The following is a 181,196-nucleotide window of genomic DNA, read 5'->3' as shown; positions in this document are numbered from 1 at the left end:
CGGGGTGGCATAACCTGGCCAATTCAACCAATCCATATAAACAAATTGGTATCAACAAACTTGGCACACTATTGAGTTCTCAAACAACAGACACATTCGAATACTTCTCAAACAAATATTTGAATTCCGATGAATTCTCTGTTAGTATTTCTTCGCTGCGATGTTTCTAGCTTATTTCATTCATTTCCACTTTGCAAATCCGGGATATTCTCCCGAAATTCACTTAGTGGAATGAATCCGCCCAGCAAAACGTGAAGCAACATTTCATTTCTGCGCCTTGCGCATGAAGAATTGCTTCTCATTTGTAGGGGGTCTGTCACCACTCAGCGGCGGCGACTCAGAAAACAATACACGCTCCTTCCCGGCCCTGCAAATCGGCCGGAAAGGAGCGTGTGGTTGACGATCGGAACTCTGCCAGTCAGTGGATCTGCTAGCTCGAGGACACTGCTACTTCGACGGTTGCGAGGTTCTTCTTCCCCCGCCGCAGCAGCAGGTAGCGCCCGTGCAGAAGTTCGCTGCCCGCAATGACTGCATCGGGATCGGTCACCTTGGTGTTATTGACGTAAGCGCCGCCTTCACCCACTGTCCGGCGGGCCGCGGACTTGCTGTCCGAAAGCCCGGAGGCCACAAGCAGGTCAACGATGCCAAGACCGTCGGCGTCAATCCGTGCCGACGGCAGCTCGGCGGTCGCGGCCACCAGGGTGCGCTCGTCCAGGGCGGCGAGGTCCCCGCCACCGAACAGTGCCGCAGAGGCTGCAATGACCTTCTCCGTGGCTTCCACGCCATGGACAAGCGAGGTCACTTCAAACGCGAGCCTCCGCTGGCCTTCCCGGGCAAAGGGACGTTCGGCTATGGAAACTTCCAAAGCCTCAATTTCCGAGCGCGTCAGGAACGTGAACACCTTGAGCCGCGCCGCAACGTCAGCGTCGGCCGTATTGAGCCAGAACTGGTAGAAGGCATACGGGCTGCACATCTCCGGATCGAGCCAGATGGCGTTGCCTTCGCTCTTGCCGAACTTGGTGCCGTCCGAATTGGTGATGAGTGGCGTGCCCAGTGCGTGCACGTGCTTGCCCTCAACCTTGCGAATGAGTTCGGTGCCGCTGGTGAGGTTGCCCCACTGGTCCGAGCCCCCGGTCTCCAGGACACAGCCGTAGTCGCGGAAGAGCTGCAGGTAGTCCATACCTTGGAGGATCTGGTAGCTGAACTCGGTGTAGCTGATGCCCTCATCCGAGCTGAGTCGGGAAGCGACGGCATCCTTGCGGAGCATGGTGCCGACCCGGAAATGCTTTCCGATTTCACGAAGGAAGTCGATCGCGCTCAGCGGCGCGGTCCAGTCCAGGTTGTTGACCATCCTGGCGGCGTTTTCACCTTCAAAGCTCAGGAAACGGCGGACCTGGGCCTGGAGGTACCCGACCCACTCGGAAACGGTGTCCTTGGTGTTCAAGGTGCGTTCCGCCGTCGGCCGCGGATCACCGATCAGGCCTGTCGACCCGCCAACGAGGCCCAAGGGCTTATGCCCGGCCAACTGCAGCCGGCGCATCAGGAGCAACTGTACGAGGTTGCCCAGGTGCAGGCTGGGCGCGGTGGGGTCGAACCCGCAGTAATAGGTGATCGGGTCCCCGGCGAGCAGCTTTTCCAGTTCCACTTCATCAGTGGACACGTGGACTAGGCCGCGCCAGTTGAGCTCTTGCCAAATGTTGGCAAAGCTCGGATCGTTCTGCTGGGACTCGAGATCATTTAGTTGGGACACGTGATCTAAGTTAGCAGGATTGGCCGGCCGCCAGCGCAGCGTGACAAGTCGGGCCAGCGCAGCGTGGCAAGCCCGGCAGGCGCAGGCTGACAGCGCCGCGGAGCCAGCGGGAGGCCGGTGAAGTCCGGTCCTCCCGCCAGCCGAGGCTAGCGTTCGATGCCTGCCGGCACCGGGGCTGCTGAGATGAGCCGCAGCCGCTGCGTTGGGCGGGTCATGGCGACGTAGAGGTCGCCAACGCGTCCGTGCTCGTGGTTGAGCATCATGGCCGGCTCCAGCACCACAACGCCGTCGAATTCCAGGCCCTTGGCTTCCCGGGGGCTGATGACAACAATGTCCTGCTCGTAGCTGCCGGCACCGGTACCGACGCGACGGCCGTAGGCAGCCCGCAGTGCGGATGTGGCCTGCGGCAGCAGTTCGCCGTCGGCGATTACCGCGAGCAGACCGCCGTCGAGCGCGCCCAGCTCGTCCGGAAGGACCTCAACAAGCCGGCTGACCACGGCCCCGTCCTCGACGCGGTCAATGATCGGCGACCAGCGGCCCTCGCGGACGGCCTTGGGCGCCGAAACGACCAGCCCGGCAGCGGTGGCCATCCTGGCCGCCGCTTCCGCAATCTGCGACGGAGTGCGGTAGTTGACCGTGAGTTCCTCGAGCTGCCAGCGGTCGCCGAACATCGGTTCCAGCGCGCTCTGCCAGGAATTGGCACCCGCTACGGAACTGGTCTGGGCGATGTCGCCGACAATCGTGAACGATTTCAGCGGGCAGCGCCGGACCAGCAGGCGCCACTGCATGGGCGACAGTTCCTGTGCCTCGTCTACCACAATGTGCCCGAAGGCCCAGGTGCGGTCGCTGGTGGCCCGTTCCGCAGCGGTCAGCCGCGCTTCGCGTTCCTGGTTTTGGTCGACGAGTTCCTCGGCCGTCATCAGCACGTCCACACCGGCAGTCTCCATGTTCACCAGGGTCTGCTTCGCGTTGGCGATGTCCCGCGCCCGGTCGTGTTCCTGCTGGGCCAGTCCGCGGCCTGCGGCTGGATCGAGCTCGCCGAGGAGTTCCGCGGCCTCGTCCAGCAACGGCACGTCGGCCTCGGTCCAGGGGCTGTCCGCCGGGCGGCTCAGCAGTGCGCGTTCGGCGTCGGTCAGGTGCGGCGTGCAGGCTTCGAGGATGGCCGGCTTGCTGAACAGCTCGGAGATGAGCTTTTCCGGCGTCATCGGCATCCAGCAGAGGTTCAGCGCGATCCGGACATCGCGTGCGGTGCGGACGTCCTCGGCCAGGTACGACCTGTCAGCGTTGTTGCCGATACTGCCGGCTTCGACGAGTTCGGTCATCTGTTCGGTCAGTTCGCGGAGCAGGATCTTTACAAAGGTCAGGCGCGCCTCATTGTGCGGCTTGTGAGTTGCCCGGGCCTTTTCCCGTGCACGGCGGACCTGGCGGGGCGTCAGCGTCAGCTTGCGTCCGTCCACTTCAAGGATGCGGTCCTCGGCCGGTGTGCGCTGCCGGTTGGCCACGGCATTGGCCACCACCTCGGCCATGGAAAGCCGCCCCTTGACGGCTGCAACGTCCGCTTCCTGTTCGGGCACGGCATTGATGCCCGGCATCAGCCGGCCCACGCTCGCCATAACGACGCCTGTTTCGCCGAGGGACGGCAGGACGCGCTCGATGTACTTCATGAACGACGACGACGGCCCAACGAGCAGGACGCCCGCAGTCTTGAGCCGGTCGCGGTGGGTATAGAGCAGGTACGCGGCGCGGTGCAGTGCGACGGCGGTTTTACCCGTTCCGGGGCCACCCTGCACAACGACGGCTCCGGAGATGGAGGAGCGGATGATCCTGTCCTGTTCGGACTGGATGGTGCCCACGATGTCCGACATGCGTCCGGTGCGTTTGGAGTTCAGGGCCGCCAGCAGGGCGCCCTCCCCCTGCAGCGATTCGTTGTCGGCCAGCATGTCGGCGTCAAGGACGTCATCTTCGATCGCCTTGACCTCGCGGCCCTGCAGGATCAGGTGGCGGCGACGGCGCACGCCCTGGCGGTCGAAGGCCGTGGCCTGGTAGAAGTGCCCGGCTTCGGGCGCGCGCCAGTCAACCATGAGCCGCTGGAGGTCATCAGTGGTGAGGCCGATACGGCCGATGTACTGCGCCTCCCCCGAATCCAGGTCCAGGCGGCCGAACACCAGCCGGTCGTCCACAGCATCCAGCTGCGCCAGACGGTCCTCATAGAGGGCCGCGAAGGCGTCCCGTTCCGAAACGTTCTGCATGGTTCCCACGGCTCCGGCACGGCGGACCTGGGCCAGTTGAGTGCGCTTTTCCTCGCGCAGCTCATCCAGCCGGGCATACAGTCCGGCAACATAGTCCCGTTCATGGGCCAAATCAGCGTCGAACATTGAGACTTTCCCCTATCGCAAAAGACGGACCGTCCATTCTACAACCATTTTGATGAACGCGCCTGAAACACATCAGATCCGGATGAGCGAGCGGACACGGTGGCCGGTGAGTGCCGAACGCCCGCGGAGTTCACCGAGTTCCATGACCACGCCCACGCCGGCAACGTGCACGCCGCAGCGCTCAAACAGCCGGGCGGCGGCGCCGAGCGTACCTCCGGTGGCCAGCACGTCGTCGAGAATCAGCACACGGCTTCCGGCCGGGAGGTCGGTGGTGTGCAGTTCAAGGGTTGCGGTGCCGTATTCCAGCGCGTACTCCTCCGCGACCACCTTGCGAGGGAGTTTGCCGGCTTTCCGGACAGTGATCACACCGGTGTTTGTGGCGTAGGCGGCAGCGGCCGCCAGCAGGAAGCCGCGCGCTTCCACGCCGGCAACGGCGTCGAACTGTCCTTTGAACGGCTCAACCAGTGCGTCCACAACAGCGCGCAGCGCGGCACCGTTGGCAAAGACGGGTGTCAGGTCCTTGAAGACGATCCCCGGTTTGGGATAGTCCGGCACCGTGGCGCAGAGGCTGTTGACCAGCTGGTCCACGGGAACGGTTCTTCTGGCTTGGCCTGACTCGCTTTGATTCACGCATCCACCCTATGCCGGTGGCGGCCATTGTTCACGATCCGTCCGGGTCGCGGCGGCAGTTAACCGGCGGGCGTTAAACCGGGCGTGCTTTCGCGGCCTTGTAGCGCGAAACCGTGGGATCCCCGGTCAGCCAGTAGCGCCACGGGTAGGCGTGGCTGCCGCCCGCACCGGAAACTCCGACGCGCGGGCCCGTGCTGATGTCGCGTGCACGTGACACCGGCAGCTCCAGCGTGAACGGTTCGGCAAGGGCGTCCCTGCCACTGTCCGCGGTCGTCAGTCCCAGGGCCGTGGCCAGCCGGGCGGGACCGCTGGCCAGGTCCTTGGGCGATTTCGACGTCGGACGCCGGGTCCGCGCAAGATCCTCGCCCCCCACTATTTGTCCCCCGCGGAGTAGCAGTGCAGAGGCCACCCCTGGCGGTCCGCAGACAATGTTTGCGCAATAGTGCATTCCGTAGGTGAAGTAGACGTACAGGTGACCGGCCGGCCCGAACATCGGCTTGTTGCGTCCGGTGGGTCCGCGGAACGTGTGGGAGCCCGGGTCCGGGTGCGGCGAGTCGTGCGGTCCAAGGTAGGCCTCCACCTCGGTGATCCGCACCGAGACCGCACCTTCGGGACTGTCATGGGTGAGCACCGCGCCGAGGAGCAGGGGCGCAACGTGCCGGGCGTCTCCGGACAGCAACTGGCGGACGGCGTGTTCATGGCCGGTTCGTGGCGGGCTGCTGCTCATGCATCGACTTTAACAAAGACCAGCACAGCCTCGACCCGCAAAAGCCGTCCACGGCCATGTCCGATTTCCGCTAGCACCGGACGCGGCGAGCTGACACGATGGAGCAATGGACTTCTGGCAGCGCTACCGGGCAATCGATGCCCGCGACACCCGGTTCGACGGGCAGTTCTATACCGCTGTCCGAACCACGGGAATCTATTGCCGTCCGTCGTGCCCGGCCAGGACACCGAAGGCGGAGAACGTCACGTTCTATGAAACCTCCGCCGCCGCCCACGAAGCGGGGTACCGCGCCTGCAAGCGCTGCCTCCCGGAAGCTGTTCCGGGCACGCCGGCGTGGAACGTCCGTTCGGACATCGCCGGCCGCGCCATGCGGCTCATCAACGACGGCGTGATCAACCGCGACGGCGTGGAGGGGCTCGCCTCGCGGCTGGGCTATTCTTCACGGCAGCTCAACCGGATCCTCAGCCACGAGCTGGGTGCCGGGCCGTTGTCGCTGGCACGCGCCAGCAGGGCGCAGACCGCCCGGACGCTTCTGGTGTCCACGCAGATGAAGCTCGCCGACGTGGCCTTCGCAGCCGGGTTCAGCAGCGTCCGCCAGTTCAACGAGACCATCGGCGAGGTGTTCGACATGACGCCGACAGCGCTGCGGGGCACCGTCCGCCACCACCGGCCACCGGCCGCCACCACGGCACTGACGCTCAACCTCCCCTACCGGGAACCGTTCGATCCGGGCATCTTCGAGTTCCTCGCAGTCCGGTCCGTCCCTGGGATCGAAGCCGGCACCGCAACCTCCTACGCCAGGACCCTGCGGCTCCCCCACGCTGATGCCCGGTTCAGCGTAGATTACGACGCCGACGCCCCGGGGCGGCCCCTGATCCTCACCATCGGGGCGGTGGACCTGCGGGACCTGCCGTCACTGCTCAGCCGGGTCCGTCGGCTCCTGGATCTCGATGCCGACCCGGTGGCCATCGACAGTGCGCTGGCGTCCGATCCGCGACTGGCGACGGCCGTCAAAGCCGTGCCCGGCATGCGGATGCCCGGTGCTGTGGATCCGCAGGAACTGCTGATCCGGGCGATGATCGGACAGCAAATCACCGTGGCGGCCGCCCGGACCGCACTGACCCAGCTGTCCGCCTGCGGTAGCGAGAGCCTGGCGCCTGCGGACGGCCTGCACCGGCTGTTCCCCACGGCTGCCCAGATCGCCGATCCGGGCTTCGGCCTGCTGCGTGGTCCGCAGCGGCGGATCGATTCCCTCCGTGCCGCCGCTGCCGCCATGGCCTCCGGGAACCTCGAATTCGGCTACGGCGACGACTTCGCCGGGCTGCATGCCAAACTCCTTCCCCTCCCCGGGGTGGGACCGTGGACCGTGGGATATGTTGCCATGCGCGTCATCGGAGCCCCGGACGTGTTCCTGGCCAACGACGCCGCGGTGCGGAACGGGATCCTGGCCCTCGGCACCGGCGCCGAGGCGAACGGCCGGCCCTCCCCCGAACTCTCAGCGGATTTCACTGAAGTGCGCCCCTGGCGGTCCTATGCCACCATGCACCTCTGGCGCGCCGCGGCCCGGCGCTCGAAACCCAGTCCAAAGCCCACGCCCGATCCCCAGCCCCCGGCACCGGCCCTGACTGCCGCTCCGGCACTTTGACCCAGCAGATTTAGCCCAAGGAAGCGATGCCATGAAAGCCGAATTACTGACCATGTCCACTCCCGATGGTCCGTTCACCATCATTGCCCGCGACGGCGCCGTGCTGGCGTCGGGCTGGACCGCGGATCCGGCGGACCTGACCGGCCAGATCCACCCGGAACTCCTGCCGGATGAGTTCGTCCCGGTGGTGGCGCTGGGCGAAATTTCAGACGCCGTCGAAGCCTTCTATGCCGGCGATCCGGAGCCGGCCATGCGGGTGCCCGTACTGCAGAAGTCCGGGCCGTTCCGCAGCCATGCCTGGGACGTCCTCCGCACTGTCAGCCCGGGAAGGCCGGTGACATACACCGAGTACGCTCAGCTGTCCGGGAACGCCAAGGCAGTCCGCGCTGCGGCAAGTGCGTGCGCCCTCAACGCGGCGGCCCTGTTCGTGCCGTGCCACCGCGTGGTGCGGACAGACGGCACGCTGGGCGGATTCAGGTGGGGGCTCAAGGTCAAGGAAAGCTTGCTGGGCCGGGAAGAGCGCTGACGCCGGCGGAATGGCGGCACGGCCGGAGTGCAGCCCTATTTGGTGATCGGAACGCCCGAGGGCCACGGCAGGAGCTCCGGGAGGTCAACACCGTCGGCGGCAGCCGATGCGCGCAGGCTCCCCAGGGTGGGTTCGCGTCCGGCCAGCCAGGCGGCGATGTCCGTCAGCATTCCGCTGATGACCGTGGACCGGTTGCCCGTCCCCATGGTCACCGGCGGCAGGCCCAGGGGCTGGAGCACGAATTTCTGCCCCTCCGGAACACGTGCCGCCAGGAATCCGAACAGCTGCTCGCAGAACGTGCGGCTCCAGGTCTCGGGACCGAGTCCGGTGTTGAGGTCCGAGGTATGAATCACGAGTTCCCGCCATAGCGCGGATCCTCCGTCCAGCACTACTCCGCCGCGGTAGGAAATAGGTACCTGCCAGCCAGTGGCATCCAAGGAGTCGAAAGCCCGCAGTGCCCGTTCCAGCGCAGAGTCCAGGTCGGCACGGTGTTGCGCCAAGGTGTGTCCGGCGGCCATCCCGATCGCCTTGGTGCGGCCCTCCTGGCCGCCGTCGTAAAGTTCCACGGTTTCCCCGCGGCGGGCGAATTCGAGTTGCCGGGCCATGGCGTTCGAGATGCCGGCGATGTGCGCCAGCACGTGCCCGCGCGTCCAGCCGGGAAGGGCGGAGGGTGCCGGGACGTCTTCCTCGGTGAGTTTGCCGGCCTGGGAGGCAACGACGTCGGCAGCTTTGTGGAGTTCGGCGAGCAGCGCGTCCGGTGTGATTGCGGTCATACGGCAATCGTAGCGGACGGTTAATCCCACCTAACGCAACCCGTGCCCCTGGCCTGGACCATAGCGGTGGCGCACGTGCCGGCGGTCCCGGCGGGCCTGCCAGAACTCAATTTCAAGCGGCTGGACGGCATAGAGCTGCCAGTCCGGATTCGTGCTGCCGTCGGCCGCGGGCCTGGCGTCCCAGTCCGCCGCCGACGCCTCCGCGGAGAGCTCGACAACGCGGCCGGCCACACGGACCTGCCTGCCTTGAAGCGGCCAGTAGAAATTCAGCGCAGCCTTCGGGTTGGCCGCGAGTTCCTCCCCTTTGCGTGAGGTGCGGGACGTGGCGATGTGCCAGCCGTCGTCGTCGATGTCCTTCAGGATCAGCATCCGCGACGACGGTTGCGCTCCGGCCCCCACGGTGGAAAGGCTGCACGCGTGAGGCTGCGGCTCCCCCGCGGCCAGCGCCTCCGCGAGCCACTGCCGGAACAGTTCGGCAGGGTCCGCCGGGGCGGCTGCCGCATCAAAATCCGGAAGCTCTTCAGGGAAGTCCGGCAGGGCACGGAGGTACTGGCGGAAGGATTCGCTCATCCTCCCACCATAAACGCACGCACGCTCTCTCACTTTTCGCAGGAAAGTGGCCGACGCTCTCTCACTTTCTTGAGGAAAGTGAGAGAGCGTCAGCCAAAAAGCTGCAGGAATTGAGAGAGCGTGCGGCTGTTACGCGGCGTATTCCCGCACGCCGGCAAGCTCGGCTTCCAGCGCCACGAGCTGGCGTTCGACGGCGGCCGGCGCCGTTCCGCCCTGGGAGTTGCGGCTGTTGAGCGAGCCCTCGGTGCTGAGCACAGTGCGGACTTCCGGCGTCAGGTGTTCCGAGATGGCGGCGTACTCCTCATCCGTCAGGTCCCACAGCTCAACGTCCCGGCTTTCGGCCTGCTTGACGGCTGCGCCGGAAAGCTCGTGGGCCTCGCGGAAAGGCACACCCTGGCGGACCAGCCACTCGGCAATGTCCGTGGCCAGCGCGAAGCCCTGGGGTGCCAGCGACTCCATCCGTTCGGTGTTGAACTTCAGCGTTGCGATCATCCCCGAAACTGCCGGGAGCAGCAGCTCCAGCGTGTCGGCGGCGTCGAACACCGGCTCTTTGTCCTCCTGCAGGTCGCGGTTGTACGCGAGCGGCAGGCCCTTGAGCGTGGCCAGCAGCCCGGTCAGGTTGCCAATCAGGCGCCCTGCCTTGCCGCGGGCCAGCTCAGCGACGTCCGGGTTCTTTTTCTGCGGCATGATCGAGGACCCGGTGGAGTATGAATCATGCAGGGTGACGAAGGAGAACTCCTTCGTGGCCCACAGGATGACTTCCTCCGATACGCGGGACAGGTCCACGCCGATCATGGCAGTGACCCAGGCGAACTCGGCGAAGACGTCGCGGGAGGCGGTGCCGTCGATCGAGTTGTGGGTTGCCGAGAAGAACCCCAGGTCCGCGGCTACGGCCTCCGGGTCCAGTCCCAGCGAGGAGCCCGCCAGGGCGCCGGAGCCGTACGGCGAAACCCCTGCGCGTTTGTCCCAGTCCTGCAGCCGCTGCACATCGCGCAGCAGCGCCCAGGCGTGGGCAAGCAGGTGGTGGCTGAGCAGGACCGGCTGCGCGTGCTGGAGGTGGGTGCGGCCGGGCATGGCCACGCCCTGGTGCGCCTTGGCCTGGCCTACCAGCGCCTCGATGGTTGCCAGCACGCCGCGCCCGATGATCCGGGCGTGGTCGCGCAGGAACATGCGTCCCAGCGTGGCCACCTGGTCGTTGCGCGACCGCCCGGCGCGGAGTTTGCCGCCGAGCTGGGTGCCGGCGCGTTCGATCAGTCCGCGTTCGAGCGACCCGTGGACGTCCTCATCGGACTCAGCCGGCAGGTAGGCGCCGGAGGCAACGTCCTCATCCAGCTGCGTCAGGGCGGCGAGCATGCCCTTGAGCTCGGCGTCGTCCAGCAGCCCGGCTTTGTGCAGCACGCGGGCGTGCGCCTTGGATCCGGCGATGTCGTAGCGGGCCAGCCGCCAGTCAAAGTGCGTGGACTTGCTGAGTGCCGCCAGGGCGTCCGCGGGGCCGCCGGCAAAGCGGCCGCCCCACAGCGCGCCCGTGTTTGTTGAGCCGGTGGTTGAGCCTGTCGAAACATGGGTTTCGACAGGCTCAACCACCGGGCTGTGCCCTTGGGTCGGGTTCTGCTCAGCCACAGGGGCTACTTTCCTGCGACGCGGATGTCGCGGCCGGAGGCAACCTTGGCGGACATGCCCCACAGCTCGATGAAGCCGCGGGCCATCGACTGGTCGAAGGTGTCGCCGGTGTCGTACGTGGCCAGGTCGAAGTCGTAGAGCGAGGTCTCCGAACGGCGGCCGTTGACAATGGCCTGTCCGCCGTGCAGCACCATGCGGATGTCGCCGGAGACATACTTCTGGGTGTCTTCGATGAAGGCGTCCAGGGAGCGCTTGAGCGGGGAGAACCACTGGCCGTCGTACACCAGTTCGGCCCAGCGCTGGCCCACGGTGGCCTTGAAGCGTGCCTGTTCGCGCTCGATGGTGATGTCCTCAAGGTGCTTGTGCGCGGTGATCAGCGCCATGGCTCCCGGGGCTTCGTAGATTTCGCGGGACTTGATGCCGACGAGGCGGTCCTCGACGACGTCGATCCGGCCCACGCCCTGGGCACCGGCGCGGCGGTTCAGTTCCTTGATGGCCTGCAGCGGGGTGACCTTGACGCCGTCGATGGCCACCGGAACACCGGCTTCGAAGGAGATGGTGACCTCATCCGGCGCCGGCGGGAACTCCGGGGCGGCCGTGTAGTCGTAGATGTCCTTGGTGGGGGCGTTCCAGATGTCCTCGAGGTAGCCGGTTTCCACCGCGCGGCCCCAGACGTTCTGGTCGATCGAGTACGGGTTTTTCTTGGTGGTCTCGATCGGCAGTCCCTTTTCCTCGGCGAAGGCAATGGCCTTGTCGCGGGTCAGGGCGAGGTCACGGACGGGGGCGATGCACTTCAGGTCCGGACCGAGGGTCTGGATGCCCACTTCGAAGCGGACCTGGTCGTTGCCCTTGCCGGTGCAGCCGTGCGCAACGGTAGTGGCGCCGAATTCGCGGGCGGCCTTGACCAGGTGCTTCACGATCACCGGGCGGGAGATCGCGGAGACCAGCGGGTAGTGGCCCTGGTAGAGGGCGTTCGCCTTCAGCGTGGGGACACAGTACTCGTTGGCGAACTCATCAGACGCGTCGGCCACGTAGGCTTCGACGGCGCCGCAGCCCAGGGCACGCTGGCGGATGGTCTCCAGCGACTCGCCGCCCTGTCCGACGTCGACCGCCACGGCGATGACCTCGGCCCCGGTGGCTTCACCGATCCAGCCGATGGCTACGGAAGTATCGAGGCCACCGGAGTAGGCCAGAACAATACGCTCAGTCACTTCAAATGCTCCTTAGTTGTTTGGTTCTTGGTTGTCTTCAAGCTTATTGGCCGGCTTCCTCGGCGAATTGCAGGAAGCGGGCGGCCACATCCGCGCCGCCCAGCGGTTCCCGCGTGACCAGCAGCACGGTGTCGTCCCCGGCGATGGTCCCCAGGATGGACGGCATCACCGAATGGTCGATGGCCAGGGCCAGGAAGTTCGCCGCTCCGGGAGGGGTCCTGAGCACCACGATGTTCGCCGAGGCCTCAGCCGTGACCAGCAGCTCGCCGCAAAGCCGGGCGAGCCGGGCGTCCAGGATCTCCTGCGTGACGCCGGCCTTGGCCGCACGCTCCCCGCCCTCCCCCGGCACGGCGTAGACGAGCACGCCGTCCTTGCCGCGAACCCGGACTGCGCCGAGTTCCACGAGGTCGCGGGACAGCGTGGCCTGGGTGACCTGGACGCCGTCGTCCGCCAGCAGCGCGGCCAGCTCCGCCTGGGAGCGGACCGACTCGCCGGTCAGGATCGCGGTAATCCGCGCCAGCCTGGCCGTTTTGGTGGCCGGGCTTGCACCCGGCACCGACGGGTTGGTGGACACTAGAACGTGCTCTCCCCGGTACCTTCAACCGGAGAAAGACCGTCGACGAAGGCGAGCCCGGAGCGGTGCATCAGCCAGGCCATCAGGGCCTTTTGCGCGTGCAGGCGGTTTTCCGCCTCGTCCCAGACGATCGACTGCGGGCCGTCAATTACTCCCGCGGAAATCTCATAGCCGCGGTAGGCCGGCAGGCAGTGAAGCACGACGGCGTCCGGCGCCGCAAGCTGCATCGCCGCTTCGTCCACGGAGTAGTCCCGGAACAGCTGGAGGCGGGCTTCCTTCTCGGACTCCTGGCCCATGGACACCCAGGTGTCGGTGGCGACGACGTCGGAACCCTTGAGCGCCTCCGCGGCATCCGTGGTAATCAGGACCGAGCCGCCCGTTTCCGCTGCCCGTTCTTCCGCGGCCGCCACGATGTCGGCGGCCGGCAGATAGCCGTCCGGACCGGCGATGCGCACGTGCATGCCGGCCGTCACGCCGGCCAGCAGGTAGGAGTTCGCCATGTTGTTGGCGGAATCGCCGAGGTAGCTCATGGTGAGGCCCTTGAGCTGACCTTTGTGTTCCTTGACGGCAAGCAGGTCGGCCAGCAGCTGGCAGGGGTGGTAGTCGTCGCACAGGGCGTTGATGACCGGCACTTTGGAGTTCTCGGCCATGGCCACGAGTCCGGCGTGTGCGCCGGTACGCCAGACGATGGTGGAGACCATGCGTTCCAGGACCCTAGCCGTGTCCTCCACCGATTCCTTGTGTCCGATCTGTGCCTCACCGGGGTTGATGATGAGGGCGTTTCCGCCCATGTCCGCCACGCCGGCGGCGAAGGACACCCGGGTCCGCGTTGAGGTCTTGTCGAAGATAACGGCGACGGTCTTGCGTCCGCTGCCTTCGGCGGCGAACGGCTGCACGCTGTAGGGCGCGGCCTTCATGCGGACGGCGAGGTCCAGGACCTCGGCCTGCTCGGCCGGGGTGAGGTCGGTGTCCTTGAGGAAGTGACGGGTGGTTGCGGAGCGGGTCACTGGGCATCCTTTGCGGTCTGGAGGAGCGTGGGCAGCGCCTGGATGAAGCTGTCGGCCTGTTCGGCGGTCAGGATCAGGGGCGGGGCGAGGCGGATGGTGCGCGGACCGGGGCTGTTGACGATGAACCCGGCATCCAGTCCTGCGGTGACCACGGCTGGTGCGACGTCCGCGTCGAGGTCAAAGCCGATCAGGAGGCCTTCGCCGCGCACTTCCGTGACGCCGTCCACCGCGGCAAGCTTCGAGCGGAGGCGTTCCCCGACGCTGCGCACGTTGTCCAGGACGCGCTGGCTTTCAATCGCGTGCAGCGTGGCCAGCGCAGCGGCCGTAGCCACCGGGTTCCCGCCGAAGGTGGTGCCGTGCTGACCCGCCGCGAGGAGGGCTGACGTCTCGGGGCCGAAGGTGAGCAGGGCCCCGATGGGGAAGCCGCCGCCCAGGCCCTTGGCCAGCGTCACCGCGTCCGGGACGATCCCGGCGTCTTCGCTGGCCAGCCATTTGCCGGTGCGTCCGATGCCGGTCTGGACTTCATCGAGGATCAGCAGGGCGCCTGCCTTGGTGGTGGCTTCGCGCGCTTCCCGCAGGTAGCCGGCGGGCAGCGGGCGGACACCGGCTTCACCCTGGATCGGTTCGAGGAAGACAGCCGCCGTCGTCTCGTCGATCTCTGCCAGCAGCGCGTCGACGTCCCCGAACGGGATGTGGACCACGCCGCCGGGCAGCGGTTCAAACGGCGCCCGGTACGCTTCCTTGGCGGTCAGGGCCAGGGCGCCCATGGTCCGGCCGTGGAAGGCACCTTCCAGCGCGATGATCTTGGTCCGGGTTTTCCGGGTCCCTGCTTGCCCGCTGCCGTCGGCGCCGGACAACGGGCCGGCGCCGGAGTTGCGGCGTGCCAGTTTGAACGCGGCCTCGACGGCCTCGGTTCCGGAGTTCGCGAAGAACACTTTGGAACCCGTCGGCGCTTTGGCCAGTTCGAGCAGCTTTTCGGCCAGCGCGATCTGCGTGGGGCTGGTGAAGAAGTTGGAGACGTGGCCCAGGGTGGCCAGCTGGCTGGAGATCACCGAGGTCACGAACGGGTGGGCGTGGCCCATGGCGTTCACCGCGATGCCGCCGAGCAGGTCCAGGTACTCCTTGCCATCGGCATCCCAGACCAGGCACCCGGCGCCGCGGACCAGGACGCGCTGCGGCGTGCCGAAGACGCCCATGAGCGAGGAGGAATAGCGGGTCAGCCACTCGGCTCCGGTTGTGTGGCCGCGGGTTTCCACCAGCTCGACCACCGGGGACTTTTCAATCTGGCTCATGCGTTCGTTTCCTCGTCCGGGACCACCTGCGTGCCAATGCCCGCAGTAGTGAATGTTTCCAGCAGCATGGAATGCGGCAGGCGCCCGTCCACAATGTGCGCGCGCTCCACGCCTTCGTCCACTGCCTTCAGGCAGGCTGCCATTTTGGGGATCATGCCCGACTCAAGCCGCGGCAGCATCTCCCGCAGTTCTGACGCCGTAAGCGACGAGATAAGCGATGTCTTGTCCGGCCAGTTCGCGTAGAGGCCCTCAACGTCGGTGAGGATGACGAGTTTGGAGGCTCCGAGGGCCGACGCGACGGCGGCCGCCGCGGTGTCGGCGTTGACGTTGAGCACTTGGCCGGTGGTCTGGAACCGCCGTGTTCCGTCCTCGCTGCCGCCCTCATCAGTGATTTCCGGGGCAACAGTCGAAATCACCGGGATCCGGCCGGCGGCAAGGATGTCCTCGATGCCTTCCGGGTTGACGCCCACCACCTCACCGACAAGGCCCAGGTCCACTTCCACGCCGTCCACGACCGTTCCCGTGCGGACGGCCCTCAGCAGGCCGCCGTCTTCACCGGACATGCCGACGGCGTAGGGGCCATGGGAATTGATCAGGCCCACGAGCTCGCGGCCCACTTGGCCGGTCAGCACCATGCGGACCACGTCCATGGCCTCGGGGGTGGTGACGCGCAGGCCGCCCTTGAACTCGGACTCGATGCCGAGCCTGCCCAGCATGGCGTTGATCTGCGGCCCGCCGCCGTGCACCACCACGGGGTGGATGCCGACGTGGTGCAGGAACACCACGTCCTCGGCGAACGCGCGGCGGAGGTCATCGTTGACCATGGCGTTGCCGCCGTACTTGATCACCATGGTGGAGCCGGCGAAGCGCTGGATCCACGGCAGGGCCTCGATCAGGGTGCCCGCTTTATCCTGGGCGTCGCTCATGGATGTGGTCTCGCGTGTCTGGGTGCTCATGCTGTCTCCCGAAGGTGGGTGCGCCCGCTAGCTGGAGTAGGCGCTGTTTTCGTGGACGTAGTCGTGCGTGAGGTCGTTGGTCCAGATCGTGGCCTCGGCCTCTCCGGCCTGCAGGTCGATCTCGACCAGGACTTCGCGCGGTTCCAGATCCACCAGGCTGCGGTCGTCGCCGATGCTTCCGTCGCGGCAGATCTGCACGCCGTTCATGGACACATTCAGCCGGTCCGGTTCGAAGGCGGCGTCGGTGGTGCCGACAGCCGAAAGCACACGGCCCCAGTTGGGGTCTTTGCCGAAGATGGCCGCTTTGAAGAGGTTGGAGCGGGCTACTGCCCGGCTCACGATCTCCGCCTCCTTTTCGCTGGCGGCGTTGAAGGTGCGGATGGCAATGTCATGACTGGCCCCCTCGGCGTCCCCGATCAGCTTGCGGGCCAGCTCGGCGCAGACCTGGGTCAATCCGGCACCGAAGTCCCGGGCCGCGGGCACGGCGCCCGAGGCGCCGGATGCCAGCAGCACCACAGTGTCGTTGGTGGACATGCAGCCGTCCGAGTCCGCCCGGTCAAAGGTGACCCGCGTGGCATCGCGGAGCACGACGTCGAGCATTTCAGGCTGGACTTCCGCGTCGGTGGTGATCACCACCAGCATGGTGGCGAGACCGGGAGCAAGCATGCCGGCTCCCTTGGCCATGCCGCCGATGGTGTACTCGTTGCCTTCAGCGTCCTTGCCGGTGAAAACGGCTTCCTTGGACACCGAATCCGTGGTCATGATCGCCGTGGCGGCAGCAGGGCCGCCGTCTGCGCTGAGGGCTGACTTGGCCGCGCTGATGGCCGGGATGATCTTGTCCATGGGCAACTGCTCGCCGATCAGGCCGGTGGAGCAGACAAAGATGTCCGTGGCGGAGACGCCCAGCACCTCGGCGGTCTTTTCCGCCGTGGCATGGGTGTTCTGGAAGCCCTGCGGCCCCGTGCAGGCATTGGCGCCGCCGGAGTTGAGGACGACGGCGTCAACGCGGCCGTCCTTGACCACCTGGCGCGACCAGTGAACGGGCGCCGCGGCCACCCGGTTCGAGGTGAACACCGCCGCTGCCCCCTTCGAGGGGCCGTCGTTGACCACCAGGGCAAGATCCGGGTTCCCGGATGCCTTCAGGCCGGCTTTGACGCCGGCGGCCCGGAATCCCTTGGGGGCGGTAACAGTCACGGGGCAACTCCCTGCAGGTTGAGGCCGGCGGTTTCCGCCAGGCCAAGGGCGATATTCATGGACTGCACGGCGCCGCCGGCAGTCCCCTTGGTCAGGTTGTCGATGGCGCAGGTGACGATCACGCGGCCCGTGTGGGCGTCGAAGGCCAGCTGCATCACGGCATGGTTGGAGCCCTGCACGGACTTGGTGGCGGGCCACTGCCCTTCCGGGAGCAGGTGCACAAACGGCTCGTCGTCGTACGCCTCTTCCCAGGCGCCGCGCAGCTCCGCCGCCGTAACGCCGGGCTTTACCCGGGCCGTTGCGGTGGTGAGGATGCCCCGGCTCATCGGGGCAAGGGTGGGCGTGAACGACACCGTCACGGGCTCACCCGCGGCGTTGCCCAGCCCCTGCTCGATTTCCGGGGTGTGCCGGTGGCCGCCGCCCACGCCGTACGGGCTCATGGACCCCATGATCTCGGACCCGATGAGGTTGACCTTTGCGGCTTTCCCGGCACCCGAGGTGCCGGAGGCAGCGACGATCACGACGTCGTCGGGCTGGAGGAGGGTCGCGGCAAACCCTGGCGTCAGGGCCAGCAGGGCCGACGTCGGATAGCAGCCCGGGACCGCGATCCGGTTGGCTCCCTTGAGCTTTTCCCGCTGGCCCGGCAGTTCGGGCAGCCCGTAAGGCCACGTCCCGGCGTGCGCGGAGCCGTAGAACTTTTCCCAGGCGGCGGGGTCCTCCAGGCGGTGGTCGGCGCCGGCGTCGATCACCACCGTGCCTTCAGGCAACTGGGCTGCGATCTCCGCGGACGCCCCGTGCGGAAGGGCCAGGAACACCACGTCGTGGCCTGTGAGGTTTTCCACGGTGGTGTCCTCAAGGATGCGGCTGGACAAACCGTGGAGATGCGGCTGCAATTCGCCTAGTCTGGAACCGGCGTTGCTGTGCGCTGTGATGGCGCCGATAGTGACGTCGGGATGTCCGGCCAGGAGCCGAAGCACCTCACCGCCGGCGTAACCGCTCGCACCGGAAACGGCAACAGAAATAGTCATGGGAACGACTATACAGCAAGACTATGCATAGAAGCCGATATTTATGCATGCGATGAAGCCTGCCCTTGTTCATCGGCGATCTGGCGGCACCCTATCGGCGCCTTGTGGTTTGGCGGGCCAGCGTATGCTGGAAGAAGGGTGATCCTGACCGTGCGGTCCGAATGTCGGCTGCAGCGTTGCCCGTAATAGTTACGAGGCCCCGAGTCCATGACCCCCACAACTACTTCGGAGCGCCCCCAGTCGCGTGTCCGGCAGCCCAATGCGGTTGTCCTGAGCTACTCAGAACTCCTGAAGACCGTCAAGGCCGCGGGCCTGCTGGAACGACGCGTCGGCTTCTACATCACGCTCTTCTCCATCCTGGTGCTCCTGATGACCGCCACGTGGTTCGGTTTCGCGCTCATCGGTGACAGCTGGTTCCAGCTCCTCATCGCCGCAGCTTTGGGCATCCTGTGCACCCAGCTGAGCTTCCTGGCACACGAGGCCGGGCACCGACAGATCTTCGCCTCACGCCGCGCCAACGACTGGGCTGCAAGGCTGCTCGCCACCTCCGTTGCCGGCATGAGCTATTCCTGGTGGGAGCAGAAGCACGGCGCGCACCACAACCACCCGAACGTCATCACCAAGGACCCTGACATCGCACCCGGGCCCATCGCTTTCCACGCCGAGGCGGTTGCCGACCGGCAGGGACGGTTCGCCTTCCTCACCCGCAAGCAGGGCTGGTTTTTCTTCCCGCTGCTGTTCCTGGTGGGCCTCGGCCTGCAGATCGATTCGGTCAAGTTCATCTTCCGCCGCGCCAAGGTCACGCACCGCTGGGTTGAACTCCCGATCCTGCTGGTACGCCTGAGCCTGCTGCCGGTCCTCACCTTCACCTTCCTGCCGTGGGGCATGGCGCTGGCGTTCATAGGCGTCCAGCTTGCCGTCTTCGGTTTCTACATGGGCGCTTCCTTCGCCCCGAACCACAAGGGCATGCCGGTCCTGCCAGCGGACAGCCGCGTTGACTTCTTCAGCCGCCAGGTCCTGACCTCACGGAACATCTCCGGCGGCCGTTTCATGGACATCCTGCTCGGCGGCCTGAACCGCCAGGCCGAGCACCACCTCTTCCCCGATATGGCCCGCCCGCAGCTGGATAAGGCCGCCGTGATCGTCCGGGAGTTCTGCGCCAAGCACCAGGTTCCCTACACGGAGACCACCCTGCTGCAGTCCTACGGCATCATCGTCCGTTACCTCAACGACGTGGGGCTCTCCGCCGGCCGCCACTTCGAATGCCCCATGGCTACCGTTACCCGCCGCTACTAGGCTCCCCGTCCCAGGATCGCCGTCCAGGCGCATACCCCCTGGGCGCACGCCCGCAATCCACGTTTGACCCGAAGTGACGGCCGGTTACCGGCCGTCACTTCGTCGTTGCCACCGGTATCCCTAGGATGGATCCAGTATCCGGGCCTGGAAATCCCAGCCCAGGGAAGGAGACCCATGATGCACGCAATCGTCGCCCGCCAGGCGGGCGGTCCGGACGTCCTGGAACTGGCAGAGGTCGAACGGCCCGTTCCCGGTCCCCGCCAGATCCTGGTCAAGGTCGCCGCCACCGGAGTGAACTTCATCGACACCTACAAGCGCAGCGGCACCTACAAGGTGTCGTATCCGTTTACGCCGGGTTCCGAGGCAGCCGGCACGGTGGAGGAAGTGGGCGAAAGCGTAACAGTGTTCTCCCCCGGAGACCGGGTGGCCACCGCTGAAGGCACCAACTGCTATGCCGGCTACATCCTCATCGATGAGGACAAGGCACTCCCTGTCCCCCGCGGCGTGGACGACTACACCGCAGCGGCACTGCCGCTCCAGGGCATCACCGCGCACTACCTGATCAATTCCTCGTTCCGCGTCGAACCGGGCCACACGGTGCTGCTCCATGCCGGTGCCGGCGGCGTGGGCCTGCTCATGATCCAGCTGCTCAAGGCGAAGGGCGCCCGCGTCATCACCACCGTCTCCGCCGACGACAAGGAGACGCTGGCCCGCGAAGCCGGTGCGGACCACGTGCTGCGCTACGAAGGCTTCTCCGCCCGGGTCAGGGAGCTGACCGACGGCACCGGGGCGGACGCAGTGTACGACGGCGTCGGGAAGGACACCTTCGACGGTTCCCTCTCTGCCCTTCGGGTCCGCGGCACGCTGGTGCTCTTCGGTGCCGCGTCCGGACCGGTTCCGCCGTTCGATCCGCAGCGGCTTAATGCCGGCGGGTCGCTGTACCTGACCCGGCCGACGATGGGCCACTTCCTGCGCAACGCCCAGGAACGCCGCTGGCGCTCCGATGAGATCTTTGCGGCGGCCGCCGACGGCAGCCTCAAGGTCCGGATCGGCGGACGCTACGACCTGGCGAAGGCGGCCCAGGCGCACGACGACCTGGAACAGCGCCGCACCACCGGCAAGGTCATCCTCGTACCGTGACGCGGTAAACGGCGCGCAAACGCCCCATGACGCTGCGGCGAACGGCGACACCTTCTGTTCATCTTGTGCGGAGAGAATCACCCCGTGACTGAACAACCGCAGGACCCCGGATCCGAGACCACGCCGGAGACCGTCCCCCTGGAAGGACGCACTGCACTTCCGGCGGTCCGGAACGTGTACTTGCCGCAACTGGCGGGCGCCTCCGCCGCGCCACCGGAGCGGACGCTGATCGATATTCTCCAGGCCACGGCCCGGCAATATCCGGAGGCATCTGCCCTGGATGACGGTCACCGGCGCCTGAGTTACGCCCAGCTGATGGCAGAAGTCAGGGCCGCAGCGCGTGAGCTTCATCTCGCCGGCCTCGGCGCCGGCGACAAGATCGGCGTCCGCATCCCCTCGGGGACCAACAGCCTTTATGTCTCCATCCTGGCCATCCTGCTCATCGGGGCGGCGTACGTTCCCGTGGACGCCGACGACCCGGACGAACGCGCCAGGCTGGTGTTCGGGGAGGCCCGCGTGGCCGCCATCCTGAAGGCCGACGGCAAGATCGTCACGGGTGGCAAGCGCCCCCAGCCGTTCCCGGAGCCCCGGATGCCCGGGCCCGACGACGATTCCTGGGTGATCTTCACCTCCGGCTCCACCGGCACGCCCAAGGGAGTCGCGGTTCAGCACCGGTCCTCGGCAGCGTTTGTGGACGCCGAAGCCCGGCTCTTCCTCCAGGACGAGCCCATCGGGCCGCAGGACCGGGTCCTGGCCGGTCTTTCCGTTGCCTTCGACGCTTCGTGCGAGGAGATGTGGCTGGCATGGCGTTACGGCGCGTGCCTCGTCCCCGCACCCCGTTCGCTGGTCCGGACCGGAATGGACCTCGGGCCGTGGCTGATCAGCCATGGCATCACGGTGGTGTCCACGGTTCCCACCCTGGCCGCGCTCTGGCCGTCCGAAGCACTCGAAAACGTCAGGCTGCTGATTTTCGGCGGCGAAGCCTGCCCGCCGGAACTCGCGGAGCGCCTTGCCGTGGACGGCCGGGAAGTGTGGAACACCTACGGCCCCACCGAAGCCACGGTCGTGGCGTGCGCGGCGCCGCTGGGCGCTTCCGGCCCGGTCCGGATCGGCCTGCCGCTGGACGGCTGGGACCTTGCCGTTGTCGATGCGGCCGGCGTTCCGGTGGCAGAGGGAGAAATCGGCGAGCTCATCATCGGCGGCGTGGGACTGGCCCGGTACCTCGACTCCGCCAAGGACGCTGAAAAGTACGCACCGATGCCGTCCCTGGGATGGGCCCGAGCGTACCGGTCCGGTGACCTGGTCCGGTATGAAGCGGAGGGCCTGGTCTTCATGGGGCGCGCCGACGAGCAGGTGAAACTCGGCGGCCGGCGGATTGAACTCGGCGAGATCGACGCCGCTCTGCAGGCACTGCCGGGCGTTGCCGGCGCAGCGGCGGCAGTCCGCACGACGGCGGCCGGGAACCAGATCCTGGTGGGCTACCTTGCTCCTGCGGGCACCCGGGAAATCGACCTGGCGGCCGCCCGTGAACTGCTGGGGGCCAGCCTTCCGGCGGCGCTTATCCCGCTCCTGACGGTGGTGGACTCGCTTCCCACCAAGACCAGCGGCAAAGTGGACCGCCACTCCCTGCCCTGGCCGTTGGCCGGAGCGGGGGCGGCCGATGCGGACAAGGCTCCGCTGAACCTGCCGGACGACGCCAGCTGGATCGTGGAGCAATGGGGCAGCGTCCTGGGAACACCGGCGTCGAGCCTGGATGCTGACTTCTTCGCCCACGGCGGCGGATCCCTGGCAGCAGCGCAGCTCGTCTCGGCGCTGCGGGTCCGCTATCCCACCATTACCGTGGCGGACATCTACGCCACGCCCCGGGTGGGCGCGCTGATCGATGCCGCCCGTCAATCCCTGCCTGACGGACCGGCCGGGCCTGCGCCCGAGCGGGAAGTCCGTCCCACCGCACTGAAGTCGCAGATTTTCCAGACGCTGATGGGGGTCCCGCTGCACATCCTCGTGGGGATGCGCTGGCTCACCTACGTGATGGCGGCCAACAACCTCCTAGCGGCCTTCGCCGGCTTCGCGGCCGCTCCCGTGATTTCCTGGTGGTGGGTGGCCGCCTCGTGGCTCGTGTTCGTGAGCCCTGCCGGCCGGATGGCGATTTCTGTGGTGGCCGCCAGGACCCTGCTCCGAAAGGTGGTCCCCGGGACCTATCCCCGCTCCGGCAAGGTGCACCTGCGCCTGTGGCTGGCCGAACAGATCCAGGACCTGGCGGGCGCCGTCAGCCTGGCCAGCGCGCCGTGGGTCCCCTATTACGCGAAAGCCCTCGGGGCGAAGATCGGCAACGACGTTCAACTGCATTCACTGCCGCCGGTCACCGGCATGCTGTCGCTGGGGCGGGGCTGCAACATCGAACCCGAGGTGGATCTCTCCGGCTGGTGGATCGACGGCGATTCCGTCCACATCGGCCCGGTGCACGTTGGAGCCGGCGCAACGGTGGGTGCACGCAGTACGCTCATGCCCGGAACAAGCATCGGAGCGGGCGGCCAGGTGGAGCCGGGATCGGCTGTCCTCGGAAAGGTGAAGGCCGGGCAGCTCGTAGCAGGTTCCCCGGCCGAGCGGATCGGAAAGGCCAAGCACTCATGGCCGGACACGCCGGCAGCCCATCCCCTGATCGGCAGGCTCTGGTTCGGTGCATTTGCCGCCGCCTCCGCTGTCCTGGCCACCATCCCCTACCTTTCCGCTGCAGCCGGAGCCCTGGTGGTCTTCCTGTTCATCCGCGGCAGCGAATCCCTCTCTGCGGCAGTTCCCCAGATCCTGGCCTCCCTTCCCCTGGCAGCCCTGGCCTGGTTCGTCACCAACCTCCTGCTGATCCTCGGCACCACCCGCCTGCTCGGCGTGGGGCTGAAGGAAGGCTACTTCAGGGTGCGGAGCAGAATCGGCTGGCAGGTCTGGGCTACTGAACGGGTGCTGGACCTGGCCCGCGATGTCCTGTTTCCTATTTACGCCAGCCTTTTCACGCCGGTCTGGCTGCGGTTGCTCGGAGCCAAGGTTGGTAAGAACGTGGAGGCCTCCACTGTCCTGCTGCTCCCGAAGATGACCACCGTCGGCGAGGGCGCTTTCCTTGCAGACGACACCATGGTGGCCTCGTACGAACTCGGCGGCGGATGGATGCGGATTGCCCCAGCCAAGATCGGCAAGCGCTCCTTCCTCGGCAACTCGGGGATGACCGGTGCGGGACGAAGCGTCCCCAAGAACTCGCTGGTGGCCGTCCTCTCGGCCACCCCGGCAAAGGCCAAATCCGGCACCTCCTGGCTGGGCAGCCCTCCGGTCCGGCTGCGGCGCACCGCTATCGCCACCGATAACACCCTGACCTACCAGCCACCACTCCGGCTGAAGCTGGCCCGCGCCCTGTGGGAGCTTTGCCGCTTCATCCCGGTGGTGCTCACCGTGGCCCTGGCAGCCGGTGTGATGCTCGCCTTCGACTGGCTGGCCATGGCGTCCGGATACGCTATCGCGGCCCTGCTGGGCGGCCTGGTGGTTCTTGCAGCAGGTGCTGTCGCCGCAGCCAGCGCCGTCGCCGCAAAATGGCTGCTGGTGGGCAGGATCAGGGCCGGCGAGCATGCCCTGTGGAGTTCCTTCATTTGGCGGAACGAGGTTGTGGATACCTTTGTCGAAATGGTCAGCGCGCCGTGGTTCGCCCGCTCGGCATCGGGGACACCGGCCCTTGTCTGGTGGTTACGAGGCCTTGGTGCGAAGATAGGCCGCGGCACCTGGTGCGAGAGTTACTGGCTGCCTGAAGCGGATCTGGTGACACTGGGCGAGAGTTCCACAGTCAACCGGGGGTGTGTGGTCCAGACGCACCTTTTCCACGACCGCATCATGAGCATCGACACTGTTACGCTCGAAGACGGAGCCACAATGGGACCCCATGGCGTCATCCTTCCGCGGGCACGCATCGCGAGGGGCGGCACGGTGGGGCCGGCATCCCTGGTGATGCGCGGGGAAACCGTTCCCGCCGCCACGTACTGGATGGGCAACCCGGTCAGCCCGTGGGCAGGCCCGGCGGTGCCGGCCCGGCGGCTCAAGTAGCTCCAGCCCTGCATGTCCCGGATCCGCAACCGTACGCAATACGAAGGCCCGCTCTATGAGTTTTGCAGCAACATCCAGCCCTGACGGCGTGCGGCGGCCGGACGAGCCGACAGGCTCCCCGGATCCCTATGTCCCCGGGCATGGCACGAACGCCTACCGGGTCACGCGGTACGAACTGGAACTGGACTACAAACTGGCCAGCAACAGGCTGAACGGCCGGGCAGTCCTGTACGCAGAGGCGGACCGGACGGCGTCGGCCGTAGTCCTGGACCTGGCGGGAATGCGCGCCGTCAAGATTTCACTCAACGGGAAACGGGTACGGAAATTCAGCCAGCGCGCTGAGCAGCTGGTGGTGGTGCCCGACACCGCACTGCTGCCGGGAGACCGCTTCACACTCGACATCCGATACGAGGGAAATCCCGCTCCCCGCCGCGGCCTGTGGGGGGAAGTGGGCTGGGAGGAACTCACCGACGGAGTACTCGTGGCAGGCCAGCCCAACGGCGCCGCCTCCTGGTTTCCGTGCAACGACCATCCCCAGCACAAAGCCAGCTACAGGATTTCAGTCACCACGGACGTCAATTACCGTGCTGTCTGCAACGGACTGCTGATCTCCCGCAGGACCGGGTCCAGCCGCGAGACCTGGACCTACGAACAGGCCGAGCCGATGTCGACCTACCTGGCCACCGTCCAGATCGGCCGGTACGACGTTCTGACCCTGGACACAACGCCCGTTGCCGGCAGCGTCCCGCAGCATGTCGCGGTACCCCCTTCCCTGGCAGATTCCGCGATCCGCGGCCTGGCCCGCCAGCCGGAGATGATGCGGACGTTCGTCAACAGCTTCGGCCCCTATCCCTTCCAGGAGTACACCGTGGTGGTGGCCGAGGACGAGCTCGAAATACCCCTCGAAGCCCAGACGCTCTCCATCTTTGGCCCCAACCATCTCAACACCGACTGGGAATCGCAGCGGCTGATCGCCCACGAGCTGTCGCACCAGTGGTTCGGCAATTCCCTGACCGTCGCGTCGTGGAGCGACATCTGGCTGCATGAGGGGTTCGCCTGCTACGCGGAGTGGCTCTGGTCCGAGGCTGCCGGCGTCATGAGCGTCGCGGACCGCGCCGCTGCCGCCTGGCGGAAGCTCGACGCCGGAAGCCAGGACATCGTGGTGGGCGACCCCGGGCCCGAGCTGATGTTCGACGACCGGGTGTACAAGCGCGGCGCCCTCGCGCTGCATGCGCTCCGCAGCCGGTGCGGCGACCTCGCCTTTTTCGCGCTGCTGCACGACTGGGCCGCGAACAACCGCCACGGTTCCGTCTCCACCGCCGCGTTCATCCAGACCGCTGACCGCGTGGCCGGAATCGATTCGGAAGCACTGCTGCATCCTTGGCTGTTCGAAGAGGCACTGCCGGCCCTGCCGGTCCGCTCGGAGGCCTGAGTACCTGCAACCTGGCCACCTCCAAACAGCCCCGGCTTACCCGACGGAGACGGCGGCCACCAGGCCGACCGGCAGCCCGGACGCGGCGGGGTCCAGGTCAACGAGGCCCGGCCGGTCAAGCACGTCAAGTGTCTCAGCCGGCCGCCGAAGGCCCTCCCCCGTCATCTTCAGGTAGGCCTCCTTCCGCGCCCACAGCCTGGCCCGGCCGCGAAGGAGCTCATCCCCAGACAGGGACGCCACCGCCCGGCGTTCCGCCGGAGTCAGCGCCACGGCGTCGAAACCCTCAAAATCCAGCCGCCGCGGATCCTCGACGTCGGCGCCCAGCCGCTGCCCGGGCCGGGGCTCCGGCACGGCCGCCAGCAGGGTCCAGCCTGCTGCGCGCGACAGGCTCAGCAGCAGGGGCGCCGGGGTTCCGTCCAGGGTGTAGCCGGGCCGGCCGTGGGCGACGCCCGGGCCGCTGCCGCAGCGGGGGCAACTGTACGTGGCGGTCAGATCCTGTGCGCGCACTTCCAGCAGTTCCGCCGCGAACAGGCGCTGGGCCAGCCGGGATGCCAGGAAATCCTGCCGCGGCACGGGCATCATGGCGCGTGCCCGCTCCAGCTCGGGCGGATCCAGGACACGCGAGGCATCCCGCTCCAATTCCGCAACGGCCTCGGCCGGATCACGCCCGGGGACGCGGAAGGGCGGGCATGCACGCACAACAAGCTGTGGTGCCATGGGCCCGCCCTCCCGGTGTTAACCTTGAACGCTTAGCGCTGGACGGCTCCGAACCGCTCGGCGGCCACGGCGACGGCGCTCTCACGGGCGGCAGACGCCTCGTCCGCTGTGAGCGTCCGGTCAGCGGCACGGAAACGGAGGCCAAAGGCCAGCGACTTCTTGCCGTCCTCGATGCCCTTTCCGGCGTACACGTCAAACAGAGCCACGTCTTCGAGCAGCTCGCCGGCGCCTTCGCGGAGGGCGGCCAGGACGTCGTCGGCCGGTATGTCCTTGGGGACCACCAGGGCAACGTCCTGGGTGGCCACCGGGAACCCGGAGATGTGCTTCGCCACGATGACGTCCGCTGCCGCTTCGAAGAGGGCATCCGCGTTGAACTCAAGGGCCACCGAACGTGCCGGCATATCGTGCGCAGCCAGCAGCTTGGGGTGCAGTTCGCCGGCATAGCCAACAACCTCGCCCGACCGCAGGGCCAGCTGGGCCGCGCGTCCGGGGTGGTAGGCCTGGTGGTGGCCCTGGCTGACCACGATTTCGACGCCAAGGACGTCTCCGGCCAGGCGGGCAATGTCCACGGCATCGGCCCAGTCCCAGGCACGCGGCGTGTGAGCTGCGGCAGCGGGCGAATCGTGGCCGGTCAGCACCGCAGCGATGTGCAGCGGCTGGTCCGGAACGCCGTCGTACAGGGCATCCAGCACCTCATCGGAGGGCTTGACGCCGAGCGGCGGGATGGACGGCGTACCCACGGAGTCACCCGGCAGGAACACCAGGCCGGCTTCGAAGACCGCCAGGTCGCGGAAGCCGCGCGAGTGGTTGCGCTTGGCCACCTCGATCAGGCCGGGAAGGATGGACGTCCGCAGGTAGCCCTGTTCCTCGCTGATCGGGTTGGCCAGCTTGACGGCCTTGCGGGCGGTTCCCTGAACGGCTACGCCGAAGGTGTCATTGGCAGCCTTGGACACGAACGGGTAGGCCAGCACCTCGGTGAGGCCGGCATCGGCCAGGGCCTGGACAAGGCGCCGGCGCTGCTGCTGCACGCGGGTGAGGCCTCGTCCGGGGGGCGCCACGGGAAGTGTGGCCGGGATGTTGTCGTAGCCCACCAGCCGGGCGATTTCCTCGGAGAGGTCTTCCTTGGTCTCGAGGTCGTTCCGCCAGCTCGGGGCAGTGACTGTCCAGCCGGCGTCGTGCTTCACCACGGCAGCGCCGAGGTCCTCCAGTGAGGTGACGATCTGCTCGTCAGTGAACTCGATACCGATCCGTGCTGCGGCGAAAGCCGCCGGCAGCTCGATGGTCACGGCGTCGGGCGCGGTCCCGACGTCGGTGCCGGCGTCATCGGCGGTTCCGCCGGCCAGCTCCATTAGGAGGTCAACCACCCGCTGCGCGGCGATGCCGGCAACCTGCCAGTCAACGCCGCGTTCGAAGCGCTTGGACGCTTCGGAGGGCAGTTTGTGCCGCCTGCGCGACCGGGCGACCGACACCTCGTCGAAGTGTGCCGCCTCAACCAGGACGTTCGTGGTGGAGTCGGACACTTCGGTGGCGGCGCCGCCCATGACGCCGGCGATGCCGATCGCTCCTGAACTGTCGGTGATGAGGAGGTCCTCGACGTCGAGCTTCCGCTCCTTGCCGTCAAGGGTGGTGATCTTCTCCCCTGCCACCGCGCGCCGGACCACGATGTCGCCGGACAGTTTGTCCAGGTCGTAGCAGTGCGTGGGCTGGCCGAGCTCGAGCATGACGTAGTTGGAGATGTCCACGGGGAGGGAGATGGAGCGGATACCGGCAAGCCGCAGCCTGGAAACCATCCACAGGGGCGTGGGTTTGGTCGCATCCACGCCCCGGACGGTGCGGGCAACGAAGCGGTCGCAGCCGGGCTTGCCGTAAATGGGAGCGTCGTCGTTGAGCTTGACGCCGTAGCCGCCGGCCAGTTCAGCCGGCGCCTGCACCTTCGCCGCCGGGTCCGTGAAGGACGTCCCCGTGGCGTGGGCGTATTCGCGGGCCACGCCGCGGATGGAGAACGCGTAGCCGCGGTCAGGCGTCACATTGATCTCGGCGGCCTGGTCGTAGAGACCGAGCAGTTCCATGGCGTCGGTGCCGATTTCCGGGTCCAGGCCGATCCGGGACAGTACCAGGATGCCGTCGTGATCGTCACCGATGCCCAGTTCGCGGACGGAGGCGATCATGCCCGCGGACAGGTGGCCGTACGTCTTGCGGGCCGAAATGTGGAAGTCTCCGGGCAGCACGGCGCCGGGAAGGGTGACCACCACTTTGTCGCCTTCCACGAAGTTGTGGGCACCGCAGATGATGCCCTGGACGCCGGAGGGGTCAATGCCCTTGCCGGTGAGGGTCTGCTCCTGCCCCTCGGGGACCACGCGGACCTGGCACCAGTTAATGGTTTTGCCGTTGGTCTGCGGTTCCTTGACCAGGCTCAGGACCTGGCCTACCACGATGGGGCCGCTGAGCGTGTCCGTGGGGCGGTGGACGGCTTCCTCTTCAAAACCGACCTTGACCAGCTCGGCCATGACGTCTTCGGCCGTTGCTCCGGCCGGTACCTGCGCGAATTCGCGCAGCCAGGAAAGTGGGATACGCACTGTTAGATCTCCATCCCGAAGTGCTCGCTGAAACGTACATCGCCTTCGATCATGTCGCGCATGTCGCCTACCTCGTTGCGGAACATGAGGGTGCGCTCGATGCCCATGCCGAAGGCAAAACCTGAATAGACGTCCGGATCGATGCCGGCCGCCCGGAGGACGTTGGGGTTGACCATGCCGCAGCCGCCCCACTCGATCCAGCGCGGTCCGCCCTTGGCGCCCGGGTGCCAGATGTCCAGTTCCGCGGACGGCTCGGTGAACGGGAAGTAGTTGGGGCGAAGCCGGATCTGCGCCTCGTCACCGAACATCTGCCGGGCAAAGTGCTCCAGCGTTCCGCGGAGGTCCGCCATGCTGAGCTTCCTGTCGATGGCCAGGCCCTCGAACTGGTGGAACACGGGGGTGTGGGTGGCGTCCAGTTCGTCGGTGCGGAACACCTTGCCCGGGCACAGCACATAGATCGGCACTTCTCGTTCCAGCATGGAGCGGACCTGCACCGGGGACGTGTGGGTGCGCATCAGGAGGTGCGCCTCGGGGGGTTCCACGAAGAACGTGTCCTGCATTTCGCGGGCAGGGTGGTCCGGCTTGAAGTTCAGGGCGTCGAAGTTGAACCATTCGGATTCGACCTCGGGGCCTTCGGCGATTTCCCAGCCCATCCCGACGAAGATGTCCGCCACGCGGTCCTGCAGCGTGGACAGCGGGTGGCGCGCACCGGCACGGCGGCGGCGCGGCGCGGCAGTGACGTCCACGGTTTCCTCGACGAGGATCCGTGCGTCATTTTCGGCTTCCAGCTCGGCTGTGCGGTCCGCGAGCGCCTTGTTGACGCGTCCGCGGGAGGCGCCCATGAGCTTTCCGGCGGCGGCCTTCTGGTCCTTTGCCAGGCCGCCGATTTCACGGTTGGCGAGGCTCAGCGGCGATTTCTCCCCGGTGTGCGCAAGCCGGACGGCCTTGAGCTCATCGAGCGAGGAGGCGGCGGCAATGGCGGCTACGGCGTGGTCTGCGGCGGCAGTAATGGCGGCTTCATCCAGAGGGTTCGGGATGGCAGCGCCCGGCAAAGTTTCAGTCATCTACTGTTCTTAGCTACGAGTCGGGTATCGCCAGCGAGCTGTCCAGCTGCATTCGGGTCCACCGGCAGCGTGTCCGTCACTGACTTGTCGTTCCACGCGGCCGTTTTCAGCGGACGCGTGAAGTGACAAAGGGCAGGGCTCGCCGGAATTCGTCCGGCGGGCACTCTCCCCCAGTCTAGTTGAAGGCGCCCGGCTGAACGTGCCACGGCAGCCAACGTGACTGCCTCCGCAGCGAGGGCGCAGGAGGCGCGGCAGGCAGGAGCGGGGATCACCGGCTGCCGCTACCATGGCCTCATGACCTCCGGACAGCGGCTGCGGCAGATCGCCAACGCGCTGAATGCATCAACGTTCCTTGGCCTTCTGCTGGCTTGGAGTGCCCGCACGTCCGTGCGGACCGGCCCCCGCGGCCTGCTGATCGCCACAGGCTACCGGTGGCGGCTACCCTTTGCGCAGGCATTCACCGTGGGGAACGTGGTGCTGTTCCGTACCGAGGCTGCGGAGGCCCTGTCCAATCCTGTGCTGCTAGGGCATGAGGAACGGCACAGCAGCCAATACGCCTGGTGCGGTGGACTGCCCTTCCTGCCGCTGTACTTCATCGCGGCCGGGTGGTCGCAGCTGCGGACGGGAAACCCGGGTTCTGCCAATGTCTTCGAACGACTGGCGGGCCTGGAGGCCGGCGGATACGTGGAAAGGCGCACCCGTAAAACGGAAGCGCCGTACCAAGACAGTACCGACAAGCGCCGTACGGGCAATGCTGCCCCCGATCGAATCGAGGCATGACATGACCGAAATCGCACGGACCATCACGGTGACGGGCTCGGGGACGGCTGAGGCAGTGCCTGACCTCCTGACCGTTTCCATCGGCGTCGAGTGCCGACGGGAGGACGTCGGCGCCGCATATGCGGCAGCCGGGAGGGCTTCGGCCGGGATCTCGGCGGTACTGCGGGAGCACGGTGTCAGCGACCCGGACATCAGCACCTCCGGCCTCAACGTGCGCGCCGACGTCGTGTGGAAAGAAGGCGAGGGCCAGACTGTGGCGGGGTATGTGGCCTCGAGCATGCTGGCCGTCCGGCTGCGCGATGTTTCCGGCGCCTCGGAGGTTATCGCCAAGGCGGTGGGCGCCGGCGGCAATGACGTCAGGCTGAACGGGCTGGACCTCGGCTTCGCGGACCCGGCCGCCGTCACGGCAGAGGCCCGTGAAGCAGCCTGGCACGATGCATTGGCCACCGCCAGGCAGTTCGCGACATTGGCGGGCGCTGAACTTGGTCCGGTTGTCTCCGTCACCCAGCAGCCCGCGGCCCCGGGACCGATTCCGGTGGCGAAAATGCAGCGCGCCATGGCCACGGACTCAGTAGGAATCGAGGCCGGACAGTCGAGCGTCCCGGCAACAGTCGGTGTTGTCTGGGAGCTTCGCGCGCCAGGCAGCTAACGGCGCCCGCCTCCGGGCGCAGCGACCGGCTAGTGGAGGGTACCGGCGGACAGCCTGATGTCCGTCGTCGTGGACATGGCAGTTCGGACGACGACGGCGAGCGCCTCCGCCATGACGGCGACAGGCAGTGACGGGGTACCGCTGCCCCGGGGCACCTGCTGCGTCTCATACGGGACATGGATGAAGCCGCCCCGCGTTGCGGTCGGCGCGCCAAGCCGTGTCTCCAGCGAGTGCATCAGGGCGTAGAAGATGTGGTTGCAGACGTAGGTGCCGGCGGTTTGCGATACCTCGGCGGGGATCCCGGCAGTACGCAGGGCTTCGAGCGCCGCCTTGACCGGCAGCGAGCTGAAATAGGCCGCCGGTCCGCCGGGGACCACTTCCTCATCCACGGGTCGGTTCCCGGCGTTGTCCGGGATGCGGGCATCGTCGCAGTTGATGGCGATTCGCTCCAGCGAGATCCGCGGCCGCCCTCCGGCTTGGCCCACGCAGATCACGAGTTCCGGGTCGTAGCGCTGCAGCGCATCCCCCAGAACGGTGATGGATTGCCCGAACACGCACGGCAGTTCCACGGCAGCGACGGCGTGGCCGTCCGCCTTCAGGATGGCGGACGCCGCCGCCGCGGCGGTCCAGGACGGGTTGGTGGTCTCGCCGCCAAACGGTTCGAACCCGGTCAGGAGAATCATGGGCACAGCGTAGCAACAGCCTCGCGGCGGGCGTTGGGGCCTTGACTTAAATTCGAACATACCTTCGAATGGTAACCATGAGATGGGACGCACAAGCACTCCGGCCGGCGACTGCAGAGAACAGCGCAGGCAACGCACCAGCAGCCGCCCCAGCCGTTGACGCGTTGCTGCCGTTGGCCGGGCTTGTGCGTTCCGTCTCGACCCCCGAATTCGCCGGGGTCACTTTCCATGAGGTCACCGCCAAATCGGTGCTCAACAAGGTGGCGGCCGGTTCCCGAATGCCCTTCGAATGGACCGTCAATCCCTATCGCGGCTGCAGCCATGCCTGCGTCTACTGCTTTGCCCGCAAGAGCCACACCTACCTGGACTTTGATGCCGGACTGGACTTTGACAGCCAGGTGGTGGTCAAGATCAACGCCGCCGAAATCCTGCGGAAGGAACTTGCCAAGCCGTCGTGGGGCCATCACCACGTGGCCTTGGGCACCAACACGGATCCGTACCAGCGCGCCGAGGGCCGCTATCAGCTGATGCCCGGCATCATCCGCGCGCTTGCAGATTCAGGAACGCCGTTGTCCATCCTCACCAAGGGGACCCTGCTGGCCAGGGATATCCCGCTGCTGAAGCACGCCGCTGCGCATGTGCCCGTGGGGATCGGGATTTCGCTGGCCATGACTGACGAACAGCTGTCCGAGGCAGTCGAGCCCGGAACTCCGGGCCCCAGGGCTCGGCTCAAGCTGATCTCCCGGCTACGGGAGGCCGGCTTGCCGTGCGGCGTAATGGCCATGCCCATCCTGCCATGGCTCTCGGACAGCGACGAGGCACTGGATTCGCTCTTTGGCTCACTCGCTGCCGCAGGCGCCACGGGCGTGACGGCCGGGGCCCTGTACCTCAAACCGGGGACGCGGGAATGGTTCATGCAGTGGATCGCGGCCCGCCACCCGGAACTGGCGGGCCGCTACCGCCGGCTGTACGGCACCGGATCCTACGCATCCAAGGAGTACCGCGAATGGCTCGCGGGGCGGATCCGCTACTTCAAGTCCAGGCACGGCTTTTCCGGTTCGCACGGGTTCAGCCACCGCGAGCTGGCACAGGACCCTCGGGAAGAGGAAGCGCAGTATCCCGCCGGGAGCATTCCGGAAGCCGGAACCGGTCCCGGCAGGACGGCAGTCCACCGGGGAGCCGCAGCAACACCCGGCGGGGCCGGCCATGCTGCCGGCACGGACACCACGCAGCCCACACTGTTCTGACGCAAGCTCTTTAAACGCAAGCTCTTCCGGCGCTCATCTGACGCAAGCGGTCCTTAAACGCCCCGGCTCCGGCACTGCCGTGGGCAGGACCGGAGCCGGAGAGCGCAAGCCGGGCTAGGTGGCCGGTTAGCTGGCCGGGATGACCAGGCCCTTGAACTTGGTGTTGATGAAGTCCTTCATCTCCTGCGAGGTGAGGATTTTGTACAGCTTCTGCACGCGCGGATCGTCCTTCATTTCAGCCTTGACGGCGAGGACGTTGTAGTACGCGCTGTCCTTGCCCTCCACAAGCAGCTGCTTGTCGGCACTCAGCCCGGCGGGCAGGGCAAAGGCCAGCGTCACGATCGCGGCGTCCTTGTCGTTGAGCGCCTGCGGCAGGCTGGCATTCTCGATTTCAGTGAACTTGAGGTTCTTCGGGTTCGCTTTGACGTCTTTGAGCGTGATCGGGTTTTCGGTGACTTCGATGAGCCCCTTCGATGCCAGCAGCTTGAGGGCGCGGGATTCGTTCGTGGGGTCGTTGGGGATGGCCACCGAAGCCCCGTCCGGAAGGGCATCAAGGCTGGCGATGTCGTTGGAGTAAAGGGCCATCGGCGGCAGGTAGACCTTGCCAACGCTCACGAGGTTCTTGCCGGAAGCCTTGTTGTAGGTTTCCAGGAAGGTCGAGTTCTGGAAGAGGTTGGCGTCGATGTCGCCGTCACTCACAGCCGGGTTCGGCGTGTTGTAGTCGCTGAACTCCTTGTACTCCACCGTGAGGTCTTCCTTGGGGGCGAGCTCACGCTGCACGTGCTTGAGCATGTCGCCGGCAGGCACCGCCAGGGCACCGACCTTGATGGTCTCGGCGGACTCGGCGGAGCTGCCGGCGCCACAGGCTGACAGGGCCAGGATGGCGGCCACTCCGGTTGCGGCGGCCTTCAGGATGCGTGATCGGAACATGGGAACTCTTTCGCAGAATGGAACATATTTGGGGGAAATGATGCGGGAGGAGCACCGGCGGTCTGCCGCCGGATGAAGCGGCGCTAGCGGTGTGACAGACGCCGCGCGGCGAAATTACCGAGGGATTGGAAAACCTGCACCAGCAGGATCAGCAGGATCACAACACCGAACATGTACTCGGGGCTGTAGCGCTGGTAGCCGTAGCGGAAGGCAACGTCCCCGAGCCCGCCCCCGCCGACGGCGCCCACCATGGCGGAGTATCCGATGAGTCCGACGACGGTGGTGGACAGCCCAAGCGCCAGGGCAGGAACCGCTTCGGCAACCATTACCCGGGTCAGGATGGTCCACCGGGTGGCACCGAGCGATTCGGCGGCTTCGATCAGCCCCCGGGGAACTTCGCGGATGCCGATCTCCACAAGGCGTGCAAAGAACGGGATTCCGGCAATGGTCAGCGGCACAATGGCAGCCGTCGCTCCGATGAAGGAGCCAACTATGAGTCGGGTGAAGGGAATCAGCAGGATCATCAGGATGATGAACGGGACGGACCGGCCAATGTTTACCACCACGTCCAGCAGCCGGTTGATGACCGTGCCAAGGACCCTGCTGCCGAACGGCTTGGCGAGGAGTCCGCCGGGCTCGGTGGTCACGAGGAGGACGCCGGCCGCCAGGCCGAATACCACCGTGAAGAGCAGGCTGAAGCCCACGGTATAGAACGTCTCGCCGGTGCCTTTGAGAATGGTTTCGAAAAGGTCCCGCCAGAAGTACGGGTCGTCACGGTCGATCACTTGATGACCTCCACAAAGAGTCCCTGGGTGCGAAGATCAGCCACTGCCGCTGCAACGGCGGCCCGCTCGCCCGGCAGTTCCAGGCGGGTCCGGCCCGTCTGCCGGCCGTGGATGGTTTCCACGGCCGCGCCGAGGATTCCGACGTCGATCCCGTGCCTGCGGGCCAGCCGGGCAATTACCGGGCTGTCGGGGGTGGCTCCGGTGAAAGTGATTTCGATGATGGTGTTGTCCGTTTCCGGGATGTCGCCGAGGGGGAAGAGCGCGTGGCCCAGCAGGGACCTTTCGGTGGTCAGCAGCTGTTCCACGGGGCCCTGTTCCAGGATCCTGCCCTCGCTCATGACTGCGGCCGCGTCGCAGATGCGTTTGACCACGTCCATTTCGTGGGTGATGAGCAGCACGGTCAGGCCCATGTCCTTGCTGAGCTGCCTGATGAGGTCGAGGATCTGGGTGGTGGTCTCGGGGTCCAGCGCGGATGTTGCCTCGTCGCTGAGGAGGACGGACGGCTTGGACGCCAGCGCCCGGGCAATTCCGACACGCTGCTTCTGGCCGCCGGACAGTTGTGCCGGATACGCGGCCGCCTTGCCGTGGAGTCCTACCCGCTCGAGAATTTCCAAAGCCTGGGACCGCCGGGCGGCGCGCCCCACTCCGGTGATTTCGAGGGAGAGCTCAACGTTGGCCTGCACGGTCCGGCTGCTGAGCAGGTTGAAGTGCTGGAAGATCATGCCGATGTTGTGCCGCGCACTGCGCAGTCCGGAACCGGTGAGCGCAGTGACGTCGCGGCCGTCCACCGTGACAGATCCGGTGTCGGGGCGCTCCAGCGAGTTGATGGTGCGAATCAGGGTGCTCTTGCCGGCACCGCTCTGGCCAACAACGCCAAAAATCTCGCCGCGGCCCACAGCCAGCGAAACGTCGTCCAGCGCCCGGACGGCTGACTCCCCGGAGCCATAGCTCTTCGACACCCGGTCTACGGAAATCATGGGGCTCCCTGTGGTGGCTCAAATCCTCGCAGAACGATTTTCCGCAAAAGCGGGCGCGGAGATCGTCCGCACCCATCATAAGAATTCTGCCCAGAACCTCGCAGAGCCGCCAATCCGAATTTATTCCGCTGAAAGGGGTTTCAACCCTCGGATAATTTCATGATTTGAGTGTAATTCGTTCAGATCCCGCAACGGCAGCCAGCAGTGCACGGACAATCGGGAAGTCTGCAGGAATCCAAGGCAGGCTGAGAGCTTCATCACTTCCTGCCAGGCTGATCCAGCGAAGTTCGTCGTGGTCTTCCAGCGGGCGCGGCTCGCCATCAGCAATCTCGGCAAACCAGACGCGCATGGAGGCCTTGGCATTGAGCGGCCAGCCGGAAGCGGATTCCGCCTCCAGCTCGGGGCCCAGCCGGACGCCAATGCCCAGCTCTTCGCGGAGTTCGCGGCGCAGAGCGTCTTCCGCGGATTCCAGGGGCTCCACCTTTCCGCCCGGGAACTCCCACATCCCGGCGAACTGGGGCGGTGCCGTCCGCCGCGCCACCAGCAGCCGGGCCGGGGCGCTCAGGGAATCCACAACAGCTCCGCCAACAACATTGATGAGTCCAGTCACCGCAACAGTCTATGGGGGACAATGGTTCAGGCCGATTCCTCTGCACCCGCCAGACAGCTGTCGCACCGGAATACGGACCACTCCCCCAGCGTTGCAGTAATCAGATTTATTCTGCCGTGAACGTGCCCCCATGTTGCCCGCATTGCGGGAACGTGAGCGGCTGAAGCAAAACCGCCAGGACCAGAACTTTCGAAGAGCAGGCCAATGACCTCCACGCCCACCCTCAGCCCCGCCAAGCCAAAGGCCGGAACACAGCACCTTGCCCTGGCCATCGTGTCCCTCGCGATGGGCGGTTTCGGCATCGGCGTCACTGAATTCGCCATGATGGGACTACTCAAGGAGGTGGAACAGGGGCTGAACATCGGCACTCCCGAAGCCGGCCACCTCATCTCCGCCTACGCGCTCGGCGTCGTCATCGGGGCCCCGGTATTGGCCGCCGTCGGCGCCAAGCTTCCACGCAAGCACCTGGCCCTGAGCCTCATGCTGTTCTTCAGCCTGGCCAACCTCACGTCATTCATTGCTCCGGATTACGGCACCATGCTGTTGTCCCGGTTCGCTGCCGGCCTGCCGCACGGAGCGTTCTTCGGTGTGGCCGCCGTGATCGCGGCATCGCTGGTCGCTCCGACCAGGCGGGGCTGGGCGATATCCATGGTCATGGCCGGGCTGACGATCTCGAACGTCATAGGAGTTCCGTTCGCCACATGGCTGGGCCAGGCTTTTGGCTGGCGCCTGCTGTTCGTGCTCGTAGGCGTGATCGGGCTCGTGACGCTTGCCATGCTGTGGAAATTTGTCCCCTTCCAGGCAGCGCACCCTGACGCCAGCATCCGCCGGGAACTTGGCGCGCTGAAGCGGCTGCAGGTCTGGCTCGCAATCCTCATCGGCATCGTGGGCTTCGGCGGCTTCTTTGCCACCTACACCTACATTGCGCACACCATGACCTCCGTGGCGGGTATCCCCGCCGCCTGGCTGCCGCTTGTCGTGGCGCTGTACGGCCTGGGCATGGTGGCAGGAAACATTGTCGGCGGCCGTATCGCTGACAGGTCCGTCATGGGCACAATCTATTGGGTCCTGCCCGGGATCGCCGTCGCCCTGGTTGTCTATGCAGTAGCGGTGCACTGGCCGTGGTCCGCCTTTGTGATGGTCTTCGTGGTGGGCGGCGCAGGGTCCCTCCTGGTCCCTGCACTACAGACCCGGCTTCTGGATGCCTCTCCCGATGCCCCGTCCCTGGCATCCTCGCTCAACCACGCGGCCCTCAACGTGGCGAACGCCCTCGGCGCCTTCCTTGGCGGCCTGGTCATTGCTTGGGGATGGGGCTATGTTGCGCCTGCCCTCGTGGGGGCGGTCCTGGCAATCCTGGGCCTGGGTGTTGCCTTGATCAGCGGCCTGCTGGAACGCAAAAGGCCGCTGGTCTCCTAGCCCGCCTCAGCAGGTTCGGTCCAGCGGCCTTCTCCCCGGCGCAGTAGCCCCGGCGCATTGAATCAGACGTGCGCGCGCACCACGTCGGGCTCCAGGTAGATGACCCGCGCAATCGGCACGGCTTCGCGGATGCGGCTTTCAGCGTCGTCGATGACCTTGGCGATCTCAGCGCCGGTAGCGGCGGCGCCGACGCTGATCTTTGCAGCGACCAGGAGTTCCTCGGGGCCGAGATGCAGGGTCTTCAGGTGGATGATTTTGGTCCCGTCGGCCTCGATGGCGCTGCTGATCCGTGCGGAGTCAGCCTTGGAGGCGGATTCGCCCAGCAGCAGCGACTTGGTCTCCAGGGCAAGCACGATGGCGATGGCCACCAGCAGGAAGCCGATCATCGCGGTTCCAAGGGCATCCCAGATGCCGTCGCCGGTCAGCAGGGTGAGGCCCACGCCGAACAGTGCGAACACCAGGCCCAGCAGAGCACCGAGGTCCTCGAGCAGGATGACGGGGAGTTCGGGCTGCTTGGCATTGCGGATGAAGTGCACCCAGCTCTGCTTGCCGCGCACATGGTTCGACTCGATGATTGCCGTCCGGAATGAGAACGATTCGGCGATGATTGCACCGACCAGCACGGCCAGCGGAACCCACCAGAAGTCGCCTTCGATGGCGTGCGGGTGCTGAATTTTTTCCCATGCCTCGTACAGCGCAAAGAGGCCGCCCACGCTGAACAGCACAATGGAGACGATGAACGCGTAAATGTAGCGCTCACGCCCGTAACCAAAGGGGTGCTCGGGGCTCGCGGCACGCTTGGCGCGCTTGCCGCCCACCAGCAGGAGGATCTGGTTCCCGGAGTCGGCAACGGAGTGGATGGCCTCAGCCAGCATTGACGACGACAGCGTCAGGATAAATGCAACGAACTTCAGTACAGCGATGGTCAGGTTTGCAGCCAGAGCCGCAACGATCGCCTTCGTACCGCCATTTGCAGCCAAGTGAGCTTCACCTCTTCAGGGATTGCCGGAAAATTTGCACGTGCGATCACCGCACAACGCTGATGCCCGCAAGGAATACCGTACCCGCCCGCCGCGGCCGGTCGCACCGCACGTCACGGCTAACGACACCAAAACAATGAAACTAAGCCTGCTGACAAGGAAACACAGCGTGTGTTAGCTTGAAGCCATAATCGGGACCCGTAGTGAGTTCCGACGAAAATGTAGGAGGAGACATGGGCTTTCTTGGCTGGATCATTCTCGGACTCATTGTAGGAGCAATCGTCAAGGCAATCATGCCTGGCAGCGTTGGCGGCGGCTGGGTCACCAGCCTCGTGCTTGGTGTTGTCGGCGCCATTGTGGGCGGCTGGATCGGCGATCTTCTGTTTGGCGGCGGCAGGATGGAATTCTGGAACCTTGGTTCCTGGCTGCTCGCCATAGTCGGCGGCCTCGTGGTTGCCGGAATCTACGGCTTCATCACCGGCCGGGGCAGGGCGAACAGGACCACCCCATAACCGCATTCACCATCGCATCAGGCACTGGGGTGCCGGTGTGATGATTACGACGGCGGGGGCTCACCGAAAGGTGGGCCCCCGCCTTTGTGTTCAGGCAGGAAAGCCGGTCAGGCCCGCTTCTGCGACCGGGCGCTTGCGTAGAGGCATACAGTGGCGGCGGTGCCGAGGTTCAGGCTCTCTGCTTTCCCGTAGACGGGTACGGCCACCCGATGGTCGGCCAGCGCGATTTCTTCCTCGGACAGGCCCTGGGCCTCGTTGCCGAAGAGCCACGCTGTGGGCTTCTCCAGTGCGTAGATCGATTCCGCGGCAGAGTCCCCCAGACGGCGGGCCGCGTTCTCGTCCTGGAGCCGGTCCAAATTCAGCTGGCCGTAACCGTCGGCAGCGAGGACCCCGATCCCCCGTTCCTTGCACCGGGCCACCAGCTCAGCCACATCGGCGCCTAGGACGATCGGCAGATGAAAGAGGGATCCCGCCGTCGAGCGGACAGCTTTGGGATTGTAGATGTCCACGCTGGACGCGGTCAGGACGACGGCGTCGGCACCGGCCGCATCGGCGGCGCGGAGCACGGTTCCTGCGTTACCGGGGTCGCGGACCTGGCACAGGACGGCGACGAGCTGCGGACCGGCGTCGAGTACCTGCTCAAGGCTCACGTCCAGGAAAGCGCAGACCGCGAGAATGCCCTGCGGGGTGACCGTGTCCGCCATTGCGGCGAGCACTTCGTCGGTGGCGAGGTAGGCGGTGGTGCCCTCCGCGAGTGCCTCCAGGTCCGGGTGCCGGTCCAGGCAGGACTCACTCGCGTAGACCTCATAGACGATGCCGGGCTCCCCCGCTGCAAGCCGCTTCTGATGCAGCGTCAGGGCCTCGCGTACGGCCTGCGGGCCCTCCGCCAGGAACTCGCGGCGCTTTAAACGTGCCGGGCGCCCGGCAAGTTGTGCCACCTTCCTTACCCGATCAGCTCGGGGGTTGGAAAGTGGAAAGTCTTGCGGGCGCCCGGTTTCGTTCATATAAGAACCTTAGTTGCTTTGGCGGCCGGTTCTTGAACGGGGATGTTACTCGGCAGCCTCGTCAGCAGCCGGCTTCTTGGCAGCCTTGGCCTTGGGGGCCTTCTCTGCGGGAGCTTCCTCTGCCTTGGCGGCCTTGGCAGCCTTAGCCTTCGGGGCCTTTGCCTTCGGAGCAGCTTCAGCAGCGACGGCCGGAGCGGAGGTGTCAGCAGGCAGTGAGTCCTTGGCGATCTGGACCAGGGCGGCAAATGCGTTGGCGTCGGAGACGGCCAGTTCTGCCAGCATGCGGCGGTCCACCTCGACCTCAGCGGCCTTCAGGCCCTGGATCAGGCGGTTGTAGGTCAGGCCGTTGGCGCGGGATGCAGCGTTGATTCGCTGGATCCACAGGCGGCGGAAGTCGCCCTTCTTCTTCTTGCGGTCGCCGTAGCTGTACACAAACGAGTGCAGCAGCTGTTCTTTGGCCTTGCGGTACAGGCGTGAACGCTGTCCACGGTAGCCCTTTGCGCGTTCAAGGATAACCCGGCGCTTCTTGTGGGCGTTGACCGCCCTCTTCACACGTGCCACGTGCGTACTCCTTCAGAATTCTGATCCCAAGCGACTACTGCCGGAACAACCGGCTGGCCTGAGAAGCCTTTTTGGTAGTTGACTGTTGCCAGGTGGCGAACAGTCAGAGAACTTGGAACTTAGATGCCGAGCATCTTCCGGATGACCTTGGCGTCGCCCTTGAAGACGATCTTGTCGCCGGCGAGGCGACGGGTCAGCCTGGAGGACTTGTGCTCGAGGTAGTGGCGGCGGTTGGCCTGCTGGCGGCGCAGCTTGCCGCTGCCGGTCAGCTTGAAGCGCTTCTTAGCACCACTGTGGGTCTTCATCTTCGGCATGGGAACCGATCTCCTTACGTATCCGCAGACATGTCTGCAGTCTTTCGTGCAGCCACCCCTGCGGGCGGCGTGCTGGTTGCTTGCTGCGCGAAGGCACTTCGCGCAGCTTTGAACTAGTTGGTCTTCTTGCTGCCCGGCTTGGGAGCGGCCGGCCGTGCTGCAGGCTTGGGCGCTGCGGGCCGTGCTACCGGCTTGGGCGGCGGCGCGGGCACTCCGGCAGGCTTCGGCGCCGCAGGGGCGGCCGCAGCAGGCCTCGGCGCTTCAGGCGCCTTGGCTACAACCGGCTTGCTGACCGCGGGACGCGGTGCTTCTGCAGCCTTGGGGGCTTCGCGTTTCGGCGCTGCCTGCTTCGCTACCTTGGGAGCCTCCTGCTTCGGAGCCTCCTGCTTGGGAGCTTCCTGCTTCGGAGCCTCCTGCTTGGGTGCTTCTGCAGCCGGAGCTTCCTTGGCCGGAGCCTCGGCTTCCTGAGCGGCTTCAACAGGCGCCTCAGGTGCTTCAGACTGTGCCGGAGCTTCGATTTCCGGCTCCGTGGTGATGGCGAAACCTTCCGGAAGGAGGTCAGCCAGCGACTGCGTCAGCGGTGCCTGGTCGTCGCCGGAGACATCGATGCGGCCGCCGCCCGTAGCTTTCGCTTCGTTCTGGGCTTTTGCTTCAGCGCGCTGTGTTGCACGGCGCGCTTCGGCCTTGGCTTCAGCCTTGTTCTTGAGCGGACCCACAACCATGACCATGTTGCGGCCGTCGATGCGGGGGCTGGACTCGACAACACCAACTTCGGCGACGTCGTCGGCGAAGCGCTGGAGCAGGCGGATGCCCATTTCCGGACGCTGCTGCTCGCGGCCGCGGAACTGGATCATGGCCTTGACCTTGTCCCCGGCGCCGAGGAAGCGGAGGGCGTGGCCGCGCTTGGTCTCGTAGTCGTGGGTGTCGATCTTCAGCCGGAATCGGATTTCCTTCAGAACCGTGTTGGTCTGGTTCTTCCGGGCCTCGCGTGCCTTGACGGCGGCTTCGTACTTGTACTTGCCGAAGTCCATCAGCTTGCACACCGGAGGCTTGGCCTGCGGTGCAACTTCAACGAGATCAAGGTCGGACTCGGCAGCCAAACGCAGGGCATCCTCAATACGGACGATTCCTACCTGTTCGCCTGCAGGGCCGACCAGCCGCACCTCGGGGACGCGGATACGCTCATTGATTCTTGGCTCGCTAATGTTAGAACTCCTGTGGTTGAGGTGAGTATTCCACCGGCAAATAGAGAAGGCCCCCAATTGCCGGAGCAATCGAAGGCCTCGAAGGTCGGATGTACCGCGCCTCCGGGGAGGCTGTACGCGCTCCACCCGGCTGACGCCGCAGTGGAATGCCCGACCAGGTACCCGGCAACCTTGCTTCCGCTGGAAATTGCTTCCAGGGAAATCGGCTGACGCGGGTGGGAGAGAACTCCGCTTGCAAACTGAAAATCAATTCTACAGAAGAACCCCGAATGCTGCACATTGGCAGCCACGAGTTTCACATAGCAAAATAACGACATTCAGTCGGTCTGTGACAAGCTTACCAGTATGAGCACTTCAGACAGTAATTCACACGTTTTCGAGCCCTCCACCGGCGAGGCAAGCGGCCGGGAACAGGTGTCGCAGCAGATCCGCGATATCTCCGAGGTCCCCGCCATCGAGGTCATCACCACAGCCGCTGTGCACCTCATGAGCGCCTCGGCCGTTAAGCTCGGCCTGGCCGCAGAGGACAACGCCGAAGAGCTTAAGGACTTGGACGAGGCCCGCAAGCTGATCACGGCGCTGGCCGGACTGGTGACCGCTGCCGCGCCGGAGATCGGTTCCCAGCACGCCGGTCCGTTGCGCGATGGGCTCCGCTCCCTGCAGCTGGCCTTCCGGGAAGAGTCGATTATTCCGGACGCTCCGGGCAAGGGGCCGGGCGAAAAATACACTGGGCCGGTTAACTAGCCGGTTCACAGGCAAGCAGCACGCGACGGCGGGCGGACCAGGCAAGGGTCCGCCCGCCGTCGTCGTTTGACGCCCCTTTCAAAGTCCGCTTCAGGCTGCCACTCCCCGGCGACGGCGCTGGTGCTGTAGTACCAGGCCCAGGAGGCACAGAACGACGCCGGCGGTTCCCACCGAAACAAATCCGGCGGAGGGACCGATCCCGTCGATAAACACGCCGGCAAGCGGAGCACCCAGCGCGACTCCGGCGGTGAGCGCCGACCCGTACCAGCCCATGGCCTCCCCGCGGCGCCCCTCCTCCACGAGTTCCGCCACCTTTTCCGAGGCAGAGGAAAGGACCGGCGCGCACAGCAGCCCCGGCAGCAGCGAAAGCAGGCAAAGCGTCAGGGTGTCCTGGGCGAAACCCATCGGAATGGTCAGGGCGGCCATGCCGAGCAACAGGAGGATCGGGGAAACCGGCCGGTGCATGGCGCCGTAGAGGATCCCGCCGACAACGGAGGCCGCACACCAGAAGACAAAGACGAGGCCGATCTCCGACTGGCGCCCGCCGGTCTCCAATGCGGCCACAATGCCCACATCCGTGCCGCTGAGCACCATCCCGGCGCCCGCAGCCACCGCAAAGACCGCAGCTACCGCTGCGGTGAACCAGGCAAAGTTGTGGGCCACCTTGTCACGCAGGCCCGAACGCCGACGTCCGGCGGCCGCCGGCGCGAGTTCCGCTGCAGCTTCCTGCAGATGCGCCGGAGCTGCCGCAACCACAGCTACCTCGGCGCCTTCCCGCTGGTCGGCTTCGTAGTCCCCATCGGGCTCTGCACTGCGGGTGGGAGGGTTGAACCACATCAGGAAGAGTCCGGCCACTGACGTGGAGACACCCACCACAGTGAGTCCGATGACCGAGTAGCCGGTGGTGGCAACAATGGCGCCGGCCGCGGGGCCGATCATAAAGACCAGCTCCGTGGTGATCGCGTCCAAGGCGAATGCCGTGCGCCGCTGATCGCCGTTTACCAGCACACCAAGGGACTGGCGCACCACGCTGAAGATGGGCAGGGTGAGCAGTCCACCGACGAATACCAAAGCCAGCAGCCATTCGTACGGAACGTGCGGCACAACGGACCAGATAACGGCCTCGGAGATCACGGAGGGAATCAGGGCCCTGCGAAGGCCCGCGGTGTCAACCCGGCGGCCGCGCCAAGGCGCGCCGACGGCGATGCCGATGGTCATGACGGCAGCCGCTGCACCGGCGGCGGCATATCCCTCACCGAGGGTGAGGACGATGTGCAGCGTCAGCAGCACGCCCGCTGCCGAGTGCGGTATGCGGGCTATCATTCCCACGATCAGCAGCCGCCGCACGGGCTTGATGGCCAGGAGCTCTTTGTAGAGAGCGAAATTCACGGGTTACGTCCTTTATCCTGCCTGCGGCAAGGCCGGGATCTGTCCCCCTTGCCGCCGGCTACTCTGCTGCGCGCTGCAACTTTACCTCGATCGAGTCAACGCGCTCGGCGAACACCGCATTCCGGGACCACTCAGCGTTCAGGCCTGCCACGATTGACTGGACACCGGCCGCGTCCAGGCCGTCTTCCAGATACAGCACCACCCTGAGTTCCGGGCCAGGGCCGCCTCCGGGGACTACGGCTCCGCTTGCGGTGGCCGAGGCCACCCCGCCGCCCGGCTGGAGTTCAACACGCCTTACCGGAGGATAAGCCGCCGATGCCTCCCCCATGGCCTGGGCAAGCTCCGGATCCGCGTAGGACGGCAGCCATTCACGCTGCTGCGCGAGGGCCCAGACAGCAGGCCGGCGGACAACGAACGTGTACTCCGAGCCGGGGTCCAGGACCAGGAGTTCCGCGCCTTCAGCCACGGCGGACAGTGCCGCCCTGGCGGCATACACTGCCACCGGGCGGGCTTCCGGATGCCACGATGCCAACGCCGCAGCCGATGTGAACACCGGCATCGCCGTCCGCCCGTCCGGGGCCTTGAGTGTCACAAGCGCCATGTCCGCCTGCTTGTCCCCGTGCAGGGTGTCCCCGTGCTGCCCGTCACTGTGCGGCTTTGCCACGGCTTCGCCTTCTTCGGCTAGCTGGGCAACGATGGGAACGAACACCCGGGCCGCGGCCAGCGATGCGACCACGGCCGCCTCGTCGCCTGCAGCCGAACGGAGTGCCGCAACAGCGGCGAGGTAACCGGCGTCGGCCGCGCCGTCGTCGTCCTCGAAGTTGTGGATCTTCGCGTCATCACCGGCGAGGCTGCGGCCTGCCCAGGGTTGCCCGGCTGAGTCCGTGGCACCGCCGGATCCGGCAAGCGCGGCGGCAATGTGGCCCGGCAGCTGCCGGGATGCGTGCGGCAATGAAGGCTGCTCATCCAAAGGTTGCCGGTCCGAAGGTCGCTGATCCATGGTGGCTGCTGCCGGCCTAGCGGCGGCCTGCTACGTCCAGCGCTTCCGGCAGCGTAAAGGCTCCGGCGTACAGCGCCTTGCCGACGATCGCGCCTTCCACGCCCAGGGGAACGAGGGAGCGCAGGACCTTGAGGTCTTCCAGGCTGGAGATGCCGCCGGAGGCCACAACCGGCTTACCGGTCTTCTCCACCATCTGGCGGAGAAGTTCCACGTTGGGGCCCTGAAGCGTGCCGTCCTTGGTGACGTCGGTAACCACGTAGCGTGTGCAGCCGGCTTCTTCCAGCCGCGCCAGCACGTCCCACAGGTCGCCGCCTTCCTTGGTCCAGCCGCGGCCCGCCAGGGTGGTTCCGCGCACGTCGAGGCCGACGGCGATCCTGTCGCCAAAGCGGTCGATGGCGCGGGCCGTCCACTCGGGGTTTTCCAGGGCGGCAGTGCCCAGGTTCACGCGGGCAACGCCCAGGTCCAAGGCCTTTTCGAGCGACTCGTCATCGCGCAGGCCGCCGGAGAGCTCCACCTTGATGTCCAGCCGGCCCACTACTTCGCGGAGCAGCTCGGCGTTCGAGCCGCGGCCAAAGGCTGCGTCAAGGTCCACCAGATGCACCCATTCGGCACCCTGTTCCTGCCAGTTCAGCGCAGCTTCCAGCGGAGTGCCGTAGCTCGTTTCGCTGCCGGCTTCGCCCTGGACGAGGCGGACGGCCTGGCCGTTCACGACGTCGACGGCGGGCAGCAGTTCCAGTACGGGCAGCGGCGTTTCGGTGGTCATCTTCGGGTCCTCAGGTTGTAGTGAAGCTGCGATGGATCGGGAGGTGCCGGCCGGGCTAGTTCGCCGGCAGGGTAAGCAGGGAGGCGGCCAGCAGCGCCATTCCGGCCAGTACGTAGAAAACGATCTGGGTCCAGAGCGGTTTATGCTGCTGGCGGAAGGACAGGGCCCCGCCGACCAGGATGCCGGCGAGGGCCATCAGGACAATCGACCACATCTAGGCGGCCGGTCCCGTAGCGGCAGGGGTTGTCGGCGCGTCTGTTTGTGGAACGTCGCCCTTGCCGCGGCGCAGGCCGTTGACCCAGTTGCGAAGCAGCCGGGCACCGGCGTCGCCGGATTTTTCGGGGTGGAACTGGGTGGCGCACAACGGTCCGTTCTCCACGGCGGCGATGAACGGTGCGCCGTGCTCGGACCACGTGACGAGCGGCGCTGCCATGCGCGGCTGGATGACATCGAAGTCCCATTCCTGCACACCGTAGGAGTGCACGAAGTAGAACCGTTCGTTTTCGACGCCGTCGAAGAGCCTGGACCCTTCCGGAACCTTCACGGTGTTCCAGCCCATGTGGGGAACCACTTCGGCAGGCAGCAGCTCCACCTTGCCGGGCCACTCCCCCATGCCTTCGGCTTCAGTCCCGTGCTCCACGCCGGCCTCGAACAGCACCTGGAGGCCTACGCAGATGCCAAGCACGGGGCGGCCGCCGGCGACGCGTCGGCCGATCATCCGGATGGCGTCCACAGCTTTGAGTTCGCGCATGACCGTTTCGAAGGCTCCCACGCCGGGGACCAGGAGTCCGTCAGCATTCAGGACATCCTCCGGCTTGGCGCTGAGGATGACTTCAGCGCCCGCGCGCTCGAGGGCACGGACGGCCGAGCGGACGTTGCCGGAACCGTAGTCCAGTACGGTAACGGTGGGTTTACCTTCCGGAGACGCGGGCTTCGCGGTCGCCGCAGGATCCACGATCGCCCCGCCCTGAAGGATCGGGCCGGTCACAGCGCGCCCTTGGTGGAGGGGATGCCTTCAACGCGGGGATCCGGTTCCACTGCTGCGCGCAGCGCACGCGCGAAGGCCTTGAACTGAGCCTCCACAATGTGGTGCGGGTCCCGGCCAGCAATAACGTTCATGTGCAGGCAGATCCCGGCGTGCAGGGTGATCGCTTCGAAGACGTGGCGGGTCAGGGAACCCGTGAAGTGTCCGCCGATCAGGTGGTATTCCTGGCCTGCGGGCTCGCCGCCGTGCACAAGGTACGGGCGCCCGGAAACGTCAACCACAGCGTGCGCCAGGGCTTCATCGAGCGGAACAGTGGCCTCGCCGAACCGGCGGATCCCGGCCTTGTTGCCCAGGGCCGTCCGCAGCACCTCACCAAACGTGATGGCTACGTCCTCCACGGTGTGGTGGACGTCGATGTGGATGTCACCGGTCGCCTTGACCGTCATGTCGATGAGCGAGTGCTTGCACAGGGCTGTCAGCATGTGGTCGTAGAACGGAACCGAGGTGCTGATGTCCGAGACGCCCGTGCCGTCAAGGTTGATCTCGACCAGCACGGACGATTCGCTCGTGGCACGCTCCATGCGTGCGGTCCGGGCCTCGGCAGCAATGGATCCGGTGGTGCTCATGTGTTGTGTCCTTTGGATGAAGGAGAAGTACTCTCCGGGGTGCCGGGTGGTGAGGACCGGGCTCCCCGGAGACGTGGGGTCTGGTTCCAGTTTAGGCCGGGACGCTGGGCTGTCCGGTCAGGATCAATTCGAGCGCTTCCAGGAACGCTGTGGTTTCCGTCTCAGTGCCGGCCGTGACGCGCAGGTGGCCGGGGATCCCCACATCGCGGATCAGGACCCCGGCGTCCAGCAGCCCCTGCCAGACTTCGTGCGGGTTCTCCAGGCCACCGAAGAAGACGTAGTTGGAATCGGACGCGGCGGGCTTCAGGCCCATCCGCGTCAGCTCCGTGACAATCCGGTCGCGCTGCCGTTTGATGTCCTCGACGTCGGCCATGAGGGCCTCGCGGTGGGTCAGCGCGGCCAGGGCGGTGGCCTGGGTGATGGCGGACAGGTGGTACGGCAGCCGGACCAGACGCAGTGCATCAGTAACTTCGGGGGCGGCTGCCATGTAGCCCAGCCGCGCTCCGGCAAGGGCAAAGGCCTTGCTCATGGTGCGGGACACGATCAGGCGTTCACGGCCGGGAAGGAGGGTGAGTGCGCTCGGCGTGCCGTCGTGGGCGAATTCGTGGTAGGCCTCGTCAACGATCACCACGGTCTGGCTGGCTTCTCCGGCGGCATAGACAGCCTCGACCACGTCCAGCCCCAGGCCGGTGCCGGTGGGATTGTTGGGTGAGCACAGGAAGACGACATTAGGCTGAAGTTCCTTGACCTGCCGCGCCGCCGATTCGGCGCTGAGGCCGTAGTCGTCGGCCCGCTGGCCAACGATGTATCCGGTGTCCGTCCCGCTCGCCAGGAGGGGGTACATGGAGTACGTGGGAGGGAAGCCCAGGGCGGTGCGTCCCGGCCCACCGAATGCCTGCAGAATCTGCTGAAGCACTTCGTTGGATCCGTTGGCCGCCCAGATGTTCTCGGCTGCCAGGCCGTGGCCAAGGTATTCTGCGAGGCGCTCACGGAGTTCGGTGAACTCACGGTCCGGATAGCGGTTGAGTCCCGCAGCTGCGGCGGTCACGGCCTGGGAAATGGCCGCGAGGACATCCGCTGGAACGCCATGGGTGTTTTCGTTGACGTTGAGCAGGATGGGAACGTCCAGCTGCGGCGCTCCATAGGGGGTGAGGCCCCGCAGGTTGGTCCGGAGGGGAAGTCGATTCAGGCGCTCTAGCTGGTCAGTCACTTCAACAGTTTAAGTGAGGGTGGCCGGGCCACTGAAACTGTGACGCCTCCAGGCCGCCCGCCCGGGCCCAGACGGGGTTTGCCTTACTTCGAGGGTACAAAGATCTGCTGGCCCGGCATGACCTTGCCACCGTCGAGGTTGTTGAGCTGGACAATGTCGGCCACCACATCCCGGGGATCACGCTGCGGCGCCACGGCCCCTGCAATTCCCCACAGGGACTCCCCCGGCTGGACCGTGACCGACACCGTGGGCGTCAGCGACAGCTCGGACACGGAATCTGCCGCCTTGGCCGGCGAGTTCAGGAAGCCGGCCAGTGAAATGAGCACCACGGCCAGCAGGACGAGTGGGAGCCCCACCAGCACGATGCGGCCCCTGCGGGTCAGGCGGAGCGGCGGCTGGGAGGCCTTGGCCGTTCCGGCGGGACGGTCCTCCCACCGGAAGCCCTGCATCCCTGAGCCTTGGTCTACCCGGCCGCTGGAACGCTGTTCCTTCGAACGCTGATGAGCCGAACCCTGAATAGCGCTTGTTGCTGACATGAACTGAGCCCTCCTGGACCTGACTGTGCCGCCCGGCATGTTCCCGAATGCCATCCGCACGTCTCCCGCTCTTTCGAACATAAGACCGAATGGGGCTTTCGACTTTCGACTAGAACACATATTCGAACTTTGCTGGTTCTGTTCTAGCACTTATTAACGAACATTGTCGAGACTCACTAGAACAAATGTTTGAAAAACGTGTGAGGCTGGCCTACGTTTGAGCTACAGAACAACCACTTCTGCAGTTGATCAGCAGGGTCTGACATTTTTCAGGCCGGAAGTTCCCGGCAGCTGCAGCCACGGAGGCCGGGTGGAACGGAAAGGCGTTGGCGAACATGGCAGCACAAGCCACCGGCGGCAGGGCTACCCAGCGGAGCCAGCAGTCACCAGCGAAGCCCAAGGGCCTCACGGTGCGGCAGAAGAAGATTCTGGAAACCATCCAGCGGTCCGTCAACGACAACGGCTATCCGCCGTCAATGCGTGAAATCGGCGATACCGTGGGCCTGGCCAGCCTCTCCAGCGTCACGCACCAGCTCTCACAGCTCGAGAAGCTCGGCTACCTCCGGCGTGACCCCAAGCGTCCGCGGGCCATGGAAGTGCTTATGCCCCTGACCCTGGACGAGGGAGCCGCCAAGATTTCCGGCGTGGAGAAGCCTGCCCGGCTGCGCACCATTGGCGGGTTGGCTGTTTCCGAGCTGGCCACGGCAACGGATACGGCCATGGTTCCCCTGGTGGGCCGGATCGCGGCAGGCGGCCCCATCCTGGCCGACCAGGTGGTTGAGGACGTCATGCCGCTGCCCCGGCAGCTCGTCGGTCACGGCGAACTTTTTATGCTGAAGGTATCCGGCGACTCCATGATTGACGCTGCAATCTGCGACGGAGACTGGGTTGTGGTCCGCCGGCAGAGCGACGCCGCCAACGGCGACATCGTGGCCGCCCTCCTGGATGACGAGGCCACGGTCAAGACGTTCCGCCAGCGTGACGGCCACACCTGGCTGCTGCCGCAGAACACGCAGTATGAGCCCATCCTTGGCGATCACGCCAACATCATGGGCAAGGTCGTTTCTGTTCTCCGCTCGCTGTAGCCGGCGGCCGCGATAACGCGGCCGCTCCAGCGTCGGCCGGCAGCCCGGTCGGCTGGCAGCCCGGCATGGCCCAGGCGCGGCCTACGCGGGGGCATTCCTACGCGGGAGCCTTCGCCAGCCGGCTCAGCGCCGCAACCGCGATCGCGGGATCGGTGGTCGGCCAGAACGGCGGCAGGGCGGCCCGGAGGAAGCCGCCGTAGCGTTCGGTGGACAGCCGGGAATCAAGGACAGCCACAACGCCTTTGTCCCCCGTGGAGCGGATCAGCCGGCCTGCCCCCTGGGCCAGCCGGATGGCTGCATGTGTGGCCGACACCGACATAAAACCGTTGCCGCCCGCCTGGGCCACTGCACGGGAGCGTGCCGTCATCAGGGGATCGTCGGGCCGCGGGAACGGAATCCGGTCGATGACCACCAGCCTGCATGAACCGCCCGGAACATCGACGCCCTGCCACAGGGACATCGTGCCGAACAGGCACGTGTCCGGTTCGTCGGCAAACTGCCGGACCAGGGCGGTCATGGTTGATTCGCCTTGGCAGAGGATGCTGACATCCAGGCGCGGCCGCATGGCCTCGGCTGCGTCCTCGGCGGCGCGCCGGGACGAAAAGAGGCACAGTGCCCCGCCGCCGGAGGCCCGGATAAGTTTCTCGAGCTCGTCCAGCGCTTCGGGTGACGTCCCGCGGCCCGGCTTCGGCAGGTGGCTGGCCACGTAGAGGATGCCCTGTTTTGGGTAGTCGAACGGGGAACCAACGTCCACGCCGGTCCAGCTGGGCGCCCTGGCCCCTACCAGGCCCAGCCCTCCCGCGGCCGGTTCGAAGGCGGATCCGATGGCGAGCGTGGCCGACGTGAGGACCACGGTATGGCCGGCAAATAGCCCGTCGCGCAGCTTCCCGGCCACACTCAGGGGGGCGATGTTGATCAGGGCCGGCGCGGCGTCGTCCGGCTGCGAGTAGCCCTGCTGCGGGTCAAAGGTGCTTGCCCGCGAGAACCAGACCACCTCGCGGTTTTCCCGGGCGGCAATCAGGCGCTCACACAGCTCAAGGATGACCATGAGGCGGGACCGCGCCAGCTGCCGCCCCCCGTCGGCGGTGTTGGAGCTGTCCCCTTTCGAGTCGGAAAGAGCGGCGCGGCAAGCTTCCCGCAGCTGGTCCACACAGTCGAGCTGTTCGTCGTTGAGGCCGTTGGGCAGGAGTCCGGAGGGAACGCCGGCGATGGCCAGCTCGAGGTTGGCGGCCGCGTTGTTGAGCGCGTCCACGGTGATGCCGGTGTTCTTGCGGGCACCCGACGCGGCAGCGTGGACCATGGCCACGGACAGCTGGCCGGAGACCGCCCCCGTTACCCTGTCCTGCAGCTCGTGGGCCTCGTCAACCACCACCACATCGTACTCAGGCAGCACGGCGAGGCCTTCGAAGGCACTGACGGCCAGCATGGCGTGGTTGGTGACCACAACGTCGGCATCGGCCGCGTTCTGCCGGGCCAGTTCGCTGAAGCACTCGGCAGCCATGGGGCATTTCTGCGCTCCAAGGCATTCCATCGATGTCACGGACACCTGCCGCCAGGCACGGTCCGTCACACCGGGCATCAGCTCGTCGCGGTCCCCCGAAGCCGTCTTCTCGGCCCACTCGCGGAGCCGGACCACTTCCTTACCCAGCTGCGACGCAGGGCCGCCCAACGACGCGGCAAAGTGCGGGACGCTGGTGTCCTCTCCCAGCGAGAAGAGCTGTCCCTCCGACGGCTCCTCGGACGGGAACCCGCCGTCGAGCTTGTGCCGGCAAACGTAGTTGGACCTGCCCTTGACCAGTGCCACCTTCACGGGACGGTCAAGGGCCGGAGTGATGGTTTCCAGCAGTCTCGGCAGGTCCCTGCCCACGATCTGCGTCTGCAGGGCCAGGGTGGCCGTGGAGACGAGGGTGGGTTTGTCGCTGACCAGTGAATGGGCAATCAACGGAATGAGGTACGCCAGGGACTTGCCGGTGCCCGTCCCGGCCTGGACCAGCAGGTGGTCGCCGCTGTCGATAGCGCGCGCCACCTGCCGGGCCATCTCGTGCTGGCCGCTGCGGCTCTGCCCGCCCATACCGGAAACTGCCCGGTCGAGCAGCTCGATGACGAACTGCTCGCCGGCAGTGCCGCTGGTTTCTCCAGCCCCGGGATCAGACATTGCTGATGAAGGATTCCAGTTCAGAGGCGAGCCCCTCGCGCACCATGACGAGGGCACGGGTGCCCGCTTCCTCGTGCTCAAGGCGAAGGATCTCGGCGTCCGCTTCGTGAAGCTTACTGATCAGGTCCCCGCGGTGGTAGGGAATTAGCAGTTCCATCTTGACGCTTGGCCGCGGGATGGACTCGCTGATTGCTTTCAGGAGCTCGGCGATGCCCTGGCCCGTCCGCGCGGACACCACCACATGGCGTGGTTCGCGCTGCTTCAGACGTTCCACCACGAACGGATCCGCGGCATCAGCCTTGTTCAGCACGATGATTTCCGGGACCTTGCGCGCGTCCACTTCGCTGAACACGGAACGGACCGCGGCGATCTGGCCTTCCGGATCCGGATGCGAAACATCCACCACGTGCAGGATGAGGTCCGCATCCGCCACTTCCTCCAGGGTGGAGCGGAAGGCTTCCACCAGCTGGGTGGGAAGGGAACGGACGAATCCCACGGTGTCGGCCAGGGTGTAGCCGAGGCCGTCGGCAGTTTCCGCCTTACGGACGGTTGGATCGAGTGTCGCAAACAGGGCGTTCTCCACCAGGACACCGGCGTCGGTCAGCCGGTTGAGGAGGGAGGATTTTCCGGCGTTCGTGTACCCCGCGATGGCAACAGACGGCACGGAATTACGACGGCGGTTGGCCCGCTTCGTTTCCCGCGCCGGCTTCATGGCCGCGATTTCACGCCGCAACTTGGCCATCCGCGTGCGGATCCTGCGCCGGTCCAGTTCGATCTTTGTTTCACCGGGGCCACGTGAGCCCATACCGGCACCGGCGCCGCCCACCTGGCCACCGGCCTGGCGGGACATTGATTCGCCCCAGCCGCGCAGGCGCGGAAGCAGGTACTCAAGCTGAGCCAGCTCCACTTGCGCCTTGCCTTCGCGGCTCTTGGCGTGCTGGGCGAAGATGTCCAGGATCAGGGCCGTTCGGTCGATGACCTTGACCTTCACGATGTCTTCAAGGCCGCGCCGCTGTGAGGGTGCCAGCTCGGCATCCACCACCACGGTGTCGGCGCCCGTGGACATCACGATGTCCTTGAGTTCCAGGGCCTTGCCGGCCCCCAGGAAGGTACCGGGATCGGGCTTGGCCCGGCGCTGGACGAGGCCGTCGAGGACTTCCGAGCCGGCGGTTTCGGCCAGCGCTGCGAGTTCACGCAGTGAGTTCTCGGCATCCGCCAGGGTTCCCTCGGACCAGAGACCGGCCAGGACCACGCGTTCGAGGCGCAGCTGCCGGTATTCAACCTCAGTGACGTCTTCGAGTTCGGTGGACAGGCCTGCCGTGCGTCGCAGGGCCCGGCGTTCTTCAAGGTCCTGCTGGTCCCCGTCGAAAATGCTGTGTTCGCTGTCCTGGCGGGAAATCGCCTGGGCCGAACCCAACACTCCGCGTGAATCCTCCGCGGCGGATGTGGCGGAGCGGGCAGGGACATCCTTGGACAGAATCCGGTCGATGACAGCCTGGATTTCCTCAGGACTCATGTCCTGGGAGGCTGAATCTGATCCGGTGTTGGGCTGGTTGGTCATGTTCTCCTTTGAAGATTCGACACCTTCAGAATAATGCTGATTACTTGTCTGCGGGGCGGTATTCGCGCTGGGCTGACGGCTGTTGGTCATTCGGGCTCCTGGATGCCGGCGGCTGCGGGGCAGCGGGCGGCGGTGTGGACGATGTGGCGCAGGCGGCGGCCTGGTTGGCAGGATGCCGCTGCGAAGGATGCTCTGGCGTCAGTGACACCGGAAGATTCAGCGGACGGTCTTCCGCACGGAAGGTGTCCCCACGGGGGACTGTTCACGGGCGGGCGCCGTCCGGATGACAGGATTCGGCTGGCAAGCTTGGGATGACATGGTTCAAATGATCAGCATTGCTGGACTCCAAGTAGTACGGGCAGCACGTCCGGCCGGACAATCACGGCAGGACGGCGCACTGAGCGGAAGGTGATTACCTGCGTCGCTGCGGGACGGGCCAGGGCCCGCGCCGGCTACTCAAAGATCAAGAACATGGATTAAAGATTAGCAGACCGGATTCCTCATCCCGTTCCCCCGCGTTTCCCATCCGCGCCCGGGACAACTAATCTGGCGAGTTATGGAGTCTGCACACTATTTCAGCGCCCAGCCCGCCGGGCCGTTCACCCGCAAGCCGCTAACCGTGGAGCTTGCCGGTGAAACCCGCAAGCTGCAGACTTCCAGCGGCATTTTCAGCCCGGACGGGATCGACAAGGGTACGGCCGTCCTGCTGGCCGAAGCGCCGGCTCCGTCACCGCAGGGCAACCTGCTGGACATCGGCTGCGGCTGGGGTCCTATCGCCCTGACCTTGGCCCTCCGGGCCCCGCACGCGCACGTCTATGCCGTGGATGTGAATGAGCGCTGCGTCGCACTCACCAACGAAAACGCCGGTCTGCTGGGACTGAAGAACGTCACCGCAAGCCTGCCTGATGATGTCGATCCCGGTCTCCGGTTCGACACGATCTGGTCCAATCCCCCCATCCGGATAGGCAAGGACGAACTTCACTCCCTGCTGCTCCTGTGGCTGCCGCGGCTGGCCCCGGGCGGCTCCGCCTGGCTGGTGGTCCAAAAGAACCTTGGTTCGGATTCGCTGCAGCGCTGGCTGGGCGCGGAACTGGACAGCAGCTTCACGGTGACTCGGGAGAGCACCTCGAAGTCGTTCAGGATCCTTCGGGTCAGGAAAGCGTCCCACTAGCCACGATTACGGCCGGACCGCTGAGTTCCACATGCTCGTGGCCTTCCGGCCCCGGAAAGAACTTAACGCCGACGACGCCGCCGGGTACGTTTACGTTCCAGGCATCCGGAGCGCCTTGGCCCGCCCAGTGACGGATGGCAACGGCCGCGGCGCAGGCACCGGTGCCGCAGGACTGCGTCTCCCCCACTCCGCGTTCGTGGACGCGCATGGTGACTGTCCCCACGCCGTCGTGCACCAAAGGTTCGGACGGGACGACGAACTCGACATTGGTGCCGTTGGCCGGCTTCGGGTCAACGTGCGGGGCCTTGAAGAGCTGCGTTGCCTCAAGTTCGCTGAGCTCTGCCAGGGCCACTACGGTGTGCGGGTTCCCCATGCTGACGGACAGCGCCGGCCGCGGCACTTCCAGGCCGTCGGCCGTCACGAGCGAGTCCATGGCCCGCGCAGTGGCCTCTCCCGGGAAAATGAACTCCCAGGGCCCCATGTCCACGGCGTAGCCGTTCTCGGTCCGCACGACCGTTTTGACGCCGCCTCGCGTGCCGATGGTCAGGGCATCGCCGGCGTCCAGCCGTACCAGGCCTTCGGCGATGAGGAAGTGAACGAAGACCCGCACGCCGTTGCCGCACATTTCCGAGAGGGAGCCGTCGCCGTTGCGGTAGTCCATGAACCACTCGGCGTCGGGGTGCACCGCCTGCAGTTCGCGGCCTTCCGGAAGATAGCGTGAGGGCACAGCGCGGATCAGCCCGTCGCCGCCTATTCCGCGGTGGCGGTCACAGAGCTCCGCGACCTGCTCGGGCGCAATGGGCCACGTTCCCGTGGGGTCAGCAACAAGCACGAAATCATTGCCGGTGCCGTGGCCCTTGGAGAAGGCCAGGCCGCTCAGCCCCTGGAGGGTGCGGTCAGGGGCGGGTGCAAGTGTTTCGTCCATGGTTCAAGATTACCGTTACGGGAGGACTGGCCCGAAAACGGTACGCCGGCGCAGGAAGTGTTCCGGGCCGGGATGTGCGGCGGCTCAGCGGCAGACAGCTGCGGCTTTGTCCACCAGGTCCGGGTCCTGCCAGTCGAGCCAGGTGATGCGGGGATCGGCCCTGAACCAGGTGAGCTGCCGACGGGCGAACTTGCGTGTGGCCGCGATGGTGTCTTCAGTGGCCTGCCCGGCGTCCCATTCACCGTCGAGTACTTTGAGGAACTGGGAATAGCCCAGTGCACGGGACGCAGTTTTGCCGTCCCTCAGCCCTGCCGCGTCCAGCCGCTGCACTTCGGCCTGAAGCCCGTTGGCTACCATGCTGTGAACGCGGCGGGCCAGCCTGTCCTTCAGGAGCTCCCGGTCCACCTCGAGCCCGATCTGGACCGCCGGCTGGAAGTACTCCCGGTCCGGCATGAAGGAGCTGAACGGGCGCCCCGTCAGCTCGAAGACCTCCAAGGCGCGGACCACCCTGCGGGCGTCTCCCAGCCGGGCGGCGGATATCGGGTCGACGGCTTCCAGCCTGACGCGCAGCGAAGCCAGCCCCGCGGCGTCTGCCTCGGCTTCGAGGCGGTGCCTGATGTCAGGATCGGTGCCGGGAAACTCGAGCACGTCCAACGCAGCGCGGACGTACAAGCCGGATCCGCCGACGAGGATGGCCCGCTTGCCCCGGTGATGGATATCGGCGATGGCCGCGCGCGCCTCCCGCTGGAAGTCGGACACGCTGGCTTCCTGGGTGACGTCGAGGGTGTCCAGAAGGTGGTGCCGGACTCCCCTGCGCTCTTCCGCCGTGACCTTGGCTGTGCCGATGTCCATGCCCCGGTAGAACTGCATGGCGTCCGCATTGATGACTTCGCCGTCCAGTTCCAGCGCCAGTGCCACGGCGAGGTCCGATTTCCCGGAGCCGGTGGGGCCGACCACGGCAATAACAGGGGGTTGTCCGGCATCGGCTGCGCGCGACCCGGCCGGGGGCACACGTCCTTCCTGGCCGTTCGCTGCGGGGCTGGCCATCGCCTAGCTGCGGCGGACGGGGAGCGCCGGCATGCCAAGGGACACGCCGGTCTTGCCGCCGCTGGCACCGGAGCCACTGCCGGGCGCTGGGGCTCCGCAGGAGTCCGCCTGGGACCTGTCCCAGGCGTCACCGGCACGCGACCGGCGCAGAGCGTAATCTGCGGCCGATGCAGGATCGGCCACCAGGTGGAAGGCCGCGGCTTCGGTGATGGTGACGGTCACGAGGTCTCCGGGGCGGGGCCTTTCCGCACCTTCCGGAATCGAGAAATGCACCAGCCGCTGGTCTTGCGACCGGCCGGACAGGCGGTGTGTTTCCTCCGCCTTGCGGCCGGACTGTGCCGTGACCATCACCTCGACCCGGCGACCGAGCTGACGGGCGTTTTCCTCGGCTGCTATCCGGTCCTGCAGGGCGGTGAGGCGCTCAAAGCGCTCCTGGACCACTGCCTTGGGGAGCTGCTCGGGGAGGTCGGCTGCGGGGGTGCCGGGGCGCTTCGAGTACTGGAACGTGAATGCAGTGGCAAAGCGCGACTTTTCGACGACGTCCAGGGTGGCTTGGAAGTCCTCCTCGGTTTCACCGGGGAATCCGACGATGATGTCGGTCGAGATGGCGGCATGCGGGATGCGTTCCCGGACCTTGTCCAGGATGCCCAGGAACTTGGTGGAGCGGTACGACCGCTTCATGTCCTTGAGTACCTTGTCCGAGCCCGATTGCAGGGGCATGTGGAGCTGTGGCATAACGTTCGGGGTTTCGGCCATGGCGTCGATAACGTCGTCCGTGAACGCGGCAGGGTGCGGGCTGGTGAACCGGACCCGCTCCAGCCCTTCGATTTCACCGCAGGCACGCAGGAGCTTGGAGAATGCCTGGCGGTCGCCGAATTCCACGCCGTAGGAGTTCACGTTCTGCCCCAGGAGCGTCACTTCGATGGCGCCGTCATCCACAAGTGCCTGGATCTCAGCGAGGATGTCGCCCGGGCGGCGGTCCTTTTCCTTGCCGCGGAGGGCAGGGACGATGCAGAAGGTGCACGTGTTGTTGCAGCCCACCGAGATCGACACCCAGCCCGAATACACGGAGTCCCGCTTGGTGGGGAGGATGGAGGGAAAAACGTCGAGTGATTCCAAGATCTCGAGCTGCGCTTCATTGTTGTGCCGGGCGCGGTCGAGCAGTGCGGGAAGGGCTCCGACGTTGTGGGTGCCGAAGACGGCGTCAACCCACGGGGCCTTCTTCAGGATGGTTTCGCGGTCCTTCTGGGCGAGGCATCCGCCGACCGCGATCTGCATCCCCGGGTTGGCAGCCTTGACCGGGGCCAGCATTCCGAGGTTGCCGTAGAGCTTGTTGTCGGCGTTCTCGCGGACAGCGCAGGTGTTGAACACCACGACGTCGGCGTGCTCACCGGTTGCCGGGACATACCCGGCTCCCTCGAGCATCCCGGCCATTCGCTCGGAATCATGCACGTTCATTTGGCAGCCAAAAGTGCGCACCTGGTATGTGCGCGACGGAGCCGCTGCGGGGGCTCCGTCGGTGCTGGCGGTAGTGCTGCTGCCGGACGCTGGGGAGGGAATGGTCAAACTCACCTGTTAAGGGTACCGGTTCATAGGAATTCTGTTTCCGCCTGCCCACCGACTGCGGCGTCCAGGACCTCCCCCACGATCCGGAAGGCCTGCGACGGCTGGTATCCCTTGCGGGCCAGCATTGATGCCAGCCGGCGCGTGACTTTGTCCCGCTCGGCGCGGTCCGTGAGGTCCGCAGTGCCTTTGAGCTTGCGATGGACGAGCTCACGGGCGGCGGATTCCTCCGCTTCGTCGCTGAGCTGCTCCAAGGCCCGGGCCGCAATGTCAGACTCGATGCCCTTGTCCGCGAGCTCGCGCCGTAATGCGCCCTTGGCGAGCTTCCGGGTCTGGGACCTGCTCCGGACCCACATGTCCGCAAACTCGGCGTCATCCACCAGCCGGACTTCTTCGAACCTGTCCAGCACGGCCTCGGCCACGTCCTCCGGAACGTTGCGTTCCGCGAGCTTGCGGGCCAGCTGCAGCCTGCTTTTCGGCGAGGCGGTGAGCTGCCGCAGCACAATGGCCCGCGCCACGGAGGCCGGATCCGGCTCAGCATCCTGTTCAGCCTGCGGCTCCGGCGCGAACCCGCTCCCGGCCGGAAAGGCCACCTCATCCCCGGCGTCGCCGAAAGCTGCCGGGCCAGAATTCCGGGATCGGAATCCTGGCCCGCTCCGCCGGTTTCCCCTAGAAACCGTCAACGGCCTTGAGCTTCGGAGACGCTTCCTTTTCAGCCTCGGCGGGCTTGACGCCGACGCCGAGCTTCTCCTTGATGAGGCGCTCCAGCTCTGCGGCGAGCTCCGGGTTGTCGCGCAGGAAGCGTCGCGAGTTCTCCATGCCCTGGCCCAGCTGGTCACCGTCGTAGGTGAACCAGGAACCGGACTTCTTGATCAGGCCGTGCTCCACGCCCATGTCGATGATGCCGCCCTCGCGGGAGATGCCCTGGCCGTAGATGATGTCGAATTCGGCGATCTTGAAGGGCGGAGCCATCTTGTTTTTGACGATTTTCGCCTTGGTGCGGTTGCCCACCGAGTCAGCGCCTTCCTTCAGCGTCTGGATCCGGCGGACGTCAATGCGGATGGAGGCGTAGAACTTCAGGGCTTTACCACCGGTGGTGGTCTCGGGCGAGCCGAAGAAGACGCCGATCTTCTCACGCAGCTGGTTGATGAAGATCGCGGTGGTCTTGGTCTGGCTCAGGCGTCCGGTGATCTTACGGAGCGCCTGGCTCATCAGGCGGGCCTGCAGGCCGACGTGGCTGTCGCCCATGTCGCCTTCGATTTCCGCACGGGGCACAAGGGCGGCCACGGAGTCGATGACGATGACGTCGAGGGACCCCGAGCCGATCAGCATGTCCATGATTTCCAGGGCCTGCTCACCCGTGTCCGGCTGGGAGACCAGCAGAGCGTCGGTATCGACGCCCAGCTTGGCTGCGTATTCCGGGTCCAGGGCGTGCTCGGCGTCAATGAAGGCCGCGATGCCTCCCTGCCGCTGGGCGTTCGCCACGGCGTGCAGCGCAACGGTGGTCTTACCCGACGATTCCGGTCCGTAGATTTCGACGACACGGCCGCGCGGCAGGCCGCCAATTCCCAGGGCGACATCCAAGGCAATGGAGCCGGTGGGGATTACCTCAATGGGAGCTCGTACTTCGTCGCCCAGCCGCATGACGGAGCCTTTGCCGAACTGCTTGTCGATCTGGGCAAGCGCTGCATCGAGCGCCTTCTGACGATCCGGGGCTGCCGCCATGGTTCACACCTCTAGTTTTCTCGCTGTGGAGTGGCCTGAGCGGCCCTTATCTGTCATCACCGACGCTAACGGCACCCACCGACATTCTTGCCGGATGACATCGCGTATGTGGAAAACGCTCTGAAAAAAGCATAGCCCTACCCGAACAGATATTCGAACAATCGCCCGGCGTGTCAGGGCGAAGCCGTCGGGCTCAGGGGAGCGGCCATCCAGGCCCAGGGCGCTGCGGATCAGTTGCGGGACGGCTTGATGTCCTTGCCGAGACGCCGTTCCGCCGGGACGTCCTGCACGTCGCACATGGCGAGCCAGACCTGCCGCGGAGGAACGCCGGCTGCCAGCGCCTGATCGGCCGTCCGGCCGCCGACCCCGGCCAGCACCAGCGAACTGCTGAGGACACGGGAGTAGCCTGCCCCGAACTCGTCGTCCATTAGCCGCCAAAAGTCGCTGATTCTCACCGATAAAGTCTCTCACGCCCGGGGCCAATAGAATGGTTGCCATGAGCAACCCAGCCGTGGAACCCGATGCTTCAGGGACCACCGAAAACAGCGTCGACGCGGCCCTGCGCACCGTGGAACACCAGATCAGCCTCTTCTGGCGCCGTGGCCGCGCCTTGTCCCAACAGCTGTCGCGGGAAGTGCACCCGGACATGGAACCGGCTGCCTACGGCCTCCTCACCGTCATCCGCCGGGAGGGTCCCATCAGGCTCACGGAACTGGCGTCATGCATCGGCGTCGGCAAGCCGTCGGTCAGCCGGCAGATCGCATTCCTTGAGAGCATCGGCCTGGTATCCAAGGAAGCGGATCCCCTCGACGGCCGCGCCCAGACCATCCAGTTGACGCCCAAGGGCGAGGAGAAGATGCACCAGGTCCAGGACGCCCGGCGGGAGGTCTTCCGTGAGCGCCTGGGCGAATGGCCGGTGGAGGAGCTGCAGGCGCTTGCCGGGTACATGGCGAAGCTCAACGCGACGTATGAGCGGGACGGCTTCCCCAAAGACGAAGCGAACCGCCCCGGCCACTAACGCCGGGCCCCTTAATTAAGGGGCTCGACAGCCAAGGCGGCCCCGCACTCGGCCCGTCATTCAACGCCGAAGGGCCTCCGGCTAAGCCGGAGGCCCTTCGTGTGAGTCTGGTGTGACTGAGTCTGAACCGGCGTAGGTCAGCGGGCGCCCGAGAGCAGTCCCTTGGCCAGTTCATCGGACAGTTCAGTATTGAGCTCGCGGTCAAGGTCGCGGCCGTAACGCTGCGAGAATTCCTGCGGAACGGTGTCCGGAACAGCAACGCCCTCAGCGACAGCAACGCGGTCGCTGACTTCGCGGAGCATGCTGGACAGCGGGACGTCCAGGGCCGAGCAGATCGAAGACAGCAGCTCCGAAGAGGCTTCCTTCTGGCCGCGCTCCACTTCACTGAGGTATCCCAGGGAAACCCGGGCACTGTGTGAAACTTCGCGGAGGGTTCGGCCCTGGCGCTGGCGAACATCGCGCAGAACATCACCGATTTCGTGACGAAGTACTACCATCTTGCGCTCCTTCTGTTCGCTCTTAGCCTGATCGGCGAGGCCCACATCCTTCCAGCGGACAACGCCGTTTACGGATACGGGCTGCTTTACCATCTGTATCGCCTTGCTCCCTCGTACGTCAGGTCCGCCCTCATCAGGCAAGACCATAATTATTTACTCATCCTAGGCGCCTCCACGATTCGGAAGCGACACAATGTAACAACTATTAGGAATCAAATTTTGTTCCCGGCAACTTTACGCCGGGTAAGCCTCGGAAGATAGGGCCTCGAGCAGCCGCTCCAAAGCAGCCGCGCATGCCTGGCCGCGGATGTCGGCGCGGTTCCCCTCGAAAACGTAACCGAACGACGTCGTGCCCTTCGCGGTGGCGATGCCGACGAAGACCGTTCCCACGGCTTTCCCGCCGTGCGGTTCCGGTCCGGCGACGCCGGTTGTCGACACTCCGACGTCTGCTCCGCAGACCCTTCGTGCGCCCGCCGCCATCGCTTCCGCGACGGCTCCCTCAACGGATCCGACGGCGTCCAGCAGCTCCTGGGGCACTCCCAGGACGTCCGCCTTCACTGAATTCTGGTAGGACACCACACCGCCCCGGAGCATGCCCGAGGCCCCGGGAGTGTCCGCAAGGACCGCCGTCACCATGCCCGCGGTCAGCGACTCGGCGGTGGCGACTGTCAGGCCGCGTGTGATGGCCCCGGTAACTGCCTGTTCGGCGATGCGGTGCAGATTGCTCACGGCTTTTCTCCTTGGACGCGCTGGCTGGCGGTACGGCGGCCGCTCGCCCGCAGCTTGAGTGCTTCAACAACATACTGGACTCCGGTCCAGACGGTGATGGCCACGGCCGCGAGCATCACCAGGAAGGCGACCACACCCAGCCAGGGCGCCAGCGATGCGAGCGGAATCACATACAGCATGATCGCAACGGTCTGCACAACGGTCTTCAGTTTGCCGCCGCGCGAGGCCGGGATGACGCCGTAGCGGATGACGAAGAACCGGAGTGCCGTGATTCCCCACTCGCGGACCAGGATCAGGATGGTGATCCACCAGGGCAGCTCGCTCAGGACGGACAGCATCACCAGGGCGGAGCCCGTGAGCAGTTTGTCCGCGATGGGATCAGCGATCTTGCCGAAGTTGGTGATGAGTCCCCGGCTGCGGGCGATGTCGCCGTCGAGCTTGTCGGTGTAGATCGCGACGGCGAACGTCAGGACGGCGGCCCAGCGCCAGGCGCCGTTCTGGCTGTCGAGCCCGGGGGCGTCCGCGACGAGGAACCAGACGAAGAACGGCACCAGGACAATCCGCAGCATCGTCAGGATGTTCGGAAGGTTCCAGATCCCGGAGGAGGAGCCTGAGCTGTTGGCTTCAGTGCTAGTCACTCTCCTAGGCTACCGTCCGGTGAGGGACCAGGCGTCCTCGGAACCGTCTTCGTCGTCGCCGGAGTTGCCGTCAGCGCCGTCGTAGTACTCGACTTTCTGGGTCCGGTTGTCCAGGTCCGCCGCCACGAGGTCTTCGGCGTAGCCACCCTGGGCGATGTTCGAGTTGGCGTTGTCGCTCAGCGCCGCCGTCTGGGAATCCGGGGAGGCCGGTGCTTCCTGGCCCTTCATGGCTGCGAGGACCGCCGCCAGGTCATCGGGTTTGACCAGCACGTCGCGGGCCTTGGAGCCCTCCGAAGGACCCACCACTCCCCTGGATTCGAGCAGGTCCATGAGCCGGCCTGCCTTGGCGAAGCCGACCCGCAGCTTGCGTTGCAGCATGGAGGTGGAGCCGAACTGCGTGGTGACCACGAGCTCGGTGGCCTGCAGCAGGACTTCGAGATCGTCCCCGATGTCGTCGTCGATCTGCTTCTTCTGCGCCTCGGGGGCGACGTCGTCGCGGTAGTCGGCCTTCAGCTGGCCCTTGACGTGCTCGACGACCTTGTGGATTTCCGATTCGGTGACCCAGGCGCCCTGCACGCGCATGGCCTTGGAAGCACCCATGGGCAGGAAGAGCGCGTCACCCTGGCCGATCAGCTTCTCCGCCCCGGGCTGGTCCAGGACCACGCGGGAGTCGGTGACCGAGGAGGTGGCGAAGGCCATGCGGGACGGCACGTTGGCCTTGATCAGGCCGGTGACGACGTCGACGGAGGGGCGCTGGGTGGCGAGCACGAGGTGGATGCCGGCGGCACGGGCGAGCTGAGTGATGCGCACGATGGAATCTTCAACGTCCCGCGGGGCAACCATCATCAGGTCAGCGAGCTCGTCCACGATCACCAGAAGGTACGGGTAGGGGCGGATGACGCGCTTGGAGTCCACCGGGGGGTGGACCTTGCCGGCCCGGACCGCCTTGTTGAAGTCATCGATGTGCTTGAACCCGTAGTTGGCGAGGTCGTCGTAGCGGGCATCCATTTCCCGGACAACCCACTGCAGGGCCTCGGCGGCCTTCTTGGGGTTGGTGATGATGGGTGTGATCAGGTGCGGCACACCTTCGTACGCCGTGAGTTCCACGCGCTTGGGGTCCACCATGACCATGCGGACCTCATCCGGGGTGGCACGCATCAGGATGGACGTGATCATGGAGTTCACGAACGACGACTTACCGGCACCGGTGGCACCGGCCACGAGCAGGTGGGGCATCTTTGCCAGGTTGGCCACCACGTAGCCGCCCTCGACGTCCTTGCCGACGCCCATCACCATGGGGTGGTCGGTCCGGCGGGCGTTCTGGCTGCGGAGCACATCGCCGAGGGAGACTGTTTCGCGGTCCGTGTTGGGGATCTCGATGCCGATGGCGGACTTGCCGGGAATCGGGCTCAGGATCCGGACGTCGCTCGAGGCAACGGCGTAGGAGATGTTCTTGGAGAGCGCCGTGACGCGTTCCACCTTGGTGCCCGCGGACAGTTCGATTTCGTAGCGCGTGACTGTGGGCCCGCGGCTGAAGCCGGTGACCTGCGCGTCGACGTTGAACTGGTTCAGCGTGTCCGTGAGGGAGGCCACAATGGCGTCGTTGGCCTCGGTGCGCTCCTTGGGGATTGAGCCGGGTGCCAGGACGTCCGAGGACGGCAGGGTGTAGGTGACGTCGCCGGCAAGCGAGAGCTGCTCGGTGCGTTGCGGGATGGGCGTCGGCAGCGGAGCGGGGGCGACCGGGCGGGAAGGTACCTGCGCGGCCGCGGCAGCAGCTGATGCGCCGGCGGTTCCGGCGGCCGGGTTCAGCGAACCGGCGGCGACCATCCCAGGGGTGACCAGCGGGATGGCTTCCGTGGCGTTCTCACCGTGGAGATCCGGGCCCTTTGTGCCCAGTCCCTGCGCTGCCTTGATCTTTTCGACGGCGATCTCGGCCTGGGTGGGCCGCCGGACGCCGGGCGCCGGCCGGGAACCCTTGCCGCCTGCCTTGGTGCCGGTGGCTGCTTCGTCGTCGTCGATGACGGCATGTTCGAAGGCTTCGTCGCCGACGTAGCCTTCGAGGCCGGGATCGGCCTCCGGGTCCTTGCCGAACAGGCGGCCGCGCTTCTTCTTCTTGGGCGCTGCCTGGGCGGAGTTTTCGTAAAGGTAGCTGCGGTCATGGGCGTCGGCGTCGCCGGATTCCTGCAGATCGATGCCCATGAGGTGCTCGTATGCGTCCCTGATCCGGCGCGGAATAGCCCCGAAAGGTGTGGCGGTGACGATCAGGAGGGACGTGAAGGCAAGCAGTCCGTAAACGGCCACGGGCACGGCCGTGTGCAGCGCGGCCAGCGGCGAGGCGGCCAGGAAACCGAGCATTCCGCCGGCGCGGCGCAGGCCGTCGAAACCGTCCGCCACCGTGGGCTGGCCGCCGATGACATGGGCCAGGCCGCAGCCGGCAAAGGTCATGATCAGGAAGCCGATGCCGATCCTGTTGTTGCCCCGCCCGTCCGCCGGTTGGCGGAACAGCCTGATGGCGCAGGCGAAGAGCATCAGCGGCAGCAGCAGGGACATCCAGCCGAACGTCCCGTTGACGATCGCGAACACGGTGTCGGGGAACCATCCCGTGAAGCCCCACCACGCGAAGGTGGCAACGAACACGCCAAGCGCAAGGTTGAAGAGGGCAGCACCGTCCCGACGTTCTTCCGGCGCGAGGTCGCTGACGTCGTACCCTATCCTGCGCACACCTCCGCCGACGACGTGGCCGATGCCCAGCCATGCGCCTGCGGCCACCCGCACGAGCCACGGCTGGCGGGGTTCGACAGCGGCCATCTGTCGTGTGCGGGCCGTACCTGACGTTCCCCCGGTCCGGCTGGATTTGGACGCAGCGGAGCCGGAGCCCCGGGCCGCAGAGCTGCCTGATTTACCGCTTGAGTTGCCTCTAGGCGCGGAGGAAGTACGTGTCGCCATACTCGCCACGGTACCCGAGGTCGGGCGAAAAACCGCGGATTTCCGGGGCAGCCGGGGACCCATGTTGCGGGCGGAACGGCGGGAACCGGGCGTCTTTGACCCCGGGGGAACCGCCTAAACAGCGGGGCCTCCCCCGCAGGCGGCTGCCGTGGCGGCAACATTTCTGCGGGGAAGGCCCCCTGGTGCAAGTCCGGATCCCTAGGCCTCGAGGACCACCGGGATGATCATGGGCTTGCGGCGAAGCTTGCGGTTGACCCACGTGCCGACAACCCGGCGGACAACCTGCTGGAGCTGGTGCGTGGTGTGGTCCGTGTGGTTGAGCACGGCTTCTTCCAGCGCTGCGTTGATCTTGGGAATGATTTCATCGAAGACTGCATCGTCTTCAGCCACACCGCGGGCGTGGATTTCCGGCCCGGAGACCACCTTGCCCGTGGCGCGGTGGATTACGGTGATGATGGAGATGAAGCCTTCATCGCCGAGCGTCTGGCGGTCCTTCAGGTCCGCTTCCGTGACTTCACCGACGCTGGAGCCGTCAACGTACACGAAGCCCACCTCAACCTGGCCCACGACGTCGGCCTGGTGGTCGCGGAGGTCGATCACTGTGCCGTTGTCAGCCAGCAGGATGCTCTCATCAGGCACTCCCGACTCGAGGGCGATCTTGCCGTTGGCGATGAGGTGCCGCGTCTCGCCGTGGACCGGCATGGCGTTCAGCGGTTCGAGGATGTTGTAGCAGTACAGCAGCTCTCCGGCCGCGGCATGGCCCGAAACGTGGACCTTGGCGTTGCCCTTGTGGATGACGTCAGCGCCGAGCTTCAGCAGGCCGTTGATGATGCGGAACACGGCATTCTCGTTGCCCGGGATCAGGCTGGAGGCCAGGATGACGGTATCGCCCTTGCCCACGACGACGCGGTGGTCCCCGTTGGCCATCCGGGACAACGCAGCCATCGGCTCGCCCTGGGAACCCGTGGACATCAGCACCACGCGGTTGTCCGGCAGGTTGTCGATGTTCTTGATGTCCACCAGGATGCCGTCCGGCACGTCAAGGTAGCCAAGCTTGGCGGCGATGGCCATGTTGCGGACCATGGAGCGGCCCACGAAGGCAACCTTGCGGTTGTGGTTGGCTGCCGCGTCCAGGACCTGCTGCACGCGGTGAACGTGCGAGGAGAAGGAAGCGACGATGATCCGCTTGCTGGCCTGTCCGAAGAGCCGGTCCAGGGTGGGGCCGATTTCCTTCTCGGCCGTGGTGAAACCGGGAACGTCAGCGTTGGTGGAGTCGGACATGAACAGGTCCACGCCTTCTTCGCCCAGCTTGGCGAAGTGGCGGAGGTCCGTGATCCGGCCGTCCAGCGGCAGCTGGTCCATCTTGAAGTCGCCCGTGTGAAGCACGGTGCCGCCGGCGGTGCGGATGAACACCGCGAGGGCATCGGGAATCGAGTGGTTGACCGCAACGAACTCGGTTTCGAAGGGGCCGAAGTGCTCCACCTGGCCCTCGGTCACGGTCAGCGTGTAGGGCTTGATCCGGTGTTCCTGCAGCTTGGCCTCGATCAGGGCGAGGGTGAGCTGGGAGCCGACCAGGGGAATGTCCGCGCGCAGGCGAAGCAGGTACGGCACGGCACCGATGTGGTCCTCGTGGCCGTGGGTCAGGACGACGGCCACAATGTCATCAAGCCGGTTCTCGATGTAGGAGAAATCGGGCAGGATGAGATCGACGCCGGGCTGGGTCTCCTCAGGGAAGAGGACACCGCAGTCGACGATGAGCAGCTTGCCGTCGATTTCGAAGACGGCCATGTTGCGGCCGATCTCCCCCAGGCCGCCGAGCGGCACGATCCGCAGGGTGCCCTGGGGAAGTTTCGGGGGCGTGACAAGGCCTGGAAGGGCGGTTTGGGTCATAGTGCACTACTTTCCGGGTGGAACAGGGGGTCTTTACCGATCAGGAAAAGACCATTCCTGCTTCCGCCAAATCCTCGCGGATGATTGCGATCTCGGCTTCGTCCGGCTCCACGAGGGGCAAACGGACAACCGAGTTGGGCAGGACTCCCTGCCACTTAAGAATCTGCTTGGCCGCAACGGCCCCCTGCACGCGGGTCATCGTGGCCCGGACAACAGGTTCGAGTTCAAAATTAATTTTCCGGGCGGTGCCGAGGTCGTTCGCGTTGACGGCGTCGATCAGCTCGCGGAACCGGCGGGTGGCAACGTGGGTGGTGACGCCCACGAGCCCGACGGCGCCCATCGCCATCCACTGCAGGGTCAGGCCGTCGTCGCCGGAGTAGAAGAGCAGGTCGGTTTCTGCCATGACGCGGGTGGCGGCAGCGAAATCGGCCTTGGCGTCCTTGACTGCGACGATGTTCGGGTGCTCCGCCAGACGGATCATGGTTTCCGGAGCAATCTGGATCGATGAACGGCCGGGGATGTCATAGAGCATCACGGGAACGTCGGTCGAGGAGGCGATGGCCTCGAAGTGGGCGCGCACGCCGGCCTGGCTGGGCTTGTTGTAGTACGGCGTGACGATCAGGAGGCCGTCGACGCCAACCTCGGCTGCCCGCCGGGAAAGGTGCACGGAGTGTGCGGTGTCGTTGGTTCCGGTGCCGGCGATGATCGCGGCACGGCCGCCGACAGCTTCCTTCACCGCACGGAACATCCCCACGTTCTCCTCGTCGGTGAGGGTGGAGGTTTCGCCGGTGGTTCCGGTGACGACCAGGCCGTCGCAGCCGTCGTCGACAAGCTTTACGGCCAGTTCCGCCGCCTGCTGGTAGTCCACTTTGCCGTCCTCAGTGAACGGCGTGACCATTGCGGTCAGGAGGGTGCCAAAAGCAGGGATATTCGCGGAAGTGTCAGCCATAAGAAAAACGTTACCCTGTCCCCGCCTTGTTAGGACAATGGCGGCGGCGTGATGATCGTCAAATTCGGCCCTTCAGGCGTCACTTTTCAGGGGTCTGACGCCGTTCCTGCCGGAGGCGTACCGCAGTATCGGCTGACGGCATCCTCACGGAGGGACTCCGCCCACGAGGCGAGCCGCTGGGCGGCCCGGACATAGTGGAAAAGCTCCGTGGGCGTGAGGGCATCCAGGTCACACTCAGCAAGCCTGCGCGCCAACTCCGCCCCCGGCGGCTGCGCCGACAGTGCCACACCTTCCTTGCCCCACTGGACGTCCTCGGCCGGGTCGCCGGCCACTAACTGGCGAAAAAGATAGTCCACCACGCCAGGGCTCATCGCTTTGAGCAGACCCGTTGGTGTCCGGCGCCCCGATCCGTCGCGTTCCGGCGTTCCGCGTGCCGGCGTTCCGCGTGCCGGCAAGCTGTGTTCCGGCAAGCGGCGCTCCGGCGTTCTGCGTTCTGGTGCGTTGTTCATGAAGCGATCCTATTCGAACATATATTCGAATACAAGGCTTGCCGGAAGGATATAACGGCGCCCGGATATGAGACGATCGGCTCATGACCTCCCGTGGCACTGCTTCACCCTCACGGACAGCCAAAGGCACCACCAAGTCGACACGGCTCACCGGAATCGACGCGGCCCGTGGGCTGGCGCTGCTCGGCATGATGGCCACCCACCTGCTTCCCACGTTCGAAGCCGACGCCCAGCTGACGCCCACGTGGATCGGACTCACCTTCTCGGGGCGGGCGGCGGCGTTGTTTGCCGTGCTGGCCGGGATCGGGCTGGCTCTTTCCACCGGAAAGCAGCGTCCGCCGGAAGGCCAGGAACTGAGTGGCGCCCGCCGCGGCATCGCCCTTCGCGCCCTGGTGATCGCCGTCGTCGGGCTCTTCCTCGGCGGGCTGGAAGTTAACGTCGCGGTGATTTTGGTGCACTATGCCGTGCTGTTCCTGTGCGTCCTGCCGTTCATCGGCCTCAGCCTCAAGCCGCTCTGCGCACTGGCGGCGGGCTGGGTGATCGGTTCGCCGGTGCTCGCGTATTTGCTGCGTCCGTGGCTCATGGCCGCTTCCCCGCCCCTGCAGCTGGGCCACAACCCCAACTGGGACGACCTTGCCACGCCCGGACGCCTGCTCGGGGACCTCTTCCTGACCGGCTACTACCCCGTCCTGCAGTGGCTAAGCTACCTGCTGATCGGGCTGGTGATCGGCCGTCTGGCGCTGACGAAGCTGCCCGTACAGGTCATGCTGCTGGCCGGAGGAGCCGTGGTGGCGGTGCTGGCCAAATGGCTGGGCGTGCTAACGATGAACGAATGGGGCGGCAAGGAGGCGCTGCAGGCGCAGCTGGCTGACCCCCGCTATCCGTTAGACAGCCTGCTGCAGGTGAACCTGGCCGGGGTCGAACAATCCGGCTCCTGGTGGTGGCTGGCCGGGAGCGCACCGCATTCGGGCACAACACTGGACCTGCTCCACACATCAGCGGTGGCCGCCGCCGTGGTGGGCGCCTGCCTGCTCCTGGGGCGCCTGGGTGAATGGCTCGACCTGGACCTGCTGCTGCCGCTGCGTGGTGCCGGCGCGATGACGCTCAGCCTGTACACGGCGCATGTGTGCCTGGTGGCCGCCATGTACCTGCAGCCGATCCCCGCCGGCTGGACCGAGGAAGGCGTGTATGCCGCCCAGGCCCTGACCGCAGTGCTTATCGGAGGTTCATTTGCGGCACTCAACTGGCGTGGTCCGCTGGAATGGGTGGCCCACGCTGCCAGCGAGGTTGGCAGGTACCAGCGGGCGGGTGTCCGCTAGGCCGTGCCGCCGCCCTCGCGGAACAGCTTCAGGGCATCTCGCATGGATGCCCGGGCGCGCTTGCGGTCGCCCGCGGCGTCGTAAGCGCAGCTGAGCCGGAACCACGAGCGCCAGTCCTCCGGCGCTTCCTCGGCTTCGGTCCGGTACTTCTCAAACTCGGCGTCTGCGGATTCCCGCACAATCCTTCCGGCGGGTGTGCGCTGCAGGTTATCAACCGGCAGGCCGCCCTCAGCCTCGAGGACCTTTGCCATCTGTTCCGTCCTTGCTCCGAACAGCAGTTCGCGGATCAGCGCCCAGGCGCCGATGAGGGGCAGGATCAGATAGGCGGCACCGATGGCCTTGGCCACAGGGTTGGGGTCGGCGAGCAGCAGCACGGACCGCTGGAAGGACACCACCAAGTAGAAAACCAGCAGGAGCGTAACCGCGCCGACCCAGATCTTGGTGCGGTTCTTCTTCAGGCCGGCGAGGAAATTGCCCACGGCCGTCAGACTCCGAGATCCAGGTAGCCGTCCAGGCCCACGGTCAGACCGGGGTGGCCGGCGATGTTCCGCACTCCCAGCAGAACGCCCGGCATGAAGGACGCCCGGTCGAAGGAGTCGTGCCGCAGTGTCAGCTGCTCCCCCGGCCCGCCGAGGAGGACTTCCTGGTGCGCCACGAGGCCTCGGAGCCGCACGCTGTGGACACGGATGCCGTCCACCTCGCAGCCCCGGGCGCCGGCGAGTTCGGTGCTGGTGGCGTCCGGGCTGGCAGCGATGCCGGCGTCGGCACGCTCGGCGGCGATCAGCTGCGCGGTGCGGACTGCGGTGCCCGAGGGAGCGTCAACCTTGTCCGGGTGGTGCAGCTCGATGACCTCCACCGATTCGAAATACTTGGACGCCTTGGCGGCAAAAGCCGACGCGAGCACGGAGCCCAGCGCGAAGTTGGGCGCGATGAGGACGCCGACGCCGGCATTCCGGCCAAGCAGTTCCTCAAGGTCCTTGAGCCGGGCGGCATCCCAGCCGGTGGTGCCGACGACGGCGTGCATGCCGTGTTCTACGGCGAAGCGGACGTTCGCTTCGGTGCTTTCGGGGACGGTCAGGTCCACCACCACACGGGCCCCGGCGTTAACCAGCTCATCCAGGGAATCGCCCCGTCCGAGGGCCGCTACGAGCTTCATGTCGGCGGCCGCTTCAACGGCTTTCACGGCCTCGGCGCCCATGCGCCCGTTCGCGCCCAGGACGGCGACGGCAAGTTGTTCGGTCATGGACTTAACCCTACCGTCGTGCCGCCAGCCCGGATGAACCGGGCCGGCAGGTTACCGCCCGCCGGTCAGGCTCCGGGCGCTACTGTCTGTCAGGCGGCGCCGGCCTTCCGTCAGCCTCCGGCGCCGACCCATTCGACGGTTCCGTCACTGAAGAACTGTTCCTTCCAGATGGGCACCTGTTCCTTGATCCGGTCAACGAGCTCAGAGCACACTTCGAAGGCCTGGCCGCGGTGCGAGGCGGAAACCGCGCACACCAGGGCCGGGTCGCCGATTTCCAGCATGCCCACCCGGTGCGCGGCCCAGATGCGCACCGGCTCGCGGCCGCCGGAGGCGGCTTCCACAGAGGCGGCATCGGCTGTGGCACCGTCAGCGTGGCCGGAGTGTTCGGCCACCAGTTGCGCCACGACGTCGGCCATCACCTGATGGGCCGTGGGATGCGCACTGTAACTTAGCCGCTCCACCGGCTTCCCGCCGTCGTGGTTCCGCACCACGCCGCTGAAGCTGACCACGGCGCCCGCCGTGTCAGACTCCACGGCGGCAATCGCCTGCGCCACGGAGATGGGCTCCGCGCTCAGGACCGCATTCACAACCTCGAATCCGGATTCCGCAGCTGCTGCCGTACGGGTCCGGATGTCCTTTTCAGTGCCCATGATCTCCCTCCAACTGGTCGCACAGGTGACCGATCACCGGATCCAGCACACTCAGGCCGTCCATGACGCCCTTGGGCGACCCGGGTAGATTGACAATAAACGTCCGCCCGGCTGCCCCGGCGTGTCCGCGGCTCAGCATGGCCATGGGCGTCTTGGCCAGTCCGGCCTGCCTGATTCCTTCCATGATCCCCGGGATTTCGCGGTCCAGCAGGGGAACCGTCATTTCGGGAGTGAGGTCATCGGGGCTGAGCCCGGTTCCGCCGCTGGTGATGATCACGGCGGGCTGCTGCGTCAGCAGGGCGCGGAGGGCGGCTCCCACCGGTTCGCCGTCCGGTACCACCATGGCCGGGAACGGCTCGAACCCGTGCTCGGTCAGCCAGTCGATGATCACCGGGCCGGTTTCGTCGCGGTAGATGCCCGCCGCTGCCCGGTTGGAGGCAATCACGACGCCGGCCTTCCGGCCGGTGGCCTCTCCGTGGCGGTGTGGTTCGGGCTGCTGTCCAAAGCTGCTCATGCTGTCCAGTCCCCGCTCTTGCCGCCGCTTTTGGCAAGCACCCTGATGTCGGTCAGCACGGCGTGCTTGTCGACTGCCTTGATCATGTCGTACACGCTGAGGGCGGCCACCGATGCTGCCGTGAGCGCCTCCATTTCGACGCCGGTGACGCCGCGGGTCTTGACGGTTGCCAGCACTGCGACGGCATCCTGGCCCAGTTCGAAGTCGACGGTGACCTTGGAGATGGGCAGCGGATGGCACAACGGGATCAGCTCCGGCGTCTTTTTGGCCGCCATGATCCCGGCCACGCGGGCAACCGCCAGGGCGTCGCCCTTCGGCAGGTCGCCCGTGCCAAGGAGTGCAAGCACCTCGGCGGTGGTGCGGACCGTAGCGGTGGCGGTGGCCTCCCGGGTGGTCTCGGCCTTGCCGGAAACATCAACCATCTGCGCTGTTCCGTCCCGGCGCAAATGCGTCAGGCCGGCAGCGTTGTCTTCATTGTTCACAGCGTCCATACTTCCACTTCTGCGCCTGCGGCGAGCGCAGAAGTCCCTACCGGGACATGGATCAGGGCATTCGAACCCGCCAGGGCATGAACCAGATGCGAGCCCGCGCCGCCTTCCAGCCGGACGGTGCCGTCGGGAAGGAGGGTGCCGCGCCGGACCTGGTGTTTCCTTGCCGGTGAATCCAACGCGTCCGCAAGCCTCGCCCGAACGGCCTGGCGGCGTGCCGGGGCCCCCAGCAAGGCGCTAAGGACGGGGCGGAGGAACATCTCGAAGGAAACCAGGCAGCTGACCGGGTTACCCGGGAATCCCACGAAGGGCACGCCGTCGAACTTTCCGATGCCCTGCGGGCCGCCGGGCTGCATGGCAACATGCAGGAATTCCACATCCTGTTCCGTGGTGGCCTGCCGGACCACTTCATAGGCGCCCTTGCTGACACCTCCCGTGGTGACGATCAGGTCCACCCCCGGGAGGTGCTTCCGCAGCAGGGCAGTCAGCTCCGCCGGATTGTCTGTTGAGATCGCGGTCCGCAGGACATCCATTCCTGACTGGCGCATCGCGGCTTCCAGGAGTGTGCCGTTGGCGTCATAGATCTTGCCCGGTTCCAGCGGCTTCCCGGGCTCCACCACTTCGTCTCCCGTAGTGGCAAGGAGCACCGTCAGCTTCCGGTGCACCGTAACCCGGGTGATGCCGAGCGCTGCCAGGAGCCCCAGCTGGCCCGGGCCCAGGAAGGTGCCGCCGGCGAGCGCCAGCTCCCCTGACCGGACATCGCTGCCGGCGGCGCGGACGTAGGTGCCGGCTTCCATTTCCGGAAGCCGGACTGTAGCAGGACTGCCGGGACGGGGAAAGGAGTCGGGAACGGCCCTCTCGATGGGTACGACGGCGTCGGCTCCGGGAGGAATCATGGCTCCGGTCATGATCGGGGCGGCCGTGCCCGGTGCAAGCGGCGAGGCGACGGCACCGGCCGGGATGGGATCAACCACCGTGAGTTCGAGTCCGCCGTCGGGAAGGTCCGTGCTGCGGACGGCAAAGCCGTCCATCTGGGAGTTGGCGAAGGGCGGCAGGTCCACAGGAGCGGTAATGTCCGCCGCCAGCCCGCGCCCCAGCGCCTCCAGAAGAGGCAGCTCCTCGGTCCGGTCGGCGCCGTTGAGGTCTGCCAGCAACTGCCGCACAGCCTCGCGGTGGGCCTCCACAGTGCGGGCATGGCCACCGCCGGAACCGCTGCTGTGGACTGTGCTGTGGCTGGCGCCGGTGCTGCCGCCGGTGACGTGCCTGTTGTCGGTGCGGTGCATGCGTTCCTTACCTCGGTCCGGGCGTGTCGGGAGTATCCGGCGCTGGGCTTTGCGGCGCTCCGGGCTGTGTCCCACCAGGCTTGCGGCCTGCTACGGCGACACTTCAACTCTAATGGTGTGGAATCCCGTAGCGCCGTCCGGTGCAACCTGTGACCGCTCTTCGATCTGGGGCACGCCCTTCAAATCCGTGGCGCGGACCTGGATTTCATACTGCCCCGGCGTCAGGGACAGCGGACGCTGCCACTGGTACCAGGTGTCCCGCGAGATGCCGGGAGCAAGATCCGCCGCCTGCCAGGCGCCGCGGTTGACGCGCAGTTCAACCTTGCTGATTCCGGTGTATTGCGCCCACGCAACGCCGCCGAACATCACAGTTCCGGCTCGGACCGGGCGGCCGGCTCGCGGAACGTCGATGCGGGACGACGTTTTGATGGGCCCGCGCTCACTCCAGCCTCGAGGCGTCCAGTAGCCGACGTCGTCCGCGAACCGGGTCACTTTCAGCTCAGTGAGCCATTTAGTGGCCGAGACGTAGCCGTACAGCCCGGGCACGACGAGCCGCACGGGGAAACCGTGCTCCAGCGGCAGCGGCTCACCGTTCATGCCCACGGCAATCAGGGCGTCCCTGTCGTCAGTGAGAACCTCCAGCGGAGTGCCGGCGGTCCACCCGTCCTTGCTGCGGGACAGCACCATGTCGGCACCGCCCGTGGGCCCGGCCATGGCCAGCAGTTCGCGGACCGGCCAGCCCAGCCACAGTGCATTGCCGATGAGATCCCCGCCCACTTCGTTGGAGACGCAGGCGATGGTCACGTGGCGTTCGATCATCGGTTTTGCGAGCAGCGTGGCGAAATCCAGTTCAATTTCCCGTTCCACGAGGCCGGTAACCCTGAGGATCCAGGTGTCCGGATCCACCGCAGGAACAGTAAGGGCGGTGTCGATCCGGTAGAAGTCCGGGTTGGGCGTCACCAGCGGGTCCATGCCGTCCAGCCTCAGCTCAGCACCGGCCGGAACCGGCGGGGCCGGGGAAGCAGCCGACGGCAGGGCAAGCTTGCTCCGGATTTCACTGACACCGGCGGCCGCTCCACGCAACCAGACAGCGAGCACCCCGCCAACAGTCGCGACGACGGCTCCACCGCCCAGCGCCTGGAGGAACCGGCGCCGGTCGGGACCCGCGACTGGTGAGGGCGGCGCGGGCTGTTCCCGCGCTGTTGCCGGCGCGGGCTGTTCCCGCGCCGGCGCCGTCGTCCAGTCCCGGAGGCGCGACATCAGCCACCGAAGGACCGCAATTCCTGTTCCGGCGGCCAGCAGGGGAAGCGCAATGGCATTGCCGGTCACCTGGGCCCGGCCGAGGACAGCCGCGAGACCCACCAAGCCAAAGACGGCGATGACGGCGAACCCGGCGAACCGGCGCCGCCCTTCCAGGACGCCCGCCAGCGCCGCCAGTGCGGCAATGGCGAGTGCCATCCCGAGCAGCAGGGCCAGCTTGTCGGCGGTGCCAAACACTGCGACGGCCCAGTCCTTGACGGCGGGCGGAACAGCGTCAATGACCGCACCGCCCACACCCGTCATGGGCGAAAGTGCCGGGCTCACGAGGGCAGCGACGAGTTCGCCGGCCACCACTCCCGCGGCCACGGCCACGAGGCCTGCTGCGGCCGCCCAACGGCCGGGAACAGGAGCGGAGCCGGCAGCTCCGGCGTCGGCACCGACGGACGCCCTTCCTTGCAGGTCAAAGCCCACGTGGCACCTCCACTACCGTGTCCTTGGTGTTGCGTGCACTCCTGTGCGGTGCATCCGCCGGGCTCGCCGGGTCCTGCGCCGGGAGCCGGAGGGTGAACCGGCAGCCGCCATCGACATTCCCCACCGTCACGCTGCCGTCATGGGCGCGGATGATTCCGGCCACCATGCTGAGCCCGATCCCGGCGCCGGTGTAGCCTGCAGGCTCGGAGTCCGTTCCTGTCGCCGAGTCCTGTCCCGGTTCCGGCCTGTTCAGGTTGACACCGCCGGACCGGCTGCGGGAAGGGTTCTTCTGCCATCCGGTATCGAAAAGGTGCCCCATGTCTTCAGGGGCGATTCCGCCGCAGCCGTCCGTCACGGAAACCACCGATTCCGTTCCTTCCCTGCCGACTTCCACGGTCACGGCAGAGCCGGGCTTGCTGTAGAGGATGGCGTTCAGCACGACGTTGCGGACTGCGCGGCCCAGCGAGGGGCCGTCCGCCAGGGCGAGGCACTCGCGGGCGCCGCCGCCGTCGAGCGTGATCTGCCGGCGGGCGGCGAGCGGCGCGAGGTCGGCGATGGCGTCGCTGGCGAGGTCGTATAAGTCCAGCGGCTCGGCTTTGAGCCGCAGGGTACCCGCCTGGATCTTTGAGAGCTCCAGGAGGTCGTTGACCATTACCGCCATCTGGTCCGTCTGGCTGATGATCTTGCGATAGTAGCTGCCGACGTCGGCGGCCATACCGTCCTCTAGGGCTTCGGCCATCGCCCGCATACTGGCCAGCGGCGTACGGAGGTCGTGGGAGATCCAGCTGACGAGTTCCCGGCGGGCACCTTCGACCGCTGCTTCCCGCTCCCGGGATTCGGCCAGCATGCTGCTGCTGCGTTCCAGTTCGTCCGCGAGTTCGGATAGCTCAGAGCTCATGAGCGGTGAGGGCAGGCCGGGGTTTTCGCCGCGCCCGATGCTCCGTGCCGCAGCTGCGAGCAGCTTTGCGTTGCGCGAGACCCGCGCCCCGAGGACCAGGGAGATGGCCAGCGCAACGGCGGACGCGATGGCCAGGACGTACCACATGACCTCGAGATCCCGGGCCGAGATGAACATGGCATTGAAGGCACTGACCATCCCCGCGGTCAGGACAGCCACCGTGGAAAGCACCACCACGCAGATCTGCACGGCAATGGACGTCCTTCGGAGGGGCCTGAGAAGGAGCAGCGAGACGGTTCCGATGATGACGGCCCAGAGCAGCGCCCAGGCAACGATGGCGAGGAGCTCAGAGGTTTGCACCGGATGCTCCGTCCGGGGTGTCCAGCCTGTAGCCCACGCCCCACACCGTCTTGAGGAGGGCCGGCCGGGTGGGATCAGCCTCGATCTTTTCGCGCAGCCGGCGGACGTGGACGGTGACCGTGGACAGGTCCCCGAAGTCCCAGCCCCACACGGCCTTGATCAGTTCCTCCCGGCTGAACACCTGGTTGGGGCGGCGCAGCAGGAAGGCCAGCAAATCGAACTCCCGGATGGTCAGGGAAAGCGGAGTCCCGTGGTGCGTCACGGTCCGGGCTGCCGGGTTGAGGTCGAAGCCCGCTACTTCCACCGCAGGTTCGGGGCTGAATTCCTGGAGGCTGCGGCGAAGTACCGAGCGGACCCGGAGCACCAATTCGCGGGGCGAAAAGGGTTTGGTGATGTAGTCGTCCGCGCCGACCTCCAGCCCCAGGATCCTGTCGTCCTCGGTCCCCAGCGCCGTCAGCATGATGACGGGCACACTCATCGTCTGGCGAAGCCTGCGGCACACTTCCACACCGTCCAGGCCGGGCAGCATGCGGTCCAGCAGGACGAGGTCGGGGTGCCGCTCGGCGGCCAGCCGCAGGGCCGTGAATCCGTCCGCCGCCAGGTCCACCTGAAAGCCCGCCTGCAACAGGTAGTCGCGGACCACACCGGCGATGGTCTGTTCGTCTTCGACGAGGAGTATCCGCCGGTTTCCAACCGCGGCCTGGGCCGGGGCGGGCTGGGACTTGTTCACACCTCCAGCATAGGTTCGGGGCCGGGGCCCGGCACGCGTTCGCCGCCCCCTGCGGCGATCCGTAGGCATTCCGTAAGATCCGCCGATGTCACAGGCGTGATGGATGCCCCCAAGGTGGCGTAGCCTGAATTTATGAGTGTTCAGCTTGGTATGCCGCAGCCCCGGGAGGGGGCCGGTTCCAGTCCGGGAGTATCCCCATTGTCGCTGCCGTCGCGCCCCGAGGGCATGGCTGCCGGCCTGGTGGACCGTTACGGACGCCGTGCCACGGACATGAGGCTGTCCCTGACGGACAAGTGCAACCTGCGCTGTACCTACTGCATGCCGGCAGAAGGCCTTGAATGGCTGGCCAAGCAGGCCGTGATGTCCGCCGAGGAGATCGTCCGGATTGTTCGGATCGGCGTTGACATGCTGGGGGTGCGCGAACTGCGCCTCACCGGCGGTGAACCCCTGGTCCGGGCCGACCTTCTGGACATTATTTCCGCCCTGCGCCAGGCGCACCCTGAGCTGCCGATTTCCATGACCACGAACGCCGTGGGCCTGGACAGGAAGGCGGCCGGGCTCAAGGCGGCCGGGCTCTCCCGGATCAACGTTTCCCTGGATTCCCTGCACGAAGAGACGTTCACCAAGCTGACCCGCCGCCCGTTCCTGGACAAGGTGCTGGCCGGTGTGGACGCCGCCTGGGCAGCGGGCCTCGGTCCCGTGAAACTTAACGCCGTCCTGATGCGCGGAATCAACGACGCCGAGTCCCCCTCCCTGCTGGCGTGGGCGCTGGACCGCGGCTATGAACTCCGCTTCATCGAGCAGATGCCGCTCGACGCCGACCACGGCTGGACCCGCCGGAATATGATCACCGCGGCAGAAATCCGGGAGCTGCTCTCCGTCGACTACGTGCTGAGCGCCGATCCGAGGGACCGCGACGGCGCCCCGGCGGAACGCTTCGAAGTACGACGCCGGGCCCCGGGTTCCGCCGCGGCCGCCGGTCCTGTACTGGGAACCGTGGGCATCATCGCTTCCGTCACCGAGCCGTTCTGCTCGGACTGCCGCCGTACGCGGATCACGGCGGAGGGCAAGATCATGAGTTGCCTGTTCTCACGCGAAGAAGTGGACCTCCTGGGGCTGCTGCGCGAGGGCGCCACGGACCAGCAGCTCGCCGAACGCTGGCAGGACGCCATGTGGATCAAGCCCAAGGCACACGGCATGGACCACGTCGGTCTGGATGCTCCGGACTTCGTCCAGCCGGACCGCAGCATGAGCGCCATCGGAGGCTGAATACTTGAACGTACGTTACTTCGCTGCCGCACGCGCCGCAGCAGGAGTGGAAGAAGAACGCTTTGAGCTCCCCGCCGGATCCACGGTGGAGACCCTGTTGGGCGCGGTGCTCGACGTCGAACGGCCGGCTCCGCCTGCCGGTACGCCTCCGCTTGCGCGGCTGCTCTCACGAAGCAGTTTCCTGCTGAACGAAGTAGCCGTCCGCGACCGGTCGGTGGTCCTGGGGCCGGACGACGTGGTGGACGTGCTGCCGCCGTTTGCCGGCGGCTAGGCAGTTTTCGCTTCGACTGTGCAGTACGCCCGGCTGTGCAGTTTCCCTCGGGGAGGCTTCTGGCGGACCCCCACTTCACGCCCGCGGCGCGCCTGTCTGGGGCCTGGTTTCCGTCCCGAGAGCCAGGGCCAGCAAGGCGTTCCTGCTCCGGACCCCGCTAGCGGCGAAAACAGCCTTGAACTGATCCTGCACCGTGTAATGGCTGATGCCCAGGTCAGCCGCCATCGCCGCAGTGCCCAGTCCTCCGGCGGCCAGGTCAAGCAGGCTGCGTTGTCTCGGCGTCAGGCCGAAGCACCGGGCGAAAACCTCCAGCCTGTCGGCCGCAGGACATTCCTGGATCGTCACCGCCAGCGGCGCTTCGCCGTCTTTCCCCGCCTCCATCCGGAACGACCTGAGCACAGCCCACCGGCCATAGCCGATCGGCACCCGGGCCGAGGCCTCATGGGAATCAACTCCGGCCTCTCGGGCCAGCAGCTGCGCGGCCACGTTGAACACCTCGGCCGGGACGGATTCGTAGGGGCGGGGTCCGGGCTGCAGCAGGCTGATCCAGTCAGCGGCGGATGCGCTTCGGCCGGTTATTCCGAGCCCTGCGTCGAGCGTAAGCACTGCCTGTCCGGGCAGGCCGCACTGCGGAGGGCCGTCCCCACCTCCCGGCTCCCGTGCGGCGTGCCGCAGCCGGGCGTCCCGCCTCATTTGTTCTGCGCGGCTGCGCCGCAAGCCAGCAGCAATGACAGGTGCCGCCGTCGCCAAGTACGCGGCTTCCGCGTCAGTGAAAAGTCCCCCGTCACCGCACCGCCACAGGTCCAGCCAGCCCCAGCAGCCGTACTTGTCGCCAAACACGGTGGAAAGGACGTCCGTCACGTCGTACCGGCGGAGGATGCCGTCCCACAGCGGGCTCAGGGCGGGGATACCGCCGGTTGCCGCCTGGAGTGTGACGGCATGCGTGGTGCTGCCCAGGAGCGATGTCCAGCGGCCGGCCTCAGTCAGGTACTTCAACCTGATCAGGGCGGGCAGTTCCTCGGGGCAGGGAATTCTGGCCATGGGCGACATACCGGTGCAGGTCTGGGGATCGGCCAGGGGCCACGCAAACCAACTGAACGGGACAACGCCGCCCAGCTCGGCCAGCACTGCCGCGCGCAGCTCATGATCCTCCATGAATACGCCGCACAGCTGACTGATCCGTTCAAGGCTCCGGCTCAGCGCCCAACGCGTTGTCATGGAACCCGGGTTGTGGTCATGGAAACAGTATGGCCCGGCTCGCCGCCGAATGGGCGTCCACCTGATGCCGCCCAGAATTCTGGGATATACCGCCAACACTGGCAGGCCTACCGTTTGGTATGGGTCCCCACTCGGACCCTGGAAGGAAAGGATTGCAATGTACACGCTTCAGATCGAGCACGGAATCAAGGACTTCGGGATGTGGAAGGCAGCCTTCGACCGGGATCCGGTCAACCGGACGGCGTCCGGCGTGCTCGCCCATCGCATCAGCCGCCCGGCGGACGATCCGCACTACGTGGTGGTTGAACTTGACCTTGCGAGCCGGGAGCAGGCCGAGGCGCTGCTGGCCAACCTTCAGCAGAAGGTGTGGAGTTCCCCAACCGCGGCACCTGCCCTGCAGGGGGCGCCCCGGACGCGGATTATGGAATCTGCAGACTAAGGGTCATCCGGAGGGGCGCCAACTGTCCGTTCGCGCTCCGCGGGGGCGTTTTGATCGATTCAGGCAGTGGGTGACGGGCGGGATCCCCCGGCGTATGATTCGATCCTCGGAACGCCCAACCAGTCAGAAGGTGGGAGCCATGCAGCTTGACGAGGTCGTCCGCCGCTTTCATCAAACGATGAATGATTTTGCCAAAGGAGACCCTGAACCCGCCAAGGCCATTTTCTCCCACGGCGAGGATGGGTCCCTTGCGAATCCCTGGGGTCCCCCGGTTGTGGGCTGGGATCGGGTATCCAAGGCCCTCGATTCAGCCGCTGCCCGGTTCAAGGATGGACGTGTCACCGCTGTTGATGCCCTCACCAGGCACGTCACAACCGATCTCGCAGTCTTCCTCGACATAGAACATTGGCAGGCAAAGCTTGGAGGAGGCGACGAACTATCGCAGTTTGATTTGCGTGTAACGAGCGTTTATCGCCTCGAGGGCGACACCTGGGCACTGGTGCATCGCCACGCAGACCCGGTCATCGCACCACGTCCCCCGGATGCTGTCCTGCATAACTAGCGCCGTCCCCGGGCCCAGGCCGGTGGGGCCGGCCGGTTCGATGAGGCCGACGGCGGCCGGCACGTCAGGTGCGGCGGCAGACGGACGTCATAAACGGGGCGAAGCCCGCGGCGTCGGCCAGGCGGACATCGGACCTGTGCGTCAGCACGCCGTCGTCCACCCGGAAGGTGTGCCGCGACGTGGCCCGGCCGTTGCGGCGTTCCACGGTGAGCACCCCGCCGTGCCAGGTGCACCGCGTCGGGGCTTCCCGCGGCTGGCCCACGCTGTCCACGTGGTACCAGACGGTGTCCGGGTGGTCGGGGTCCAGGGTGAACATGCCGTGCCGCTCGAACCGGATCCCGCCGCTTTCAGTGTGCCGGTAGCTCTGCAGCACGGCATAGCCGCCAGCGGCCTTGGTGAACACCACTTCGGCGACCGCGGTCCGGGCCGGCCCGCGCGGCGAAGCCTCGATATGGGTGGTGCCTGTCCAATGGCCGAGGAAAACCTCGAGCTCCTGCGCAGTGCCCGGGTGCGTGCGGTCCATGGTTCCTCCAGTGTGGCCCCGGGTTCATCATCACGCCGCTGCGTTGGGATGTCCAGCATCGGGATCTCCCGTGCTGAACATCCCGCCGGCGGTGGCTCGATGCCCGGAGCGGGACGGATCAGAGGCCGAAGGTTTCGGTTTCCTCGAAAGGTCCGACGACGGTCACGGTCCGCGGTGCTGCGGCCAGCTCCTGGGCCAGCTCCCGCACCTGCTCAACGGTGACGCCCTTGATCTGGCGGAGAGTCTCCTCGATGTCCTGGTATTCACCGGACACCAGTTCAGCCCGGCCCAGCCGCGACATCCGCGAGCCGGTGTCCTCGAGCGCCAGCACGATGCCGCCGCAGAGCTGGCCCACGGCCTTCTTTAGTTCGTCGTCGGAGATGCCGTCGGCGGCAAGCTTGTCGAGTTCTGCCCCGAGGAGTTCCAGGACCTGGCGGACCTTCGACGGCGTGCAGCCTGCGTACATGCCGAAGTAGCCTGCGTCGGCGTAGGAAGAGGCAAAGGAGTAGGTGGAGTACACCAGGCCGCGCTTTTCCCGGACTTCCTGGAACAGCCGCGAGGACATGCCGCCGCCGAGCACTGCGTTCAGCACGCTCATGACGTAGCGGCGCTGGTCCGTGGCAACGATCGTCGGGCAGCCCATGATGATGTTTGCCTGCTCGACGGGCCGCTTGACCACATGGAGTCCGGCCGTGCCAATGATGTCGGCCCGTTCGGTGGAGCGCCGTTCAACCGGAGCGGCACCGGGCTCCAGCGCCCAGCCTGCCTGGTGGAGCGCATCCACCACCAGTCCGCAGACGACGTCGTGGTCCAGGCCCCCGGCGGCCGTGATGACGAGCTCGTCCGGACGGTAGTAGCGGCGGTAGTGGTCCCAGACGGAATCGCGGGCAACCGCGCGGATGGCCTCCGGGGTTCCGCCGATCGGACGCCCCAGCGGATGCGTTCCCAGCACCGCGGCGACGAAGTGCTCGTGGGCCACGTCCGTGGGGTCGTCGCTGTCCATGGCGATTTCCTCCAGGATGACGTCGCGTTCCTGCTCCATCTCCTGCGGGTCCAGGACCGCGCCGGTAATCATGTCCGCAATGACGTCGATCGCCATCGGCAGGTCGGTGTCCAGGACCCTGGCAAAGTAGCACGTGCTTTCCTTTGCCGTGGCCGCATTGGACTCGCCGCCCACCTCGTCGAAGGCGGACGCGATTTCCAGCGCGGTGCGCCGCTTGGTGCCTTTGAAGAGCAGGTGCTCAAGGAAGTGCGTGGAACCGTGCTGCCCGTGGGCTTCATCTCGGGAACCCACGCCCACCCAGAACCCGATGGTCGCGGAACGCTGGCCGGGCATGGCCTCCGTCAGTACACGCACGCCGCCGGGGAGCACCGACCGGCGGACAACGGAACCGCCGTCTGCTCCGTGGATCAGGGTGTCACCGGGCTGGTTCTGCACTAGCGGCAGGGGTACGACAGTCATCAAGGCCTTTCAGGAAACGGGTGCCAAATCTGCCTGCAATCGTACCAGCGGACCATTCCGCCTTCGCTCCGGGAAATGGCCGTTCAATCGCTCGGCTTAACGGCTGGCTGGCGCGGATTAACCCGCGGGTTAACAACGGCGGGGCCGGTGGATGATCCACCGGCCCCGCCGTCGTGTTTTGTACTACGAAGTGCGCTGCAGACTACTCTGCGGCCGCCTCGACGACGTCGGCGCTTTCAGCGCCTTCTTCCTCGGCGATGACCGGAGACAGAGACAGCTTTCCGCGGTCGTCGATCTTGGTGATCTCGACCTGGATCTTCTGGCCCACGGAGACGACGTCCTCGACGTTGTCAACGCGCTTGCCGCCGGCGATCTTGCGCAGCTCGGAGATGTGCAGCAGGCCGTCCTTGCCCGGGGTGAGGGAAATGAAGGCACCGAAGGTGGTGGTCTTGACAACCGTACCCAGGTAGCGCTCGCCGATTTCCGGGACCTGCGGGTTGGCGATGGCGTTGATCGCGGAGCGTGCGGCGTCGGCGGACGGGCCGTTGGTGGCGCCGATGTAAACGGTGCCGTCGTCCTCGATGGAGATGTCCGCGCCGGTGTCTTCCTGGATCTGGTTGATCATCTTGCCCTTGGGCCCAATGACCTCGCCGATCTTGTCCACGGGGATCTTGACCGCGATGACGCGCGGCGCGAACTCGGAGAGCTCGTCCGGGGTGTCGATCGCGGAGTTCAGGACCTCGAGGATGTGCAGGCGGGCTTCGCGTGCCTGCTTCAGTGCAGCAGCCAGGACGGAGGCCGGGATGCCGTCGAGCTTGGTGTCCAGCTGGATGGCCGTGACGAACTCGGAGGTACCGGCAACCTTGAAGTCCATGTCGCCGAAGGCATCTTCGGCGCCGAGGATGTCGGTCAGGGCTGCGTAGCGGGTCTGACCGTCAACCTGGTCGGAAACCAGGCCCATGGCGATGCCGGCAACGGCAGCCTTCAGCGGCACGCCTGCGTTGAACAGGGACAGCGTGGAGGCGCAGACGGAACCCATCGACGTCGAACCGTTGGAGCTGAGAGCCTCAGACACCTGGCGGATGGCGTAGGGGAATTCCTCGCGGGACGGCAGCACCGGCACGATGGCGCGCTCTGCCAGTGCGCCGTGACCGATTTCGCGGCGCTTGGGCGAACCCACGCGGCCGGTCTCACCGGTGGAGTACGGCGGGAAGTTGTAGTTGTGCATGTAGCGCTTGCGCGTAACCGGCGACAGCGAATCGATCTGCTGTTCCATCTTCAGCATGTTCAGCGTGGTGACACCCATGATCTGGGTCTCGCCGCGTTCGAAGATGGCCGAACCGTGGACGCGGGGCAGAACCTCTACCTCGGCGGTGAGCTGGCGGATGTCCGTCAGGCCGCGGCCGTCGATGCGGATCTGGTCCTTGAGGATGCGCTGGCGCACAACCTGCTTGGTCACCGAGCGGAAAGCTGCGGACAGTTCCTTCTCGCGGCCTTCGAACTGGCCTGCGAGCGAAGAAGTGACTTCGTCCTTGAGGTCGTCCGAAGCGACGTCGCGCTCCTGCTTGTCAGCGATCTGGAAGACAGCGGCAAGCTTTTCAGCGGCAGCGGCTTCCACAGCAGCGTAAACGTCGTCCTCGTAGTCGAGGAAGACCGGGAACTCGACGGTCGGCTTGGCGGCACGGGCAGCCAGGTCGGCCTGCGCGTCGCAGAGGGCCTTGATGAACGGCTTGGCAGCCTCGAGGCCTTCGGACACAACCTCTTCGGTGGGAGCGGTAGCGCCCTGTTCCTTGATGAGGTTCCAGGAGTTGTCCGTGGCTTCGGCTTCAACCATCATGATGGCGACGTCGTCACCGGCAATGCGGCCGGCAACGACCATGTTGAACACGGAGTTCTCGAGCTGGGAGTGCTTCGGGAAGGCAACCCACTGCGAGCCGTTCTCGTCGGCAACGAGGGCAACGCGGACGCCGCCGATCGGGCCGGAGAAGGGCAGGCCGGAGAGCTGGGTGGACATCGAGGAGGCGTTGATGGCCACGACGTCGTAGAGCTCGTCCGGATTGATCGCCAGGACGGTGACGACGATCTGGACCTCGTTGCGCAGGCCCTTGATGAAGGCCGGACGCAGCGGGCGGTCCATGAGGCGGCAAGCCAGGATGGCTTCGGTGGACGGGCGGCCTTCGCGGCGGAAGAACGAGCCCGGGATGCGGCCGGCGGCGTACATACGCTCTTCGACGTCAACGGTCAGCGGGAAGAAGTCAAAGCCCTCACGCGGGTGCTTGCCTGCGGTGGTTGCGGACAGCAGCGCGGTGTCTTCGTCGATGTACACCATGGCTGCGCCGGCTGCCTGCTTGGCAAGGCGGCCGGTTTCGAAGCGGATTACACGCTTGCCGAAGCGGCCATTGTCAATGACGGCTTCTGAGAACTGGATTTCGGGACCCTCCAAGAGAGTCACCTCCGTTTCTTGGTTAACGGAAGTCCAGCCGCATCAACCCAGTCCAGCATCTGTCTACTGGCCTGCACTGCACCCGGTCATCGATCGAGACCCACGGGCCGGGCTTCACTCTTCGAAGCCGTTCCCGGGAATCACTACCGAGGACCGCGAATGCGTGATGCGGTTGATCCTCCTGTTTAGTTTTTGTACTGAAGGAGGCGGCCCCTTCCGGGTGGAACGGGCCGCCCCTTAGAGCTGACTAGCGGCGCAGGCCGAGGCGCTCGATGAGCGCACGGTAGCGGTTGATGTCAGTGTTCTTGAGGTAGGTGAGCATGCGCTTGCGGCGACCAACCATGGCCAGCAGACCGCGCTGGGTGTGGAAGTCGTGCTTGTGCTCCTTCATGTGCTCAGTGAGATCCTTGATCCGCTGAGTCAGGACTGCAACCTGGACCTCCGGCGAACCGGTGTCACCCTCGGACGTTGCGAAATCCTTGATGATGGACTGCTTTACAGCGGCGTCAAGTGCCACAATAACTCCTAGAGATGTGCCGTGAGGCCCGAATCAGTAATTCACTGCCGGGTGTGCATGTGCCGGAGACCCCCCAAATCGGGAATTCCTGCACATAACAAGAGCCAGCCGCCACGGACTGCAGCCGGATCCAACGTTTAGTTTACCGGCACGGCCGCAATCTTGTCGAAACACCGCGTGTGCTCACTAAAACCTCCGCCGGCGTCTACGGACGTGCCAGCAGATCGCGGATGGCGGCGACACCGCGGTAGACCTCAGCGAAAGACGTACTGAGCGGTGACAACCCGATCCGGATCCCGTGCGGTGCGCGGAAATCGGGGATGACGTCCTGCTCCCACAGTTCGGCCGTCATCTCCCGGAAGTCCGGGTGGTCTACGGTGATGTGGCTCCCCCGCAGTTCCGGGTCGCGCGGCGTTGCCAGGAGAACGCCGGCCGGGGCCAGCCATGCATCATGGAGTTCGAGCGCGAACGCCGTCAGCTTCCGGGATTTTTCGCGCAGGGCCGCCATCCCGGCTTCCTCGATCAGGTCGAGTGTGCCCTGCATCGCGATCATGCCGAAAATAGCCGGCGTTCCGCTGAGGAAGCTCCGGATCCCCGCGGCGGGTTCGTAGCCGGCCGCCATTTCGAAGGCGTCCTTGCGGCCCATCCAGCCCCAGATCGGCTGGTTCAGTCCGGGCAGGTGCCGCGAATTGACATAGGCGAAGGCGGGCGAGCCCGGACCGCCGTTGAGGTATTTGTACGTGCAGCCCGCGGCGAAGTCGACTCCGGCGTCATCCAGCTGCAGCTCGACTGACCCGGCGGAGTGGCACAGGTCCCACACCACCAGCGCACCGGCGTCGTGCACTGCCGCCGTGATCGCCGGGAGATCTGCAAGGAACCCCGAGCGGTATGCCACCTGGCTGAGGACCACGACGGCGGTGGCCGGCCCGACGGCGGCCCTCACCTGGTCCACGGTCACGCCGGCGGCCGGATCGGCGTCGATCCAGCGCAGCGTCAGCCCCTCTTCTTGGGCAATGCCTTCCAGGAGGTAGCGGTCCGTGGGGAAGTTATCGGTGTCCAGCACGATTTCAGTTCTGGCGGGATCGGCGACGGCGGCCAGTGCGGCGCGGATCAGCTTGTACAGGACCACGGTGGTGGAGTCGGCGATGATTGTCTGCCCGGGAGCCGCGCCGAGGACTGCCCTGCCCAGCTGGTCGCCGATGGCCTCCGGCAGTTGGAGCCAGTCCTCGTCCCAGCCTCGGATCAGCCGGCCTCCCCAGCTGTCCTGGATAAAGGTGCCGATGTCAGTGATGGTTCGCTTCAGCGGACGGCCCAGCGAGTTTCCGTCCAGGTAGGACAGGTCTGTGTCCGTTCCGACGAAGTGGTCGCGGTAGCCCGCCAGCGGGTCCGCGGCATCGAGTTCGACGGCGCGCTGCAGCAGGATGTCCTGAGTCTCGTGAACCGTGCTCATTGGCCGATCTCCGTCCGGACGGCGAAGAGTTCGGGGAAGAAGGTCAGCTCCAGGGCCTTCTGCAGGAATGCGGCCCCGCTGGAACCGCCGGTGCCCGCCTTCATGCCGATGGTCCGCTGCACCGTCCGCAGGTGCCGGAACCGCCACAGCTGGAAGTTGTCCTCCAGGTCCACCAGTTCCTCGCAGGCTTCGTAGGCACCCCAGTTGTCCGCCGCGTTTTCGTAGATGTGCTTGAACACGGGTACCAGTTCGGGGCAGAACTCGTGTGCTTTGGTGACGTCGCGTTCCAGCAGGGACACCGGGATCCCGAAGCCCTGGCGGTGCAGGTAGGCCAGGAATTCGTCGTAGATGCTTGGCGACTCGAGGACGTGGCGGAGCTGTTCGTGGGCCTCCGGATCGGATTCGAACACCGGAAGCATCTTGCGGTTCTTGTTGCCCAGGACGAACTCCACTGCCCGGTACTGGCTGGACTGGAACCCCGACGAATTACCCAGGAAGCCACGGAACTGCGAGTACTCGGTAGGCGTGAGCGTCGCCAGCACGGACCATTGCTCGGTCAGGGTCTTCTGGATGTGCTTGACGCGCGCAATGGCCTTCAAGGCGGAGCCGAGGTCGTCGCTGCGGAGCCATGCCGCCGCGCTGCGCAGCTCGTGCAGGACCAGCTTCAGCCAAAGCTCGGTGGTCTGGTGCTGGATGATGAACAGCAGTTCGTCGTGGTGCTCGGGATCGCTGACCGGCTGCTGGGCGCTGAGGAGCGTGGGCAGCTGCAGGTAGGACGCGTAGCTCATCCGTGAACTGAAATCCCGGACAATGTCCTTTTCCAGTTTCCTTGTGTTCTTCTCAACGGACACAGCGGTGCCTTCCTTGCCAGTGACTGTGGTCAGCGCCGGAACAGGATGTCGTGGGCCTGGACGACGTCCAGGCACATCTGTTCGACGAGCGCCTCCGGCCCACGGTACGCCACCATGCCCCTCAGCCGCGCCACGAATTCCACCACTACTGTCTGGCCGTACAGATCGAAGTCTTCAATCGGCTCTTCCGGGCGGTCAATGACGTGTGCTTCGACCTGCCGGCTGACGCCGTCAAACGTCGGGTTGGACCCGACTGAGATGGCAGCCGGCCACCGGGTGCCGATCTGGTCCACCAGCCAGCCGGCGTAGATGCCGTCCGCCGGAATGTAGCCGCTGGCTTCGGAGGCCAGGTTGGCGGTGGGGAATCCGAGCGCACGGCCACGGGCGGCCCCGTGGACCACTTCTCCGCGCATCCTGTGCGGGCGGCCCAGCACGGCAGCCGCCGTGGTGACGTCGCCCTCGCGCAAGGCCTCCCGAACCCAGGTGGACGAACAGCGGCGGTCCTCGCCGCCGTCGTCGTGAATGGGAAAACCTTCAGACCCGAACTCACTGATGACCTGTACGGTGAAGCCGAACTTCTCCCCCAGTTCCTGCATGGTGGACAGGTCGCCGGAGTTGCCGCGGCCAAAGCGGGCGTCGTGGCCGATCACCACATGGCTGGCCTTGAGGCTGTCAACGAGGACGCCGGAGACGAACTCTTCGGGGGTGAGGCTGGCGAGTTCCAGGGAGTACTTCATGACCAGGACGGCATCCAGGCCCAGCTCACCGAGTGCAACAAGCTTGTCCTCCAGGCCCATGATGAGCTCCGGAGCGGACTCGGGCCGGTGGACCTGCGCAGGATGGGGATCAAAGGTGACCGCTACTGACCGCGCCCCGTTGAGCCGGGCCGTGCGGATGAGCTGTGAAAGCACCTGCTGGTGCCCCCGATGCACGCCGTCGAAGTTGCCGAACGTGACAACGGTAGGGCCGAAATCCTCGGGGACCTCGGACGGATCGTTCCAGATGTGGACCATCAACCTCGCCTTTTACTGCCTGCCATTGACTCGTCCGGAGAGCCGCGCCGGGCTCCGGAACTCTCTAAGATTACCCGCAATTGCCTGCCGCAATTACCTCAAATCGCCCCGGATCGCCTTGCGGCAGCCGAAGCTGCTGCCGGTGCCCAGCCTAGCCTTCCCCGGCTCCTGAGTCCCGGATTAGGATGCAAGGGCAGCACCCGGCGACGCAGCTGCGCGCCGCGTCCAACGACGCCCGCCGCCGAACGCCGGGCTTAAGGAGAACGCCATGACTGATATCCGCGAGATTCTGGAGCAGATTCCCGTCGACCAGATTGCCGGGCTGCTGGGCACGGACAGGGAGTCCACGCAGGCCGCCGTCGAGGCTGCGGTTCCCACCCTTCTGGCCGGTATGCAGAGCAACGCACAGGCGCCCGAGGGCGCGGCGTCCTTGGAATCCGCCCTCGCCCAGCACCGTGACGGACTCGTGGACGGCGGGGTGGACGCCTCGGAGGTGGACACCGACGACGGTGAAAAGATTGTCAGCCATGTGTTTGGCGGGCAGCAGGACCAGGTGGCAAGCCAGCTCGCAGGATCTGCCAACCTCGGCGGCGTTGGCGGCGACCTCGTCCGCAAGCTCCTGCCAATTCTCGCCCCCATAGTGATGTCCTACCTCGCCAAGAAGATCCTCGGCGGACAGGACTTGGGAGGCGCGCCCGGCGATGTAACGGGCCGGGGCGGTACGGGCGACAGTGCAGGCCAGCCCGGCGGGATCGATCTGGGCAGCATCCTGGGTGGAATTCTTGGCGGCGGGCTGCAGGGTCCGCAAGGCTCCCAAGGCGGTGGCATCGGGGACATTCTCGGCGGCATTCTTGGCGGAGGCAACCAGGGCGGGCAGCAGTCACGGGATGCCATGGTCCCTGAGCCCGTGAAGAATTCGGCGCCGCAAGCCCCGACCGGACCGCTGGGCCAGCCAATACAGCAGGGCGGCGCCCCCGTCCCGGGCGAGTTGATCGACGTCGACCTCCCGGACGACCGGACACCCGAGAACCAGGAAGAGAAAAAGAACGACGGCGGCCTCGGCGGACTGTTGGGCGGGCTGTTCGGAAAGAAATAGCCTGCCAGTGGTTCAGCCCAAGGCCCAGCTTAGGGGTGGGCCGAATCGTCAGCTGCGCGCACCCGAGCCGCGTCCGCGACTTGGGCCAGCCATTCATCCAGCTCGCCCGGCCTGCGAAATACCATCACCGGCGGCATGTCCGGATTGGACTGCCACTCCCTGAACACGCGCCTCTTCCTGGCGAATGAGGTGAAATGCCAGTAGACAATCGAATCCCTCGCAAACAGCCTTCCGAGCGTTTCGACATTTCCGTTGCACACGGGCTGCCTTGTGATGACGCGCCGGACCGAACGCCGAAGCAACCGGGAGAGCGAAAGCCAGCGGGGATAGTCCAGCGCGACAACGAGCTCGGCGCGGGGTACAACGATGTCGCGCCATACGCCGTAGGCGCTGTCGAGGACCCAGCGGTCGCGTGCAGCGACGGCCGCCGCTATCTGCCGTTGCTGTTCGACGGTGCGTTGCTGCCAGCCGGGAAGCCAGCCAATGTCGTCGTCGGCTGAAAACTCCGGGAGCCCCGACGCTGCCGCATAAACATTGGCGGCCGATGACTTGCCGCTGCCCGTCACACCGTAGAAAAGGACACGGGACGGGTTTTTCGGAATGGTTTTCACGGCTGCTTCCAATTACTCCGCTCCCAATTACTCTGTGCGGCGGCGGCCCGGAAGTCCGGCGCACCGCGGTTTGCCACCCTAACATCCCGTCGGAAGGTCCGGCAGGCGGTGGCTATGTAATGCTGGTGCGATGGAAGAGTTCAGCGTTCATGTCGGCTATGACCATACCGACGCTGAGGTTGTTGCCCTGTACGACTCAGTGGGCTGGACCAACTACACGACGAAGCCCGAAGTACTCGTGCAGGCGATCCGTGGATCGGGGTTTGTGGTTAGTTGCCGGGACGGCCACGGAAGGCTCGTCGGCCTGGCACGTGCAATCTCCGACGACGCCACTGTCTGCTTTGTGCAGGACATTCTTGTTGAGCCTGCGTTTCAGGGGTCCGGCGCCGGCCGGGCCATGCTGGAAGCCGTGCAGGCCAGATATGCGCATGTGCGGCAGACGGTACTCATTACCGATGATGACACTGTGCAGCGCGCCTTCTACCAGGCGCTGGGGTTCACTGAAGGCTCGGACTTCAGCACCGGTCCCCTGCGGATGTTCGCAAAGTTCCGCTAGAGGTTGACTGCTTAGTCTGACGGCCGCGGAAATGGGCAATCCGACATAACTTCCCTGGCGCCGCACCGATCGCACTGCAGGCCGCGTCATTCGAGCCTGAAGTAGGTGTTCCGTTGCGGTTTTTGGCCGGGGTCGATGTGGGGTGGCGGGATGAACCAGGGGACCCCGGTTTTAACCTGGATGTGCCACTGTTCCTTGTGGATCAAATGGTGGTGATGGGAGCACAGCAGCGTGCCGTTCTCGGTGCTGGTGGGTCCGCCGTGTGACCAGTAGGTGATGTGGTGGGCTTCGCACCAGGGCGCGGGGATGGTGCAGCCGGGGAAGGCGCAGCCCTGGTCGCGGGCGGTGATGGCCTTGCGGATGTGCAGCGGAAAAATCCGGGTGGTGCGGCCGATATCCAGGATCCGTCCTTCGCTGCCGAGCACGACGGGGATGATGTCGCCGTCGCAGGCAATCTTCCGGACCGTGGAGGCGTTGACCGGCCCGGTGAAGGTGAACGCGCCCGTGCCCGGGAGCCCGCCGGTGATTGTGCCGGGGCCCGGTTCGAGGCGATCCAGCCGGTCCAGGAGGTCGCGGTAGTCGATGGTGACCATGACCTGTGGCTTGAGCCCGCCCGCCGTGGGGAGCCCGCCGGTGCTCAGGCCGGCTTTGCAGGCGCCGACCAGGCCGTCGAGGAGCCGCTGCGGCCGGGTCCGCAGGTCCAGGGCATCGTAGGATCCGGCGGGGCCTTCGGCATTCCCTCTTTCCCCACCGTCGGCGCCTGTCCGGGTGCGGGGGTTGGTGGCGGTGTTCATCACGGTCAGGAGCGGCTCGCACTGGTCCGGGGTGGCGAAGATTTCGATGTGCTGCAGGCCGCGGCGGACCTGGCGGAGGAACACACCCTGGCGGCGGCGGAGTTCTTCCTCGGACGGTTCTGGACCGTCCTGATCGATCCCCTCGATCCAGCGCCGGGCGACCCGGGACAGCAGATCGGCATCACTGTCCACCGCCTGCCGGGTCAGCTGGTATTCCATCCGGGCCAGGGTGTCCTCAGGCGCGTGATGACGGACCTTCTCCAGGGCCAGGCTAACGATGGTGGCGGAACGGGATGCGACCGTCCCGGCGGCCACGGCAGCGGCGAGTGCGGGCCGTTCCGGCGGCTCCGTGCGACCCATGAACCCCGTCCGGGGCAACACAACTGACGCCAGCGCAAGACGGCGCCGCGCCTCGGCAATGCTGATCCGCAAACTGGTGCGGAGGAACTCGGCCGCGCTCCGGCACCCGTCATCCGCCGGATCCGGCCCAACTGAGGTAGACGCTTGGGGCATTTCATGGTCCGGTGCCGCGGCTTCGGTACCCCAACCCGTGGTCCAACCGACCCCCGCACCCGAACCCGCCCCTGAACGCGCAGCCGCTGAGGCTTCACGCCGGGTGCGCTCCACCGCGCCGGCCGCGACCACTTGCAAATATTCAAGGCTCCGGGCGGCTTCCTCGACGTTGGCGGCGAATTCAGCAGCCGCACGAAATTCCAACTGCGCGGCGTCCGCAACCGCCGTCGAACCCAAACCCCTGAGCAGCTCAAGGCACCGGGCAAGATCACCGGACGTCCCGCCGCCGAACGCTTGAGCCGACGGCCGGAGCACGGCTGGAACACTGCGAAAACCGCGCCCGAGCCTGGACGGAACCGCGGCAGAAATGTCGCCGGGCTTCGTGGCCCAACGCAGCGCGCTCCGCGCTCCCAGCTCCCCCATGGCTTCCATGGGATTACTCTTCCAGAAGGGTCCGACAAAAAGGGCGAGCGCGTCACCCGGGGAACTTAGTCCGTGGGGCTCAGCCCGGAAGACGTGCCGGACGCCGCCGGTACAGCCACACGAGTCCAAGGATCGGCAGCAGCAGCGGGATAAACGCGTAGCCCCGGCCGAAGAGGGACCAGACAGTTTCGTGCGGGAAGCTGACGGAGTCGAAAATGCTCAGCGCACCCACCACCACCACGCCCACGAGCTCCACAAGGACGGCGGCCACGGAGACCTTGAACCAGGTCCGTCCCGGCTTCGCCAGCGAGACCGTGGCCACCACGTAGACGAGTGCCGCGAACGCCGAAAGCAGGTAGGCCAACGGGGCTTCGGAGAACTTGGTAAGGATCTGGTAGCCGGCCCGCGCCGTGGCGGAGATAGCAAAGACGGCGTAGACCGCGATGAGCAGGCGCCCGGGGCCGGTGTTCCGGGTGTCCCTGGACTGGGCCGCCGCGGCGGCGTCCTCGGTCTTGTTGACGGGGGTTTGCGGAGTCACGTCTGCTTCTTCCACTCAGTACCAGATCTGGTTCATTCGTGCGGCCATAACAAGGGCGGTAACCCCCACGGCAGCCAGGACAAAGTTGCTCCACCGGGTGCGCTCCAGGATGGACCAGTACACGGCGCCCACCGGCAGGATCAGGGCGGTGACCAGGTAGCCCCAGAACTCCCACGCTTCACCTGCGATCTGTTCTCCCGACGCCACGCGGACGATCGAACCCACCAGGTAGACCAGCAGCGCCAGTTCCACAGCAGCGACGGACAGGATCGTGGCATCGTTCGGAGCCTGCTTCATGATCCCTGCCGCAGTGCAGATGATCGTGGAGAGCAGCCCGACGGCCAGAATGATGTAGAAGTACGCGTCCACGCTAGGTGGCCTGCTGCTCGTTGCTGGGGGCAAAGACCAGCACCGGCTTCGCATAGCTGCCGGAGTCAGCCAGTAAGGCCACGAGCGAGCCGTCCGGAGCGAATGCCGCGGCAGGTTTGTCCGCGGTGGCGGCATCCGGCGTGCCGGCCGCGACGCCTGCGGCGATACGCCGGCCGAAGGAAATTTCGGTGGTTTCATCCTCGCTTAGCTCGCGGTTAGGCATCAGTGCCCGCGCGGCCAGCGACATCTCCAGCACTTCGAGTTCCTCGGCCAACTGCTCCAGCGACCGGGCCTGGTCAAGCGTGTACGGTCCAACCTGGGTCCGGCGAAGCGCGGTCAGGTGGCCGCCCGTACCCAGCGCTTCCCCGAGGTCACGGGCCAGGGCACGGATGTACGTTCCGGATGAGCATTCCACGGTGACGTCCACGTCGAGGACTTCCCCGTCACGCTGCGGACGCACCGAGTGGACATCGAAGCGGTGGATGGTGACAGGGCGCGCGGCAAGCTTGACGTCCTCCCCGGACCGCACCCGGGCGTAGGCCCGTTCACCGTTTACCTTGATGGCACTGACGCTGCTGGGAACCTGCTGGATCTCGCCGGTGAGTGCCGCTACGCCGGCGTTAATGGCTTCCTCGGTGACTGCGGCAGCAGATTGGGTGCTGACTACATCGCCTTCGGCGTCGTCCGTCACGGTGGACTCGCCGAGGCGGATGGTGGCCGTGTACGTCTTGGAAGTACCGACGATATACGTCAGAAGCCGCGTGGCCTTGTTAATGCCCAGGACCAGCACACCCGTGGCCATGGGATCCAGCGTTCCGGCGTGCCCCACTTTCCGGGTACCGGCCAGCCGCCGCATCCGTCCAACCACATCGTGGCTGGTCCATCCTTGCGGCTTGTCCACTATTACCAGTCCAGAAAGCACGCCTCCCAGTATATCCGCGCCGACGGCTCTCGCTTTTCGCCCGACGGCGGGAGGCATCCCGACGACGGCGCGGCAAGTCCGACGGCGGGCGGCAAGCCCGACGGCAGCCTTCTGAGCCGGCGGTTGGGCGGGCGGCTAGGATGACAGACATGCCCGAGCTTGCCGCACATGTCCGCGATGTTCCCGTCAACCAGATCCGCGAGATCACCGAGGCCGCGTGGGCCACGCCCGGCGCCATTGTACTGAGCATCGGAGAACCGGGCTTCGCACTTCCCCGCCATGTCCTCGAAGCCGGTATGGCCTGCCTGGACCGCGATGAAACCAATTACACTCCGAATGCCGGAATCCCTGCCCTCCGGGAGGCCTTCGCCGACAGGTTCCGTGAGCACAACGGCGTCGACATCGGTTCCGACCGGGTGTACATCGTGGACGGCGCCCAGCAGGGCCTCCACCTGGCCATGAGCCTGTTGCTCTCCCCGGGCGACGAAATCCTCATCCCCAACCCCGGGTATCCAACGTTTGCGATGACCAGCCGGCTGCTGCACGGGGTTCCCGTGGGATACCCGCTGTATCCGGAGTACGACTTCCAGCCGAGGATCGAGGACATTGAGGCCCTCATCACGCCCCGGACGCGTGTACTGATGCTGAATTCGCCCTCCAATCCCCTGGGAGCTGTCCTGGGCGAAGAGCTGACCCGCAGCCTGGTGGAGCTTGCCCGGCGCCACGACCTGTGGATCATCTCCGACGAATGCTACGAGGCATTCACCTACGATGTCCCCCACGTCAGCCCGGCACGCTTTGACAGCGATGTCCCCGGAGAGGCGAGGGTATTTACGTCCTTGACGCTGTCGAAGACGTACGGGCTGACAGGGCTGCGGATCGGCGCTCTGGTCTGCCCGCCCGGGCTGGAGCGGAAGATGAACAACGTGATGGAGTCGATTGTTTCGTGCGTCGCGTCCCCGTCCCAGTACGCCGCGATAGCGGCCCTGACCGGCCCGCAGGACTACGTCAGCGATGCCCGCGCCCACTACCGGGCCAACCGGGACTCGGCGGCGGCGGTGCTTAAATCCAAGGGCATTCCGTTCCTCTCGGCGCAGGGTGCCTTCTACTTGTGGGCGGATGTTTCACACGTCAGCGGCGGAGATGTGCGGTCCTGGGTCCGGAAGTTCCTGGCCGATTCCGGGGTGTCCTTTGCCCCGGGGACGGCCTTCGGGTCCATCGGCGAAGGATGGATCCGGATCGCGCTGTGCGCCGCTCCGGCCGACGTCGTGGAAGGCCTGGGCCGCCTCCCGTCGCGAAACTGATCCTGCTCCGCCAGAAGCTGACGCAGCACCGCGGAAGAAACACTTCCGAAGTCGGGCACAGAGCCCCTAGTGTAGGAGCCTGCTGTCCCCTAGCCTGTCCACAGGGGCGGCTCCGGAGAGGAACATCATGTGGTGGCAGGACCTGCTGTGGGGCTTCTGGAACGGTATTACCGCGTGGATAGTGCTCATTGCCCACGTGTTCGGCGCCTGGGCGGAGTTCCCCTTCTACAACACCGGGAGGGCCGGCAACTGGTATGACTTCGGCTTCCTGCTGGGCATGGGATCGCCGCTGCTCGGAGGGCTGGGGGCGCGCGGCCGACGGTCCCGGCGTACCTAGCTAACTCAAACTCGACGAGAGCGCGTGTTCCAGCCACATCCGGAGCTCCGGCGCCGGTGCGGCCCCGGACTGACGTGCCACCACCATGCCACTGACGATCACCATCAGCGTAGGGATGGCCTGGACGGCAAACCGTGAAGAAAGTCCCGGCGCCCGGTCCACATCCACCTTGACCAGTTTGATCCGGCCCGCCTTCTCCGTCGCCAGCAGGTCCAGGACCGGGCTGACCAGCCGGCATGGGCCGCACCATACCGCCCAGAAGTCGATCAGTGCCGGCACGGAGGACTGCTCTGCGATGTGCCGGAAGTCAGCGTCCCCGGCATCAACAATCCACGGCAGGTCGTGGCTGCAGTTTCCGCAACGGGGACGGCCGGGAGCAGCTGCGGGGATCCTGTTCGTCTTCCCGCAGCCGGGACACCTGGTGTATCTCGGTTCCACTGCTCCGCGCTGCCTTCCGGTCGCGCCTGAAATCATAGGTTAATCGCACGCCTGCCGGCCGGAGGCGGATAGAGTCGAAGGTCCCGGCGGACCGGGAGGCCGCTTCCTCCGTGACCGGACTCAGTATGCGGTTCGGTCCGGGTTGTCGCGCCATGCATCGAAGGGAACGTTCGACGTCGGAATGTCAGTCCGGCGGACCGGCATCAGATCCGGCCGGGTGCCTTCAAAGAACTCGTAGAACAGGGCGTCGTCGAAACCGGCTGCCGCGGCCCCGTGCCTGTCCGCGGCAAAGTACACGCGGTCGATTCGCGCCCACAACGCCGAAGCCAGGCACAACGGGCAAGGTTCGCAGCTCGCATAGAGCACGGCGCCGCTGAGGTCAAAGTTGCCGGATTCGGCCGCCGCAGCCCGGATGGCCACAACTTCGGCGTGGGCAGTGGGGTCGTTGTCGCGGGTCACCCTGTTGACGCCGGAGTGGAGCTTCCCATCAGCGGTGACCACCAGTGCACCAAACGGTCCTCCCCCATCAGCCACATTCCGGACGGCCAGGTTCACGGCCTGGCCAAGGAACTCCTGGATGTCATCAGCTGAAGGTTGGGCGTTCATGCTCCGATCATAGCCAGCTATCCCCCGGTTCACGTGAAGAAGGCGGCTGCAGTTTGCCGGATCCATCGACTTACGCGACAGCGAAGAAATAGAATGTGCCCAGTGGGGGCAGCCGCATTTTCCGGAAGCCATTTCCGTGGTCTCAAGGCCTTTGTGCAGCACTGGCCATTGGAGAAAACCATGCGTAAACACCTTTCGTTTGTCGCGGCTGCGGCCACCGCCGCCGTATTCCTGGCTGCCAGCCCCGCAGCCGTCGCAGCTCCGGCTGAAAGCCCGCCCACAATCCATGCGAACGGTCTCGTGAGTCCGTTGCATGTCAGTGCCGGCCGTGACGGCACGGTGTTGGTCAGCGAAGAATTCATCGGGCAGCTGACGCAAGTCAATGCCGATGGAACCAAGACGGTCCTGTATTCCGATGCCGCGTGGGGTGTCGCCGGCAGCGCGCAGCGCCGTTCCACCACCTATTTCGCCGAGAGCCAGGGTGCCGGCCCCATGGATCCCCGCCCGCTTGCCGGCCATATCAGGACGATCGCCGGCGACGGAACGCAGGCCACTGTTGGTGATCTTGCTGCCCTGGAGACCGAAGAGAATGCCGACGGCGAGGTCCATTACGGCTTCAGCGACCTTCCCGATGCATGTGCGGCGCAGCTCCCGCCCGAGGTTCCTGCCTCGTACACCGGAACCGTCGACTCCCATCCGTACGGCATCGCGCTGTCCGGGGACACCGTCTATGTGGCGGACGCCGGCGCCAACAGCATCGTGGCGGTGGACGCCGACTCGGGCGAGACCGAAACAGTGGCTGTGCTGCCGCCGCGCCCCTATGTGATCACGGCCGAAGTGGCGACGATGCAGCAGCTGCCTTCCTGCGTTGTTGACCACAGCTACGCCTTTGAACCTGTTCCGACCGATGTGGCGGTGGGCCCTGACGGATGGCTGTACGTCTCCGTGCTCCCGGGCGGACCGGAGGATCCCGCTCTCGGTGCCCGCGGCGCCGTCTACCGGGTCAATCCGGATAACGGCAGGGTCAGGCTGTTTGCTGACGACGTCATGTCGCCCACCGGCTTGGCACTGGACGACGACGGCAACGTTTACGTCGCATCCCTCTTCGGCGACGGCGTCCTCCGGCTCGGCTGCTCCGGGGATCAGGAGGATCGGCAGGTCGTGCTGAGCGGCAAGCTGACGGCCGATGTGAGTATCAGGGATTCAAGGCTGTATGCGACGGTCGATTCCCTCCCGGCACCAAACCAGGCCCCGGACGGCAAGCTGGTTTCCGTGGACCTTGACGGGCACCACCACTGACTGGCTTTAACGCAAAAGTGTGGCCGGCCCCCTGAGGGTCCGGCCACACTGTTGTTCCTGCGCCTACTTGTTGCCGTCTTCGTCGATTCCGTCGTCGTCGAGAAGGTCGTCATCCTCTTCGTCGAAGTCGTCCTCGTCGATTTCCACGTCCTCGGGAACGTCGCTCTTGTACGGATCGGCGTCACCGGCATGCTTGGCGCCAGCGGCCAGCGCGGCCACCTCGGCGTCGCGCTTCTTGGCGGCGCGGAGCAGTTCCTCGAGGTTGGAGGCGTTGACCGGAATCTGGTCAGCCACGAACTCCAGGGTTGGGGTCAGCCGTACAGTGATGTTACGGCCCACTTCCTGCCGGAGGACGCCCTTGGCCTTCTCCAGCCCCTTGGCAGCATCCGCCTGGACAACCTGGTCCCCGAACACGGTGTAGTAGATCGTGGCGTGCTGCAGATCATTGGTCACGCGGGCATCGGTAACAGTAATACCTTCAAGCCGGGGATCCTTGACCTTCCGGCCCAAAGCCTCTGCAACAACAACCTTAATCCGCTGCGCCAACTTGGCAGCGCGTGCCGGATCAGCCATTTCCACTCCTAAATATTTGGATGTACGACGGCGCGATGACTGCTTAGCTTGTTGAGTTGCCTTCGCTGCCACGCACCTGAGGTGAGTCTATGACGATGCCGGAGAGTTTTGGGGGCGCCCGGGAGTGGCATCGGGCCTACCGGAGCTGGGCGGCACAGGATCGCAGATCCCGTGCCGCCCAGCGTAGGGGCGGGGCGCCCCCAAAACTCGGAGGCTCCCCGCCATAAAAGCTAAACCAACTTAGACGCGCGGCTTCTCGCGCATCTCGAAGGTCTCGATGATGTCGCCCTCGTTGATGTCGTTGTACGAGCCAAGACCGATACCACACTCGAAGTCCGTGCGGACCTCGGTGGCGTCGTCCTTGAAGCGCTTGAGCGTCTCAACGGTGAGGTTGTCGCCGATGATCTTGCCGTCGCGGCTGATGCGGGCCTTCGTGTTGCGTCGGATAACACCCGAGCGAACGATGGAACCGGCAATGTTGCCGAACTTGGAGGACCGGAACACTTCGCGGACCTCGGCGGTGCCAAGCTGGACTTCTTCGTACTCCGGCTTGAGCATGCCCTTGAGGGCCATCTCAATGTCATCGATTGCTGCGTAGATGACGGAGTAGAAGCGCATGTCCACGCCTTCGCGGTCTGCCAGTTCGGCAACACGCTCGGCGGGCTTGACGTTGAAGCCGATGATAACGGCGCTGTCGACCGTTGCCAGGTTGACGTCGTTCTGCGTGATCGCACCAACACCGCGGTGGATAACGCGGAGCTGGACGCCTTCGCCGACATCGATCTTGAGCAGTGCGTCTTCGAGGGCTTCCACGGCACCGGACACGTCACCCTTGAGGATGAGGTTGAGGGTGTCGATCTTGCCATCGGCGACAGCCTGGTCGAAGTCTTCCAGGCTGATGCGCTTGCGGCGCTTGGCCAGGGCGGCGTTGCGGTCTGCTGCTTCACGCTTCTCGGCGATCTGGCGGGCGGTGCGCTCGTCAGCGGTCACAAAGAAGGTGTCACCTGCACGCGGGACGTTGGACAGACCCAGCACCTGCACGGGGCGGGACGGGCCGGCCTCGGTCAGGGCGCTGCCGTCGTCGTCGAACATCGCACGGACACGGCCGTGGGCCGTGCCTGCCACGATGGTGTCGCCGACCTTCAACGTACCGGACTGAACCAGGACGGTAGCAACCGCACCGCGGCCCTTGTCCAGGTTGGCTTCAATCGCGATACCGCGGGCGTCCTTGTTCGGGTTGGCGCGCATGTCCAGGGCTGCGTCTGCGGTCAGCAGGACAGCCTCGAGCAGCTCGTCGATGTTGAGGTTCTGGCGGGCAGAGACCTCCACGAACATGGTGTCGCCACCGTACTCTTCCGGAACCAGTCCGTACTCGGTCAGCTGGCCGCGGACCTTGTCCGGGTTGGCGCCTTCCTTGTCGATCTTGTTCACGGCCACGACGATCGGCACGTTGGCCGCCTGTGCGTGGTTGAGCGCCTCAACGGTCTGCGGCATAACGCCGTCGTCCGCTGCGACCACCAGGATGGCGATGTCGGTGACCTTCGCACCACGGGCACGCATGGCGGTGAACGCCTCGTGGCCCGGAGTATCGATGAAGGTGATCTTGCGTTCGATGCCTTCGTGGTCAGTGGTGATCTGGTAAGCACCGATGTGCTGCGTGATGCCGCCATGTTCACCCGCGACGACGTCGGAGTTACGGATAGCGTCCAGCAGGCGGGTCTTACCGTGGTCAACGTGACCCATGACGGTGACGACCGGAGGACGTGCCTCGAGTTCCTCGTCGCCTTCGGCTTCCAGCTCGGCATCAAAGTCGATGTCGAAACCGGAGAGCAGCTCGCGCTCCTCGTCTTCCGGGGACACGACCTGGAGCTTGTAGCCAAGCTCCTCGCCCAGCAGGGCGAAGGTCTCTTCATCCAGCGACTGCGTGGCCGTGGCCATTTCGCCGAGGTGGAAGAGCACGGTCACCAGTGCAGCGGGGTTCGCCTCGATCTTGTCGGCAAAGTCCGTGATGGACGAGCCGCGACGGAGCCGGACAACGGTGTTGCCGTCGCCGCGGGGCACACTTACGCCACCCAGCGACGGAGCACTCATCTGCTCGAGTTCCTGGCGCTTGGCACGCTTCGACTTGCGCTGCTTGCCACGGCCTGCGCCGCCCTTACCGAAGGCACCCTGAGTACCACCGCGACCGCGGCCGCCCTTGCCGAAGCCACCGCCGGCCGGAGCACCGCCACCGCCACCGGCACCCGGAGCGCCACCGGTACCCGGTGCGCCGCCTGGGCGTCCGGGACCGCGGCCTCCGCCGCCGGGACGGCCTGCACCAGCGGGTGCGGGACGTTCGGTGCGGTTAGGCATCATGCCGGGAGTAGGACGGTTTCCGCCACCTGCACCGGGACGTGCACCTGCAGCGCCAGCCGGGCGCGGAGCGCCCGGACGTGCACCCTGTGCACCGGCGGGACGGGGAGCACCCGGACGGGGACCACCTGCGCCGGCTGCCGGACGCGGGCCGCCGGGGCGTTCGCCCTCAGCACGGCTTCCGCCCGGACGTGGCATGCCCTGGGAAGGAGCGAACGGGTTGTTGCCCGGACGCGGCGGACGTTCGTTGTCGCCGCCGCGGCCGCGGGGCATGCCCTGGGACGTGGCGAACGGGTTGTTGCCGGGACGGGGACCGCCCGGGCGGGGTGCTGAACTGCCCTGTCCGCCGGAGCGGGCCGGTGCTGCCGGTGCCTCAGCCTTGGGGGCAGGGCGTGCGCCGGGCTTGGCACCGGTGGACGGTGCAGCCGGAGCTGAAGCAGTGGGAGCCGCAGGTGCAGCAGGCGCAGCTGGTGCTGCTGCCGGAACCGCAGCCGCCGGAGCGGCCGGAGCGGGGGCTGCAGCCGGAGCTTCAGCCTTGGGTTCCGGAGCCTTGGGAGCTGCCGGGCCCGGCGCGGGGGCCGGACGGGAAGCCGAGGGGCTGGCGGGCGCCTTGGGCGCTGCAGCGGGAGCCTCGGACTTCGAAGCGCCGGCGGCGGGGTAGGCGTTGCGGAGTTTCCTCACAACGGGGGCCTCAATGGTTGAAGAGGCAGAGCGAACGAATTCGCCCAGTTCCTGCAGTTTGGTTACTGCATCTTTGGAAGTAATACCGAGCTCTTTAGCAAGCTCATGTACGCGGACCTTGGCCACATTTCTCCTGTCTCGGTCCGCACCGAGCCAGGCACGAACCGTCTACTTCTTACTGCGGACCTTCGCCGCGATAGCAGCTGAAAGGCCCATTGCAGAGCGCAACAAAGTTGTCATCGTTGCGCACTCATCGCTGGGAACTCATCGGGTTTCCATCAGTTTTCTGACCCGCTTTCAGGTTGGACGGTTGTTGCTGCAGCCACCGGAGTGTCCACGGCTTGCGTGCCTGCCGTTATCCGGCGTTCGACGGCGGCAGTTCCGGTTGTGCCCGGGAGGGCACGTCCGAACGCACGCCGCTTGATTGCCAGCGCCAGGCACGTTTCGCTGGGGTGCAGCCATGCACCCCGGCCAGCCATCCGGCGTCGTTCGTCAACGATGACAGCGGTGGAACCGCTGCCTTCGGCGACGAGCCGGAGTAACTCAGACCGTGCGCCCTTCTTCCGGCATCCGATGCAGGTACGCTGCGGCTGATTCTCAAGGTGTTGCACTAGTGCCACGGTGAGTATCTTCCTGCCCATACATATCTGCTGCCCCGAGCCCGCCTGCGTCAGCAGCGTTCATAAGGAACGCAGATTCTGCGGGCACGCTCAAGGCGCACGAATACCGGCCATAAGGCGCGGTCATGTCTATTCTAGCCCCTCAGGTGCCCCGGCCCCGAAATGACGGGTCGAAACCGGACGGGACAATCCGACGAGCCCTCCGAGGAGGCGTCCGAAGGGGCCGTCCGCAAAAGCGATTTAGTTTTCGCGCGGAAGCGCCGCGTCGGAGACGATGTCGATCCGCCAGCCGGTGAGCTTGGCGGCCAGGCGGGCGTTCTGGCCCTCCTTGCCGATGGCCAGTGACAGCTGGTAGTCCGGCACCACAACACGCGCGGACCGCGTTGCCTCATCGGTGATGGTGACTGAATTCACCCTCGACGGCGACAGTGCGCTGGCGATGAAGGTGGCCGGGTCCTCGCTGAAATCGACAATGTCGATCTTTTCGTCGTTGAGCTCGGTCATGACTGCCCGGACGCGGGAACCCATTTCACCGATGCACGCACCCTTGGCGTTGATGCCCGGGATGTTGGCCTTGACGGCGATCTTGGTGCGGTGCCCGGCCTCGCGGGCCAGTGCCACGATCTCCACCGAGCGGTCGGCGATCTCCGGAACTTCCAGCTCGAAAAGCTTCCGGACCAGGCCGGGGTGCGAACGGGACAGCGTGATGGAGGGGCCCTTGGTGCCGCGGTGAACGTCGATCACGAAGGCGCGGAGCCGGTTGCCGTGGATGTACTTCTCGCCGGGTACCTGTTCGGGCGGGGGCAGCAGCGCCTCCACCGTTCCGAGGTTCACCTGGATCATGTGCGGGTTGTTGCCCTGCTGGATGGTACCGGCCACCAGTTCGCCCTCGCGGCCCTTGAACTGGCCGAGGACGTTGTCGTCCTCGGCGTCGCGCAGGCGCTGCAGAATGATCTGGCGGGCCGTGCTGGCAGCGATGCGGCCGAAGCCCGCCGGTGTGTCCTCGAACTCGCCGATGGGGGCGCCGTCGTCGTCGATTTCAGTGGCCCAGATGGTCACGTGGCCGCTCTTGCGGTCCAGCTCTGCGCGGGCCTTTTCGAAGGCTCCCGGAGACTTGTGGTAGGCCACCAGCAGTGCCTGCTCAATGGTGGGGATCAGGAGGTCCAGCGGGATTTCACGCTCACGCTCCAGAAGTCTCAGTGCGCTCATGTCAATATCCATCAGGCCTCCTCAGAAGGTCCATTGTGTTCGTCTTCCAGACCGACCTCTTCGAGGTGGCTGAACTCTATCTCGACTTTTCCATTACGGATCCTGTCGAAAGGAATCTTCTCGGGCTCGCCCTGCTTGGGCTTCATTCCCTTTTTGGCCGCGATCTCCGGGACCAGGGTCACGCCGTCGTCGTCGACGGACTGGATCCTGCCGGTCAGGTTCTCCCCCTGTATGACGTTCACCTTGACCATGCGTCCGCGGGCCCGGTGCCAGTGGCGCGGTTCGGTCAGGGGCCGTCCGACGCCGGGCGAGGAAACCTCGAGGTCGTACGGCCGGCTGTCGTAGTTGGGGTCGCTGTCCAGGATGCCGGAGAGCTCCCTGGAGATGTCGGCGATCACGTCAAGGCTCACTCCGCCGGTTTCCTCCTGCGGCAGGTCCACCACTACGTGGACCACCCGGTGCGATCCCTGGATGTTGATGGCAACGTCCTCCAGGTACAGCCGGTTTGCCTGAACTGAAGGTTCCAGCAGCGCCCGGACGCGCTCGGCCTCCGGGTTGTGCACGGATTCGGCCTCAGCCTTGCCCGTCCCGGTCCGGTCTGATGAAGCCGTGGCTTCTGCATTACTCACGATGCCGGCCGCCTCCCGTTAGATGATGTTGTGTGTACTAGCGTAGCGATTTTATGGGCACGATGGTGCACTCGCTTGCTGCCGGGCATGACAACATGGTCTGTTGTGAAAGACGACACCAAGGAAAATCGACGGCCGGGCCGATATTTCCGGTACGGCATCCTGGCGTCATTGGCAGTAGTGGTCATCAGCCTTGGACTGGCGCTGGCTCCGGGGCAGCCGCCGCAGGCGCCGGAACCGGCCTTTTCCGAACGGGCGCGGGCCGCGGCCCTTGCCGAAACAATGCAATTGCGCCTCGCCGGCAGCCACCTCGCCGATGCTGTTTCCGGCGCTGAACGCCAGGGCCTGCTGCGCGCTGTGACTTTGCTGACAATACAGGCCCGGGCGCTCACCGGGCCCAATCAGGATCCTTCTCCACCGGCCGCAGGCACTTCAACGGACACCGCCACAGGCACAATGACAGGCACCGCCACAAGCACTCCCGCGCCGTCGGCTGCGCCGGTGGACTCACCCGCCAGGCTCGTCGCCGCGTTGTCGGCAAGCGGCGGGCAGCGGCTCTCGGACGCGGAAGAGTCCGACGGCGGGATGGCACGGCTGCTTGCCTCCGTCGGCACCGCCCAACTGCTTCAGGCGTCGTCACTGGCAGCGGCTGTGGGGGCAACGGCACCGGAAGTGCCCGCGCTTGCAGGACCGTCCCCGGCACCCGCGCAATCGGCACCGCCGGAAGGCTCCTGCCCGCCGGCCCCCGCCCCGTCCGGAGCAGCTGTGGGAACGGCAACAGCCGGATCTGCCCTGGCGATGACGGTCAAGACCGAGGCCGAAACCGTCTACGGCTACCAGGTGGCGCTGGCACGCCTCGAAGGCACTGCCGCGGGCTCTGCATCCCGGTTGCTGGCCCGGCATGAATCGGTCCTTGCAGAAGCCGAGGCCCTGAGCCGGGCACAGTGTGTGGACATTCCGGCGCGGGAAGCGGGCTACACCCTCGGCCCGCTGTTCCTCGAATCGCCGGCGGCCGGCCTGGGGAGCCTGGAAGCAGGGACCCTGCCGGTTTACGGGGACCTGGTGGCGCTGAGCGAGGGCAGCACCCGGCAATGGGCTATTTCGGGCCTTCTTGCCGCAGCACACCGCGCGGCGCTCTGGGGCGCCGACTCCGGTCCCCTGCCGGGCGTCGTGGTGGACACGGCGCAGCTCCCCGAACTGCCCGACCCCAGCCCGGCGCCGGAGTCGAGTGGAGCCGGCACATCCGGACCCGGCTCAACCGGAACCGGCACAGTGCCGGCGCCCTAAGCATGCCTAACCTTCCTTAGCCACGTATTACTGGCACGCCCCGGGCCCCGGTGGTTTGCTGTAGTCATGGACACCGTCGGAGCACCCGGGCTGCATCAGAACGAGCCGCATGGCAATGACATCGCGCACCGGCTGAACTGGCTGCGCGCCGGCGTACTTGGCGCCAATGACGGAATCGTCTCCGTTGCCGCGATCGTGGTGGGCGTGGCCGGTGCCACCACCCAGACCGGCCCGATCCTCATCGCGGGTGCGGCCGGAGTGGTGGGCGGCGCAATTTCCATGGCGCTGGGTGAATACGTTTCCGTCAGCAGCCAAAGCGACAGCCAAAAAGCGCTGATAGAAAAGGAACGCCGCGAGCTTGAAGAAGAGCCCGAAGAGGAGCTCGCCGAGCTAACCGCCATCTACCAAAGCAAGGGCCTGAGCCAGGACACTGCCCAGGCGGTGGCCAGGGAGCTCACCGCACACGACGCCCTGTCCGCCCATCTGGCGGCTGAACTCAACATCGACCAGGAAGACATAGTCAGTCCCTGGCATGCCGCCATCGCCTCGGCAATCGCCTTCGTCGCGGGTGCCGTACTGCCCATGCTGGCCATCCTCCTGCCGCCCGAGAATATTCGGGTCCCGCTGACGTTCGCCGCCGTGCTGGTGGCACTCGCCGCGACGGGGTCGGTGGGCGCCTGGATCGGCGGCAGCTCCAAGGCAAAGGCGGCAGTGCGGGTGGTGATCGGCGGTGCGCTGGCACTTGCTGCCACATTCGCCATTGGCAGCCTCCTGGGCGCCACAGGCGTCGTCTGATTTCCGCACCGTAAGGCCCTCCCTCAACTACGCTGGAGTCAATGAGCACCCCAGCAGAAGTCCCGATTCCGCCCGACCTTAGCCGTCGCTACAGCGGCAGCAGCGCCGGACGTGCCTGGCTTGCTTCCCTGCAAGGGCTGATCTGCGGACGCCTGGAGCGATGGGAACTTGAGGTGGACCTCGAACCTGGCCGGCTGCCGTGGAACGGCCACGGCGGCGTGGTCATCCCGGTGCTGACACGGGACGGCGTGCCTGCTGCACTGAAGGTCGCCTATCCCCACGACGAAGCCCGGGTTGAACGTTTCGCCCTCCGGCTCTGGGACGGCCACGGGGCGGTGCGGCTCCTGGAGTCCGATGCCGGTACGTGTTCCATGCTGCTGGAGCGGCTCGACGCCGGCCGCTCGCTTCAGGACGTTCCGCTGGAAACGGCCGTGGAGGTCTGGGGCGGACTGACCCGGCAGTTAAGCCTGGCCCCGGACCACCGACCGGAATGGCGCGAGTTCGACCACGTGGCGGCTAGGGCCGAACAGTGGAGCGATGACCTTCCGGCAGACTGGGAGCAACTGGGCAGGCCGTTTCCGCGGTGGCTGCTGGAGGCCGCTTTGGAAGTCTGCCAGACGCGCGGAGCGGTGGGCCGCCGAGCCGGGACCGACGTGCTTGTCAACACCGACTTCCACTACCTGAATATCCTGGCCCGGCCCTACGACCAGTCCCTGCCGTCGGTCAACGGACGGACCAACGGTTTTGCCGCCATCGATCCCCAGCCAATGATTGGCGAGGCCGAGTTCACGGTGGCCCCGTTGCTGTGGAACCGCATCCGGGACCTGCCCCGGACCAATCCCGGGCAGGGACTGCTCGACAGGTGCCGGGACTTCAGCGCAGCGGCAGGACTGGATGCCGAAGTCGCCCGGCAGTGGAGCCTTGCCCGCGAAGTTGAAAACGCCCTCTCCTACGCCTCGCGGCCGCACCACGGCGGCGATCTGGCCCGGTCCCTGTGGGTGGCAAGCACGCTCGCCGGACGCACCCTCGAGGGGCTTCCCGCGGCGCACGACCTCCCCGCGCCCGGCGAAGCGGCCGGACGGGCCGCGTCCTAGCCGCGGACGGCTGCCAGGGCCGTCCGCACCGCGGCGACCGCTGCCTCGACGTCGCCGTCATCCGTGGTCCAGTTGCTCACCGAAATCCGCAGGACATCCCGTCCCTGCCAGCGGGAACCTGACATCCACACCAGCCCGTCCGCGATGATCCGTGCCGTCACCGCCCGCGTCGTGGCGTCGTCTCCGAAGGCCAGCGAGACCTGCGTGTAGCCGACGTCGTTGAGCACTTCGGCGCCGTCCAGCCCCGACAACTGTTGGGCCAACTGCGACGCGCGGCTGACCAGGTTGCGCACCTGGGCGGCCACTCCGTTCCGGCCGAGCGACTTCAGCGCCGCCCACACGGGAACGCCGCGGGCCCGGCGGGACAGCTCCGGGACAAGCTGGAACGGGTCCGCCGCCTGAGCTGCATCCCGGATCATGTAGCTGGGGTTGACGCTCATCGCGGCCTGGAGGGCTTCGGCGTCGCGCAGGGCAACGATGCCGCAGTCGTAGGGCACATTGAGGGTCTTGTGCGCATCGGTGGCCCACGAGTCAGCCAGGTCCAGCCCGGCAGTCAGGCCGGCAAGCTCAGGGACCGCGGCTGCCCATAGTCCGAAAGCACCATCGACATGCACCCAGGCCCCGTGCGCTTTCGCGACGGTGATCGCCTGCTGGAACGGATCGAAGGCTCCGGAATGCACGTTGCCGGCCTGCAGGCAGACCAGCAGCGGGGCCGGGGACCCACTGGCTGCGCCCAGGGTACGGTCCAGGGCGCAGTCCAGTTCCGCCGCATCGATGCGGCCCTGGCGGTCGGAGGGCACCACAATAGGTTTTCCCAGGCCCAGGTACCGCAGGGCGAGATCGATCGAGTCGTGGCGTTCCTGGCCCACCAAACAGCGGATTGCCGGTGCGCCGGTCAGCCCGTCGCTGTTCACGTCCCAGCCGGCTTTCTCCAGGATGCGCCAGCGTGCGGCCGACAGCCCGGCGAAGTTGGCCATGGTCGCTCCGGTGACGAAACCGACGTCGGCCGCCTCCGGTAAACCCAGCAGGTCAAGGAACCATTGGCCGGCCGCTGCCTCGATCGCCGCGGTGGCGGGCGTGGCAGCGCGGAGGAAGGAATTCTGGTCCCAGGCGCTGACCAGCCAGTCTGCCGCCATTGCGGCGGGCAGGGTACCGCCGATGACCCAGCCGAAGAAACGCCCCGAGGGCATGGCCATGAGCCCGGGTTCCGCATTGGCGGCGAGATAGTCGATCACGTCGCTCGCAGGAAGGCCGTCGTCGGGCATCGGTCCGCCGAAGACGGCTTCCAGCTCCCCCGCTGTTGTTCGGGGCCCGACGTGACGGGTCGGCTGGCTTTCCAGCCATTCACGGGCATGCCGTGTTGCTGCGTCCAAGGCGTCCCGGAAGGGTTCGTCCCCTTTTGACATAGGAGCATGCTACGCCGGGTCCCGCCCGGCCGGGAGGGCCTTTCGCCTGGATTCCGGGCCGGATCAACGGAGGCTAGGCGAAGGTGTCCTGCCAGATGTCGTAGCCCAGCTTGATGATCAGTGCGCCCACGACAGCGAGGAAGACATTGCGGATAAAGGTGCTGCCCTGCTTCACCGCAGTTCTCGCCCCGAGGTAGCCGCCGGCCATGTTGGCCAGCCCCAGCACGAGCCCCACGCCCCAGAGCAGGGAGCCGTGCGGCAGGAAGAAAATCAGGGCGCCGGCATTGGTGGCCATGTTGACGATCTTTGCCTTGGCGCTGGCTTCCAGGAACGCGTACCCCATTGCGGACACCAGGGCGATGATCAGGAAGGAGCCCGTTCCGGGTCCGATCAGGCCGTCGTAGAAACCGATGGCCGCGCCGATGAGGCAGGCCACCACGTAGTGGGTCCGGCCGTCGTGACGCAGGGCGGTCAGGTCGCCAATGTTGGGCTTGAAGGCCGTGAAGAGCGCGACGGCGACCAGCGCCGCCACGATGATGGGTTTGAAGACGCTGGCAGGCAGAGTGGCAGCGAGCACGGCACCGCCGAAGCTCCCGGCCAGCGCAATGACAGCCATCGGGATGGCCGTCCGCAGGTCAGGCCTGACCCGGCGGTAAAACGTCACAGCGCTGGTGGTGGTCCCGAAGATGGACCCGAGCTTGTTGGTGGCAAGCGCCTGGACCGGGCTGATGCCCGGCACCAGCAACAGGGCAGGGAGCTGGATGAGCCCTCCGCCGCCTACCACGGCGTCAATCCAGCCTGCGGCGAAGCCCGCCACGATGATGAGGATCAGCGTGGCAGGCTCCAGCGATTCGAATCCCGAGATCACTCCTTCGGCCGTGCGGAGTTACTTGCTGCGGACGGCGTTGACCACGTAGTCAACCGCCTTGTCCACAGCCACGTTCTCGGCCTCGCCGCTGCGGCGGTCCTTGATTTCCACGACGCCGTCCACGAGCCCCTTGCCAACGGCGAGGATGGTCGGCACGCCGATGAGCTCGGCGTCGCCGAACTTCACGCCGGGGGAAACCTTGGGACGGTCGTCGTAAATGACTTCAAGGCCATTGGCTTCGAGCTCCAGGGCGAGCTGCTCGGCAGCGGCGAAGATCTCCTCGCCCCTACCTACGGCCACGACGTGGACATCAGCCGGGGCCACGGCCCGCGGCCAGACCAGGCCCTTGGCGTCATGGTTGGATTCGGCCAGGGCCGCCACGGCGCGGGTCACGCCAACGCCGTAGGAACCCATGGTGACCACAACCTGCTTGCCGTTCTGGTCCAGGACCTTCAGTTCAAGTGCTTCGGCGTACTTACGGCCGAGCTGGAAGATATGGCCCATCTCGATGCCGCGCTTGGTCTCCAGCGGACCGGAACCGTCCGGCGCTTCGTCGCCGGCGCGGACCTCGGTGCACTCGATCACGCCGTCCCAGCCGAAGTCGCGGCCGGCGACGAGGCCGAAGACGTGCTTCCCGGCCATGTTGGCGCCGGTCACCCAGGCGGTGCCGCTGACGACGCGGGGATCCACCAGGTACAGGAGCTTCGCGGCGCCTTCCAGGCCAAGGAGTGGGGTGCCAAGCGACATCCCCGGGCCAAGGTACCCGCGGACAATGAGCGGGTTGCGGGCCAGGTCTTCCTCGCCCGCGGCTTCCACGGTGATCTCGCCGGCGACCGGCAGGTACGTGCCGATGTTGGCTTCAACACGCTTCAGGTCCACGCCGCGGTCACCGGGCACGCCGATGACGACGATCTGGCGTTCCCCGGTGGGCAGGGTGACGGCGAGGACAACGTTCTTAAGCGTGTCCGCGGCAGTCCAGGCGCCGCCGTCGTTCTCCGCGCGCGGAACCAGCTGGTTGGCGGCGTCCACGAGGGTTTCGATGGTGGGAGTGTTCGGGGTGTCTCGGATTTCGGCGGCCGGAGCGTTGGTGAAGTCGATCTCGGCGGGGACCACGGTGGTGACCGCTTCAACGTTCGCCGCGTAGCCGCCGGCCGAGCGCACGAAGGTGTCCTCGCCGATCTCGGTGGGGTGCAGGAACTCCTCGCTCCTGGAGCCGCCCATGGCACCGGCGGTGGCGGCCACGGGAACAACTTCGAGGCCGAGGCGTTCGAAAATCTTCAGGTAGGCGGCGCGGTGCGCGTTGTAGCTGGCGTCCAGGCCGGCGTCGTCGACGTCGAACGAGTAGGAGTCCTTCATGATGAACTCGCGGCCGCGCAGCAGGCCGGCGCGGGGCCGCGCCTCGTCCCGGTACTTGTTCTGGATCTGGTAGATGCTCAGCGGAAGGTCCTTGTACGACGAGTACAGGTCCTTGACCAGGAGCGTGAACATTTCCTCATGCGTGGGAGCCAGCAGGTAGTCCCCGCCCTTGCGGTCCTTGAGCCGGAAGATGCCCTCGCCGTATTCCGTCCAGCGGTTGGTGGCCTCGTAGGGCTCCTTGGGGAGGAGAGCCGGGAAGTGGACTTCCTGGGCCCCGATGGCTGTCATTTCCTCGCGAATGACCCGTTCCACCTTGCGCAGGACGCTCAGGCCCAGCGGCAGCCAGGTGTAGATGCCCGGCGCAGCCCTGCGGATGTATCCGGCACGGACCAGGAGCCGGTGGCTCGCCACCTCGGCGTCGGCGGGATCTTCACGCAGGGTGCGCAGGAACAGCTTGGAAAGTCGAAGGACCACGGGTAGGAATCCGTTTCTTGGGAGGTGCCTGTTCGGATGACGGGCTGGGGGCAAATTCGTCTGGGTACTAATCTACCGTGGTGCGGCGAGTGCCCGGTCCCCCACAACCGGCACGGCGGCCCTCCTGTGCCGGTTAACGGAGAAGAGCCACGCCAGAACCGTAGGAAGCCCCTGGCCGTCTCCGGCTGGTCATCCTGTTTTGGCGTGGCTCTTACGGCCCGTCGGACCGTTAAGTCCGGAGGAGGCGCCGGGCGTGCCTGCTGGGAAGGTCAACGCTCAGTGCCAACTGCTGATTCCCCTCTGAGACCGCACCCACCCCATCGGCGCGGCTACGAAGAACCTATGTGATCCACGGCACCATTACAAGAGTCGTCACACAGTTTTCTGCAGTTGACTTGCGCCCTTCCGCAGCCTCTCAGGACGCGTCCCGCTAGTCGATGAGGGCGGCGGCCTGGTCCAGGAGTGCCACCGCTGAGGCGAGGTTGGCTGAGGTCACGCCCGTTCCTGATGCCTGCGCGGAGATCAGGACTCCGCCCTTGACAGCGAAAGTCATCACGGTGCTTTGGGTGCCTCCCGTGGGCAGCGTGACGTCCGTTTGCATGGCGATCGCGCCGGGCGTGTCAGACCCGCTGTCAAGCTCTTTGGTGGTCGCTGTCATGGACACTCCCCTGATGTTCATGCTGAGGTTGGCACAGTCCGCAATCTCTTTACTGCGCACGGAAAGCGTCTCTTCCAGTTTTTCCTTGTCAACGCCGGACAGGAGGGAGAGCGTTTGGCTCAGTTCGGCGTTGGAGGACGTGGACGCGCCAACGGCCATGGTGGTGTTGCTGTCCGGCTTCAGCGCCGTGCCGGTGGCGATGGAATTGCACTCGGCGGGTTCCACCTGCACTTCGGTCATGATGGACATCATCTGGTCCAGCGCCTGTGAGACTTTGTCGGCAGGCATGACAGCCAAAGCGACGTTGTCCGCATCCTTCACTGCGCCCGCGATCTCACCGAGTTCCTCGGAGGTGAGCATTTTGAAGGCGTCTTCCGTGGGCGTGGGGGCCGGACTCGCCGTGGCGGGTGTTTGGGATGCCGTTCCGCCCTCTGCGCCCGCCGGGTTTGCGGTACCGCCGCAAGCGGTCAGAGCCAGCACCAGCAGGGCAGAGCCCCCGAAATAGCGCACAACAGACGTATTCATTTGTCCCCCAAAGTTCTAGCTGGCCGGTACCGGCCAGCTAGAACAGAACTGTAGCGAACGTCCCCACCTGGTGGAACCCCACGCGTTCGTAAGTTGCCCTTGCACGCGCGTTGTAGTCGTTGACATACAGGCTGGTGACGGGCGCGAGCTGCTGGGCCAGCTCGACGACGGCGGCCATGTAGCCGGCGCTGAGTCCGAGTCCGCGGAAGGAGGGGTTCATCCAGACGCCCTGTACCTGGGTCACGTCGGGTGTGACGGCACCCAGCTCGGCCTTGAACATGACCTGGCCGTCCGCATTGAGGTGGACCAGGGAGTGGCCCTGCCTGATGAGTCCTTCCACGCGCCTGCTGTAGAACTCGCGGCCGCCAAGGAACGGCGAATAGCCGACTTCCTCTTCGAACATAGCGGCGCAGGCAGGCAGGATCCGGTCGAAATCGGCCAGCTGGCCGAGGCCCAGATCCGTGTTGGCCTTGACGGCGGGTGGCCCGGTGATGGTCATCAGCGGCTGGTCCGCTCGGACCTCATGGGCTGACTGCCCAAGCTGCTCCAATTGTTCATACATGGCCAGGACCGTGTCTGCGGGCCCGAAAATGGATGCGAAGCGCCGGCCGGAGCGGTGAGCGTGCTCGGACACAAGGCCGGCGAGTTCCGGGTCCAGCTGGACAGGCACGAGGTTGGCCCCCGCCCAACACGCACCCACCAGGGCGTCACCGTCGAACACGCCAAAGATACTGGCCCCGCCCACCGTGGGCGCAGCGCTTCCCGTCGCGGCCAGGTGCGACAGGATGAAGACGTTGGCCACAACGTCGGTCCGGGCCAGTTCCCGCAACATGGCGGTGTCCGGCCCGGACAGGACCCGGATTGATATGCCGGGTCCTGCATTCTCCTTACGAGACGCTAACCACGGGGCTACCCTTGACAGCATCTTCGCCATCGGCCTCCCCCATCTCTTCAGCGATACGCATGGCCTCTTCGATCAGTGTCTCAACAATTTCGCTCTCGGGGACAGTCTTGATGACCTCGCCCTTCACAAAAATTTGTCCCTTGCCGTTGCCGGACGCCACGCCCAGGTCCGCTTCACGCGCTTCACCGGGGCCGTTGACGACGCAGCCCATGACGGCAACGCGCAGCGGGATCTCCATGCCCTCCAGACCCGCCGTGACCTGCTCGGCCAGGGTATAGACGTCCACCTGGGCGCGCCCGCACGACGGGCAGGAGACGATTTCAAGCTTGCGCGGACGCAGGTTCAGCGACTGCAGGATCTGGTTGCCCACCTTGATTTCCTCGACGGGCGGAGCCGAGAGGGACACGCGGATGGTATCGCCAATCCCCCTGGAGAGGAGCGCACCAAACGCCGTGGCGGACTTGATGGTGCCCTGGAAAGCCGGTCCGGCCTCGGTGACGCCCAGGTGCAGGGGCCAGTCACCCTGCTCGGCCAGCATCTCGTAGGCGGCGACCATGATCACGGGGTCGTTGTGCTTGACGGAGATCTTGAAGTCGTGGAAGCCGTGTTCCTCGAACAGCGAGGCTTCCCACACCGCGGACTCCACCAGGGCTTCCGGGGTTGCCTTGCCGTACTTCTTCAGGATCCCGGGCTCCAGGGATCCTGCGTTGACGCCGATCCGGATGGACGTGCCGTGGTCCTTGGCGGCCCGGGCAATCTCCTTGACCTGGTCATCGAACTTACGGATGTTGCCGGGGTTTACGCGGACGGCGGCACACCCCGCTTCGATGGCGGCGAAGACATACTTGGGCTGGAAATGGATGTCTGCAATGACGGGGATCTGCGATTTCCGCGCGATGATCGGCAGCGCCTCGGCGTCGTCCGCGGAAGGGCAGGCCACCCGCACGATGTCACAGCCTGACGCCGTCAGCTCAGCAATTTGCTGCAGCGTGGCGTTGATGTCCGTGGTGGGCGTGGTGGTCATCGACTGCACGCTGATGGGCGAATCTGAGCCGACCCCCACCGATCCCACCTTGATCTGACGGGTTTTCCTGCGCGGGGCGAGGACGGGAGGCGGTGCTGACGGCATTCCCAGGCTGACCGAGGTCACGTGGACTCCTATTTATATCGAAGTATCGATGGTGTGTTGTTCCGGCTGCCTAGGCGGCGTGCTCGGCCAGGAGGCCGGTCACCGGGGCCCATTCCGTGGTGCGCGTGCCTGCGATTACGCTGGCCGCGGCGAAGGGATCCTGCTTTAGGATTCCGTTCAGTGCGTTTTCGTCAGCGGCCTTGAAGATGAGCAGTGCGCCGGCTCCGTCCCCGTAGGGTCCGCTGGCGAGGAGAGCACCTTCACTGGCCAGCCGGGCGGTCCATTCCCGGTGTGCCGGGCGGGCGGCGTTCCGTGCTTCGGTGGACTCGGCGGCGTATACGTACTCAACAGCAAAAACAGTCATACGGATACCCTATCGCCATGCCCGCCCCAGTTTGTATCCGGTTCAGCTCAGGAAGAGGATCTTGACAAGGGCCGCAACCCCTGCGGCCCACAACATGGAGGCCAAGGTGCCGATGATGAACCTTTCCGCGGCAACGGGAGTCTCCTTCAGTTCGGCGAAGCGCCCAAGTCCCTTGATAGCCACCACATAAGCGATGGCCACGGGCTGGCCGGTCAGGATGGCCAGGCACACTGCCAGCCGTTCCAGGACGCCGATGATGGCACCGCCGCGCAGAATCCGCGTGGATACCTTGTCCGCCGCGTCCTTGTCCGCGGCCTTCCTGTCCGCCGCCTCCTTGTCCACCGTGACGTCGGCGGAGGGGTCGTCCGCCGATTCCTCGGCAGCCCGGTCGGCTGCTGCCTTGTCGGCTGCTGCCTTGTCTTCTGCGGCCTTGTCTTCGGCTGCCTTGGCCGCATCCGCCTTGTCGTCGATGGTCCGCGCCAGCCGGAATACCAGGGCGGTGACGGGCCAGCCGGCGAAGCCTGCAGTCAGGAGGGCGAGCGTAATCCAGAGAGCGTTCACGTTTGTCCTTCCAGGACTGCGTCATGGGCCAGGGCCAGGAGCATGCCGGCGGCCGGCCTCGCCGCCCATTCTTCCTGCCAGCCGGACCTGAGCACGGCGCGGCTCACCGACTGCTCCGTGATTCCCAGTTTTGCGGCGGCAAGCTTCTGCGTGCCATGCCTGGCTGCCGCGTCCTGCTGCAGCCTGCGAAGGGTGTCCACGACTTTCCATTGAGCCTCCGTGCGGTCCTGCACCAGCCGGCCGATGAGGCGGAGGACCGCCTCGGCGTTCGCGCAGGCCCGGATGCCGGGTTCGGCCGCCGGCGGGGCAGCACTTCCGCGGCGCAGGCCGCCGGAGACCACGGACAGCGGCACGTGGGCGGCAGCAGCCTTGGCTTTCTCGACTGCCAGCCGGGCAGCGACGAACGCCGGTCCGGACCCTTCCCGCGGACTGGCAGGCAGGGGCAGGTCAACGGCACCCACCCCGATTCCCACATACCACTGGCCGCTGCGCAGGGAGTGGAGTGCGATTTCCACTGCTTCCTCGGGCTGATCCACCACACCTTGGACCTCGTCCCCGACGGAGCGTTCAAAGCGGCCCCCGGTTGGGATCCCCTCCAGTTCAGCCAAGAAGCCGGGCACCCGGTCCCTGTCTCCCGTGCTGCCCCGCTGGTCGATCGTGAGTACGTACATGCAGCAAACATAATCGACTGATTATCTAATATCAATCATTTTCGGCTGATTTAAAAAAATCAGTCGATAACGACTGACTAGAACGGCTAATCCGTCAGGAGCTGATTATCCGAAGAGATTGACGGGCTTGACGATGTCCGCGTAGATCAGGAGCGCGCTCATGCCCATCAGCAGCGCGGCCACAACGTAGGTCACCGGCAGGAGCTTGGCGATGTCGAACGCTCCGGGGTCGGGCCTGCCGAACAGCTTGGCCACCCGCCGTCGGACGCCTTCGTAGAGCGCGCCGGCCACGTGGCCGCCGTCCAGCGGCAACAGCGGGACCAGGTTGAAGACGGCCAGCGCGAAGTTCAGGCCGGCCAGCAGCCCCACCAGCGCCGCGAGCCGGGACTGCAGCGGGACCTCCTCCATGGCGGCAACTTCGCCGGCCACGCGGCCCACGCCAACGACGCTGATGGGTCCGTTGGGATCGCGGGGCTCTTCGCTGAAGGCCGCCTTGGCCACGCCCACCACCCGCGCGGGAAGGTTCAGGACGACGCCGGCCACCTGCTGGATGTTCTCCCCCGCCATGGGAAGAACGGACGACGCCGGCTGGGGGACCAGCGTCGTCTGTGCGCCGATCCCCAGGAAGCCGACTTCCTGGTACTGGAGTGTTCCGTTGGAATCAGTGGCCTGCCGGCCGTCGGCGCCGATGACCGGCCGTGCCGAAAGGACCGGAGTCACAGTGGTGGTTACCGGGGAGCCGTTCCGTTCCACGGTGATGCTGACCTCCCGGCCGGCAGATGCACGGATCCAGCCGGTGAGCTCGCCCCAGTCAGTGACGGCCTTGCCGTCGAAGGTGGTGATGGTGTCGTTGGGCCTGAGCTGGGCTTTGGCCGCGGGGGTGAGTTTGCAGTCAGCGGAATCCGGATCCACGGTCTCGCCGGCCTTGACCTGGCATTTGGAGACGTCCGCAATGGTGGTGGTGGGTGTGCTGATCCCGAAACCCATCAGCAGCACGGCTGTCAGCGCCACCCCGATAAGCAGGTTCATGGCGGGACCGCCAAGCATCACGATGATCTTCTTCCACACCGGAAGCCGGTAGAAGACGCGCTTCCCGTCGGCGGGCCCTACTTCCTCGTGGGCCATGGAACGTGCCTCGGTGGCGAGGGTCTGGAACATACCGGTACTGGAAGGACGCACCGATCCGTCGTCCTTGTTCGGCGGGTACATGCCGATCATGGACACGTAGCCGCCCAGCGGGATGGCCTTGACCCCGTACTCGGTCTCGCCCTTGCGCTTCGACCACAGCGTGGGGCCGAAGCCGATCATGTACTTGGTGACCCGCACCTTGAACAGCTTGGCCGGAACCAGGTGGCCCACTTCATGCAGCGCGATGGAGACCGCGATGCCGATCGCCACAAAGACGACACCGAGGATGAAGAGAAAGACGGGACTCATGCTTAGATTTACTGCTTCCTAGAGACTGCTCACTGCTAAACGTTCGTGGGTGCGCGCTCGTGCCCACGTCTCAGCATCCAGCACGGACTCAACTGTCAGCCCGGAAGATCCTGGGTGTTCGCTGAGCACCGCTTCGATAGTATCCACAATGTCCGTGAACCGGATCCGGCCGGAGTGGAAGGCCATGACCGCCTCTTCATTGGCAGCGTTGAACACAGCCGGATAGGTGTTCCCCTGTTTGGCAGCATCCTTGGCGAGCGCGACGGCGGGAAACGCCCCGGCGTCGAGCGGTTCGAACGTCCAGCTTGTTGCCTGGGTCCAATCACAGGGCGTCGCTGCCTTCGGCACACGGTCAGGCCATCCCAGCCCGAGGGCGATGGGCAGGCGCATGTCCGGCGGCGAGGCCTGGGCGATGATGGAGCCGTCCACGAACTGGACCATGGAATGCACAACTGACTGCGGGTGGACCACTACGTCGATGCGGTCCAGCGGGATGTCGAACAGCAGGTGCGCCTCGATCACTTCCAGGCCCTTGTTCACCAGGCTGGCGGAGTTGGTGGTGACCATCAGGCCCATGTCCCACGTGGGGTGGGCCAGGGCATCCTGCGGAGAAACGTTGTGGAGCTCCTCGCGTGTCCTGCCGCGGAAGGGTCCGCCGGAGGCCGTCAGGATGAGCCGGTCCACCTCGGCGGCGGACCCGGACCGCAGGCACTGGGCGATGGCCGAGTGCTCGGAGTCCACCGGGACGATCTGGCCGTCCCGCGCGGCAGCCTTCACGAGGGCGCCGCCCACGATCAGGGATTCCTTGTTGGCCAGCGCCAGCGTGGCGCCTGATTTCAGGGCCGCCAAGGTGGGTGCGAGCCCGATGGAGCCGGTAATGCCGTTGAGCACCACGTCCGCTTCGATCTCCGCAATCCTCGTCGAGGCCTCCGGGCCGGTGATGATCTCGGGGCGGTACCCCGTCATGCCGGCCGCCCTGGCGGCTTCGTCGATCAGTTCCTGCAGGGCGGACGCGTCGCCGCTGGCGGTGCCCACGGCCTTCGCCTTCGTGTGCACGGCCTGCCGGGCGAGGAGTTCCAGGTTGCCGCCGCCGGCGCTCAGCGCCACCACCTCGAAAAGGTGCGGGGCGCCGTCGACGACGTCAATCGCCTGGGTGCCGATGGAACCGGTGGATCCGAGAAGAACGATTCTGCGTGACTGCATCCGTTAAGTATCCCGCACGAGACGGGGCCGACGGCGGATCGCTGCGGGCGCAGTGCATTGACGCCGTAGGCGGCAGGCGTAACGTGAAGAACGTGGAGTGGACCGCATGGTTCGACGCGCCGGAGTATGAGTTCGCCCGGCAGGTGCTGCAGCGCGGCATTGCCACGATCTTCTTCGTGGCGTTCCTCTCCTGCCTGAACCAGTTCCCGGCGCTGCTCGGCGAGCGCGGCCTGCTCCCGGTCCCCGACTATTTGGACAGCTTCAGGAGGCGCCGGCGGCCCAGCCTGTTCCTGTGGCGCTACTCGGACGGCCTGCTGCGGCTGGTCTGCTGGAGCGGCATGGCGATTGCAGCCACGCTCATCGCGGGACTCCCGCAGCTGGGGCCGCCTTGGCTGCCGATGATCGCGTTCCTCTCCCTGTGGCTGCTGTATATGTCAATCGTGAACGTGGGCCAGACATTCTACGGTTTCGGCTGGGAAATGCTGTTGCTTGAGGCCGGGTTCATCGTGGCCTTCCTGGGTTCGGACCAGACTCCCCCGCCCCGGACCATCCTGATCCTGCTGGCGTGGCTGCTGTTCCGGCTTGAGTTCGGAGCCGGAATGATCAAGATCCGCGGAGGCAGCGAGTGGCGCGATTTGACCGCCCTGTACTACCACCACGAGACCCAGCCGATGCCCGGTCCGTTGAGCCGCCAGGCGCACTTGCTGCCCAAGCCGGTGCACCGGATGGAGGTCCTGGGCAACCACTTCGCGCAACTGGTGGTGCCGTTCTTCCTCTTCGCCCCGCAACCGCTGGCCAGCATGGCCGCGGGCATCGTCATCTTCACCCAGCTGTGGCTCGTGGCAAGCGGGAACTTTGCCTGGCTCAACTGGATGGCCATCCTGCTGGCCTTCGCAGCCGTCAGCGATCCGGTGGCCCATGCGGTCCTGCCCGTTATCCCGCTGGACTGGCACGGGTCCGGGTCCGGCGCGGGCGCCCGCTTAGGCGGCGCCGATGCGGGCGCCGCCGGTTCGCAGGCCCCGGTGTGGTGGCTCGCCGTCGTGCTCGCCGTGACGCTGCTCCTGCTGGTGCTCAGCTACTGGCCTGTCCGGAACCTCCTCCAGCACCGGCAGCTCATGAATGCCAGCTTCAACCGCTGGCAGCTGGGCAACACCTACGGGGCATTCGGCACGGTGACCAAAATGCGGATTGAGATCGTGGTGGAAGGGACCCTCGACGCCGAGCCCGACGACGATTCCGACTGGCAGGAGTACGGTTTCCGGGGCAAGCCCGGCGACGTCCGCAGGCTGCCGCGCCAGTGGGCTCCGTATCATCTCCGGCTGGACTGGCTCATGTGGTTCCTGCCCCTGCGCACAGTGCACGAGGAATGGTTCTACGCTTTCCTGGCCAAGCTCCTGGAAGCTGACGATGCGGTGCTGCGGCTCCTGCGCAAGGACCCGTTCGACGGCGCCCGTCCCCACTGGGTGCGCGTGAACAGCTACCTCTACCGCTTCGCGAGCCGGGCGGAGTACCGCGAAACAGGCCAGCGCTGGATCCGGACCCTGCTGTACGAAGCCATCCCGCCGCTGTCCCTCCCGCCGGGGCGCTGACACGTCAGGGGCTGACTGCCTTGTGCTGACGGCTCTTTGCTGACGGCGGTGTCCTGACAGCGGGGTGTTCTTACACAGGCTTCAGCGCGTAACGGCGCTCGGGACGGCCTGCGCCGTACTTGAGCCGCACTTCCACCCTGGACTCGTCGTGCAGGTATTCGAGGTACCGGCGGGCGCTGACCCGAGACGTACCCAGCAGGTCGGCGACCTCAGCCGCCGACAGGTCCGCGTCGGCGGAGTTGAGAACGTCCACCACGAGCTTGAGCGTTTCCGGGCTGCAGCCTTTGGGGAGGCGGGGTTCGGCCCGCTCGGCGCTTTCGGCGGGTTCCAGTCCGAAGACCCTGTTGACGTCCGCCTGCTCTGCAACGTCCTTGGCGAGGTCCAGGCCCTGGTAAGCGCTTCGGTAGTGCTCCAGGCGTTCCTGCAGGTCCTTTTGCGAAAACGGCTTGATCAGGTAGTGGACAATCCCGCCACGCAGCGCACGGCGGACGGTCTCCACTTCGCGGGCGGCGCTGATCACCAGCACGTCCAGTTCCGGCGCTGCTTCCCGCAGTTTGGTCATCAGGTCAAGACCGTTGATATCGGGCAGGTGGATGTCCAGCAGGACCAGGTCAGGCTGCAGCCGGGAGGTTTCCGCCATGGCCTGGGCTCCGGTGTGCGCAACGCCCACGACGGCGAATCCCGGCGTGCGCCGGATAAAGCCGGCATGGACTTTGGCCACCATGAAGTCGTCGTCGACTATCAGGACGTTGATCACGGCCTGGCCACCTTTCCTTGGGCTGGCGTCCGTTTCAGGGCCGCCCTTTTCAATCGTGCGGTAAAGACCGCACCGCCGTCATTGGCCACAGAAAGCTCGCCGCCGCTCCGCCGGCAAACAATGCGCGAGAGCGCCAGGCCAAAGCCCCTGCCGCCCGCCGGTCCCGGCTGTTTTGTGGTGAAGCCCTGTCGGAAGATTTCTTCGGTGGCCGAAGTGTCAATGCCTGGCCCGGTGTCCCGGACAGTGACCACCACTTCCTCCGGGCTGTCCTCGACAAGGACCCGCACAGACGCCTCTGCAGCGCCGGTGACGGCGTCGAGGGCATTGTCCACGAGGTTTCCCACCACGGTGGTCAGGTCCCGGGAGAGTTCGTCGTCCACCCGCTCCAGCGCAGACTCCGGGTCAAGCTGAAGGGTGACTCCGCGTTCAGTCGCGAGGCTGGACTTGGCGATCAGCAGGGCAGCCAGCGCCGGGTCCTGGATGCGGCTGGTCACCTCATCGTTGAGCCGGGTCCTGTCAAGGGTGGCGCCATTAACAAACTGCACCACGGAATCGTACTCGCCGATCTGGATAAGGCCGGATATGACGTGCAACTGGTTGGCGAACTCGTGGGCCTGCGCGCGCAGGGTATCCGTGGCGGTCCGGGTAGCGCCCAGTTCCCGCTCCAGGGAGGAGAGCTCTGTCCGGTCGCGCAGGGTGGTAATGGAACCGATGTCGCGGCCGCGTGAACGAAGGGACACACGGTTCAGCACCACCAGCCGCTCACCCACCAGCACAAGCTGGTCCGGACCGGGCTGCTCCCGGGTCAGGACGGCCTTCAGCGCCGGGTCCACGGGCAGGACCGCAAGGACCTTGCCCACACAGTCCGCCGGCAGGCCCAGCAGTTCACGGGCACTGTCATTGGCCACGGTGATGCGCTCGTGCGGATCGAGGGCCACCACACCTTCCTTCAGGCCGTGCAGCATGGCTTCCCGGTTCTCCACGAGCCCGGTGATTTCGTTGGGTTCCATGCCGAGTGTCTGCCGCTTAACGCGCCGGGCCAGGAGCAGCGAGCCTGCCACGCCCAGCACGCTGGCCACTCCGAGGTAGGTGAGCAGGTTGGGGACGGCATCCCCCAAACGCTCCCACGTGGACGGGTAGTTCCGGCTGATGGAGGCGATGCCAATCATTATTCCGGCGTCGTCCAGGACCGGGACGTGGGCGGACAGTACAGGGGCGGCATTGCCGTCCACCACTCCGGTCCAGGACCGTCCCTCCATCACGCGGCTCTGGCCAAGTTCCAACGGCCTGCCCAGCAGTCCGGGGTCCGAGGAGGCCACAACCGTACGGTCCAATCTGGCAATGGCCACCTGCGCGGATCCGGAGACAGTCCGAACCGACTCCGCGACGGCGGGAAGGGCAGAGCCGCTGTGCGGCTCGGCCGACGGCAGCAGGGCGCGGACCGTGGGATTATTGCCCAGCGCTTCCGCGGCCGACAGGGCGCGGCTGCCTTCGATCCGCTCAAAGGCCGCGGCTGACTGCGCGAGGGAGATGGCGACGACGGCAACGAGGACGGCCAGGACAATCAACAGCTGCAGGACCAGGTATTGCCCGGCGAGGGACATTCCTCTTCGTCGAGTCACGTGCCGACTTTCCTATTTTCTGGGTGCCAGTTCTTTCTTAAGTGCCAGCTCTGCCGGCTTCGTAAAACGAACGCCGCCGGTGTGGGCCCGCGAGGCTCCCGATCCGCCGCGGTGGGGTGAACTATACCCCACAGCCTCATGCCGGTACCTTCCCGGGCTCCGGCGCAGACCGGCGCCGGTTGAGCACCGGAAACGTGAACGAAATGAACTTAACTTTCTCTGCGTACACAAGAGTGATGCCCGTCACTTTCGCGCCTAGCATCAAAGCACCAGTCAGTCTTGCTGACGAGCTTTACCGAAAACTTTACTGAGAAGAGGAACACCATGCGCCAGATCCGCGCATTGCGAATTGCCGCCGTCGCTGCCGGTATCGCCCTGATGGCCACCGGCTGCGGTGCCACAGGAAAGAGCTCCGGCGGTGCCACCTCGGGCGCCCCGGCCGGCCCAGTGACCGGCCTGCAGATCATGGTCCCCAACACTGCGGGTGGCGGCTACGACACCACCGCCCGCGTGGCGGCCAAGGTCCTCGAAGACGAGAAAATCGCCACGAACCCCGAAGTCTTCAACCTCGCCGGCGCCGGTGGCACCGTGGGCCTCGCCCGCATCGTCAACGAAAAGGGCAACGGCGACCTCACCATGCTGATGGGCCTGGGCGTGGTAGGCGCGAGCTACACCAACAAGTCCGAGTCCAAGCTGACGGCAACCACTCCCCTGGCCCGGCTCATCGAAGAGCCCGGCGCCATCATGGTCAGCAAGGATTCGCCCTACAAGACCATCGATGACCTGGTCACCGCCTGGAAGGCTGACCCCGGTTCCATCAGCGTCGGCGGCGGCTCGTCGCCGGGCGGCCCGGACCACCTCCTGCCCATGCAGCTTGCCGGCGCCCTGGGGATCGACGCCACCAAGGTGAACTTTGTGTCCTACGACGGCGGTGGAGACCTCCTCCCGGCCATCCTGGGCAACAAGGTGGGCTTTGCGGCCTCCGGTGCAGGTGAGTACCTCAAGCAGATTGAATCCGGCTCGGTCCGCGTCCTGGCCACCAGCGGCGAGAAGCGGCTCGAAGGCGTGGATGCCCCCACGCTGAAGGAATCGAACATCGACCTGGTGTTCACCAACTGGCGCGGCATCGTGGCCCCTCCGGGCATCACCGACGAGGACAAGGCCAAGCTGATCGGCGCGCTCGAAAAGATGCACGGCACGGCCGCCTGGAAGGAAGCCCTGAAGACCAACAGCTGGAGCGACGCCTTCATCACCGGCGCTGAGTTCGAAAGCTTCCTGACCGAGCAGGACAAGCGGGTGGCGGACGTCCTCACGAAGCTTGGCCTGGCGTGAGCTCCTCACCAACACTGGCCTCACGGCTCAAAGGCCGCTCCGAGCTGGGGGTCGCCCTCCTGCTCGGGGCGGCCGGGGCATTGGTCATCGCGGACGCGGCCCGCATCGTCACTCCCTATTCCCAGTCTGATCCCGTAGGACCAAAAACCCTGCCGTTCATTGTGGGCGGCCTGCTGCTGGTCTGCGCTGTCCTGCTGGCCGTCAACGTGATCCGGGGTGGCCAGGGCGAAGCCGAAGGCGGCGAGGACGTGGACCTCACCCACCCCGCCGACTGGAAGACCGTCCTGCCGCTGGTGGGAGCCTTCGTCGCCAACATCCTGCTGATCGATTGGGCAGGCTGGGTTATCTCGGGAACCATCCTGTTCTGGGGCAGCGTCTGGGCACTGGGAGGCCGGCGCTACATCCGTGACGGCCTCATCTCCGTGGCCATGTCCCTCCTGACCTTTTATGGCTTCTACCTTGGCCTCGGCATTGCGCTGCCCGCCGGCCTCCTGGAAGGGATTCTCTGATGGATGTCTTTTCCTCCCTGATGGACGGCTTTGCCACCGCCCTGACCCCCATGAATTTCCTCTACGCCGTCATCGGCGTCGTCCTGGGTACCGCCGTCGGGGTCCTCCCGGGCCTCGGCCCGGCCATGACCGTGGCACTGCTGCTTCCGGTCACGTACGCCCTGGAACCCACCAGCGCCTTCATCATGTTCGCCGGCATCTACTACGGCGGCATGTACGGCGGCTCCACCACCTCCATCCTGCTGAATACGCCAGGCGAATCGTCATCGGTGGTCACCGCCATCGAAGGCAACAAAATGGCGAAAGCCGGCAGGGCCGCACAGGCACTGGCGACGGCGGCCATCGGCTCGTTCGTGGCCGGCACCATCGGCACCACCCTCCTGGCAGTCTGTGCTCCGATCGTGGTGGACTTCGCCGTCAGCCTGGGCGCTCCGAGCTACTTCGCCATCATGGTCCTGGCCCTGCTGGCGGTCACGGCCGTCCTGGGCTCCTCGCGGCTTCGGGGCTTCGCGTCCCTGGGCCTTGGCCTCGCCATCGGCCTGGTAGGTCTGGACGTGGTCACCGGCCAGGCCCGGCTGACCTTCGGCGTGCCGCTCCTGGCGGACGGTCTGGACATCGTGGTGGTGGCAGTGGCCATCTTCGCCGTCGGCGAAGCACTCTGGGTTGCGGCGCACCTCCGCCGCAACCCCCTGCAGGTCATTCCCGTTGGACGCCCGTGGATGGGAAAGCAGGACTGGAAACGGTCTTGGAAGCCCTGGCTCCGCGGCACCGCCTTCGGCTTCCCCTTCGGTGCACTGCCCGCCGGCGGCGCCGAGATCCCGACGTTCCTCTCCTACGTCACGGAAAAGCGCCTCAGTAAACACCCCGAAGAGTTCGGCAAAGGTGCGATCGAGGGTGTGGCCGGTCCGGAAGCAGCCAACAACGCTGCAGCCGCAGGGACGCTGACGCCCATGCTGGCCCTGGGCCTGCCCACCAACGCCACGGCCGCAGTAATGCTGGCAGCGTTCACGCAGTACGGCATCCAGCCCGGGCCGCAGCTGTTCGAAAGCGAGGGACCGCTGGTCTGGGCCCTCATCGCCAGCCTCTTCATCGGCAACCTGCTGCTGCTGATCATCAACCTGCCGCTGGCACCGATGTGGGCAAAGCTCCTGCAGATCCCCAGGCCGTACCTCTACGCCGGCATCCTGTTCTTCGCCACGCTGGGCGCCTACTCGGTGAACCTGCAGGCGTTCGACCTGGTCCTCCTGCTGGCGCTGGGCGCGCTGGGCTTCATGATGCGGCGCTTCGGACTTCCCGTCCTGCCGCTCATCCTCGGTGTCATCCTCGGACCGCGCCTGGAAAAACAGCTCCGCCAGACGCTGCAGCTCAGCGCCGGCGACCCTGCCGGTCTCTGGAGCGAGCCGATCGCCGTCACCGTCTACATCATCGTGGCGCTCATTCTCCTGTGGCCGCTGCTGTTCAAGCTGATCCGCCGGAGCCGGCCCGCAGTTGCAGTCCAGCCCGCAGTTACAGACCACACGGGACAGCGTCCGGATTCATCAGCGTCCGGGGCCCACGACGCCACCGACGACGCCACCGCACACCGCACAGCTGTCTCCCACGACGCTGTCCCGCACGACTCCATCCAGCACGATAAGGAGAAACCATGACCATCGTTGTGGGCTACGTCCCAACCCCAGAGGGCGAGGCGGCCTTTGACCAGGCCATCAAGGAGGCGCGCAAGGCGCAGACCAAGCTGGTGGTCATCAATTCCTCCCGGGGTGATGCCCTGGTGGACAAGCGGTATGCCGGGGAAACCGAAATCGAGGGCATCGACCAGCGCCTCGGCAAGGAAGGGATCGAGCACATCATCCTCCAGCCCGTACGCGGCCATGACGCCGCCGCGGAAGTTCTGGATGCTGCCGAGGAGCACAACGCATCGCTGATTGTGATTGGCCTGCGGAGGCGCACGCCGGTGGGCAAACTGATCATGGGCAGCGTCTCGCAGCGGATCCTGCTTGAAGCCGACTGCCCTGTCCTCGCCGTCAAGGCGGGGTAAGCGGCGCAGCCGAACATTCCGGAGGCCGGGAGTCACACGACTCCCGGCCTATTCTGTTTACTTCAAAACCCGTTCCGAGCGGCGCTCCCTAGCGGACTGCCCGGCGCAGGGTTGATTCGGCGTGCTTCAGGATGGGCCCGTCGATCATTTTTCCGTTGAACTGGAACACGCCGCTCCCGGCCGCGGCGGCAGCCTCCAGGAGTTCCTTGGCCGCGGCGACGTCGGCCTCCGCGGGGGCGTAGGCGCCGCGGACAACGGCAACCTGGCTGGGGTGGATGCAGGCCTTGGAACCGAACCCCGAGGCGACGGCGTCGCGTGACTCGGCCGCCAGCCCTTCAAGGTCAGGAATGTTGACGTACACCGAATCGATGGCCTCTTTGCCGAAGGCACCGGCCGCCAGCAGCACGGTGGACCGGGCATGCAGCGCCACCGCCCGGTAGCCGCCGTCGTCGTTCCTGCTGGAGGTCCCGCCGAGTGAAGCGAGCAGGTCCTCGGCACCCCACATCAGGCCCACCACATTCGGTTCGGCGGCAATGGCCGCGGCGTTGACGATTCCGGCGGCAGTCTCGCAGAGCGCAATGACGCTGTAGCCCTCGAGCGCCTCGAGCTGGGCAGGGTTTTCGGCCTTGGCCAGCATCACGTGGCGGTACGGAGTGTGCTTGAGGCAGTGCAGGTCCTTTTCGAACTCGTCCGTGCCGGCGGGGTTGATCCTGATGATGGTGCGGCTGGGATCCAGCTCGGGAACGTCTCCGGTGGCACCCAGCTGGGCGATGATGGCGCCGCGGGCGCGCTGCTTGTCAGCGGGCGCGACGGCGTCCTCCAAGTCCACGATCACGGCGTCGGAACGCTCGGCGGCCTTCTGGTAGCGCTCGGGACGGTCGGCGGGACAGAACAGCAGGGCGGGACCCATCAGGAAAGTCATGCTTAAATTGTCCCCTTTTCGGCAGATTCTTTCTGCCCTGCTTCGTTCTGCACGGCGTTTTGCGCCGCTGCGTGTGCCTCCCGCGTCCACATCAGGCAACTGCGGGTCACCAGTGCCACCACCACGCCGTCCTGGTTGCGGCCAGTGTGCTGCATGGTCACGATTCCCTGCCCCGGCCGGGAGGAGGACGGCCGCTTGCCCGTGATGACGGTCTCCGTGTACAGGGTGTCGCCGTGGTACAGCGGATGCGGAAACGACACGTCGGTCAGTCCCAGCTGGGCGATGATGGTCCCCTGCGTCAGCTGCGGGACGGACTGTCCCACCACTGTGGCAAGGGTGAACATCGAGTTCATGAGCCGCTGGCCGAACGGCTGCCCTGCACTCCAGGCCGCGTCAAGGTGCAGCGCTTGGGTGTTCATGGTCATGGTGGTGAAAATGACGTTGTCCGTTTCGGTGACCGTCCGGCCGGGCCGGTGGGCGTAGACAACTCCCTCTTCCAATTCGTCGAAGTAGAGGCCCCGTTGCTCAATCATGCGGGGCGTACCTTCCGGGGCCGTCATACGGTCAGTTCCTGGTCTTCCTCGAAGAGCTCGGCGCCGGTTGCCGCGGCGACGTCCTGGGCAGTGACGTTGGGAGCCAATTCCCGCAGCACCAGCCGGGACGAGCTGCCCTCGGTGACCACGTCGATGACGGCGAGGTCGGTGATGATCCGGTCCACGCACCCCTTGCCGGTCAGCGGCAGCGTGCAGTTCTCCACGATTTTCGGCTTCCCGTTGCGGTCCACGTGCTCCATCATGACGATCACCTTCTTGGCCCCGAAGACCAGGTCCATGGCACCGCCCATGCCCTTGACCATCTTGCCGGGAATCATCCAGTTGGCCAGGTCGCCGTTCTGCGCCACTTCCATGGCGCCAAGAACGGCCACATCAACGTGGCCGCCGCGGATCATGCCGAACGAGGCTGCGGAGTCGAAGAACGCCGCGCCCTTGTTGACGGTGACGGTTTCCTTGCCGGCGTTGATCAGGTCCGGATCCACCTGCTCCTCGCCGGGATAGGGCCCGACGCCCAGGATCCCGTTTTCGGAATGCAGGACCACTTCGACGCCGGCCGGGATGTAGTTGGGGATCAGCGTCGGCATCCCGATTCCGAGGTTGACGTACTGCCCGTTGTGCAGTTCCAGGGCCACCCGGGCGGCCAGTTCATTGCGGGTCCAGCCTTTGGTCTCCGAGGTGTCCTCGGGGTGCCCGACGGCGGATGGCCGGTACTCGTGGCGGACGGCCTCGGGGCGGGGCGGGGCTCCCTGCACGCTGTTCGATTCCACGGCTATGCTCCTGCCTGGTCAGTTGCTTGCTGTTCAGTCCGTCGGGAGGCGTTGCCGCCTGAGGCCACTGCGACCGTCCGTTTTTCGATGCGCTTCTCGCCCTGCGGCGCAACGACTACGCGCTGGACGAAGATTCCGGGAACGTGGACGTGCTCCGGATCCAGTTCCCCGGGTTCCACGAGCTCCTCGACCTCGGCGATGGTGATCCGTCCGGCCATGGCGCAGAGCGGGTTGAAGTTCATCGCCGTGGCGTGGAAGACGAGGTTTCCGTGCCGGTCGCCCTTCCAGGCGTGCACGAGGCCGAAATCCGGAGTGAGCGACTCCTCGAGCACGTAGTCGGCGCCGTTGAAGGTGCGGACTTCCTTCGGGGCGGAAGCGATGGCGATGCCGCCGTCGGCGTCGTACTTCTGCGGCAGGCCGCCGTCGGACACCTGGGTGCCCACGCCGGCGGGCGTGTAAAACGCCGGGATGCCGGCGCCACCGGCGCGCAGCTTTTCCGCCAGTGTTCCCTGCGGGGTCAGCACTACCTCGAGTTCGCCGGAGAGATACTGCCGGGCGAATTCCTTGTTCTCCCCGACATAGGAGCTGATGGTGCGGCGGATCCGGCCGTCCTTGAGCAGGATCCCCAGCCCCCAGTCGTCGACGCCGCAGTTGTTGCTGACGGTTTCCAGGCCCCGCGTTCCATTCCGGTGCAGGGCCTCGATCAGGGCCACCGGAATGCCGCAGAGTCCGAACCCGCCGACGGCCAGTGATGCGCCGTCGGGGATGTCTGCCACCGCGGCCTCGGCACTGGCAACAACCTTGTCAATCATCGTCGATCCTTCCTGGTTACGCGCTGTTTCGTTCCCCGGATTTGCTCCCCGGCGGGGGTGCTACAGGCCGAGTTCGCGGGCGATCAGCATCAGTTGCACCTCGGTGGTGCCCTCCCCCACTTCAAGGATCTTGGAGTCGCGGTAGTGCCTTGCCACAGTGAATTCGTTGATGAAGCCATAGCCGCCGAACACCTGGGTGGCGTCCCGCGCGTTGTCCATGGCTGCCTCACCTGCGACCATCTTAGCGATGGCCGCCTGCGTCTTGAACGGCTTCCCGGCCAGCATCCGCGCCGCGGCGTCGTAGTACGCCAGCCGCGCCGTGTGGGCGCGTGCCTGCATGCGGGCGATCTTGAATGCGATGGCCTGGTACTTGCCGATGTTGTTGCCGAAGGCGCTGCGTTCCTTGGCGTATTTCACGGACAGGTCCACGCAGCCCTGTGCCGCGCCGGTGGCGAGGGCGGCGATGGCGATGCGGCCCTCGTCCAGGATGGACAGGAAATTCGCGTAGCCGCGGCCCTGCTCGCCGAGCAGGTTGGCCTCAGGGACGTGGACGTCCTTGAGCGTGAGCGGGTGGGTGTCGGAGGCGTTCCACCCCACCTTGTTGTAGGCCTTCTCCGCCCTGAAACCGGGCGTGTCGGTGGGCACCAGGATGGTGGAGATTTCCTTCTTGATGCTGCCGTCCTGGCGCTCATGCTTGGCGGTTACGGCCGTCACGGTCACCAGTCGGGTGATGTCGGTGCCGGAGTTGGTGATGAATTCCTTGTTGCCGTTGATGATCCACTCACCATTTTCGAGCCGGGCCGTGGTCTTGGTCCCGCCCGCGTCCGAACCGGCTTCAGGTTCCGTCAGGCCGAAGCCGGCGAGCGCCTTGCCTGATGCCAGTGACGGGAGCCATTCTTCCTTCTGGGCGTCGGTGCCGAACCGGTACACGGGCATGGCGCCGAGGGAGACGCCGGCTTCCAGGGTGATGGCCACGGACTGGTCCACACGGCCCAGCTGTTCCAGTGCCAGGGCCAGCGCGAAGTAGTCCCCGCCCATGCCGCCGAACTCCTCCGGGAAGGGGAGGCCGAAGAGGCCCATGTCAGCCATCTGGGCGACCACCTCGTAGGGAAAGCTGTGTTCCTCGTCGTGTTTTGCGGAAACCGGCGCCACCACTTCATCGGCGAATTCGCGGACGGTGTCGCTGAGGTCCTGGTATTCCTCGCTGAGCTCAAAATCAGCCATGTTGGGACTTCCTTGTCTTAACTCTGGAACGGGTCTGTGGTTTGTGATTGGTGGTCTGTTGTGGAGGCAGCGGGGTGGACCGTGGCCAGCACCTGGTCTGCTTTGACCAGGTCGCCCGCCTTCACGCTGATGTGCACCGTGCCGCCGAGCGGCGCCAGGAGCTGGTGTTCCATCTTCATGGCCTCCACGGAAAGGAGTACCTGGCCTGCCTGCACGGTGTCGCCGTCGCTGACAGGGACGGACACCACCGTGCCGGGCATGGGCGAGCGCACGGCCGGGTCCGCGGCGCCTTCCTCGCGCTGGACGGCGGCCAGAACGCGGGCAAGCCGCGTCTCCCGCGTCAGCACCTCAAGCCGGCAGGACCAGCCGTCGTTGCCGAGGAACAGCTCCGTGGGAAGGCCCGGCTTCGGGTTGTCCCGGACCGGGTCGCTCCAGTCCGGTACAGCGGGGCCCGGGGATACCGGCGCCAGCGAATACACCCTGGCTTCGCCGCCGAGAATCAACTCTGCATGGTTGCGTTTGGGGAAACGAAGTGATGCCTTGTGCTGCGGCCCGCCATCAACACTGACCGTCGCCGAACCCTGCCCCACCGAACCGGACACCTCCACCGTGGTGACACCTCCGTTGGGCGTACCCAGGCTGATCCTCCGCGGGGCGCGAGCGCCAAGCCGCCACCCGTCGCGGCGGTCCCAGGGGTTTGCCCCAGCGGCCTGCGGATCAGGCTCCTGCACGGCAGCGACGTACAGGGCAGCGGCAGCCACCTCGAATTCGCCCGCAGTGCGGAATGCAAAGTCCGGCATCTTGCGCTCGATCAGGCCCGTGTCGAGCCGCCCGGCGCGGACGTCGGCGTCGTTGATGAGCAGGCGCAGGTATTCGACGTTGGTGTCCACGCCCAGCGCCGTGTACCCGGCGAGCGCCGCGTCCAGGGTGTCCAGGGCGGCCGTGCGGTCCTCGCCCCACGCGATGACCTTCGAGATCATGGGGTCGTAGCTGGACGAGATTTGAAGGCCCTCCAGCAGCGCCGAGTCCACCCGGACCTTGCCGCCTGCATCATCTGCAGCTTCGTCCAGCAGCCGGACCCGCCCGGTGGACGGCAGGAAGTTCCGCTCCGGAATTTCTGCGTAGACGCGCGCTTCCACCGAATGACCGTCAAGTACGACGTCGTCCTGGCGGACGGTGAGTTCCTCACCGGCGGCGATGCGTACCTGCCATTCGACCAGGTCGACGCCGGTGACCATTTCGGTCACCGGGTGCTCCACCTGCAGGCGGGTGTTCATCTCCATGAAGAAAAATTCGTCCGGGGCGTTATCCGAGACCAGGAACTCCACAGTCCCGGCGCCGCTGTAGTGGACGCTGCGGGCCGCGTTGCAGGCGGCCTCACCGATCCGGGCACGAACGCCGGCGCCGTTGGGAAGGGACTCCAGCAGCGGAGACGGTGCCTCCTCGATCACTTTCTGGTGGCGGCGCTGCAGCGAGCACTCGCGCTCCCCCAGGTGGATGACATTGCCGTGGTTGTCAGCGAGGACCTGGACCTCAATGTGCCGCGGCGTAGTGACGAGGCGTTCAAGGAAGAGGGTGTCGTCGCCGAAGGCGCTGGCCGCGACCCGGCGGGCGGTGGCCAGCGTGGCCGCCAGATCTTCGGGGCGCTCCACAATATGCATGCCTTTGCCGCCTCCGCCCGCGGACGGTTTGATCAGCAACGGGAAGCCGACGCCGGCGGCGGACTCGATCAGCTGGGCGTCCGTCATCCCGGGTTGGGCGATGCCCGGGACCACCGGCACCCCGTATCCGGTGACGTGGTTCTTGGAGCGGATCTTGTCGCCCATGACATTGAGTGATTCGACGCCCGGGCCGATGAAGGTGATGCCGGCCTTTTCCAGGGCGCGGGCGAAGTCGACGTTTTCGCTCAGGAACCCATAGCCGGGGTGCACTGCCTCGGCGCCGGTTTCGCGGCAGGCCTGGATGATGGCTTCGATTTTCAGATAGCTTTCGGCGGCGGCCGCGGGCCCGATCCGCACCGCAACGTCGGCTTCGCGCACGTGGCGGGCCCCGGCGTCGGCGTCGCTGTATACCGCCACCGAACGGATGCCCAGGGCACGCAGGGTACGGATGACGCGGCACGCGATCTCGCCGCGGTTGGCGACGAGGACGGTGTTGAACAGCGGCCCTTGGGAGGTTGACGTCGGCGAGGAATTATTCACAGCTGGCTCACATCCGGAAAAGGCCGAAGGAGGTCTCCGGCAGCGGGGTGCGGGAGACGACGTCGAGCGCCAGTCCCAGGACGGTGCGGGTGTCCGCGGGGTCGATCACGCCGTCGTCCCAGAGGCGGGCGGTGGAATAGTACGGGCTGCCCTGGTCCTCGTACTGCTGTCTGATAGGGGCTTTGAAGGCTTCCTCGTCTTCGGCGGACCATTCCTCGCCGCGCGCCTCGTACTGGTCCCGTTTGACGGTGGCCAGCACGCTGGAGGCCTGGTTGCCGCCCATCACCGAGATCCGGGAGGCCGGCCACATCCAGAGGAAGCGTGGCGAATAGGCACGGCCGCACATGGAGTAGTTGCCGGCGCCGAAGGATCCGCCGATCACCACGGTCAGCTTGGGCACGCGGGCGGTGGCCACGGCGGTGACCATCTTGGCGCCGTTCTTGGCGATGCCGCCCTGTTCGTAATCCTTGCCGACCATAAAGCCCGAGAGGTTCTGCAGGAAGACCAGCGGGATGCCGCGCTGGTCACAGAGTTCAATGAAGTGCGCGCCCTTGAGTGCGGATTCGCTGAAGAGGACACCGTTGTTGGCAACGATGCCCACCGGGTGGCCGTGCAGCTTCGCGAAGCCGGTGACCAGCGTGGTGCCGTAGTTCTTTTTGAACTCGTGGAAGCGGCTGCCGTCCACCAGCCGGGCGATCACTTCACGGACGTCGTACTGGGCGTTGACGTCCGTCGGGACGGCGCCGTAGAGCTCGTCGGGGTCCGCGAGCGGTTCGACGGCGGTGTCCACGTCCCAGGCGGGGACGGCCGGCTTCGGCAGCGTGGAGACGATGTCCCGGACAATCTGGAGCGCGTGCTCATCGTTCTCGGCCAAATGGTCGGTGACGCCGGATATTTTCGAGTGGACGTCCCCGCCGCCAAGCTCCTCGGCCGTGACGATCTCGCCGATCGCGGCCTTGACCAGCGGCGGACCGCCCAGGAAGATGGTGCCCTGGTTGCGGACGATGACCGTCTCGTCGCTCATGGCGGGCACATAGGCGCCGCCGGCGGTGCAGGAGCCCATCACGGAGGCGATCTGCGGGATTTTGGCCGCGGACATTTTTGCCTGGTTGAAGAAGATCCGGCCGAAGTGCTCCTTGTCCGGGAAGACCTCGTCCTGCTTCGGCAGGAAGGCTCCACCGGAATCCACAAGATAGATGCAGGGCAGCCGGTTCTCCAGCGCGATCTCCTGCGCCCGGAGGTGCTTCTTGACCGTCATCGGGTAGTAGGTGCCGCCCTTTACGGTGGCGTCATTGGAGATCACCAGCACCTGGCGGCCGTGGACCAGTCCGATCCCGGCTATGACGCCGGCGCCCGGGGAATCGTCGTTGTACATGCCGTTGGCCGCGAGCGGCGCGATTTCGAGGAAGGGGCTGCCGTCGTCAAGGAGCTGGTCGATGCGTTCGCGCGGCAGCAGCTTGCCGCGGGCAACGTGGCGTTCACGTGACTTCTTGGGTCCGCCGAGCGCTGCCGAGGCGAGCCGGTCCTTCAGCTCGTTTGCAAGTGCCAGCTGGGCTTGCCGGTTGGTGGCGTAGGCTGCACTGCCGGTGTCCACCAGGCTGGCGATTGTCTCCATTGACTGCTTCCGTTCCCGGACGTCCTGGCAAGGCCGTCCTGAGCGATTCGGTTAGTGCCGCGTAACTGAGATTTAGGTTAGTCTCTATTAACTGTGATGTCCAACACGCGCTCCCATTGCTAGGATTTGCAGTTCCAAGGAGGAAATGTGCCGATCATCGAGCGCGACCAGGCGGGCCAACCCAGCCAGGCAGCCCAGCCCAGTCCGGCAAGCCAACGCAGCCAGGCAACCCAACGCAGCCAGGCCAAGGAGAGCCGGCGCCGGGCGTTGCTGGCCTCCGCCGCCACGCTTTTTGCCGTCAATGGCTTCAACCGCGTTTCGCTTGAGGACCTGGGCGCCGCAGCCGGCGTCAGCGGCCCTGCGGTTTACCGGCATTTCGCGGGCAAGCAGGCGGTCCTGGGAGCACTGTTGCTCAGCGTGAGCCAGGAATTGCTGGAAGGCGGCCATCGTGTGGTGGCCGATGCCGTCGACCCCGCCGCAGCGCTGGCGCGCCTGGTTCAGTTCCATGTTGACTTCGCCCTAAGCAACCCCGACGTCATCCGGGTCCAGGACCGCGACTTCAGCAACCTCACCGACGACGACCAGGCCGAGGTCCGCACCCTGCAGCGAAACTACGTGGAGCTGTGGGTGGAGGTGCTGCAGCAGTTGCACGAGGATACGGACGCCGCGGAGCTCCGGATGCGCGCGCACGCGGCTTTCGGACTCATCAACTCCACGCCGCATTCCGTCCGCAGCCACGGCCGGCGGGTCGCAGTGAAGTCGGCACGGCCGCTGCTGGAGAGCATGGCCCTGGCCGCCCTCCTGGTGACGGCCAGCCCGGTTCCCGGCGAGTAAACGCACAGCGGCCGGCCGCCACGTCCTTTCGGAAGAGGCGGCCGGCAGCTGTGCCTGAATCCGCTAGACCATTGCCAGCACCATGCCGGGATCGGCCAGGATCGCGCCGATGTCCGCAAGGAAACGCGACCCCTGCTCGCCGTCGACCAGGCGGTGGTCGAAGGACAGGCTGAGGGTCATGACCTGGCGAAGGGCTACCTCGTCCTGGTATTCCCACGGCATTTTCCGCACGGCACCCATGGCAAGGATGGCTGCTTCGCCGGGGTTGAGGATCGGCGTGCCGGCGTCGATGCCGAACACGCCGATGTTCGTGATGGAGATGGTGCCGCCGGAGAGCTCGGCCGGGCTGGTCTTGCCGGCGCGGGCAGTCTCTGTCAGGCCGGTTAGCGCGGTGGACAGCTCCGTCAGGGACATCCGGTCGGCGTCCTTGATGTTCGGTACGGTCAATCCCCGGGGTGTCGCCGCGGCAATGCCCAGGTTCACATAGTTGAACTGCACGATCTCCTGGCTGGCTTCGTCCCACCGCGAATTCAATGACGGCTGGCGGCGGAGGGCAATCAGCAGGGCCTTGGCCACGAGTGTCAGCGGAGTCAGCTTGAAACCCTCAAACGCGCGGCTGGACTTGAGCCGGGCCAGCAGCTCCATAGTGGGCGTGACGTCGATGGTCAGGAATTCCGTGGCGTGCGGTGCCGTGAAGGCACTGGACACCATGGCCGCGGCGGTCAGCTTGCGGACCCCCTTGATGGGCGTACGCGTTTCGCGCTCCCCGTGCGTGACGCTGACACTGCCGCTGCCTGCCGCCGGAGCCGCGGCACCCGCTGCCGCACGGTCGCCTCCGCCGAGGAAGTTCTGCACGTCCTCGCGGGTGATCAGCCCGCCGACGCCTGTGCCGGTCACTGCAGCGAGCTCAACGCCAAGGTCCTTTGCCAGCTTCCGCACGGGCGGCGTGGAGCGAGGACGCTCGCCACCCGCTATTGGAGCCGCGGTCTCGGCCGGGGCGCTGGTTCCGGCACGGTCGGACGTAGGGGCGGCGCCTGCAACAGCAACCGGCTCAGCCACCGGCGCGGCCGGCGCAGCGGACGTCGGCGCAGCAAAAGTCCGGGCACGCCGGGCGGGGCGGCCGGAGGCCTCGACAATGGCGCCGTACCCCACGAGGTTGGGTTCGCGTTTGGCGGTCTCCACGGGAGCCGGACCGGCGTCGGAGGGCCCGCCGTCGTCGCCCTCTACTTCGAAGGAAACGATCGGCTTGCCCACCTCCACCACGGTTCCCGGCTGTTCGTGCAGGGCGGTGATTACACCGGCGAACGGCGACGGCAGTTCGACGACGGCCTTGGCCGTCTCCACTTCCGCAATGACCTGGTTCAGGGCAACGGTGTCACCCACGGCGACTTTCCAGCTGAGGATTTCCGATTCCGTCAGCCCTTCGCCGAGGTCCGGGAGCCTGAATTCCTTGATCATGGCGGCGCTCATCCTTCCAGCCCGCTGAGCGAGTTGGGGCGGCCCAGGGCACGGTCCACGCCGTCAAGAATCCTGTCCAGGCCCGGCAGATGGTGCGATTCCAGCTTTGAATACGGGTACGGGACATCGAAGCCGGTGACCCGGACGGGGGCGGCCTCCAAGTAATAGAAGCACCGTTCTGTGATGCTCGTAGCCACTTCGGCGCCGAGCCCGCCGGATTGCCCGGCTTCGTGGGTGATCACCAGGCGGCCCGTCTTGCGCACCGAGGCTTCCAGGGTTGCGAAGTCCACCGGGGCCAGCGAACGAAGGTCGATGACCTCAACCGAGATGCCCTCGTCCGCAGCAGCGACGGCGGCGTCCTTGGCGGTCTTTACCAGGGGTCCATAGGCAACGAGCGTTACGTCCTTGCCCTCGGCCACCACACGCGCCTTTTCCATTGACAGCGCGGCGGACGGATCGATCGTTTCATCCACCTCGCCCTTGTCGTGGTAGCGGCGCTTCGGCTCGAAGAACAGGACCGGATCGTCGGAGGCGATGGCCTGCTGGATCATGGTGTGTGCGTCCTGCGGGTTGGAAACGCTGACCACCCGCAGTCCGGACGTGTGGGTGAAGTACGCCTCGGGAGACTCCGAGTGGTGCTCCGGGGAGCCGATGCCGCCGCCGAACGGAATGCGCACGGTGATGGGCATCTTGACGGCACCCTGGGTCCGGTAGTGGATTTTGGCGACCTGGGACACGATCTGGTCGAACGCCGGGTAGACAAACCCGTCGAACTGGATTTCCACCACCGGCCGGTAACCCCGATAGGCGAGGCCGACGGCGGTGCCCATAATGGCGGACTCGGCGAGCGGGGTGTCTACAACACGGTGTTTGCCGAAGTCCTTCTGCAATCCGTCGGTTACGCGGAAGACGCCGCCGAGGGTGCCGATATCCTCGCCCATCAGGATCACTTTGGGGTCGTTTTCAAGGGATTTGCGGAGGCCGGAGTTGATTGCCCGGGCAAAGGTCATCTGCGTCATTAGCGAGCACCTTCTTCTGAATGGGTCCCTGCGGGATCGCCGAAGGAAGCCAGGTAGCGGGAGTAATGGTCCTCCTGGCGGTCCAGCCAGGAGTTGGGGGTGCTGTAAACGTGCTTGAAGATGTCCAGCGGTTTCGGGTCCGGCATGTTGATGCAGCCGGCCCGCAGCTCACGGGCCACGGCGTCGGCTTTGGCAGCCACCCGGGCCTCAAGCTGCTCGGTCAGCAGGCCCTTGCGTTCCAGCAGGCCCTTGACGCGGGCGATCGGATCCTTGGCCGCCCAGTCTTCCAGTTCGTTGGCATCCCGGTACCGGGTGGGGTCGTCGGCAGTGGTGTGCGGGCCCATGCGGTAGGTGACTGCCTCGATGAATGTGGGGCCGCCGCCGTGGCGGGCCCGTTCGAGTGCCTCGCGGGTCGCTGCCATCACGGCAAGGACATCATTGCCGTCCACGCGGATGCTGGGAATCCCGAATCCTGCCGCACGGTCGGCGATCCTGATGTGCGACTGCAGGCGCACCGGCTCGGAAATGGCCCAGTGGTTGTTGGAGCAGAAGAAGACCACCGGGGACTGGAAACTGGCTGCAAAAACCATCGCCTCGTTGACGTCACCCTCGCTGGTGGCACCGTCGCCGAAATATGTGATGGCTACCGAGTCGGCGCCGTCGTTCTGGATGCCCATGGCGTAGCCGGTCGCGTGAAGCGTCTGGGCGCCGATGATGATCTGCGGCGTGGCCATATTAACGGTGTACGGATCCCAGCCTGCCGAGGCGTTGCCCCTCCAGACCTTGACGATGTCGGTCAGATCCACTCCGCGGCAGTAGGCGACGCCGTTCTCGCGGTAGCTGGAGAACACGAAGTCATCGTCGCGGAGCGACCTCGCCGACCCTATCTGCGCGGCCTCCTGGCCCAGGAGCGGCGGCCACAGGCCGAGTTCACCCTGGCGCTGGAGGGCGGTCGCTTCGGTGTCGATCCGCCGGATGACCACCAGGTCCTCGTAAAGGGAACCCAACTGCTCGTCACTGACATCCTGGACCCAGGCGTCGTACTGCGGATGGCTGACGCGTTCACCGCCTGGCGTGATCAATTGGACCAGGCTCTCGCCCGTCCCGCCGTGATGTCCTGCACTGTTGTCCGGGCCGCCGGCGGGGATTCCGCCCTGACCCAACTCGTCTGTAAACACAGTTGCACGCAACCTTCATACGTCGTGACACCAGCGCTCAGGGGACTCGTGATCCCCGTGCACGCCAGCCGCCCGGGCGCCGTTGCCCCGGATATTTGTGACGATACTCACAATGCTCAATGGGTACAACCACTGCTAAAAAAACTGAGCATTATGCACTGTCAGGGGTCCGCCGGCCGTGCTAGCCTTGCGCATTATGCAAGCTTTGGATGGCACTGACACCCGGCTCCTTTCCGCCCTCGCGAGGGACCCGAAACGGACGGTGGTGGCCCTGGCGCAGAAGCTTGGGCTCTCGCGCAATACGGTGCAAGCCAGGATGGCCCAGTTGGAAAAGAAGCACGTCTTCCTGTCCTTCGAACGGCGGATCAATCCTGTGGCCCTGGGATATCCGCTGATGGCGTTCATCTCCGTGCACGTGCAGCAACAGAAGCTTGGCCAGTTGGCGGTGGACTTGGCCGGCATCCCGGAAATCCTGGAAGGTTACGGGCTGACGGGCTCGGCGGATCTTTTGCTGCGGGTAGTGGCCCTGGACGCGGAGGACCTTTTTCGTATCAACGGCAAGATCCTGGCCTGTCAAGGGGTGGACCGGACGGACACGGCGCTTGCCATGGGAGAGCTCATCCCCTTCCGGATCCAGCCGCTGCTGGAACGGGGCTCCGTCGAGGGATGAGGGTTATAGGCTGGGTCCCAGTTGAACGAACCGAGGCCGTGACCGGCCCGCCCCATCAGGCAATGGCCAAGCGGCCTGCCGGAAAGGCTTGATCTTGAGCAATCCTCAGGAACCGTACCAGCCGGCCCAGCCGGAGGCCGACACACCGGGCCGGGAGACGCCCGCCGGGAGCCGCAGGAAATGGGTTGTGCCGGGCATCGTGGGCGGCGCCCTACTCTTTGTCATCGCGGGCGGGGTGTTGGTGTTCAACCTCGCGGGCGGCGGCACTAACGAAGCCAGGGACGTCGCGGACGACTTCACGCAGCTTGTCATCGCCGGAGACACCGACACAGCCTATGACGATTTCCTTGACCCGGCCCTCCAGGAAAAGCTGTCCAAGGAGGACTTCGCCGCCGGCGTGCAAAGCCTCAAACTCAATGACACCTGCAAGCCGACGTACAACGACCTCAAGGTGAGCAGCGAAAACGGCAACAACAAGGCCGACGTTGCCGGGGTCATCGGCTGCGACGGCAAGGAAGTGGATCTGGCCTACAGCTTCGACAGGGACAGCGACATGAAGATGATCAACATAAAACTCAGGCCCAAGGCCTAAGCCTCGCCACAAACAGCAGGAGCTCCCGTGTTCACGGGAGCTCCTGCTGTGTCTTAGCTGTGTCCTTGCAAAGAGATGTCTCTCGGCAAAGCGGGTCTCAGTGGTCCACCGCCTTCTCGGCACCAACACCGGTCAGGGAGCGGACTTCCATTTCGGCCTGCTTCGTGGTGTCTTCCAGCTTCTTATCCAGCACGGTGCCCAGCCAGCCCAGGAAGAACGCGAGCGGGATGGAGACGATGCCCGGGTTGCTCAGCGGGAAGACCGCGAAATTCGCCGTCTGGATCATCGAGGTCTTTGTTCCGGACACCACCGGCGAAAGGGCGATCAGGATGATCGCCGACGCCAGGCCGCCGTACATGCTCCAGATTGCGCCCTGGGTGGTAAACCTGCGCCAGAACAGCGAGTAGATGATCGTGGGCAGGTTCGCCGAAGCCGCCACCGCGAAGGCGAGCGCCACCAGGAAGGCGACATTCTGGCCGTTGGCGAAGATGCCGCCGACAATTGCCAGGATGCCGATGACCACCACGGTGCGCCGTGCAACCTTGACCTCGGTGTCGGCGTCGGCCTTCCCCTTGGCAATCACGTTGGCGTAGATGTCATGGGCAAACGAGGCCGCGGCGGTGATGGTGAGGCCGGCCACCACGGCGAGGATGGTGGCGAAGGCCACCGCCGAGATGAAGCCGAGCAGCAGCGGGCCGCCCAGGTGGAAGGCGAGCAGCGGTGCGGCGGAGTTGACGCCGCCCGGGGCCGTCTTGATCGTTTCCGCACCGACAAGGGCAGCGGCGCCATAGCCCAGGACCAGGGTGAACAGGTAGAACAGGCCGATCAGCCAGATGGACCACACCACGGACTTGCGGGCTTCCTTGGCCGTGGGCACGGTGTAGAAGCGCATCAGCACGTGCGGGAGGGCTGCGGTGCCGAGGACCAAGGCGAGGCCCAGGGACATGAAGTCCAGCTTGGAGGTGTCCGACTTACCGTACTGCATGCCCGGGTTCAGGACTGCGGGGTTGTTGGCCGTCTCCACAGCGCCGCCAAGGAGGTCGGACAGGTTGAAGCCGTAGATTGCCAGGACCCAGAACGTCATCACGGCGGCGCCGGCTATAAGCAGCATGGCCTTGATGATCTGGACCCAGGTGGTGCCCTTCATGCCGCCGATCAGCACGTACATGATCATGAGGGCGCCGACGACGATGATCACCAGTGCCTGTCCGCCCCAGTCGCTAATGCCAAGGAGCAGGGAAATCAGGCTGCCGGCGCCGGCCATCTGGGCCAGGAGGTAGAAGAAGCAGACGGCAAGGGTGGAAATGGCAGCCGCGATCCGGACCGGACGCTGCTTGAGCCTGAAGGAGAGCACATCGGCCATCGTGAACTTGCCGGTGTTGCGGAGCAGCTCCGCCACCAGGAGCAGGGCCACCAGCCAGGCCACCAGGAAGCCGATGGAGTACATGAAGCCGTCATAGCCGTTGATGGCGATGGCGCCGGTGATGCCCAGGAATGATGCCGCGGAGAGGTAGTCCCCCGCAATGGCGGTTCCGTTTTGCGGGCCGGTGAAGGAACGGCCGGCCGCGTAGTAGTCTGCCGCGGTTTTGTTGTTGCGGCTGGCGCGGACCACGATAATCATGGTGACCGCGACGAACAGGCCGAAAATCGCCATGTTCAGCAGGGTGGTGTCTTTGAGGGCGGCGACGTTGACCGCTGGAACCATTCCGATCATTTTGCTGTTCCGCTCACTCGGTTGCCGTCTTTGTCGAACTCGTGGCCTTCGATTTCATGCCGGATCTCTGCTGCGATGGGATCGAGCCGCCGGTTGGAGTAGCTCACGTACCAGCCTGTGATGGCGAACGTGGACACGAACTGCAGGAGGCCCATGATGAGCCCGATGTTGATGTTGCCCCAGACCTTCGTGGACATGAAGTCGACGGCATAGTCGGCCAGGAGTACGTATGCGAAGTACCAGAGCAGGAACGCAACGGCCATCGGAAAGACAAAGCTGCGGTGACGCTTGCGCAGTTCCTGGAACTGCTCGGTCGACTGGACTTGCTTGAAATCCACGGACGCCGCTGCGTCCGGAGTTGGGGCATCGTTACCCATCATTCCTCCTCATTGAGACTTTCCGTCCACACCGGCCGCCCTGCTCTTTCACAACAGTCCTCAGCCAATGTGACTGCACTCACTCTGACGCGTGACGGCGGTTACATTCCAGAGAAGCCGCCGGGCCGTCGCTCAGCGGTCCCGTTGCTGCGCCAAACGGTGCCCCGCGGCTACGCCGGGCAGGCTACGCTGGGCACCATGCCGGACTCCCCCTTGTTCACCGCTGCCGCCATCGCCGTGATCGCGATGTCGATCGCCGTCGTCGTCGGCGTGGGCCTCAAAGTCCTGCGGTCCTTCCGGGAGCTCGGCACCGACGCGGAGCGGGCCACCTACAAAACCCTCCATGCGGCCTCGCGGGCCGGACAACACCTGCGCACCGGGCTGAACCCGGCCGGCGCGGCCAAAGCCAGCAGGCAGCTCCGCACCATCCTGGGCTGCGATGCACTGGCCATCACCGATACCTCGGGCGTGCTCGCCTGGGACGGCGCCGGGGAGGAACTCCGGCCGGCGCTGATGGGTCTCGCGGCAAAAGTGCTCGACGGCGGCCATACCGCCGTGATCCCGGCGGGCGAGCTGTACCTCCTCGCCGGCGACGCAGCCACCGGGCCCATCCCGCAAGAGGTGGAACGCGCCGTCGTCATCGCCCCCATCAAGGCCGGCGCGCGCGTGGTGGGCGTGGTGGCGGCCTTTGCACCTTCGGCGGGAGCCGGGCTGGTCCGGGCCACCGGCGAAGTGGCTGACTGGGTGGCGGCCCAGGTTGAACTCGCCGAACTCGACGCGTCCCGGACCCTCCTGATGGAGGCAGAGGTCCGTGCCCTCCGCGCCCAGATCAGCCCGCACTTCATCTACAACTCGCTCAATGCCATCGCGTCCTTCATCAACACCGATCCGGTGCGTGCCCGGGAGCTGGTGGTGGAATTCGCCGACTTCACCCGCTATTCCTTCCGCCGGCACGGGGACTTCACCACGCTTGCCGAAGAGCTCCGCTGCATCGACCGTTACCTGCTGCTGGAGCGGGCAAGGTTCGGCGACCGGGTGCAGGTGAGCCTGCAGATCGCCCCGGAGGTACTGAGCACTGTCATCCCGTTCCTCAGCCTGCAGCCGCTCGTCGAAAATGCCGTCCGCCACGGCCTCGAGGCCAAGGAAGGTTCGGGCCACATCACCATTGCGGCGAACGATTCCGGCACCTTCGCGGAGGTCACCATAGAGGACGACGGCGTGGGCATGGATCCGGAACAGCTGCGGTCGGTGCTTGCCGGACACAGCGACGGCGACCATGTGGGACTGCGCAACGTCGACGCCCGGCTCCGCCAGGTCTACGGCGAGGACAACGGCCTGGTCATCGAAACGGCTCCGGGCGAGGGGACGCTGATCACCATGCGTGTGCCCAAGTCGCAACCCGGCCACGACGCCTGAGCGTCCCGGCATCGCCGGCGGGGACACCGGGATAACCTAGAAGCATGATCAACGTCCTCGTCGCCGACGACGAACTCCCCGCTGTCGAGGAGCTGGCGTTCCTGCTCGGCCGGGACGACCGGATCGGGGCCATCCACCGGGCGTCGTCCGGTGCCCAGGCCCTCCGGGTGCTCGACGCCGAAGCCGTGGACGCGGTGTTCCTCGACATCCACATGCCCGCCCTGTCCGGCCTGGACATCGCCCGGGCCATCTCGCGCAGCAGCAATCCCCCGGCAGTCGTCTTCGTCACCGCGGACGAAGAGTGCGCGCTGGAAGCGTTCGAACTCGCCGCCGTCGACTACCTGCTGAAGCCCGTACGCGCGGAACGCCTGGCCAGGTCTGTGGGCCGCATCTGCGAACTCATGAAGGACGGCGCCGCGACGCCGGAAATGATCACGGTGGATCTCGGCGGCACCACCCGGATGATCAGGCGCGACGACGTCACGTACGTCCAGGCCCAGGGTGACTACGCGCGGCTGCACACCACCGAGTCCAGTTACCTCATCCGCGTGCCCTTGGCGGACCTGGAGCAGCAGTGGGCCGAGGCCGGCTTCCTCCGCACGCACCGCTCCTACCTCATCGCCCTCAACCATGTCAGCCATATGAAGCTCGCCGCAGCCCGCCCCACCGTCACCGTGGCCGGGGCCGAACTGCCCATCAGCCGCCGCCACCTGCCGTCGGTCCGGGAGAAGCTCGAAACAACGCGGATCCGGCCGCAGGCATGACGCGCGTGAGGGTGACGGCCCCGCGGTCCGCCGCAATGCCTGTGCTGGAATCGCGGGAGGCCGCCGAGGAATCGGACGTAGGCCAGGTGTTCGTGCGGTCTTTGATCCGGACGCAGCTTCGCCTGGCGGTGGTGGTGGCCGCCGGGTTCCTGCTGATCCTGCTGGCCTTCCCCCTCATGCTGGGACTGGTTCCCGGGCTGGCGGAATCGAAGATCGCGGGCATACCCTTCGGCTGGTTCCTCCTCGGCGCCGGAATCTACCCGGTGATCGGGCTCAGTGCGTGGCTGTACATCCGGACAGCGACCCGGAACGAGGCCCGTTACCGGGACCTGGCGGAGGACAGGTGAGGCGGCGTTGAACCCGGTGGTGGGCATCGCCGCGCTGGTCGCCGTGTCCGTGGCCACGGCGGTCATCGGATTCTACGGGCTGCGGATTTCACGCACGACCGGAGACTTCTACGTGGCCTCGCGGACCGTCCGGCCGTGGTGGAATGCGTCCGCGATCGGCGGCGAGTACCTCTCCGCCGCCAGTTTCCTTGGCGTGGCCGGGCTGATCCTGCTCTCCGGCACGGATGCCCTCTGGTTTCCCATCGGCTACACCGCGGGGTACCTGATGCTGCTGCTCTTCGTCGCTGCTCCGCTGCGGCGCTCCGGCGCCTATACGATTCCTGATTTCACCGAGGTTCGCCTGGATTCGCGGGCGGTCCGCAGGGTCACCAGCCTGGCGGTTGTGGTGGTGGGCTGGCTCTACATCGTGCCGCAACTCCATGGTGCAGCCCTGACGATCCGCATCACCACGGGGCTTCCGTCCTGGGTGGGGTCCGTGGCCGTGGTCATCGTGGTGTGTCTGACGGTACTGGCCGGCGGGATGCGTTCCATTACGTTCGTGCAAGCGTTCCAGTACTGGCTTAAGCTGACGGCACTGGCGGTGCCTATCGTGTTCATCGCCCTGGTGCTGGCCGGCAACGGAACCCCGGCGGTGGCCGAAGCCAACACCAACCCCACCGGGCTGGCACCCACCGGCCCCTACCAAAACATCTCGCTGCTGGTTGCCCTGCTCTTCGGGACCCTGGGCCTGCCGCACGTCCTGGTGCGGTTCTATACCAACCCTGACGGGCAGTCGGCGCGTCGCACTACGCTGATCGTGCTGGGCCTGCTGTCCGTTTTCTATCTCTTTCCCACTGCTTACGGACTGGCCGGGCGGATGTTCGCTCCGGGCCTCGCCCAGAGCGGCCGGTCGGATGCCCTGGTGCTGCTGCTGCCGGGCCGGCTGATCGGAGGACCGGCCGGGGACATGCTCTCCGCGCTTGTGGTGGCAGGGGCGTTCGCCGCGTTCCTGTCCACCACGTCAGGCCTGGTGGTATCGCTGGCAGGCGTCATCAGCCAGGACGTGCTGGGCGGGAGCGTCCGCGGTTTCCGGCTCGCCGCGCTGATTTCCGCCACGGTTCCGCTGGGCTTCGCGTTCATGACGGACTCGCTGGCCCTGGCAGGCAGCGTGGGCCTCGTGTTCGCCTTCACCGCGTCCACCATTTGCCCCGCCTTGCTGCTTGGGATCTGGTGGCGAGGCCTTACCGATGCCGGCGCCATTGCCGGAATGGTAACGGGAGGAATCCTGTGCGGCGGGGCGCTGGTTGCCGGCGCCGTGTTTGCCGGTCCCCTGTCCGGTCCGGCCGCTTCCGGCGCCGCGATGCCGCCGTGGCTCGCCCAGCCCGCCGCCTGGACAGTACCGGCTGCTTTCGCCATGATGGTCCTGGTGTCCCGTGCCACCAAGGACCGCGTGCCGAGGACCCTGACGAAGGTGATGACCAGGTTGCACACGCCGGAACGGCCGCTGGCCACCGAACGCTAGGGCCGAGTTAGTCGATGGCGGCCATCAGCTCGACCACGCGGTCGAGGAAGGCGTCCACCTGGGTTTCTTCGTAGCCGTCCTTGCCCTTGGCCGGACGGAAGACCGCGCGGCGGACATTGTCGACACTGAGCGGCTGGTCCTCTTCGAGGTACCCGATGAGGTCCCGGCACAGGTTGTCCACGTCCACGGTGTTATAGCTTCGGCCGCGGCTGCCGGCCGGCCGGCGGAACCGGTCGCCGTCGGGACGGTGAAGCCGGCCCCGCAGCAGGCCGGACAGCTTACCGATTTCACGCAGCCAGGCGTCCTCGCCGCGCGCCTCGATCAGGTCATCGCGCTCGCGCCGGGCGAAGGCGTCTTCCAGGCGGTCCAGTGCAGCGTCAACCCCGGCCGCGGCGTATCCGCCCTTGACGGGATCGAAGCAGACGGCCCGGACGTCGGCACTCTTGATGGTCTGGGCTGCTGCTCCCGGATTCTCAAACGAAACCCGTGCGCGCTGGAGGAACTGGTCCACCTGTTTGGCGTTGTAGCCGTATTCGTTCCGCTGCACGCGGTCAAATGACGCAGGTATCTGCCTGTGAATGTCCACTGTCACTTTTGCTTCCTTCAGTGCTGTTCAGCTGTATTGCTCCGCACCAGTCTAAGGTGCCGAACGGTTGCCGGGCGGGATGCCTCAGGCTCCGGAAACAGCCGTGAACAGGATAAACGCCGCCGGTGAGGCGAAGACGATTGAGTCCAGGCGGTCCATTACTCCGCCGTGTCCGGGCAGGATGCTGCTCATGTCCTTGATGCCCAGTTCCCGCTTGACCATGGATTCGGCGAGATCGCCGGTGGTTGCCGCCGCCACCATGCCGACTGCCAGCACCACCCCGACCCACCAGGGCTTGTCCAGCAGGAAGAGGCATGCCAGGACACCCACGGCTATGGCTCCGCCGATCGAACCGGCGAAGCCTTCCCACGATTTCTTGGGGCTGATCTTGGGCGCCATGGGATGCTTCCCGAAGGAAGCACCCACCAGGTAGCCGAAGGTGTCGTTGGAAACAACCAGCAGGAGCATCGTGGCGATCTGCCATGCACCGGGGGGAATCACGCCGCCGGGCCACAGGCCAACCGGGGTGGCGGTTCCCACCGCATGCAGCGGCAGGATCGCGAAGCTGATGAAGAACGGCACCCAGGCCAGGGTGAAGACGCCCGCGAAGATGCTGCGGGCTGATCCTGCTGCGCTCTCGATGGTCCGCCACAACAGGACCGCCACGCTGCTGGCCAACAGCGCAAAAAGCAGGCTCTCCAGTCCGCCGAAGTAGGCGGCCAGCGGCATTCCCACGGTGCCCACCATCACAGGGACGATGGGCAGGCGGGTGCCGCTTACCTCCAGCGCCCGGAAGATCTCCCAGACGCCGAACACCGCGAAGGTGGTGGTGACCAGGACGAAGCCGAGCGGCAGGAACAGGAGACCCCCCAATACGGCGAAAAGCATCGCCAGGCCCACCGCTGTGGCGGCTGGAAGGTTCCTTCCGGCCTTGGGCGTTGGGTTGGAGCGCTGCTTCCCCCGGGCCCGGACTCTGTGTCCGGGCGCCTGCTGTGCCTGATCCATCAGACCTCGAGCAGCTCGGCTTCCTTGCGCTTGAGCAGGTCGTCGATGCCCTCAACGTGCGCCTTGGTCAGGGCGTCGAGTTCCTTCTCGCCCCGCGCGCCTTCGTCCTCGCCGGCTTCGCCGTCCTTGACCAGTTTGTCCAGGGTTTCCTTGGCCTTGCGGCGGATGTTCCGGATGGATACCTTGGCGTCCTCGCCCTTGGCCTTGACGATCTTGACGTATTCCTTGCGGCGTTCCTTGGTCAGCTCCGGGATGGTGATCCGGATGACGTTGCCGTCGTTGGACGGGTTGGCGCCAACCTCGGAGTCGCTCAGGGCGCGCTCAATGTCCCGCAGGGCCGTCTTGTCGAACGGCGTGATGAGGATGGTGCGGGCGTCCGGGATCGCGAAGGAGGCCAGCTGCTGCAGCGGCGTGGGTGAGCCGTAGTAGTCCACCAGCACCTTGTTGTAGAGGCCCGGGTTGGCCCGCCCGGTGCGGATCGAGGCGAAGTCTTCCTTGGCTACCTCGACAGCCTTGTCCATCTTGTCCCCGGCTTCGAGCAAGGTATCTTCGATCACGGTCTCTCCTCAGAAATTGGTGTGTTCCGGCTGGCCGGAATGCACGGTTCGTTCCGTCTTTGCGGCCTGCCCACCGGGCCGGCCTTCCTCAAATCATCCTAGCTGTTGCTAGGGAGTGACTATGGTGCCCAGCTGTTCGCCGCGGATGGCCCGGGTCACGTTGCCTTCGCCTTCCATGCCGAACACCACCATGGTGAGGTTGTTGTCCTTGCACATGGTCATGGCCGTCTGGTCCATCACGCGGATATCGCGGCGCAGGGCGTCGTCGTAGCTGAGCCGTTCGAGCTTCTCCGCGCTGGGGTCCTTCTTCGGGTCGGCGGTGTAGACGCCGTCCACTCCGCTCTTTGCCATCAGCACGACGTCGGCATGGACTTCCAGCGCACGCTGGGCGGCAACGGTGTCGGTGGAGAAATACGGCAGTCCGGCGCCGGCGCCGAAGATCACGACGCGGTTCTTTTCCATGTGGCGGATGGCGCGGCGCGGGATGTAGGCCTCGGCCACCTGGCCCATGGTGATGGCGCTCTGCACACGGGTCTCCACGCCGGCCTGTTCCAGGAAATCCTGGAGTGCGAGGCAGTTCATCACGGTACCCAGCATGCCCATGTAGTCGGCACGGGAGCGGTCCATGCCGCTCTGCGACAGCTCGGCGCCGCGGAAGAAGTTGCCGCCGCCGACGACGATCGCAACCTCGACGTCGGGAACTGCCGCGGCGATCTGCTTGGCGACTCCGCGGACGGTATCAGGGTCGACGCCCAGCTTTCCGCCGCCGAAGACCTCGCCGGACAGCTTCAGGAGGACGCGACGCCGGCTCTTCTCTGACTGGACAGAATTGTTGACGGTTTCCATGGTGCCTTCCCGTAAATGAGCTCTGAGCTAGGTTATCGTGCCCGATGGCCAAAGGTGTCATTTCCCCGGCCCGTACGTGCAGCCGCGAGGCTGCGATTGCATGCAAAAGGGGCGGCCACCGAAGTGACCACCCCTTTGCGTGTCTAACTAGGAACCGACGCGGAAACGCGCGAAGGCCGTAGCCTTGACGCCGGCCTCGTCGAGGATCTGCGCCACGGACTTCTTGGCGTCCTTGGCGAATGCCTGGTCAACCAGCACCTCGCCCTTGTAGAAGCCCGTGACACGGCCTTCCACAATCTTGGTCATGGCCGCTTCGGGCTTGCCCTCAGCCTTGGCCGTCTCCTCGGCGATGCGGCGCTCGGACTCAACGAGCTCAGCCGGGACGTCTTCGCGGGTCAGGTAGTTCGGAGCCATAGCGGCAACGTGGACAGCAACGTCGTGTGCTGCGGTTGCGGCTGCTTCGCCTTCGCCCTCGACTGCGAACAGGACGCCGACCTGGGCCGGGAGGTCCTTGGAGGTCTTGTGCAGGTAGGCGTCAACAGTGCCGCCCTCGATGCGGGCAATACGGCGGACAACAACCTTTTCGCCCAGGATTGCGCCTTCTTCGACGACAACCTCGGACAGCGGCTTGCCGTCAACCTCGGTGGCCAGCAGGGTTTCGATGTCGGCTGCGCCGGACTCGACCGCGATGGCCAGGACCTTGTCAGCGAGCTGGATGAACTTGTCAGCCTTTGCCACGAAGTCGGTCTCGCAGTTAACTTCGATCATCACGCCAACGCCGCCGTCAACCTTGGCTGCAACCAGGCCTTCTGCGGTGGAGCGGCCTTCACGCTTGGTAGCGCCCTTCAGACCCTTGATGCGGATGATCTCGATGGCCTTCTCGGCGTCACCGTTGGCTTCGTCAAGAGCCTTCTTGACATCCATCATGCCGGCGCCAGTGCGCTCACGCAGAGCCTTGATATCAGCGGCAGTGTAGTTCGCCATGTGAACCCCTCTGTCTAGAAATTTTGTGTGGTGTACGGACTGACAGGACGGCAGCTCACCGAGTGAGCGGCCATCCTGTCAGAAACCCCCGGCACTGCGGACAGTGCCGGGGATGGTCCAGATTTACTTGTCTGCCTACTTGGCAGCGTCGGCTTCGCCGGCGGCGGCTTCGGGTGCCTCGGCAGCTGCCGGGGCTTCCTCTGCGGCTGCGGGAGCTTCTTCAGCAGCGGCGGGAGCTTCTTCAGTCTTGCTGCCTTCGAGGAGCTCGCGCTCCCACTCGGCCAGCGGCTCTTCCGGAGCTTCCGTGGTGCCGGTTGCGCGCTGGTTACGGGCGATCAGGCCCTCAGCAACAGCGTCAGCAACAACGCGGGTAAGCAGGTTGACGGAGCGGATGGCGTCGTCGTTGCCCGGGATCGGGAAGTCGACTTCGTCCGGATCGCAGTTGGTGTCCAGGATGGCAACAACCGGGATGTTCAGCTTCTTGGCCTCGTCAACGGCGAGGTGTTCCTTCTTGGTGTCCACGATCCAGAGCACGGACGGTGCCTTGGTCAGGTTGCGGATACCGCCGAGGTTGGTCTCCAGTTTGGTGAGTTCACGGCGAAGGAGCAGCAGTTCCTTCTTGGTGTAAGCGGAACCGGCGACGTCGTCGAAGTCGATCTCTTCGAGTTCCTTCATGCGCTGGATTCGCTTGGAGACCGTCTGGAAGTTGGTCAGCATACCGCCGAGCCAACGCTGGTTCACGTACGGCTGGCCGACGCGGGTGGCCTGCTCGGCGATGGATTCCTGCGCCTGCTTCTTGGTGCCGACGAAGAGAACGGTGCCGCCGTGTGCAACGGTGGCCTTCACGAACTCGTAGGCACGGTCGATGTAGGACAGCGACTGCTGCAGGTCGATGATGTAGATGCCGTTGCGCTCCGTGAAGATGAATCGCTTCATCTTCGGGTTCCAACGACGGGTCTGGTGTCCAAAGTGGACGCCGCTGTCAAGCAGCTGGCGCATAGTTACGACGGGCATGCCGACGCTCCTTCCGGCAGGTCATTCATGAGAGAGCCCAAGGCTCTCTTACCCTGCCAATAGTTGACGGTTGAATAGCTTCGCCCAGGCGGGCGCTGCTCCTGGCATCCACTGCGCTTCCCATCCGTGCCAGATGGCAGGGACCGCAGGAGGCGCAGTCCTCCGCACCGAAAGTTTTCGGCTTCTTGTGAGGAGGGCTGGATACGCGTAGTCAGCTACTGCTCCCCCACACCTCTGAATGAGACGTGCTGACTAGAACGACCGAAAGGACCAAGCGACCATTACGTGACTTGAACCGCCGGCCGGGCATCGTTGAGGGCACAGCAAACTGCTCCGTCAAGTGTACTACAGCAGCCCCACCGGATCCGACCATTTCCGGGCCCGCCGCCTTGCCATTTGCGGACTCTTTTCCCGACCCTTATCCACATAACGCCACGCGCCCCTGTCCGGTGATGCGCGGCGCGGGCAGGCTGAGGAAATGAAACTCCGGATCCTCTTGGCAATCCTCATACTGGCCGCGTCGGCAACGGCTCCGGCCTCGTGGGCCGAGCCCGCCGCTGCGGCAGTGCCCGCTCCAGCGCCGGCGTCGGGTTGGAGCTGGCCCCTGACGCCCAGGCCAGCGGTGCTCCGCGCATTCGACCCCCCGGACAAGCCGTGGATGAGCGGGCACCGGGGCGTGGATCTCCAGGCGGCGTTCGACGGCGCCCAGGTCACCGCGCCGGAGTCGGGAACCGTCAGCTTCGTGGGCGTGGTGGTGGACCGTCCGGTGATCACCATCGATCACGGCAACGGGCTCCGCAGCAGTTTCGAGCCGGTGGAAAGCGTCCTTGCCGCCGGGGCCACACTATCGAAGGGAGACATCCTCGGCACGGTTCAGCCGGGCCACTGCGCAGCCATGCCGTGCGTTCACTGGGGCGTGCGGCGTGGCGCGGAATACATCAATCCGCTGTCGCTGGTGAAGGACCTGCGGCCCTCCATCCTGCTTCCGCTGAAGGCGCCCCCGTGAGGTCCCGCCGTGAGGTCCCGCCGTGAGGCTGCCTAGACGATTGCGGAAATGCCGGTGATTGCCCGGCCCGTCACCAGGGTGTTGATCTCGTGGGTGCCTTCGTAGGAGTAGATGGCTTCCGCGTCCGAGAAGATTTTGGCCATTTCGTAGTCAGTGACGATGCCGTTGCCGCCGAGGAGGCTGCGCCCGATGGCCACGCTTTCGCGCATTCTCGCCGTCGTAAACGCCTTGGCCAGGGCGGACTGCTCATCCCTTGCTTCGCCCGCGTCTTCGAGCTGGGACAGGCGGACCATCATGCCCATGGAGCTGACGGCGTTGCCAAGGATCTGTACCAGCTGGTTTTGGACCAGCTGGAAGGAGGCGATCGGCCGGCCGAACTGGCTCCGCTCCACTGCGTAGCGCCGGGCGACGTCGAAGGCCGCGAGCTGCTGGCCGACGGCCTGCCAGGCAACGGCGAGGCGGGTTACTTTCAGGACCTTGTTGGTGTCCCGGAAGCTGTTGGCGTTGGCGAGTTTGAAGAAGTCCGGGACCACGACGTTTTCGAGAGTGATGTCGGCGTTCTGCACGGTGCGGAGTGAGATCTTGTTTTCGATCTTCGTGGCGCTGTAGCCCCCTGTCCCCGTATCCACCAGGAAGCCCTTGACCTGGTTGTCGGCGAGGTCGCGGGCGTAGATGACCACCCAGTCGGAGAACGTGGCGTTGCCGATCCAGCGCTTGGCGCCGTTGAGGATCCAGCTGTCACCTTCGCGGCGGGCAGTGGTACGCGTGCCGCCGGCAACATCGGAGCCGCCCAGCGGTTCGGTGAGGCCGAAGGCGCCGATTTTCCGGAGCGAGTAGATGTCCGGCAGCCAGGCTTCCTGCTGCTCCTGTGAGGCCAGGGCCTCGATGGAACCGGTGAACAGTCCGTCGTGGACTCCCATGAACGTTGCAATGGACGTGTCCGCGCGTGTGACCTCGGCGTGCAGGACGCCGGCGAAGAGGTTGGAGTAGCCCTGTCGCCGAACGGGGCTGACAAGGTCGATCTCGGCCAGCTTCGGAATCAGGTCCATCGGGAACTCGGCGCGGTTCCAGCAGTCGACCGCGATCGGCTTGACCTCGCGTGCCAGGAACTCCCGGACTTCGGCCAGCCGGTCCCGCTCCTTGCCGCTGAGCAGCTGCTCGAACGCGAAGAAGTCGCCATCGGCGTACGGCAGGTTGTTGATGTCGATTGCAGCTTTGGGCATGGTGTTCCTTCAGGTGTGATCAGCAGCGACCAAAGGTCCCCGGCTTCGAGGGCGGCGTAAGTTACTCACGAGTAACATATCGCAGCGGAAGCGCCGGGGCAAGCGATAAGTTACTTTCGGGTAGCAGCTCACAGAACCCAGGCGCCGGGCAGGCGGGCACAACGGCTCGCGGCCGGGCAATTCAACACGGCGGCAACACAACACGGCGGCAACGCAACACGGCCGGCGACACAAAAGGAGCCGTGGCCGATGTCTTTGCATCGGCCACGGCTCCCGTGGATGGTAGGGCTACTCGGACTTGAACCGAGGACCTTAGGATTATGAGTCCCGCGCTCTAACCAGCTGAGCTATAGCCCCGTGCGCCCCGCAGACTGCAGGCTCCGGAGGGAGCCCCCGCAGTTCCGGGGCAAAAACACTCTAGCAATAGTAATCGCCTGATACGCGCACCAGCGATCCCGGCGCGGGCGGCACGCTGGGATGACGTCCCGTGGGATGACGCGGCCAGGGACTACACGGCTTGTGGGATTACACGACTTTGTCGTCGTAGCTGGCGCCGTAGTAGAGGTCCTCGAACGTCTGCAGCGTCCCCTGGATGCTGTGCGGCTCCACCATGCAGCGGCTGGCCTTGCCCATCGCCGCAAGGTCCTCAGCGGGGAGCTGAAGCACGCGGGTGATCTTCGCGGCAAGGTCGTCGCTGTCGTTGGGCGTGAACAGATAGCCGTTCTCGCCGTCGCGCACCAGGTGCGGCAGGGCCATCGCATCCGCCAGCAGCACGGGGGTGGAGGCAGACATGGCCTCCAGCGTGACCAGCGACTGAAGCTCAGCCGTGCCGGGCATGCAGAAGAGGTCCGCCTTGATGTACGCCTCGCGCAGTTCGGCATCGCTGGCCAGGCCCAGGAACTTCACGCGTGATTCCAGCCCCAGCCTTGCCACCTGGGCTTCGAGGGCGGCCCGCACCTCGCCGCCGCCTACGATCTCCAGGTGCACGTTCAGTTCGGCCGGGGTCTTCGCGACCGCGTCGATGAGGACGTTGACGTGCTTTTCCTCAGCGAGGCGACCGGCAAAAAGCACGGTGGGCTGCGGGTGCCGGTCAATTACCTCGCCGTCCCGAAGCTCATAGGCAGCAGAATCGATGCCATTGGACAGGGGCAGGACCTTGCGGAGGAACGCATGCTGGTGCATCGCCTTGGCTGCGAGCGGCGTTGGAGTGGTGACGACGTCGGCCTTGCCCATCACCTTTCCCATGTCCTTCCAGGAGATGCGCCCCACGATGTCCTTGAACCACTGCGGAAACGGCAGGAACGGGTTCAGGTTCTCCGGCATGAAGTGATTGGTGGCCACGATTCGGACGCCGCGCCGCTCGGCTTCGTAAAGCACGTGCTCGCCGATCATGTAGTGGCTCTGGATATGCACCACGTCCGGCTTGACGCGGTCAAAGAGGAGGCTGATCTCCTTCTTGATTTCCCAGGGAAAGGTGATCCGGAAGTACTCGTGCGTGGGCACGGAGTGGGAGCGGATCCGGTGCACAGTGCCCTCCGAGCGAAACTCGGTGAAGCTCTTGCCCTTGTCCGGCCGGCAGGCGAGGACATGGACGTCGTGTCCCCGGGCAGTCATGCCTTTGGCCAGCCGGTATCCGAATTGCGCGGCTCCGTTGACGTGGGGCGGGTAGGTGTCCGCAGCAATCAGGATGGTAAGTGATTGCTGACTGTCGGGCATGGTCACGTGGAGAGCTCCTGGTGGTCACGGTGCGGTCAGCGCTGGCTGTCGCGGCCTGCTGTCCCTCGGCGCGGTGGCGCCGGGACTTCCGGTGAAATCTGGATATCGCTCGCCCCTATGACACCCGTCCAGCGGCCGTGCGCGCGTCCTTTTTGCGCTTGGTCACTTCGGGATGGTGCCGCGAGAGGGCGATTACCCCCACGATAGCAAGGGATGCGGCTGCCCCCATGGCAATCGCCAATACGGCGTGGACATCCGGCCGAAGTTCTCCAAGGATGGCGATACCGATGGCGATGCCCACGATGGGGTCGATGACCGTCAGTCCGGCAATGACCAGGTCCGGCGGCCCGCCGGAGTAAGCGGACTGGACGAACCACGAGCCCAGGCCGCCGGCAGCCGCGATGGCCACCACGGAATACCACTGCACGTTGAGCAGGGCGAGTCCGTTCGGATCAAGCAGGTGTTTGCCGATGATGCGCGTGAGCACCGCAACGAAGCCGAACAGCACGCCGGCGCCCAGGATGTAGATGAAGGCACTCATCCGGTGTCTGAACACCAACGCCAGGGTGCCGAACAGCCCCACGGCCAGGGTGAGCAGCAGCACGATGGTGAGTTCGTCGTCGAAACTCACGTGATGGTTTTCCTGCGTCACGTTCACTGCCAGCAGGACGAACATCGCCGAGCCGGTGACGCAGGCTGAAATAGCCACTACGGTGGCACGGTTGATGCTCAGGCCCTGGTCCTTGGCGTTCACCACCGTGGTGATGACCAAGGCAATCGCACCGATCGGCTGCACCACCGTCAGCGGCGCCGATACAAGGGCAACGGCGTTCATCGCCATGCCGGCACAAAGCATCAACAGCCCGAACACCCAGCGGGGGTTCCGGATCAGCCGCAGGAATCCATGCGAGCTCAGTGCAAGGCCGCCGGTGTCCGCTTTGACCGCACTGCCCTGGCGTTGTGCGCCTATGGCCAGGCAAAAGGCCCCAAGCACCGCCAGGAAGACGGCAAGCCACACCATCAGCCGGGTCCGCCGTTGCCAGCGGCTTTGAGCCGGCCCTTGCGGACGATGGCCAGGAAGTAGTTGTAGCCGGCCACCCAGTGGCCCAGCAGGCCGAGGCCAAGGAAGATCCAGGCCGCCACGAAATAGGCCTCCGTGAACGGAATCGGCAGTTTGGCGAGCACCAGCAGCGGGGTGCCCACAAGGAGGAGCGCGGTGCGGATTTTGCCGATGCGGCTGACGGGAAGGTCGGGGTGGCTGCGGAAGTAGAAAAGCGAAGCGGCCAGCAGGATGGCGTCCGGGACCACCAGGGCGGTCAGGTACCACCACTGCACGACGCCGGCAATCACCAGGGTGACCGCCACGGCAATGAGCGCCAGCCGGTCCGCGATCGGATCCATGATCCGGCCCAGCCTGGACGTCTGGTTGAAGCGGCGGGCAATGTATCCGTCCACCCAGTCCGTGCTGCCCATGATGACCAGTACAAGCGCGGCCAGGGCATACTCCTTCTGACCCAGCACCAGCCAGATGAAAAGGGGCACACCCATGAACCGGAGGACCGTCAGGATGTTCGGGATGGTGAAGACCGCGTCACTGTCCACATGGCGCTGGCCCGGACGCGCGCCGGCGTTGATGAACTTCATCCCTACCCTCCTTCCGTTCCCGCTGCGGGTAATGCCCTGCCCTGGTGGTGCCCTGTCCTCGTTTTGCCCTGTCCTGGTAGTGGCCGGCCTAGCCTTTAAGGAGCTTCCGGAGCAGGACAACGAAGACGGCGGCCGATGCGGCCAGGGCTGCCAGCGGCTTCCAGCGCACTCCGGCCTGCGCCTCGTTGGCCCGGTTCAGGAAGGCGGATGCAGAGCGGCCAAGGGAGTCGAACTGGCGGCCGGCGCGTTCCGTGCCGGTCTTCAGCTGGGCCTGCGTGGCGCCGAGCAGGATCTGCGCCTGGGTCTTGACGTCGAGCTCCTCGCCAAGTTCATCGCGGACGCCGGTCAGGTGGCGGCGGCGCTTGTCCAGGCGGCTCCGCAGCTCGGCTTCCGTGGGGGCAGGCAGTTCAATCTTCTCGGCAGCGGCCTTGGCTTCCTTCTCCGCCTTCTCCTGTGCGGCCTTCGCTTCCTTGGCTGCCTTGGCGGCCTTGGCCTGGTCGGAGGACGGATCCAGGATGGCCGGGTCGAAGTCCGAGCCTTCCTTTGCGATGCCAAGATCGTGCTTAAGGCCGCGGATGGTGTCTTCGGGGACAAGAGGCATGGCCTTCTTGAATTTCCGCAGGCCGATCAGCGCACCGATGAGGGCGATAACGAGGAAGACGGCACACACCAGGAGGGCCGCCAGCCAGGCGGGCATGATGGTGGCAAGGCCCATGATGGCGGCAACGATGAGGCCGGTGACGAGGAAGGCCACGAACAGCAGCGCAACGGCGAAGAATGCCGCCGCCACTCCTACCTGGATGCCCTTTTGCTTGATCTCGATCTTCGCGAGGGCGATCTCGTCGTTGAGCTGCCTAGGCGCCAGTTTGGCAACCAGCCTCAGCGTTTTTGGCAGTGCCCCAATACTCAGTCCGCCCTTGCTCCGGCCGCTGTGTCGTCCGCTCATCGATCCCGCCTTACTGGTTCCATCTTTGATTCGGATTCCGCTGGATTCCGGGGGCCTGCGCGGCTTCACACACTCCCCGCTGTCAAAACTATCATTCAGGTTCGGGCCCTCCTTCGGGTAATAACACGTGGCGCGCCCTGCAACGCTGTAAAAGTACGATCTGAGGGCCATAGGATGGTTCTCTGTGAGCATCCCCGCCAATCCGGGCGACTCCCTGAGCCGCAACCGGAAACTCCTGTACATCCTCCTCCTCGGCGCCCTGACGGCACTCGGCCCTTTTACGATCGACCTCTATCTCCCGGCCTTCCCCGCCCTCGAGGCCAGCCTCGGGGTGTCCGAAGCGGAAGTCCAGCTCACACTGACCGGCACCACCGTTGGCTTCGCCCTGGGCCAGCTGGTGGTGGGGCCGCTGAGCGACAAGTTCGGCCGGCGGCTCCCGTTGATCCTCGCCACCGCCCTGCACATCACCGCTTCCGTGGGCGCGGCGCTCTCCACTGACCTCGCCACGCTGGGACTTTTCCGGGTGCTGATGGGCATCGGTGCGGCCGGAGGCGGCGTGGTGGCAATGGCCATGGTGCGGGACCTGTTCAGCGGGTACGCCATGGTGCGGATGTTCTCCCGGATGGCTCTGGTGAACGGCCTGGCCCCCATCCTGGCGCCGGTCATCGGCTCCCAGCTGCTGCTGATCATGCCCTGGCCGGGCATCTTCTACTTCCTGGCCGGCTACGGCACGCTGGTGATCATCGCCGCCATCCTCCTGGTCCGCGAAACCCTCCCCCGCGAACTCCGCGGAAAATCGGGCCTCACAGCGGGCCAGCGCTACAAGCTCCTGTTTTCGGACCGGATCTTCGTAGGCCTGCTGCTGCTTGGCGGCATGAACTTCGCCGGACTCTTCGCGTACCTTTCAGCCTCTCCCTTCCTCTTCCAGGACGTCTACGGTTTCACCCCCCAGCAATACGGCCTGCTCTTCGGCATCAACTCGCTGGGCATCGTGGCCGGCGTGCAGACCAGCTCCCGGGTGATCAGGCGGGTTCCGCCGCAATGGATCCTGGCCTGCTCCACCGCATGGATGTTCCTGATGGCCGTGCTGATCGTCGTGTTCGACCAGCTTGGCTTCGGGCTCTGGGGCGTGATGGTACCGCTCTGGTTCTACATCCTCGGCACCGGCTTCACGTTCCCCTGCGTCCAGGTCCTTGCACTGTCCAAGCACGGAGCACAGGCAGGAACGGCCGCGTCGCTGCTGGGAGCGGCGACGTTCATGATGGCCGGCATCGTGTCCCCCGTGGTGGGCTGGTTTGGTGACATCTCGGCCACGGTCATGGGCGGCGTCCAGGCTTCCAGCATCCTGCTGGCCGCCGCCGCACTGTGGCTCGTGGTCCGGCCGCGCACCGTTCCGTCGATCCACTAGGGCCCGCAGCGCCCCGGTACGCTGAACCCATGGCCAAAAGACCGCACCGCAACCGCAGGGGTTTGTTCCTCGGCGCGGTGATTGGCGCCGTCGCCGGCTATTTCGCCGGCCGTGCGATGGGGAACCCGGCCATGGGCATCATCCTAGGTGCGATCGCCGGCTCCGCGCTCCTGTACCGGGTCAATCCCGGCCCGTGGAACAGGCCCTAACGGCCCTGTTCCCGGAATTGAGCGCGCGATAAAGTTGTTCTGTGCCCGACTGGCAGCACCATCAGCCCTTACCGGCCACGTGGCAGCGATGCGACGCCGGCATCCTGCCCCTGTGGTGGGAGCGCCTGTGCTCCCAGACCAGCGCCCAATCAGCAGCCCTGTACGCGGCAGGCCTCTTCACTGAGGACCGGCGACGCCCGATCGCCCAGTGGTTCAATCCAGCGTTCAACGCCGCGCTGCTGGTGGCGCCGGAGACGTCCCCTGAGTGGCCCGTGCAGCGGTTCGGCATCTTCTATGCCCCGCCCAACGCCGGCTTCACCAGGGTGCACTCTGCCCCGCACGAGTGGCACCCGCGGGAGCCGCGCAAGTCCCCCACCGAGGAGGAAGCGTTCCACGCCGCCATTGCCGAGGCCGAGCGCTTCCTGCAGGTGGAGATGGACTTCGTCTAGCGGGCAAAAAAATAGGCCCCGTGGCCGGCTGTTCGCCGGCCACGGGGCCTGTCCGCTCCTCCTGCTGGACTTGAACCAGCAACCCTTCGATTAACAGTCGAATGCTCTGCCAATTGAGCTAAGGAGGAATGAAGCAGGTATGACATTAGCAAAGGTTTTGCCCCAAAGGGAAATCGGCTGCCCCGGCAGCCGGTAATACCCTCCCCGGGTATAAAAAAGTCCCCGTCCCGGGAACCCGGAACGGGGACTGCGCGCTCCTCCTGCTGGACTTGAACCAGCAACCCTTCGATTAACAGTCGAATGCTCTGCCAATTGAGCTAAGGAGGAATGAAGCGGGTACTAGCCTAGCAAGCCCCCGTCAGGAAGTGAAATCGGGAACGAAATCGACCGGACGTCAGGCATCGGAACGCAGCGAACGGCGCTCCATTTCCAGCATCATCAGCTCACGGTTCAGCCGCTGGAACTCCTCCGGATGAGCCGAGGCATCGAGCCGCTGCAACTGCCCCATCTTGTCCGCTTTGACCCTGGTGATCTGCAGTTCGAACAGCCTGGCCAGGATGTCCCGGCAGTACTTGAGCACCCCTTCTGCGTTGCTCGCGGGCAGCGGCACCACGGCAAGCTCCGAGACCAGCGGGCGGAGCGGCTCCGGCACCTCGTGCATCACCTGTTCAACCCAGCGCACCGGATCACCCGTCAGGCCCGGCCCGGAGGCGCGCATGGCGTCGTGGACGGCCTGGTAGGCAGGGGTCCTGAACGTAGCCACACTGAATCGGTCCCAGGTCTCCCCGGCGAGCATGGCCGGTTCCTGCAGCGCCACTTCCAGGGCCTGCCGCTCCATGGACGCGACGGGGTCGCGGGGATCGGGCCTGTTGAAGGAAGGCACCACGCCCGACGCCGGCAACTCGGCAATTCCGGGAGCGGCGCCAGTCCGTTGTGATCCCGCGCCCTGCCCCCCGGACTGGCCTGCCGGCGCCTCGCCCTGGGCGGCACGCTTGGCGGCGACGGCCACCGCCCGGCTGACCTCCTCGACGGGCATGCCGAGCCAGCCCGCAAGCTCGCGTGCGTAGGCGGGCCGGATGCCGGCATCGCGGATCTGCGCCACTACCGGCGCGGATTCCCGCAGCGCGGCGATTCGGCCTTCCACCGTGTCCAGGTTGTGGCGCTTGAGGGAGGCCCTGATGGCGAATTCGAACAGCGGCCGCCTGGTACCGATCAGGTCCCGGACGGCTGCGTCCCCCTTGGCCTGGCGCAGCTCACACGGGTCCGCGCCGGTCGGTTCCACCGCGACGTAGGTCTGCGCCACGAATCTCTGGTCCTCTTCAAAAGCCCGCAGGGCGGCCTTCTGGCCCGCGGCGTCGCCGTCGAAGGTGAAGATGACCTCTCCCCCGGTGCCGTCGTCGGACAGCAGCCGGCGGGCAATCTTGATGTGGTCGGCACCGAAGGCAGTGCCGCAGGTGGCCACCGCCGTCGGAACCCCGGCCAGATGGCAGGCCATCACGTCCGTGTAACCCTCCACCACCACCAGCTGGCGGTCCTTGGCGATGTTCCGTTTGGCGAGGTCGATGCCGTAGAGCACCTGGGACTTCTTATAGAGCGTGGTTTCCGGAGTGTTGAGGTACTTGGGACCCTGGTCGTCCTCGTACAGCTTCCGGGCGCCGAAGCCGATGGTGTCGCCGGCGATGTCGCGGATGGGCCAGATCAGGCGTCCGCGGAAGCGGTCGTAGATGCCCCGGTTGCCTTCGGAAAACATGCCTGTCAGCTTGAGCTCCGCGTCCGTGTAGCCGCGGCCGCGGAGGTGTTTGAGGAGGGCGTCCCACCCCTGTGGCGCGTAACCCACACCGAACTGTTCCGCGGCGGCGCGGTCAAAGCCGCGGCCGTAAAGGAAGTTGCGGCCTTCGGCTGCCCCCGGAGTCAGAAGCTGGGCACGGAAAAACTCGTCAGCCACCTTGTGGGCGTCCAGGAGCCGCTGGCGCTTGCCCACGTCTTCCCGGTTGGGACCCGTCCCGCCGTCCTCATAGCGCAGTTCAAAGCCGATTCTGGCGGCAAGCTTTTCCACGGCTTCATGGAAGGAGGTGTGGTCCAGCTTCTGGACGAAGGAGATGACGTCGCCGTCCTCGCCGCAGCCGAAGCAGTGGTACCGGCCCACCTGCGGGCGGACCGTGAACGACGGCGAGCGCTCGTCGTGGAAGGGGCACAGGCCCTTGAACGAGCCCAGGCCGGCGCCCTTGAGCGTCACGTAGCCGTCGACGACTTCCTTGATGTCCGTGCGCTGGCGTACCTCGTCTATATCTTCGCGTTTGATCAGCCCAGCCACAAAGCCATCCTAGTCCCCGGGTGCGACACCGCTGGCTGCTCCGGCGACGGCGGGATGGCGGTTGCGTCCAATGTCACCAAAGCGACGGCAGGCTGCCGACCAACCGCTCGTACATGGCCAGTGCGGAACCGTCGGTGAGTGACGCGACCTGGTCGATGACCACCCGCAGGCGGGCGCCGTCGTCGGCCGCGTCCCTCCAGTCAGCGGCGAACATCGGCTCCAGGTGGCGGTCTCCAGTGGCGTTCAGCGCCGTCACCAGGGCGTGCAGCACTTCCCGCTGGCGCTCGTAGATCGGCTGGCGGTGCTCGGTGGTCATCACGAAGGTGGTGGCCAGGCCCTTCATGACCGCGATTTCCATCACGGTCTCGTCGGGCACCATCAGTTCGGCGTTGTATCTGGTCAGGTTTTCCGGGCCGTAGACAGCGCGCGTGGTTTCCAGTGCGCTCTGGCAGAACCTGCCTATCAGCTGGCTGGTCATGTCTTTCAGCGCGGCCATCGCCTTGCGGCTGCCGTCGGCCTCGCGCACCCAGACGTCCGTGGCCTCAAGCCGGGCCAGGGCGGCGTCGATGGCCGCGGGGTCGTTGTGGGGCAGGTACCACTGCTTGGCGTATCCCACCACGCGTGCGCGGTGGTCCGGGTTATCCATCCACCGGAGCTGGAAGTGGCCTGCCACGATGGCGTCCTCGACGTCGTGGACGGAGTAGGAGATATCGTCGGCGAGGTCCATGACCTGCGCTTCCAGGCAGGAGCGTCGCTCGGGGGCGCCCTGGCGGAGCCAGTCGAAGATCGGGAGGTCGTCCTCATAGGCCCCGAACTTGCTGGTGCGCTGGCCGTGGATCACCGGCGCGTTGAGCGCCGACCACGGGTATTTGGCGGCGGCGTCCAGGCTGGCGCGAGTGAGGTTCAGCCCGGCCGGCGTCCCATCGGAGGCAAGGACCTTGGGCTCGAGCCGGGTCAGCAGCCGGAGTGTCTGGGCGTTGCCCTCGAACCCGCCGATGCCGTGCGCCATTTCGTTCAGCGCTGATTCGCCGTTGTGCCCGAACGGCGGGTGGCCGAGGTCGTGGCTTAGGCAGGCGGTGTCCACCACGTCGGGGTCGCAGCCGAGCGTCCGGCCCAGTTCGCGGCCCACCTGGGCCACCTCGAGGCTGTGCGTGAGCCGGGTGCGGACAAAGTCGTCAGTGTCCGGCGCCACCACCTGGGTTTTGGCGCCCAGCCGGCGCAGCGCGGACGAGTGCAGGACCCGCGCCCGGTCCCGTTCGAAATCGGAGCGGTACGTTGTCTTGGGCGGTTCCTCCACCCAGCGGGCGGAGTCGTGGGCCTCGTAGCCCTGAAGCACGGGGGCGGCGGTGCGGGTTTCAGCCACCTGACACGTCCAGTTCCGCAGCGGCGATGTCCTGGGACTGTTCGGCGTTGAGCGCCCGGGAATCCAGCCAGTCCTTGGGCAGAGCCGGCTTCTTGGGCGATCCCGCCCGGCCGCGCGGGCCTTCGGCGTCCACGCCGGGGTACGGGGAATCCTGGTCCAGTTCGGCCAGTGTTTCGCGCAGCACTTCAAGACTGGTGACCAGGGCCAGCCTGGTGCGCAGTTCGCCGCCCACCACGTAACCCTTGAAGTACCAGGCCATGTGCTTGCGGATTTCACGCAGGGCCTTGCCCTCGTCACCGAAGGTTTCCACCATCAGTTCCGCATGGCGGTAGACCCCCTCCGCCACTTGCCGCAGATTCGGCGTATGGCGGGTGTCGCTGCCTTCGAAGGCGGCCTGGAGATCACCGAACAGCCACGGACGGCCCTGGCAGCCGCGTCCGATCACCACGCCGTCCACGCCGGTTTCGCGGACCATCCGCACAGCGTCCTCCGCGGACCAGATATCGCCGTTGCCCAGCACCGGCACATCCGGCAGTGCCTCACGCAGCCGCGCGATGGCGGACCAGTCAGCCTGGCCGGAATAGAACTGCGCCGCGGTGCGGCCGTGGAGCGCGACGGCGGCGACACCGGCATCGCGTGCGATCCGGCCCGCGTCGAGGTAAGTGAGGTGGTCCTCGTCGATGCCCTTGCGCATCTTGATGGTGAGCGGGACGTTGCCCTTGGACGCTTCCTTGACCGCGGTCTGGACGATCGAGGTGAAAAGGTCGATCTTCCAGGGCAGTGCCGAGCCGCCGCCGCGCCGGGTCACCTTGGGAACCGGGCAGCCGAAGTTGAGGTCGATGTGGTCCGCCCTGTCCTCTTCCACCAGCATCCGCACTGCGGCGCCCACGGTTACCGGGTCCACACCGTACAGCTGGACGGAGCGGACCTTTTCGTCGTCGTCGTGGGAGATGATGCGCAGCGACTCGGGAGTGCGCTCCACGAGGGCGCGGGAGGTGACCATCTCGGCCACGTACATGCCGCCGCCGTATTCACGGCACAAGCGGCGGAAGGCGGAGTTGGTGATGCCCGCCATGGGAGCCAGGATCACGGGGGTGTCCACCGTGAGGGGTCCCAGCTTCAGGGGCGGGAGTTCCAGCTTGGGGGCGGGAGGCGTTGCTACAACAGTCACCCGTTCATTGTCTCAAAGCCGGGCAAATCGGCGAGCCGGCCGCTGAAATGCGCCCGACGACGGCGAGTCCTGTTACTCCCGCTCCGCGGCTCGCCGTGCGCGCCGACCGCCGGGCACGGCCTTCTGCCGGGCGTTCCGGGCAAGTTCGGGCCCTGCTTCGCTCCCGGAATCACGGGAAGCGCGGGGACCGGCCGCACGCGTCCGCGCCTCACGCGAAACCACGGCCGCCGCCGACAGCGCGCCGGTGTCCGCGACGTCGTCGGGATCCACACCCCGCCCTGAGGGGTTGTTACCGGAAGCGTTGCCGCCCGGCTGAAGGCCGGCGGCCGGTTTGATCCCGGTGGCCTTGACCACCAGCACGGCGATCAGCGTGGTGACGGGGATGGCCAGCACCAGGCCCACGGAACCGACGAGTGTCCTGATGACTTCCTCGGACAGTTCCGCGCTGGTCAGCGCCTCGCCGAGGGGACGGTCGTACAGCATCACGATGATGAGGATGGGCAGGGCGGCGCCCGCGTAGGCGAAGGCGATGGTGTAGACAGTGGACGCAATGTGGTCGCGGCCGATCCGCATGGCCGAGGAGAAGAGCTGGCGGGCGCTGGTCTCCGGGGCAAGCTCATACAGTTCCCACACAGCGGAAGACTGGGTGATGGTGACGTCGTTCAGCACGCCGAGCCCGGAGATGATCAGGCCGCACAGGATGATCCCGGAAATGGAGATGTTGTCCGAAATATTGGCCAGGGTCGCGGCGTCGTGGCTGCCCACGCCGGCCAGGTTTGCCGCGTCGGTGGCCCAGGCCGCGAGGAGCGCCGTGATGCCCAGGCCGAACATGGTGCCCAGCAGCGCCGTGGACGTGCGCGCCGAGAATCCGTGCGCGAAATAGAGGACCCCGATCATGATCACCGTGGAGCCCACCAGCGCCAGCAGGAGCGGCGGTTTTCCTTCCACCAGCCCCGGCAGCATGAATGTGACCAGCACCGCGTAGGCACCCAGCAGGCCGATCAGCGCCCGGAGCCCGCGCCAGCGCGCCACGGCGATCACCACGACGGCATAGAGGACCGCCAGCAGGATGATGGGCAATGTGCGGACGAAGTCCACGAAGATGTAGGCCGGCGCCCCCTGTCCCGCCGACGCGCCCTGGGCGTTGGAGAGGTTCAGGTAGCGGATGTTGTCCCCGACTTTAACGCCGTGGGATTTCACGACGTCCGGGTTGATCACCACTTTGACGGGGTTGCCGCCCTTGTCCGGCTCAGTGAAGGCGAACGTGCAGTTGCTCCCCTGCTGGGCAGCGCCTTCCCCTCCGGTGCCGGGCTGCGCGCCCTGCTGCGGCGTGGCGCCCTGGGTGCAGCTTTCCACCACCACGCGCTGGATCTTGCCGGTGTCGAACGTCACGCCAGGTGCCGCGGCATAGGGGCTGGCCAGCTTCAGGTCCTGCTTGTCCCCTGACGGCCACATCATGGCCATGGCCGCCAGAGTCAGGAGCGTCAGCGGAACCAGCACCGCCGCGAGAAGCCAGTTGGCCCGCTTGCGCGCGGCGAGAGCCCGGGGGGTCGGCTCCGAATGATCCGTGTGACCATGGGAATGTCCGGCACCCATCAGCAGTAAAACCTCATGCCTGCACTTTACTGGGGCTTGATGTTCTGGTTTACATGGAACAGGTTATCCGGATCGTACTTGCCCTTGATCGAGGCCAGCCGGCTGTAGTTCGGTCCGTAGTTTTCGGCGACCCGGGGCAGGTCATCGCCGTCCTGGAAGTTGATGTAGCCGGCGCTCTCCGAGAAGGGCTGCAGCGCGGCAGCGTAGTCCCGCACCCAGGCAACGTTCGCCTCGGTGTCCCCGGGGTCCTCCCAGTGGCATGCGATGACCGGGGAGAACTTGGCGGTCCGGTTGGGGAACGCCGTGTCTTCGACGCCCACGCGGTGCACTGCGCCGTCGATCGGGTAAATGTGCACGGCTGTCTGCACGCTGGGCACCCGGCTCCCGTACTCGAGGTGGGCGCTGATGGCACCGTCGCTGAGCTCGGACAGGAAAGCCGCCTTCCAGTAGGCCAGGAGACCCTTCGGATACATCCCGTCGAAGGCCGAGTTCAAAGCCGGATAGGGCATCGGCCCCACCATGGATCCCGCCACCGGTGCGGCGTCGAGGAACGGCTGCCAGCGGGCCTGCCCTTCAGCGGGATCGCCAGTCCACATGCCGACCACAATGCAGACAGGCTTTCCGTGCCACTCCTCCGGGAGGAACGGAACCGGCGGCCCCTGGTGGAAGGCGAGGAACGCGCCCAGCTCCTCGGGAGCGGCAGCCAGGTGCTCGCGGTAGAACTTCGCGACAGTTTCTGCGTGCTCCAGCGGGTAGATGATGATGCCGGCATGGACCATGTCCACGGGATGCAGGCGGTATTCCAGCGAGGTGACGACGCCGAAGTTTCCGCCGCCTCCGCGCAGGGCCCAGAACAGATCCTCGTTCTCGCTTTCGCTGGCGGTGAGGAACTTCCCGTCCGCGGTGACGACGTCGGCCGAGAGCAGGTTGTCGCAGCTGAGCCCGTATTTGCGGTCCAGGTAGCCGATGCCTCCGCCGAGGGTCAGCCCCGAAACACCGGTCGAACCGACAATGCCGCCGGTGGTGGCCAGACCGAAGGCATGCGTGGCGTGGTTGAAGTCGGCCCACGTTGCGCCGGCCTCGCTCCTGGCTGTTTTGCCACCCGGATCAACCCGGACGCCCCTGGTGTTGGCAAAGTCGATGACCAGCGCATTATCCGCCGTGCCAAACCCCGGCCCGCTGTGTCCGCCTCCCCGGATGGCCAGGTCCATGGCGTTGTCCCTGGCGTAGTTGACCGCGGCGATGACGTCCGCCACCTGTGAGACACGCACCACCGCAGCGGGCCACTTGTCAATCATTCCGTTGTGGACGGCGCGGGCAGAGTCATAGTCCGCGTCATCCGGGGTGATCACTTGCCCCCGCACCTGTTCCCGTAGCGCGTCGAACGATTTTGCGTTCATTTCCAGTACCGCCGATCCTCTTCGACTTCGGATCCGGCCGCTTCGCCTGCCATCGGATTCGGGGCCGGAGCTTACGCGTCCGGCCTACTCCTCTGGACCGGCGTCGTCAAGGGACTTTCGCAGCACAATCCCGGGGCCGGGCGGCTCCGAATGCCTTATGTGGGTGCCGGCGGTGCGGCCTGTTTTCGCGGACCGGATGCGCCGGACCGGAACGCAGGAAATAACGCCGGAAGCCCGAGGTTTATAACTGTAGGACTAGGAGTCTGGAGGCCCTCATGGGTGATCGCAGGAATGACGGAGTGAGCACCAAACCCGTACTCACCGTACGGGAAGCTGCAGGGGTCACCCGCGGCGTGGCCCTGGTGCTTCACGGCGGGCGCTCGCACAGTTACGAGCCGGTTGAGGCGCGCCACCTGAGCCCGGCCCGGATGGTTCCCTTCGCACGGCACCTCCACCGCGCCGGGCGCAGGCACGGCCTTGCTGTCTGGACTCTCCGGAACAGCGTCCGCGGCTGGAACGGCCCGGACATGTCGCCGCTGCAGGATGCCCGGTGGGCGCTCGCGCGCATCCATGAAAAGCATCCCGGCGTTCCTGTGTACCTGTTGGGGCATTCGATGGGCGGACTCACCGCTATTTGTGTGGCGGACGACCCCCTGGTGGATGCCGTTGTGGCCCTGGCCCCGTGGCTGAGTGCCGGAACGCCTGCCGCTGCCGTGGCAGGACGCAAAGTGCTTATTGTGCACGGGTCAGCAGACCGGTGGACGAGCCCCGCCGAATCGCTGAAATTTGCCCGGCGGGCCGCTGCCGAAGCCGCCGAGCTTCGCTACGTGTCCTTGGCCGGGGCCGGCCACTTCATGTTCCGCAGGGTCCGGCTGTGGCATGCCCTGGCCACGGGGTTTGTCCTCAAGGCCTTCGGTGAATCCGCGGGCGTGGACACCGGCGGCGGCCCGGCACGGTTGGATGCCCTGCTGCCCGCAACAGCTCCCGGCGTTCCGGTGGTGCTGTGACCGTGGCGGCGTTTCCCGTTAACGAATTCCTGACGAGCCTGCCGTGGGCAGCCCTTGCCGTGGCCGGCGTCCTGGCGGTCACTTTCGCCGTGGCCGTCGCCCAGCGGCGGCATTCGGTGATGGACGTGGCGTGGGGACCCGGCTTCGTGGCCGTGGCGGCAGTGTCGTGGGTGCTGTCCGCCGGAACGGGCGACGAGGGCAGGCGCCTCCTGCTCCTGCTGCTGACAGGCGTGTGGGGCCTTCGCCTCGGCACCCACATCGGCTGGCGTGCCCGCGGCGGCCATGAGGACCCCCGCTACGAGGCCATGCTCAGCGGGGCACCCGGTTCACGGAATGCCTACGCGCTTCGCCGTGTCTACCTGCCCCAGGGCATGGTGATGTTCTTCGTTTCGCTCACGGTGCAGGTGGGGATGTTCGCCACCGGTGCCCCGGGCTGGCTGGCCATCCTGGGAGTGCTGCTGTGGGTCATTGGTTTCGTCTTCGAAACGGTGGGTGACAGGCAACTTGCGCAGTTCAAGAAGGACCCGTCCAACAAGGGAACCGTGCTGGACACGGGGCTGTGGCGCTACACCCGCCACCCCAACTACTTCGGCGACGCCGCCGTTTGGACCGGCCTGTTCCTGATTACTGCTGATTCCTGGCCGGGACTCCTCACTGTCCTCTCCCCCGCCCTGATGATCTGGGCGCTCGCAGGCAAGACCGGGAAGCCGCTGACGGAGAAGGCGATGTCCGCCCGGCCGGGCTACAAGGAATACGTCGAGTCGACGTCGGGCTTTATCCCCTGGCCGCCGCGCCGGGCGGCAGGCGGGCGCTGAGATGGGATGGCGGCCGCGGCCGAATGACCGCTTCTACCGCTTCATCGTCCGCACCGGGCTGGCGCTGCGCTGGCTCTTCCGGATCCGCGTGCTCATCACCGGCAGTGAGCACCTCCCGCCGCCCGGACCGCTCAATGGCCCGTCCCGGCGCGCGGTGCCGGGTGCGGGAGCCGTCGTCGCCATCACGCATTTCGGCTACCTCGATTTCGCCTTCGCCGAGCTGCTCCTCTGGCGGCACAGCCGCGCCCAGATGCGCTATCTGATCACCCAGGGCGCGGCCGACCACTGGTTCGCGGGCCCTGCCATCAGCGCTGCCGGGCAGGTGGTGGTGGGTTATGAGTCCGGTTCGGGCGCCTACGACGCCGCCGTGGCGAAACTCCGCGAGGGCGAATACATCGCCATCCTTCCGGAGGCGGGCGTCAGCCGCAGTTTCACGGTCCGCGAGTGCAAAACCGGAGCCGTGCGGATGGCGGCGGAAGCGGGCGTGCCGATCATTCCGGTCTCGGTGTGGGGATCACACCGGCTGATGACCCGCCGTCACGCGTTCTCCCCGCGCCGGGCGTGGCGGGCGCCGGTGCGGATCCACGTGGGCGAGCCGCTCCGGCCGGACTCCGGCCCGATTGGTGCCCGCGGGCCCGTTGCCCGCCGGCCCAGTGCCGATGCTGATGTGCTGGCAGCCGCGGCGCAGCTAAGGACCGTGCTGCAGGACGGCATCGACACCGCCATTGCGGACTTCCCGATCACCCCCCGCCCGGGAGCCTGGTGGATGCCCGCCCATCTGGGCGGCGGTGCGCCGACGGAGCTGGAACGGCAGCGGCTGGATGAGGCGGAAGGCCCGCGGCGCGCGGGCGGACGGCGCGCTCAGGCCGGGTAACGCAAGGCTTGGCTAGGCTCCATGAGTAGGCACGCACACATTTGTACGCACTCAATGGAGAGGGATCCTTCCTGTGGCAGACACAGTCCTGACAAGAAGCGAGATCGACGAACGCGGCCTGGCCCGCCTGGCCCAGCGGCTGGCGGCGTGGACCGAAAAATGGTTCCCGGATGCCTACATCTTCGCGCTGGCCGGTGTGATCCTCATCGCCGTGGCCGCCCTCGCCATCGGCGCCTCACCGCAGTCCATCGCCGATTCGTTCGGCAACGGCTTCTGGGACCTCACCGCCTTCACCCTGCAGATGGCCATGGTGGTGCTCACCGGCTACGTAGTGGCGACGTCCCCGCCGGTGGCAAAACTCATCAACCGGCTCGCGCTCATCCCGTCGACGGCCCGGACCGCCGTCAGCTTCGTGGCGATGCTGTCCATGTCCGTGTCCTTCCTGAACTGGGGCCTCAGCCTCATCTTCGGCGGGCTCCTGGCGCGCGCAATCGCACGGCGCAAGGACCTGTCCGTGGACTACCGCGCACTCGGGGCGGCCGCTTTCATGGGCCTCGGTGCCGTGTGGGCGCTGGGGCTGTCGTCCTCGGCCGCGCAGTTGCAGGCTACGGCCGCGTCGCTGCCGCCGGCCCTGCTGAAGATCACCGGAGTCCTGGATTTCGGCACCACGATTTTCACGTGGCAGTCGCTGCTCACCCTGGCCATCCTCATGGCGCTCACCACGGTCATCGCCCATTTCTCGGCGCCTCGCGGTGCCGCCGTGCGCACGGCCGAGGACCTCGGTGTGGACCTCGACGACGAACCCAGCGAACCGGCGCCGCGGTCCCGCCCGGGCGAATGGCTGGAATACAGCATGATCCTGCCGGTCCTCGCCGGGATCCTGACTCTTGGCTGGCTGGTGTCGCAGTTCCTCACCAAGCCGTTCCTGACAGTGGTGAGCAGCCTTAACGGATACCTGCTTGTCTTCCTGATCCTGGGACTCGTGCTGCACCGGACACCGCGGAACTTCCTGCAGGCTGTGACCAAGGCCGTGCCCGCCACAGCAGGCATCCTCGTGCAGTTTCCGCTCTACGCCGCCATGGCCGCCATCCTCACGAAGGCCACAGGCCATGGCGGCATGTCCCTCTCCGCCCACCTGGCGGAATTCTTCTCGGACATCGGCGGGGGCGGTGCGTTCGCCGTCGTGATTGCCCTCTATACGGCCGTACTGGGGCTGTTCGTTCCCTCCGGCGGCGGGAAGTGGCTGGTGGAGGCACCGTACGTGATGCAGGCGGCAACGGAAGTGAACATGAACCTGGGCTGGACCGTGCAGATCTACAACATCGCCGAGGCCCTGCCCAACCTGATCAACCCGTTCTTTATGCTGCCCCTGCTCGCGGTGCTCCGGTTGCGGGCCAGGGACCTGGTGGGCTTCACGTTCCTGCAGTTCGTGTTCCACCTTCCCGTGGTGCTCCTGCTGGTGTGGCTACTGGGGATGACGTTCACTTTCGTTCCCCCGGTCATTCCGTAAAACAACCCTTAACGCACACTGACCCGCAGCAGCGGCCGTTTCAACGGCAGCGGCTGCGGGTCAGCACGATTAGTGGCTAGGCGGGGTCGGCAACCACCAGGGTTTCGGCACCCCGGAGGCGGGCCTTGCCGCTCTCCAGCAAAGGCTCGACGACGGCGCGCAGCGCCGACATGGAATCGTCCAGTTCCAGCACTACGGGGTGCTGGAACGCGATGAGCGCCAGGAGGTCGCGGACGGCGGCGCGGGCTTCGTCGTCGGACAGTTTCGGCTCATGGCCGACGAACACGTCCGTGGGCTGGCCTGCTGCGCCCCCCTCGCCGGCCGGTGCGGTCTCCCCGCCCGGGGCAAGCTCCGCGTAGCTGATGGCGAACGCCTCGATCCGGCCCTTCCTGCTGGCCGGGACGCCCTGGCCGAACGCGCTGGCCTTCGGGGCCCGCAGCACGATCGCGCCGTGCGCCCCACTGAGCTCGTCGAGGAACAGCCGCTGCACCGTGCCGATGCTCAGCTCGCCCGGGCTGTCCCAGCCGTGCACGGCCGTGTAGTACCGGCCCACGACGTCACTGAGCTCCACCGAGCCGGTGGCAAGATCCTCGATCTGTTCCGAGGCCGCGGCCTCTGACCCGTCGCCGAAAACCGGAAGCTTGAGCGCCGCCGGCTCCACGACGACGAGGCGTGACCGCTGGATCGGAGCCAGGCCGGCAGCTTCGGCGAAGGCGGCTGCGGGCGTGCCCGGTTCCACTTTGGTGCGCAGCTTGGAAACGCCCGACGGCGCCTGGCCGGCTTCGTGCCGGAGCATGGTCAGCAGGGTGGAACCAACGCCGGCGCGGCGGTGGTCCCGTGCCACCTCGATGTAGGCCCAGAGCCGTTCGGGGTGCAGCGAGGCTTCGTGCACCACTGCCGCGGCGACCGGGATGGCCACGCCGTCAACGACGTCCTCGGCCACGATGCAGCGGCGCCACGGTGCGTTGCCGGAGGGTGCCAGCGTGCCGCGGAACTGCCGTGCCTGCTCAGTCTCCGGGCCTCCCCACAGCTCCAGCAGCGCCAGGTCGTCGCCTTCGCGCCATTCGCGGTATTCGATGGCCATGCTCAGGCGCCGATCAGCCGCGCGGCCAGGTAGCCCTCCACCTTGTCCAGGGAGACGCGTTCCTGGCTCATGGTGTCGCGTTCGCGGATGGTGACGGCCTGGTCCTCGAGGGTGTCGAAGTCCACGGTGATGCAGAACGGCGTGCCGATCTCGTCCTGGCGGCGGTACCGGCGGCCGATCGCGCCGGCGTCGTCGAAGTCGATGTTCCAGTTCTTCCGCAGCTGCGTGCCCAGGGCCTTGGCCTTCGGGGACAGGTCCTCGTTGCGGCTAAGCGGCAGCACGGCGGCCTTGACGGGAGCCAGGCGCGGGTCCAGCTTCAGCACGGTGCGCACGTCCACGCCGCCCTTGGCGTTGGGGGCCTCGTCCTCGGTGTACGCATCGATCAGGAACGCCATGAAGGACCGGGTCAGGCCGGCGGCGGGCTCAATCACGTACGGGGTGTAGCGCTCGTTGGTGGCCTGGTTGAAGTAGCTCAGGTCCTGGCCGGAGGCTTTGGAGTGCGTGGAAAGGTCGAAGTCCGTGCGGTTGGCAATGCCTTCCAGCTCGCCCCACTCGGAGCCCTGGAAGCCGAAGCGGTACTCGATGTCCGTGGTGCCCTTGGAGTAGTGGCTCAGTTTCTCCAGCGGGTGTTCGAAGAAGCGCAGGTTTTCAGCCTTGAGGCCCAGGCCCGTGTACCAGTCCATGCGCTCCTTCATCCAGTACTGGTGCCACTGCTCGTCCGTGCCCGGCTCGACGAAGAATTCCATCTCCATCTGCTCAAACTCACGGGTGCGGAAGATGAAGTTTCCGGGCGTGATCTCGTTGCGGAAGGACTTGCCGATCTGGCCGATGCCGAACGGCGGCTTCTTCCGCGAGGTGGTGAGCACGTTGTTGAAGTTCACGAAGATGCCCTGCGCGGTTTCCGGGCGCAGGTAGTGCATGCCTTCCTCGTTGGCCACCGGGCCGAGGAAGGTCTTGAGCAGGCCGGAGAATTCCTGCGGCTCGGTCCATTCGCCGCGGGTGCCGCAGTTGGCGCAAGCGATGTCCTTCAGGCCGTTTTCGGCCGGACGGCCCTTCTTTTCCTCGTACTCTTCTTCGAGGTGGTCGGCGCGGTAGCGCTTGTGGCAGGAGAGGCACTCCACCAGGGGATCCGAGAAAACCTCCACGTGGCCGGAGGCTTCCCAGACCTGGCGGGGAAGGATCACCGAGGAATCAAGGCCCACCACGTCCTCGCGGCCGCGGACTACCGACTGCCACCACTGGCGCTTGATGTTTTCCTTCAGCTCGGCACCGAGGGGCCCGTAGTCCCAGGCAGAACGGGAGCCACCATAGATTTCACCGGCCTGGAAAACAAAGCCCCTCCTCTTGGAGAGGGAGATGACCTGGTCGAGAACGGATTTTGCTGCCATGGGGAACTCCAATTTCTACAGGGCCGCTGGGTGCGGTCCGCGCGGTTTCTAGGCCCCAGTACCCGGCTGGTTGGCGGGCGGGGCGTAACGAAGGAAAGATGTGCAGGAAGCTGCGTGTCCTAGCCTACCGGCCCGGCTGCCGCTTGAGGGCGCCGCGCGGCCACGGCAGGGTGGCCAGGACGATCGCACCGAGGGTCAGGAGGGTGCCGAGGACGGTGGGCAGGGCGACCACCGTACCGGGAGCGGGAAAGGCCAGGTCCAGGCCCAGCGAGCCCAGCAATTGGCCCGCAATCATGCCCAGCCCGGTGACCAGCACGCCCAGGCTCCGGACCAGCAGTGCGCCCAGGCCGATAAACGCGCACCCCATGGGACCGCCAAGGTAGTACCACCCTTCAGCGGGCAGGGGGCTGCCTGCCCCGGCGACAGCCAGCTTGATCAGCCACACAAGCCACAGCACGGTGGCGCCGGAGATGAAGTTCACCAGGGTTGCTGCGATGGGTGTGCCGTAATGCACTGTGGCCGTGCCGTTCATGGCCTGCTGGAAGCTCATCAGGAAGCCCGCGATGACGGGCAGGATCACCGGCAGCAGCAGCTGGGCCGGATCCGCGCCGCCTCCCGCGGGCCCGCCGGAAGCGCCGGCGCCGCCGAACCGCGGGGACACCGCCCAGGCGACGGCGGCGATGGTCAGTACGGTGCCCAGGACGCGGATTCCGGTGACGGACTTCTTGCCGGCGGGGCCGATCCCGAGCCGGTCCACCAGCAGCCCGCTCAGCGTCTGCCCGGTGACCGTTGCCACGGTGAAAAGCGCCACACCGAGCAGGCCGACAGTGAAGGACTGGGCAAAAACGAAGAAGGCGCCGATGCCGCCGGCGATGACGTAGACGGGCGGAAACCGCCGTTCCCGGAGGGCAGGGAGGATCTGGGCCAGGCCACGGCGTCCCCTCGGCAGGATGAGCGAAACCACGATCATCACCACCAGTCCCGTGGTGAAGCTCACCACGGCGGCGGCGATGCCGTCGTTCAAGCGGGCCCCGAGGGCCCCGTTGATCCGGCCCTGGACGGGAATGGCGAGTCCGGCGGCTACAGCCAGCGGCAGTCCTGCAATGAGTGGGAGACGGGGTGCGTGGGTCACTGGATTCACCTTACGTCAGGCATCATTGCTTGTATGAGCAACCCGGAAATCGAAGAGATCCCCATCCGCGACGACATGATCCGCCTGGGCCAGCTCCTGAAGCTGGCCAGCCTCGTTGAGGACGGCGTCGAGGCTGCGGAGCTGATCAGGAACGGGCTGGTCAAGGTCAACGGCGAAATCGACGACCGCCGCGGCCGGCAGCTCCACCATGGTGACACCGTCACCGTGAACGGCAGGACTGTACGGATTTTGACACCCGCAGGTTCCTAGGCTGTTCCTGAACTGACCCCGGCCCGCGGCGCGGGTCCGGGCCTACTTCTTCAGCACCTCGTGGGTGAGGAACTCCGAAACGTGGCCGATTTCCTGCTGGTTGATCCCGTGCCACATTCCCGTGTAGAGGACTTTCGTCAGTTTCACGTGTTCCCGGACCCAGCCCATGGTGTATTCGATCTTGTCCTGGGTGATGACGGGGTCCTGCTGGTCACGGCCCCAGAACAGCGGAACGCTGCCGTCCAGTTCGTCGTCCCGGAAACTCGGGTCATTTCCGGCATTCACCACAAATCCGGAAAGCCCGACGACGGCGGCGAAGTCCGCGGGGCGCTGCCTCAGCAGCGTGGTGGCCATCGCCATGCCCATGGAGAACCCGAGCAGCGTGACGGAGGGGTGGTCACCCTTGACGCCGTCGAGCCATTCCAGCACAAAGCCGGAGGCACTCTTGACCGCGTCCAGGGAATAGTCCGCGGAGTCCGTTAGCGGGAACCAGGTGAAGCCCGGACCCATGGCGATGGGGGCGCGCACGGAGGCCACGGCGAAATCGCCGGGCAGCAGGTCAGTCAGGCTGAGCAGATCCTGTTCGTTCGCACCGTAACCGTGCAACAGGACCAGCAGGGGCTTTCCCGAGCGCGCTTCGTCAGGAGTGGACCACAGGACAACAGGGGCAGTGGAAACGTCGGCTTCAGTCATGGGTCCATTCTTGCAGTTACCCCCGGGTAACAACCTACGGTGGCGTAGCTTTGGACTAACGAGGCAGGATGGACACGTGAGCGAAACTGAAGCCATTCCCAACCCGCAGGACACTGTTGATGCCCATCCTTGGGGCCGCTACGTAGCCATGGGCGATTCCTTCACCGAAGGCATCGGGGATCCGGAGCCCGGAAGCCCCGGCGGGCACCGTGGCTGGGCCGACCGGGTGGCCGAGGAACTGAGCCGCGGCCACGCTGATTTCGCTTACGCCAACCTGGCCGTGCGCGGACGGCTCCTGGAGCAGATCGTGGATCAGCAGCTCGCACCGTGCCTGGCCCTCAAACCCGATCTGGTGACGCTGTCCGCAGGCGGCAACGACCTCATCCGGCCCGGCGGTGACCCCGATGCGCTGGCGGAAAAGCTGGATTCAGTGGTGCATATCCTCACCCTCGGCGGTGCCACCGTTGTGCTGTTCAACGGCCCGGACACCGGTTCCTCCGTCCTCGGCAGGCTCCGCAGCAAGATCGCAATCTACAACGAGAATCTCCGCACCGTTGCTGCACGGCACGACGCCGTCATCGCCGACATGTGGTCGCTGCGCCAGCTCAGCGATCCGCAGATGTGGGACCAGGACCGCCTGCACTTCTCGCCGCTGGGCCACCACACCATCGCGGCCATGGTGCTGGATTCCCTCAACATCCGGCACACCCTGGAGCCGCTCTCCCCCAAGCCGCTACCCCAGCGGAGCTGGCGCGAGGCGCGCTCCGGCGACCTGGTGTGGGCACGCGAGTACTTCGTTCCGTGGGTTGTCCGCAGGCTGCGCCACCAGTCCTCCGGGGAC

At 66.1% G+C, this 181,196-nt stretch carries 174 protein-coding genes and 3 tRNA genes (1 of these 177 cut by a window edge); 50 read left to right on the top strand and 127 right to left on the bottom strand.

Features of this window, described 5'->3' with window-relative positions; genetic code table 11:
• Positions 1-430 precede the first annotated feature (430 nt).
• The 4 genes from tyrS to J2805_RS16330 all read right to left on the bottom strand — a co-directional run bounded on the left by tyrS (position 431) and on the right by J2805_RS16330 (position 5,482).
• A complete protein-coding gene (gene tyrS / locus J2805_RS16345; protein ID WP_309978020.1) occupies positions 431-1,750 on the bottom strand; it encodes a tyrosine--tRNA ligase in 1,320 nt (439 codons plus the stop codon).
• 146 nt (positions 1,751-1,896) lie between these two features.
• The gene (locus tag J2805_RS16340; RefSeq protein ID WP_309978018.1) at positions 1,897-4,125 is read right to left on the bottom strand and encodes a HelD family protein; all 2,229 of its coding nucleotides are present in this window, start codon (positions 4,123-4,125) and stop codon (positions 1,897-1,899) included.
• A 72-nt stretch (positions 4,126-4,197) separates the two neighbouring features.
• Entirely contained in the window at positions 4,198-4,755 is a 558-nt protein-coding gene (locus tag J2805_RS16335; RefSeq protein ID WP_309978016.1) for an adenine phosphoribosyltransferase, read from the bottom strand.
• Positions 4,756-4,828: 73 nt separating this feature from the next.
• The gene (locus tag J2805_RS16330) at positions 4,829-5,482 is read right to left on the bottom strand and encodes a DNA-3-methyladenine glycosylase (RefSeq protein ID WP_309978014.1); all 654 of its coding nucleotides are present in this window, start codon (positions 5,480-5,482) and stop codon (positions 4,829-4,831) included.
• 106 nt (positions 5,483-5,588) lie between these two features.
• Here J2805_RS16330 and J2805_RS16325 point away from each other — a divergent pair, with 106 nt between their 5' ends.
• Entirely contained in the window at positions 5,589-7,127 is a 1,539-nt protein-coding gene (locus J2805_RS16325) for an AlkA N-terminal domain-containing protein (RefSeq protein ID WP_309978013.1), read from the top strand.
• Positions 7,128-7,158: 31 nt separating this feature from the next.
• Positions 7,159-7,653: a methylated-DNA--[protein]-cysteine S-methyltransferase gene (locus tag J2805_RS16320; RefSeq protein WP_309978011.1), complete on the top strand. Its 495-nt coding sequence runs from the start codon at positions 7,159-7,161 to the stop codon at positions 7,651-7,653.
• A gap of 35 nt (positions 7,654-7,688) precedes the next feature.
• Here the strand turns inward: J2805_RS16320 and J2805_RS16315 are convergent, their stop codons facing one another.
• From J2805_RS16315 to argC, 10 genes are all read right to left on the bottom strand, one after another.
• Entirely contained in the window at positions 7,689-8,426 is a 738-nt protein-coding gene (locus tag J2805_RS16315; protein WP_309978010.1) for a maleylpyruvate isomerase family mycothiol-dependent enzyme, read from the bottom strand.
• A 30-nt stretch (positions 8,427-8,456) separates the two neighbouring features.
• A complete protein-coding gene (locus J2805_RS16310) occupies positions 8,457-8,996 on the bottom strand; it encodes a pyridoxine/pyridoxamine 5'-phosphate oxidase (RefSeq protein ID WP_309978008.1) in 540 nt (179 codons plus the stop codon).
• Between the two features lie 129 nt (positions 8,997-9,125).
• Entirely contained in the window at positions 9,126-10,580 is a 1,455-nt protein-coding gene (gene argH / locus J2805_RS16305) for an argininosuccinate lyase (RefSeq protein ID WP_309978054.1), read from the bottom strand.
• Between the two features lie 41 nt (positions 10,581-10,621).
• On the bottom strand, positions 10,622-11,827 hold the full coding sequence (locus J2805_RS16300) for an argininosuccinate synthase (RefSeq protein WP_214971769.1): 1,206 nt from the start codon (positions 11,825-11,827) through the stop codon (positions 10,622-10,624).
• Between the two features lie 43 nt (positions 11,828-11,870).
• Positions 11,871-12,401: an arginine repressor gene (locus tag J2805_RS16295; protein ID WP_309978005.1), complete on the bottom strand. Its 531-nt coding sequence runs from the start codon at positions 12,399-12,401 to the stop codon at positions 11,871-11,873.
• Positions 12,401-13,408: an ornithine carbamoyltransferase gene (gene argF, locus J2805_RS16290; protein WP_309978003.1), complete on the bottom strand. Its 1,008-nt coding sequence runs from the start codon at positions 13,406-13,408 to the stop codon at positions 12,401-12,403. Before argF ends, J2805_RS16295 begins: the two co-directional genes overlap by 1 nt.
• Positions 13,405-14,700: an acetylornithine transaminase gene (locus tag J2805_RS16285; RefSeq protein ID WP_309978001.1), complete on the bottom strand. Its 1,296-nt coding sequence runs from the start codon at positions 14,698-14,700 to the stop codon at positions 13,405-13,407. Before J2805_RS16285 ends, argF begins: the two co-directional genes overlap by 4 nt.
• Entirely contained in the window at positions 14,697-15,656 is a 960-nt protein-coding gene (argB, locus tag J2805_RS16280) for an acetylglutamate kinase (RefSeq protein WP_309977999.1), read from the bottom strand. The genes J2805_RS16285 and argB overlap by 4 nt, the downstream gene beginning before the upstream one ends.
• 27 nt (positions 15,657-15,683) lie before the next feature.
• A complete protein-coding gene (gene argJ / locus J2805_RS16275) occupies positions 15,684-16,850 on the bottom strand; it encodes a bifunctional glutamate N-acetyltransferase/amino-acid acetyltransferase ArgJ (protein WP_309977997.1) in 1,167 nt (388 codons plus the stop codon).
• The gene (gene argC / locus J2805_RS16270; protein ID WP_309977995.1) at positions 16,847-17,878 is read right to left on the bottom strand and encodes an N-acetyl-gamma-glutamyl-phosphate reductase; all 1,032 of its coding nucleotides are present in this window, start codon (positions 17,876-17,878) and stop codon (positions 16,847-16,849) included. The genes argJ and argC overlap by 4 nt, the downstream gene beginning before the upstream one ends.
• Before the next feature lie 207 nt (positions 17,879-18,085).
• On the opposite strand from argC, the gene J2805_RS16265 reads away from it, so the two are divergent.
• The 4 genes from J2805_RS16265 (at position 18,086) to J2805_RS16250 (ending at position 25,826) form a co-directional block, all read left to right on the top strand.
• On the top strand, positions 18,086-19,174 hold the full coding sequence (locus J2805_RS16265; protein WP_309977994.1) for a fatty acid desaturase family protein: 1,089 nt from the start codon (positions 18,086-18,088) through the stop codon (positions 19,172-19,174).
• A 174-nt stretch (positions 19,175-19,348) separates the two neighbouring features.
• Positions 19,349-20,314: a quinone oxidoreductase family protein gene (locus J2805_RS16260; RefSeq protein WP_309977992.1), complete on the top strand. Its 966-nt coding sequence runs from the start codon at positions 19,349-19,351 to the stop codon at positions 20,312-20,314.
• 138 nt (positions 20,315-20,452) lie between these two features.
• On the top strand, positions 20,453-24,394 hold the full coding sequence (locus J2805_RS16255) for a Pls/PosA family non-ribosomal peptide synthetase (protein WP_309978052.1): 3,942 nt from the start codon (positions 20,453-20,455) through the stop codon (positions 24,392-24,394).
• A gap of 55 nt (positions 24,395-24,449) precedes the next feature.
• On the top strand, positions 24,450-25,826 hold the full coding sequence (locus J2805_RS16250; RefSeq protein ID WP_309977990.1) for a M1 family metallopeptidase: 1,377 nt from the start codon (positions 24,450-24,452) through the stop codon (positions 25,824-25,826).
• A 36-nt stretch (positions 25,827-25,862) separates the two neighbouring features.
• Here the strand turns inward: J2805_RS16250 and J2805_RS16245 are convergent, their stop codons facing one another.
• From J2805_RS16245 to pheS, 3 genes are read right to left on the bottom strand one after another with little or no spacing between them, the layout of a single operon-like run.
• Entirely contained in the window at positions 25,863-26,543 is a 681-nt protein-coding gene (locus tag J2805_RS16245; RefSeq protein ID WP_309977987.1) for a 4'-phosphopantetheinyl transferase family protein, read from the bottom strand.
• A gap of 32 nt (positions 26,544-26,575) precedes the next feature.
• Positions 26,576-29,119, bottom strand: coding sequence for a phenylalanine--tRNA ligase subunit beta (gene pheT, locus J2805_RS16240; RefSeq protein ID WP_309977985.1), 2,544 nt, complete (start codon positions 29,117-29,119; stop codon positions 26,576-26,578).
• A 2-nt stretch (positions 29,120-29,121) separates the two neighbouring features.
• Positions 29,122-30,183 carry a phenylalanine--tRNA ligase subunit alpha gene (gene pheS, locus J2805_RS16235; RefSeq protein WP_309977983.1) on the bottom strand — a complete coding sequence of 354 codons (1,062 nt, stop codon included), beginning with the start codon at positions 30,181-30,183 and terminating at the stop codon, positions 29,122-29,124.
• 294 nt (positions 30,184-30,477) lie between these two features.
• Between pheS and J2805_RS16230 the strand changes: the two genes are divergently transcribed.
• Together J2805_RS16230 and J2805_RS16225 are read left to right on the top strand one after the other, a co-directional pair.
• Positions 30,478-30,963, top strand: coding sequence for a hypothetical protein (locus tag J2805_RS16230; protein WP_309977980.1), 486 nt, complete (start codon positions 30,478-30,480; stop codon positions 30,961-30,963).
• Between the two features lies 1 nt (position 30,964).
• Positions 30,965-31,612 (top strand): SIMPL domain-containing protein, encoded by a 648-nt coding sequence (locus J2805_RS16225; protein WP_309977978.1) that lies wholly within the window; start codon positions 30,965-30,967, stop codon positions 31,610-31,612.
• A 29-nt stretch (positions 31,613-31,641) separates the two neighbouring features.
• Here J2805_RS16225 and pcp read toward each other — a convergent pair whose 3' ends face one another.
• A complete protein-coding gene (pcp, locus tag J2805_RS16220) occupies positions 31,642-32,295 on the bottom strand; it encodes a pyroglutamyl-peptidase I (protein ID WP_309977976.1) in 654 nt (217 codons plus the stop codon).
• Positions 32,296-32,372: 77 nt separating this feature from the next.
• Between pcp and J2805_RS16215 the strand changes: the two genes are divergently transcribed.
• Positions 32,373-33,542 (top strand): Rv2578c family radical SAM protein, encoded by a 1,170-nt coding sequence (locus J2805_RS16215; protein WP_309977974.1) that lies wholly within the window; start codon positions 32,373-32,375, stop codon positions 33,540-33,542.
• A 126-nt stretch (positions 33,543-33,668) separates the two neighbouring features.
• Here the strand turns inward: J2805_RS16215 and J2805_RS16210 are convergent, their stop codons facing one another.
• The 4 genes from J2805_RS16210 to J2805_RS16195 form a co-directional block, all read right to left on the bottom strand.
• Positions 33,669-34,472 (bottom strand): MetQ/NlpA family ABC transporter substrate-binding protein, encoded by an 804-nt coding sequence (locus J2805_RS16210; protein WP_309977973.1) that lies wholly within the window; start codon positions 34,470-34,472, stop codon positions 33,669-33,671.
• Between the two features lie 83 nt (positions 34,473-34,555).
• Positions 34,556-35,257 (bottom strand): methionine ABC transporter permease, encoded by a 702-nt coding sequence (locus J2805_RS16205; protein ID WP_309977971.1) that lies wholly within the window; start codon positions 35,255-35,257, stop codon positions 34,556-34,558.
• Positions 35,254-36,234, bottom strand: a complete 981-nt coding sequence (locus tag J2805_RS16200; protein ID WP_309977969.1) for a methionine ABC transporter ATP-binding protein — start codon at positions 36,232-36,234, stop codon at positions 35,254-35,256. Before J2805_RS16200 ends, J2805_RS16205 begins: the two co-directional genes overlap by 4 nt.
• A gap of 157 nt (positions 36,235-36,391) precedes the next feature.
• On the bottom strand, positions 36,392-36,844 hold the full coding sequence (locus J2805_RS16195) for a (deoxy)nucleoside triphosphate pyrophosphohydrolase (protein WP_309977968.1): 453 nt from the start codon (positions 36,842-36,844) through the stop codon (positions 36,392-36,394).
• Between the two features lie 204 nt (positions 36,845-37,048).
• Here J2805_RS16195 and J2805_RS16190 point away from each other — a divergent pair, with 204 nt between their 5' ends.
• Positions 37,049-38,260 carry an MFS transporter gene (locus tag J2805_RS16190; protein WP_309977966.1) on the top strand — a complete coding sequence of 404 codons (1,212 nt, stop codon included), beginning with the start codon at positions 37,049-37,051 and terminating at the stop codon, positions 38,258-38,260.
• A gap of 62 nt (positions 38,261-38,322) precedes the next feature.
• Here J2805_RS16190 and J2805_RS16185 read toward each other — a convergent pair whose 3' ends face one another.
• Positions 38,323-39,240 carry a cation diffusion facilitator family transporter gene (locus tag J2805_RS16185; protein WP_309977964.1) on the bottom strand — a complete coding sequence of 306 codons (918 nt, stop codon included), beginning with the start codon at positions 39,238-39,240 and terminating at the stop codon, positions 38,323-38,325.
• A 233-nt stretch (positions 39,241-39,473) separates the two neighbouring features.
• Between J2805_RS16185 and J2805_RS16180 the strand changes: the two genes are divergently transcribed.
• Complete coding sequence (locus tag J2805_RS16180) at positions 39,474-39,752, top strand: GlsB/YeaQ/YmgE family stress response membrane protein (RefSeq protein ID WP_309977963.1); 279 nt, start codon at positions 39,474-39,476, stop codon at positions 39,750-39,752.
• Positions 39,753-39,859: 107 nt separating this feature from the next.
• Here the strand turns inward: J2805_RS16180 and J2805_RS16175 are convergent, their stop codons facing one another.
• The 4 genes from J2805_RS16175 to infC all read right to left on the bottom strand — a co-directional run bounded on the left by J2805_RS16175 (position 39,860) and on the right by infC (position 42,893).
• A complete protein-coding gene (locus J2805_RS16175) occupies positions 39,860-40,756 on the bottom strand; it encodes a TrmH family RNA methyltransferase (RefSeq protein WP_309977961.1) in 897 nt (298 codons plus the stop codon).
• Between the two features lie 45 nt (positions 40,757-40,801).
• Positions 40,802-41,317: a 50S ribosomal protein L20 gene (gene rplT / locus J2805_RS16170; RefSeq protein ID WP_214953203.1), complete on the bottom strand. Its 516-nt coding sequence runs from the start codon at positions 41,315-41,317 to the stop codon at positions 40,802-40,804.
• A gap of 119 nt (positions 41,318-41,436) precedes the next feature.
• On the bottom strand, positions 41,437-41,631 hold the full coding sequence (gene rpmI / locus J2805_RS16165; protein ID WP_009358635.1) for a 50S ribosomal protein L35: 195 nt from the start codon (positions 41,629-41,631) through the stop codon (positions 41,437-41,439).
• Between the two features lie 113 nt (positions 41,632-41,744).
• Complete coding sequence (gene infC, locus J2805_RS16160) at positions 41,745-42,893, bottom strand: translation initiation factor IF-3 (protein WP_309978050.1); 1,149 nt, start codon at positions 42,891-42,893, stop codon at positions 41,745-41,747.
• 288 nt (positions 42,894-43,181) lie between these two features.
• On the opposite strand from infC, the gene J2805_RS16155 reads away from it, so the two are divergent.
• The gene (locus J2805_RS16155; RefSeq protein WP_309977957.1) at positions 43,182-43,580 is read left to right on the top strand and encodes a DUF1844 domain-containing protein; all 399 of its coding nucleotides are present in this window, start codon (positions 43,182-43,184) and stop codon (positions 43,578-43,580) included.
• 90 nt (positions 43,581-43,670) lie between these two features.
• Here J2805_RS16155 and J2805_RS16150 read toward each other — a convergent pair whose 3' ends face one another.
• The 8 genes from J2805_RS16150 to J2805_RS16115 form a co-directional block, all read right to left on the bottom strand.
• Complete coding sequence (locus J2805_RS16150; RefSeq protein ID WP_309977955.1) at positions 43,671-44,969, bottom strand: MFS transporter; 1,299 nt, start codon at positions 44,967-44,969, stop codon at positions 43,671-43,673.
• Positions 44,970-45,027: 58 nt separating this feature from the next.
• Positions 45,028-45,969 (bottom strand): SseB family protein, encoded by a 942-nt coding sequence (locus tag J2805_RS16145; protein WP_309977953.1) that lies wholly within the window; start codon positions 45,967-45,969, stop codon positions 45,028-45,030.
• Between the two features lie 16 nt (positions 45,970-45,985).
• Complete coding sequence (gene priA / locus J2805_RS16140; protein WP_309977951.1) at positions 45,986-46,732, bottom strand: bifunctional 1-(5-phosphoribosyl)-5-((5-phosphoribosylamino)methylideneamino)imidazole-4-carboxamide isomerase/phosphoribosylanthranilate isomerase PriA; 747 nt, start codon at positions 46,730-46,732, stop codon at positions 45,986-45,988.
• A 55-nt stretch (positions 46,733-46,787) separates the two neighbouring features.
• Positions 46,788-46,946, bottom strand: a complete 159-nt coding sequence (locus tag J2805_RS16135; protein WP_309977949.1) for a hypothetical protein — start codon at positions 46,944-46,946, stop codon at positions 46,788-46,790.
• Positions 46,947-47,720 (bottom strand): imidazole glycerol phosphate synthase subunit HisH, encoded by a 774-nt coding sequence (gene hisH / locus J2805_RS16130; RefSeq protein WP_309977947.1) that lies wholly within the window; start codon positions 47,718-47,720, stop codon positions 46,947-46,949. It abuts the gene before it with no gap.
• The gene (gene hisB, locus J2805_RS16125) at positions 47,717-48,343 is read right to left on the bottom strand and encodes an imidazoleglycerol-phosphate dehydratase HisB (RefSeq protein WP_104172458.1); all 627 of its coding nucleotides are present in this window, start codon (positions 48,341-48,343) and stop codon (positions 47,717-47,719) included. The genes hisH and hisB overlap by 4 nt, the downstream gene beginning before the upstream one ends.
• Before the next feature lie 91 nt (positions 48,344-48,434).
• The gene (locus J2805_RS16120) at positions 48,435-49,553 is read right to left on the bottom strand and encodes a histidinol-phosphate transaminase (protein ID WP_309977946.1); all 1,119 of its coding nucleotides are present in this window, start codon (positions 49,551-49,553) and stop codon (positions 48,435-48,437) included.
• Between the two features lie 83 nt (positions 49,554-49,636).
• Positions 49,637-50,089: a LysM peptidoglycan-binding domain-containing protein gene (locus J2805_RS16115; protein WP_396134383.1), complete on the bottom strand. Its 453-nt coding sequence runs from the start codon at positions 50,087-50,089 to the stop codon at positions 49,637-49,639.
• Positions 50,090-50,424: 335 nt separating this feature from the next.
• Here J2805_RS16115 and lexA point away from each other — a divergent pair, with 335 nt between their 5' ends.
• Positions 50,425-51,174 (top strand): transcriptional repressor LexA, encoded by a 750-nt coding sequence (lexA, locus tag J2805_RS16110; RefSeq protein ID WP_309977945.1) that lies wholly within the window; start codon positions 50,425-50,427, stop codon positions 51,172-51,174.
• Between the two features lie 97 nt (positions 51,175-51,271).
• Here the strand turns inward: lexA and J2805_RS16105 are convergent, their stop codons facing one another.
• Both J2805_RS16105 and hflX read right to left on the bottom strand, forming a co-directional pair.
• Positions 51,272-53,329 (bottom strand): ATP-dependent DNA helicase, encoded by a 2,058-nt coding sequence (locus J2805_RS16105; protein ID WP_309977944.1) that lies wholly within the window; start codon positions 53,327-53,329, stop codon positions 51,272-51,274.
• Positions 53,322-54,890: a GTPase HflX gene (gene hflX, locus J2805_RS16100; RefSeq protein ID WP_309977943.1), complete on the bottom strand. Its 1,569-nt coding sequence runs from the start codon at positions 54,888-54,890 to the stop codon at positions 53,322-53,324. The genes J2805_RS16105 and hflX overlap by 8 nt, the downstream gene beginning before the upstream one ends.
• A gap of 556 nt (positions 54,891-55,446) precedes the next feature.
• On the opposite strand from hflX, the gene J2805_RS16095 reads away from it, so the two are divergent.
• Positions 55,447-56,061, top strand: a complete 615-nt coding sequence (locus J2805_RS16095) for a class I SAM-dependent methyltransferase (RefSeq protein ID WP_309977942.1) — start codon at positions 55,447-55,449, stop codon at positions 56,059-56,061.
• On the opposite strand, the gene dapF is transcribed toward J2805_RS16095, so the two are convergent.
• From dapF to J2805_RS16065, 6 genes are all read right to left on the bottom strand, one after another.
• Positions 56,042-56,986: a diaminopimelate epimerase gene (dapF, locus tag J2805_RS16090; RefSeq protein ID WP_309977941.1), complete on the bottom strand. Its 945-nt coding sequence runs from the start codon at positions 56,984-56,986 to the stop codon at positions 56,042-56,044. The genes J2805_RS16095 and dapF overlap by 20 nt on opposite strands.
• An 84-nt stretch (positions 56,987-57,070) precedes the next feature.
• On the bottom strand, positions 57,071-58,033 hold the full coding sequence (miaA, locus tag J2805_RS16085) for a tRNA (adenosine(37)-N6)-dimethylallyltransferase MiaA (RefSeq protein ID WP_396134382.1): 963 nt from the start codon (positions 58,031-58,033) through the stop codon (positions 57,071-57,073).
• A gap of 3 nt (positions 58,034-58,036) precedes the next feature.
• Entirely contained in the window at positions 58,037-59,605 is a 1,569-nt protein-coding gene (gene miaB, locus J2805_RS16080; protein WP_309977939.1) for a tRNA (N6-isopentenyl adenosine(37)-C2)-methylthiotransferase MiaB, read from the bottom strand.
• Positions 59,606-59,622: 17 nt separating this feature from the next.
• Positions 59,623-60,114, bottom strand: a complete 492-nt coding sequence (locus J2805_RS16075; RefSeq protein ID WP_309978046.1) for a regulatory protein RecX — start codon at positions 60,112-60,114, stop codon at positions 59,623-59,625.
• Between the two features lie 151 nt (positions 60,115-60,265).
• Positions 60,266-61,321: a recombinase RecA gene (recA, locus tag J2805_RS16070; RefSeq protein ID WP_011691321.1), complete on the bottom strand. Its 1,056-nt coding sequence runs from the start codon at positions 61,319-61,321 to the stop codon at positions 60,266-60,268.
• Positions 61,322-61,551: 230 nt separating this feature from the next.
• Positions 61,552-61,776, bottom strand: a complete 225-nt coding sequence (locus J2805_RS16065) for a DUF3046 domain-containing protein (protein WP_309977938.1) — start codon at positions 61,774-61,776, stop codon at positions 61,552-61,554.
• A 41-nt stretch (positions 61,777-61,817) separates the two neighbouring features.
• On the opposite strand from J2805_RS16065, the gene J2805_RS16060 reads away from it, so the two are divergent.
• Positions 61,818-62,339: a MarR family winged helix-turn-helix transcriptional regulator gene (locus J2805_RS16060; RefSeq protein ID WP_309977937.1), complete on the top strand. Its 522-nt coding sequence runs from the start codon at positions 61,818-61,820 to the stop codon at positions 62,337-62,339.
• A 137-nt stretch (positions 62,340-62,476) separates the two neighbouring features.
• Here J2805_RS16060 and J2805_RS16055 read toward each other — a convergent pair whose 3' ends face one another.
• The 7 genes from J2805_RS16055 to J2805_RS16025 form a co-directional block, all read right to left on the bottom strand.
• On the bottom strand, positions 62,477-62,929 hold the full coding sequence (locus J2805_RS16055) for a helix-turn-helix domain-containing protein (RefSeq protein ID WP_078026444.1): 453 nt from the start codon (positions 62,927-62,929) through the stop codon (positions 62,477-62,479).
• A 141-nt stretch (positions 62,930-63,070) separates the two neighbouring features.
• Complete coding sequence (locus tag J2805_RS16050; RefSeq protein WP_309977936.1) at positions 63,071-63,565, bottom strand: CinA family protein; 495 nt, start codon at positions 63,563-63,565, stop codon at positions 63,071-63,073.
• Positions 63,562-64,203, bottom strand: coding sequence for a CDP-diacylglycerol--glycerol-3-phosphate 3-phosphatidyltransferase (gene pgsA, locus J2805_RS16045; protein WP_309977935.1), 642 nt, complete (start codon positions 64,201-64,203; stop codon positions 63,562-63,564). The genes J2805_RS16050 and pgsA overlap by 4 nt, the downstream gene beginning before the upstream one ends.
• Before the next feature lie 9 nt (positions 64,204-64,212).
• Complete coding sequence (locus J2805_RS16040) at positions 64,213-67,149, bottom strand: FtsK/SpoIIIE family DNA translocase (RefSeq protein WP_309977934.1); 2,937 nt, start codon at positions 67,147-67,149, stop codon at positions 64,213-64,215.
• A gap of 198 nt (positions 67,150-67,347) precedes the next feature.
• Positions 67,348-69,039: a ribonuclease J gene (locus J2805_RS16035; RefSeq protein ID WP_309977933.1), complete on the bottom strand. Its 1,692-nt coding sequence runs from the start codon at positions 69,037-69,039 to the stop codon at positions 67,348-67,350.
• 40 nt (positions 69,040-69,079) lie between these two features.
• Positions 69,080-69,988, bottom strand: coding sequence for a 4-hydroxy-tetrahydrodipicolinate synthase (gene dapA, locus J2805_RS16030; protein WP_309977932.1), 909 nt, complete (start codon positions 69,986-69,988; stop codon positions 69,080-69,082).
• 86 nt (positions 69,989-70,074) lie between these two features.
• Positions 70,075-70,497 carry a hypothetical protein gene (locus J2805_RS16025; RefSeq protein WP_309977931.1) on the bottom strand — a complete coding sequence of 141 codons (423 nt, stop codon included), beginning with the start codon at positions 70,495-70,497 and terminating at the stop codon, positions 70,075-70,077.
• Between the two features lie 83 nt (positions 70,498-70,580).
• Between J2805_RS16025 and J2805_RS16020 the strand changes: the two genes are divergently transcribed.
• Positions 70,581-71,816, top strand: a complete 1,236-nt coding sequence (locus J2805_RS16020; RefSeq protein ID WP_309977930.1) for a heparan-alpha-glucosaminide N-acetyltransferase domain-containing protein — start codon at positions 70,581-70,583, stop codon at positions 71,814-71,816.
• On the opposite strand, the gene J2805_RS16015 is transcribed toward J2805_RS16020, so the two are convergent.
• The 9 genes from J2805_RS16015 to J2805_RS15975 form a co-directional block, all read right to left on the bottom strand.
• Positions 71,813-72,295, bottom strand: a complete 483-nt coding sequence (locus tag J2805_RS16015) for a hypothetical protein (RefSeq protein WP_309977929.1) — start codon at positions 72,293-72,295, stop codon at positions 71,813-71,815. The two genes, J2805_RS16020 and J2805_RS16015, sit on opposite strands and share 4 nt — an antisense overlap.
• Positions 72,296-72,300: 5 nt before the next feature.
• Positions 72,301-73,059, bottom strand: a complete 759-nt coding sequence (dapB, locus tag J2805_RS16010; protein WP_309977928.1) for a 4-hydroxy-tetrahydrodipicolinate reductase — start codon at positions 73,057-73,059, stop codon at positions 72,301-72,303.
• Positions 73,060-73,169: 110 nt separating this feature from the next.
• Positions 73,170-73,709, bottom strand: a complete 540-nt coding sequence (locus J2805_RS16005; RefSeq protein WP_309977927.1) for a molybdenum cofactor biosynthesis protein MoaE — start codon at positions 73,707-73,709, stop codon at positions 73,170-73,172.
• Positions 73,699-74,223: a MogA/MoaB family molybdenum cofactor biosynthesis protein gene (locus J2805_RS16000; RefSeq protein ID WP_309977926.1), complete on the bottom strand. Its 525-nt coding sequence runs from the start codon at positions 74,221-74,223 to the stop codon at positions 73,699-73,701. Before J2805_RS16000 ends, J2805_RS16005 begins: the two co-directional genes overlap by 11 nt.
• Positions 74,220-74,714, bottom strand: a complete 495-nt coding sequence (moaC, locus tag J2805_RS15995; RefSeq protein WP_309977924.1) for a cyclic pyranopterin monophosphate synthase MoaC — start codon at positions 74,712-74,714, stop codon at positions 74,220-74,222. The genes J2805_RS16000 and moaC overlap by 4 nt, the downstream gene beginning before the upstream one ends.
• Complete coding sequence (locus tag J2805_RS15990; RefSeq protein ID WP_309977922.1) at positions 74,702-75,994, bottom strand: molybdopterin molybdotransferase MoeA; 1,293 nt, start codon at positions 75,992-75,994, stop codon at positions 74,702-74,704. Before J2805_RS15990 ends, moaC begins: the two co-directional genes overlap by 13 nt.
• A gap of 90 nt (positions 75,995-76,084) precedes the next feature.
• Positions 76,085-77,557 (bottom strand): molybdopterin-dependent oxidoreductase, encoded by a 1,473-nt coding sequence (locus tag J2805_RS15985; RefSeq protein ID WP_309978044.1) that lies wholly within the window; start codon positions 77,555-77,557, stop codon positions 76,085-76,087.
• Positions 77,558-77,714: 157 nt separating this feature from the next.
• Complete coding sequence (locus J2805_RS15980) at positions 77,715-78,983, bottom strand: sensor histidine kinase (protein WP_309977920.1); 1,269 nt, start codon at positions 78,981-78,983, stop codon at positions 77,715-77,717.
• Positions 78,970-79,713: a response regulator transcription factor gene (locus tag J2805_RS15975; protein WP_309977918.1), complete on the bottom strand. Its 744-nt coding sequence runs from the start codon at positions 79,711-79,713 to the stop codon at positions 78,970-78,972. The genes J2805_RS15980 and J2805_RS15975 overlap by 14 nt, the downstream gene beginning before the upstream one ends.
• Positions 79,714-79,845: 132 nt before the next feature.
• Here J2805_RS15975 and moaA point away from each other — a divergent pair, with 132 nt between their 5' ends.
• The gene (gene moaA / locus J2805_RS15970; protein ID WP_309977916.1) at positions 79,846-80,982 is read left to right on the top strand and encodes a GTP 3',8-cyclase MoaA; all 1,137 of its coding nucleotides are present in this window, start codon (positions 79,846-79,848) and stop codon (positions 80,980-80,982) included.
• A 4-nt stretch (positions 80,983-80,986) separates the two neighbouring features.
• Positions 80,987-81,253 carry a MoaD/ThiS family protein gene (locus J2805_RS15965; RefSeq protein WP_309977914.1) on the top strand — a complete coding sequence of 89 codons (267 nt, stop codon included), beginning with the start codon at positions 80,987-80,989 and terminating at the stop codon, positions 81,251-81,253.
• A 75-nt stretch (positions 81,254-81,328) separates the two neighbouring features.
• Here J2805_RS15965 and J2805_RS15960 read toward each other — a convergent pair whose 3' ends face one another.
• Positions 81,329-82,471: a helix-turn-helix transcriptional regulator gene (locus J2805_RS15960; protein ID WP_309977912.1), complete on the bottom strand. Its 1,143-nt coding sequence runs from the start codon at positions 82,469-82,471 to the stop codon at positions 81,329-81,331.
• Between the two features lie 157 nt (positions 82,472-82,628).
• Here J2805_RS15960 and J2805_RS15955 point away from each other — a divergent pair, with 157 nt between their 5' ends.
• Positions 82,629-82,910 (top strand): hypothetical protein, encoded by a 282-nt coding sequence (locus J2805_RS15955; RefSeq protein ID WP_309977910.1) that lies wholly within the window; start codon positions 82,629-82,631, stop codon positions 82,908-82,910.
• Positions 82,911-83,049: 139 nt separating this feature from the next.
• Complete coding sequence (locus J2805_RS15950) at positions 83,050-83,472, top strand: YybH family protein (protein ID WP_309977908.1); 423 nt, start codon at positions 83,050-83,052, stop codon at positions 83,470-83,472.
• 64 nt (positions 83,473-83,536) lie between these two features.
• Here J2805_RS15950 and J2805_RS15945 read toward each other — a convergent pair whose 3' ends face one another.
• The 7 genes from J2805_RS15945 to J2805_RS15915 form a co-directional block, all read right to left on the bottom strand.
• Complete coding sequence (locus J2805_RS15945; protein ID WP_309977906.1) at positions 83,537-83,995, bottom strand: DUF1579 family protein; 459 nt, start codon at positions 83,993-83,995, stop codon at positions 83,537-83,539.
• Between the two features lie 118 nt (positions 83,996-84,113).
• The gene (locus J2805_RS15940; RefSeq protein ID WP_309977904.1) at positions 84,114-85,457 is read right to left on the bottom strand and encodes a M16 family metallopeptidase; all 1,344 of its coding nucleotides are present in this window, start codon (positions 85,455-85,457) and stop codon (positions 84,114-84,116) included.
• A 202-nt stretch (positions 85,458-85,659) separates the two neighbouring features.
• Complete coding sequence (locus J2805_RS15935) at positions 85,660-87,900, bottom strand: polyribonucleotide nucleotidyltransferase (protein ID WP_309978042.1); 2,241 nt, start codon at positions 87,898-87,900, stop codon at positions 85,660-85,662.
• A gap of 247 nt (positions 87,901-88,147) precedes the next feature.
• Positions 88,148-88,417, bottom strand: coding sequence for a 30S ribosomal protein S15 (gene rpsO / locus J2805_RS15930; protein WP_011691294.1), 270 nt, complete (start codon positions 88,415-88,417; stop codon positions 88,148-88,150).
• Positions 88,418-88,622: 205 nt separating this feature from the next.
• Positions 88,623-89,867: a kynureninase gene (gene kynU, locus J2805_RS15925; RefSeq protein ID WP_309977901.1), complete on the bottom strand. Its 1,245-nt coding sequence runs from the start codon at positions 89,865-89,867 to the stop codon at positions 88,623-88,625.
• Positions 89,864-90,718 carry a tryptophan 2,3-dioxygenase gene (gene kynA / locus J2805_RS15920; RefSeq protein ID WP_309977899.1) on the bottom strand — a complete coding sequence of 285 codons (855 nt, stop codon included), beginning with the start codon at positions 90,716-90,718 and terminating at the stop codon, positions 89,864-89,866. Before kynA ends, kynU begins: the two co-directional genes overlap by 4 nt.
• 29 nt (positions 90,719-90,747) lie before the next feature.
• Positions 90,748-91,731: a bifunctional riboflavin kinase/FAD synthetase gene (locus J2805_RS15915; RefSeq protein ID WP_309977897.1), complete on the bottom strand. Its 984-nt coding sequence runs from the start codon at positions 91,729-91,731 to the stop codon at positions 90,748-90,750.
• A gap of 268 nt (positions 91,732-91,999) precedes the next feature.
• Here J2805_RS15915 and J2805_RS15910 point away from each other — a divergent pair, with 268 nt between their 5' ends.
• Complete coding sequence (locus tag J2805_RS15910) at positions 92,000-92,827, top strand: DUF937 domain-containing protein (protein ID WP_309977895.1); 828 nt, start codon at positions 92,000-92,002, stop codon at positions 92,825-92,827.
• A gap of 29 nt (positions 92,828-92,856) precedes the next feature.
• On the opposite strand, the gene J2805_RS15905 is transcribed toward J2805_RS15910, so the two are convergent.
• The gene (locus J2805_RS15905) at positions 92,857-93,438 is read right to left on the bottom strand and encodes a P-loop NTPase family protein (RefSeq protein ID WP_309977893.1); all 582 of its coding nucleotides are present in this window, start codon (positions 93,436-93,438) and stop codon (positions 92,857-92,859) included.
• A 130-nt stretch (positions 93,439-93,568) separates the two neighbouring features.
• On the opposite strand from J2805_RS15905, the gene J2805_RS15900 reads away from it, so the two are divergent.
• Positions 93,569-93,994, top strand: a complete 426-nt coding sequence (locus J2805_RS15900; protein WP_309977891.1) for a GNAT family N-acetyltransferase — start codon at positions 93,569-93,571, stop codon at positions 93,992-93,994.
• A gap of 86 nt (positions 93,995-94,080) precedes the next feature.
• Here the strand turns inward: J2805_RS15900 and J2805_RS15895 are convergent, their stop codons facing one another.
• The 4 genes from J2805_RS15895 to truB all read right to left on the bottom strand — a co-directional run bounded on the left by J2805_RS15895 (position 94,081) and on the right by truB (position 97,553).
• A complete protein-coding gene (locus J2805_RS15895) occupies positions 94,081-95,733 on the bottom strand; it encodes an HNH endonuclease signature motif containing protein (RefSeq protein WP_396134379.1) in 1,653 nt (550 codons plus the stop codon).
• Positions 95,734-95,803: 70 nt separating this feature from the next.
• On the bottom strand, positions 95,804-96,262 hold the full coding sequence (locus J2805_RS15890; protein ID WP_309977889.1) for a hypothetical protein: 459 nt from the start codon (positions 96,260-96,262) through the stop codon (positions 95,804-95,806).
• A gap of 15 nt (positions 96,263-96,277) precedes the next feature.
• Positions 96,278-96,631 (bottom strand): hypothetical protein, encoded by a 354-nt coding sequence (locus J2805_RS15885; RefSeq protein ID WP_309977887.1) that lies wholly within the window; start codon positions 96,629-96,631, stop codon positions 96,278-96,280.
• 1 nt (position 96,632) lies between these two features.
• Positions 96,633-97,553: a tRNA pseudouridine(55) synthase TruB gene (gene truB / locus J2805_RS15880; protein WP_309977885.1), complete on the bottom strand. Its 921-nt coding sequence runs from the start codon at positions 97,551-97,553 to the stop codon at positions 96,633-96,635.
• 149 nt (positions 97,554-97,702) lie between these two features.
• Between truB and J2805_RS15875 the strand changes: the two genes are divergently transcribed.
• Entirely contained in the window at positions 97,703-98,857 is a 1,155-nt protein-coding gene (locus J2805_RS15875) for a pyridoxal phosphate-dependent aminotransferase (protein WP_309977883.1), read from the top strand.
• A gap of 127 nt (positions 98,858-98,984) precedes the next feature.
• Positions 98,985-99,194, top strand: a complete 210-nt coding sequence (locus J2805_RS15870; protein ID WP_104172500.1) for a hypothetical protein — start codon at positions 98,985-98,987, stop codon at positions 99,192-99,194.
• Here J2805_RS15870 and trxA read toward each other — a convergent pair whose 3' ends face one another.
• Together trxA and J2805_RS15860 are read right to left on the bottom strand one after the other, a co-directional pair.
• Positions 99,195-99,668, bottom strand: a complete 474-nt coding sequence (gene trxA / locus J2805_RS15865; RefSeq protein WP_309977880.1) for a thioredoxin — start codon at positions 99,666-99,668, stop codon at positions 99,195-99,197.
• An 84-nt stretch (positions 99,669-99,752) separates the two neighbouring features.
• Positions 99,753-100,238 carry a nucleoside deaminase gene (locus J2805_RS15860; protein ID WP_309977878.1) on the bottom strand — a complete coding sequence of 162 codons (486 nt, stop codon included), beginning with the start codon at positions 100,236-100,238 and terminating at the stop codon, positions 99,753-99,755.
• 180 nt (positions 100,239-100,418) lie between these two features.
• Here J2805_RS15860 and J2805_RS15855 point away from each other — a divergent pair, with 180 nt between their 5' ends.
• Complete coding sequence (locus J2805_RS15855; protein WP_309977876.1) at positions 100,419-101,537, top strand: ScyD/ScyE family protein; 1,119 nt, start codon at positions 100,419-100,421, stop codon at positions 101,535-101,537.
• Positions 101,538-101,600: 63 nt separating this feature from the next.
• On the opposite strand, the gene rbfA is transcribed toward J2805_RS15855, so the two are convergent.
• From rbfA to rimP, 5 genes are all read right to left on the bottom strand, one after another.
• Positions 101,601-102,110, bottom strand: a complete 510-nt coding sequence (gene rbfA, locus J2805_RS15850; RefSeq protein ID WP_309977874.1) for a 30S ribosome-binding factor RbfA — start codon at positions 102,108-102,110, stop codon at positions 101,601-101,603.
• 240 nt (positions 102,111-102,350) lie between these two features.
• On the bottom strand, positions 102,351-105,269 hold the full coding sequence (infB, locus tag J2805_RS15845; protein WP_309977872.1) for a translation initiation factor IF-2: 2,919 nt from the start codon (positions 105,267-105,269) through the stop codon (positions 102,351-102,353).
• A gap of 152 nt (positions 105,270-105,421) precedes the next feature.
• Entirely contained in the window at positions 105,422-105,784 is a 363-nt protein-coding gene (locus tag J2805_RS15840; protein ID WP_309977870.1) for a YlxR family protein, read from the bottom strand.
• A gap of 219 nt (positions 105,785-106,003) precedes the next feature.
• Positions 106,004-106,984: a transcription termination factor NusA gene (gene nusA, locus J2805_RS15835; RefSeq protein ID WP_309977868.1), complete on the bottom strand. Its 981-nt coding sequence runs from the start codon at positions 106,982-106,984 to the stop codon at positions 106,004-106,006.
• The gene (gene rimP / locus J2805_RS15830) at positions 106,984-107,601 is read right to left on the bottom strand and encodes a ribosome maturation factor RimP (protein ID WP_309977866.1); all 618 of its coding nucleotides are present in this window, start codon (positions 107,599-107,601) and stop codon (positions 106,984-106,986) included. Before rimP ends, nusA begins: the two co-directional genes overlap by 1 nt.
• A gap of 87 nt (positions 107,602-107,688) precedes the next feature.
• Between rimP and J2805_RS15825 the strand changes: the two genes are divergently transcribed.
• From J2805_RS15825 to J2805_RS15815, 3 genes are all read left to right on the top strand, one after another.
• Positions 107,689-108,888 (top strand): ferritin-like domain-containing protein, encoded by a 1,200-nt coding sequence (locus J2805_RS15825; RefSeq protein WP_309977865.1) that lies wholly within the window; start codon positions 107,689-107,691, stop codon positions 108,886-108,888.
• A 66-nt stretch (positions 108,889-108,954) separates the two neighbouring features.
• Complete coding sequence (locus tag J2805_RS15820) at positions 108,955-109,683, top strand: VIT1/CCC1 transporter family protein (protein ID WP_309977863.1); 729 nt, start codon at positions 108,955-108,957, stop codon at positions 109,681-109,683.
• A gap of 41 nt (positions 109,684-109,724) precedes the next feature.
• Positions 109,725-110,777: an aminoglycoside phosphotransferase family protein gene (locus J2805_RS15815; RefSeq protein ID WP_309977861.1), complete on the top strand. Its 1,053-nt coding sequence runs from the start codon at positions 109,725-109,727 to the stop codon at positions 110,775-110,777.
• Here J2805_RS15815 and J2805_RS15810 read toward each other — a convergent pair.
• The 11 genes from J2805_RS15810 to dxr all read right to left on the bottom strand — a co-directional run bounded on the left by J2805_RS15810 (position 110,774) and on the right by dxr (position 122,333).
• On the bottom strand, positions 110,774-112,183 hold the full coding sequence (locus J2805_RS15810) for a pyridoxal phosphate-dependent decarboxylase family protein (protein ID WP_309977858.1): 1,410 nt from the start codon (positions 112,181-112,183) through the stop codon (positions 110,774-110,776). The two genes, J2805_RS15815 and J2805_RS15810, sit on opposite strands and share 4 nt — an antisense overlap.
• 73 nt (positions 112,184-112,256) lie before the next feature.
• Positions 112,257-113,051 (bottom strand): sulfite exporter TauE/SafE family protein, encoded by a 795-nt coding sequence (locus J2805_RS15805; RefSeq protein WP_309977857.1) that lies wholly within the window; start codon positions 113,049-113,051, stop codon positions 112,257-112,259.
• A gap of 18 nt (positions 113,052-113,069) precedes the next feature.
• Entirely contained in the window at positions 113,070-114,881 is a 1,812-nt protein-coding gene (locus J2805_RS15800; protein WP_309977854.1) for a proline--tRNA ligase, read from the bottom strand.
• A gap of 430 nt (positions 114,882-115,311) precedes the next feature.
• Entirely contained in the window at positions 115,312-116,064 is a 753-nt protein-coding gene (locus tag J2805_RS15795; RefSeq protein ID WP_309977852.1) for a hypothetical protein, read from the bottom strand.
• Positions 116,065-116,101: 37 nt separating this feature from the next.
• Positions 116,102-116,989, bottom strand: coding sequence for a GNAT family N-acetyltransferase (locus J2805_RS15790; RefSeq protein ID WP_309978038.1), 888 nt, complete (start codon positions 116,987-116,989; stop codon positions 116,102-116,104).
• Entirely contained in the window at positions 116,952-118,118 is a 1,167-nt protein-coding gene (ispG, locus tag J2805_RS15785) for a flavodoxin-dependent (E)-4-hydroxy-3-methylbut-2-enyl-diphosphate synthase (protein ID WP_028272164.1), read from the bottom strand. Before ispG ends, J2805_RS15790 begins: the two co-directional genes overlap by 38 nt.
• A 49-nt stretch (positions 118,119-118,167) precedes the next feature.
• Entirely contained in the window at positions 118,168-118,461 is a 294-nt protein-coding gene (locus J2805_RS15780; protein WP_307049775.1) for a YciI family protein, read from the bottom strand.
• A 42-nt stretch (positions 118,462-118,503) separates the two neighbouring features.
• A complete protein-coding gene (locus tag J2805_RS15775; protein ID WP_309977847.1) occupies positions 118,504-119,022 on the bottom strand; it encodes a hypothetical protein in 519 nt (172 codons plus the stop codon).
• Positions 119,019-119,693: a MarR family transcriptional regulator gene (locus J2805_RS15770; protein WP_309977845.1), complete on the bottom strand. Its 675-nt coding sequence runs from the start codon at positions 119,691-119,693 to the stop codon at positions 119,019-119,021. Before J2805_RS15770 ends, J2805_RS15775 begins: the two co-directional genes overlap by 4 nt.
• 105 nt (positions 119,694-119,798) lie before the next feature.
• Positions 119,799-121,130: a M50 family metallopeptidase gene (locus tag J2805_RS15765; protein ID WP_309977844.1), complete on the bottom strand. Its 1,332-nt coding sequence runs from the start codon at positions 121,128-121,130 to the stop codon at positions 119,799-119,801.
• A gap of 18 nt (positions 121,131-121,148) precedes the next feature.
• The gene (dxr, locus tag J2805_RS15760; protein ID WP_309977842.1) at positions 121,149-122,333 is read right to left on the bottom strand and encodes a 1-deoxy-D-xylulose-5-phosphate reductoisomerase; all 1,185 of its coding nucleotides are present in this window, start codon (positions 122,331-122,333) and stop codon (positions 121,149-121,151) included.
• A gap of 92 nt (positions 122,334-122,425) precedes the next feature.
• Here dxr and J2805_RS15755 point away from each other — a divergent pair, with 92 nt between their 5' ends.
• A complete protein-coding gene (locus J2805_RS15755; RefSeq protein ID WP_309978036.1) occupies positions 122,426-123,922 on the top strand; it encodes a lipase maturation factor family protein in 1,497 nt (498 codons plus the stop codon).
• Between the two features lie 70 nt (positions 123,923-123,992).
• Here the strand turns inward: J2805_RS15755 and J2805_RS15750 are convergent, their stop codons facing one another.
• A complete protein-coding gene (locus tag J2805_RS15750; protein WP_309977841.1) occupies positions 123,993-124,679 on the bottom strand; it encodes a response regulator in 687 nt (228 codons plus the stop codon).
• On the bottom strand, positions 124,676-126,283 hold the full coding sequence (locus J2805_RS15745; protein ID WP_309978035.1) for a sensor histidine kinase: 1,608 nt from the start codon (positions 126,281-126,283) through the stop codon (positions 124,676-124,678). The genes J2805_RS15750 and J2805_RS15745 overlap by 4 nt, the downstream gene beginning before the upstream one ends.
• Positions 126,284-126,625: 342 nt before the next feature.
• On the opposite strand from J2805_RS15745, the gene J2805_RS15740 reads away from it, so the two are divergent.
• From J2805_RS15740 to J2805_RS15725, 4 genes are read left to right on the top strand one after another with little or no spacing between them, the layout of a single operon-like run.
• Positions 126,626-127,633, top strand: a complete 1,008-nt coding sequence (locus J2805_RS15740) for a Bug family tripartite tricarboxylate transporter substrate binding protein (RefSeq protein WP_309977839.1) — start codon at positions 126,626-126,628, stop codon at positions 127,631-127,633.
• Complete coding sequence (locus J2805_RS15735) at positions 127,630-128,142, top strand: tripartite tricarboxylate transporter TctB family protein (protein WP_309977836.1); 513 nt, start codon at positions 127,630-127,632, stop codon at positions 128,140-128,142. The genes J2805_RS15740 and J2805_RS15735 overlap by 4 nt, the downstream gene beginning before the upstream one ends.
• On the top strand, positions 128,142-129,791 hold the full coding sequence (locus J2805_RS15730; protein ID WP_309977834.1) for a tripartite tricarboxylate transporter permease: 1,650 nt from the start codon (positions 128,142-128,144) through the stop codon (positions 129,789-129,791). The genes J2805_RS15735 and J2805_RS15730 overlap by 1 nt, the downstream gene beginning before the upstream one ends.
• The gene (locus J2805_RS15725) at positions 129,788-130,180 is read left to right on the top strand and encodes a universal stress protein (protein ID WP_309977832.1); all 393 of its coding nucleotides are present in this window, start codon (positions 129,788-129,790) and stop codon (positions 130,178-130,180) included. The genes J2805_RS15730 and J2805_RS15725 overlap by 4 nt, the downstream gene beginning before the upstream one ends.
• Positions 130,181-130,268: 88 nt before the next feature.
• Here J2805_RS15725 and J2805_RS15720 read toward each other — a convergent pair whose 3' ends face one another.
• Genes J2805_RS15720 through J2805_RS15690 form a run of 7 tightly spaced genes read right to left on the bottom strand, consistent with a single transcriptional unit; the run spans position 130,269 to position 138,275 of the window.
• Positions 130,269-131,102, bottom strand: coding sequence for an HpcH/HpaI aldolase/citrate lyase family protein (locus J2805_RS15720; RefSeq protein ID WP_309977830.1), 834 nt, complete (start codon positions 131,100-131,102; stop codon positions 130,269-130,271).
• 2 nt (positions 131,103-131,104) lie between these two features.
• Positions 131,105-131,635, bottom strand: coding sequence for a MaoC family dehydratase (locus J2805_RS15715; protein ID WP_396134377.1), 531 nt, complete (start codon positions 131,633-131,635; stop codon positions 131,105-131,107).
• A 23-nt stretch (positions 131,636-131,658) separates the two neighbouring features.
• Positions 131,659-132,423, bottom strand: coding sequence for a CoA transferase subunit B (locus tag J2805_RS15710; protein ID WP_309977826.1), 765 nt, complete (start codon positions 132,421-132,423; stop codon positions 131,659-131,661).
• Positions 132,424-132,425: 2 nt separating this feature from the next.
• On the bottom strand, positions 132,426-133,235 hold the full coding sequence (locus J2805_RS15705; protein WP_309977825.1) for a CoA transferase subunit A: 810 nt from the start codon (positions 133,233-133,235) through the stop codon (positions 132,426-132,428).
• A gap of 60 nt (positions 133,236-133,295) precedes the next feature.
• Positions 133,296-134,459, bottom strand: coding sequence for an acyl-CoA dehydrogenase family protein (locus J2805_RS15700; protein WP_309977824.1), 1,164 nt, complete (start codon positions 134,457-134,459; stop codon positions 133,296-133,298).
• A gap of 17 nt (positions 134,460-134,476) precedes the next feature.
• Positions 134,477-136,660, bottom strand: a complete 2,184-nt coding sequence (locus J2805_RS15695; protein ID WP_309977822.1) for an acetyl/propionyl/methylcrotonyl-CoA carboxylase subunit alpha — start codon at positions 136,658-136,660, stop codon at positions 134,477-134,479.
• Positions 136,661-136,667: 7 nt separating this feature from the next.
• Positions 136,668-138,275, bottom strand: a complete 1,608-nt coding sequence (locus J2805_RS15690) for a carboxyl transferase domain-containing protein (protein WP_309977820.1) — start codon at positions 138,273-138,275, stop codon at positions 136,668-136,670.
• A gap of 156 nt (positions 138,276-138,431) precedes the next feature.
• On the opposite strand from J2805_RS15690, the gene J2805_RS15685 reads away from it, so the two are divergent.
• On the top strand, positions 138,432-139,109 hold the full coding sequence (locus J2805_RS15685; protein ID WP_309978033.1) for an SACE_7040 family transcriptional regulator: 678 nt from the start codon (positions 138,432-138,434) through the stop codon (positions 139,107-139,109).
• Between the two features lie 63 nt (positions 139,110-139,172).
• Here the strand turns inward: J2805_RS15685 and J2805_RS15680 are convergent, their stop codons facing one another.
• Genes J2805_RS15680 through pdhA form a run of 3 tightly spaced genes read right to left on the bottom strand, consistent with a single transcriptional unit; the run spans position 139,173 to position 142,764 of the window.
• The gene (locus J2805_RS15680; RefSeq protein WP_309977818.1) at positions 139,173-140,579 is read right to left on the bottom strand and encodes a dihydrolipoamide acetyltransferase family protein; all 1,407 of its coding nucleotides are present in this window, start codon (positions 140,577-140,579) and stop codon (positions 139,173-139,175) included.
• Positions 140,576-141,586, bottom strand: coding sequence for an alpha-ketoacid dehydrogenase subunit beta (locus J2805_RS15675; RefSeq protein ID WP_309977817.1), 1,011 nt, complete (start codon positions 141,584-141,586; stop codon positions 140,576-140,578). The genes J2805_RS15680 and J2805_RS15675 overlap by 4 nt, the downstream gene beginning before the upstream one ends.
• The gene (pdhA, locus tag J2805_RS15670) at positions 141,586-142,764 is read right to left on the bottom strand and encodes a pyruvate dehydrogenase (acetyl-transferring) E1 component subunit alpha (RefSeq protein WP_309977815.1); all 1,179 of its coding nucleotides are present in this window, start codon (positions 142,762-142,764) and stop codon (positions 141,586-141,588) included. The genes J2805_RS15675 and pdhA overlap by 1 nt, the downstream gene beginning before the upstream one ends.
• 196 nt (positions 142,765-142,960) lie before the next feature.
• Here pdhA and J2805_RS15665 point away from each other — a divergent pair, with 196 nt between their 5' ends.
• Together J2805_RS15665 and J2805_RS15660 are read left to right on the top strand one after the other, a co-directional pair.
• Positions 142,961-143,434, top strand: coding sequence for an Lrp/AsnC family transcriptional regulator (locus J2805_RS15665; protein WP_309977814.1), 474 nt, complete (start codon positions 142,961-142,963; stop codon positions 143,432-143,434).
• A gap of 94 nt (positions 143,435-143,528) precedes the next feature.
• Positions 143,529-144,026 carry a hypothetical protein gene (locus J2805_RS15660; RefSeq protein WP_309977812.1) on the top strand — a complete coding sequence of 166 codons (498 nt, stop codon included), beginning with the start codon at positions 143,529-143,531 and terminating at the stop codon, positions 144,024-144,026.
• Positions 144,027-144,123: 97 nt separating this feature from the next.
• On the opposite strand, the gene J2805_RS15655 is transcribed toward J2805_RS15660, so the two are convergent.
• Positions 144,124-145,740 carry a solute symporter family protein gene (locus tag J2805_RS15655; RefSeq protein ID WP_309977810.1) on the bottom strand — a complete coding sequence of 539 codons (1,617 nt, stop codon included), beginning with the start codon at positions 145,738-145,740 and terminating at the stop codon, positions 144,124-144,126.
• Positions 145,737-146,117 (bottom strand): DUF485 domain-containing protein, encoded by a 381-nt coding sequence (locus J2805_RS15650; protein ID WP_309977808.1) that lies wholly within the window; start codon positions 146,115-146,117, stop codon positions 145,737-145,739. The genes J2805_RS15655 and J2805_RS15650 overlap by 4 nt, the downstream gene beginning before the upstream one ends.
• 198 nt (positions 146,118-146,315) lie before the next feature.
• On the opposite strand from J2805_RS15650, the gene J2805_RS15645 reads away from it, so the two are divergent.
• The 4 genes from J2805_RS15645 to J2805_RS15630 are packed head-to-tail and all read left to right on the top strand — an operon-like array spanning position 146,316 to position 150,145.
• Positions 146,316-147,533 (top strand): sensor histidine kinase, encoded by a 1,218-nt coding sequence (locus tag J2805_RS15645; RefSeq protein ID WP_309978031.1) that lies wholly within the window; start codon positions 146,316-146,318, stop codon positions 147,531-147,533.
• A gap of 44 nt (positions 147,534-147,577) precedes the next feature.
• Positions 147,578-148,297 carry a LytR/AlgR family response regulator transcription factor gene (locus tag J2805_RS15640; RefSeq protein WP_309977806.1) on the top strand — a complete coding sequence of 240 codons (720 nt, stop codon included), beginning with the start codon at positions 147,578-147,580 and terminating at the stop codon, positions 148,295-148,297.
• Positions 148,294-148,644 (top strand): DUF485 domain-containing protein, encoded by a 351-nt coding sequence (locus J2805_RS15635; RefSeq protein ID WP_309977804.1) that lies wholly within the window; start codon positions 148,294-148,296, stop codon positions 148,642-148,644. Before J2805_RS15640 ends, J2805_RS15635 begins: the two co-directional genes overlap by 4 nt.
• A gap of 7 nt (positions 148,645-148,651) precedes the next feature.
• Positions 148,652-150,145, top strand: a complete 1,494-nt coding sequence (locus tag J2805_RS15630; protein ID WP_309977802.1) for a sodium/solute symporter — start codon at positions 148,652-148,654, stop codon at positions 150,143-150,145.
• A 7-nt stretch (positions 150,146-150,152) separates the two neighbouring features.
• Here J2805_RS15630 and J2805_RS15625 read toward each other — a convergent pair whose 3' ends face one another.
• The 6 genes from J2805_RS15625 to rpsB form a co-directional block, all read right to left on the bottom strand.
• On the bottom strand, positions 150,153-150,737 hold the full coding sequence (locus tag J2805_RS15625; protein ID WP_309977800.1) for a DivIVA domain-containing protein: 585 nt from the start codon (positions 150,735-150,737) through the stop codon (positions 150,153-150,155).
• 78 nt (positions 150,738-150,815) lie between these two features.
• Positions 150,816-151,736: a phosphatidate cytidylyltransferase gene (locus J2805_RS15620; protein WP_309977798.1), complete on the bottom strand. Its 921-nt coding sequence runs from the start codon at positions 151,734-151,736 to the stop codon at positions 150,816-150,818.
• On the bottom strand, positions 151,736-152,293 hold the full coding sequence (frr, locus tag J2805_RS15615) for a ribosome recycling factor (RefSeq protein ID WP_309977797.1): 558 nt from the start codon (positions 152,291-152,293) through the stop codon (positions 151,736-151,738). The genes J2805_RS15620 and frr overlap by 1 nt, the downstream gene beginning before the upstream one ends.
• A gap of 108 nt (positions 152,294-152,401) precedes the next feature.
• A complete protein-coding gene (pyrH, locus tag J2805_RS15610; RefSeq protein ID WP_309977794.1) occupies positions 152,402-153,139 on the bottom strand; it encodes a UMP kinase in 738 nt (245 codons plus the stop codon).
• Positions 153,140-153,286: 147 nt separating this feature from the next.
• Positions 153,287-154,123 carry a translation elongation factor Ts gene (gene tsf / locus J2805_RS15605; RefSeq protein WP_309977793.1) on the bottom strand — a complete coding sequence of 279 codons (837 nt, stop codon included), beginning with the start codon at positions 154,121-154,123 and terminating at the stop codon, positions 153,287-153,289.
• A 135-nt stretch (positions 154,124-154,258) separates the two neighbouring features.
• Positions 154,259-155,137, bottom strand: coding sequence for a 30S ribosomal protein S2 (gene rpsB, locus J2805_RS15600; RefSeq protein WP_309977792.1), 879 nt, complete (start codon positions 155,135-155,137; stop codon positions 154,259-154,261).
• A 478-nt stretch (positions 155,138-155,615) separates the two neighbouring features.
• Between rpsB and J2805_RS15595 the strand changes: the two genes are divergently transcribed.
• Positions 155,616-156,143, top strand: a complete 528-nt coding sequence (locus tag J2805_RS15595; protein ID WP_309977791.1) for a M23 family metallopeptidase — start codon at positions 155,616-155,618, stop codon at positions 156,141-156,143.
• Between the two features lie 32 nt (positions 156,144-156,175).
• On the opposite strand, the gene J2805_RS15590 is transcribed toward J2805_RS15595, so the two are convergent.
• The 6 genes from J2805_RS15590 to J2805_RS15565 form a co-directional block, all read right to left on the bottom strand.
• Positions 156,176-157,366, bottom strand: coding sequence for an acyl-CoA dehydrogenase family protein (locus J2805_RS15590; RefSeq protein WP_309977789.1), 1,191 nt, complete (start codon positions 157,364-157,366; stop codon positions 156,176-156,178).
• 280 nt (positions 157,367-157,646) lie between these two features.
• Positions 157,647-157,723: transfer RNA gene (locus J2805_RS15585), tRNA-Ile, on the bottom strand.
• A gap of 168 nt (positions 157,724-157,891) precedes the next feature.
• Positions 157,892-159,082, bottom strand: coding sequence for a glycosyltransferase (locus tag J2805_RS15580; protein WP_396134386.1), 1,191 nt, complete (start codon positions 159,080-159,082; stop codon positions 157,892-157,894).
• 115 nt (positions 159,083-159,197) lie between these two features.
• Positions 159,198-160,103 carry a DMT family transporter gene (locus J2805_RS15575; RefSeq protein ID WP_309977785.1) on the bottom strand — a complete coding sequence of 302 codons (906 nt, stop codon included), beginning with the start codon at positions 160,101-160,103 and terminating at the stop codon, positions 159,198-159,200.
• On the bottom strand, positions 160,103-160,726 hold the full coding sequence (locus J2805_RS15570) for a CDP-alcohol phosphatidyltransferase family protein (protein ID WP_309977782.1): 624 nt from the start codon (positions 160,724-160,726) through the stop codon (positions 160,103-160,105). The genes J2805_RS15575 and J2805_RS15570 overlap by 1 nt, the downstream gene beginning before the upstream one ends.
• 88 nt (positions 160,727-160,814) lie before the next feature.
• Complete coding sequence (locus J2805_RS15565) at positions 160,815-161,672, bottom strand: phage holin family protein (protein WP_309977779.1); 858 nt, start codon at positions 161,670-161,672, stop codon at positions 160,815-160,817.
• A 184-nt stretch (positions 161,673-161,856) separates the two neighbouring features.
• On the opposite strand from J2805_RS15565, the gene J2805_RS15560 reads away from it, so the two are divergent.
• From J2805_RS15560 to J2805_RS15550, 3 genes are read left to right on the top strand one after another with little or no spacing between them, the layout of a single operon-like run.
• Positions 161,857-163,080, top strand: coding sequence for a multidrug effflux MFS transporter (locus tag J2805_RS15560; RefSeq protein ID WP_309977777.1), 1,224 nt, complete (start codon positions 161,857-161,859; stop codon positions 163,078-163,080).
• A gap of 29 nt (positions 163,081-163,109) precedes the next feature.
• Positions 163,110-163,289, top strand: coding sequence for a hypothetical protein (locus tag J2805_RS15555; protein WP_309977774.1), 180 nt, complete (start codon positions 163,110-163,112; stop codon positions 163,287-163,289).
• A 41-nt stretch (positions 163,290-163,330) separates the two neighbouring features.
• Entirely contained in the window at positions 163,331-163,738 is a 408-nt protein-coding gene (locus J2805_RS15550) for a hypothetical protein (protein WP_309977770.1), read from the top strand.
• A gap of 55 nt (positions 163,739-163,793) precedes the next feature.
• Here J2805_RS15550 and J2805_RS15545 read toward each other — a convergent pair.
• From J2805_RS15545 to J2805_RS15515, 7 genes are all read right to left on the bottom strand, one after another.
• Positions 163,794-163,866 (bottom strand) — tRNA-Asn (locus J2805_RS15545).
• A gap of 126 nt (positions 163,867-163,992) precedes the next feature.
• A tRNA-Asn gene (locus tag J2805_RS15540) sits at positions 163,993-164,065 on the bottom strand.
• Positions 164,066-164,132: 67 nt separating this feature from the next.
• On the bottom strand, positions 164,133-166,052 hold the full coding sequence (gene dnaG / locus J2805_RS15535; RefSeq protein WP_309977767.1) for a DNA primase: 1,920 nt from the start codon (positions 166,050-166,052) through the stop codon (positions 164,133-164,135).
• A 73-nt stretch (positions 166,053-166,125) separates the two neighbouring features.
• The gene (locus J2805_RS15530) at positions 166,126-167,415 is read right to left on the bottom strand and encodes a deoxyguanosinetriphosphate triphosphohydrolase (RefSeq protein WP_309977764.1); all 1,290 of its coding nucleotides are present in this window, start codon (positions 167,413-167,415) and stop codon (positions 166,126-166,128) included.
• Complete coding sequence (dusB, locus tag J2805_RS15525) at positions 167,408-168,586, bottom strand: tRNA dihydrouridine synthase DusB (RefSeq protein WP_309977761.1); 1,179 nt, start codon at positions 168,584-168,586, stop codon at positions 167,408-167,410. Before dusB ends, J2805_RS15530 begins: the two co-directional genes overlap by 8 nt.
• A 72-nt stretch (positions 168,587-168,658) precedes the next feature.
• Positions 168,659-170,182: a YibE/F family protein gene (locus tag J2805_RS15520; protein ID WP_309977759.1), complete on the bottom strand. Its 1,524-nt coding sequence runs from the start codon at positions 170,180-170,182 to the stop codon at positions 168,659-168,661.
• 26 nt (positions 170,183-170,208) lie between these two features.
• The gene (locus J2805_RS15515) at positions 170,209-171,582 is read right to left on the bottom strand and encodes an FAD-binding oxidoreductase (protein WP_309977758.1); all 1,374 of its coding nucleotides are present in this window, start codon (positions 171,580-171,582) and stop codon (positions 170,209-170,211) included.
• Positions 171,583-171,857: 275 nt separating this feature from the next.
• On the opposite strand from J2805_RS15515, the gene J2805_RS15510 reads away from it, so the two are divergent.
• From J2805_RS15510 to J2805_RS15495, 4 genes are all read left to right on the top strand, one after another.
• Entirely contained in the window at positions 171,858-172,589 is a 732-nt protein-coding gene (locus J2805_RS15510) for an alpha/beta hydrolase (protein WP_309977755.1), read from the top strand.
• Positions 172,590-172,591: 2 nt separating this feature from the next.
• The gene (locus J2805_RS15505) at positions 172,592-173,404 is read left to right on the top strand and encodes a DUF1295 domain-containing protein (RefSeq protein WP_309977753.1); all 813 of its coding nucleotides are present in this window, start codon (positions 172,592-172,594) and stop codon (positions 173,402-173,404) included.
• A gap of 1 nt (position 173,405) precedes the next feature.
• Complete coding sequence (locus J2805_RS15500; protein WP_309977751.1) at positions 173,406-174,278, top strand: lysophospholipid acyltransferase family protein; 873 nt, start codon at positions 173,406-173,408, stop codon at positions 174,276-174,278.
• Positions 174,279-174,351: 73 nt separating this feature from the next.
• Entirely contained in the window at positions 174,352-175,788 is a 1,437-nt protein-coding gene (locus J2805_RS15495; protein ID WP_309977749.1) for a short-chain fatty acid transporter, read from the top strand.
• 76 nt (positions 175,789-175,864) lie between these two features.
• Here the strand turns inward: J2805_RS15495 and J2805_RS15490 are convergent, their stop codons facing one another.
• The 3 genes from J2805_RS15490 to J2805_RS15480 all read right to left on the bottom strand — a co-directional run bounded on the left by J2805_RS15490 (position 175,865) and on the right by J2805_RS15480 (position 179,392).
• Positions 175,865-176,872 carry a GNAT family N-acetyltransferase gene (locus J2805_RS15490; protein ID WP_309977747.1) on the bottom strand — a complete coding sequence of 336 codons (1,008 nt, stop codon included), beginning with the start codon at positions 176,870-176,872 and terminating at the stop codon, positions 175,865-175,867.
• A 2-nt stretch (positions 176,873-176,874) separates the two neighbouring features.
• On the bottom strand, positions 176,875-178,260 hold the full coding sequence (locus J2805_RS15485; protein WP_309977745.1) for a glycine--tRNA ligase: 1,386 nt from the start codon (positions 178,258-178,260) through the stop codon (positions 176,875-176,877).
• A 124-nt stretch (positions 178,261-178,384) separates the two neighbouring features.
• On the bottom strand, positions 178,385-179,392 hold the full coding sequence (locus tag J2805_RS15480) for a DMT family transporter (RefSeq protein WP_309977743.1): 1,008 nt from the start codon (positions 179,390-179,392) through the stop codon (positions 178,385-178,387).
• A 33-nt stretch (positions 179,393-179,425) separates the two neighbouring features.
• On the opposite strand from J2805_RS15480, the gene J2805_RS15475 reads away from it, so the two are divergent.
• Positions 179,426-179,662: an RNA-binding S4 domain-containing protein gene (locus tag J2805_RS15475; protein WP_309977741.1), complete on the top strand. Its 237-nt coding sequence runs from the start codon at positions 179,426-179,428 to the stop codon at positions 179,660-179,662.
• Positions 179,663-179,704: 42 nt separating this feature from the next.
• Here J2805_RS15475 and J2805_RS15470 read toward each other — a convergent pair whose 3' ends face one another.
• Positions 179,705-180,355, bottom strand: coding sequence for an alpha/beta hydrolase (locus tag J2805_RS15470; RefSeq protein WP_309977740.1), 651 nt, complete (start codon positions 180,353-180,355; stop codon positions 179,705-179,707).
• Between the two features lie 148 nt (positions 180,356-180,503).
• On the opposite strand from J2805_RS15470, the gene J2805_RS15465 reads away from it, so the two are divergent.
• A protein-coding gene (locus J2805_RS15465) for an SGNH/GDSL hydrolase family protein (protein ID WP_309978029.1) crosses the window boundary here: on the top strand, positions 180,504-181,196 show its 5' portion. The gene runs 99 nt beyond the window's last position; 693 of the gene's 792 nt are visible here — the first part of the coding sequence; the start codon lies at positions 180,504-180,506; the stop codon falls past the right edge of the window.

The sequence above is a fragment of the Arthrobacter oryzae genome, assembly GCF_031454875.1.
Lineage (GTDB): Bacteria > Actinomycetota > Actinomycetes > Actinomycetales > Micrococcaceae > Arthrobacter > Arthrobacter oryzae_D.
This window is presented reverse-complemented; position numbering and strand designations above follow the sequence as displayed.

Excerpts from the sequence above, each read along its gene's own strand:
- J2805_RS16340 (WP_309978018.1), bottom strand. The coding sequence starts at position 4,125 with ATGTTCGACGCTGATTTGGCCCATGAACGGGACTATGTTGCCGGACTG.
- trxA (WP_309977880.1), bottom strand. The coding sequence starts at position 99,668 with ATGATTTCAGGCGCGACCGGAAGGCAGCGCGGAGCAGTGGAACCGAGA.
- pheS (WP_309977983.1), bottom strand. The coding sequence starts at position 30,183 with ATGACTGAAACTTTGCCGGGCGCTGCCATCCCGAACCCTCTGGATGAA.
- J2805_RS15790 (WP_309978038.1), bottom strand. The coding sequence starts at position 116,989 with ATGCTGTCAAGGGTAGCCCCGTGGTTAGCGTCTCGTAAGGAGAATGCA.
- J2805_RS16135 (WP_309977949.1), bottom strand. The coding sequence starts at position 46,946 with ATGTGGTCGATTGTCCTGATGGCCCTCGCCGGCATCCTGGTCGGCGGG.
- J2805_RS16260 (WP_309977992.1), top strand. The coding sequence starts at position 19,349 with ATGATGCACGCAATCGTCGCCCGCCAGGCGGGCGGTCCGGACGTCCTG.
- J2805_RS15580 (WP_396134386.1), bottom strand. The coding sequence starts at position 159,082 with ATGCCCGACAGTCAGCAATCACTTACCATCCTGATTGCTGCGGACACC.
- rpsB (WP_309977792.1), bottom strand. The coding sequence starts at position 155,137 with ATGCCCGTCGTAACTATGCGCCAGCTGCTTGACAGCGGCGTCCACTTT.
- J2805_RS15945 (WP_309977906.1), bottom strand. The coding sequence starts at position 83,995 with ATGGACCGCACGCACCCGGGCACTGCGCAGGAGCTCGAGGTTTTCCTC.
- J2805_RS16040 (WP_309977934.1), bottom strand. The coding sequence starts at position 67,149 with ATGGCGACACGTACTTCCTCCGCGCCTAGAGGCAACTCAAGCGGTAAA.
- J2805_RS15700 (WP_309977824.1), bottom strand. The coding sequence starts at position 134,459 with ATGGCTGATTTTGAGCTCAGCGAGGAATACCAGGACCTCAGCGACACC.
- J2805_RS15490 (WP_309977747.1), bottom strand. The coding sequence starts at position 176,872 with ATGGCCATCGAATACCGCGAATGGCGCGAAGGCGACGACCTGGCGCTG.
- J2805_RS15730 (WP_309977834.1), top strand. The coding sequence starts at position 128,142 with ATGGATGTCTTTTCCTCCCTGATGGACGGCTTTGCCACCGCCCTGACC.
- J2805_RS15555 (WP_309977774.1), top strand. The coding sequence starts at position 163,110 with ATGGCCAAAAGACCGCACCGCAACCGCAGGGGTTTGTTCCTCGGCGCG.
- pyrH (WP_309977794.1), bottom strand. The coding sequence starts at position 153,139 with ATGGAAACCGTCAACAATTCTGTCCAGTCAGAGAAGAGCCGGCGTCGC.
- J2805_RS15745 (WP_309978035.1), bottom strand. The coding sequence starts at position 126,283 with ATGTCCCTCGCCGGGCAATACCTGGTCCTGCAGCTGTTGATTGTCCTG.
- J2805_RS15705 (WP_309977825.1), bottom strand. The coding sequence starts at position 133,235 with ATGATTGACAAGGTTGTTGCCAGTGCCGAGGCCGCGGTGGCAGACATC.
- J2805_RS16230 (WP_309977980.1), top strand. The coding sequence starts at position 30,478 with ATGACCTCCGGACAGCGGCTGCGGCAGATCGCCAACGCGCTGAATGCA.
- J2805_RS16200 (WP_309977969.1), bottom strand. The coding sequence starts at position 36,234 with ATGATTTCCGTAGACCGGGTGTCGAAGAGCTATGGCTCCGGGGAGTCA.
- J2805_RS15810 (WP_309977858.1), bottom strand. The coding sequence starts at position 112,183 with ATGTCAAAAGGGGACGAACCCTTCCGGGACGCCTTGGACGCAGCAACA.
- J2805_RS16315 (WP_309978010.1), bottom strand. The coding sequence starts at position 8,426 with ATGACCGCAATCACACCGGACGCGCTGCTCGCCGAACTCCACAAAGCT.
- nusA (WP_309977868.1), bottom strand. The coding sequence starts at position 106,984 with ATGGATATTGACATGAGCGCACTGAGACTTCTGGAGCGTGAGCGTGAA.
- J2805_RS16020 (WP_309977930.1), top strand. The coding sequence starts at position 70,581 with ATGACCTCCCGTGGCACTGCTTCACCCTCACGGACAGCCAAAGGCACC.
- dxr (WP_309977842.1), bottom strand. The coding sequence starts at position 122,333 with ATGCAGTCACGCAGAATCGTTCTTCTCGGATCCACCGGTTCCATCGGC.
- J2805_RS16250 (WP_309977990.1), top strand. The coding sequence starts at position 24,450 with ATGAGTTTTGCAGCAACATCCAGCCCTGACGGCGTGCGGCGGCCGGAC.
- J2805_RS15680 (WP_309977818.1), bottom strand. The coding sequence starts at position 140,579 with ATGAGCGCCGCCATGATCAAGGAATTCAGGCTCCCGGACCTCGGCGAA.
- moaA (WP_309977916.1), top strand. The coding sequence starts at position 79,846 with ATGAGTGTTCAGCTTGGTATGCCGCAGCCCCGGGAGGGGGCCGGTTCC.
- recA (WP_011691321.1), bottom strand. The coding sequence starts at position 61,321 with ATGGCGGCAGCCCCGGATCGTCAGAAGGCGCTCGATGCAGCGCTTGCC.
- J2805_RS15655 (WP_309977810.1), bottom strand. The coding sequence starts at position 145,740 with ATGATCGGAATGGTTCCAGCGGTCAACGTCGCCGCCCTCAAAGACACC.
- dapB (WP_309977928.1), bottom strand. The coding sequence starts at position 73,059 with ATGACCGAACAACTTGCCGTCGCCGTCCTGGGCGCGAACGGGCGCATG.
- dapF (WP_309977941.1), bottom strand. The coding sequence starts at position 56,986 with ATGGACGAAACACTTGCACCCGCCCCTGACCGCACCCTCCAGGGGCTG.
- J2805_RS16005 (WP_309977927.1), bottom strand. The coding sequence starts at position 73,709 with ATGGGCACTGAAAAGGACATCCGGACCCGTACGGCAGCAGCTGCGGAA.
- J2805_RS15825 (WP_309977865.1), top strand. The coding sequence starts at position 107,689 with ATGACAACATGGTCTGTTGTGAAAGACGACACCAAGGAAAATCGACGG.
- J2805_RS15640 (WP_309977806.1), top strand. The coding sequence starts at position 147,578 with ATGATCAACGTCCTCGTCGCCGACGACGAACTCCCCGCTGTCGAGGAG.
- J2805_RS15565 (WP_309977779.1), bottom strand. The coding sequence starts at position 161,672 with ATGAGCGGACGACACAGCGGCCGGAGCAAGGGCGGACTGAGTATTGGG.
- J2805_RS15515 (WP_309977758.1), bottom strand. The coding sequence starts at position 171,582 with ATGAACGCAAAATCGTTCGACGCGCTACGGGAACAGGTGCGGGGGCAA.
- J2805_RS16245 (WP_309977987.1), bottom strand. The coding sequence starts at position 26,543 with ATGGCACCACAGCTTGTTGTGCGTGCATGCCCGCCCTTCCGCGTCCCC.
- J2805_RS16190 (WP_309977966.1), top strand. The coding sequence starts at position 37,049 with ATGACCTCCACGCCCACCCTCAGCCCCGCCAAGCCAAAGGCCGGAACA.
- J2805_RS16095 (WP_309977942.1), top strand. The coding sequence starts at position 55,447 with ATGGAGTCTGCACACTATTTCAGCGCCCAGCCCGCCGGGCCGTTCACC.
- pcp (WP_309977976.1), bottom strand. The coding sequence starts at position 32,295 with ATGATTCTCCTGACCGGGTTCGAACCGTTTGGCGGCGAGACCACCAAC.
- J2805_RS16145 (WP_309977953.1), bottom strand. The coding sequence starts at position 45,969 with ATGGATCAGCGACCTTCGGACCGGCAACCTTTGGATGAGCAGCCTTCA.
- J2805_RS16265 (WP_309977994.1), top strand. The coding sequence starts at position 18,086 with ATGACCCCCACAACTACTTCGGAGCGCCCCCAGTCGCGTGTCCGGCAG.
- J2805_RS15690 (WP_309977820.1), bottom strand. The coding sequence starts at position 138,275 with ATGGAGACAATCGCCAGCCTGGTGGACACCGGCAGTGCAGCCTACGCC.
- J2805_RS15940 (WP_309977904.1), bottom strand. The coding sequence starts at position 85,457 with ATGACTGTCGTACCCCTGCCGCTAGTGCAGAACCAGCCCGGTGACACC.
- J2805_RS15575 (WP_309977785.1), bottom strand. The coding sequence starts at position 160,103 with ATGGTGTGGCTTGCCGTCTTCCTGGCGGTGCTTGGGGCCTTTTGCCTG.
- J2805_RS16325 (WP_309978013.1), top strand. The coding sequence starts at position 5,589 with ATGGACTTCTGGCAGCGCTACCGGGCAATCGATGCCCGCGACACCCGG.
- J2805_RS15650 (WP_309977808.1), bottom strand. The coding sequence starts at position 146,117 with ATGGGTAACGATGCCCCAACTCCGGACGCAGCGGCGTCCGTGGATTTC.
- J2805_RS16000 (WP_309977926.1), bottom strand. The coding sequence starts at position 74,223 with ATGAGCAGCTTTGGACAGCAGCCCGAACCACACCGCCACGGAGAGGCC.
- J2805_RS16025 (WP_309977931.1), bottom strand. The coding sequence starts at position 70,497 with ATGAACAACGCACCAGAACGCAGAACGCCGGAGCGCCGCTTGCCGGAA.
- J2805_RS16055 (WP_078026444.1), bottom strand. The coding sequence starts at position 62,929 with ATGGTAAAGCAGCCCGTATCCGTAAACGGCGTTGTCCGCTGGAAGGAT.
- dapA (WP_309977932.1), bottom strand. The coding sequence starts at position 69,988 with ATGGCTGACACTTCCGCGAATATCCCTGCTTTTGGCACCCTCCTGACC.
- J2805_RS15500 (WP_309977751.1), top strand. The coding sequence starts at position 173,406 with ATGGGATGGCGGCCGCGGCCGAATGACCGCTTCTACCGCTTCATCGTC.
- J2805_RS16155 (WP_309977957.1), top strand. The coding sequence starts at position 43,182 with ATGAGCACTTCAGACAGTAATTCACACGTTTTCGAGCCCTCCACCGGC.
- miaA (WP_396134382.1), bottom strand. The coding sequence starts at position 58,033 with ATGGCCAGCCCCGCAGCGAACGGCCAGGAAGGACGTGTGCCCCCGGCC.
- J2805_RS15840 (WP_309977870.1), bottom strand. The coding sequence starts at position 105,784 with ATGGGCAGGAAGATACTCACCGTGGCACTAGTGCAACACCTTGAGAAT.
- J2805_RS16285 (WP_309978001.1), bottom strand. The coding sequence starts at position 14,700 with ATGAGCCAGATTGAAAAGTCCCCGGTGGTCGAGCTGGTGGAAACCCGC.
- J2805_RS15595 (WP_309977791.1), top strand. The coding sequence starts at position 155,616 with ATGAAACTCCGGATCCTCTTGGCAATCCTCATACTGGCCGCGTCGGCA.
- tsf (WP_309977793.1), bottom strand. The coding sequence starts at position 154,123 with ATGGCGAACTACACTGCCGCTGATATCAAGGCTCTGCGTGAGCGCACT.
- argC (WP_309977995.1), bottom strand. The coding sequence starts at position 17,878 with ATGACTATTTCTGTTGCCGTTTCCGGTGCGAGCGGTTACGCCGGCGGT.
- J2805_RS15675 (WP_309977817.1), bottom strand. The coding sequence starts at position 141,586 with ATGACGCAGATGACCTTTGCCCGGGCAATCAACTCCGGCCTCCGCAAA.
- J2805_RS15740 (WP_309977839.1), top strand. The coding sequence starts at position 126,626 with ATGCGCCAGATCCGCGCATTGCGAATTGCCGCCGTCGCTGCCGGTATC.
- J2805_RS15900 (WP_309977891.1), top strand. The coding sequence starts at position 93,569 with ATGGAAGAGTTCAGCGTTCATGTCGGCTATGACCATACCGACGCTGAG.
- hflX (WP_309977943.1), bottom strand. The coding sequence starts at position 54,890 with ATGACCAACCAGCCCAACACCGGATCAGATTCAGCCTCCCAGGACATG.
- priA (WP_309977951.1), bottom strand. The coding sequence starts at position 46,732 with ATGACCACCGAAACGCCGCTGCCCGTACTGGAACTGCTGCCCGCCGTC.
- J2805_RS15570 (WP_309977782.1), bottom strand. The coding sequence starts at position 160,726 with ATGAAGTTCATCAACGCCGGCGCGCGTCCGGGCCAGCGCCATGTGGAC.
- J2805_RS15725 (WP_309977832.1), top strand. The coding sequence starts at position 129,788 with ATGACCATCGTTGTGGGCTACGTCCCAACCCCAGAGGGCGAGGCGGCC.
- J2805_RS15795 (WP_309977852.1), bottom strand. The coding sequence starts at position 116,064 with ATGAATACGTCTGTTGTGCGCTATTTCGGGGGCTCTGCCCTGCTGGTG.
- J2805_RS15510 (WP_309977755.1), top strand. The coding sequence starts at position 171,858 with ATGGGTGATCGCAGGAATGACGGAGTGAGCACCAAACCCGTACTCACC.
- kynU (WP_309977901.1), bottom strand. The coding sequence starts at position 89,867 with ATGAGCACGGTTCACGAGACTCAGGACATCCTGCTGCAGCGCGCCGTC.
- J2805_RS16330 (WP_309978014.1), bottom strand. The coding sequence starts at position 5,482 with ATGAGCAGCAGCCCGCCACGAACCGGCCATGAACACGCCGTCCGCCAG.
- J2805_RS16210 (WP_309977973.1), bottom strand. The coding sequence starts at position 34,472 with ATGTTCCGATCACGCATCCTGAAGGCCGCCGCAACCGGAGTGGCCGCC.
- J2805_RS15720 (WP_309977830.1), bottom strand. The coding sequence starts at position 131,102 with ATGACTTTCCTGATGGGTCCCGCCCTGCTGTTCTGTCCCGCCGACCGT.
- argB (WP_309977999.1), bottom strand. The coding sequence starts at position 15,656 with ATGAGCACCCAGACACGCGAGACCACATCCATGAGCGACGCCCAGGAT.
- J2805_RS16115 (WP_396134383.1), bottom strand. The coding sequence starts at position 50,089 with ATGTCAGCAACAAGCGCTATTCAGGGTTCGGCTCATCAGCGTTCGAAG.
- J2805_RS16225 (WP_309977978.1), top strand. The coding sequence starts at position 30,965 with ATGACCGAAATCGCACGGACCATCACGGTGACGGGCTCGGGGACGGCT.
- J2805_RS15820 (WP_309977863.1), top strand. The coding sequence starts at position 108,955 with ATGGACACCGTCGGAGCACCCGGGCTGCATCAGAACGAGCCGCATGGC.
- J2805_RS16105 (WP_309977944.1), bottom strand. The coding sequence starts at position 53,329 with ATGTCTGATCCCGGGGCTGGAGAAACCAGCGGCACTGCCGGCGAGCAG.
- J2805_RS15770 (WP_309977845.1), bottom strand. The coding sequence starts at position 119,693 with ATGTACGTACTCACGATCGACCAGCGGGGCAGCACGGGAGACAGGGAC.
- J2805_RS15645 (WP_309978031.1), top strand. The coding sequence starts at position 146,316 with ATGCCGGACTCCCCCTTGTTCACCGCTGCCGCCATCGCCGTGATCGCG.
- J2805_RS15470 (WP_309977740.1), bottom strand. The coding sequence starts at position 180,355 with ATGACTGAAGCCGACGTTTCCACTGCCCCTGTTGTCCTGTGGTCCACT.
- J2805_RS15915 (WP_309977897.1), bottom strand. The coding sequence starts at position 91,731 with ATGGTCCACATCTGGAACGATCCGTCCGAGGTCCCCGAGGATTTCGGC.
- J2805_RS15950 (WP_309977908.1), top strand. The coding sequence starts at position 83,050 with ATGCAGCTTGACGAGGTCGTCCGCCGCTTTCATCAAACGATGAATGAT.
- J2805_RS15520 (WP_309977759.1), bottom strand. The coding sequence starts at position 170,182 with ATGGGTGCCGGACATTCCCATGGTCACACGGATCATTCGGAGCCGACC.
- moaC (WP_309977924.1), bottom strand. The coding sequence starts at position 74,714 with ATGGACGCTGTGAACAATGAAGACAACGCTGCCGGCCTGACGCATTTG.
- J2805_RS15635 (WP_309977804.1), top strand. The coding sequence starts at position 148,294 with ATGACGCGCGTGAGGGTGACGGCCCCGCGGTCCGCCGCAATGCCTGTG.
- J2805_RS16180 (WP_309977963.1), top strand. The coding sequence starts at position 39,474 with ATGGGCTTTCTTGGCTGGATCATTCTCGGACTCATTGTAGGAGCAATC.
- J2805_RS15990 (WP_309977922.1), bottom strand. The coding sequence starts at position 75,994 with ATGCACCGCACCGACAACAGGCACGTCACCGGCGGCAGCACCGGCGCC.
- J2805_RS16310 (WP_309978008.1), bottom strand. The coding sequence starts at position 8,996 with ATGAGCGAATCCTTCCGCCAGTACCTCCGTGCCCTGCCGGACTTCCCT.
- J2805_RS15475 (WP_309977741.1), top strand. The coding sequence starts at position 179,426 with ATGAGCAACCCGGAAATCGAAGAGATCCCCATCCGCGACGACATGATC.
- lexA (WP_309977945.1), top strand. The coding sequence starts at position 50,425 with ATGGCAGCACAAGCCACCGGCGGCAGGGCTACCCAGCGGAGCCAGCAG.
- J2805_RS15780 (WP_307049775.1), bottom strand. The coding sequence starts at position 118,461 with ATGACTGTTTTTGCTGTTGAGTACGTATACGCCGCCGAGTCCACCGAA.
- J2805_RS15860 (WP_309977878.1), bottom strand. The coding sequence starts at position 100,238 with ATGAACGCCCAACCTTCAGCTGATGACATCCAGGAGTTCCTTGGCCAG.
- J2805_RS15815 (WP_309977861.1), top strand. The coding sequence starts at position 109,725 with ATGAGCACCCCAGCAGAAGTCCCGATTCCGCCCGACCTTAGCCGTCGC.
- rpmI (WP_009358635.1), bottom strand. The coding sequence starts at position 41,631 with ATGCCGAAGATGAAGACCCACAGTGGTGCTAAGAAGCGCTTCAAGCTG.
- J2805_RS15960 (WP_309977912.1), bottom strand. The coding sequence starts at position 82,471 with ATGACAACGCGTTGGGCGCTGAGCCGGAGCCTTGAACGGATCAGTCAG.
- J2805_RS15715 (WP_396134377.1), bottom strand. The coding sequence starts at position 131,635 with ATGATTGAGCAACGGGGCCTCTACTTCGACGAATTGGAAGAGGGAGTT.
- J2805_RS16215 (WP_309977974.1), top strand. The coding sequence starts at position 32,373 with ATGAGATGGGACGCACAAGCACTCCGGCCGGCGACTGCAGAGAACAGC.
- J2805_RS15665 (WP_309977814.1), top strand. The coding sequence starts at position 142,961 with ATGCAAGCTTTGGATGGCACTGACACCCGGCTCCTTTCCGCCCTCGCG.
- J2805_RS15590 (WP_309977789.1), bottom strand. The coding sequence starts at position 157,366 with ATGCCCAAAGCTGCAATCGACATCAACAACCTGCCGTACGCCGATGGC.
- hisB (WP_104172458.1), bottom strand. The coding sequence starts at position 48,343 with ATGAGCACCACCGGATCCATTGCTGCCGAGGCCCGGACCGCACGCATG.
- J2805_RS15895 (WP_396134379.1), bottom strand. The coding sequence starts at position 95,733 with ATGGAAGCCATGGGGGAGCTGGGAGCGCGGAGCGCGCTGCGTTGGGCC.
- J2805_RS15870 (WP_104172500.1), top strand. The coding sequence starts at position 98,985 with ATGTGGTGGCAGGACCTGCTGTGGGGCTTCTGGAACGGTATTACCGCG.
- J2805_RS16320 (WP_309978011.1), top strand. The coding sequence starts at position 7,159 with ATGAAAGCCGAATTACTGACCATGTCCACTCCCGATGGTCCGTTCACC.
- J2805_RS15875 (WP_309977883.1), top strand. The coding sequence starts at position 97,703 with ATGCCCGAGCTTGCCGCACATGTCCGCGATGTTCCCGTCAACCAGATC.
- rbfA (WP_309977874.1), bottom strand. The coding sequence starts at position 102,110 with ATGGCTGATCCGGCACGCGCTGCCAAGTTGGCGCAGCGGATTAAGGTT.
- J2805_RS16060 (WP_309977937.1), top strand. The coding sequence starts at position 61,818 with ATGAGCAACCCAGCCGTGGAACCCGATGCTTCAGGGACCACCGAAAAC.
- J2805_RS15910 (WP_309977895.1), top strand. The coding sequence starts at position 92,000 with ATGACTGATATCCGCGAGATTCTGGAGCAGATTCCCGTCGACCAGATT.
- J2805_RS15955 (WP_309977910.1), top strand. The coding sequence starts at position 82,629 with ATGTACACGCTTCAGATCGAGCACGGAATCAAGGACTTCGGGATGTGG.
- J2805_RS15855 (WP_309977876.1), top strand. The coding sequence starts at position 100,419 with ATGCGTAAACACCTTTCGTTTGTCGCGGCTGCGGCCACCGCCGCCGTA.
- J2805_RS16175 (WP_309977961.1), bottom strand. The coding sequence starts at position 40,756 with ATGAACGAAACCGGGCGCCCGCAAGACTTTCCACTTTCCAACCCCCGA.
- J2805_RS15620 (WP_309977798.1), bottom strand. The coding sequence starts at position 151,736 with ATGGATCAGGCACAGCAGGCGCCCGGACACAGAGTCCGGGCCCGGGGG.
- J2805_RS15485 (WP_309977745.1), bottom strand. The coding sequence starts at position 178,260 with ATGGCAGCAAAATCCGTTCTCGACCAGGTCATCTCCCTCTCCAAGAGG.
- J2805_RS16035 (WP_309977933.1), bottom strand. The coding sequence starts at position 69,039 with ATGACCCAAACCGCCCTTCCAGGCCTTGTCACGCCCCCGAAACTTCCC.
- J2805_RS15985 (WP_309978044.1), bottom strand. The coding sequence starts at position 77,557 with ATGACGGGTGTGGGCGGTGCGGTCATTGACGCTGTTCCGCCCGCCGTC.
- J2805_RS15765 (WP_309977844.1), bottom strand. The coding sequence starts at position 121,130 with ATGAGTCCCGTCTTTCTCTTCATCCTCGGTGTCGTCTTTGTGGCGATC.